The 171,261-nt window shown below is 58.4% G+C and carries 152 protein-coding genes and 1 tRNA gene; 60 read left to right on the top strand and 93 right to left on the bottom strand.

All coding sequences use genetic code 11. The features are described 5' to 3' along the window. Positions 1-173: 173 nt before the first annotated feature. Positions 174-1,760, bottom strand: a complete 1,587-nt coding sequence (gene ahpF, locus GTU67_RS09755; RefSeq protein ID WP_185779890.1) for an alkyl hydroperoxide reductase subunit F — start codon at positions 1,758-1,760, stop codon at positions 174-176. 126 nt (positions 1,761-1,886) lie between these two features. Continuing rightward, a complete protein-coding gene (ahpC, locus tag GTU67_RS09760) occupies positions 1,887-2,450 on the bottom strand; it encodes an alkyl hydroperoxide reductase subunit C (RefSeq protein ID WP_093971391.1) in 564 nt (187 codons plus the stop codon). 246 nt (positions 2,451-2,696) lie between these two features. Between ahpC and prfB the strand changes: the two genes are divergently transcribed. Continuing rightward, positions 2,697-3,801 (top strand): peptide chain release factor 2 gene (gene prfB, locus GTU67_RS09765; RefSeq protein WP_185779891.1). Its coding sequence is split into 2 segments (ribosomal slippage): positions 2,697-2,777 and positions 2,779-3,801, totalling 1,104 coding nucleotides; the frame shifts between segments, so codons are not numbered across the junction. Between the two features lie 81 nt (positions 3,802-3,882). Continuing rightward, entirely contained in the window at positions 3,883-5,406 is a 1,524-nt protein-coding gene (lysS, locus tag GTU67_RS09770) for a lysine--tRNA ligase (RefSeq protein WP_185779892.1), read from the top strand. A gap of 100 nt (positions 5,407-5,506) precedes the next feature. Here the strand turns inward: lysS and iscX are convergent, their stop codons facing one another. From iscX to uvrB, 10 genes are all read right to left on the bottom strand, one after another. Next, the gene (gene iscX, locus GTU67_RS09775) at positions 5,507-5,698 is read right to left on the bottom strand and encodes a Fe-S cluster assembly protein IscX (protein ID WP_093971389.1); all 192 of its coding nucleotides are present in this window, start codon (positions 5,696-5,698) and stop codon (positions 5,507-5,509) included. Next, positions 5,698-6,039 carry an ISC system 2Fe-2S type ferredoxin gene (fdx, locus tag GTU67_RS09780; protein ID WP_185779893.1) on the bottom strand — a complete coding sequence of 114 codons (342 nt, stop codon included), beginning with the start codon at positions 6,037-6,039 and terminating at the stop codon, positions 5,698-5,700. The genes iscX and fdx overlap by 1 nt, the downstream gene beginning before the upstream one ends. Before the next feature lie 20 nt (positions 6,040-6,059). After that, positions 6,060-7,973 (bottom strand): Fe-S protein assembly chaperone HscA, encoded by a 1,914-nt coding sequence (gene hscA / locus GTU67_RS09785; protein ID WP_185779894.1) that lies wholly within the window; start codon positions 7,971-7,973, stop codon positions 6,060-6,062. A 47-nt stretch (positions 7,974-8,020) separates the two neighbouring features. Then, the gene (gene hscB / locus GTU67_RS09790) at positions 8,021-8,551 is read right to left on the bottom strand and encodes a Fe-S protein assembly co-chaperone HscB (RefSeq protein WP_185779895.1); all 531 of its coding nucleotides are present in this window, start codon (positions 8,549-8,551) and stop codon (positions 8,021-8,023) included. A 1-nt stretch (position 8,552) separates the two neighbouring features. Beyond that, positions 8,553-8,876, bottom strand: coding sequence for an iron-sulfur cluster assembly protein IscA (gene iscA / locus GTU67_RS09795; RefSeq protein ID WP_093971385.1), 324 nt, complete (start codon positions 8,874-8,876; stop codon positions 8,553-8,555). A gap of 11 nt (positions 8,877-8,887) precedes the next feature. After that, on the bottom strand, positions 8,888-9,271 hold the full coding sequence (iscU, locus tag GTU67_RS09800) for a Fe-S cluster assembly scaffold IscU (protein WP_185779896.1): 384 nt from the start codon (positions 9,269-9,271) through the stop codon (positions 8,888-8,890). Between the two features lie 36 nt (positions 9,272-9,307). Then, on the bottom strand, positions 9,308-10,519 hold the full coding sequence (locus GTU67_RS09805) for an IscS subfamily cysteine desulfurase (protein WP_185779897.1): 1,212 nt from the start codon (positions 10,517-10,519) through the stop codon (positions 9,308-9,310). 21 nt (positions 10,520-10,540) lie between these two features. Continuing rightward, positions 10,541-11,047, bottom strand: coding sequence for a Fe-S cluster assembly transcriptional regulator IscR (gene iscR / locus GTU67_RS09810; protein ID WP_185779898.1), 507 nt, complete (start codon positions 11,045-11,047; stop codon positions 10,541-10,543). A 141-nt stretch (positions 11,048-11,188) separates the two neighbouring features. Then, positions 11,189-11,680 carry a low molecular weight protein-tyrosine-phosphatase gene (locus GTU67_RS09815; RefSeq protein ID WP_185779899.1) on the bottom strand — a complete coding sequence of 164 codons (492 nt, stop codon included), beginning with the start codon at positions 11,678-11,680 and terminating at the stop codon, positions 11,189-11,191. A 254-nt stretch (positions 11,681-11,934) separates the two neighbouring features. Next, positions 11,935-13,977: an excinuclease ABC subunit UvrB gene (gene uvrB / locus GTU67_RS09820; RefSeq protein ID WP_185779900.1), complete on the bottom strand. Its 2,043-nt coding sequence runs from the start codon at positions 13,975-13,977 to the stop codon at positions 11,935-11,937. Between the two features lie 87 nt (positions 13,978-14,064). Between uvrB and GTU67_RS09825 the strand changes: the two genes are divergently transcribed. Both GTU67_RS09825 and lexA read left to right on the top strand, forming a co-directional pair. Beyond that, complete coding sequence (locus tag GTU67_RS09825) at positions 14,065-15,267, top strand: amino acid aminotransferase (RefSeq protein WP_185779901.1); 1,203 nt, start codon at positions 14,065-14,067, stop codon at positions 15,265-15,267. A 70-nt stretch (positions 15,268-15,337) separates the two neighbouring features. Beyond that, entirely contained in the window at positions 15,338-16,135 is a 798-nt protein-coding gene (lexA, locus tag GTU67_RS09830) for a transcriptional repressor LexA (protein ID WP_185779902.1), read from the top strand. A 278-nt stretch (positions 16,136-16,413) separates the two neighbouring features. Here the strand turns inward: lexA and lon are convergent, their stop codons facing one another. From lon to GTU67_RS09865, 7 genes are all read right to left on the bottom strand, one after another. Continuing rightward, the gene (gene lon, locus GTU67_RS09835) at positions 16,414-18,888 is read right to left on the bottom strand and encodes an endopeptidase La (RefSeq protein WP_185779903.1); all 2,475 of its coding nucleotides are present in this window, start codon (positions 18,886-18,888) and stop codon (positions 16,414-16,416) included. 114 nt (positions 18,889-19,002) lie between these two features. Continuing rightward, positions 19,003-20,313 carry an ATP-dependent Clp protease ATP-binding subunit ClpX gene (gene clpX / locus GTU67_RS09840; protein ID WP_185779904.1) on the bottom strand — a complete coding sequence of 437 codons (1,311 nt, stop codon included), beginning with the start codon at positions 20,311-20,313 and terminating at the stop codon, positions 19,003-19,005. 33 nt (positions 20,314-20,346) lie between these two features. Beyond that, complete coding sequence (gene clpP / locus GTU67_RS09845) at positions 20,347-21,000, bottom strand: ATP-dependent Clp endopeptidase proteolytic subunit ClpP (RefSeq protein ID WP_185779905.1); 654 nt, start codon at positions 20,998-21,000, stop codon at positions 20,347-20,349. Next, positions 21,001-22,311 (bottom strand): trigger factor, encoded by a 1,311-nt coding sequence (gene tig, locus GTU67_RS09850; protein WP_185779906.1) that lies wholly within the window; start codon positions 22,309-22,311, stop codon positions 21,001-21,003. A 134-nt stretch (positions 22,312-22,445) separates the two neighbouring features. Then, positions 22,446-23,237: a hypothetical protein gene (locus GTU67_RS09855; protein ID WP_221893343.1), complete on the bottom strand. Its 792-nt coding sequence runs from the start codon at positions 23,235-23,237 to the stop codon at positions 22,446-22,448. Positions 23,238-23,378: 141 nt separating this feature from the next. Beyond that, complete coding sequence (locus GTU67_RS09860; protein ID WP_185779908.1) at positions 23,379-23,564, bottom strand: hypothetical protein; 186 nt, start codon at positions 23,562-23,564, stop codon at positions 23,379-23,381. Then, complete coding sequence (locus GTU67_RS09865) at positions 23,561-24,739, bottom strand: PepSY-associated TM helix domain-containing protein (protein ID WP_185779909.1); 1,179 nt, start codon at positions 24,737-24,739, stop codon at positions 23,561-23,563. The genes GTU67_RS09860 and GTU67_RS09865 overlap by 4 nt, the downstream gene beginning before the upstream one ends. Positions 24,740-25,167: 428 nt before the next feature. Here GTU67_RS09865 and GTU67_RS09870 point away from each other — a divergent pair, with 428 nt between their 5' ends. From GTU67_RS09870 to GTU67_RS09880, 3 genes are all read left to right on the top strand, one after another. Continuing rightward, positions 25,168-27,957 carry a two-partner secretion domain-containing protein gene (locus tag GTU67_RS09870; protein ID WP_185779910.1) on the top strand — a complete coding sequence of 930 codons (2,790 nt, stop codon included), beginning with the start codon at positions 25,168-25,170 and terminating at the stop codon, positions 27,955-27,957. Positions 27,958-27,981: 24 nt separating this feature from the next. Next, entirely contained in the window at positions 27,982-29,610 is a 1,629-nt protein-coding gene (locus GTU67_RS09875; protein ID WP_185779911.1) for a ShlB/FhaC/HecB family hemolysin secretion/activation protein, read from the top strand. Between the two features lie 90 nt (positions 29,611-29,700). Beyond that, on the top strand, positions 29,701-30,831 hold the full coding sequence (locus GTU67_RS09880; RefSeq protein WP_185779912.1) for an ArsO family NAD(P)H-dependent flavin-containing monooxygenase: 1,131 nt from the start codon (positions 29,701-29,703) through the stop codon (positions 30,829-30,831). A gap of 174 nt (positions 30,832-31,005) precedes the next feature. On the opposite strand, the gene GTU67_RS09885 is transcribed toward GTU67_RS09880, so the two are convergent. After that, positions 31,006-31,090: transfer RNA gene (locus GTU67_RS09885), tRNA-Leu, on the bottom strand. Between the two features lie 116 nt (positions 31,091-31,206). On the opposite strand from GTU67_RS09885, the gene dapC reads away from it, so the two are divergent. The 5 genes from dapC to GTU67_RS09910 all read left to right on the top strand — a co-directional run bounded on the left by dapC (position 31,207) and on the right by GTU67_RS09910 (position 37,315). Continuing rightward, the gene (gene dapC, locus GTU67_RS09890; protein WP_185779913.1) at positions 31,207-32,397 is read left to right on the top strand and encodes a succinyldiaminopimelate transaminase; all 1,191 of its coding nucleotides are present in this window, start codon (positions 31,207-31,209) and stop codon (positions 32,395-32,397) included. A 95-nt stretch (positions 32,398-32,492) separates the two neighbouring features. Further along, the gene (gene dapD / locus GTU67_RS09895) at positions 32,493-33,314 is read left to right on the top strand and encodes a 2,3,4,5-tetrahydropyridine-2,6-dicarboxylate N-succinyltransferase (protein WP_185779914.1); all 822 of its coding nucleotides are present in this window, start codon (positions 32,493-32,495) and stop codon (positions 33,312-33,314) included. After that, on the top strand, positions 33,314-34,450 hold the full coding sequence (gene dapE / locus GTU67_RS09900) for a succinyl-diaminopimelate desuccinylase (protein WP_185779915.1): 1,137 nt from the start codon (positions 33,314-33,316) through the stop codon (positions 34,448-34,450). The genes dapD and dapE overlap by 1 nt, the downstream gene beginning before the upstream one ends. A 16-nt stretch (positions 34,451-34,466) precedes the next feature. Further along, the gene (gene prmB, locus GTU67_RS09905; protein ID WP_185779916.1) at positions 34,467-35,375 is read left to right on the top strand and encodes a 50S ribosomal protein L3 N(5)-glutamine methyltransferase; all 909 of its coding nucleotides are present in this window, start codon (positions 34,467-34,469) and stop codon (positions 35,373-35,375) included. Further along, positions 35,372-37,315, top strand: coding sequence for an ATP-binding cassette domain-containing protein (locus tag GTU67_RS09910; protein WP_185779917.1), 1,944 nt, complete (start codon positions 35,372-35,374; stop codon positions 37,313-37,315). Before prmB ends, GTU67_RS09910 begins: the two co-directional genes overlap by 4 nt. A 14-nt stretch (positions 37,316-37,329) precedes the next feature. Here GTU67_RS09910 and GTU67_RS09915 read toward each other — a convergent pair whose 3' ends face one another. The 4 genes from GTU67_RS09915 to purN all read right to left on the bottom strand — a co-directional run bounded on the left by GTU67_RS09915 (position 37,330) and on the right by purN (position 42,930). Then, the gene (locus GTU67_RS09915; RefSeq protein WP_185779918.1) at positions 37,330-39,648 is read right to left on the bottom strand and encodes a UvrD-helicase domain-containing protein; all 2,319 of its coding nucleotides are present in this window, start codon (positions 39,646-39,648) and stop codon (positions 37,330-37,332) included. Then, positions 39,645-40,859 (bottom strand): DesA family fatty acid desaturase, encoded by a 1,215-nt coding sequence (locus GTU67_RS09920; RefSeq protein ID WP_185779919.1) that lies wholly within the window; start codon positions 40,857-40,859, stop codon positions 39,645-39,647. Before GTU67_RS09920 ends, GTU67_RS09915 begins: the two co-directional genes overlap by 4 nt. A 95-nt stretch (positions 40,860-40,954) precedes the next feature. Next, complete coding sequence (locus GTU67_RS09925) at positions 40,955-42,271, bottom strand: RsmB/NOP family class I SAM-dependent RNA methyltransferase (protein ID WP_185779920.1); 1,317 nt, start codon at positions 42,269-42,271, stop codon at positions 40,955-40,957. Between the two features lie 17 nt (positions 42,272-42,288). After that, a complete protein-coding gene (gene purN, locus GTU67_RS09930; RefSeq protein WP_185780023.1) occupies positions 42,289-42,930 on the bottom strand; it encodes a phosphoribosylglycinamide formyltransferase in 642 nt (213 codons plus the stop codon). Between the two features lie 109 nt (positions 42,931-43,039). Here purN and GTU67_RS09935 point away from each other — a divergent pair, with 109 nt between their 5' ends. From GTU67_RS09935 to dut, 6 genes are read left to right on the top strand one after another with little or no spacing between them, the layout of a single operon-like run. Then, entirely contained in the window at positions 43,040-44,005 is a 966-nt protein-coding gene (locus GTU67_RS09935; RefSeq protein WP_185779921.1) for a bifunctional riboflavin kinase/FAD synthetase, read from the top strand. Next, positions 43,995-46,829, top strand: coding sequence for an isoleucine--tRNA ligase (gene ileS / locus GTU67_RS09940; protein ID WP_185780024.1), 2,835 nt, complete (start codon positions 43,995-43,997; stop codon positions 46,827-46,829). Before GTU67_RS09935 ends, ileS begins: the two co-directional genes overlap by 11 nt. Beyond that, positions 46,822-47,346: a signal peptidase II gene (gene lspA, locus GTU67_RS09945; RefSeq protein ID WP_185779922.1), complete on the top strand. Its 525-nt coding sequence runs from the start codon at positions 46,822-46,824 to the stop codon at positions 47,344-47,346. Before ileS ends, lspA begins: the two co-directional genes overlap by 8 nt. 50 nt (positions 47,347-47,396) lie before the next feature. Then, entirely contained in the window at positions 47,397-48,623 is a 1,227-nt protein-coding gene (coaBC, locus tag GTU67_RS09950; protein WP_185779923.1) for a bifunctional phosphopantothenoylcysteine decarboxylase/phosphopantothenate--cysteine ligase CoaBC, read from the top strand. A gap of 36 nt (positions 48,624-48,659) precedes the next feature. Continuing rightward, a complete protein-coding gene (locus GTU67_RS09955) occupies positions 48,660-49,298 on the top strand; it encodes a DedA family protein (RefSeq protein WP_185779924.1) in 639 nt (212 codons plus the stop codon). A gap of 3 nt (positions 49,299-49,301) precedes the next feature. Further along, positions 49,302-49,751 (top strand): dUTP diphosphatase, encoded by a 450-nt coding sequence (gene dut / locus GTU67_RS09960; RefSeq protein ID WP_185779925.1) that lies wholly within the window; start codon positions 49,302-49,304, stop codon positions 49,749-49,751. A 12-nt stretch (positions 49,752-49,763) separates the two neighbouring features. Here the strand turns inward: dut and GTU67_RS09965 are convergent, their stop codons facing one another. The 6 genes from GTU67_RS09965 to GTU67_RS09990 form a co-directional block, all read right to left on the bottom strand. Next, complete coding sequence (locus GTU67_RS09965) at positions 49,764-50,447, bottom strand: PqiC family protein (RefSeq protein WP_185779926.1); 684 nt, start codon at positions 50,445-50,447, stop codon at positions 49,764-49,766. A 20-nt stretch (positions 50,448-50,467) separates the two neighbouring features. Beyond that, entirely contained in the window at positions 50,468-52,120 is a 1,653-nt protein-coding gene (locus GTU67_RS09970) for a PqiB family protein (protein WP_185779927.1), read from the bottom strand. An 8-nt stretch (positions 52,121-52,128) separates the two neighbouring features. Next, positions 52,129-53,313 (bottom strand): paraquat-inducible protein A, encoded by a 1,185-nt coding sequence (locus tag GTU67_RS09975; RefSeq protein WP_346727016.1) that lies wholly within the window; start codon positions 53,311-53,313, stop codon positions 52,129-52,131. 71 nt (positions 53,314-53,384) lie between these two features. Continuing rightward, positions 53,385-55,712: an ATP-dependent Clp protease ATP-binding subunit ClpA gene (gene clpA / locus GTU67_RS09980; protein WP_185779929.1), complete on the bottom strand. Its 2,328-nt coding sequence runs from the start codon at positions 55,710-55,712 to the stop codon at positions 53,385-53,387. Positions 55,713-55,848: 136 nt separating this feature from the next. Continuing rightward, positions 55,849-56,172 carry an ATP-dependent Clp protease adapter ClpS gene (gene clpS / locus GTU67_RS09985; protein WP_185779930.1) on the bottom strand — a complete coding sequence of 108 codons (324 nt, stop codon included), beginning with the start codon at positions 56,170-56,172 and terminating at the stop codon, positions 55,849-55,851. Between the two features lie 73 nt (positions 56,173-56,245). Continuing rightward, the gene (locus tag GTU67_RS09990; protein ID WP_249417682.1) at positions 56,246-57,757 is read right to left on the bottom strand and encodes an IS5 family transposase; all 1,512 of its coding nucleotides are present in this window, start codon (positions 57,755-57,757) and stop codon (positions 56,246-56,248) included. Between the two features lie 277 nt (positions 57,758-58,034). Here GTU67_RS09990 and GTU67_RS09995 point away from each other — a divergent pair, with 277 nt between their 5' ends. Both GTU67_RS09995 and GTU67_RS10000 read left to right on the top strand, forming a co-directional pair. Further along, positions 58,035-58,280: a cold-shock protein gene (locus GTU67_RS09995; protein WP_093971257.1), complete on the top strand. Its 246-nt coding sequence runs from the start codon at positions 58,035-58,037 to the stop codon at positions 58,278-58,280. Between the two features lie 98 nt (positions 58,281-58,378). After that, positions 58,379-58,810, top strand: a complete 432-nt coding sequence (locus GTU67_RS10000; RefSeq protein ID WP_185779931.1) for a DUF192 domain-containing protein — start codon at positions 58,379-58,381, stop codon at positions 58,808-58,810. A 169-nt stretch (positions 58,811-58,979) separates the two neighbouring features. Here GTU67_RS10000 and pcaF read toward each other — a convergent pair whose 3' ends face one another. The 3 genes from pcaF to xseA form a co-directional block, all read right to left on the bottom strand. Beyond that, a complete protein-coding gene (pcaF, locus tag GTU67_RS10005; protein WP_185779932.1) occupies positions 58,980-60,185 on the bottom strand; it encodes a 3-oxoadipyl-CoA thiolase in 1,206 nt (401 codons plus the stop codon). Positions 60,186-60,272: 87 nt separating this feature from the next. Then, a complete protein-coding gene (gene sodB / locus GTU67_RS10010) occupies positions 60,273-60,851 on the bottom strand; it encodes a superoxide dismutase [Fe] (RefSeq protein ID WP_185779933.1) in 579 nt (192 codons plus the stop codon). Positions 60,852-60,947: 96 nt separating this feature from the next. Next, positions 60,948-62,315 (bottom strand): exodeoxyribonuclease VII large subunit, encoded by a 1,368-nt coding sequence (gene xseA, locus GTU67_RS10015; protein ID WP_185779934.1) that lies wholly within the window; start codon positions 62,313-62,315, stop codon positions 60,948-60,950. Between the two features lie 626 nt (positions 62,316-62,941). Between xseA and GTU67_RS10020 the strand changes: the two genes are divergently transcribed. The 8 genes from GTU67_RS10020 (at position 62,942) to rpsT (ending at position 68,769) form a co-directional block, all read left to right on the top strand. After that, entirely contained in the window at positions 62,942-63,562 is a 621-nt protein-coding gene (locus GTU67_RS10020; protein ID WP_185779935.1) for a MotA/TolQ/ExbB proton channel family protein, read from the top strand. Beyond that, entirely contained in the window at positions 63,559-63,966 is a 408-nt protein-coding gene (locus GTU67_RS10025) for an ExbD/TolR family protein (RefSeq protein WP_185779936.1), read from the top strand. The genes GTU67_RS10020 and GTU67_RS10025 overlap by 4 nt, the downstream gene beginning before the upstream one ends. 27 nt (positions 63,967-63,993) lie before the next feature. Then, complete coding sequence (gene lpxK / locus GTU67_RS10030; RefSeq protein WP_185779937.1) at positions 63,994-65,076, top strand: tetraacyldisaccharide 4'-kinase; 1,083 nt, start codon at positions 63,994-63,996, stop codon at positions 65,074-65,076. A gap of 12 nt (positions 65,077-65,088) precedes the next feature. After that, positions 65,089-65,292, top strand: a complete 204-nt coding sequence (locus tag GTU67_RS10035) for a Trm112 family protein (protein ID WP_185779938.1) — start codon at positions 65,089-65,091, stop codon at positions 65,290-65,292. Then, a complete protein-coding gene (gene kdsB, locus GTU67_RS10040; RefSeq protein ID WP_185779939.1) occupies positions 65,289-66,053 on the top strand; it encodes a 3-deoxy-manno-octulosonate cytidylyltransferase in 765 nt (254 codons plus the stop codon). The genes GTU67_RS10035 and kdsB overlap by 4 nt, the downstream gene beginning before the upstream one ends. Before the next feature lie 88 nt (positions 66,054-66,141). Continuing rightward, the gene (gene adk / locus GTU67_RS10045; RefSeq protein ID WP_185779940.1) at positions 66,142-66,798 is read left to right on the top strand and encodes an adenylate kinase; all 657 of its coding nucleotides are present in this window, start codon (positions 66,142-66,144) and stop codon (positions 66,796-66,798) included. A gap of 56 nt (positions 66,799-66,854) precedes the next feature. Continuing rightward, positions 66,855-68,408 (top strand): murein biosynthesis integral membrane protein MurJ, encoded by a 1,554-nt coding sequence (gene murJ, locus GTU67_RS10050; protein ID WP_185779941.1) that lies wholly within the window; start codon positions 66,855-66,857, stop codon positions 68,406-68,408. Between the two features lie 100 nt (positions 68,409-68,508). Next, positions 68,509-68,769 (top strand): 30S ribosomal protein S20, encoded by a 261-nt coding sequence (gene rpsT / locus GTU67_RS10055; protein WP_185779942.1) that lies wholly within the window; start codon positions 68,509-68,511, stop codon positions 68,767-68,769. Positions 68,770-69,015: 246 nt separating this feature from the next. Here rpsT and GTU67_RS10060 read toward each other — a convergent pair whose 3' ends face one another. After that, positions 69,016-69,315, bottom strand: a complete 300-nt coding sequence (locus GTU67_RS10060) for a DUF3579 domain-containing protein (RefSeq protein WP_185780025.1) — start codon at positions 69,313-69,315, stop codon at positions 69,016-69,018. Positions 69,316-69,470: 155 nt separating this feature from the next. Here GTU67_RS10060 and argF point away from each other — a divergent pair, with 155 nt between their 5' ends. After that, complete coding sequence (argF, locus tag GTU67_RS10065) at positions 69,471-70,424, top strand: ornithine carbamoyltransferase (protein ID WP_185779943.1); 954 nt, start codon at positions 69,471-69,473, stop codon at positions 70,422-70,424. Between the two features lie 167 nt (positions 70,425-70,591). Here the strand turns inward: argF and argG are convergent, their stop codons facing one another. Genes argG through GTU67_RS10080 form a run of 3 tightly spaced genes read right to left on the bottom strand, consistent with a single transcriptional unit; the run spans position 70,592 to position 74,687 of the window. Continuing rightward, positions 70,592-71,929 (bottom strand): argininosuccinate synthase, encoded by a 1,338-nt coding sequence (argG, locus tag GTU67_RS10070; protein WP_185779944.1) that lies wholly within the window; start codon positions 71,927-71,929, stop codon positions 70,592-70,594. Positions 71,930-71,989: 60 nt separating this feature from the next. Further along, complete coding sequence (locus GTU67_RS10075; protein WP_185779945.1) at positions 71,990-72,637, bottom strand: nucleotidyltransferase family protein; 648 nt, start codon at positions 72,635-72,637, stop codon at positions 71,990-71,992. Then, positions 72,609-74,687, bottom strand: a complete 2,079-nt coding sequence (locus GTU67_RS10080) for a methyl-accepting chemotaxis protein (protein WP_185779946.1) — start codon at positions 74,685-74,687, stop codon at positions 72,609-72,611. The genes GTU67_RS10075 and GTU67_RS10080 overlap by 29 nt, the downstream gene beginning before the upstream one ends. 266 nt (positions 74,688-74,953) lie before the next feature. Here GTU67_RS10080 and codA point away from each other — a divergent pair, with 266 nt between their 5' ends. Continuing rightward, the gene (gene codA / locus GTU67_RS10085; protein ID WP_185779947.1) at positions 74,954-76,252 is read left to right on the top strand and encodes a cytosine deaminase; all 1,299 of its coding nucleotides are present in this window, start codon (positions 74,954-74,956) and stop codon (positions 76,250-76,252) included. A gap of 55 nt (positions 76,253-76,307) precedes the next feature. Here codA and GTU67_RS10090 read toward each other — a convergent pair whose 3' ends face one another. After that, the gene (locus GTU67_RS10090) at positions 76,308-77,090 is read right to left on the bottom strand and encodes an EcsC family protein (protein ID WP_185779948.1); all 783 of its coding nucleotides are present in this window, start codon (positions 77,088-77,090) and stop codon (positions 76,308-76,310) included. Positions 77,091-77,302: 212 nt separating this feature from the next. On the opposite strand from GTU67_RS10090, the gene GTU67_RS10095 reads away from it, so the two are divergent. Genes GTU67_RS10095 through GTU67_RS10110 form a run of 4 tightly spaced genes read left to right on the top strand, consistent with a single transcriptional unit; the run spans position 77,303 to position 81,613 of the window. Next, entirely contained in the window at positions 77,303-78,424 is a 1,122-nt protein-coding gene (locus tag GTU67_RS10095; RefSeq protein WP_185779949.1) for an ABC transporter ATP-binding protein, read from the top strand. A gap of 2 nt (positions 78,425-78,426) precedes the next feature. Beyond that, entirely contained in the window at positions 78,427-79,494 is a 1,068-nt protein-coding gene (locus tag GTU67_RS10100; RefSeq protein WP_185779950.1) for an ABC transporter substrate-binding protein, read from the top strand. Between the two features lie 21 nt (positions 79,495-79,515). Next, complete coding sequence (locus tag GTU67_RS10105) at positions 79,516-80,751, top strand: ABC transporter permease (protein ID WP_185779951.1); 1,236 nt, start codon at positions 79,516-79,518, stop codon at positions 80,749-80,751. A 7-nt stretch (positions 80,752-80,758) separates the two neighbouring features. Beyond that, positions 80,759-81,613 carry an ABC transporter permease gene (locus tag GTU67_RS10110; RefSeq protein ID WP_185779952.1) on the top strand — a complete coding sequence of 285 codons (855 nt, stop codon included), beginning with the start codon at positions 80,759-80,761 and terminating at the stop codon, positions 81,611-81,613. A gap of 30 nt (positions 81,614-81,643) precedes the next feature. On the opposite strand, the gene GTU67_RS10115 is transcribed toward GTU67_RS10110, so the two are convergent. The 3 genes from GTU67_RS10115 to phrB all read right to left on the bottom strand — a co-directional run bounded on the left by GTU67_RS10115 (position 81,644) and on the right by phrB (position 89,355). Continuing rightward, a complete protein-coding gene (locus GTU67_RS10115; RefSeq protein WP_185779953.1) occupies positions 81,644-85,243 on the bottom strand; it encodes a response regulator in 3,600 nt (1,199 codons plus the stop codon). 4 nt (positions 85,244-85,247) lie between these two features. Further along, a complete protein-coding gene (locus GTU67_RS10120; RefSeq protein ID WP_185779954.1) occupies positions 85,248-87,842 on the bottom strand; it encodes a PAS domain-containing hybrid sensor histidine kinase/response regulator in 2,595 nt (864 codons plus the stop codon). Between the two features lie 70 nt (positions 87,843-87,912). Then, the gene (gene phrB / locus GTU67_RS10125) at positions 87,913-89,355 is read right to left on the bottom strand and encodes a deoxyribodipyrimidine photo-lyase (protein WP_185779955.1); all 1,443 of its coding nucleotides are present in this window, start codon (positions 89,353-89,355) and stop codon (positions 87,913-87,915) included. Between the two features lie 144 nt (positions 89,356-89,499). On the opposite strand from phrB, the gene GTU67_RS10130 reads away from it, so the two are divergent. From GTU67_RS10130 to GTU67_RS10145, 4 genes are all read left to right on the top strand, one after another. Next, complete coding sequence (locus GTU67_RS10130; protein ID WP_185779956.1) at positions 89,500-90,060, top strand: thermonuclease family protein; 561 nt, start codon at positions 89,500-89,502, stop codon at positions 90,058-90,060. Between the two features lie 81 nt (positions 90,061-90,141). Continuing rightward, positions 90,142-91,164, top strand: a complete 1,023-nt coding sequence (locus GTU67_RS10135; protein WP_185779957.1) for an LLM class flavin-dependent oxidoreductase — start codon at positions 90,142-90,144, stop codon at positions 91,162-91,164. 2 nt (positions 91,165-91,166) lie between these two features. Continuing rightward, complete coding sequence (locus GTU67_RS10140; RefSeq protein WP_093971280.1) at positions 91,167-91,406, top strand: DUF3820 family protein; 240 nt, start codon at positions 91,167-91,169, stop codon at positions 91,404-91,406. Between the two features lie 293 nt (positions 91,407-91,699). Further along, positions 91,700-93,232: an MDR family MFS transporter gene (locus GTU67_RS10145; protein WP_185779958.1), complete on the top strand. Its 1,533-nt coding sequence runs from the start codon at positions 91,700-91,702 to the stop codon at positions 93,230-93,232. A 243-nt stretch (positions 93,233-93,475) separates the two neighbouring features. On the opposite strand, the gene rpoD is transcribed toward GTU67_RS10145, so the two are convergent. The 19 genes from rpoD to ndk form a co-directional block, all read right to left on the bottom strand. After that, positions 93,476-95,707 carry an RNA polymerase sigma factor RpoD gene (gene rpoD / locus GTU67_RS10150; RefSeq protein ID WP_185779959.1) on the bottom strand — a complete coding sequence of 744 codons (2,232 nt, stop codon included), beginning with the start codon at positions 95,705-95,707 and terminating at the stop codon, positions 93,476-93,478. A gap of 388 nt (positions 95,708-96,095) precedes the next feature. Beyond that, the gene (gene dnaG, locus GTU67_RS10155) at positions 96,096-98,138 is read right to left on the bottom strand and encodes a DNA primase (RefSeq protein WP_185779960.1); all 2,043 of its coding nucleotides are present in this window, start codon (positions 98,136-98,138) and stop codon (positions 96,096-96,098) included. Beyond that, positions 98,135-98,347, bottom strand: a complete 213-nt coding sequence (gene rpsU / locus GTU67_RS10160) for a 30S ribosomal protein S21 (protein ID WP_093971288.1) — start codon at positions 98,345-98,347, stop codon at positions 98,135-98,137. Before rpsU ends, dnaG begins: the two co-directional genes overlap by 4 nt. 120 nt (positions 98,348-98,467) lie before the next feature. Next, on the bottom strand, positions 98,468-99,013 hold the full coding sequence (locus GTU67_RS10165) for a phosphoribosyltransferase (protein WP_185779961.1): 546 nt from the start codon (positions 99,011-99,013) through the stop codon (positions 98,468-98,470). Between the two features lie 93 nt (positions 99,014-99,106). Continuing rightward, complete coding sequence (locus GTU67_RS10170) at positions 99,107-100,402, bottom strand: adenylosuccinate synthase (protein ID WP_185779962.1); 1,296 nt, start codon at positions 100,400-100,402, stop codon at positions 99,107-99,109. A gap of 64 nt (positions 100,403-100,466) precedes the next feature. Beyond that, a complete protein-coding gene (locus GTU67_RS10175) occupies positions 100,467-101,639 on the bottom strand; it encodes an ATP phosphoribosyltransferase regulatory subunit (protein WP_185779963.1) in 1,173 nt (390 codons plus the stop codon). An 89-nt stretch (positions 101,640-101,728) separates the two neighbouring features. Then, entirely contained in the window at positions 101,729-102,619 is an 891-nt protein-coding gene (gene hflC / locus GTU67_RS10180) for a protease modulator HflC (protein ID WP_185779964.1), read from the bottom strand. A 15-nt stretch (positions 102,620-102,634) separates the two neighbouring features. After that, on the bottom strand, positions 102,635-103,954 hold the full coding sequence (gene hflK, locus GTU67_RS10185; protein ID WP_185779965.1) for an FtsH protease activity modulator HflK: 1,320 nt from the start codon (positions 103,952-103,954) through the stop codon (positions 102,635-102,637). Beyond that, positions 103,929-105,026 (bottom strand): GTPase HflX, encoded by a 1,098-nt coding sequence (gene hflX, locus GTU67_RS10190; protein WP_185779966.1) that lies wholly within the window; start codon positions 105,024-105,026, stop codon positions 103,929-103,931. Before hflX ends, hflK begins: the two co-directional genes overlap by 26 nt. Before the next feature lie 75 nt (positions 105,027-105,101). Further along, positions 105,102-105,341 carry an RNA chaperone Hfq gene (gene hfq / locus GTU67_RS10195; RefSeq protein ID WP_093971295.1) on the bottom strand — a complete coding sequence of 80 codons (240 nt, stop codon included), beginning with the start codon at positions 105,339-105,341 and terminating at the stop codon, positions 105,102-105,104. A gap of 91 nt (positions 105,342-105,432) precedes the next feature. Continuing rightward, complete coding sequence (gene hisC, locus GTU67_RS10200; protein ID WP_185779967.1) at positions 105,433-106,521, bottom strand: histidinol-phosphate transaminase; 1,089 nt, start codon at positions 106,519-106,521, stop codon at positions 105,433-105,435. Next, positions 106,522-107,973 carry a ribosome biogenesis GTPase Der gene (gene der, locus GTU67_RS10205; protein WP_185779968.1) on the bottom strand — a complete coding sequence of 484 codons (1,452 nt, stop codon included), beginning with the start codon at positions 107,971-107,973 and terminating at the stop codon, positions 106,522-106,524. Next, positions 107,970-109,112 (bottom strand): outer membrane protein assembly factor BamB, encoded by a 1,143-nt coding sequence (bamB, locus tag GTU67_RS10210; protein WP_249417676.1) that lies wholly within the window; start codon positions 109,110-109,112, stop codon positions 107,970-107,972. The genes der and bamB overlap by 4 nt, the downstream gene beginning before the upstream one ends. A gap of 16 nt (positions 109,113-109,128) precedes the next feature. Continuing rightward, a complete protein-coding gene (locus GTU67_RS10215; protein ID WP_185779970.1) occupies positions 109,129-109,761 on the bottom strand; it encodes a YfgM family protein in 633 nt (210 codons plus the stop codon). Positions 109,762-109,768: 7 nt separating this feature from the next. Next, a complete protein-coding gene (gene hisS, locus GTU67_RS10220) occupies positions 109,769-111,058 on the bottom strand; it encodes a histidine--tRNA ligase (RefSeq protein ID WP_185779971.1) in 1,290 nt (429 codons plus the stop codon). A gap of 23 nt (positions 111,059-111,081) precedes the next feature. Then, the gene (ispG, locus tag GTU67_RS10225) at positions 111,082-112,374 is read right to left on the bottom strand and encodes a flavodoxin-dependent (E)-4-hydroxy-3-methylbut-2-enyl-diphosphate synthase (protein ID WP_185779972.1); all 1,293 of its coding nucleotides are present in this window, start codon (positions 112,372-112,374) and stop codon (positions 111,082-111,084) included. A gap of 26 nt (positions 112,375-112,400) precedes the next feature. Further along, positions 112,401-112,904, bottom strand: coding sequence for a helix-turn-helix domain-containing protein (locus GTU67_RS10230; protein WP_185779973.1), 504 nt, complete (start codon positions 112,902-112,904; stop codon positions 112,401-112,403). Continuing rightward, positions 112,901-114,058: a dual-specificity RNA methyltransferase RlmN gene (rlmN, locus tag GTU67_RS10235; protein WP_185779974.1), complete on the bottom strand. Its 1,158-nt coding sequence runs from the start codon at positions 114,056-114,058 to the stop codon at positions 112,901-112,903. The genes GTU67_RS10230 and rlmN overlap by 4 nt, the downstream gene beginning before the upstream one ends. A gap of 27 nt (positions 114,059-114,085) precedes the next feature. Further along, a complete protein-coding gene (gene ndk / locus GTU67_RS10240) occupies positions 114,086-114,511 on the bottom strand; it encodes a nucleoside-diphosphate kinase (protein ID WP_093971304.1) in 426 nt (141 codons plus the stop codon). A 193-nt stretch (positions 114,512-114,704) separates the two neighbouring features. On the opposite strand from ndk, the gene GTU67_RS10245 reads away from it, so the two are divergent. Continuing rightward, complete coding sequence (locus GTU67_RS10245; protein ID WP_185779975.1) at positions 114,705-117,554, top strand: valine--tRNA ligase; 2,850 nt, start codon at positions 114,705-114,707, stop codon at positions 117,552-117,554. A 197-nt stretch (positions 117,555-117,751) separates the two neighbouring features. Here GTU67_RS10245 and trmD read toward each other — a convergent pair whose 3' ends face one another. The 13 genes from trmD to GTU67_RS10310 all read right to left on the bottom strand — a co-directional run bounded on the left by trmD (position 117,752) and on the right by GTU67_RS10310 (position 131,289). Continuing rightward, positions 117,752-118,504, bottom strand: coding sequence for a tRNA (guanosine(37)-N1)-methyltransferase TrmD (trmD, locus tag GTU67_RS10250; RefSeq protein ID WP_185779976.1), 753 nt, complete (start codon positions 118,502-118,504; stop codon positions 117,752-117,754). 7 nt (positions 118,505-118,511) lie between these two features. Next, entirely contained in the window at positions 118,512-119,147 is a 636-nt protein-coding gene (rimM, locus tag GTU67_RS10255) for a ribosome maturation factor RimM (RefSeq protein WP_185779977.1), read from the bottom strand. Between the two features lie 32 nt (positions 119,148-119,179). After that, positions 119,180-119,434, bottom strand: coding sequence for a 30S ribosomal protein S16 (gene rpsP / locus GTU67_RS10260; RefSeq protein WP_093971308.1), 255 nt, complete (start codon positions 119,432-119,434; stop codon positions 119,180-119,182). A 186-nt stretch (positions 119,435-119,620) separates the two neighbouring features. Beyond that, entirely contained in the window at positions 119,621-119,872 is a 252-nt protein-coding gene (locus GTU67_RS10265) for a sulfurtransferase TusA family protein (RefSeq protein WP_185779978.1), read from the bottom strand. A 21-nt stretch (positions 119,873-119,893) separates the two neighbouring features. Continuing rightward, the gene (alaS, locus tag GTU67_RS10270) at positions 119,894-122,518 is read right to left on the bottom strand and encodes an alanine--tRNA ligase (protein ID WP_185779979.1); all 2,625 of its coding nucleotides are present in this window, start codon (positions 122,516-122,518) and stop codon (positions 119,894-119,896) included. A gap of 64 nt (positions 122,519-122,582) precedes the next feature. Next, on the bottom strand, positions 122,583-123,536 hold the full coding sequence (xdhC, locus tag GTU67_RS10275) for a xanthine dehydrogenase accessory protein XdhC (protein WP_185779980.1): 954 nt from the start codon (positions 123,534-123,536) through the stop codon (positions 122,583-122,585). Continuing rightward, entirely contained in the window at positions 123,529-125,868 is a 2,340-nt protein-coding gene (gene xdhB, locus GTU67_RS10280; protein WP_185779981.1) for a xanthine dehydrogenase molybdopterin binding subunit, read from the bottom strand. Before xdhB ends, xdhC begins: the two co-directional genes overlap by 8 nt. Positions 125,869-125,883: 15 nt before the next feature. Then, positions 125,884-127,326 carry a xanthine dehydrogenase small subunit gene (xdhA, locus tag GTU67_RS10285; protein WP_185779982.1) on the bottom strand — a complete coding sequence of 481 codons (1,443 nt, stop codon included), beginning with the start codon at positions 127,324-127,326 and terminating at the stop codon, positions 125,884-125,886. 63 nt (positions 127,327-127,389) lie between these two features. Continuing rightward, the gene (locus GTU67_RS10290) at positions 127,390-127,908 is read right to left on the bottom strand and encodes an ureidoglycolate lyase (RefSeq protein WP_185779983.1); all 519 of its coding nucleotides are present in this window, start codon (positions 127,906-127,908) and stop codon (positions 127,390-127,392) included. Positions 127,909-127,920: 12 nt separating this feature from the next. Further along, on the bottom strand, positions 127,921-128,925 hold the full coding sequence (alc, locus tag GTU67_RS10295) for an allantoicase (protein WP_185780026.1): 1,005 nt from the start codon (positions 128,923-128,925) through the stop codon (positions 127,921-127,923). A 91-nt stretch (positions 128,926-129,016) separates the two neighbouring features. Next, positions 129,017-129,538: a 2-oxo-4-hydroxy-4-carboxy-5-ureidoimidazoline decarboxylase gene (gene uraD, locus GTU67_RS10300; protein ID WP_185779984.1), complete on the bottom strand. Its 522-nt coding sequence runs from the start codon at positions 129,536-129,538 to the stop codon at positions 129,017-129,019. Positions 129,539-129,593: 55 nt separating this feature from the next. Further along, a complete protein-coding gene (puuE, locus tag GTU67_RS10305) occupies positions 129,594-130,520 on the bottom strand; it encodes an allantoinase PuuE (protein WP_185779985.1) in 927 nt (308 codons plus the stop codon). A gap of 16 nt (positions 130,521-130,536) precedes the next feature. Continuing rightward, complete coding sequence (locus GTU67_RS10310; RefSeq protein ID WP_185779986.1) at positions 130,537-131,289, bottom strand: GntR family transcriptional regulator; 753 nt, start codon at positions 131,287-131,289, stop codon at positions 130,537-130,539. A gap of 108 nt (positions 131,290-131,397) precedes the next feature. On the opposite strand from GTU67_RS10310, the gene uraH reads away from it, so the two are divergent. Beyond that, entirely contained in the window at positions 131,398-131,751 is a 354-nt protein-coding gene (uraH, locus tag GTU67_RS10315) for a hydroxyisourate hydrolase (RefSeq protein WP_185779987.1), read from the top strand. A gap of 65 nt (positions 131,752-131,816) precedes the next feature. Further along, positions 131,817-133,052, top strand: a complete 1,236-nt coding sequence (locus GTU67_RS10320) for a urate hydroxylase PuuD (RefSeq protein WP_185779988.1) — start codon at positions 131,817-131,819, stop codon at positions 133,050-133,052. A 14-nt stretch (positions 133,053-133,066) separates the two neighbouring features. Here GTU67_RS10320 and GTU67_RS10325 read toward each other — a convergent pair whose 3' ends face one another. The 8 genes from GTU67_RS10325 to GTU67_RS15390 are packed head-to-tail and all read right to left on the bottom strand — an operon-like array spanning position 133,067 to position 141,998. Further along, on the bottom strand, positions 133,067-134,086 hold the full coding sequence (locus GTU67_RS10325) for a type II secretion system protein (RefSeq protein WP_185779989.1): 1,020 nt from the start codon (positions 134,084-134,086) through the stop codon (positions 133,067-133,069). 5 nt (positions 134,087-134,091) lie between these two features. After that, positions 134,092-134,664, bottom strand: coding sequence for a type 4 pilus major pilin (locus GTU67_RS10330; protein WP_185779990.1), 573 nt, complete (start codon positions 134,662-134,664; stop codon positions 134,092-134,094). A gap of 26 nt (positions 134,665-134,690) precedes the next feature. After that, positions 134,691-135,818 (bottom strand): type II secretion system F family protein, encoded by a 1,128-nt coding sequence (locus GTU67_RS10335; RefSeq protein WP_185779991.1) that lies wholly within the window; start codon positions 135,816-135,818, stop codon positions 134,691-134,693. Continuing rightward, positions 135,815-137,560: a GspE/PulE family protein gene (locus tag GTU67_RS10340; protein ID WP_249417677.1), complete on the bottom strand. Its 1,746-nt coding sequence runs from the start codon at positions 137,558-137,560 to the stop codon at positions 135,815-135,817. The genes GTU67_RS10335 and GTU67_RS10340 overlap by 4 nt, the downstream gene beginning before the upstream one ends. Continuing rightward, complete coding sequence (locus tag GTU67_RS10345) at positions 137,560-138,123, bottom strand: hypothetical protein (RefSeq protein WP_185779992.1); 564 nt, start codon at positions 138,121-138,123, stop codon at positions 137,560-137,562. The genes GTU67_RS10340 and GTU67_RS10345 overlap by 1 nt, the downstream gene beginning before the upstream one ends. Then, complete coding sequence (locus GTU67_RS10350; RefSeq protein WP_185779993.1) at positions 138,107-139,420, bottom strand: type 4b pilus protein PilO2; 1,314 nt, start codon at positions 139,418-139,420, stop codon at positions 138,107-138,109. Before GTU67_RS10350 ends, GTU67_RS10345 begins: the two co-directional genes overlap by 17 nt. 2 nt (positions 139,421-139,422) lie before the next feature. Continuing rightward, positions 139,423-141,018, bottom strand: a complete 1,596-nt coding sequence (locus GTU67_RS10355; RefSeq protein WP_185779994.1) for a hypothetical protein — start codon at positions 141,016-141,018, stop codon at positions 139,423-139,425. After that, positions 141,015-141,998 carry a TrbG/VirB9 family P-type conjugative transfer protein gene (locus GTU67_RS15390; RefSeq protein WP_249417678.1) on the bottom strand — a complete coding sequence of 328 codons (984 nt, stop codon included), beginning with the start codon at positions 141,996-141,998 and terminating at the stop codon, positions 141,015-141,017. The genes GTU67_RS10355 and GTU67_RS15390 overlap by 4 nt, the downstream gene beginning before the upstream one ends. 439 nt (positions 141,999-142,437) lie before the next feature. Between GTU67_RS15390 and GTU67_RS10370 the strand changes: the two genes are divergently transcribed. The 3 genes from GTU67_RS10370 to GTU67_RS10380 all read left to right on the top strand — a co-directional run bounded on the left by GTU67_RS10370 (position 142,438) and on the right by GTU67_RS10380 (position 143,423). Beyond that, positions 142,438-142,719, top strand: a complete 282-nt coding sequence (locus GTU67_RS10370; protein ID WP_185779995.1) for a hypothetical protein — start codon at positions 142,438-142,440, stop codon at positions 142,717-142,719. A gap of 75 nt (positions 142,720-142,794) precedes the next feature. Beyond that, positions 142,795-142,992 (top strand): hypothetical protein, encoded by a 198-nt coding sequence (locus GTU67_RS10375; RefSeq protein ID WP_185779996.1) that lies wholly within the window; start codon positions 142,795-142,797, stop codon positions 142,990-142,992. 65 nt (positions 142,993-143,057) lie between these two features. Continuing rightward, positions 143,058-143,423: a hypothetical protein gene (locus GTU67_RS10380; protein WP_185779997.1), complete on the top strand. Its 366-nt coding sequence runs from the start codon at positions 143,058-143,060 to the stop codon at positions 143,421-143,423. A gap of 50 nt (positions 143,424-143,473) precedes the next feature. Here the strand turns inward: GTU67_RS10380 and purB are convergent, their stop codons facing one another. After that, positions 143,474-144,850, bottom strand: a complete 1,377-nt coding sequence (gene purB, locus GTU67_RS10385) for an adenylosuccinate lyase (RefSeq protein ID WP_185779998.1) — start codon at positions 144,848-144,850, stop codon at positions 143,474-143,476. 174 nt (positions 144,851-145,024) lie between these two features. Between purB and GTU67_RS10390 the strand changes: the two genes are divergently transcribed. Further along, positions 145,025-145,639 (top strand): glutathione S-transferase, encoded by a 615-nt coding sequence (locus GTU67_RS10390; RefSeq protein WP_185779999.1) that lies wholly within the window; start codon positions 145,025-145,027, stop codon positions 145,637-145,639. A 132-nt stretch (positions 145,640-145,771) separates the two neighbouring features. On the opposite strand, the gene mnmA is transcribed toward GTU67_RS10390, so the two are convergent. Both mnmA and aroG read right to left on the bottom strand, forming a co-directional pair. Continuing rightward, positions 145,772-146,890, bottom strand: a complete 1,119-nt coding sequence (mnmA, locus tag GTU67_RS10395; protein ID WP_185780000.1) for a tRNA 2-thiouridine(34) synthase MnmA — start codon at positions 146,888-146,890, stop codon at positions 145,772-145,774. Between the two features lie 15 nt (positions 146,891-146,905). Beyond that, positions 146,906-147,982 carry a 3-deoxy-7-phosphoheptulonate synthase AroG gene (aroG, locus tag GTU67_RS10400; RefSeq protein WP_185780001.1) on the bottom strand — a complete coding sequence of 359 codons (1,077 nt, stop codon included), beginning with the start codon at positions 147,980-147,982 and terminating at the stop codon, positions 146,906-146,908. Positions 147,983-148,267: 285 nt separating this feature from the next. On the opposite strand from aroG, the gene ehuB reads away from it, so the two are divergent. Genes ehuB through ehuA form a run of 4 tightly spaced genes read left to right on the top strand, consistent with a single transcriptional unit; the run spans position 148,268 to position 151,248 of the window. Beyond that, positions 148,268-149,122 (top strand): ectoine/hydroxyectoine ABC transporter substrate-binding protein EhuB, encoded by an 855-nt coding sequence (gene ehuB / locus GTU67_RS10405; protein ID WP_185780002.1) that lies wholly within the window; start codon positions 148,268-148,270, stop codon positions 149,120-149,122. Continuing rightward, the gene (ehuC, locus tag GTU67_RS10410) at positions 149,119-149,775 is read left to right on the top strand and encodes an ectoine/hydroxyectoine ABC transporter permease subunit EhuC (RefSeq protein WP_185780029.1); all 657 of its coding nucleotides are present in this window, start codon (positions 149,119-149,121) and stop codon (positions 149,773-149,775) included. Before ehuB ends, ehuC begins: the two co-directional genes overlap by 4 nt. A 19-nt stretch (positions 149,776-149,794) precedes the next feature. Then, positions 149,795-150,487, top strand: coding sequence for an ectoine/hydroxyectoine ABC transporter permease subunit EhuD (gene ehuD / locus GTU67_RS10415; protein WP_185780003.1), 693 nt, complete (start codon positions 149,795-149,797; stop codon positions 150,485-150,487). After that, a complete protein-coding gene (gene ehuA, locus GTU67_RS10420) occupies positions 150,484-151,248 on the top strand; it encodes an ectoine/hydroxyectoine ABC transporter ATP-binding protein EhuA (protein WP_185780004.1) in 765 nt (254 codons plus the stop codon). Before ehuD ends, ehuA begins: the two co-directional genes overlap by 4 nt. 61 nt (positions 151,249-151,309) lie before the next feature. Here the strand turns inward: ehuA and thpD are convergent, their stop codons facing one another. The 7 genes from thpD to GTU67_RS10455 form a co-directional block, all read right to left on the bottom strand. Then, positions 151,310-152,230 carry an ectoine hydroxylase gene (thpD, locus tag GTU67_RS10425; protein WP_185780005.1) on the bottom strand — a complete coding sequence of 307 codons (921 nt, stop codon included), beginning with the start codon at positions 152,228-152,230 and terminating at the stop codon, positions 151,310-151,312. Between the two features lie 19 nt (positions 152,231-152,249). After that, a complete protein-coding gene (locus GTU67_RS10430) occupies positions 152,250-152,648 on the bottom strand; it encodes an ectoine synthase (RefSeq protein ID WP_093971338.1) in 399 nt (132 codons plus the stop codon). Then, positions 152,645-153,952: a diaminobutyrate--2-oxoglutarate transaminase gene (gene ectB, locus GTU67_RS10435; RefSeq protein ID WP_185780030.1), complete on the bottom strand. Its 1,308-nt coding sequence runs from the start codon at positions 153,950-153,952 to the stop codon at positions 152,645-152,647. The genes GTU67_RS10430 and ectB overlap by 4 nt, the downstream gene beginning before the upstream one ends. Before the next feature lie 134 nt (positions 153,953-154,086). After that, positions 154,087-154,632 (bottom strand): diaminobutyrate acetyltransferase, encoded by a 546-nt coding sequence (gene ectA, locus GTU67_RS10440; RefSeq protein WP_249417679.1) that lies wholly within the window; start codon positions 154,630-154,632, stop codon positions 154,087-154,089. Positions 154,633-154,640: 8 nt separating this feature from the next. Continuing rightward, positions 154,641-155,186 carry a MarR family winged helix-turn-helix transcriptional regulator gene (locus GTU67_RS10445; RefSeq protein WP_185780007.1) on the bottom strand — a complete coding sequence of 182 codons (546 nt, stop codon included), beginning with the start codon at positions 155,184-155,186 and terminating at the stop codon, positions 154,641-154,643. A gap of 211 nt (positions 155,187-155,397) precedes the next feature. Beyond that, a complete protein-coding gene (tldD, locus tag GTU67_RS10450; protein WP_185780008.1) occupies positions 155,398-156,855 on the bottom strand; it encodes a metalloprotease TldD in 1,458 nt (485 codons plus the stop codon). Positions 156,856-156,880: 25 nt separating this feature from the next. Next, positions 156,881-157,696, bottom strand: coding sequence for a carbon-nitrogen hydrolase family protein (locus GTU67_RS10455; RefSeq protein WP_185780009.1), 816 nt, complete (start codon positions 157,694-157,696; stop codon positions 156,881-156,883). 254 nt (positions 157,697-157,950) lie between these two features. Between GTU67_RS10455 and GTU67_RS10460 the strand changes: the two genes are divergently transcribed. After that, positions 157,951-158,301: an H-NS histone family protein gene (locus tag GTU67_RS10460; protein ID WP_185780010.1), complete on the top strand. Its 351-nt coding sequence runs from the start codon at positions 157,951-157,953 to the stop codon at positions 158,299-158,301. 36 nt (positions 158,302-158,337) lie between these two features. Here the strand turns inward: GTU67_RS10460 and GTU67_RS10465 are convergent, their stop codons facing one another. Further along, a complete protein-coding gene (locus GTU67_RS10465; protein ID WP_185780011.1) occupies positions 158,338-158,973 on the bottom strand; it encodes a DUF4136 domain-containing protein in 636 nt (211 codons plus the stop codon). 116 nt (positions 158,974-159,089) lie between these two features. Here GTU67_RS10465 and pepN point away from each other — a divergent pair, with 116 nt between their 5' ends. Both pepN and GTU67_RS10475 read left to right on the top strand, forming a co-directional pair. Continuing rightward, positions 159,090-161,792, top strand: coding sequence for an aminopeptidase N (gene pepN / locus GTU67_RS10470; RefSeq protein ID WP_185780012.1), 2,703 nt, complete (start codon positions 159,090-159,092; stop codon positions 161,790-161,792). A 58-nt stretch (positions 161,793-161,850) separates the two neighbouring features. Beyond that, complete coding sequence (locus tag GTU67_RS10475) at positions 161,851-162,861, top strand: class 1 fructose-bisphosphatase (protein ID WP_185780013.1); 1,011 nt, start codon at positions 161,851-161,853, stop codon at positions 162,859-162,861. Here the strand turns inward: GTU67_RS10475 and GTU67_RS10480 are convergent. Continuing rightward, on the bottom strand, positions 162,858-164,348 hold the full coding sequence (locus GTU67_RS10480; protein ID WP_185780014.1) for a helicase HerA-like C-terminal domain-containing protein: 1,491 nt from the start codon (positions 164,346-164,348) through the stop codon (positions 162,858-162,860). The two genes, GTU67_RS10475 and GTU67_RS10480, sit on opposite strands and share 4 nt — an antisense overlap. A gap of 73 nt (positions 164,349-164,421) precedes the next feature. On the opposite strand from GTU67_RS10480, the gene GTU67_RS10485 reads away from it, so the two are divergent. The 8 genes from GTU67_RS10485 (at position 164,422) to GTU67_RS10520 (ending at position 171,116) form a co-directional block, all read left to right on the top strand. Continuing rightward, positions 164,422-165,153, top strand: coding sequence for a YebC/PmpR family DNA-binding transcriptional regulator (locus tag GTU67_RS10485; RefSeq protein ID WP_185780015.1), 732 nt, complete (start codon positions 164,422-164,424; stop codon positions 165,151-165,153). A 20-nt stretch (positions 165,154-165,173) separates the two neighbouring features. Then, positions 165,174-166,463, top strand: coding sequence for a phosphoribosylamine--glycine ligase (purD, locus tag GTU67_RS10490; protein WP_185780016.1), 1,290 nt, complete (start codon positions 165,174-165,176; stop codon positions 166,461-166,463). Positions 166,464-166,520: 57 nt separating this feature from the next. After that, positions 166,521-167,429, top strand: a complete 909-nt coding sequence (gene hemF, locus GTU67_RS10495; protein WP_185780017.1) for an oxygen-dependent coproporphyrinogen oxidase — start codon at positions 166,521-166,523, stop codon at positions 167,427-167,429. Next, on the top strand, positions 167,420-168,016 hold the full coding sequence (gene nadD, locus GTU67_RS10500; protein ID WP_185780018.1) for a nicotinate (nicotinamide) nucleotide adenylyltransferase: 597 nt from the start codon (positions 167,420-167,422) through the stop codon (positions 168,014-168,016). Before hemF ends, nadD begins: the two co-directional genes overlap by 10 nt. A gap of 36 nt (positions 168,017-168,052) precedes the next feature. Beyond that, the gene (rsfS, locus tag GTU67_RS10505) at positions 168,053-168,460 is read left to right on the top strand and encodes a ribosome silencing factor (protein ID WP_185780019.1); all 408 of its coding nucleotides are present in this window, start codon (positions 168,053-168,055) and stop codon (positions 168,458-168,460) included. 15 nt (positions 168,461-168,475) lie between these two features. Then, complete coding sequence (rlmH, locus tag GTU67_RS10510) at positions 168,476-168,946, top strand: 23S rRNA (pseudouridine(1915)-N(3))-methyltransferase RlmH (RefSeq protein WP_185780020.1); 471 nt, start codon at positions 168,476-168,478, stop codon at positions 168,944-168,946. A gap of 15 nt (positions 168,947-168,961) precedes the next feature. Further along, complete coding sequence (gene pyk, locus GTU67_RS10515) at positions 168,962-170,395, top strand: pyruvate kinase (RefSeq protein ID WP_185780021.1); 1,434 nt, start codon at positions 168,962-168,964, stop codon at positions 170,393-170,395. 133 nt (positions 170,396-170,528) lie between these two features. Further along, positions 170,529-171,116, top strand: a complete 588-nt coding sequence (locus GTU67_RS10520; protein ID WP_185780022.1) for a Maf family protein — start codon at positions 170,529-170,531, stop codon at positions 171,114-171,116. The last annotated feature ends 145 nt before the right edge of the window (positions 171,117-171,261 follow it).

A 171,261-nucleotide genomic window follows, 5' to 3' on the forward strand; every position in this document is an offset into this window, starting at 1 on the left:
TCGGCGCGCAAATCAACGCGCTGCGCTCATTGCTGGCTTTAACGACAAAACGACCTGCGATGATCTAACAGACAAAAAAATAAACCCCGCTGCAAAAAACAGGGGGTTTATCAACAGTCTGTAGCGCGATGTTTGCATCGCGCTATTTTCAGGCTTTAACCCAACCGAAGCAATCAGGCGGTTGCGGTCTCGGCTTCGGCCGGCATGTCGACCGAACTGCGGATAAGATGGTCGAAAGCACCCAGCGCAGCTTTGGCGCCGTCGCCGCAAGCAATAATAATTTGCTTGTACGGCACGGTGGTCACGTCGCCCGCGGCAAACACGCCGGGGATAGACGTCTGGCCTTTGGCATCGACTTCGATCTCGCCGTAGCGTGTGAGCGATACCGTATCTTTAAGCCACTCGGTATTGGGTACCAGACCAATCTGGATAAACACACCTTCGAGTTCGACCTTGCGCGACTCACCCGACTTCCGATCGGTGTAGCTCAGGCCATTGACCTTCTTGCCGTCACCGTGGATTTCGGTGGTTTGCGCCGATACGATGATGTCGACGTTGGGCAAACTGCGCAATTTGCGCTGCAGTACGGCATCGGCACGCAGCTCGTCGCCAAATTCGATAAGCGTGACGTGGGCCACGACGCCGGCCAGGTCGATGGCGGCTTCAACGCCAGAATTGCCACCACCAATAACGGCAACACGCTTGCCCTTGAACAACGGGCCATCGCAGTGCGGGCAGTAAGCGACACCGGCGTTACGGTACTCTTGTTCGCCGGGCACGTTGATTTCGCGCCAACGCGCACCGGTTGCCAAAATCACCGTTTTGCCCTTCAGGGTTGCACCGCTTTCAAGCTGAACTTCGACCAGGTTGCCGCCAGTAACAAGCTTGGTGGCACGTTGTACGTTCATGATGTCGACGTCGTAGGCCTTGACGTGCTCTTCGAGGGCCGCCGCAAAGCGTGGGCCTTCGGTTTCTTTGACCGAGATGAAGTTCTCGATGGCCATGGTGTCGAGCACCTGACCGCCGAAGCGCTCGGCCACGACACCGGTACGGATACCTTTACGGGCCGCATACACGGCAGCCGCTGCACCGGCCGGTCCACCGCCCACAATCAGCACATCGAACGGCTCTTTTGCGTTCAGTGCTTCGGCCTTGCGTGCGCCGGCGCCCGAATCGAGCTGCGCGAGGATTTCTTCGACGCTGGAGCGACCCTGGCCGAATTTCTCACCATTGAGGTATATGGTGGGCACAGACATGATCTGGCGCTCGTCGACTTCGGACTGGTACAGCGCGCCGTCGATGGCTACGTGACGGATGCGCGGGTTGATGATCGACATCACATTAAGGGCCTGGACGACGTCGGGGCAGTTCTGGCATGACAGCGAGAAATAGGTTTCAAAGTTGTAATCGCCATCAAGGTTGCGGATCTGTTCGATGACCGCTTCGTCGAGCTTGATGGGATGGCCGCCGACCTGGAGTAATGCCAGGACGAGCGATGTGAATTCGTGCCCCATGGGGATACCGGCAAACGTGACACTGATGTCGGTGCCGGTGCGGGCGATAGTAAACGAAGGCTTGCGCTGCGCGTCGTCGCTGCCCTCAACCAGCGTAATCCGGTCGGACATTGCGGCGATTTCTTGTAGCAGCTCGCGCAGTTCTTGCGACTTCGCGCCACTGTCGAGATTCGCAGTGATCTCGATGGGCTGGGAAATCCGCTCCATGTAGGATTGCATCTGGGTTTTAAGGCTGGCTTCTAACATAACAGTGACCTTCTGTAAAAATTATTCTTCGGTATGGCCGCAGCCCGGTTTGTGACCTGACTGCGGCTTGCGATGGCGAGGCCCGTTTCTGCAGGCGGCGCCATTTAATGCACGCTAAAACTGAATTTAGATCTTGCCGACCAGGTCGAGCGAAGGCTTCAGTGTTTCGGCGCCTTCTTCCCACTTGGCGGGGCAAACTTCGCCGGGATGAGCAGCGATGTACTGAGCGGCTTTAACTTTGCGCAGCAATTCGGAAGCTTTACGGCCGATACCGTTGTCGTGTACTTCCATGACCTTGATTTCGCCTTCGGGGTTGATGACGAATGTACCACGCAGCGCCATGCCTTCTTCTTCGATCAGGACTTCGAAGTTACGGGCCAGAACTTGTGTTGGGTCGCCCAGCATGGGGTACTGAACTTTTTTGATGGCGGCCGAGGTGTCGTGCCAAGCTTTGTGCGAGAAGTGGGTATCGCACGAAACGGCGTAGACTTCAACGCCCAGTTTCTGGAATTCGGGGTACAGATCAGCCAGGTCTTCGAGTTCGGTCGGGCAAACAAAGGTGAAGTCAGCAGGGTAAAAAACAAAAACGGACCACTTACCTTTTACGGCCTCATCGGTGACGTCAAAGAATTTGCCGTTCTGGAAAGCTGTGCTTTTAAATGGTTTGATTTTGGTATTGATCAGGGACATTTTTGTTTCCTCTGTTGTGGTTGAAAAGTGAAAGTAATGTCAGTATAGGAAAGCCAGGACCATTTGTAAAATTGATTGATTCAATGACTTCAGTAAATTTTACCTATTGCTAGGCTGTTTGCCATGCTAGCAAGCCCGGCTTCATGTGTATATGCGGCCAATGCAAGGTAATTCAAGGCCGCATGGGCCAAACAACCTGCGTTAAAATAAAAAGTTATCTTAAAGATTAAAGATTTCAGGAAGATTATGGAAGCCGAACGTCAAAACCAGTTGATTGCCCGCATCGAAGACTACGCCGAGCGTCAAACCGCCCTTCGGGGGTATCTTTGACTACGCTGGCAAAGCTGAACGCCTGCAAGTTGTAAACGCCGAGCTCGAAAACCCCGACGTCTGGAACGACCCGAAGCACGCACAAGACCTTGGCCGCGAGAAAAAAGGCCTCGAAACAGTCGTTGAAACGCTGACCGAAATTGGCAACGGCGTTGAAGAAGCCCGCGAACTGTTCGACCTTGCCGCCGCCGACAACGACGATGCCACCCTCGAAGCCATCGAGCAAGACTGCGACGCCATTGGCGCCAAACTCGAAGACCTCGAATTTCGCCGGATGTTCAATAACCCGGCCGACCCGCTTAATTGCTTTGTCGACATTCAGGCCGGCGCGGGCGGCACCGAAGCCCAAGACTGGGCTTCCATTTTGCTGCGCCAATACTTGCGCTATTGCGAACGCAAAGGCTTCAAAACCGAAATCCTTGAAGAGTCACCCGGCGATGTCGCGGGTATCAAGTCGGCCAGCATCAAGGTCGAGGGCGATTACGCTTTCGGGTTCTTGCGTACCGAATCCGGCGTGCACCGGCTGGTTCGCAAAAGCCCCTTCGACTCTGCCAACGGGCGTCATACGTCGTTTGCCAGCGTTTTTGTCTACCCCGAAGTCGACGATTCAATCGAAATCGAGGTCAATCCGGCCGACCTTCGCGTCGACACCTACCGCGCCAGCGGCGCGGGTGGCCAGCACATCAACAAAACCGATTCGGCCGTGCGTATCACGCACATGCCCACGGGTATTGTCGTGCAATGCCAAAACGATCGCTCGCAGCACCGCAACCGCGCCGAAGCCATGCAAATGCTTAAATCGCGCTTGTACGAGCTCGAAATGCGTCAGCGCATGGCCGAGCAGCAAAAAATGGAAGACGCCAAAACCGATGTGGGCTGGGGGCACCAGATCCGCTCTTATGTGCTCGACCAAAGCCGCATCAAAGACCTGCGCACCAGTGTTGAAATTTCCAACACACAAAAAGTCCTCGACGGCGACCTCGACCCGTTCATTCAGGCCAGCCTGAAACAAGGGGTTTAACCGGGCCAGGGGCAAGCCTGCCCCGCCCTGCTACAACCTGTCTTGCCGACTCCGGCTTCGATACCTCTACGTATATCACTCATGACCACTACGCCCAACCCCGCTGCTGCCGACGAAAACCACCTTATCGCCGAGCGTCGCGGCAAACTGGCACGGCTGCGCACCGAAGGCGTTGCCTACCCTAACGACTTCACGCCCGAAGACAAGGCCGCCGAACTGCACACTGCCTGCGAAGCGCTGGACAAAGAAGCCCTTGAAGCCCTGGCCAAACCGGCGGTTGTTGCCGGCCGCATGATGCTCAAGCGCGTGATGGGCAAAGCCAGCTTCGCCACCCTGCAAGACAGCACCGGCCGCATTCAAATTTATCTTGATAAAAACGGCGTGGGCGAATCGGTTTACGAGCACTTCAAAACCTGGGATATCGGCGACATACTGGCTGTCGAGGGTACCGTCTTTAAAACCAACAAAGGCGAATTGTCCATCCGGGCCGCGCAAATCCGGCTGCTGTCAAAGTCGCTGCGCCCACTGCCCGATAAATTCCATGGCGTCACCGACCAAGAACTGCGCTATCGCCAGCGCTATGTCGACCTCATCATGAATGAAGAAACGCGGCATACCTTTGTGGCACGCAGCAAGGCCATTGCCCGCATGCGCCAGTACATGGTCGACGCCGGCTTCATGGAGGTCGAAACCCCCATGCTGCACCCCATACCGGGCGGTGCGGCAGCCAAGCCGTTTGTCACGCACCACAATGCGCTCGATATGGAAATGTACCTGCGCATTGCGCCCGAGCTTTATCTGAAGCGGCTTATCGTCGGCGGCTTCGAGCGCGTATTCGAGCTGAACCGCAATTTCCGCAACGAAGGTGTCAGCCCCCGCCACAACCCCGAATTCACCATGATGGAGTTCTATGCGGCCTACACCAACTACCACTGGCTGATGGACTTCACCGAAAACCTTATCCGTCAGGCCGCTGTTGCGGCAACCGGTAGTGCGGTCTTGTCCTATCAAGACCGCCCGCTCGATCTGGGCCAGCCTTTCGACCGCCTGACGATTGTCCAGGCTATCTTGAAATACGCGCCCGGCTACACCGAAGCCCAGCTTAACGATCACGAGTTCCTGCGCGCCGAACTTAAAAAGATGCGTGTCGATGTCAATAGCCCCACCCTTGCGCGTGCCGGTACCGGCGCCCTGCAATTGGCATTGTTCGAAGAAACCGCCGAAGCCAAACTCTGGAACCCGACCTTCATCATTGACTACCCCATCGAAGTCTCGCCGCTGGCACGGGCTTCCGACACCCGGCCCGACATTACCGAGCGCTTCGAACTGTTTATTACGGGCCGCGAAATTGCCAACGGTTTTTCCGAGCTGAACGACCCCGAAGACCAGGCCGCACGTTTCCACGCCCAGGTCGAAGCCAAAGATGCCGGCGACGAAGAGGCCATGTTCTTCGATGCAGACTACATCCGCGCACTGGAATACGGCATGCCCCCCACTGGCGGTTGCGGTATTGGCATCGACCGGCTGATCATGTTGCTGACCGACAGCCACACCATCCGCGATGTGCTGCTGTTCCCTCACCTGCGCCGCGAAGACCAGGCGTAGTTGGTATTTACCGCCCCCGGGGCCTGAATGGCTCCCTTAAACAAAAAGCCCTGCACATTACGTACAGGGCTTTTTGTTTAAAGCTGAATTGCTTTCGGTATTACTTCTCGTCGATCCAGGTCATCTGAATGGCTTCAAGAATGCGTTCACCGCATCGAGCCGGGTCGTCATCGAAACCGGGCAATGCCATTACCCAATCGCGCAGGTCGGTAAAGCGAACCTGCGCAGGATCAACGTCGGGGTGAGCCTCTAGCAGGGCCTCGACAATCTCGTAGGTGTCCGTCCAGCGCATCAGTGGTTTTCCTTGGCGTGGTTGATGGTGTACTTGGGGATTTCGATGGTCAGGTCTTGATTGGCAATTTTTGCCTGACAAGACAAACGCGACGTTGGTGTAAGCCCCCAGGCGCGGTCAAGGTAGTCTTCTTCGTTGTCAGAAGCCTCTTCGAGCGAATCGAAGCCTTCGCGCACGATGACATGACACGTGGTACAAGCACACGACAGCTCGCAGGCGTGTTCGATTTCGACATGGTTATCGAGCAGCACACGACAAATAGACTCACCCACAGGTGCGTTTTCGATGACAGCGCCCTCTGGGCAAACGTCGGCGTGGGGTAAAACAGTAATTTTAGGCATGGTCAAACCAGAACAAAGAATCAGTTATCGGCAATTTCGTCGATGGTGCGGCCGGACAATGCCGCGCGGATACTACGGTCCATACGGCGCGCGGCGAAGTCTTCGGTCGCCTGGCTGAACCGGGCCACCTGTTGTCGTACGGCATCGGCATCGACGGCAATAGTCGACGCCTGCCCGGAAGCCTGATCAGCTGCGGCGTTGGCCAAAGCTTGCAGCATGCGGTCGCTGTCGATCATGATCTGATCGATATTGGCACGCTCATCGTCGCTTAAGAGATCGCCGTCGGCGTCTATCGCCGCCCTGACCGACTCGAGCAACTGCTGCAATTCGACCTGCTGCTCGCGCAGCGCACGGACCTGGGCATCGGCCGATGCATGGGTCATGCCTTCAGTCAGCATCCGGGCGACCTCGTCGTCGGACAAACCATAAGACGGCTTGACTGTCACGCCGGCTTCAACGCCTGTGCTTTCTTCGCGGGCACTGACATTAAGCAAGCCATCGGCATCGACCTGGAACGTGACGCGAATACGCGCGGCGCCGGCCACCATGGGCGGAATGCCCCGTAATTCGAAACGTGCCAGCGAACGGCAGTCGGCAACCAGGTCGCGCTCGCCTTGCACCACATGGATACCCATGGCCGTCTGCCCATCTTTAAAGGTTGTAAATTCTTGAGCGCGCGCCACCGGGATGGTGCTGTTGCGCGGAATTACACGCTCGACCAGCCCACCCATGGTTTCAAGGCCCAATGAAAGCGGTGTGACATCGAGCAAAAGCCAGTCTTCCCCGGCCGAACGATTGCCCACCAGCAAATTAGCCTGGAGCGCCGCACCCAGGGCCACAACCTGATCAGGGTCAAGGTCTGTGAGCGGTGTAGTATTGAACAAGCGACCGACTTCGCGCTGAATGACCGGCATGCGCGTAGCGCCACCAACCATGACAACGCCTTTGACGTCGGCCACATCGAGGCCGGCATCACGCAAGGTGACGCGGGCCCGATCGAGTGTTTTATTGACCAGCGGCTGCGCCCACGACTCGAAAGCCTGGCGACCAAGCGGCATACGTACCGTGCCGGTCGACAGTTCGGCCTCGAAGAGGGTTTCGTCGGTATTGGACAAGGCTTCGCGGGCGACACGGGCCGCGACGTACAACGCACGTAAATCGCCTTTGCCCAGATTGGCCAACTGTTGCGAGCGGCAGACTTCATCGACAATGCAGCGGTCGAAATCATCGCCACCCAATTGCGTGTCGCCACCGGTAGCAACGACCTCGAACACCCCTTTGGTCAGGCGCAAGACAGAAATGTCGAACGTACCGCCACCCAGATCGTAGACCGCATAAACGCCTTCGGCGCCATGATCGAGACCATAGGCAATGGCAGCGGCTGTCGGTTCGTTGAGCAGGCGCAGCACCGTAAGACCCGCCAAGCGCCCTGCATCGCGGGTTGCCTGACGCTGGGCATCGTCGAAATAGGCGGGAACAGTAATGACCGCGCCTACCAGTTCGCCCCCCAGCGCAGCTTCGGCGCGCTCGCGCAGTGTACGCAAAATTTGACTGGACACTTCGACCGGGCTGAAGTCGCCGCGACGGGTTTTAAGGCGGACCATATCTTCGCCATCGGCGAATTCGTAGGCGACACCCTCGCTGCGGGCTTCTTCGAGGGAGCGGCCCATGAAGCGCTTGACCGACGCGATGGTATTGAGCGAATCGGCAGCCTGGTGCTCACGGGCATCGTGCCCGACCTGAATGGTATCGGGCGCATAGCGCACGATAGACGGCAGCAACGCACGGCCGGCCTCGTCAAGCAGGACTTCGGGCACGCTGCTGCGCACCGATGCAACCAAAGAGTGAGTCGTGCCCAGATCGATGCCTACCGCCAGCTTGCGTTGGTGGGGGACCGGCGATTCACCGGGCTCGGATATTTGCAATAAAGCCATAAGTTCTGTTGTTTACGGCCGGTGCACCCAAGGCACACCGCCCGCCCTTAATGTTGACGGTCGGCCAACGCGTGGCGCGCCTGTTGTACTTCGGCAGCCAGCTTCTCGATGAACATCCATTCGCGCACTTTTTCGGCCGCCGCCGGAAAATCGTGCTGGCCGTCGATCAGCGCTTCGACGGTCGTTTCGAGTTCGGTGCGCGCCTGCGCGATATCGTTGCCGAGCTGCTCGAACCGGGCCGGATCTTCGCTGTCACGGGCCTCGTCCAGCGCCTCGCGCCATTCCATCTGACGCATCAGGAACGCGCCGTCCATGCGGGTGTTGCTTTCGGTTTGCAAGTCGCAGCCTGCCTGCTCGCACAGATATCGGGCCCGCAGCAGCGGACTTTTAAGAATGCGATGGCCTTCGTTAATGGTTGACGCCCATTGCATGGCGACCCGCCGCTCGGCCGGCGCCGCTGTTGCAAAACGGTCGGGGTGCACACGCGCTGCCATTTGCCGCCAGCGCGTTTCTAGCGCACCGGCGTCAATGGCAAAGCCTTGCGGCAGTTCGAACAGTTTAAAGTAGTTTTCGACCACGCTACACCGTGAAGGATTCACCGCAACCGCATGTGGCCTTTTCGTTCGGGTTGCTGAACTTGAAACCTTCGTTCAGCCCCTCGCGGCCATAGTCTAGTTGCGTACCGTCGAGGTACGGCAGGCTTTTGGCGTCGATAAACACCTTTACGCCATGTTGTTCGAAAACCTGGTCGTCTGCGTTGGGCTCGTCGACGTACTCGAGCTTGTAGGCCATGCCGGAACAACCCGTGGTACGGACACCCAAACGCAGACCCAGCCCCTTGCCACGCTTGGCAAGGTAACGACTGACGTGGTCAGCAGCTTGTGGAGTCAGCGTAATAGACATGATCAACCCTGTTATTTCTGATGCTTTTCTTTGTAGTTCTGGACCGCCGCCTTGATGGCGTCTTCGGCCAGAATCGAGCAGTGAATTTTTACCGGGGGCAAAGCCAGCTCTTCGGCAATTTGCGTGTTCCGGATGTCGAGGGCCTCGTCGAGCGTTTTACCCTTGACCCATTCAGTGACCAGCGAGCTGGACGCAATAGCCGAACCACAACCATAGGTTTTAAAACGGGCATCTTCGATGACGCCGGTTTCGTTGACCTTGATTTGCAGCTTCATGACGTCGCCACAGGCGGGCGCACCCACCATGCCGGTGCCGATGCTTTCGTCGGATTTGTCGAACGAACCCACGTTACGCGGGTTTTCGTAGTGATCGAGAACTTTTTCGCTGTATGCCATGATTGAATTCCTGTTCTTTGATTCGTAAGACGACCGTTAATGCGCAGCCCACTGGACCGAGTTGAGGTCGATGCCGTCTTGGGCCATTTCCCAGAGCGGCGACATGTCGCGCAGCTTGGCGACACGGGTTTTAAGCAATTCGATCGCGAAATCGACTTCTTGTTCGGTGGTGAAACGACCCAGGGTGAAACGAATGGAGCTGTGTGCCAGCTCGTCGTTGCGGCCCAGCGCGCGCAGCACATAAGAGGGCTCGAGGCTGGCCGATGTACATGCCGAACCACTGGACACAGCCAATTCTTTGATCGCCATGATCAGGGATTCGCCTTCGACGTAGTTGAAGCTGACGTTAAGGTTGTGCGGTACCCGACGCTCCATGTCGCCATTGAGGTAAACCTCTTCGACCTGCGACAACCCCTGCCAGAGGCGGTCGCGCAGTGCGCGGATGCGCTCGTTTTCGGCGGCCATTTCGAGGCGTGCGATACGGAATGCCTCGCCCATGCCCACGATTTGGTGAGTTGCCAGCGTACCGGAGCGGAAACCACGCTCGTGACCACCGCCGTGAATTTGCGCTTCGATGCGAATACGCGGTTTGCGACGGATGAACAAGGCGCCAACGCCTTTAGGCCCGTATGTTTTGTGCGCCGAAAACGACATGAGGTCGACCTTGAGCGTTTGCAGGTCGATGGCAACCTTGCCGGTGGCTTGTGCCGCGTCGACATGGAACACAATGCCCTTCTCGCGACAGATGTCGCCAATGGCCGCGATGTCTTGGATGACACCGATTTCGTTGTTAACCATTAACACAGACACCACACTGGTGTCGGGGCGCAGCGCAGCCTTGAAAGCGTCAAGGTCGAGCAAACCGTTGTCCTGGACGTCGAGGTAGGTGACTTCGAAACCCTGGCGCTCGAGCTCGCGACAGGTGTCCAGCGTCGCCTTGTGTTCGGTTTTGAGCGTAATAAGATGCTTGCCGCGCTGGGCGTAAAAGTGTGCCGCGCCTTTAACCGCCAGGTTAATGGATTCGGTGGCGCCGGACGTCCAGACGATTTCACGCGGGTCGGCGTTGACCAGTTGCGCCACTTCGGCGCGCGCCTGCTCGACGGCCTCTTCGGCTTCCCAGCCAAACGCGTGGCTGCGCGATGCCGGGTTGCCGAAATGCTCGTACAACCAGGGCACCATTTTTTCGACAACGCGGGGATCGACCGGGGTTGTCGCTGAGTAATCTAAATAAACGGGACGTGAAGACATCGACCAACTCCTAAGTAACTTTCAAGCGGGCAGCGAGGACGCGATTTTAGCGCCAGGCACTTGCCCCACACGCACTGCACTTTGGCCTTTCGAGGCCTCGAGCAGACGCATGCGTTGTTTATCGACCAGGTCTTGTAACGAGACCGAGTCAAGGTATTCGACCATTTTATGATTGAGCGTTGTCCAGAGCTCGTGCGTCATGCACTGGCTGGACTCGCCGTTGCGGCCCACGTTGCAGTCTTCTTTGCCGCCACAGCTGGTGGCATCGAGGGGCTCGTCGACCGCAAAGACGATGTCGGCAACGGTGATTTCGCGGGCCAGACGCGCCAGCGAATAGCCGCCGCCCGGGCCACGCACACTGTCGACCAGCTCGTGACGGCGCAACTTGCCAAACAGCTGCTCTAGGTAAGACAGCGAGATGTTCTGGCGCTGGCTAATAGCCGCCAGGGTGACAGGACCACTTTGCTGACGCAACGCCAGATCGATCATGGCCGTAACCGCGAAGCGCCCTTTTGTCGTTAAACGCATAGTTTTTTTCCTTACCCCGAAGGGCTTACCCTTTAATACCTGACTAATTAACTCAAGTATAACCAATACCCGACTGAATTGCTAGGGAAATAGCGCAAAAAAAACCGAGCCATGCGGCCCGGTTGAGGGTATTTGATTGAATTATGCGGCCTGGTACTGTGTAGCGCGCTTGCGGACGACTTCGAGAACCCCTTGACAGGCGTCTTCGAGGCAGTCGAGGACTTTGTTGAAGCCGTCGGGACCGCCGTAGTATGGGTCGGCAATGGTGGCTTCTTCGAATTCGTTGGCAAAGCGCATGAGCAGCATGAGCTTGTGCTGGTAAATCTTGGGACACTGTTGTTGCAGTGCAGAAAGATTTTCCCAGTCCATGACCAGAATGAAATCGAATTCGCGGAAGTCGTCGGCAGTAATTTGCCGCGCAACGCATTGAGAAATGTCGTAGCCACGCTTGCGAGCGGCCGCTTGGGCGCGCGCATCGGGGCTTTCGCCAACGTGAAAGCCGTGGGTGGCGGCTGAATCGACCCCAACGACACCGGACAACCCCGCCTCGGTAATGAGATGGCGGAACACACCCTCGGCGCTGGGAGAGCGACAGATATTACCCGTGCAAACGAAAAGTACCTTAGTCATCATGGGTGAGATTGTGAGGGAAAACCCGGAATAAGGCAATAGATTTCACAGACACGAATAGCAAGCCAATGTGACGCCAGTTCGAAAATTATCCGCACTACTTGAGGGGTTATTCAGGGGAAATAGGTGAACTTAGTCGTTGTGAAGAACAGGCCCGGAGGCAGCCAGACTGCCGTCATGCACCGCAACATTTATGGGCTTTGCGGGCCGGCCAAGTAAACGACAAACCCTGTCTGGCTTGTAACAACACACTACAATCAGCCCACCTGGCCCAGCAGCGCCTTTTCTTTCAGACGATTCAACGCGTCGCGCGCGGCCGCAGCCTGCTCGAACTCCAGATTCTTGGCGTGATCCATCATTTGCTTTTCGAGGCGGCGAATTTCTTTGGCCAGCCACTTTTCGTCGGCCAACAATTCAGGCGACACATCGGCCGCAGCCGCCGAAGCCGCCGAAGCCGCCGCGTGGCTTTCTACGCCATCGATCATTTCGCGTACGGCCTTATTGACACCTCGAGGGACAATACCGTGCTCGGTGTTGAACGTTACCTGCTTGGCGCGACGACGCTCGGTCTCGTCGATGGCGCGACGCATGGAGTCGGTGACGCGGTCGGCATACAGAATGGCACGGCCGTTAAGGTTACGCGCGGCGCGGCCAATGGTTTGAATCAGACTGCGTTCAGAACGCAAGAAACCTTCTTTGTCGGCATCGAGAATGGTCACTAACGAAACCTCCGGGATATCGAGGCCTTCGCGAAGCAGGTTGATCCCCACCAGCACGTCGAACACCCCCAACCGCAGATCGCGGATAATCTCGACCCGCTCGACCGTGTCGATATCTGAATGCAGGTACCTGACCTTCAAGCCGTTCTCAGTCAGGTATTCGGTCAGGTCTTCAGCCATGCGCTTGGTCAGGGTCGTGACCAACACGCGCTCGCCCGCCGCAACACGCAACTTGGCCTCACCCAGCAAATCGTCAACCTGCGTTGTGGCCGGCCTGACTTCGACGATGGGGTCAACCAGTCCGGTGGGCCGAACCACTTGCTCGACCACGTTGTCGGCATGTTCGTTTTCGTAGTTGGAGGGCGTGGCCGACACAAAGACCGTCTGGCGCATCCGCGCCTCGAACTCTTCCATTTTAAGCGGACGGTTGTCCATGGCCGACGGCAACCGGAACCCGAACGTCACCAAGGTTTCTTTGCGGGAACGATCGCCCTTGTACATCGCGCCCAGCTGGCCTATGGTGACGTGACTTTCGTCAATGAACATCAAGGCATCGGCCGGCAAGTAGTCGATCAGCGTGGGCGGCGGTTCGCCCGGCGCGGCCCCGGACAAATGACGGGAATAGTTCTCAATGCCTTTGCAAAAACCCAGCTCTTGCAACATTTCAAGGTCAAAACGCGTGCGCTGCTCCAGCCGTTGGGCTTCAACCAGCTTGTGATCATCAAGAAACACCTTGACCCGGTCGCGCAGCTCGGCCTTGATGCTTTCGATGGCCCGCAGCACGGTTTCACGCGGGGTGACGTAGTGCGAACGCGGAAAGACCGTGAAACGCGGCACACTTTGCCGCACCTTGCCGGTTAACGGGTCAAAAAGTTCCAGCGTTTCGACCTCGTCGTCGAACAGCGAAATACGCACGGCCAGCTCGGCGTTTTCGGCCGGGAAGACGTCGATAGTTTCGCCCCGCGCCCTGAACGTGCCGCGCACAAAATCGACATCGTTACGTTCGTACTGCATGGCAACCAGCCGGCCCAGCAGCTCTTGCCGAGGGATGCGGTCACCGGCGCGCAAAGTAAGCACCATGGCATGGTAGTCGCCCGGGTTGCCAATACCGTAAATGCACGACACCGACCCCACAATAATGGTGTCGCGGCGCTCGAGCAGGCTTTTTGTCGCCGACAAGCGCATTTGCTCGATGTGCTCGTTGATGGAGGAGTCTTTTTCGATGAAGAGATCGCGCGCCGCCACATAGGCTTCGGGCTGATAGTAGTCGTAATACGACACAAAGTACTCGACCGCGTTCTTTGGGAAAAACTCGCGAAACTCGGCGTACAGTTGCGCTGCCAGTGTTTTATTAGGCGCCAGAACAATGGCCGGGCGCCCGGTGCGCGCAATGACGTTGGCCATGGTGTACGTTTTGCCCGACCCGGTCACCCCCAGCAGGGTCTGGAACATCAACCCGTCTTCAACCCCCTCGACCAGGGCGTCGATAGCCGCGGGCTGATCACCCGCCGGCAGATACGGCTGGTACAGCTGGAACGGGCTGTTTGGGTACTGGACGAAACCGGGTTTTGTTGCGGCCATGCTAGACACCTAAGGGTAAACCCCTTATTATCTCACTATTAAGCAATTCATATTTCTTCCTTATTTCTCATCCAACCAACAGGTAATATGACCTCTATCTTCGAAACCGTCGAACTGGCACCGCGCGACCCCATCCTTGGCCTGACCGAGCAGTACAACGCCGATACTCGCACAGAAAAAGTCAATCTGGGCGTTGGTGTTTACTACGATGATCAAGGTCGAATTCCGTTGCTCAAGGCTGTACAGCAGGCCGAAGCCCAGCGCGCCCAGGCCGCCGCACCGCGCGGCTACCTGCCCATCGAGGGGCTGGCCGCCTACAACAAAGGGGCGCAAACCCTGTTGCTGGGTAAAGACTCGGCCATTATTGCCGACGGCCGCGCCCTGACCGTACAAACCATTGGCGGTACCGGGGCCCTTAAAATCGGCGCCGACTTCCTTAAACAGCTGTCGCCCAATGCCAAAGTGGTCATCAGCAACCCCAGCTGGGAAAACCACCGCGCCATCTTCGAACGCGCCGGTTTTGTCGTTGAAAACTACCCTTACTACAACCCCGAAACCCACGGCCTCGACTTCGACGGCATGGTTGGTGCACTTAAAGCGTTGCCCAAGGGTACGGTTGTTGTGTTGCACGCCTGCTGCCATAACCCCACCGGCGTCGACCCTACCGCTGCCCAATGGCAAGAAATCGCCGCTACCGTCAAAAACGCGGGCTTGGTGCCCTTCCTCGACATCGCCTACCAGGGCTTTGGCGACGGGCTCGAGCAAGACGCCTCGGTGGTTCGTTTGTTTGCCGACCTGGGCATGACCATGCTGGTCAGCTCCTCGTTCTCGAAATCGTTCTCGCTGTACGGCGAACGCGTTGGCGCGCTTACCCTTATTTGTGGCTCGAAAGACGAAAACGCACGCGTGCTTAGCCAGGTCAAGCGGGTTATTCGTACCAACTACTCGAACCCGCCCACACACGGCGGTACGGTTGTTGCGTCGGTACTGAACACCCCCGAACTGTACAGCCTGTGGGTTGACGAGCTGGGCGAAATGCGCAACCGCATTCGCAGCATGCGCGAACAGCTGGTCACCAAGCTTAAAGACCACGGTGTCAAACAAAACTTTGACTTCGTTATGGCGCAACGCGGCATGTTCTCGTATTCGGGCCTTACCGCCGCCCAGGTCGACGCCTTGCGCAACGACCACGGCGTATACGCCGTGAGCAGCGGCCGTATTTGCGTGGCTGCGCTTAACAGCCGCAACATCGACTACGTGGTTAACGCCATCGCAAAAGTCATCGGTTAAGCCTTAAGCTTGCCAAGCCAGGCCGACTAGGGCACAATAGGGCTGTATTTATATACAGCCCTATTTTATTATGGCCATAAAACTCACCGCCCGTCAGCAACAAATTCTCGACCTCATCCGTCAGCAAATCGGGCGTACCGGGTTCCCCCCCACACGCGCCGAAATCGCCCGCGAACTGGGTTTCCGCTCGGCCAATGCGGCCGAAGACCACCTTAAAGCACTGGCACGCAAAGGTGCTATTGCGCTTACGGCAGGGGCATCGCGGGGCATTCGCCTGCTTACGCCTGCACCAGGTCAACCCGGCGTTGCCAACGTGGCGCTCAACGCGGCCAATACCCAGCAACCCCACGCGGGCGGTGCGCCCTACCCACACACGGCCAACGCGCCGCACGTCCAGGCGGCAGGTGTGCAGCCTCCCCTTACGCAATCGCATAACGGGTCTACGTCACCCTCATCTGCCTTTACCAGCGCTCAACACCTGGGTCGCCTGCTGTTGCCTGTCATCGGTCGCGTTGCGGCGGGCAGCCCCATATTGGCCACCCCCCACATCGAGCGCGAAATCGCCGTCGAGCCAGCGCTGTTCACCCAAGAGCCCGACTACCTGCTTAAAGTACGTGGTCTTAGCATGCGCGATGCCGGCATCCTCGATGGCGACCTGCTCGCCGTAAAAAAAGCCACCGAAGCACGCAACGGCCAAATTGTTGTCGCGCGGCTGGGCGACGACGTCACGGTCAAACGCCTCGAACGCCAAGGCCGGCACATCCGCCTGCTCCCCGAAAACCCCGACTTTGCCCCCATCGAAATTCAGGCCCACGACGAATTCGCCCTCGAAGGCATCGCCGTCGGCCTGATACGCACCATGCAATAACGCCACCTTGCGCCACCGGCAACGCTTAAAGCCCGGCGGGCAACGCGCTGCCTGGCCGCCAGGCAATTTAGTGGCCCAGCCCAATGCGTCACCCACAAAAAAACCCAAAGTTTGCGCCAACAGGCAACAAACTTTGGGTTTTTAAATGTGGTCTAACGTAAATACGGTCTAACAAAACCAGACATATGCTCAAACAAGGCCGGGCAGCCCACATTCCCGGCCCAAGGCCCAACCCCGAAACCCGGCGTTTTCCGCCAGGTTTCAGGTCAGAACCACGCTTAGTGCTTCATGACGGCGTCAGACGCTGTATCGGTACCCGCCGCCTTCGCGCTGGCTACCGCTTCGGCCGTCAACCGCGCAACCTCTTCGTCAGACAACGGCTCGGGCATACTTTGCAGGGCAACTTCCAGAACGCGATCGATCCAGCGCACAGGGATAATCTCAAGATGGTTCTTGACGTTATCCGGGATGTCCGTCAGGTCTTTGACGTTCTCTTCCGGGATCAGTACTGTTTTGATCCCGCCCCGGTGAGCCGCCAAGAGCTTTTCTTTCAGGCCGCCGATAGGCAATACTTCGCCCCGCAGCGTAATTTCGCCGGTCATGGCCACGTCGGCGCGCACCGGAATACCGGTTAACGCAGACACCATAGCGGTGGTTACCGCAATACCCGCTGACGGACCGTCTTTGGGTGTTGCGCCTTCGGGGAAGTGGATGTGCAAATCGCGCTTCTCGAAGACTGACGACAAAATGCCCCACTTCTGGGCCCGCGACCGAACCACTGTACGCGCTGCCTCGACCGATTCTTTCATGACATCGCCCAGCGAGCCGGTACGGATGACATTGCCCTTACCCGGCATATCGGCCACTTCGATGGTGAGCAAGTCACCACCGACTTCTGTCCAGGCCAACCCGGTAACCTGCCCGACCTTGTTTTCTTTCTCGGCCATACCGTAGTTGTAACGACGTACACCAAGAAAGTCACTGAGATTGTCGGACGTAATGACCACTTTTTCGACCGGGGTAGCCGCCCCCTTCTTGGCCGGCTTGACGGCTTCGGGGTGTTTTTCGAGCGTCTTTTTAACGACCTTACGGCACAACTTGCTGATTTCGCGCTCGAGCGCACGCACACCGGCTTCACGGGTGTAGTAGCGCACAATGTCGCGCACGGCCGATTCTTCGACCTGCATCTCGCCTTCGCGCACGCCGTTATTCTTCATGAGCTTGGGCAATAAATGGTCGAACGCAATATGGACTTTCTCGTCTTCGGTGTAACCCGAAAGCCGGATGACCTCCATGCGATCGAGCAACGCCGGCGGAATGTTCAGGGTGTTGCTGGTCGCCACGAACATGACGTCTGACAAGTCAAAGTCGACCTCGATGTAGTGGTCCTGGAAGGTATGGTTCTGTTCGGGGTCGAGCACCTCGAGCAAGGCCGAGGACGGGTCGCCGCGGAAGTCGGCGCCCATTTTGTCGATTTCGTCGAGCAGGAACAAGGGGTTGCGCACCGCAACCTTGGACATGTTCTGCAAAATTTTGCCGGGCATGGACCCAATATACGTGCGGCGATGTCCGCGAATTTCGGCCTCGTCACGCACGCCACCCAGCGCCATACGCACGAACTTGCGGTTGGTGGCACGTGCAATAGACTGGCCCAGCGACGTTTTACCCACACCGGGTGGCCCGACCAGGCAAAGAATGGGCGCCTTGAGCTTGTCGACACGCTGCTGTACCGCGAGGTATTCGATAATGCGCTCTTTGACCTTCTCAAGGCCATAGTGGTCGGCGTCGAGTACGTTCTCGGCGTTGGGGATAGAGCTGTTAATACGGCTCTTTTTACGCCATGGCAAGCCCACCAGCGTTTCGATGTAGTTGCGCACCACGGTGGCTTCGGCCGACATGGGCGACATAAGCTTGAGCTTTTTAAGCTCGGCCTCGGCCTTTTTAAGGGCCTCTTTAGGCAACTGCGCTGCTGCAATTTTCTTTTCGAGCTCTTCGATGTCGGCGCCGTCTTCACCTTCGCCCAGCTCTTTTTGAATGGCTTTAACCTGCTCATTCAGGTAGTAGTCGCGCTGGCTCTTTTCCATTTGCTTCTTGACGCGGCCACGAATGCGCTTTTCGACCTGAAGAATGTCGATTTCGGATTCGAGCTGCGACAAGAGGCTTTCCAGGCGTTCGGACGTGCCGACGACTTCGAGCATGCTTTGTTTTTGCTCGAGCTTGAGCGGCAAGTGAGCAGCCACCGTGTCGGCCAGGCGGCCGGCTTCGTCGATGCCTGTAAGCGAGGTAAGAATCTCTTGGGGAATTTTTTTATTGAGCTTGACGTATTGCTCGAACTGCGCAACCACCGCACGACGCAAAGCCTCGGCCTCGGCGCTTTGACCGTCTTCAAGGGGCAGAACCTGCACATTGGACGTAAAGTGCGTGTCGGCGTCGGAGACAGTATTGATTTTGGCGCGTTGCAGACCCTCAACCAGCACCTTGACAGTGCCGTCAGGCAGCTTGAGCATTTGCAAAATACTGGCGACGCAACCAATAGCGTGCAGGTCATCGGGGGTCGGGTCGTCTTTGCTGGCCGACTTCTGCGCCACCAGCATGATGTTATTGCCCGATTCCATCGCCATTTCGAGGGCCTTGATAGAACGCGGACGCCCGACAAACAGCGGAATCACCATATGAGGAAACACCACCACGTCTCGTAAAGGCAAGAGGGGCAAGTCCATAGGTTCTGAAGAGAGAATAGGGCTCGCAGACATAGTAATTTCCTTAAAAAATGCTGCATCAGAAACAAAAGGGAAGCCTGCGCCTCCCTTTTGTAGTACTACACATACTTCATATGTGGCGACAATCGCGAACTTTTCAAGACCCCGTCAGGCGGCAGCATTTTTCAGCTTTTGCGAATCTGGTTTTTTGTCTTTGGAAGCCGGTGTTTCGGCGTCGTCGGCGTAGATAAGGAGGGGTGCTGCGCCGCCGACAACAGCGTTTTCGTCGAGTATGACTTTTTTGACGTTTTTGCTGGATGGAAGTTCATACATTGTGCCCAGCAAAGCCTGTTCAACAATTGACCGCAAACCGCGCGCGCCGGTACGACGCTTGAGCGCCCGCTGCGCAATGGCGTGCAAAGCTTCGTGGCGAACCTCGAGCTCGACCTCTTCCATTTCGAACAGCTTTTGAAACTGCTTGATGATGGCGTTTTTAGGTTCTGTAAGAATCTGCACCAGGGTGTCTTCTTGCAGCTCTTCGAGGGTGGCCACAACCGGCAGACGCCCGACGAGTTCGGGGATCAGGCCAAACTTAACCAGGTCGGACGGCTCGACTTCGGAGAAGAGCTCGCCGACGCCGCGTTCGGACTTGCTACGCACCGCCGCCGAAAAACCAATACCCGACTTTTCGGTACGGTCTTGAATGACCTTTTCGAGACCGTCGAAAGCGCCACCAACAATAAACAAAATGTTGGTAGTGTCGACCTGCACGAAATCTTGGTTGGGGTGCTTGCGCCCGCCCTGCGGCGGTACCGAAGCCACCGTACCTTCGATGATTTTTAGCAAGGCCTGCTGAACGCCCTCGCCCGAAACGTCGCGGGTAATGGAGGGGTTGTCAGATTTGCGGGAAATTTTATCGATTTCGTCGATGTAGATAATGGCGCGCTGCGCCTTTTCTACGTCGTAGTTACAGTTTTGCAGCAGCTTCTGGATGATGTTTTCGACGTCTTCACCCACATAGCCGGCTTCGGTCAGTGTGGTGGCGTCAGCCATGACGAACGGGACATCGAGCATGCGTGCCAGTGTTTGAGCAAGCAGGGTTTTACCCGAGCCCGTCGGCCCAATAAGCAAAATATTGCTTTTAGACAGCTCGACGTCGTCGCCTTTGACTTCACCGTAGCGAATACGCTTGTAGTGGTTGTACACGGCAACCGCCAGGCTTCGTTTGGGGATGTCTTGCCCGATGACGTAGCCGTCGAGGAACGCCTTGATTTCTTGAGGCGTAGGCAGCTCGTTGCGTACGGCCTTGCGTGCTGCCTCTTTGGTTTCTTCACGAATGATGTCGGTGCACAGATCGATACATTCGTCGCAAATGAATACCGACGGGCCCGCAATAAGTTTGCGCACCTCGTGCTGGCTTTTATTGCAAAACGAACAGTGCAAGACTTTTTCGTCCGGCGATCCTTTTTTATCGGGCATATAACTCTTTGACTAACGGTTTTAACACTGGGCCTATTCTTCGGAACGGGACACCAGAACTTTGTCGATGAGGCCATAAGCCTGTGCATCGTCGGCCGACATGAAGTTATCACGCTCGGTATCTACTTCGATGCGCTCGACGGGCTGACCCGTATTGGTAGCCAGAATATGGTTCAGGCTTTCGCGCAAGCTGAGAATTTCGCGCGCTTGAATCTGGATGTCGGAGGCCTGGCCCTGCGCACCGCCCGAGGGCTGGTGAATCATGATACGCGAGTTAGGCAAGGCGTACCGTTTGCCTTTGGTGCCGGCGGCCAGCAAAAACGCCCCCATGCTTGCAGCAATACCCGTACACAACGTAGACACGTCGGGCTTGATGAAGTTCATGGTGTCGTAGATGGCCATACCGGCATACACTGACCCACCCGGCGAATTGATGTAGAGCGAAATATCTTTGCCCGGGTTCTCGGACTCGAGAAAGAGCAATTGCGCCACCACCAGATTGGCGGAATGGTCGTTGACCGGACCGACAAAAAAGATGACCCGCTCGCGCAACAAGCGCGAGTAAATATCGTAAGAACGCTCGCCGCGACCGGACTGCTCTACCACGATGGGCACATAGCCCAGCCCGGTAGGCACGACCGAATCGCCGCCATGCATCGCCGCGTAGAAATCAGTGAATCGCTGCATTTATGCAGTCCCCATCAGTTCGTCGAAATCGACGTTTTCGTCAGTGACCTGGGCTTTTTCAAGCACGTGATTGACAACATTGTCTTCGAGCACGATAGCTTCGATTTCGGAGCGACGTTGACGATCGGCCAGGTAGTAGGCAACCACTTGCGCAGGCTGCTCGTAGTTTTGGGCCAGCTCTTCGATGCGGGCGCGAACTTGCTCGGGTTTGGCCTGGAGGTCGGCGCTGCTGACCAGCTCGGACACCAGAAGACCCAGGCGAACACGGCGCTCGGATTCGGCGCTGAACGCTTCGGCGGGGATAGGCAGGCTGTCGGCGTTAGGTACACCACGTTGTTTCAGGTCGGCGCGGGCGGCGGCAACACGGCTTTCGGTGTCGCTTTGAACCAGTGCTTTGGGGACGTCGAAGGTGCATGCGGCAGCCAGGGCGTCGAGGACGCTGGCTTTAGTGCGTGACATGGCACGAGCCTTGACTTCGCGTTCGATGTTGCTGCGGATGTCGGCCAGGAGCTTTTCGACGTCGCCTTCGGGCTGACCCAGCGACTTGGCGAATTCGGCATCGACTTCGGGCAGGATGGCTTCGGCGACTTCGGTAACCTTGATGTCGAAGTCGGCTTTTTTACCGGCGACTTCTTTGCCGGCGTAGTCGGCGGGGAATTCGAGGGGGAAGGTTTTTGTTTCGCCGGCTTTCATGCCACGAACGGCCTCTTCGAATTCGGGCAACATGCGACCCTGGCCCAGCACGAACGAGAAGCCTTCAGCCGAGCCGCCGTCGAAAGCAACGCCGTCGATGGTGCCGACGAAGTCGAGCGTGATGCGATCGTTGTCTTGGGCTTCGCGGCCTTCGCGGCCTTCGTAGGCAGCACGCTGCTTGCGCAGGATGTCGACGGTACGCTGGACTTCGGCATCGCCCACTTCGACGTTGGCGCGTGTCACTTTAAGTGCGGACAGGTCGGGCAACTGCACTTCGGGATAGACCTCGAAGGTGGCCGAAAAGGCCATGGTGCCTTCTTCGACGCCTTCGGTTTTGGGTTCGAGGTTGGGCGTACCAGCAACGCGCAACTGTGTTTCTTTCAGGACGTTGTCAAGCACACGACCGACTTCGGCGTTGATGACGTCGTAGCGGATGCCAGGACCATGGCTGCGTTCGACGATCGACAACGGAGCTTTGCCTGGGCGAAAGCCCTGGACTTTTGCGGTACGTGCGACGCGCTTGAGCTGGGACTGGACTTCTTTTTCGACGTCGGCCATCGAAACGACCAGATCAACACGGCGCTCAAGGCCGGACAGAGTTTCAACCACGGGCTGCATAGGAACCTATATAAATGAAAATGAGTAAAAGACAAATAAACGAGATGAACCAACCATTTTACCGGAAAGTCAGGGGTGCCGCTAAAGGCGCACCCCGTTCCAAAACGGCCATCTTTTCATCTATTTTTAACATATTAGACTGCCGCCCACAGCAGCAGCATCAGACTGGATAACGCAAGGACCGAAGGAGCGGCATAGGGATGCCGGTGAGCAAAATGCCGCATCGCCCACCTGAAGGGGCGCGACTGGCTGTCGCGAATAACCTGCTGCTGGAAGTCCAGGTTGGCATGCAACTTCTGGATGTCACGCAGCAGCTTTATCTTTTCGGCCGAATACCGGCGCAGGTAGTCGATGAGGTCGTATTCTTTGATTGATTTTTGCCACACATCGGACGAAACGGGTGTCAGGGCGCCGGCCAACACGGGCCGCGACGCCCCGCTGCTGCACTCGGGGCCGGAATAATCAAACGTAATGCCAAATTGCTCGTAGTAGCGATTACGTCGGCTTTTATTCTCGTCGTACGCGTCGGTGTCTGACAGCACAATGGGTTGAACAATTGCCTGGGGCCACTGCCTGGCCCAGCGCACAATTTCGTCTTGCAAATAGGTGCCAAGCCGGTTGCCACGCAAATAGGCCGCGCCAAGCCCCACCGAACCACCTGTCAGGCTGACACTTTCGGTGCCATCGGCCGAACGACTGTACCGACCGGTAAACGGGTGCGCCACCAGCCCGCCCGATCCTGCCTCAAGTTCGAAGTAGCGCAATGAGATGGACTCACCTTCTGGACTAACGGCGTGCTCACGCATCACCAACAACCGAAACAATACGTTGCCCTGCCCGAAACACGGGTCAACAATTTCTATGACACGCAGACCCGGTGGCCGCGTACCATCGCCCCGCAATCGCCAATCAGTCAAGCCACCCACACCAACGCCTTAATAGTACAGAAAGCGTTATTTTTGACCAGAATGTGACAACGCTAAGGCAGGAACAATGGCCTGTTTTGAAACCTACGAAACGGAATTGACCCGGTTTTCGGAGGTAGCGTCTGCCCCCCGCTTTGAGCACTAGCGCCGCGGCGCTGCCCAGAACCCCAGACCCGCGGCAACCGGGACTGATAATGCCCCCCAGGCCAGCCAGTGCCAGACACCAACGCCCAACAGTGCTGCCAGCAAACCAAAACTGGTCAGAACACCCAGAAAAATCGGCGCACGCCAGACTTTGCGAAACCGTGCAGACTTTTCGGTATTCATGACGACTCCAGAGCGGGGGAACGGCCGGAAGTATTGAGGGAGTCAGCCAACTTGCGGACACGCTCGTCATTTGCGCGACGCCGCGCAAACCACAAGTACAAGCCACTACCCAGCACGACAATCGTCAGGAAATTCATCACGGCCCACAGAATTTTTAGGGGCAGGCCTGCGTAATCGCCGAAATGAAGGGGGCTGGAAAGCTCCAGTGCCACCAAGTACCAGGGCGGGTGAGCCACTGCCGTCACCTGCGCCGTTGCCGCGTCGACCAGCACCGGCGTGAACAGATGCGACGTCAATGGGGTGGCACCTTTTGTCCAGAACATATAGTGGTGAGGCGTTGCATAGCTGTTGCCCGGATAACTGAAACTGACAACCTCGTTACCGGGAACAGCCTGCTGTGCCGCCTGCAGCGCCAGGTCGGCAGACACGACTTGCGTCACGGGCGGGTCATTTTGATATTGCGCAGTCAACGCCGCGACTTCGGTTGACTGCCATAGCGAAAACAGCGGCTGGGAAAGCTCGTTGATCACGCCCGTAACGCCAACCACAGTCGCCCAAACCAGCGTCACCGCACCAAGCAGGTTATGCAGATCGAGCCACTTGAGCCGCGTCGATCGCTCTTTGCGTACCGTGCCGAATGACAGCTTCTTCATGAACGGCGCATACAGCACAACACCGGAGATGATGGCAATGACAAACAACAGCCCCATCGCCCCCAGGAACAACTGACCCGGCAAGCCTGCAAACAAATCAACATGCAAGGCATACATAAGCCCCATGAATGTGAACTGCTCTTCAAACTGCGTGGGGCCGTCGTGCAACAGTTCGCCGGTATGGGCGTCGAACCTCATGTAATGGTGCTGTTTGGGGTCGAGGTTATCGGCCGGCGACATACCCACCCAAATACCCGGCTCGGCGTCATCCATATATACATACTCGACGTCCTCCCCCGGATACGTTTGCCGTGCCGTAGCAAGCACGCTGTCCATGCTGACGCGGGCCGTGCCCTCGGGCACGACGGCATACGGCTTGCCCTCTTGCAGCCAGTGCTCAATTTCTTCGTGAAATATCAATGGCATACCGGTTATACAAATAACCAGCAAAAATGCGGTGCAAATCAGGCTGGTCCATTTGTGCAGCCAGTACCAGGCCTTTAGCGAACGGGCGGCCGTCATTGCACGCCCCGGACACAAACAAGGCGAGGGGTAAATTGATTCATGGGGGCAGTCTCGTTGAATTGATTTTATACTAGATAATGCGAACAATTCTCATTGTAGTTTCGCATTACCAATGATGTCAATTCGACAGGAAGTCGCTGGCAAAATGCATCTGATGAACAAGAAAGCGCCAAACCTCGTCCGAGTACTCTATAAAGGTGGGTGGGCTTTCTGTTGCTAGCCTTGGACTTGCCAGACGCGCTCAGACAACGAACCGACTAAATTTAATCAGCTCCACCCCGATTTCAGCTCTACACTCTGGTTGCACCCGATCTCAGCCAAATGGCTGACCTCCATGGCTTGAAGTACCGCGAATCATTCACCCAAGCCGCTTCCTAGCTTATACGGGCCAATGCTTCGAGCCCAGCATAAAGCGAATCGCAGCGATGAATCACATATATCGGGTTATCTGGAACCGCCAGAAACAGGTCTGGCAAGCGGTCTCGGAGCTAGGCAAAGGCCAGGCCAAAACGACCTCAGAAACCCGAATACGACGTCGAACGCATACCGCCGCCCAGACATTGGCCGCCAGTGTGCTCAGTTCAGTAGTCATAACCCCTGCATTTGCTGCCGATCTGCCCACCGGCGGACAAGTCGTTGCCGGTTCGGGTCAGATCAGCCAATCGGGCACGACCATGACGGTCACCCAAAACTCCGACAACCTGGTCACCAACTGGAACTCATTCAACGTCGGGGCCGGGCACACCGTCAACTTCGTACAGCCGTCGGCCAGCGCTACTGCCCTTAACCGCGTCATCGGCTCAGACGTCTCGGTTATTCAAGGTGCCATTAACGCCAACGGCCGGGTCTTCCTGGTCAACCCGAACGGCGTCCTGTTCACGTCTACCGCACGCATCAATGTAGGCGGCATGGTGGCCTCAACACTCAACATAGCCACCGAAGACTTTATGAGCGGCAATTACCGCTTTGAAGGCGCCGGGTCCAACGCCATCATTAACCAGGGCAACATCACTGCCGTCGGCGACGGCCAGGGCGGTGGCAGCATTGCCCTTATTGCCGCCAAAGTGACCAACACCGGCACCCTGGTCGCTGACCGTGGTCAGGTACTGATAGGCGCCGGCAATAAGGTGGAGCTTGATCTGGGCGGGCCCGTCAAATTACAGGTCGAGCAGGCCGCGCTTGATGCACTGATTGACCAGGGTGGCGCTATTAAGGCCGACGGAGGTCTGGTGTACCTGACGGCCAAGGCGGCCGGAGAGCTGGCCAGTACGGTCATTAACCATAGCGGCATAACCCAGGCGCGTACCCTGCAAACCGGCGAAAAGGGCCAGATTTATCTACTGGGCGACATGGGCAATGATCGAATCAACGTGGGTGGCACACTGGATGCCTCGGCGCCGCTGGCCGGTGACGGCGGATTCATCGAAACCAGCGCGGCCAACGTCGTCAGCCTCGCCGATGGCGTTGTCACCACCAAGGCAGCCAACGGGCGCTCGGGCGATTATCTTATCGACCCCACCGACTACGTTATTGCCGCCAGCGGTGGCAACATAACCGGCGCCCAGGTCAGCCAGCAGTTGGCCAATAACGGCACCGTCACCATTCAAACCCTCGACGGCAACCTGCTGGTCAACGACAACATTAGCTGGAGCACCGATTCGAATCTGATACTGGATGCCTGGCGCAACATCGACCTTAGCGCCACGATTACCGCCGGCCACAGCGAAGGCAAGCTAACACTTAAGTACGGGCAAAACGGCCTGGCCGGGGGCAATACCGCCGCCTATACCCTTAAGCCAGGTGGCAAAGTCAACCTGCAGGCGGGCGAGAACTTTTACACGCAGTTGGGCGAAAATGGCACCCTGGACCGCTGGCAGGTCATCACCAGCCTGGGGGCTGAAGACAGCGTCACGGCAACCGACTTGCAGGGCATGAACAGTTGTCTAAGTTGCCGTTACGTTCTGGGCGCCGATATCGACGCTGCTGCGACGCAGTCGTGGAACGGCGGCCAGGGGTTTGAGCCGATTGGTTTAGGCGGAGAGTTCACGGGTCAACTGGACGGACTTGGGCACAAGATCAGCTCATTGTCGATCGACCGATCCGCGCAAACCTATGTAGGCTTGTTCAGCAAACTCGGCTTGCCAGCCGTAGTGCAAAACCTGACGTTAAGCAGTTTCAGTATCAAATCAGACAGCAACTATGTGGGTGGTCTTGCCGGTTACAGTGACTTTGGATCAATTTCCAACGTGCACGTCACCGACATCGACCTGCAAGGCTTAGGGTACGTCGGCGGATTAATCGGTGATACACCAATCAGATCGGTAAGTGGCAGACCAAATGGCAGGATCAGTAATAGCCACGTTTCGGGATCGATTACCGGAACAGGGTCGAACATTGGCGGCTTAGTCGGACGTTTATCATTCACAAACGTTTCCAATGCATACACTACGGCTGCGGTCTCGGGCATTGATCGAGTTGGCGGGGCATTTGGTTTCGCCGGTAGAAGTACCCTTCAAAACGTCTACGCGTCAGGCTCAGTGAGCAGCAGCCACTTTTGGGTAGGCGGTTTGGTTGGCTACGTCGACAGCCTACAGCTGTCTTCAAACTACTGGGACGTAAATGGCACTGGCAAAACCGTCGGCTACCAAGGCAGCATCGTCGGCTCAAGTACTCCCATCGCGGTCTACAGCACCACCTCGACCTCGGCATTTGCGCAGTCTACCTACACCAGCTTTGACTTCGACGACACCTGGCAGATCGTCGAAGGCGTGTCGCGTCCCACTTTGCGATCCGAGGTCGTTGCCCGTAACGATACCGGCGGTGGCGGCACGGGCACTGGCGGTAGCGGCGGCAGCCAGTCCAGTCCACCCTCCAGCAACAATAACAACCCATCTGACAACGTACCAAGGCGCAACGCGGTAAGCTCTGCCGTCGCGCTGGGCGCCATGACCCAGGGCACTAACCCCGCCGGTGGTCTGAACCCTGGCGACCAATCGCCAGGCGCCGGCTCGGCACCTGGCCTGTTCATCGCAAGCGGCGTGGTACCCGGCGCAAGCAACCTGCCGGGCAGCACCACGCCGGGCGAGGGCCTGATGCAATCGGGTGGCCTGCTGTTTGTTCCGCTGGGCGCCACTGGCGACGTTACTACCGGCCTGACACCTGTTTACGTCCTTAACAGCGGCATTAACTTCAGTGGCACTGAACAGCCTAATTAAACCAAAAACAATATTCAGAATCTGATGAAAACCTGCTGCATCGCACTGATCACGGCCTTGTCTTTGCCTTTGGCCGCCCCCGCACTCGCCCAGGTTGCACCCGATGCCGGACGCATACTACGCGATGAACTGAACCAGCCGCCGACGCTACCCGGCCCGTCGAAAGGCCTGGATATTCAAACCCCCGCCACGACCAAGGTGGCGCCCGGCGGCCCCACGGTCACGTTAAGCGCCATTACGTTTTCCGGTAACACCGTTTTCTCTCAGGACGCGTTAACGGCCGCAGCCGGTGATTTCAACAACCGGCCACTTGATCTGGCCGGCCTGCGCGAACTGGCCGACCGAGTTACCGCCGTGTACCAACAAGCCGGCTACCCCTTTGCTCGGGCGTTTATCGCGCCTCAGCAATTGCAAGACCAGGGCACCTTGACGATTGATGTGGTGGAAGGCCGCTACGGTAACGTCAACACGTCGGGCGATGCTGCTCTGGCTGCGCCTGCACAGGCCTATTTGCAAAACCTGAAACCCGGTAGCCTCATTGAATCGTCATCGCTTGAGCGCACCACGCTCCTCCTGTCCGACTTGCCCGGGCTGAGTATCAAGCCGGTTATCAAACCCGGGGCCGCATCCGGCACAGGCGACCTGGACATACGGGTTGAGCGCGGCAAACCTTACAGCGCCCGTATGGGTATCGACAACCACGGCAACTATTACTCGGGCCAGTGGCGCACCCGGGCCGATCTTGCGCTTTACAGCCCGTTCATTACCGGCGACCAGATCGATGTCAGCGCACTGTACACCGAAGAAAACCTGTGGCTGGGCAATGCCCAGTACAGCCTGCCGGTGGGCGTCAGCGGGCTGCGCGCCCATGTTGGTTATGCGCAAACCGCGTATAGCCTGGGCAACGGCTTTGAAGGCAACGATGGCATTGCGCGCATTGCCAGTGCCGGTGTGACCTATCCGCTGATTCGCTCACAGCGCAGCAACCTTAACCTTTCGGCCTCCTGGCAGTATAAAAGACTGTTCAACAGCTATTCTTATGGCACGACGACCGAACGCTATCATTCACACAGTGTCCCGTTAACGCTGGGCTTTGACCACCGCGACAACCTGGGCGGCGGTGGCGTTACCTACGGCGGCCTAAGCTGGACGCACGGCAAGCTGAACAAGGACGATGCCGTGCGACGGGGTGATTTCAATAAACTCAACCTTGATCTGGCTCGCCTGCAGGCCCTGCCCGCCGGCTTTACGCTGTTTGTCCGTCTCAGCGCTCAGTGGGCAGACAAAAACCTGGACAGCTCGGAATCGATGGCACTGGGCGGGCCCAATGCCGTGCGTGCCTACCCACTGGGCGAGTCAGGCGGCGATGAAGGCTGGCTGGGACAAGTCGAACTGCGTTATGCCATGGGCGACTTCACGCCTTACGCCTTTTATGACCAGGGCCGCATGAAAATCAATGCCAAGCCAAGCCAGGTCAGCCTGCCGTCCCCCGACGAAACTCGCGCTGGCGCGGGTTTTGGCGTACGTTACCAAACCCGTTCGGTCAATATCGACGGTGTCCTGGCCTGGCGCACGCACGGCGGCGCACCCGAATCGGATACCCATGCCGACCCTCGGCCACGATTCTGGCTCACTGCGAGCTATTTATTCTAAGTATTTTGATGCGACGGGGATAGGGTACGCCGCTGAGAATAGATCGGCGTACTATTTCACTAGTTGTAATTGCCCCCGCTGAAATACCCCATGCTTAAACAACGTAGCCTTGAAGAAAGAACGGTAGATGTCGCCGTCATCGGCGCAGGCCAGGCCGGGTTGGCGACCGCTTATTTCTTGCGTCGAACGAACCTGTCATTTGTCATCCTGGACAACCAGTCGGAACCCGGCGGCGCGTGGCGGCATGGATGGAAATCACTGCGTCTGTTTTCGCCAGCCAACTGGAGCTCACTGCCTGGGTGGCCAATGCCCGCGTCAAGCTCGGGAACCTATCCGTCCAGAGACGAGGTTCTGGATTACTTTTCAAGGTACGAAGCGCGCTATCAATTCCCGGTCATGCGACCGGTAACGGTGCATGCTGTAACACGCAAAGACGGCTACCTGCATACGGCAACAACCGAAGGTGTTTGGCGCAGTCGCGCTGTCGTCAGCGCTACGGGCAACTGGAGCAATCCTTATATTCCGGCCTACCCCGGAATGGATAACTTCGAAGGCACGCAGCAGCATTCGGCACACTACATTGATGCCGAGCCCTATCGTGGCAAAAATGTGGCCATTGTCGGCGGCGGTAACTCTGGCGCTCAAATTCTGGCCGAAGTTTCACGGGTGGCCAAAACGTTATGGATCACCCCTTCCCCACCAGTTTTCTTGCCCGATGACGTCGATGGCCGTGTCCTGTTCGAGCGTGCCACCGAGCGCTGGTTAGCGCAAAAAGAAGGCCGTAGTGTTGATTTACCTGTTGGCGGCTTTGGCGACATCGTTATGGTGCCCCCCGTGCGCGAAGCCCGTGAACGAGGCGTTCTTGTCGCCAAGCGCCCGTTTGCAAAGTTCAGCTCAACAGGTATCGAATGGGAAGACGGCCGCACACAACAACTTGACGCTGTCATATGGTGCACAGGCTTTCGTCCCGCGCTAAGTCACCTGGCGCCGCTGGAAATCATAGCGCCGGACGGCAGGGCTTTGGTGACCGAGAGCCACAGCATTAAAGAGCCCGGGCTTTGGCTGGTAGGCTACGGCGACTGGACTGGCCCTGCATCGGCAACATTGGCCGGTGTTATGCGAGCGGCAAGGAGCGCAGCAGCAGAAATCGCGCAGCAGCTTGCAACTGACATTGCCAAAGAAGCAGCGCTTCACACCGATGAAAAGGCACCGGGGAATTAACGAATATGAAGAACTCAGGGTTCTTCATCATTAAAGAGGAAAAGGCTGGGTAAGTTTTGGGGAATTCGCTTTAGATTTTTTTGATTCTATGCGATCAACCAACTACCAGCAACCCACTAAAAAGCCTCTACTTTCAAGAATTTGACTTTATGGAGCCAGTCAATTTCAAGATTGTGGTGCGAACGGAGAGACTCGAACTCTCACACCTCTCGGCGCCAGAACCTAAATCTGGTGCGTCTACCAATTCCGCCACGTTCGCAAATGGGAAGCCGATAAGTATAGCAAGTGCAGCGCAGTGTGGCAAACACGCATAGCGTGAATACAGCCTGCGCCTGGCTTGCTAAAATGGCGGGTTAACCCCGCATACTCATGACCATGAACCCCAGACTCGGCGACCTGCACCCCTACCCGTTTGAAAAACTGCGTGCTTTGCTGGCACAGGCCAAGACACCGCCCGCGCATCTTGCGCCCATCAGCCTGTCTATTGGCGAACCCAAGCACCCGACCCCCGCCTTTATTATCAAGGCCATGCAAAACGCCATGCAGGGGTTGGCGGTATACCCGCCCACCAAAGGCGACGCCCAGGTGCGGGGCACCATCGCCGACTGGATTTCCCGCCGATACGGCATCGAGCGGCCCGACCCCGAAACGCAGGTTCTGCCCGCCGTCGGGTCGCGCGAGGCTTTGTTTTCGTTTGCGCAAACCATTGTTGACAGCCAGGCCAACGGCTGGGTGGTTTGCCCCAACCCGTTCTACCAAATCTACGAGGGGGCGGCCCTGTTGGCAGGCGCCAAACCGTATTACATCAATGCTCAGCCAGAACGCAATTTTGGCTACGACTGGGCATCTGTACCCGCGGATGTCTGGCAAAAAACCCAACTGGTCTATGTATGCTCGCCCGGCAACCCGGCAGGTAACGTGCTCGAACTGTCCGAATGGGAAACCTTGTTCGCGTTGTCGGACACGTACGGGTTTGTCATTGCGGCAGACGAATGCTATTCGGAAATTTACTTTGACGAAGCCAGCCCGCCGTTGGGTGCCTTGCAGGCCGCACGCGCCCTGGGCAGAAACGACTATCGCAACCTGGTCAGTTTTTCCAGTCTATCGAAGCGCTCGAACGTACCGGGGTTGCGGTCTGGCTTTATCGCCGGCGATGCCAACCTGCTGAAGCAATTTTTGCTGTACCGCACCTACCACGGCAGCGCAATGAGCGCCGTAGTGTCGGCCGCAAGTATTGCCGCCTGGAATGACGAAACACATGTTCTTGAGAACCGCCGGCAATATCGCGAAAAGTTCGATGCCGTCTTGCCCATTTTGGCCCCCGTGCTTAAAGTAGAAAAGCCGCAAGCCGGGTTTTACCTTTGGGCTCAAACCCCGGGCAGCGACACCGACTTTACCCGTGACCTTTTGAGCGCCACCAACGTCACCGTGTTACCCGGCAGCTATCTGGCGCGCGAGGCCCACGGCCTGAACCCCGGGGCCAACCGGGTTCGCATGGCGCTGGTTGCCACTAAAGATCAATGCATCGAAGCCGCCGAGCGCATCGCCGGCTTTCTTCGAGGTTGAAGCCGGCAGACCTGGTCACGCATTACGCTGTGACCAGGCTCACATGCCGCAACACCATCCTTTCCTTTCATTAACCCTGAATAACGAAAACGACCATGACTACAGATTTGCAAAACACCATTGAAACCGCCTGGGAAAACCGGGCCGACCTGAGCCCCGCCAGCGCGTCGGCCGCAGTTCGCGATGCCGTCAACCACACATTGGCCGAGCTCGACAAAGGCACATTGCGCGTTGCCGACAAATCCACCGGCCAGTGGGTCGTTCACCAATGGATCAAAAAAGCCGTGTTGTTGTCGTTCCGCCTGGAAAACAACGGCGTCATGGGCCAGGCGCCCGCACAGTACTACGACAAGGTCGGCCTGAAGTTCGCCGACTACACCGAGCAAGACTTTGCCAATGGCGGCTTTCGCGTTGTGCCGCCTGCCGTGGCCCGTAAAGGCTCGTTCATCGGCAAGAACGTTGTCTTGATGCCCTCTTACGTCAATATCGGCGCCTATGTCGACGAAGGCACCATGGTCGACACCTGGGCTACCGTTGGCTCGTGCGCGCAAATCGGCAAGAACGTCCACCTGTCTGGCGGCGTCGGTATCGGCGGCGTGCTCGAACCCCTGCAAGCCAACCCCACCATCATCGAAGACAACTGCTTCATCGGCGCCCGCTCCGAAGTCGTTGAAGGCGTGATCGTTGAAGAAAACTCGGTATTGGCCATGGGTGTTTACCTGTCGCAAAGCACCAAAATCTACGACCGCACGACCGGTGAAGTCATGTATGGCCGCGTGCCCTCCGGTTCGGTCGTCGTGCCGGGATCACTGCCCGCAGCCGACGGCTCGCACAGCCTGGCCTGCGCCATCATCGTCAAGCGCGTCGACGCGCAAACACGTTCCAAAACCAGCATCAACGAACTGCTGAGGGCTTGATGTCATCTTCCGCTGTACTGCACCTGACCAAAGACCTGATTTCACGCGCTTCGGTGACACCGGCCGATGCCGATTGCCAGGCCGAGCTGGCCCGACGCCTTGAACCGTTAGGCTTCAAAGCCGAAACACTGGTCTTCGACGACGTCACCAACTTATGGCTTCGCAAAGGCACGGCAGCACCTTGTGTTGTCTTTGCCGGCCATACCGACGTCGTTCCGACCGGGCCGCTCGACAAATGGGACAGCGACCCGTTTACCCCTACCGAGCGCGACGGGTTGCTGTTTGGGCGCGGTGCAGCGGACATGAAAAGCAGTATTGCCGCGTTCGCCATTGCGGCAGAAGAGTTTGTGTCGGCTCACCCCGACCACGCCGGTTCAATCGCCATGCTCATCACGTCCGACGAAGAAGGGCCGTCAATCAATGGCACCGTCAAGGTGTGCCAGGCGCTTCAGGCCCGCAACGAAGCTTTCGACTACTGCCTGGTCGGTGAACCCACATCGGTATCTACCCTGGGTGATACCGTCAAAAACGGGCGACGTGGTTCGTTGTCCGGCCGCCTGACAATTAAAGGCAAGCAAGGGCATGTCGCCTACCCTCACCTGGCGCGCAACCCTATCCACCTGGTAGCGCCGGCGCTGGCCGAACTGGCGGCAACCCAGTGGGACCAGGGCAACGACTACTTCCCGCCCACCACGTTCCAGATTTCAAATTTCCATTCTGGTGCGGGTGCCACCAATGTCGTGCCTGGCGAAGCCGTTATCGATTTCAACTTCCGGTTCTCCACCGAAAGCACACCGGCATCGCTCAAAGCACGCGTTCACGGCGTACTCGACGCCTTATCGCTCGAGTACGACCTCGTCTGGACGTTGTCCGGCGAACCCTTCCTGACCCCGAAAGGCGAGCTAAGCCGGGCGCTGGGCGACGCCATTCTGGCGGAAACCGGCGTCACCACCGAACTGTCCACCACCGGGGGTACCTCCGACGGGCGGTTCATTGCCAAAATCTGCCCGCAGGTTATTGAGTTCGGGCCCATCAACGCCAGCATTCATCAGGTCAACGAGCATATCCGGGTCGCCGACCTGGAGCCCCTGAAAAACATCTACCGTCGCACCCTCGAAAACCTGCTGCTTAAATAACGCCCACGGAACACGCATGAACTCATCGGCCTACCAAGAACTGCATACCGTACGCGACCTGCTGCGTTATACCGTCAGTCAATTCAATGCAGCAAAACTCAGCTTTGGCCATGGCAGCGACAATGCCTGGGACGAAGCCGTTTACCTGTTGCTGCACGTCCTTCACTTGCCGCTCGACACACTAGACCCGTTTCTTGATGCACGCGTACTGCCCGAAGAACGGGAAAAATTCCTGAATCTGGTCGCGCGCCGGCTCGACGAGCGCGTGCCGGCCGCGTACCTGACGGGTGAGGCCTGGCTGCAAGGTCACCGGTTTGTAGTCGACCCTCGCGTGATTATTCCGCGCTCACCTATTTCTGAACTGCTTGCCGAACAACTCTCACCGTGGGTCACCGACCCCGACGCCGTCGATTACGTGCTTGATTTATGCACGGGTTCGGGCTGCCTGGCGGTGCTGGCCGCACTGGCCTTTCCCGGCGCACAGGTCGACGCTGTCGACTTGTCCGAACATGCACTTGAAGTGGCCGACCAGAATATAGAGTTGCTGGGCGTTGACGGCCGCGTCACCACGCATCGCAGCGACCTGTTCGACCAACTGCCCGATTGCCAGTACAACGTCATCGTCTGCAACCCGCCCTACGTCAACAGCCATGCCATGGAGTCCCTGCCGCCCGAGTACCGGCACGAACCTACACAGGCATTGGCGGGCGGCCCCGACGGCATGGACCTGGTCCGGCGCATTGTGCGCGACGCACCCCGCTTCATGGCGCCAGAAGGCATTCTGGTGCTTGAAATTGGCAACGAATACGAAAACTTCATCAATGCCTTCCCCGAACTCGACCCGGTCTGGCTCAGCACCGAGAATGCCGAAGACCAGATCCTTATGCTGACGCGCGAGCAGTTGCAGGAGCCCATGGCATCGTGATCAGGGCAACCGGCATTACCCTTCGGCGCGGCACAAAAGTGCTGCTCGACGACACTGACTTTGTTGTTAACCCCGGCGAGCGCGTCGGTATTGTCGGCAAAAACGGCGCTGGCAAATCTACATTATTTGCCTTGCTTAAAGGCGAACTCGACACCGACGCCGGCACGCTCGACTTACCCGCGGCCTGGCGCATTGCCGCCGTCGAGCAAGACATCAGTACACCCGAACGCCCGGCACGCGAATTTGTTATTGACGGCGACACCGGGCTGCGTCGGCTTCAAGCCGAGCGCGCGGCCACCCCCGACAGCGAAGGCACACGCATTGCCGAGCTTGAAGCGGCCCTGATCGAAGCCGACGCCTGGAGTGCGCCATCGCGGGCGGAGCAACTGCTGGCTGGCCTGGGCTTCACGCCCGACCAATGGCTGAACCCGGTACGCAGTTTCTCGGGCGGCTGGCAAATGCGCCTGGCACTGGCCCGCGCCCTGATGGCGCCCTCAGACCTGCTGTTGCTTGACGAACCCACCAACCACCTCGACCTCGATGCCATGTTGTGGCTTGAGCGGTGGCTGGCGGCCTACGATGGCACTGTCATCCTGATCTCGCACGATACCGAGTTCCTCGATGCCGTGGCCCGTGCCATTTTGCACTTCGACCATGGCAAGCTGGTGCGCTACAAAGGGGGGTACGAAGACTTCCTGACCCAGCGGGCCGAGCGCATGCGCCAAACACTATTGGCGCACGACAGACAAGCGCGCGAGACCGCCCGCCTGCAAAGCTTTATTGACCGCTTCAAGGCCAAAGCCACCAAAGCCAAGCAGGCGCAAAGCCGGGTCAAGGCCCTGGCCCGTATGGAAAAACTGGCCCCCTTGCAAGCCGACTCTGGCATCGATATCCGCTTGCCCGAGCCCGACAGCATGCCCGACCCTTTACTGATTCTTGAACATCTGAGTACGGGTTACCCCGGCGCCGACGGTCAGCCTGCGGCTGTGCTTCAAGACATCAACCTGATGGTGCGCGGCGGCGCGCGTATTGGTATTTTGGGTGTCAACGGCGCTGGCAAAAGCACACTGATCAAAACCCTGGCCGAAGAGCTTGCGCCCATAGCGGGCGAGCGCCGGGCGTCGAAAGGCCTGAAAATCGGCTACTTCGCCCAGCAACAGCTCGATATGCTTGACGCCGATTCGACACCGTTGCAACACTTGGCCCGCCTGGCGCCCGAACTGCGCGAACAAGAGCAACGCAATTATCTGGGCAGCTTCGGTTTTAGCGGCGACATGGTCAACCAGAAAATTGCGCCATTATCCGGCGGTGAAAAAGCCCGTCTGGCGCTTGCCTTGGTCGTCTGGCAAAAGCCCAATCTGCTATTGCTCGACGAACCCAGCAACCACCTCGACGTCGATACGCGCGAAGCGCTGGCCACTGCGCTGGCCGAATACGAAGGCAGCGTGCTTCTGGTGTCGCACGACAGGCATCTGCTGCGCACCACTGTCGATGAGTTCTGGATTGTGGCCGACGGCCAGGTCAACGCATTCGATGGCGACCTGGAAGATTACCGCGATTGGCTGAACCAACGCACGGCAAACCAGCGTGCGTTGGCGCGCAACGATGCCATGCGCGACGCCGGCGATGGCGAGGCGATAATCGACCGGAAAACGCAACGCCGCCTGGATGCCGAGGCCCGCCAACGTCTTGCGGGCCTGCGTAAGCCCTTGCTCAAGCAGGTCGAAGGCCTGGAAAAGAAAATGGCACAGGCGCGCGCAAGGCTTGATGCACTGAACGCCCTGATTGCCGACCCCGATTTTTACAGCGACGAGCGGCGCGATGAGCGCGTTGCGGCCTTGGCCGAACATGGCGAGACCACAAAAGCCCTGGCCCAACTGGAAGAAGAATGGCTTGAGGCCCAAGAGGCGCTTGAGGCCATTGAACAACCAGCAGACTAGGGTTTGGCGGGTTTTTAGCCAGCGGTAATGGCCAGTTTGGCGACACCCAAAGCCAGTGTTTTGGTACCCACATCACGGAACTGAATTTGCGCTTGCGCGTCGGTCCCGCTTCCGCTTAGACCAATAATGGTGCCATCGCCAAACTTGGCATGCTGCACCCCCTGGCCAATACGAAAATGCTGGTCTCCCACCGTCACGCCCGTCGTCAGGCTTCGGGGTGTGCGAGGCGCCATGGTGCCTGTCGATGGCCGCCCATAGGCATCGCCGCGACGATAGGCGCCCGCCCATGGCGGGGTATCGACCGGCACGCGTTGTTGTTCGCGCGGCGTGAGCCATTTAAGGTGGACATCGGGGATTTCGGACAAGAACCGCGAGCGCAAGGCATAACGTGTTTGCCCGTGCAACATGCGGCTTTGCGCCAGCGTCAGGTACAACCGCTTGCGGGCGCGCGTCATGGCCACGTACATCAGCCGGCGCTCTTCTTCAAGACCGCCCTGCTCGGTCAAGCTGTTTTCGTGCGGAAACAGGCCTTCTTCAAGACCAGTAATGAATACAGCATCGAACTCAAGCCCTTTGGCCGCATGAACCGTCATGAGCTGTACGGCATCTTCACCGGCCTGGGCCTGATTGTCGCCGGCCTCGAGCGAGGCATGCGACAAAAACGCGTCGAGCGGTGACAGCGTTGGGCCACCGACAGTTTCGGGGTCGGGCGCATTGCCTTGGCCGGCCAACAATAACGCTTGACCTGACAGCAATGGGTCTTCGGCGCGAGCGGCTTGTGACAAGGCGGGCTCGCCCATCAGCCCTTCTTCGCCCACAAATACTGCCGCAGCGTTCACCAGTTCTTGAAGGTTTTCCAGGCGATCGGCGCCTTCTTTTTCGCCCATATAAAACGTACGCAAGCCGCTGTGATGCACAACGTGCTCGATCAGTTCGGGCAGGGGCAGTTCGCGTGCCTGTTCGGCCAGGCCAGACAGCAACTCGACGAACGCCTGAAGCTTGGCCCCGCTTTTACCTTGCAAGGCATCGACGGCCTGATACAGGCTGGTGCCCGCCCCGCGAGCCAGGTCACCCAGTTGCTCGAGCGTGCGAGCGCCAATGCCCCGGGCCGGGAAATTGACTACGCGCAGCCAGGACGTATCGTCGTTGGGGTTGGCGATAAGCCGCAGATACGCCAGGGCGTGTTTGACTTCTTGCCGTTCGAAAAAGCGCTGGCCACCGTAAACTTTGTACGGAATACCAGACGAGAACAGGGTGTGTTCGATGACGCGCGACTGCGCATTGCTGCGATACAGCACTGCGATATCACGACGCGGATGACCGCTGGAGATGAGCGCGCGCATTTCGTCGACAACCCACTGGGCCTCGAGCAAATCGGTGCCTTGTTCGCAAATACGTACCGGCTCACCCTCGCCTTGCTCTGTCCAGAGGTTTTTGCCCAGACGCGCACTGTTATGCGCGATAAGCGCGTTGGCCGAATCGAGAATATGACCAAAAGAGCGGTAGTTTTGCTCGAGGCGAATCACATTACCTTGGGCGAACTCGCGCTCGAATGCCGCCATGTTACCCACATTGGCGCCGCGAAACGCGTAAATAGACTGGTCGTCGTCGCCCACCGCAAAAAGCGAGGCCCCGCCACCGGCAAGCAATTTCAGCCAGCGGTACTGTAAATCGTTGGTATCTTGAAACTCATCGACCAGAATATGCTGGAAGCGTCGCTGGTAATGCTCTCGGATGGGAGCATTACGCAACAACAGTTCGTAAGCGCGCAGCAACAGCTCTGCAAAGTCAACGACACCTTCGCGTTCGCACTGGGCCTGATACTGCCGATAAAGGTCAACCATGCCCCGGCGGTGCGCATCGTAAGCATCGACATTATCGGGGCGCAGGCCCTGCTCTTTTGAACCATTGATAAAGCGCTGGACGTCGCGTGGCGGGTATTTGTCGTCGTCGACGCCCGCCGCTTTAAGCAAGCGCTTGATTGCCGACAACTGGTCGGCGGAGTCGAGAATTTGAAAGGTTTGCGGCAAGCCGGCATCGCGATGATGCGCGCGCAACAAGCGGTTGCACAGACCATGAAACGTACCCACCCACATGCCGCGGGTATTGATGGGCAGCAACGCCGAAAGGCGCGTGAGCATCTCGCGCGCCGACTTATTGGTAAAGGTAACTGCCAACAGGCCAAAAGGGCTGACCTGACTGGTTTGAATCAGCCAGGCCATGCGGGTGGTGAGTACCCGGGTTTTACCGCTACCGGCACCGGCCAGCACCAGGGCATGGCCGGTAGGTAACGTAACTGCGGCTTGTTGTTGCGGGTTAAGCGACCCGATCATGCCGCGTAGCGGCGCAGACGCAGGGCAAACTGCTCAAGACCTTCGATACCGCTTTGCTGGGCACGATGGCACCAGGCTTGAAGGTCGGTTAACAATTGTTCGCTGCTGGCACTGGAGCTTTCCCAGAGACGGATGAGCTCGCGACGCATTTGAACCAGGGTGGACAGCGACTGGTTTTGCGCCAGCACGGTGTCGAGTTCGGCACGCTGTTCGGGGGCCAGTTGACTGTCGTCGACCTGGCTTAGCCATTTTTTGGCGCGGGCCAGCAAAGACCAGCGGCAATCGGCACTGCCTTCTTGACGCATGGGTTTAAGCTTGTCGAGCTCGTCGGCAGCGGCTTTTTTAACCAGATCGGTGTAGCGGGCCAGGATTTCGTAGCGATGCTGAATGACACCTTCGAGGGTTTTAAGGCTGACGGAGGCATCGGCGGCGGGCTCGAGCTTGAGCTTGGGCGCCACGCGACGTACCTTGGCCAGGCCCAGCACGCTGAGAATCTGGATGTAACCCCAGCCGATATCGAACTCGTACCACTTGGCCGAGAACTTGGCCGAGGTGCCATAAGCATGGTGATTATTGTGCAGCTCTTCGCCACCAATAATTAAGCCAATGGGAAACACGTTGGTGCTGGTGTCGGGGCTGGCATAGTTGCGATAACCCCAGAAGTGCCCGATACCGTTAACCACACCAGCTGCCCAGAACGGGATCCAGGCCATTTGGACTGCCCAGACGGTTAAGCCCAGCACGCCAAACAAGGCCAGGTCGATACCCAGCATGATGAGAATGCCCAGGGCGCTATGGCGCGAGTATACGTTGCGCTCGAGCCAGTCGTCGGGCGTGCCGTACCCGAAACGCTTGAGGGTTTCTTGGTTTGCGGACTCTTCGCGGTAAAGCTCGGCGCCTTCGAAGAACACACGGTTGATGCCGTAAATCATGGGCGAGTGCGGGTCGCCTTCGCGCTCGCACTTGGCGTGGTGTTTACGGTGAATGGCGACCCATTCTTTTGTGACCATACCGGTGGTCATCCAGAGCCAGAACCGGAAAAAATGCATGACCACGGGGTGAAGATCGAGGCCCCGGTGGGTTTGGCTGCGGTGCAGGAACAGCGTGACACCAACAATAGTGATATGGGTGAGCACCAGCGTGACGAGCGCCACCTGCCACCAGCTAAGCTGCAGCAAACCGCCCGAGAGAAAAGATAAGACGTAGTCCATAAACCGTGTGTTTAGTCCTTACAAGATAACCGTCAAAGTGTAGCGTAGATGGAAGTGGTGTGACAGTACTATTGCAATTAAGTTCTTGCGGCAAATCAAACGTCTGGCTTGGCTGAAGCCGGTTTTACCCGCTCTAGTACTGCGGCAAAGAAGCCGTCGGTGCCATGCACGTCGGGGCGCAACGCCAGCATCGGGGTTTCAAACGTTAGATTTTTACAACGATCAGCCACGATTTTGCCGGCATCTAGCAGCGTAAATTCGGGATTTTCCGCCAAAAATGCCTCAACTTGCTGCTCGTTCTCTTCGGGCAAAATACTGCAGGTGGCATACACCAGGCGCCCGCCCGGCATCACACACTGGGCGGCCTGACGCAAAATGCGGGCCTGCAAGGCCAGCAAGGCACCCAGTGATTCGGGGTGCTGACGCCATTTCAGGTCGGGGTTACGACGCAAGGTTCCCAGGCCGCTGCAGGGTGCATCGACCAGCACCCTATGCGCTTTGCCGCGCAAACGCTTGACGCGCTGGTCATTGTTTTCGGCAATGACCACCGGCACAATGTTGGACAAACCACTGCGTGCAAAACGGGGCTTGGCACGCGCCAGCCGTGCGGCCGACACATCGAAAGCATAAAGGCGGCCTGTGGAACGCATCAGGGCGCCCAGCAGCAGCGTCTTGCCGCCGGCACCGGCGCAATAGTCGATAATCATTTCACCGCGTTTGGGCGCGACCAGTGCCGCCAGCAACTGGCTTCCCTCGTCCTGCACCTCGATTTCACCCTTTTCGAACATGGGCCACCGATTGACGGGCGGACGGCCCTGAAGACGAATACCCCAGGGCGAATACGGCGTGGGCTCGGGGTTGAACTTTGCCGCCGGCCCGTCGCGCAAGACAGCCAGCATCTCGTCCCGATCGGCCTTGAGTGGATTGATGCGCAGATCGAGAGGCGCCGGTTGATTCATGGCTGCGATAAGGGCGTCGGCGTTGGGCAAGGCCGACAAACGTTCATCAAGCCAGTCGGGCATGCTGTCGCGTATCGCACGTGGCAGCCGGGCCACGGGGATTTTACCCACGTGCGACAACCAGTTCTTTTCGGGCTCGCTGAGGGCTTCGGCCAAAAGCTTTTCGGTCACGACCGCCGAAAGCCCCAAAATAGCCAGACGACGCGCGGCCGGACCTGTGCCACTTTCGGAAAAATGACGGTACCGGCGCAAATGCCGCAACACATCGAATACGGCATCAGCAACCTCGCCGCGGTCCCGCACGCCCAGTTTCGGGTGCGCTCTCATCCAGCGCGACAAAACGGCATCGGCCGGATGCGCCCATTGCAGAACTTCGCCCAATACGGACTGCACCTGCTCGACGCGCGCCGCGCCCAGGTTATAGGGACGCTGCGTGGTCTTCTTCTGATTCATTTCAAGCCTTCAAGTATTTACGGTATAGATTGTGCGTGCCCCGCAGGCAGCACATAAGCGCGGGGCGAACCGGCGTCGACAATGACACGCCCTTGTGATGACAGGCGGACCCGACCGGCGGCCAGCCAGCCCAAAACATCGGCATACAGCCGGTGCTCGGCAACCAGAACCCGCTGCGCCAGCACATTTGGCGTGTCGTCTGCCAGCACAGGCACAACGGCCTGCGCAATAATGGGCCCACCGTCGAGCACCGGGGTGACGAAGTGAACCGTACACCCGTGCCATTGCACGCCGGTGGCAATGGCCTGTTCGTGGGTTTTCAGACCCGGGAACGCAGGCAGCAGCGACGGATGGATGTTCACCAGCCGACCCGCGAATTGTTGCACAAAGCCATCGGAAAGTATCCGCATGAAGCCCGCCAGCAACACATAATCGGGGTCGAAGCGCTCGACCAATGCCGCCAGGGCCTGATCGTAAGCTTCTCGGGTAAGATAACCGGCCGGTTTGAGCACCCGGGTTTCGAGCCCCTGACGTTGCGCCCAAAGCAAGCCCGGCGCCTCGGGTTTGTCTGACACCACAGCCACCACCTGGGCATCAAACCCCCGGCTGGCAATAGCATCGACAAGCGCCTGCATGTTCGAGCCCCGGCCCGAAATCATGATGACCAGACGGCTGGGGCGCGGCGGGCGGCCAGAAGCGGGGGGTGTATCAAACGTGGTCAAAATCGAATTCCTGAGCAATGCAACATAAAATTGTAAACTGTCGTCTGTGAAATCAGCCCTGAAAATCTACCGATCATTGCCTCGTCACGACAGCCACAGCCCCAGCGCGGTGTCTATCGGCAATTTCGACGGCGTACACCGCGGCCATCAAACCATATTGGCCCGGGTGGCGCACGTCGCGCAAGAGCGCGACCTGACCCCGACCGTCATGACCTTTTACCCGCACCCGCGGGTATATTTTGCGCGCACCGGCAATCGGCCCGAACTGATGCCGACACAAATCAGCAGTTTGCGCGATAAAGTCTGGGGCATTCAACGCCTGCACATTCGGCAACTGGCCTTAATGCGTTTCAACCAGAAGCTGGCCGAACTTTCAGCCGAAGATTTCATCCGCTATACCCTGGTTGATGGCCTGAATACGCGCTGGCTGCTCGTGGGCGAAGACTTCCGCTTTGGCCGCAAACGTACGGGCGACCTCGACATGCTGCGCAAAGCCGGTCGCGAGTACGGCTTCGAGGTCGATATCGTCACCGACGTCGTCGACGAGCACGGTCACCGCATTTCAAGCTCTGAAGTCCGTACTGCACTGGCGGTGGGTAACCTGGCCCGGGCCGAGCACCTGCTGGGCCACCCCTACCGTATTAGCGGGCATGTGGTGCATGGCAAAAAACTGGGGCGCACGCTGGGTTACCCCACGCTTAACGTCAACGTGCCGCAGCTGTGTGCCGCCCGCTCGGGCATTTATATCGTCCGTGCCCACGGCTTGGCCGAACAGCCCCTTAACGGCGTGGCCAGCCTGGGTGTGCGGCCGACCGTCGACAACAACGGCCGCGTCTTGCTCGAAGTGCACTTGCTCGACTGCCGGGTAGATGCATACGGTAAACTCACACGCATCGAATTCCTCAAGTTTCTGCGCGACGAAGAAACGTTTCCCGACTTACCTACAATGACCGCCGCCATCGACAACGATGCGCAGCGCGCTCGCGATTATTTTGCGCTCCATGGACTATAGAAAAACCCTCAACCTGCCCGAAACCCCCTTCCCCATGCGCGGCGATTTGGCCAAGCGCGAACCCAAATGGGTTGCCGAATGGGAAGAAAATAAAATTTACGCGGCCATCCGCGCGGCAAGCCAGGGGCGTCCCAAATTCATTCTCCATGACGGCCCGCCCTATGCCAACGGCGACATCCACATTGGCCACGCCGTCAACAAAGTTTTAAAAGACATCATCGTCAAAAGCCGCAATATGGATGGTTTTGACGCACAGTATGTCCCGGGTTGGGACTGCCACGGCATGCCCATCGAAATCCAGATCGAGAAAAAATACGGCAAGCACTTGCCGGTTGCCGAGGTGCAGGCCAAAGCACGTGCCTACGCCCTTGAGCAAATCGAACGCCAGCGCGCCGACTTCAAGCGTCTGGGCGTTCTGGCCGAGTGGGACAACCCCTATCTCACCATGAACTACAGCAACGAAGCCGACGAGCTGCGCGCGCTGGCCAAAATCATGGAAAAAGGCTTTGTATTCCGCGGGCTCAAACCCGTTAACTGGTGCTTTGACTGCGGGTCGGCACTGGCCGAAGCCGAAGTCGAGTACGCCGACCGCACCGACCCGGCCGTTCATGTGGCTTTCCGCTTTAACGACCCAGCCGCCGTAGCCGCCGCGTTTGGCCTGACCGGCGCCGTCGATGGCGCTATCGTCATCTGGACAACCACGCCCTGGACACTGCCGGCCAACCAGGCCCTGAACGTCGGCCCGGAACTTACCTACGCCCTGGTCAAGCTGACCACGCCGCGCGCAACCGGCGGCCATTTATTAATCGCCGCCGATCTGGTCGAGTCTTGTTTGCAAGAATGGGGGCTCGAAGGCGAAATCATCGCCAAGGCGCCTGGTCAGGCATTGGCCGGCCTCGAGTTCCGTCACCCCTTATATGACGCCGACCCGGGCTACCAGCGCTGCGCACCGGTTCATCCGGCCGACTACGTCAGCCTTGATGCAGGTACCGGTGTTGTGCACGCCGCACCGGCCTACGGGGTCGACGACTTCGTGTCCTGCAAAGCACACGGCCTGCACGACGACGCCATCATCAACCCGGTCATGGGCGACGGCCACTACGCCAGCACCCTGCCCCTGTTTGGCGGCCAGCTTATCTGGAAAGCCAACCCCGAAATCATCAAAGCGCTTGAAAGCGTAGGCAGCCTGCTTAAACAAGCGCCGCTCAAGCACAGCTACATGCATTGCTGGCGCCATAAAACACCCGTTATTTACCGGGCGACCAGCCAATGGTTTGCCGGTATGGATCGCGCGGTGGAAGGCAGCCCCACGCTGCGCGAGATGGCGCTCAAAGGCATCGACAACACCCAGTTTTACCCCGCCTGGGGCCGTGCCCGATTGCATGCCATGATTGCCAATCGTCCCGACTGGACCTTGTCGCGGCAGCGTCAATGGGGCGTTCCCATGGCGTTTTTTGTGCACAAAGAAACGGGCGAACTCCACCCACGCACCCCCGAGCTGCTTGAGCAGATTGCGCAACGGGTAGAACAACACGGCATCGAAGCCTGGCAAACGCTCGAACCGGCCGAACTGCTGGGTGACGAAGCACCGCTTTACGAAAAAAACCGCGATACGCTAGACGTGTGGTTCGATTCGGGCACCACCCACGCTACGGTACTGGGTGGTCGCGATCATGCGGTCAAAGGTTCGCACGCTGATGCCTTGCGCTGGCCGGCCGACCTGTACCTCGAAGGCTCCGACCAGCACCGGGGCTGGTTCCATTCGTCGTTGCTGACCAGTTGCATGATGTATGGCGAGCCCCCCTACAAAGCCTTGCTGACCCACGGGTTTGTGGTCGATGGCAAGGGCCGCAAAATGAGCAAGTCGGTGGGCAACGTCATTGCACCGCAAAAGGTATCCGATTCGCTGGGGGCCGAAATTTTGCGCCTCTGGACGGCATCGACCGATTACTCCGGCGAACTGTCCATTTCAGACGAAATCCTGAAGCGCGTGGTCGAAAGCTATCGCCGTATCCGCAACACGCTTAAATTCTTGCTGGGCAATATTGAAGATTTCAACCTGACCGAACATGGTGTCGCACCCGGAGCCTTGTTCGAAATCGATCGCTACGCGCTGGCCATGACAGCACGCATGCAAGACGAGGTGCTGGCCTGCTACCGTCGCTACGAATTCCACCCCGCTGTGTCGCGACTGCAAATTTTCTGTTCCGAAGACCTGGGTGCGTTCTATCTCGACGTGCTTAAAGACCGGTTGTACACCACAGGCGCCAACAGCCTGGCCCGTCGTTCGGCGCAAACCGCGCTGTATCACATTACCCACGCCCTGCTGCGCCTAATGGCGCCCATACTGTCGTTTACTGCCGAAGAGGCCTGGAAAGACCTGCATCACGGCCAGGACGTCGGTACCATCTTTACGCAGCTTTACCATAACGTACCCGTCCAGGCCGATACCGATGCGCTGTCAGCCAAATGGGCCCGACTGCGCGAAATTCGCGCCGAAGTCATGCGCCAGATTGAAGTCGTACGTACCGCCGGCGACATTGGTTCTTCATTGGCGGCCGAAGTCGACATCACTGCAACGGGCGCCGATGTCGACCTGCTGCAATCGTTGGGCGACGATCTGCGCTTTGTGCTGATTGTGTCGCGCGCAACGGTTAAACCCGGGGCCGAGCTGGCCATAGCGGTCAATGCCAGCGGTCATGCCAAGTGCGACCGCTGCTGGCACCATCGGGCCGATGTCGGCGCCAATGCCGATCACCCTGCCATTTGCGGGCGCTGCGTCGACAACCTGTTCAACGACGGCGAGTCGCGCGAACATGCGTAACGCGCGCCTGGGGTTTGCGGGTTGGCTGCTGGGGGCGGCACTCATTGTGCTGGCCGACCAGTTGACCAAAATTTACTTCGATACGTCGCTGTCGTATGGTGAGCGCTGGCCGGTGCTGCCTTTCTTTGACTTCACCCTGCTGTATAACCCGGGCGCTGCCTTCAGCTTCCTGGCCGAGGGCGAAGGCTGGCAACGCTGGCTATTCAGCGGCATCGCCCTGCTGGCCACCGGTTTAATTTTGCATCTGCTCTGGAAAAGCCCCGGGCAACGTCTTTTCTGCGCGGCGCTCATGGGCATTCTGGGCGGGGCCATCGGCAACCTGATCGACCGCCTTCAACATGGCCATGTGATTGATTTTCTGTTGTTTTACTGGCAACAATGGCATTTCCCGGCATTTAATATTGCCGATATCGCCATTACCTGCGGCGCCATCTTGCTGATTCTTGACGAAATCTTGCGTGTTGTGCGCCAACGTCGTCAGGCCAAACAAGAAAATGTCGCCAACACCGGGCACTAAGGGGCCCGGCGCCGATCAAACCCGCCAACCCTCTAATTTCTACCATTGCCATGGGCGACCTCGACAACAAACGCATCGTACTGGGCTTAAGCGGCGGGATAGCCTGCTATAAATCGGCCGAACTGCTTCGACGGCTGCAAGACCAGGGCGGGGTTGCCGATGTCGTCATGACCGACGCCGCTACCCATTTCATTACCCCCACAACCTTTCAGGCCTTGTCGGGGCGCCCCGTATACACCAGCGCCTGGGACACCCGCATCCCGAACAGCATGGCGCATATCAACCTGACACGCGACGCCGATGCTGTTCTGATTGCCCCGGCCAGCGCCGACCTGATCGCCAAACTGGCCAATGGGTTGGCCGACGACCTGTTGACAACGCTTTGCCTGGCGCGTGGCGGCTGCCCCCTGCTGGTGGCGCCCGCCATGAACCGCGAAATGTGGGAACACCCCGCCACCCAGCGCAATATCCGCCAGCTTGCTGCCGACGGCGTCGTTATTCTGGGCCCCGGCTCGGGCGACCAGGCCTGTGGCGAAGTTGGCGATGGCCGTATGCTCGAACCCCACGAATTGCTGGCCGAACTGATTGCGTTTTTTCAGCCCAAAGTGCTTGCCGGCCGACGGGTGTTGATCACCGCGGGGCCCACCACCGAACGCATTGACCCGGTACGGGTGATCAGCAACCGGTCATCCGGCAAAACAGGTTACGCCATTGCCCGGGCGGCGCGCGAAGCCGGTGCAGCCGTCACGCTGGTATCGGGCCCGACCGCACTGAACACACCGCACGGCGTACAACGTATCAATGTCGAAAGCGCGCGCCAAATGCACGATGCCGTCATGGCGCATGCTGCTGCGGCCGACATTTTCATTGCCGTCGCGGCAGTCGCCGACTGGCACGTTGCCAACGCCAGCGACCACAAACTTAAAAAAATAGAAGGTCAGGCGGTGTCAGGGCCGCCTGCGCTAAAGTTTGCGCCCAACCCCGACATTCTGGCCGATGTTGCCCAAATGCCAAACAGGCCGTGGTGCGTTGGCTTTGCCGCCGAAACCGAGAACCTGCACGAGTACGCTGCCGCAAAGCGCCGGCGCAAGGGCATACCGCTACTGGTAGGCAACCTGGCACAAGAGTCTATGGACGCTGACACCACGACATTTATTTTGTTTGATGATGCTGGCGTCCACCCGCTACCCCGGCTGCCCAAAACAGATGCCGCCCGCAAGCTCATACAAGCTATTGCCCACCGCAGCCCTCAGCACCCACCCGCTGCGGCGCGCTAACCTCACACACGCTAACCGGCATCATCAAGGTTTTTCATGGAACAGCTCGTACAAGAAATTACGCAGTTCATTAACGCCAACCAGGAATGGGCAGCCGTCATTCTTGGCCTGCTGGCCATGGGCGAGTCGCTACTTATCGTCGGCATCGCTATTCCGGCGACAGCCGTCATGCTGGTTGTCGGTGGCCTGGTCGGCAACGGCACCCTCGATGCCGGCCCGGTTATTTTCTGGGGTGTCCTCGGCGCCATCATTGGTGATGCCATCTCGTACTATATTGGCCGGCTGCTGGGCCCGCGCATTATTCATCGCTGGCCACTTAACCAGCAAAAACGCGCGGTTGCCCGGGCACGCTACTTTTTTTATCGCTACGGCATGCTGTCGATTTTTGCGGGCCGATTCCTTGGCCCGCTGCGCGCCATTTTGCCCACCGTTGCGGGCGTCATGAAAATGCGTCACTGGCGCTTCCAGGTGGCCAATGTGCTATCGGCCATGATCTGGATTCCTGTCATGTTGGTCCCGGGCTACCTTACGGGTCGCAGCATCGGTGCCTTGGGCTCAAACGGCACAAATGCCGGTCTTATCATCAGCTTTGTGTTGTCGGTGGTTATCGCGGTCTGGATTGCGCTGGCCCTGATGCGCAAACGGAAATCACGCCAAATCAGTGAAGACGTTTAAATAATGAAAAAAATCGCCCTGAAAGTTCTCGACCCTCGGATGAAAGACAACCTGCCGACGTACGCCACTGCAGGCTCGGCAGGGCTCGACTTGCGCGCCTGCATTGACCAGGCCGTTGTGCTGGAACCCGGCCAGACGCAGCTCATTCCTACAGGGTTGTCCATTCATATCGCCGACCCGTCCTACGCTGCCGTCATATTGCCGCGATCGGGCCTGGGCCACAAACACGGTATTGTGCTGGGCAACCTGGTAGGGCTCATCGACTCCGACTACCAGGGGCCGTTAATGGTGTCAGCCTGGAACCGCGGCCAGACGGCATTTACGCTCGAACCCATGGAGCGCCTGGCCCAGCTGGTTTTCGTGCCTGTGCAGCAGGTCGAGTTTGATATTGTCGACAGCTTCGAAGACAGCACGCGCGGCGCCGGCGGCTTTGGCAGTACCGGACGCGCCTGAGCCTGAAAATACTTAAGCGGCAGTGCAGCCCTGCAGGGTAAGCAGGGGCGCTGCCCAATCGGGCGCCTTGGCCTGCTGCGCAGGCCGCCCCTCACGCAACTGCCGCAGTTGTGCCGCTATCAAGCCCGACACCGCAGCCAGCGCCTGCTGATGCGCCTGTACCAGGGCGTCGACACCACTGCCCGCCGGGGCAATGGCGGTGGCACGGCACACGAATGGCAAACCTTGGGCACGACTGCCCGCATTAATCGCCCCCAAGCGCCAACTGGCGTCAAGTTTGGCCTGCGTGTCGTATATTGAATCAAACTGATGTACGGTCAGGCGGATTGTCCAGACAGGCAGGCCAGCCGGGGCACTGATGCGATCAAGGTCGGGGACGCCCAACTGCCGGCTCAGGTGGCCGGCAAGCGCCTGACGGATTTCGTCGCCCAGAGGCGCGGCCCACAAGGAATCGTTTAACAAGCTAACTTGTGCGGCCCCCGCGCGGCTAACCACCAACTGCGGCCGATCGACCTGAACCGGCACATTAACCGCCTGCACGCTGATAGCGTCGGCAATTTGCGTGACGGCGGCGGGCGGTGCGCTTGCCGGGCTTTGAAGGCTGTAATACTGACTATTGGGTGCAGCGCACCCGACCAGGGCAACTGCCGACAGGCCCAGTGCCCCGCGCAAACCATTTTTAAGTGCATTAAACATAAAACTCACCACGGCTCCTGTCATTCGGGCAGACGATCGGACGCACGTCCCGTAATAATGGCATTGGGATGCGCCTGCAGATAATCGCCCAGATTTCGCAACGAACGCGCCGCACCGCTTAACTCGCGCAGCGTACGATCGAGGTTGTTGCCCGTGGGCGAATCGGTTGAAAGCAGCGAATCGACACTTTCGAGCGATTTTTGGGCCGCTTTAAGCGCGGCTGCGGCTTGCGGCGCAACCTTGGTATTAATCTCTTTGAGCATGGTATTCATGGACTTCAGGCTGTCGCGCAAGTCGTTGCCGATGCCCTCGAAAGGTACGGCATTCAGCTTGTTCACAATGGCGCTGATTTGCTCTTGAAGGCGATCGAAGTTACCGGCGATGGTGGGCAAAACCAACGGATTACGATTCGGGTCGAAATCTACCGGATCGGCATCGGGGAAGAACTCGAGCGCCACGAACTGCTGCCCGGTCAGCAAACTGGCCGCCTGCAGCTGCGCGCGCAACCCGTGCGCAACCATCGGGCCCAGCAACAGCCGGCCCGGGTGCTGGGCGGCAGACTCGAGCTTCATCAGGCTGTCGTAGGCATTGCCAAACCGTCGCGGGTACAAGTTGGTTTTTACCAGCACATGAAAACGCTTGGACTCGGTATCGAACTCAAGATCGATGTCGTAGACCTTACCCAGCTCCATTCCCCTGAACTCAACGGGTGCGCCTACTTTCAGGCCCCGTACCGACTGATTAAAGACCAGATCGACCCGAAATGGCGGCCCGTCGGGCTCGGCCATGGCTTCGGCTTGGGTGCGGTAAAGGTCATACACTGCGTCGGCCTGTGCAGGTATTTCGTTGGCCGGGTTGGCCGAGGCAAACGAAATACCTCCTGAAATGACCGACGCCAGCGACCCCGTTTGCACATTTACCCCTGTGGTCGACAACGACACATTGATACCGCTGATGTTCCAGAACCGCGCGTCTGACGTCACGAAACGATCATTGGGCGCGTCGATAAAGACCTGGATATCGACGCTGGAACCTTCAGCATCGAGCGCGTAATCAATGACGCGGCCCACCGGAATTTGACGATAATAAACAGGCGAGCCGATCTCGAGCGAGTTCAGTTCGGTGGCGCGTAACGTAAACCGTGTGCCCGAGCGGTCGTTGGTCACCGCAGGTGGCTTCTCGAGCCCGGTAAACGCGTAGGTTACCGACGGGTTATCGACAGTCTCGGGGCTGACGTCGGCGCTGATATACGCCCCCGAAAGCAGCGTACCCAACCCAGAGACACTGCCCAGCGACAACCGGGGTTTGACCACCCAGTACCGCGCGCCCTCGCGCGCCAGATAATGCGACGCATCGCGATCGAGCTGAGCCATTACCATAACTTTCGAGCGATCGTTGGCCACTTTGATATCGGTCACCAGCCCGACCACCACATCTTTGTAGCGCACCTTCGTTTGCCCAATCTCCAGACCCTCGGCAGACTCGAAGGCGATAGTGATGGTGGGCCCGGTATTGATCCAGGTACGGACAATAAACGACAACCCGACAATTGCAGCCACCAGCGGGACAAGCCAGATCCAGGAAAAACGTGTGCCGGCGCGCTCGGTGATGAACGGATCGGCCACGACATCGGCACTGGAAGACTTCGAACGGGAAGACTCGACTTCTGACATGACACTCCTTAATACACCACAGGCCGTTGTCCCGCAGGTTGCGGGTCGGCGGCATCCCACCCTTTGCGCGGATCGTAACTCATTGCGGCGAACATCGTCAGGATCACCACCATACCGAAAAAGGCGGCGCCGGGTTCGGCACGCACTTGGGACATGCCGGGGAAATCGACCATGGCTGACAGCAACAACACCACAAACACGTCGAGCATGGACCATTGCCCAACGAATTCGACGAGTTCGTACATACGGGTGCGCTGGCGTTGCACCCGGTCGCCACGCCAATGGCGCCCCAGCATAAGAATGCTTAAGGCCAATAACTTGCTAAGCGGAACAACCACACTGGCAATGAACACAATAAGGGCAAGGTCCCACGACCCGTACCCCCAGAGTTCGATCACGCCGCCTAAAATGGTATGCGACGATGACCCGGTGGGCAGGCGCAACGTCATGACCGGCCAGACGTTGGCCGGAATGTAAAGAATGCTGGCTGTGACCAGCAAGGCCCAGACCCGATGCCCTGCCCGGGGTTTACGAAAATGAAACCTGGCGTTGCAGCGGACGCAACGACAAATACCCGAAGCCGGCATGTTTTGTACAAACCCGCACGCCGTGCAACCGGCCACCGGCGTGGTCAGGTCGGTGTCTTGCCCCGACCGCAGTACCAGGCCTGCGTCTTCAGCCATGCGCCACAAGCGCGACGCCGACAAACGGCTAAGTATCGTCAGCAAGACACTCAGCAGCCCAAAAGCCCACAACCCTTCTCCCAGGCGAAGCACGGCCATATCGGCCAGCTTGACCATGGCCACCACAATACCCAGCAACAGCACCGGCACCATGCTCCAGTGCGACAAACCTTGCAAGACACGCAAACCATACTGGAAGTCGTGCGGCAGGCGGCGACGCCGCAGACACTGCAGCGCCCACATGGCGAATAAAATTTGCCCCAGCGGGAACGCAAACGTGAATAACGCCGCGGTAATGGCCACGAACCACGCCCCTTGCTGCCAGGTGATGTAAAGCGCCGCAGGCAAAGACGCACTGAGCGACAACCCCTGCATGGACAAATACGCCACAGGGAAATAATTGGCCAGGCAAAAGACCGCCAGCGCACCCCACGTAAGGGCCAGCCACGACGGCAATGAAAGCCTTGAATGACGGTAGAGCTCGTAGCCGCAACGGACGCAAGACGCCACTGCGCCCGGCTTCAGCAAAACGCGCTGATGAAGCCGGGCGCAGTGGGGACACACAACCAGGGACGGACCCATTAGTCGATAAGTTCGGCTTCCGACACCTTCGGTGGTGGTTTGGCCACCGCAGTGTTCTCGTCGAAGGACAGCACCACTTTGCCTTCGTCGGAGAGATCGACCGTGACATTACCACCGTCGGTAAGACGACCGAACAAGAGCTCGTCGGCCAATGCCCGGCGGATGGTGTCTTGTATGAGCCGCTGCATGGGCCGTGCGCCCATAAGCGGGTCGAACCCTTCTTTGGCCAGGTAGTCGCGCAAGGCCTGGGTGAACACGACTTCGACGCGTTTTTCGTGGAGCTGGTCTTCGAGCTGCATGAGGAACTTGTCGACCACCCGCAAGATGATGTCTCGGGTAAGTGGTGTAAACCCGATGATGGCATCGAGGCGATTACGGAACTCGGGCGTGAACATGCGCTTGATGTCGGCCATTTCGTCGCCGGTTTTGGGCGCTGCCGCAAAACCAATGGTATTACGGTTGAGCATTTCGGCGCCGGCGTTGGTGGTCATGATGATAATGACGTTACGGAAGTCGGCCTTGCGCCCGTTGTTGTCGGTAAGTGTGCCGTGGTCCATCACCTGCAGCAAAATGTTGTAGACATCGGGGTGAGCCTTTTCAATTTCGTCGAGCAGCAGCACGCAATGCGGCTGCTTGCTGACGGCCTCGGTCAGCAGGCCCCCCTGGTCAAACCCGACATAACCGGGTGGCGCGCCAATAAGCCGCGACACCGCATGACGTTCCATGTACTCGGACATATCGAAACGCAAGAGCTCGACACCCAGGGTAAACGCAAGCTGGCGGGCAACTTCGGTTTTGCCAACCCCTGTAGGGCCCGAAAACAGGAAAGACCCAATGGGCTTGTCGGGGCGCCCCAGGCCGGAGCGCGCCATTTTGATGGACGCCGCCAACGCCTCGATGGCCGCGTCTTGGCCAAACACCACCGTTTTAAGGTCGCGTTCCAGCGTGGCCAGCTTGTTGCGGTCGTCGGACGACACGTTTTGCGGCGGAATACGGGCGATTTTGGCCACGGTGGCTTCGATTTCGGCCTTGCCGATGGTTTTCTTTTGACGTGACTTGGGCAGCAAGCGCTGGGCGGCGCCCGCTTCGTCGATGACGTCGATGGCTTTATCGGGCAGGAACCGATCGTTGATATGGCGCGATGACAATTCGGCCGCAGCCGTTAACGCTGCAGACGAATAACGCACCCCGTGATGGGCCTCGAAGTGCGACTTGAGACCGCGCAAGATCTGGATGGTTTGTGACACGGTGGGTTCGGCCACGTCGATTTTCTGGAAGCGACGCGACAAAGCATGGTCTTTTTCGAAAATACCGCGGTATTCGTTGTAAGTGGTTGCCCCCATGCACTTGAGCTTGCCGGACGACAACGCCGGCTTGAGCAGGTTGGAGGCGTCGAGCGTACCGCCGGACGCCGAACCCGCACCAATAAGCGTGTGGATTTCGTCGATGAACAATACCGCGTTGGCGTTGTCTTGAAGGGATTTGAGAACGGCCTTGAGACGTTGTTCGAAGTCGCCACGGTATTTGGTGCCGGCCAGCAACGCGCCCATATCGAGGGCGTAAACCTCGGCGTCGGCCAGAATTTCCGGGACATCGTTTTGCGTAATGCGCCAAGCGAGGCCTTCGGCAATAGCCGTTTTACCTACCCCCGCTTCGCCCACCAGCAATGGGTTGTTTTTGCGACGGCGGCACAACACCTGGATGACTCGTTCGACTTCGGATTCGCGGCCAATGAGCGGATCGATGCGGCCCTGACGGGCTTCGGCATTGAGATCGAGCGCGTAGAGTTCGAGCGGCGATTTTTGCTGGTCGGACTTGTTGTCGTCGGGGGAACCGCCAGACGACGACGGTGCCGACGCTTTGGGCGGCTCGGCGCGAGGAGGCTCGGGAGTTTTGGTAATGCCGTGCGACAAAAAGTTGACGACGTCGAGGCGCGTTACCCCCTGCTGCAGCAGGAAATGCACCGCGTGCGAGTCTTTTTCACCGTACATGGCCACCAGCACGTTGGCGCCGGTAACCGTGTTTTTACCCGAGCTGGCCGACGACACGTGCATGATGGCACGCTGAATGACGCGCTGAAACCCCAGCGTAGGCTGAGTGTCGACCTCGCCCTCGCCGGGAAACACCGGCGTGTTGTCGGTAATGAATTTACGCAGTTCGGTGCGCAAGGTGTCGATGTCCGCCGAGCAGGCGCGCAAGACTTCGAGCGCAGCGGCGTTGTCGAGCAACGACAACAGCAAGTGCTCGACGGTTATAAATTCGTGTCGGGCTGTACGAGCCTCGACAAAGGCCAAATGCAGGCTGACTTCAAGTTCTTCAGAGATCACGCTTCCTCCCGTTACCGAAGCGGACAAACATCATTCAAGGACGTTTAAAAATCCATTTGTCCTAAGGTATCACCCATTATGCTGCGAGTACATTGGGTGTGACCCGATTACATCAAAAAAGTTTAGTTGTCGCGCCTTACGCTTCGGGCGCGGGTTCCATAATGCACTGCAACGGATGCTGCCGCGCTCGAGCCAACTGCTTGACCATCTCGACCCGCGTTGCCGCAATATCGCGTGTATACACGCCACACACCCCCCTGCCTTCGTGGTGCACTTTCAACATGATACGCGACGCTTCATCTTCGTTTTTGCCAAACACCCGCTGCAAGACCGCAACCACGAACTCCATGGGGGTGTAATCGTCATTAAGCAACACCACCTGATACATGGGTGGCGGTTTAAGCTGCTCTTTTTGGCGATCCAGCACGGTATCGCGCTGAATATCGGTATTAATTGCCATGATTCATTTCAAATCTAAGTAGTCGGGCCTGATTTATTCATTTTGGCCAAAAACGGCTGCTCAAAACGCCACATTATGCCGCCAACAACGGTCTTTGCCAGGCACTGCGACGACGGCTTAACCGGTCAGCACTTCCCAACCAAGCCAATACCGGCAGAAGCGCGCTCTGAAGACCACCTTTTTTCAGGCGTAAAAATAGAGCATGCAAGAAGGGTACTCCCTTCTTGGCGATCATGCGCAGCAACCATTTGAGGTTGTAACCCGCAGCACACAACACCGCATGCAACCGGTCGCCTTCTTCGCCTTTCAGAGGGCACCGATCCATGCGGTGATCCGTTTTTAAATGGCCGATGATCGGTTCAATGGCTTGCCGGCGTTTGAGCTGCTGTCGTTCCAGCGCCGTCAGCCGTTTGAGCTTGCCCCGATGCACAATGCGCACCTGCGGATTATCGGCATCCACGCCCCGGTAACCCAGGTCCACAAAGACTGTGCTCGGGGCTTCTTGCACACTGTCTTGCATCAGAATCGTCGCCTGTTCCAACTGCTCATTGAGCGTATGCCCATCGTACGGATTACGGTGAAATGCCCGCGCGCCTACGATCAAATTGCTTTTGAACGTGCTGGCAATTCCGACCTTGACACCGAATTCATAGGGTCGACGCGCTTTGCCCTTGCTGATGCAGTCCACTTCCGGGGCGTGCCAGGCATACAGCTTGGGTTGACCCTTGGGGCCCTTGCGCTGGGCGCTCTGAGCGGCGATGCGCTGTGCCTTGTTGAAAACCTCATCCAGCGCAGAACGTACGGACTGACCCAGTACGTTGGCTTTACGGTCCACTTCGCGCGACAGGCGGCCCACAATGGTTCGTTGACGTTTAATGGCGCGGCGCATGCGTTTGAACTGGCGGGCATGGGCATAACGCCCGGCCTGGCGACTCAATTGTGCACCTTCCTTGGCAAAGGTTTGCTTGAGCGAAATGCCCGCCGCTTTGGCGGCCTCCACCAGTTTGCCGCGTGCCGTCTCCAGCAAGCGGCTGTCCGTTGGATGCGCAATCGCCTTCTCCTGCACGGTGCTGTCCACAATCACCCGGCTCAGTTCCTGGGGCTTGATCAGCTTAAGTTCGACGGCCACATTGATCGTTTGCGCCAGCAGTTCTTCAACCCCTTCTTCGCCCAATAACTTGCGAAACTTGACCAGCGTGGTGGCGTCGCAAGGACGATGATGTTCAAAATAAGCCTGACCCGCAAAGAACTGCCATGTTGGGGTTTCACCCCAACGCTCAACCACGCCCTCATCCGATTCGTTGAACGCATGCTTCAGATACAGCAGCGAAATCATGATCCGCAGCGGCACACGTGGGCGACCGGCATTGCTGCGCGAAGCCTGGCGTTGCGGCTTCTCACCAAACAAATCCAAGTCTGGCATTGCAACACCCTCATGGGCTTTACGAACGAACAAATGCGCGACCCTGGCCTCAAGCTCTTGCCACGGCATGCGGGAGGACAACACTGCCAACGGATGACGCAGGTCAATCATTTGATCAATACGAGCACGGAAAAAATCATCGGTGGCAGGGCAGGCAAACATCACAATCGAACTCCCAGAAAACAGCCAATATTGAACAACAAACCGGGAGCTCTGGGTATCGGAATTTGCCCCAATCTTCAGTGTTTATGCGGGTTACGGGAATTATTCATGGACGACTAAGTAATTTCCATAGTTGACTATATCAAGCAACATTAAGCATTATCGACGTGTTCCGGAAAAGGTCGGGGGGACCGGGCTTCAGCCGGAACCGACAGGCTACCGCAAAAACGGCTAGCCTGGTTTCAACCCAACACTATAGTCGAGAGAGGCAGTACGTATGTCCGAATCTAGCACCACCGCAACAGGGGACACCCAAAAGCTCACGGGGACCGTAAAATGGTTCAACGATGCCAAGGGGTTTGGTTTTATTACACCCGACAATGGGGGCGAAGATCTTTTCGCACATTTTTCGTCCATCCAGATGAACGGTTTCAAGACCCTCAAAGAAGGCCAGAAAGTAGCATTTGAAATTGCGCAAGGTCCCAAGGGAAAACAGGCGCTTAATATCACGGCTGCCTCTTGACACCTTAACAAGAAGTCGAAATACAAGAATAATAATACTCAAGAACACCACTTCATTCGGGGCTGCGTGCCCCGTTTTTATTTGCCGGACCACACACCATGTTGTTACGTCACACCACATTGGGCCTGATGCTGGCGCTGTCAGGCTGGGTCGCGCAGGCGCAAACACTGCTACCGGTGCGCGAGCTTTCGGTCAAAAGCATCGGCATCACAGCCGAGGTCGCCGCCACCCCCGAAGCGCGCAATAAAGGGCTAATGCACCGGCCCGCCTTGCCGCACAACCATGGCATGCTTTTTGTATTCAACCCGCCGGCCTTCCAATGCTTCTGGATGAAAAATACGCCGTTGCCCTTGTCTATTGCATTTATTGACGGCAAGGGCGTCATTACACGGATTACCGACATGCAGCCGTTCGACGAAACAGCGCACTGCCCGCCCGACGACATCGCCTACGCCCTCGAAATGGCACAAGGCTGGTTTCGTCAAAACCAGATCGGCACCGGAGACAAGCTGTCGGGCTTGCCCGACTGAGCCTGAAGCCATTCAGGACATTACCCGCGTAAAGCGTCACGAAATATCCCGGCGATTGGACCTGATAATGCACAAAAAAGTGGGCCCTTGCGGACCCACCTTTTGACTGCAGCCGTACCTGAAAATTAATGCAGCCCACCAGAACCCCAGGGCAGACTGCACTTTTCAGTTAAACGCGCTCGAGAATGACGGCAATACCCTGGCCGACGCCAATGCACATGGTGCAAAGCGCGTAACGGCCGCCAGTGCGATGCAAATGGTAGGTGGCTGTGGTCGCCATGCGCGCGCCGCTGGCGCCCAAGGGGTGACCCAAGGCAATCGCACCACCGTATGGGTTAACACGCGGGTCGTTGTCGGCAACACCCAGCAAGCGCAACGTGGCCAGGCCTTGCGCCGCAAACGCTTCGTTCAGCTCGATGACGTCGATCTGGTCGATGGTCAGGCCGGCCAGCTTCAGTACTTTTTCGGACGCAGGTGCAGGCCCGATACCCATGATGCGCGGCTCGACACCGGCGGCGGCCATGGCCACAATACGGGCGCGTGGTGTAAGGCCGTTGGCGCGGGTGGCTTCTTCGGAGGCTACGATAAGTGCACACGCGCCGTCGTTGACACCCGAAGCGTTGCCGGCGGTTACCGTGCCATCGGGGCGCACAACCGGCTTCAGACGCGCCAAGGCCTCGAGGGTGGTTTCGCGCGGGTGCTCGTCGGTGTCAACCACTACCGGGTCGCCCTTGCGCTGGGGAATGGTGACGGCAGTAATTTCGTCTTTGAAAATACCGTTCTTTTGCGCCTGGGCACACTTGGTTTGACTGGCCAGCGCGAACAGGTCTTGATCTTCGCGCGATACATTGAACTGGTCGGCGACGTTTTCTGCGGTTTCGGGCATGGAATCAACGCCGTACTGCGCTTTCATCAGCTTGTTGACGAAACGCCAGCCGATGGTGGTGTCGTAAATAGACGCGCTGCGCGAAAAAGCGGTTTCGGCCTTGCCCATGACGAAGGGTGCACGACTCATGCTTTCGACGCCGCCGGCGATCATGAGGCTGACATCGCCCGAACGAATGGCACGGGCAGCAGTACCCAGGGAATCGAGGCTTGAACCACACAGACGATTAATGGTGGAGCCTGGCACCGTGTGAGGCAAACCGGCCAGCAACGAAGCCATACGGGCCACGTTGCGGTTGTCTTCGCCAGCCTGGTTGGCGCACCCGAACACTACGTCATCTACGCGCGACCAATCGACATTGGGGTTGCGCTCCATGAGCGCCTTGATGGGGATGGCAGCCAGGTCGTCGGTGCGAACCGAGGACAGCGCGCCGCCATAACGGCCAAACGGAGTGCGAATTGCATCGCAAATGAAAGCGTGTGTTGTCATGATGGAAACCTAAAGGCTTTAAAGACAAACCCCTGCAACGCATCGCGCCGCAGGGATCTGGTTGAAAACAAAATGATGCGCGGGATGTTAACCCAGATTTTTAGCGGCAAAATCCCAGTTCACCAGGTTCCAGAAGCTTTCGAGGTACTTGGGACGGGCGTTGCGGTAATCGATGTAGTAGGCGTGCTCCCAGACGTCACAGGTCAGCAGTGCGACGTCGGACGTAGTGAGCGGTGTAGCGGCGTTGCTGGTGTTGACGATGTCGAGCGAACCGTCGGCCTTCTTAACCAGCCATGTCCAGCCCGAACCAAAGTTGCCTGCAGCCGACTTGTTGAAAGCCTCTTTGAATGCAGCAACACTGCCCCACTTGGCATTGATGGCCTCAGCCAGCTTGCCGGTGGGCTCGCCGCCGCCATTGGGCGACATGCTGTTCCAGTAGAAGGTGTGGTTCCAGACCTGGGCTGCGTTGTTAAATACACCACCCGACGATTTTTTGACGATGTCTTCGAGCGAAGCCGATTCGAATTCGGTGCCGGCAACCAGGTTGTTCAGGTTGGTGACGTAGGCCTGGTGATGCTTGCCATAGTGGAATTCGAGGGTTTCTTTGGAAATGGTGGGTGCCAGGGCATCCATTGCGTAAGGCAGTTCAGGAAGCGTAAAAGCCATTTTCGATATCCTTATAAAAAGAACCCTTGGCCAAAAAGCCGTTGGGCAACAATGACAAATGCAAAACCGGTTAGCAGGCGGCCAGACAAGGCGTCGCTACAGCAAACCGGTCGTTTTCAAAACTTCGACGTCGGCGCTACCCTGGCTCAGCTCCAGGGTCAGCCGGTCTCCTGCCGACAAGTCTAACGCATTTTTAACCAGCTCCCCACGCGGGTCGCGCACCAACGCGTAGCCACGGGCAAGAATTTTTCGGGGGCTGAGCGCCTGCAAAGTCAGGGCCGCGGCATCGAGCCGTGCCTGTGGCGCACGCAACTGGCGAGACCCGGCAGCCAGCATGCGCCGCTGAAGCGCGTCGAGCTCGCGGCGTCGCCGGGCAACCGGCGGCAGTGCCGAACCCAACCGTGTTTTTAACAAATTCAGGCGGGCGCCTTCAAGTTCGTGATGCCGGCACACCGCCCGCCAGAGCTGCTGCTGCAAAGCGCCAACCTGCCGACGCTGTTGCGCCAGCCTTTGCTGAGGTGAAACCAGTTGCGCCATGGCCCTGTCAAGGCGAAGCGAAGCACGCTCGAGTATGCGGCGTTGCTGGCGTGCCAGCGCGACGAGCAGATCGGAGACCTGATCCAGACAGGCCAGGCGGTCAACGCAGGACAATTCGGCCGCTGCGGTGGGCGTGGGCGCCCTTAAGTCGGCGACAAAATCACAAATGGTGAAATCGGTTTCGTGTCCAACGCCGCAAATGACCGGGATAGGGCTCGCGGCAACCGCCCTGGCCAGCGCTTCATCATTGAAACTCCAGAGATCTTCAAGGCTGCCTCCGCCCCGCACCAGCAACAAGGTGTCGACCTCGTTGCGATCGATGGCCACGTGCAAGGCCTGCAACAGCTGAGCGGCCGCGCCTTCACCCTGAACAGGCGCCGGGTAGACAATGACCGGCACGTGCGGGGCACGACGCGCCATCGCCGTGACGACATCGCGTAGTGCTGCGGCCGCCAGCGACGTAATCACGCCCACAGCGCGGGGCATTGTCGCCAGGATACGTTTACGCGACGGATCAAAGAGCCCCTCGGCCGCCAGCTTTTCTTTCAGGCGTAAAAAGGCTTCGTGCAAATCGCCTTGCCCGGCGCGACGCAGCGTTTCGACCTGGAGTTGATAGTCGCCCCGGGGCTCGTAAAGGGTGACCGTGGCCCGGAACTCGAACCGTTCGCCCGCCTTCGGTACAAATGAAACAGCCTGCGCCCGACCACGAAACATGACGGCGCGCACGGAAGCGCGTTCGTCTTTGATGGTGAAATACCAGTGTCCGGAGGCCGCCTGCGTGAAATTTGACACTTCACCCCGCACCCAGATGCGCGAAAAATTACCCTCAAGCAAATTACCGACTTGCCGGTTCAGTTGCGCCACGCTCAGTACCGTGTCGGCGCCGGCGGCGGGCAAGTCGGTGGAAAAGAAAGGGTCTGTCGCCATAGATCCTGGGTAGAGATGCTGCCTTGATATGGGCCGCCAGTATACCCAAACCCCGCAAAATTTTTGACGCTATGGGCCGTTCGGCCGGGCCGCGTACCGATAAGCCCCTGCCGCCACAGGGAAAACCCTGTTTAAGGCCTGTTTTCGGGCTTTCCCGGGGCCAAGCTGTCCACAGTTTTTTTTACTTTGTCAAATTGACGCCAGATCAAGCAAATCAGGCCACCTGTTACTCCAAAACATTAACAAAAAAACATAAGCTATTGATTTTATTTTAGTATTTTCAGTTATAAAAAATGGGCTCAAATTGATCAACGAACCTTGAGCGCCCGTAAAACAATGGCTTCGCGACAGTTTTGCACATAATTATCCACAGATTCTGTGGATACCTTTCGGTAAGCCTTTATTTACGCCATTTAGCACATAAAAACGCCGTAATTCGGCCTTTTAAAAGCGCCCTCCTGCTCAAAACCCAAGGTACTTGCGATGTTCGGACAACCCCGGTTTGCGGGTTGCATAATCAATCGTAAAATGGCCCGCAAAGTCGCAACTATTGCCCGAACCCGACGCCGCTGTCGGCGTTCTAGGCGGGTGCCCAATGCGCCCCGACACCTATCCGGAGACCTGTTTTGCTGCAAATCATTCATGACGCTGGTTGGCCAATCTGGTTGCTTATCGCAACGTCAGTTATCGGGCTGGCCCTGGTCATCGAACGTTTCCTCGCCCTGCGTTCAAAAAACATTGCCCCCGCCCACTTGCTTGATCGCGTCACCGACCTGATGCGGCAAACAGCACCTTCCGGCGCCGCCCTTGAAAAACTTGCCGGAAGTTCTCCCCTGGGCCGTGTATTTGCCGAAGTCATTGCCGTACGGCACCATGACACCGCCTACCGCGTAGCCGCCATTGAAGACGTTGGCAAGGATGTCGCCTACCGCCTTAACCGTTATGTACCCAGCCTGGCCACGGTATCGGTTGTTTCACCTTTACTGGGGCTGTTCGGTACCGTCGTCGGGATGATCGAGATTTTTGCGTCTTATACCCCTGCCGGCGGAGACCCTGCACAACTGGCGCGCGGCATCTCGGTTGCCCTTTACAACACGGGCTTCGGCATCATCATCGCCGTTCCGGCACTGATATTCCACCGGTACTTTAAAAGCCGGGTCGAACACTTTTTGCACATCATCGAGCACCAGGCCGCCACCCTCGACCGCATTTTGCAGCAAGACCGAAAAAAAGGTGATGGCGAATGAACTTCCGCCAACGCCTGGCTCACGATGAGCCCGAAATCAACCTGATCCCGCTCATCGACATCCTGCTGGTCATTCTTATCTTCCTGGCCGCCACCACGTCGTTTCATCGGCTTCAGCAACTGAACATCAACCTGCCTCAAGCTGCAGCCGAACCCATCACCGCCGACCCGCTGGTCATCGCCATCAGCCAGGACGGCATGGTTGCGCTGGGTACAGACCTGCTCGAGGGCACCAATGTGCAGGACTTGGTCGCCAGCTTGCAAAAAGCCACGGCCGCGCAAACCGACCCGCTGTTGCTCATCAACGCCGATGCCCTGGCCCCTCATCAGGCCGTCATCCGTGTCATGGAAGCGGCCCGCCTGGCCGGCATCCGCCAGGTCAGTTTTGCGACGCAAGGGCCCTGAGATGCGTCACGCCCAAGAAGGTACGCTGTGAGTTTTCGCCAACGCCTGGTCGGGCGCGTCCACGACATCTGGCAAACCCCTGGCCTGATCAGCACCCTGCTGCTGCCGTTGTCGTGGCTGGTGTGGCTGTTTGTCGTGCTTAAACGTAAACGCTGGCAAAAGCAGCCACCGGCCCGCCCGGCACAGGTGCCGGTGATTGTGGTGGGCAATCTGGTTGTTGGCGGCACAGGCAAAACCCCGGTCGTAATTGCTCTGGTCAAAGGCTTGCAAGCGCTGGGCCGGCGACCCGGTGTCATCAGTCGGGGCTATGGCGCCCAACCTGCCGGCGCCGAAGCGCGGGCGGGTCTTGCCCCGCTCGACCCAGCCCTTTTTGGCGACGAGCCCAGCCTGATCGCGTCGGCCACGGGCGTACCCGTCGCCGTGCACCCCAAACGGGCACTTGCCCTGAACACCTTGCTGCGCCAGTGGCCCGAAACAGACGTCGTCATTTCTGACGACGGCCTTCAGCACCTTGCCCTTGCGCGCGACATCGAAGTCGTCGTGCAAGATGCGCGCGGCCTGGGCAATGGCCGCCTGTTGCCCGCCGGGCCCCTGCGCGAGCCACGCAGCCGGCTAAACACGGTCGATCTGATCATCACCAACGCCACCGCCGCCGACACCCGCGAGGCGGTCACCAACCCTCATCGTCATAAGCCCGTGCCCGGTATGCCTGCGCATGTGCCGCAATTACGCATGCAACTGCAGCCGGTGTCGTGTACCCATTTGCAAACCGGCGAAGTGATCCCCTGGGCACGCTGGCGCCAGCGGTTTGCCACAGCGCGTATCGGCGCCGTCGCCGCCATCGGCCAGCCCGAGCGCTTTTTTGGCATGCTGCGCCGCCTGGGCGTCACACTTGACGTCACCCTTGCCCTGCCGGACCACGACACCTACCACAACCCGCCTTTTGACAAGCTCGACACTGCGCTTATACTGGTGACCGACAAAGACGCCGTCAAATGTCTGCCCACCACCGACGCCCGTTTGTGGTCTGTACAGGTCAGCCCCAGGTTTTCCGACGAGCAATGGGTCGACCGCTTGCTCCGGCAATTACAATCACGCTCCCCAACCTAACGACACTGCCCCATGGACTCGCATCTGCTTGAAATTCTGGTGTGTCCTGTCTGCAAAGGCCCTTTGCAGCACGACGCTCAAAATCACGAATTAATCTGCAAGGCCGACAAGCTGGCCTTCCCGGTTCGCGACGGGATCCCGGTCATGCTCGAAAACGAGGCCAGGCCGCTGGGTAACACCGACACACCTGCACCTCACCCGGGCTCACCCGCGTGAGCTTCATCGCCGTCATTCCTGCCCGGGCGGCATCCACACGCCTGCCCGGCAAGCCGTTACTCGACCTGTGCGGCAAGCCCATGGTGGTGCGCACGGCCGAACAGGCTTCGTTGTCAAAGGCCGCGCAAGTTGTGGTGGCCACCGATGAACAAGCCATTTCAGACGCCGTCCAGGCCCATGGGTTTACCGCCTTGCTTACCCGGGCCGACCATGCCACCGGCACCGACCGGCTGTCCGAGGTGGTCACGCAGCTAAGGCTTGACGACGACGCCATTGTTGTCAATGTTCAAGGCGACGAGCCGCTCATCGACCCGGCGCTGATCAATGCCGTCGCCGCGCGCCTGACGGCATGCCCGGAGGCCGCCATCGCCACCTGTGCAACGCCCATCAACGACAGCGAAACACTATTCAATCCGAACGCGGTCAAGGTGGTCTGCACCCATGACGGCAAGGCGCTGTACTTCTCGCGGGCGCCCATCCCGTGGGCCCGCGACGCGCTGGCCGACGGCCAGCGGCGCCTGGCCCCTGGCATTCCCGCATTGCACCATATTGGGCTTTACGCGTATAAAGTCAGCTTTTTAAAGCAGTTTCCCGGCTTGCCCGTTGGCCCCCTCGAGACGTTCGAGTCACTCGAACAACTCAGAGCCCTTGAAAACGGCTATGCCATTACGGTTTTGGTCACCGACGGCTACCCTGCCGCCGGTGTTGATACCCAGGCCGATTTAGACCGTGTGCGCGGCATTTTTGCAAATCGGTTATAAATCGTCTGCAAAATGATCCATCCGACGCAATAATTGCTGCGTCGCCGCAATACAAAAATTAAGTTCAAAAGTTATTGGAGGTTCTTTCATGCGACTGATTTTGCTCGGTCCCCCCGGTGCTGGCAAAGGCACGCAGGCTGCGTTCATCACCGAACAATTTGGTATTCCCCAAATTTCTACCGGTGATATGTTGCGCGCCGCCGTCAAAGCACAAACTCCCCTGGGCCTCGAAGCCAAAAAAATCATGGACGCCGGCGGGCTGGTTTCCGATGACATCATCATTGGGCTGGTTCGCGACCGCCTGAAAGAAGCCGACTGCGAAAACGGCTACCTTTTCGACGGCTTCCCCCGGACTATCCCTCAGGCAGATGCACTGAAAGACGCCGACGTACGTCTCGACTACGTTGTCGAAATGGTCGTCCCCGATGAAAACATCATCGAGCGCATGAGCGGCCGACGCGTCCACCCCGCCAGTGGCCGCAGCTACCACGTCGTTTTCAACCCGCCCAAAACACCCGATACCGACGACATTACCGGCGAACCTCTGGTTCAGCGCGACGATGACCGCGAAGAAACCGTACGCCACCGCCTCTCTGTTTATCAGGACCAGACCCGGCCATTGGTTGACTACTATTCACGCTGGGCCGAAACCGGCGATGCGAAAGCGCCAAAGTTCCGTCAAATTTCGGGCGTGGGCAGTGTCGACGAAATTCGCGGCCGCATCAACGACGCCCTCAAGGGCTGATTACAGGCTTTAGCCCTGGCTTTGGGGCTAAAGCACTACATGTACACGTCATCCCTATGAGCCTGATACGGTCAGCCGCAACCGTCAGCAGCTTTACCCTGCTATCGCGAATCACTGGTCTGGTTCGCGATATTTTTATTGCCAGTTCATTTGGCGCAGGCCCACTGACCGACGCCTTCTGGGTGGCGTTCCGTATTCCCAACCTGTTGCGTCGCCTGTTCGCTGAAGGCGCGTTCGCACAGGCCTTTGTCCCGATTCTGGGTGAGGCCAAAAACAATCACCCGCCCGACACCGTCCGTCAATTGCTTGACCGGGTTGCGCTATTGCTTACTGCGGCACTCATGCTGGTCACGCTGCTGGGGATGCTGGCCACCCCGTGGGTCGTCAGCGCCATGGCCAGCGGCATGCGGGTTGCCTCAAAGCACGCCGAATTCGAGGCCGCCGTCTGGATGACCCGGCTGATGTTCCCCTACATCATTTGCATGTCGCTCGTGGCCTTTGCCTCGGGGGTACTGAATACCTGGCGCCGGTTCGCCGTGCCCGCATTTACGCCAGTGCTGCTGAACGTCGCCATGATTCTGGCCAGCGTGTTTCTGGTGCCCTTGTTTGAAACCCCCATCTATGCGCTGGCTGTCGGGGTCATAGCGGGCGGTATTGCCCAACTGACCGTGCAGTGGGTTGCCTTGGCCAGGCTGGGGCTGACACCGCGGTTTTCTCTAAAATTGCGCTCGGCGGCGCAAGACCCCACCGTCAAGCGCATCATGCGGCAAATGCTGCCGGCCATTCTGGGGGTCTCGGTCGCCCAGATCTCACTACTCATCAACACGAATATCGCCACCTGGCTAACCTCGGGCAGCGTCACCTGGCTTTCATTTGCCGATCGCCTCATGGAGTTCCCGACCGCGCTGCTGGGGATCGCACTGGGCACCGTATTGCTGCCCAGCCTGTCGGCGGCGCATGCGGCCAAAAACGGCAACGATTACAGCAACCTGCTGGACTGGGGCTTGCGACTGGTCATTTTGCTGGGCATGCCCGCCGCCCTGGGCATGGCACTGCTGGCCGAAGGCCTCGTCGCCACTTTGTTTCATTACGGGGCTTTCACGGCCGGCGACGTCGCCCAAACCCGCCTTGCCGTCATGGCTTATTCGGTCGGCCTGCTGGGTTTGCTGTCCATCAAAATTCTTGCGCCCGGCTTTTACGCCAAGCAAGACATCAAGACCCCGGTCAAAATTGCCATTCTGGTGTTGGTCCTGACCCAACTCTTCAACCTGGCCTTTGTGCCGCTATTTGCACATGCAGGTCTTGCGCTGTCTATTGGGTTGGGCGCCACCGTCAATGCCCTTTTGCTGCTGGTGTTGCTATGCCGCAAGGGCGTTTACCAACCCCGGCCCGGCTGGTTCAAGTTTTTTGCGCGTGTTGTACCGGCGCTGCTGGCCCTGGGGCTGGTGTTAATGCTGGCCAACCAGCACATCGACTGGATCGCACCCGACCATGCCTACCTGCGGGCCGTGTGGCTGGGTGCTGTTCTGGCCGCAGCGGGCGTCGCCTACTTCGCAACGTTGTTTGTGTGTGGATTTCGCCCACGGCACTTTACAAAAAAGGCCTTGTAAGATAGAATCTTGGTCTTTGCTAATTAAACAGCTGCAATAAGCGTTGGGTAGGTGTACCACCCAGGCCTTTGGCGGCATTCACTGTAAAATAAATATCACTATGGCTAACACCGCACAAGCTCGCAAACGCGCCCGCCAATCGGTTGCGCTCAATAAACACAATTCCAGCCTGCGCTCTATGCTGCGCACGTCTATCAAGCGCGTTCGCCAGGCCATCGAAGCCGGCGACAAAGCTGCCGCCACCGAAGTGCTGCGCAAAACCACCAGCATCATCGACCGCGTTGCCGACAAAAACATCATTCACAAGAACAAGGCTGCCCGTCATAAAAGCCGTCTTGCCGCTGCTGTTAAAGCAATCTAATTTCTGCAGTGGTTTAATTGGCAAAATTGCCGGGGTAGCTTATTGCTACCAGCAATAAAAAATCGGGGCGCCTGTGGCGCCCTGTTTTTTTTGGGCTTATTTCCTTTACGCCCGTTTTTCACGCCTTTTGCTGTCGCCAGTTACCTATAACGCTTGCGCGGTTATTTACGCCAAACCGCTAAATTTTGACCGTTATTACGCGTGCGCCACAAGTCAATCAAGTCTTAGGGTCGTAAAAAAGCCCGGCTAGTCCGGGCGTTCGGGCGGTGCTTGCCGCTCTTGGGTTTTTAGCTGGTTACTTTTGGCAAAGTCGCAAACAAAAGCCCAGGCTAACGGTTCCAGGTCTCGGAGCCGGTGATCGACAACGACGCACCTGACCCCGTCTAGATATGTGGGCACCACATAAGGCGAATACGTAAGCCGGTTACCCCGCATACCGGGCGGACGAAACTGCGACATGACCCCGGCAAGCCGTTCAGCCCAGTCGCTGGGACGAAACCGCTGGCCGGTTTCGGTAATGCCGAAAATAATTAGCTGCTGCACGATTCTGACAAAAGATTATTTACGGCGTGATTGTACCGCGTTAAACCGGTTGCCGCAGCGCACACTGTCCGCCGGGCTGCCAAATCAAGCCCATGCAGCAGGTCGCGAAAATTGTTTATCATAGACAGCTTAAATCCGTACTCTCATCAAGGTTCACGATGTCCAACGTAACGTCCAACGCAACTACGCAAGCCGGTCCTTTGCGCCACTTCCTGCAGTTCAAAGACTTCACGCCCGACGAAATCGAATACGTACTCGACCGCGCACGCCTTATCAAAGACAAGTTCAAGCGTTACCAGCCGCATCACACCTTGCACGACCGGACGCTGGCCATGGTTTTCGAGAAAGCCAGCACACGGACACGCGTTTCGTTTGAGGCCGGCATGTACCAGCTTGGCGGGTCGGTCATTCACCTCACCACGGGCGACTCCCAACTGGGTCGCTCCGAGCCCATCGAAGACACCGCTCGCGTGGTGTCACGCATGGTCGATGTGGTCATGATCCGCACCTTCGAACAAACCCGCATCGAGCGCTTTGCCGCGCACTCACGGGTACCGGTTATCAATGGCCTGACCAACGAATATCACCCTTGCCAGATCCTGGCCGACATCCTCACCTTCATCGAGCACCTGGGCCCCATACGCGGTAAAACTGTCGCCTGGATCGGCGACGCCAACAATATGTCGTATACATGGTTGCAAGCGGCAGAACTGCTGGGCTTCACGTTGCATGTGTCAACGCCCAAGGGGTACGAACTCGACCCGAAACTTATTGGCAACCCGCCCGCCCACATCCTTAAAATCTTTGCCGATCCCATCGACGCCTGCCGTGGCGCTCATCTGGTTACCACCGATGTCTGGACCAGCATGGGTTACGAAGATGAGAACGACGTGCGTCGCAAAGCCTTTGCCGACTGGTGTGTAGATACCGACATGATGTCGGTGGCCGACCCCAAAGCCATTTTCATGCACTGCCTGCCAGCCCACCGTGGCGAAGAAGTTACCGCCGAAGTCATCGACGGGCCTCAAAGCGTCGTCTGGGACGAGGCCGAAAACCGGATGCACGTCCAAAAAGCGCTTATGGAGTTCTTGCTGCTGGGCAAAGTCGCCTGAACCCAGACCGCGTGATGGCTAACAAAAAAGCCCGGGGTGTAAACACCCCGGGCTTTTTTTATGACGATACTGCCTAAAAAACGATACTGCCTACGAACGATAGTGCCTGACAACGATACTACCTGCAGGCAATACTGCCAGGGCCAGGCCTGCCCCTGGCAGTACCCTTACTTTTTAGTAGCGTCTTGCAAAACAGGCACGCCGTCGCCTTTTGAAGACGACAACAAGCCAACCTGCGTGTACGTGCGCAGCTTGTCGCGTGTATCGACGATATCGAGATTACGCATTGTCAGTTGACCAATACGATCGCGTGGCGAGAATACCGATTCACCTTTTTCCATCGTCAGGCGATCGGGATGGTACGTCAGGTTAGGCGACGTGGTGTTCAGAATGGAATAATCGTTGCCCCGGCGCAGTTCAAGGGTGACTTCGCCCGTAACAGCAGCGGCAACCCAACGCTGGGCAGCTTCGCGCAGCATGATGGCTTGCGGGTCGAACCAGCGGCCCTGATAAAGCAGGCGACCCAGCTTGCGGCCGTTCTCGCGGTATTGTTCGATGGTGTCTTCGTTGTGAATGCCGGTGACCAGGCGCTCGTAAGCAATAAACAGCAAGGCCAGGCCGGGGGCTTCGTAAATGCCGCGGCTCTTGGCTTCGATGATACGGTTTTCAATCTGGTCGCTCATGCCCAGGCCATGACGCCCACCAATGGCATTGGCTTCCATAAGCAGCTCGACTGCGCTGCCGAACGTTTTGCCGTTAAGGGCCACGGGCTGGCCTTCTTCGAAGCGAACTGTCACTTCTTCGGCCTTGACCTGGACGTCGTCACGCCAAAACGCTACGCCCATAATGGGCTGGACGATCTTGATACCGGAACTGAGATGCTCGAGATCTTTGGCTTCGTGAGTGGCGCCCAACATATTCGAGTCTGTGGAGTAGGCTTTCTCGGCCGACATTTTGTAGTCGAAACCATGCTGGCGCATGTACTCGGACATTTCGGCACGCCCGCCCAGCTCGTCGATAAACACCTGGTCGAGCCAGGGCTTGTAAATTTTAAGCTCGGGGTTGGTTAACAGGCCGTAGCGATAAAAACGCTCGATGTCGTTGCCTTTGTAGGTACTGCCGTCGCCCCAGATATTGACGTCGTCTTCTTTCATGGCGGCAACAAGCATGGTGCCGGTAACCGCGCGGCCAATGGGCGTCGTATTGAAATACGTGACACCCGCCGTGGTTACATGGAAAGCGCCGCTTTGCAAGGCGGCAATGCCTTCGGCCACCAACTGCGGGCGGCAATCGATCAGGCGTGCCTTTTCGGCGCCGTATTCCAGGGCGCGCTTGGGGATGGCGTCGTAATCGGGTTCGTCGGGCTGCCCCAGGTTGGCCGTATACGCGTAAGGGACTGCGCCTTTTTCACGCATCCACAACAGTGCGGCGCTGGTGTCCAGGCCACCCGAAAAAGCAATGCCGACCTTCTGGCCGACCGGAACGTTTTGAAGAATTGTGGTCATTGAATGGTTGCCCGAAACAAAGCTGTAAAAGGTGAAATTCTACACTGTATGCCCATGGCGCTACAGCAACGGCGACATCCCCATGGGCACAAGGTCGTCGGGCTGATCGACATCGCGCAAGATGCCGGCATGATCGACAGCGACCCGCACGCGAGCGTGCAAGTTGGACTGGATGATCCGGCGCGCGCCCTCGTCGCCCTGCACCGCTTGTAAAGCAGCGCGCCATGACGCCCCCCACAACACCGGGTTGCCCGGCCGGCCTTCGAAAACAGGCTGGAAAAACTGTGTGGCGGCCAGTGCCGGGTCGGTGCGAGCCGCCCCCGCATAGGCCTGAACCAATGCATTGATAACGTCGGTATCTACCTGGGGCATATCGCCCAACATGATCAGCACGGGCGAATCGGGTGGTGCAATGTGCGCGGCCACCCTGACCGACGCCGCCAGCCCTTCTGGAAAATGCGGGTTATCGGCGAACTCGACCGGCAAGCCGGCCAGCGCCTGGCGGATGGCATCGGACTGATACCCCAGCACAATAACAACGCGTTGGCACAACGAGGCCAGGGCCTGGCTGACGATGTGGCGCAGCATGGGCTGCCCCTGATACGGCAACAGCAGCTTATTGTGCGCCCCCATGCGCCGGCCAAGGCCGGCCGCCAGTACGACGGCCGTTACCGGAAATTTACCCTGCAAGTCGGGGGGTGGGCTCATGGGCGTGTTGCGACATATCGATGACCCGGGCTGCCGAATCGATCACGGCATCACGTTTAAGTTTAAACACGGCCACCGCCTGTGCCAAGTGCTGCACCTGGGTTTCGAGCGAAGCCGCGGCCGACGCAGCTTCTTGCACCAGCGCCGCATTTTGCTGCGTGACGTCGTCCATTTGCACAACGGCCATATTGATTTGATCGATACCGCTGGACTGCTCGTTGGACGCCGACGAGATTTCGGCCATGATGTCGGTGACGCGCTTGACCGAGGTTACGATGTCGGTCATGGTGTCGCCCGCTTTTTTAACCTGCAATGAACCGGCCTGCACCCGGCCTACCGAATCGTTAATAAGGTTTTTGATCTCTTTGGCGGCGTCGGCGCTGCGCAATGCCAGGCTGCGCACCTCGCCCGCGACCACGGCAAAGCCCTTGCCCTGCTCGCCCGCACGGGCGGCCTCGACAGCCGCATTTAACGCCAGGATATTGGTCTGAAACGCAATGCCTTCGATGACCGTCACGATATCGGAAATTTTGCCGGAGCTGGCGGAAATGTCATCCATGGTGGAAACGACCTGGCCCACCACTTCGCCGCCCTTCACGGCCACATCGGACGCCGTACGCGCCAACTGATTGGCCTGGATGGCATTGTCGGCATTTTGCTTGACGGTAGAGGCCAGCTGTTCCATGCTGGCGGCCGTTTCTTGCAACGATGCCGCCTGCTGCTCGGTGCGGCTGCTCAGGTCGGTATTGCCACTAGAGATCTGCGCCGCACCAACGCTGATTTCTTCGACGCTTTGGCGAACGGCCAACACCGTGCTGCTTAACGCATTCTGCATTTGCTTCAGGCTGTCGAACAGCGCGTGCACCTCGCTTTTAGAACGTGCGGGCACGGGCGGCAGTTCGGCGCTCAGGTCGCCCTGGCCCACCCGCTGCATGGCGGCAATCATTTGGCGCACGGGGCGCAAGGTAGCCGCGGCGCGCCAGCCCACCAGCAACGCAATCAGCAACGCCCCGACCAGCATAATAATCAACTGCAATTTCAGGTCTTCACGGCTGTCGGCCATAAACTGTTCGCTCTCGCCTTTGGCAAACAGCAACCAGTTCCAGTTTTCAACCGATTGCCAGGCCATCAGGGCTTCGCCGCCGTCCATTTGCAGGGCAACGCGCGAAAACCCGCTAGGCTGGGTGAAATGCTTGCTAAGTTCGACTTCGTCTTCGGCGGGGTAGCGCGATGCCAGATCGGCACCCGCCATCGCCCCACCACCAGCAACGTAACGCCACTTGCTGCCGTCGCCGGTTTTTTCAAGAATAGCAACCGAACCGAAGTCGGCTACTTTTTGTGTGGCGACCCAGGCCAGTAGGTTCTGGACATCGGCGTCGACGTTGACACGCACGGTGAGGCCACCAAATACGTTGCCGTCAGGGGTAACCAACGACCGAATGGCCATCGCGTACCACTGCCCGTTACGTTGCACCAGACCGGTGTAATCTTGCCCTTCGTCAAGCGTGCGCGCCAGGAAATCGTTGGGAGCGATAACGCTACCAATACGCGGCTGGCCGTTGTCGTCTTTGAGCAACGTGGCCGCGCGGGCCCATTTGTCGCCCACCTTTACGATAATGGCCGGGTCAGCGCCCGTCATGCGGTTGATTTCTTCAAGCACCGCCGTATCGCCGTTAACCGTGATACCGCCGGCTTCGATGCGCGGCGCGTAACCGATTTCGCCGGTGAACGCGTCTGAATTACCCAGGGTAGGCTCGCCACCCAACGCATCGATAAAGGTGGGCATCAGGTCGGACGCGCGACGCGAGGCCGAACGGAAGACCAGCTGCAAAGACTGGTCGACGGCGCTTAGGGCGGACTCCATCTCGCTCTGGACGGCGGCCCGGGCATTGTTCTGGCTTTGCCAGCCTACCACCGCCGCCACAATGGCCATGACCGCCAACGTGGACAACAGCGCCGAAAATACAACCCGAAACGCCAGACTTTGACGACTGAACCAGCCTGTGCCGACATTGACCTTTTTGCTATGCTTTGTCTTGCTGCTTGCCATGATGTTGTTCCGCGCCAATTAAAGCGACCTGATGTTAAAAAGATTGCAGGATAGTAACCGGGCGTGACCTTTGATAAACGTCAAATACGAGCAAGAAAACCGTCGTATTCTTTATTTTTCAAGAATTTAAGGGTAAACACTTAGAGTTTGAGCCCTCTTTCGCACCGACTCAAATACGCGCATACACTTGAATTTCACCGCCGTCTTGATGCGACAGGCTCCCACAAACCAGGCGCGCCGATGTGCTCACCCCAAGGACAACGCCCATGAAGATTTCCAACGCACAATTGCATGGCCAAAACGGCTTTTGGGACATTGAGCTGGCCCAAGGGGTCATCAAAACCGTAACCCCGGCCAACCGCGCCAGGCAAGAATCGTTACCCGCCCTTGCCGAGCAGCTCGACGCAACTCACATCAACGCTCAAGGCGCACTGGTCATTCCGCCTTACGTCGAGCCGCATATCCATCTTGATGCCACACAAACAGCGGGCCAACCCCGATGGAATCAGTCGGGCACTTTATTCGAGGGGATCGCCTGCTGGGCAGAACGCAAGGCGCAACTTACCATCAACGACGTCAAGCAGCGCGCCTGGCACACGCTTAAATGGCAAATCGCAAACGGCATTTTGCATGTCCGGACCCACGTCGACGTGTCCGACCCCTCACTCACCGCCCTTAAAGCCATGCTCGAGGTACGCAGCGAAATCGCTCCGTGGCTCGACCTGCAAATCGTCGCCTTCCCCCAAGAGGGGATATTGTCCTACCCCAATGGCGAAGCGTTACTCGAAGAGGCCCTGAAGATGGGCGCTGACGTTGTCGGCGCCATTCCTCACTTCGAATTCACACGCGAATATGGTGTTGAGTCGCTGCACAAGGCGGTGGCGCTGGCCTGCCGCTACGACCGGCCGGTTGATGTGCACTGCGACGAAACCGACGATGAGCAGTCTCGGTTTCTTGAAACCCTGGCCATGCTCGCTCATCGTGAAGGCCTGGGGGCCCACGTCACGGCCAGCCACACCACGGCCATGCACAGCTACAACGGCGCCTACACCTCGCGCCTGATGCGTCTGCTGGCCCTGTCAAAAATCAATTTTGTTTCAAACCCGCTGGTGAATATCCACTTGCAAGGTCGATTCGACACATACCCGAAGCGGCGCGGACTGACACGGGTAGACGAACTGCTGGCCCATGGCCTGAACGTATGCTTCGGGCATGACGACGTGTTCGACCCCTGGTACCCATTGGGTACCGGCAACTTGCTTCAGGTGCTGCACATGGGCATGCATGCCACACAAATGCTGGGGTACGAGCAACTTGAACAAGGGCTTGACCTGGTGACGCGTAACGCTGCCATTACGCTGGGCCTCGAACACTATGGGCTGGCGCCGGGCAATGCCGCAAACCTGGTGATTCTGCCGGCCCGCAGCGGGTTCGATGCCTTGCGAAGACAAGTCCCCGCGCAATACGTTATTCGACAAGGCAAAGTGGTTGCCCACACCCAGCCTGCGCAAACACAGATCTGGCTGGGTAACGCAGAACCCGTCGATTACGGCCAAATGCGCTAACACAACAGCGCCAACTTAAGGTTGCGCACCCCGACCGGGCCGGCACCGACCAACGTCAGACGCAAAGGTTGTCATAGGCTTCGCGCACGGCCTCGACACCATACTGGCGCTCAAGCCGGCGCACAATAAAATGCCCCCGCGCCATGTCCTGGAAGTGATTCATGAACAGCGTATTAATCGCCGCGCCGCCGGCGGCGCCAATGGCCGGAATGGCCTGTGCGGCGGCCTTTTCGGTCACCTGAATACCGAAGCGCTTGGCCACCCGGGCAATCAGCTTGACCATCATCGGGGCGCCCTGGTCTGCCAGACCCTTTTCAGCGATGTATTTGCCCGCCTCAGTAACCGACTGGGCCAGGGCGGCGCGCACGGCAAAGTAACCGCTTTCGGCACTGTCGTCGACCGCCGTCTTGCCGCCCAGCGCAAACACCTCGATGCACGCGCGCCGCGTGTCTTCGCTGGAAATTGATTCACCGTGACTGCGTGCGATGTCGGCCACAGACCGCAGCATAATCGTGGTCGATACCGGCAGCTCGATGGCAATGGCGCCCAAGCCAAAAAAACCCCCGACCCCACCGGACACCGCCACGCCCACCTTGTGCCAACGGTTCGAGGGCGTGCGACCCGGCTGGTCTCGTAAGGTGTACAACGCCGCATTGGCCGCCTGGGTTAACGCCTTTTGGGTTACGTCACCAATATGGCGCGACCACGACGCCGGCAAACGGGCCAGGCCCTTTTCGATGGGCATGCCAATAACACCCGTAATGCGAGACGCCAAACCGGGGTGTTCGAGCAAATTTTTAGCCTGTTGCAAATCGGCGAGATCGTCTGGAGCGAGCATAAGGGCTAAGGGTTTGATGCATAAACGCATAGCTTAGCCCACGCACTGCGTTGATGCCAAAGCAACCCGCCACCGCCCCGTCATTAACGCTATGGCGAACATCCGCGGGCAAACACCGTTGCCCTGCAAAAAGCACCGGTGCTATCCTGCAGGCAATCCTTTACCCGAACGACTCACGCAGCCCGGCGCGCGTCGCGCCACCAGGACCGCCGATGCCCGTCACACCAGACTCGTCCAGCCCCTTTCTACGTTTTACCCACGTTAAAAAAACCTACGACCAGAAAACACTGGTGGTCAGGGACTTTTCGCTTGATGTCAGGCAAGGTGAGTTTGTTACGCTGCTTGGGCCGTCGGGGTCTGGGAAAACAACGGTGCTGATGATGCTGGCCGGCTTTGAGCATGTCACCAGCGGGACGATTTCAATACAAGGGCAGCCCATCAACCAGACACCGCCCTATCAGCGCAATATTGGCGTCGTCTTTCAGAACTACGCCCTGTTCCCGCACATGACGGTAGCCGAAAACCTGGCCTACCCGTTATCGATACGCAAGCTGGGCAAGGCCATTATTAAAGAAAAAGTTGCGCGGTACCTGGACCTGATTGAATTGCCCGGTCAGGCCCACCGCTACCCAGACCAGTTGTCTGGCGGCCAGCGTCAACGGGTGGCCCTGGCGCGCGCCCTTATTTTTGAGCCCGCTCTGGTGCTGATGGATGAACCCCTGGGCGCCCTGGACAAAAAACTGCGCGAGCAAATGCAGTTTGAAATTACCCGCCTGCACCGACAGTTGGGTTTTACCGTGGTTTATGTTACCCACGATCAGGTCGAAGCCCTGACCATGTCTGACCGGATTGCCGTCTTCAACCAGGGCGTGGTGCAGCAGTTTGCAGCGCCCAGCGCACTGTACGAACAACCGGCCAATGCATTTGTCGCGGGCTTTATCGGCGAAAACAATCTGATCCCGGCGACAGTCAGCCACTTTCATGCCCGGACGATCTGCGCGACACTGTCAACAAGCCCCATAAATGCCCGCAACGGCAATTGCACACCCGCAGACCGCCAATGCCTTGTTGCAGTGCGCCCTGAAAAAATCGCGGTGCAACCCGGCGCATCAAACCACGATAATCGCGTCACAGCCCAATTCATCACCCGTCATTATGTAGGCGACTTCATCCGCGATTACTTCGTGCTGCCCACGGGCCAAAAACTTGCCGTCAAGACGCTTAACGATGCACGGGCGCAGGTTTTCTCAGAGGGGCAGCCGGTTGAACTTGGCTGGATGGCCGACGACTGTTTTGCCTTTAAACCCGATTCACCCCTGACAGAAGGAGCGTAGCAATGAGCAAGACTTTAACCACCCTGGCGGGTGCCGCGCTGGTCGCGGGCCTGACCTTCAGCCAAATCGGCGCCGCTCAACAAAGCCTGACGGTTGTCTCTTTTGGTGGCGCGTATGGCGCCACCCAGAAAAAGCACCAGATTGACCCGTACGCCCAGGCTACGGGCACCCGCATTTTGCTCGAAACCTACGCCGGCGGGGTTGCCGAGATGAAAGCCCAGGTCGATGCCGGCAATGTCCAATGGGATGTCGTTGACATCGAAAGTATTGACCTGGAGCGCGCATGCGCCGAGGGCTTGCTTGAGGTGATCCCGCGCGACATCTTGTTGCCCGGCGACGATGGCACGCCGGCCGCGCAAGACTTTGTCCCTGCCACGCTTGAAAACGAGTGCGGCGTCGGGCTGATGCTCTGGGCAACCGTATTTGCCTACAACGAAAACACCATAGGTGCGGTCAAGCCCGACCGCCTCGAAGACCTGTTCGACCTGAAGAAAATTCCCGGCAAACGTGCCTTGCGCAAGCGTCCGCAGGTCAATCTGGAATGGGCGCTGCTGGCCGACGGCGTCAAACGTGAAGATGTCTATAAAGTACTGGCTACCCCGGAAGGCCAGGCGCGGGCCTTTGCCAAACTCGACACCATTAAAAAAGACGTTATCTGGTTTGACAGCTGGTCGCAGGCGCCGCAGCTTCTTAACGACGGCGGCGCGGTCATGGTGCAATCTGCCAACGGCCGTTTCTACGATGCCATTGCCCAGGAAAACAAACCCTTCATCATGGTTTGGGATGACAGCCTGTTTGACATGGATGTATGGGCTGTTTTAAAGGGCACGCCCCGTAAAGACGAGGCGTTCAAGTTTATTGCCTGGACCACCTCAACCAAACCGGTAGCGGGGTTTCAGGACGTAGCCTACGGCCCCGCCCGCAAATCATCGCAGGCCCTGGTCGACCCGAAAGTACTGCCGTACTTGCCCACAACCCACCTTGAGCACAGCCTGAAGGCCGACAGTGTGTTCTGGGCCGACTACGGCGAAATACTGGGGGAAAAGTTCAACGAGTGGCTCTTGAAATAAACCCGGCAACACGATTACGCCATGACTGACACCCTGGAACCGGCCGCGCTGGCGGCCGAACGCAAAGCCCGATTGCGCCGCCGGCGCAATAACCTGCTGCTGGTTCTGCCCCTGTTGTTGTTCATTGCGTTTTCTTTTGTTGCCCCGATTTCAAGCATGCTGTATCGCAGCGTGTACAACCCCACGCTGGTCGAGCTCATTCCGCGAACGATCAGCGCTTTGGTTGAATGGCGCAACGACAAAACGCCACCGCCACACACCCTGAACACCTTCAGCGTCGAGCTCCAGCAACTGGCCCAGACCCGGCAGTCGGGCCGACTGGCCGCCGCCATCAACCGGGCCCAACCTGGTGCAAGCAGTCTGGTCAATGCAACGGCACGGCAATTACGCGCCGTCAACCCCGACACCCTCGCGCTTGACGGCGCCCGCTATCTGACCCAGGCCGATCCGCGTTGGGGCGACCCAGCACTCTGGCACGCCATCAAACGGCTCGGGGCCCCCTACCATGTCGACAACTTCCTGACGGCACTCGACCTTGAACGCACAACCGACGGCGCCATACAAGCCCGCACATCGGCCCGTATTTACCTGGCGCTGTACGCCAAAACATTGGGTATGGCTCTGGTCATTACGCTGCTGTGTGCGGCGCTGGGCTACCCCGTGGCGTATTACCTGGCCCATGCCCCCAGGCGCAAAGCAGGTGTACTGCTGGCGCTGGTGCTCTTGCCTTTTTGGACATCACTACTGGTGCGCACCACCGCCTGGATCGCAATGCTGCAAACCAATGGTGTGGTCAACGCCCTGTTACAGGCCGCCGGCCTGATCGATCAGCCCCTGGAGATGCTCTATACGCGCTTTGCCACCATTATCGCCATGACGCATATTTTGCTGCCTTTCATGATTCTGCCTCTTTACAGTGTCATGCGTGGCATCAATCCCGGCTACGTCAGGGCGGCCTTGTCATTGGGCAGTTCGCCCTGGTCGGCCTTTTGGCGGGTTTACTGGCCGCAATCCGTTCCCGGGCTCACCGCCGGCGTTTTACTGGTCTTTATTATTTCGGTGGGCTACTACATTACGCCTGCCCTGGTGGGCGGCACCGACGGCCAAATGATTTCCAACCTGATCGCCTTTCATATGCAGCAATCGAACAACTGGGGCCTTGCTGCTGCGCTGGGTGCGTTATTGCTGGCCCTGATCACCGTACTGTACTGGCTATACGACCGGCTGGTCGGCGACCGCAACATGACGCTGGGCTAATCGCACAATGAGCCATCGTATTCATTACCCGCTGCCACATACACTGGGCCGACTTGCGCTCAAGCTGCTAGCCTGGGGCGTACTGTTTTTTCTGGTCCTCCCCTTGTTGGTCGTCGTTCCGCTGTCATTCAACGCCGAACCCTTCTTCAGTTTTACCGACGGCATGCTGCGCCTGGATCCGCAAGCCTATTCGCTTAAATGGTACGGCGCCATTTTCGACAGCCCCGAATGGCTGCTGGCCATTCGCAACAGTATTGTGGTTGGCGTGTGCGCCACCGTGCTGGCCACCGTGCTGGGTACGCTGGCCGCACTGGGTTTGGCCAGCCCCGACATGCCGTTTCGGCGCGCCATCACGGCCTTACTGCTCTCGCCCATGATTGTCCCGCTCATTATTGTCGCCGCGGGCATGTTCTTTTTTTACGCGCGCTTCAATCTGGTGGGCAGTTATACCGGCGTCATCATCGCCCATGCGGCACTGGGCGTGCCGTTTGTCATTATCACGGTCACCGCAACGTTAAAGGGCTTCGACACATCGCTGTACAAAGCCGGGCTCAGCCTGGGTGCCTCGCCGGCCCGCGCATTTCGTGACATCACCCTGCCCATCATCAAGCCGGGCGTCATTGCGGGCGCCCTGTTTGCCTTCGGCACCTCGTTCGATGAAATTGTTCTGGTCCTGTTCCTGGCCGGCCCCGAACAAACCACGATCCCGCGGCAAATGTTCTCGGGCCTGCGCGAACAACTGAACCCCACCATTCTGGCCGTGGCCTCGCTGCTTATCTTTTTGTCGGGGGCCCTGCTGTTAGCCCTGGCCCTGTTAAAGCGCCAACGCGCCGGGCGCCGCCCAAGCAGGGTCTTGTCGTAACCAAAGTCTTGTCGTAACAGCGGGCGGCCCCTACATCGCAACGATACGGTTGCGGCCCTGCCGCTTGGCCTCGTAAAGCGCCAGGTCGGCCTGCTGAAACAACGCTGCCGCGTCGGCAGGGTCTTGCAACACCATGGCAGTGCAACCTACGCTAATACTGACATGTGGTGCAACCGGCGAGAATTCGTGCGGCAAAGCCAACTGGCGTAGGGCATCGCATAAACGCTGGGCCACGGCGCGGGCCTGACCAAGATCGGTTTCCGGCAAAATGGCCGCAAATTCTTCTCCCCCATAACGCGCCAACAAATCGCCTGGGCGGCTCACGGCCTTGCGCAGCGCGGCCGCCACCTTGATCAGGCACTCATCGCCGCGGCCGTGACCATAGTTGTCGTTGTAAGGCTTGAAGTAATCAATATCGATCATCAGAAGGGCCATGGGCAAGCCATTACGACTTAGCCGGCTGGCTTCGCGGGCCAAAGTCAGGTCAAAGCTGCGGCGGTTGGCAATTTGGGTAAGCCCGTCGATATGCGACATTTCCTCGAGCATGTCAGCCTTGGCCTTGAGCCGCACCTGATTGCGGATACGCGCCCGCACAATAGGCAGATGAAACGGCTTGGTAATGTAGTCGACAGCCCCCAAATTGAGCCCTTGCTCTTCCTCGACGGCCTCGGTCAGGGCGCTGACAAAGATGATCGGAATCGACTGGGTCGCCGGATTATTCTTCAGGGCACGACACACCGCGTAACCGTCCATACCCGGCATCATGATGTCCAGCAGGATCAAATCGGGCGGGTGGTCGCCCTGCGCAATGGCCAGCGCCTTCTCACCCTTACCCGCAACCTGAATGACGTAGTCATCTTTCAAATAGTTGGCGAGCATTTTTACATTGGCAGGAACATCATCGACAATCAGCAAGGTCTTGCGCTCGTCGCCGGGTGCACTCATGACGGCATGCTCGGCAGGCCGTTCGGGCGTGGCCTCGAGCCACGCCGCCAGCACCTCGCTCAGGGTCTGGACATCGAACGGCTTGCCCAAATGGGCGTCCATGCCTGCCGCCAGGGCCCGGTCAAGGTCTTCTACCAGCCCGGCTGCCGTCATGGCAATAATGGGCACAGCGGCATCAAGACTTCTGATCTGTCGCGCCGCCTCGTAGCCATCCATTACCGGCATCTGGATATCCATAAGGACCACATCAAACTGACCTTCTTTAAAACATTCAACAGCTTCGACGCCGTTGGCCGCCGAAACTGCGTGCAGCCCCAGCCGCGCCAGCTGCGATAACGCCACTTCAAGGTTAATCTCGTTATCGTCTACAACCAACACCCGCTGTCCGGCAAACCGGTTGGCAACAATTGCGGGCGTTTCGTCGTGCGCAGACCGACGCAATTGCTCGAACATATCGCGCAGCCGCGTGCGCAAAACCGGTTTGGGCAATACGGGGAAATCATCCTCCGGCAGCATGCTGGCCTGGGCCAGGGCTTCGGTACCCGCAAGCACCAGCCAGGGCTCGGCCTTGTTGCTGGCGCGGAACAAATGACGCAAGCGACGCAAAGTGTTCAGGCCTGTCAGCGGTGTCAATGACCAGTCGACAACCACGATGTCGTAGGTAAGGTCGGCCTCAAGCCGGGCCGAAACCAGGTCAAGCGCCTGATCACCACTTTCGGCCGTATCGACAACAGCCTCCCAGGCCAACAACAACTCTGTCAATGCCTCTCGCGCAAGCGCATCGTCTTCAACCACCAGAACACGGCACGGCGCCGACCTGCAAAGTGGTTGATCGGAGATACCCTGTGTTGCCGACTCAAGTGAAAAAGTCAGATCGAAACTGAATTGCGTGCCTTCGTTAAAGCGGCTCCGCGCATTGATACCGCCACCCCCCATCAGTTGCACCAAAGCCTGACTGAGCGGCAACCCCAACCCTGCCCCGCTATGGCGCCGCGTGTTGGACGAATCCAGTTGGGAAAAGGGCTCAAACAAATAAGGCAACTGGTCAGTCTCGATACCCGGGCCGCTATCCGAGACGTCGAACCGAAGCCAGGCCTGTTTGCCTTCAAGCCGAATCAGTCTGACGCTGGCGGCGACATGGCCCTGCTCGGTAAACTTCACGGCGTTGCCCACCAGCTTCATCAACACCTGGGCCAGCCGCAACGGATCGCCCATCAGACCGGCAGGTATCGCTGGGTCGACACGAAGCACCAATTCAAGGCGTTTGTCGGATGCCGGGCGCGCAAACATGGCAGCCAGTTGCTCGAAAACATCATCGACCTGAAACGGCTGCAGCGTAATCTGTAGATCACGGCTGTCCAGCCGCGAGTAGTCCAGAATGTCGTCGACCATCAGCAGCAATGCCCTTGCCGCCTGCCGAACCTGTTCGGTACGCCGATGCTGCAATGCCGACTGCGACTCGCCCAATTGCAGATCGGCCATACCGATGATGGCATTCAGGGGCGTACGCAATTCATGGCTCATGTTAGCCAAAAAGGCCGATTTGGCATGGTTCGCGGCATCGGCTTGCGCCTTCGCGTCGCGCAATTCAAGGTTCTGATGCGCCTGATGGCCCATCAAACGGTTGAATGCGTGCACCAGCTGACCCACCTCGTCGGGTTTGACGACCTCAAGCATCGTTGACTCGCGCGTCCCCTCGATCATGGCTTGTACGTCGGTTGCCGCGACCTCAAGCGGTCGAAGCTGGCGGCGGATATACACGGCCACGCAAACGCCCGCCCCAATCGCCAGGAGACCTGTCAGCAACGCCAGCTTCAGTAATAAAGCATGTACCGGCGCCAGGGCAAGATCGGCAGGCAAGGTATGTACGACCAACCAGTCCATCATTTTCAGCGGACGCGCCGAATAAATAACCTGCTCGCCCAATGCAGACCGGGCCACCCCCTGCAAATGCCCTGCTTTTATCTGCGACACCAGCCCGTTTTCGTGCAGGGCATCGAGGGGCTGTAGTGCCAGTTCGGACAGGGTTGAGGCCACAACCACCTTGCGCTCAAGATCGAGCACAAACAATTGGCCGCCATGGTTCAGTTGCTTGGTTGATACCTGGGTCAGCAGGTTGTCGCGAGTCAGCCGGGTAACGCCAAACACCATACCCAGCAGGCGGCCGTCGCCCGACAGAATGGGAACAGCAATCACAAATACCGGCTCGGGGGTCGCGCCACCGATGACCGGCGGCGAAACCACCGGCACCTTGTCGCGCAACACACGCTGAAAATGATCACGACCGGACAGGTCACGGCCGACGCGACCGGGCAATGTGGGGGAGTCGATCAGCACCACCCCATTCGCGTCGGTAACCACCAGCCCGTTATTGAACGCCGAACGCAACATGACCCGACTGTCGAGCGCGACGCGCAATTCGGCAACGTCGCGCAGCGCATTGCCGTTGTGCAGCAGCTGCGCAAAAACAACCAACGCCTCCCGGCGATCGGCCAGCCCCTGGTCAATACGTTCTGCCACAAGGTCGGTTGTCGACTCTTCGTGAGCCAGCAACTGCGCGCGGTTGTCTTGATAAACAAAATAGCCGACCAGCAGCAAAGCACCCAGCGCAGCGACACCAATGACCCACAACATGGCCAGTGTCAGCCGCCGTACCAGCGAGGACTTGACGGGTAATGCCAGCATCGCGCTACCCCGCCTCCAGCTCACTACGCAGGGCCGCCAACGCCTCGGCCGCGGCATCAAAATCCAGACCATCAAGTGCAGACTCAAGTGGCGGCCAGAACGTCTGCCGCAACGACGTCGGCAAACACGCAGCAATGTCGACCAGCGTTTCCTCACTGATGAACTGGCTGGACGCTATCGCGACCGACAAAGCCTGTAACCTGGCGGCGAGCGGCCGGGTATCTATCGGTCCGGCATTGAGCGAACGCCCGTCTGCAGGTTTATCCGGGTCTGCAAGGTAAGTCGTTATCTGGTCCGACAACTGCAACCGCAAGGTTTCAAAGGTATCGATCAGCGTCGGGGCGGGTACTTTGCGCTGTTTCAGGTGCCGGTCAATATCACCGGCCAGTGCAGCCAGCTCTTCAAGGGCAAGGTTACCCGCCACCCCCTTCAGGCTATGCACAAGGCTTTGCGCAACAACAAACTCTGCCGCGGTGCTTTTGGCATCCAGCCCGCGCAAGGTTGCGGCCAGCCGCCCATAATGTCGATCGAGCTGGGCCAGAAACTGGGCAAGCAACTTTCGGTAAAGCGTCGCGTTTCCCATCAGGCGGCTGATGGCCGTCTGCGCATGAAGGTAATCGGTGCAGTCATCGCGCAGCAACGATGCGGCTGCCGGCTCGCTTGAACGGGCCGGACCAACGGCCCCATGACCCAACCAGCGAGCCAGCGTGTCATGCAAATCGGCCGGCTCAACCGGCTTGACCAGATACGCATCAAAACCCGCTGTCACACTGCGGGCGCGATCACTTTGCATCGAGGCCGCCGTCAGCGCAATCACCGGCACACTCAGGCCGCGCGCCCGCATACTGCGCGCAACAGCAAAACCATCGATATGCGGTAAACCGATGTCCAGAATCACGGCATCGAAGACCTGGGTATCGATCAACGTCAAGGCCTCGGGCCCGCTGGCGGCACACACAACAGACAACCCAAACTGGGCCAGCTGAGCCGACTCAATCTCCTGGCTGATCGGATCATCTTCAATCAGCAATACCCGCCCCGACAGTACAGGCGCTTGCACCGGGGCCAACGCCGTGTCGACCGGCTCTGGCAACGGTAGCTGACCACGCCGGAACGGCAACACAAAACTGAAGGTAGCCCCCTCCCCCGGACGACTGTCGACATGGATGTTGTCGCCGCCCATGGCCCGCACCAGACGCTGGGAAATAGCCAACCCAAGCCCCGAACCGCCATAGTCCCGGCTGATGGTACTGTCAGCCTGAATGAATGCCTTGAACAAACGATCGTGCTGATCGCCGGCAACACCTATTCCCGTGTCTGACACCGAAAACTTCAGCCACTCGGTATCGCCCTGCCGGCGTTCGATATCAACGTGAAGTTCAACGCCTCCATGCGCCGTGAACTTCAACGCATTGCTCAACAAGTTCTGCAACACCTGACGCAGGCGCAAATCATCGCCCTCGTAGACATTCAGGGCGACCTCATCGGCAAACGCCTTCAGGGTCAGGCCTTTGTCGTCGGCCAGGGGCTTGAACAAGCCCACGACCGCATTGACGACATTGGACGGCGAAAACGGACGCGACGCGATGTCCAGTTTTTGGGCGTCTATTTTTGACATGTCGAGCACGTTGTTAAGCAAGGTCAACAAGTGCCGGGCCGACTGGTTGATCTGGCGCAGTGTCTGGTGAAGCGCGGTGACCTCGGTGGCCTGAAGGCCCATCTGGCTTAAACCGATCAACCCCGACAACGGCGTGCGGATTTCGTGACTGAGGTGCGCCAGGAATAACGATTTCGCCTGATTCGCCATCTCGGCCTCTTGCCTGGCCTGCTCGACCGCGTGCTGTGCTTCGATCGTACTGTCTATCGGCACATGCGTGCCCATCATCACCAAGGGCCGCTGTTCGTCGTCGTAAGCAGTCACCTTGCCGCGCGACTCAAGCCAGGTCCAGTCTCCCGCTGCATTCTTCAGCCGAAACCCCGCCTGAAAGCTGTGATTGACATGCTTTAGCGGCCCCACCCGCGAAAAGGCCTCCGGCGCGTCATCGGGATGCATGAGCGACCTGAACACCTCGAGCGTCATGGAAAACGACTGCGGCGCGTATCCCAGCTGACTATAGGCCTCGTCAGACCAGCTGACCTCGTTGGTTTGAAGGTCCCAGCGCCAAAGCCCCGTGTTCGAGGCCTCCATGGTCAGACGAAAACTGGTCTGCATTTCGGCCAGTTCAGTCTCTTGTTGCTTTCGGGCTGTAATGTCGAAAATATAACCGTGCCAAAGCGTTGTGCCATCGTCGAGTCGCTGCGGGGTGGATTCGCCACTGACCCAACGCACAGGCTGCCCTGGGCAACAAACACGATACTCGGCCCGCCATAGTTCAAGCGTGCGTGCCGACGCCAGGATGCTTTCGCGAACCCGCGGTAAATCGTCAGGGTGCAGCAGCGCCAGCACTTTACTTGCATCGGCCACCACTTCTTCAGGGCTAACACCGTAAATGTCACGCATCCCCCCGCTGGCATAAGGAAACGCCATACGCCCGTCGGGATACATGATGAACTGATACAAGACACCGGGCACGTGGTCGGCCAAACGGTTCAACGGCATTAAAGACCCTGCTTATAAGTAGAGATATAAGCGGATTCTATTACACGGCGTGCAATCGGGCCCGGTGAACCTAGACTTTGAAGGCGTCGATGGCACGCAAACGCGTGGCCTTGAGGTCAACCATCATGTCGGGGTAGCCTCTCGCGCGACGGGCCACCGGCGACGGGTCGTGGATTTCGCGTGCAGGCAGGTCGGCGAGTTCGGGCAACCAATGCCTGATGAACCGGCCGTCAGGGTCGAATTTCTCGGACTGGCTGAGCGGATTGAACACCCTGAAGTAAGGCGCGGCATCGGCACCCGTCGAGGCACTCCATTGCCACCCGCCATTGTTCGAGGGAAAGTCACCGTCGATCAGGTGGCGCATAAAAAAGGCTTCACCCTGACGCCAGTCAATCAGCAAGTTCTTGGTCAGAAACATGGCGACGATCATGCGCAAGCGATTGTGCATCCAGCCGGTCGCCAACAGCTGACGCATCGCTGCGTCGATAACAGGCACACCGGTGCGGCCTTGCGCCCAGCGCTCGAACTCATCGGGCGCCTGGCGCCAGGCGACTTTTTCGGTTTCCGGGCGCATCGGCTTGCACATCGACAATTGCGGATAGGCCTGCATCAGGTGCCGGTAAAACTCACGCCAAAGCAATTCGTTCATCCAGGTCAAGGCCCCCCGGGCGCCCGAGTCGAGCTCGCCCTGGTTGGCACGGGCCGCCGCCACGAAACAGGTTCGGGGAGACAACAGCCCGGCGGCCAGATAGGGCGACAACTTGCTGGCCCCCTCGATGGCCGGATAATCCCGCTGATCGTGGTAGGCCGACAGGCCAGATTCAATGAACTGCGCCAGGCGCTCGTGCGCTGCATCGACAGAAGCCGGCCACAGTGTCGCCAGACGATCACGCATTTGGGTGTTCAAGTCACCGTAACCCGCACGGTCGATCAACGTTTCGGGGGTCTCCAGGCTCAAGATGGACGCAGGGGCCATCGGTTGACGTCGGGGCGCAGGCAAAACAACCGGCATGGCGGTTCGCAACCGTTCGCGACATGCCTTGGCAAACGGTGTAAACACGCGATAAGGCACGCCGGCGCCCGTCAGCACCGTACCCGGTTTAAGCAAAGTGGCATCATCAAAGCCCTCCATGACAATGCCATGCGCCTGCAAAAGACGATAGGTTGCCCGATCGCGCTGACGTTCATTAACACCAGACTCGCGATTGCAAAATACATGGCTCGCCTGTATTTTTTGGCAGAACTCGAGCATCGCCTGCGGGACATCAGCCCATTCTTGAACACATAGTCCCACCAGCAGAACGTTCAGGTCTGCGAGATCGGCATGCAAGGCCTTTAGCGCACGGCGCCAAAAATCCACCTTCACGGGCGCATCGTCGTGTTTGGCCCATTGCGACGGCGAAACCACATAAACACCCACTGTCGGCCCGACCGACATCGACGCAGTCAACGCGGCATGATCAGCCACGCGAAGGTCCGTTCGGAACCAGCACACCGAAATATTGTCTGACATAAAACACCTGCACGTTCACGGCCGCTCTCAGCCGCGATCAAATTACCGGGAAGCAACGATAATGCCACGTAACAACCGCCCAGTGCCGGCTACTCAGCAGACAACCGTTACACTAGAGGTTTAGATTCAGATTCAGACATTGTCATGTTCTCCGGGAAGCGACACAAAAAACAGGGCAAGATAACGGGCGCTCCGGCCCGTCTTGGCGCTGTTATTGCTGCGGTGGCAGCCGCATGGTTTGCCTACTCGCAAAACGGTTCCGCGGGTTCGACCGCAACGCCCGATACGCTAGTCTGCACCATCAGCAGCGTTCACGATGGCGACAGCCTGCGGGCCAGTTGCCCCGGCCAAAAAGACAGTCTCAAGGTCAGGTTGCACCAAATCGATGCCCCTGAGCTTGACCAGAAGCACGGGATTGCATCGCGCGACGTACTGCGCAATTTGTGTCGCCGGGGCGAGCCTGTCGAACTGGTTGTAACGGGCACCGACCAGTACGACCGTCTGCTGGCCGATGCCCGCTGCGCAGGTAAAGATGTTGCCACAACCATGGTGGCCGAAGGCGCCGCGTGGGTCTATGCCCAATATGTGCGCGACAAAACGCTGCTTTCGGTTCAAGAGCGCGCCCAAAGTGCCCGTGCCGGGCTCTGGAACGACAACGCCCCCACCGCGCCCTGGGAACACCGACGCGAACAGCGCCGCCAATAAAACCGGGGAGCCAATACGCTGCCACCCCACACGCATCGCAAACCCGACATTGTTTCGGCCCATTTACTAAGGTACCCACGCATGACCGCATATTCAATACTTGACCTGGTTCGCATCCGCGAAAACGGCAATGCAAAAATATCGCTGGACAACGCCCGCGACCTGGCCGCCCATGCCGAGAACTGGGGCTACACTCGGTTCTGGATGGCCGAACACCACAACATGCCCGGCATCGCCAGCGCCGCCACGTCTGTGGCCATTTGCCATGTTGCTGCAGGCACATCGCGTATTCGTGTCGGAGCGGGCGGCATCATGCTGCCCAATCATTCACCGCTGGTCATTGCCGAGCAGTTCGGCACGCTCGACGCCCTTTACCCGGGGCGTATCGACCTGGGTCTGGGCCGCGCACCGGGTACCGACCAGTTAACTTTACGCGCCTTGCGCCGTCACCCTGGCAGCGCCGACAGCTTCCCGCAAGACGTCCTTGAATTGCAAGCACTGCTGGGGCCAATCGAACCAGGCCAGCGCATCCGCGCCATTCCGGGCGCCGACAGCAATGTCCCGCTTTACATTCTGGGCTCCAGCACGTATGGCGCAGCACTGGCCGGCCAGTTCGGCCTGCCTTATGCGTTTGCCTCGCACTTTGCCCCCGACTACCTGTACACGGCCCTCGAAACCTACCGCTCCCGTTTCACGCCGTCTGAACAACAAAAAACACCCTACGCTACAGTGGGCGTCAATATTATTGTGGCCGACACCGACCACGAGGCCCAGCGCCTGGCCACGACCCAGCAAATGTCGATTACCCACCTGTTGCGCGGCGATCGCGGGCTTAGCAAACCGCCCATCGACGACATCGACACGTACTGGAGCATCGAAGAAAAGCGGCAGGCACAGCGCATGCTGGCCTGCTCGATTATCGGTTCGCCCGATACCGTCCGCGAGGGCATCAAGACATTGCTGGCACAAACAAAAGCCAACGAGCTGATGATTGTGTCAGATGTCTACGATCACGAACGCCGGCTTCGTTCCTATCAGCAGATCGCAGAGATCATGACGGCCCTAAATGAAACAACACACGCCGCAGCAGGCCAACCCGCGTAGCCATGAGCCCGGAAGACCTTGAAAAGCTGGTGAGCTGGACGATGCCCTTTGGCAAGTACAAGGGGCGGATACTGGCCGACCTGCCCGGCCACTACCTGAACTGGTTTGCCCGCGCCGGTTTCCCGCCCGGCGAAATCGGACGGTTGCTGGCCTTGCTGCAAGAAATGGACCACAACGGGCTCAAACCCCTGCTGAACCCGCTACGCTCGCGCCAACAAGCCAAGCCATCGCCCGGGTCTTAAAAAAGAAACTGCCAAGCGCACGCATTGTCTCTGCGCCCGGCAGCCTCACCCCTTAAAACCGGTAACGATCAAAGTCCCAGATACGCCTGTCGGACCCAGCCTACTTGATCAAAGACCGGCGTGAAATTTTCATGTTCATTCATTGCTCCCGTGGGTGGATAAATTCAAGACCGCTGACAAAATCTTGTTGATAGATCAGCTTGTTTCATAAGTGAAACGGCAATTTAATTATGGAATTGTGAGATGATATTATCCGAGTTGCCTGATCAACTCTACCGGGGGAAACCCTAGACATGTCTGTAACACCCAGCTCACCACCTGCCACAGGTAAACCCACAACACTGACCGACCGCGAAATACGTAAAGTCGTGGCTGGCCTTATGGTCGCCATCATTTTGGGGGGCCTGGAGCAAACCATTGTCGCCGTCGCCCTACCCCGCATGGCGGCCGACTTGCAAGGTGTTCAGTGGCTGGCATGGGTCATCTCGGCCTACCTGATCGCCGTCGCTGTTTCTACCCCTATCTATGGAAAGCTGGGCGACCTGTACGGCCGGCGGGCCATGCTTTCCAGCGCCATCATTATCTTCCTGGGCGCATCGGTTCTGTGTGCCATGGCCAGCTCCATGCCGATGATGGTGGGCGCCCGCATACTGCAGGGCATCGGCGGCGGCGGCCTGCTGTCGGTCTCGCAAGCCATCATTGCCGACATCGTCTCGCCGCGCGAACGCGGCCGGTATCAGGGCTACATCAGCGTCAGCTTTGCCATTGCCAGTGTAGCCGGGCCTGTTGCCGGCGGACTGCTCACCGAGTACCTGTCGTGGCACTGGATCTTCTGGGTCAACCTGCCGATTGGCCTGGCGGCCTACCTGATTTCACAACGCACCCTGGTGCGCTTGTCGCGTCCCAGCATCAAGCGCTCTGTCGATGTCGGCGGTGCACTATTACTGACAGCCGGTTTGACCACACTGCTGATCGCCATCAGTCGGGTCGGCCATGGCACCGCCATACTCGACGGCTACAACATGGCACTGGCCGCAATGGCGGTCTTGTTCATGGCGGCCTTTGTCTGGCAAGAAAAACGCGCTGCCGAGCCGATTATCCCGCTTGTGCTGTTGGCCAACCCCATCGTCGCGGCGTCATGCGTCTTGCTGTTTATTGCGTTCATCGAGCTCATTGCCCTGACCATCCTGATCCCGCTGCGTTTGCAAATGCTCACCGCCGCAGGGGCAGATCGTGCCGCTCTGCAGCTTGTGCCCTTGTCGGTCGCGATTCCGGCGGGGGCCTATATTGGCGGCACCCTGATGGCCCGGTTAGGGCAATACCGCAATATCCAGCTTGTCGGCGCCTCGATGGTACCCGTCAGCATGGCCCTGACCGCCTACACCGACCCGGCAGCAACAGGCTGGGTCATTCTGTTCACCACGCTGGCCGGCATCGGCATCGGCCTGCAACTGCCCACTTCAACGGTCGCCGCGCAAAACGCCGTCGCACAGCGCCATATCGGCGTCACAACGGGTCTGGCGTCATTCAGCCGCTCGGTGGGCGCGGCGGTGGGAATCGCCATACTGACCGCCGCCTTGTTCGCTCTGCTTCAGTCCTATATGCCCGCTACCCTGACCGAACTCTCGAGCGCGGAAACCATACGACAAATGATTGAAGGGCAACTCCCCCCGGTAAGCGACGCCGCACGCGCCGTATTAATGAGCTCGGGTGAAAAGGCCTTTCGCCACACCTTTCTGATCAGCGCCCTGATTGCCGCGATATCGGTGGTGCTGTGTTTGCGCGTGCCCGAACGCGCCCTGAGTGAGAAACGCCCGCCGGCCTGATCCGGGCGCTTTTGCGCCGACGCGTGAAAAACATCCCAAAGGCTGGGTAAATACCCGACTTTCAGGGTGTATTTCATTTGACGGGGCGCCCACAAAAAAATGTCTAAAGGACAAAAATAAACCCCGCTGCAAAACACAGCGGGGTTTATCAAGCGTCTGCAGTGCCCTAGGGGCTCTGCAGACAGAAGGCTGCCAAAAGACCAGAGCCAAGGACACTGCCTTGCCTGGCCTTACTGACAGACCTTACTGGCTTTCGAGGAAGCTTTTAAGCTTGTCGGCACGGCTGGGGTGACGCAATTTGCGCAACGCCTTGGCCTCGATCTGACGAATACGCTCGCGCGTGACGTCGAACTGCTTGCCGACTTCTTCAAGCGTTTGATCGGTGCTCATCTCGATACCAAAACGCATGCGCAGCACCTTGGCTTCGCGCGGTGTCAGGGAGTCGAGAACTTCTTTGACCACATCGCGCATCGAGCCCTGCAACGCCGATTCGGACGGTGACAGATTGGCCAGATCTTCGATGAAATCGCCCAGATGAGAATCGTCATCGTCACCGATGGGGGTTTCCATGGAAATGGGCTCTTTGGCGATTTTCAGGATCTTGCGTACCTTGTCTTCAGGCATGTCCATTTTTTGCGCCAGCGTTGCCGGATCGGGCTCGGCACCGGTTTCTTGAAGAATCTGGCGGTTGATCCGGTTCATTTTGTTGATGGTCTCAATCATGTGAACCGGGATACGAATGGTACGGGCCTGATCGGCGATGGAACGCGTGATGGCCTGACGGATCCACCAGGTGGCGTACGTTGAGAACTTGTAGCCCCGACGGTATTCGAACTTGTCGACGGCCTTCATCAGGCCGATATTGCCTTCCTGGATGAGGTCGAGGAACTGCAGGCCGCGGTTGGTGTATTTCTTGGCGATTGAAATAACCAGACGCAAGTTGGCTTCGGTCATTTCGCGCTTGGCCTTGCGGGCCTTGGCTTCGCCCGTGGCCATGCGCTTGTTGACGTCTTTGAGGTCTTTAAGCGGCAGTACGACGCTGGCCTGCAAATCGATAAGCTTTTGCTGGGTTTCCTGAACCGCGGGCACGTGGCGCTCGAGCGTTTCGGAGTAGGCGTGGCCGGCAGCAACCTCGCCCAACACCCATTCGAGGTTGGTTTCGTTGCCCGGGAAGACCTTGATGAAATAGGCACGCGGCATACCGGCGCGCTCGACACAGATCGACAGGATTTCGCGTTCGAGCTTGCGCACCTGCGCCACCTGGTCACGCAGGGTGTCGGCCAGTTTTTCGACCATCTTCGCCGTAAAGCGAATGCCCATCAGTTCGCTCAGAATGGCTTCTTGCGCTTCTTTGTAGCTCTCGGCGTGGTAGCCCTCGGACTCGAAGGCACGACGCATTTTCTCGAACCATTGCGAGACCGCGTCGAATTTCTTCATGGACTTGGTACGCAGGTGCTCGAGCTGTTTGCTGCTCATGCCGCCGGCCGGGCCGTCGTCTTCGTCGGAATCGACCGACACACCGGCGCCGGCGTATTCTTCGCCCTCTTCATCGATAAGGCCGTCGACAACCTCGTCGATTTGAGCCTGGCCGTCGCGCACACGCTGAACGTGGGTCAGGATTTCGTTGACGGTTGTGGGACATGCCGCAATGGCCATGACCATGTGCTTGAGCCCGTCTTCGATACGCTTGGCGATTTCGATTTCGCCTTCGCGCGTCAGGAGCTCGACCGTACCCATTTCGCGCATGTACATACGTACCGGGTCGGTGGTGCGGCCAAAGTCGGAGTCAACCGTCGTCAGGGCGGCTTCAGCTTCGTCTTCGACATCGTCGTCGCTGGAGGCGACCGGTGCGTTGTCGTTAAGCAGCAGCGATTCGGCGTCGGGCGCCTGATCGTAGACCGAGATACCCATGTCGCTGAACGTGCTGATGATGCCGTCAATCGCTTCGGCATCGACCAGGTCGTCGGGCAAGTGGTCGTTGATCTCGCCATAGGTAAGGTAGCCACGCTCTTTACCGAGCTTGATAAGCACCTTGAGACGATTGCGACGGGCTTCTTGTTCTTCGGGGGTAAGCTGGCTGCGTGCCGGAACGTCTTTGTCGCCCTTGCCGCGCTTGCCACCGCGCTTGGCAATAGGCTTGAGTTCAGGGATGACCTCGGCTTCGATGTCGATGTCGCCATCGTCGAACGGCGAGCTGTCGTTGTTGGCCGCTTTGGCCGGACGACCGGGACGACGCCCGGTGGGCGTGCGTGCCTTGCGCTTTTTGGGCTCGGCCGCGACTTCGAAATCGTCGTCGGTGTCAACGTCTGCCGTTTTGGCCGCCGTTTTACGGGCTGCGGTCTTTTTGGCCGCCTTCTTGACAGCCCCTGGCGTTACGGCTGTTTTGCTTGCGCTTTTGGTGGCCGCCAACGTTTTGGTTTTGCCGACAGTTTCCAGCTCTGCCGCTTTAGGGGTCGTATCAGTCGCTTTGGTCATGGTCGCTTCCGTAAGTGCAAAAACCTGCGGGCAAAGGCCGGCAGGTAATGCAAGGGCAAACTAGTGTCTATATTGGCGTAATGCAGCGTTGCTGACCGCAGGTTGCGGGCGCCGGTGCCGTAAGTTAAATGCCCTGACCAGCCATGAGTTACAGGGTGCAATGGGCCACCAGCCGCCAACCAGCCTGACAACAACCTGGCCTGCCATTTAAGCAAGGCCGCAAGGGTTTAGGTTAAAGGGCCCGCTTTGGTGCTTTGCCGGCGCAATAAACGCCCGCCACCCCGCAGTCACCCACCATTTGCCTTGTCTGTATCAAACCAATAAAGACGATATAAAACCTTTTATTTTACAGCAGTTAAGTCTTTTTACACAGTAAATTTTCTGTACTTCATGCCTGCGTCAGCTGCGCCCAACGGCGCGCCAACAACTGGTAGCGCTCGCGCGCCGCATTGTCTTTTAAACCTGCCGCCACCAGTTGCAACTGCTCGGTCTTGATAACGTCAAGCTCGACTTTGTGCATGGCATCGTTCCATTCGGCAACCGGGTCGGGCAAATCGTCGTGCCCCAACACATCGGTGGTCAAGTCAGACAACACCGCCGCCAGGTCGGAATCGGGGTCCGCAGCTTCGAGCAATGCTCCCGCGTGCCGGGCACCCGTCGTACTGATCAGGGCAATCAGGTCTCTTACAAGACTTAGATGAGGGCCACGGGCCAAAGTTTCAAGTTGCTGGTCGCCCAGCGTATCGGCAAGCTCGGGGTGCGCAAGCAATAAACGCAACAAACGCTTGGCCATCGAGGTAACGCTGCGGTTGCCTCCCCCGGCAACGCCGGGCCGCTGGCGCTTGAGCGGCGAGCGCCCCTGCTGCCCATAGGGCTGGCGCTTTGCGCCTGCAGAATGTGCGCGTTGCGATGAACTACCCGCCTGGGCCTGCCGTGCGCTACCCGACTGCCCTGCCGGGAAGGCCGACGCGTCATCAAACGCCCAACTCGGCGGCTCGCCATAACCGGCGGGCTCGAAATCGGGCACCCAGCCATCGTCGGACACCGGACCAGAGGCAAAATCATTGTCGTGCCCCTGCCTGGCGGCACCTGACGGCGTAGCCTCAGGTTGAACACCGGGGTCGATAGCCTCGGGACGCGAGGCCTCAAGCAAGGCCGTCAGTTCTTCAGGCGTCATTTGCACACGACGCGCAAACTCGCGCTCGATCTGCAAACGCACGGTAGTACCCACCGGCAATTGCGCAAGCAAAGGCTTGGCCTCGTGGACACACGCGGCCCTGCCCTCGGGCTCGGTCATGTGATGACGCGACGCCAGCTCGTCGAGCATGAAACTGGACAACGCCGGCGCACCCGCCATCAGCTCGCGAAACGCTTCGGCGCCATTGGCGCGCACAAACGAGTCCGGATCGTGGTCGTCGGGCAAGAACAAAAACCGAATGGAGACGTCGTCGCGCAGCAGCGGCAGACAGTTCTGCAATGCGCGCCATGCGGCCCGACGCCCTGCCTTGTCACCGTCAAAGCTGAAAATAATGCGATCGCTGGCACGCAACAGCTTTTGTACATGCTGGGGCGTGGTCGATGTACCCAGCGTGGCCACGGCATTTTCGAGCCCCAGCTGCGCCAGACCGACAACGTCCATATACCCCTCGACCACCAGCACACAGCCTTCGGCCCGAATACCTGTACGCCCTTCCCACAACCCGTAGAGCTCTTGGCCCTTTGAAAAAATTGGGGTGTCGGGTGAATTGAGGTATTTGGGTTCGCCCTTGCCGATTACCCGCCCGCCAAAGCCGATGAGGTTTCCCCGCGCATTGCGGATGGGGAACATGATGCGTTCACGGAAGCGATCGTAACGACGGCCGTCTTCGGCTTCGATGACCAGGCCCGCCTCGACCAGCAACGGGTCTTCGTAGTGAGAAAACACCTGGGCCAGACCACGCCGATCGGTACCCGACCAGCCCAAACCAAAGCGTGCGGCGATTTCGCCGGTCAGACCGCGCTTTTTCAGGTAGTCGGTGGCCGCAGGCGTTGCTTTAAGCAGCTTCAGGTAATGTTGCTGGGCTGTGTCGAGCAACTGCTGATGCCGGGAGACCTCTTCTTTTCGGCGACGCGACGCTGCTTGCGCCTGTGGCGAGCGAGGGGCTTCGGGCACGACCAAGCCAACGTTTGCTGCCAGCGAACGCACGGCTTCGGGGAAACTGGCCCCGGTATGCTCGATAAGAAAGGAAATGGCTGTACCGTGTGCGCCACACCCGAAGCAATGATAAAACTGCTTGGTGGGACTAACGGTGAAAGATGGGGATTTTTCGGTGTGAAAAGGACAGAGGCCAAGCAAGTTGGCCCCACCTTTACGCAACTGCACATACCGCCCGACAACGTCGACTATATCAACCCGGGCGAGTAAGTCTTGTACAAAAGACTCGGGGATCAATACAGACGGGGAGGCAGTTGCTGGCTGCGAATACGTTTGTAGTGGCGCTTGACAGCGGCGGCGTGCTTACGCTTGCGCTCGGCTGTAGGCTTTTCGTAGAATTCGCGCGAACGCAGTTCGGTCAAAAGACCGTTTTTTTCGATGGTGCGCTTGAAGCGACGCAAAGCGGCTTCAAAGGGCTCGTTTTCTTTAAGACGAACGGTAGGCATGTATTTCGGTAGCCTTCTGGTTGGTTAGGTTAAATAAAGTGGGCTAAATCAGCCAAAAAACTGTAATTTTAAGCTGCTACTAATTAAAGCCGTATGGTTAGCCTAAGATTCTAGCACGAATCAGACGTTTCTGACACCCTTTCGTACCCAGGCTTCAAGCTGGTGCGGACGCAGGCTGTCGTAGTCTTCGAAGGGCTGGTGAATCCAGGGGTTGGTAGGCAACTTTTCGACGAAGTAATCGGGGGTTGCCTGGGCGTGGCCTTTCCACCACAGCACGGCGCTGCGCAGTTCGGTAATCGCCGGGAACTGCTGGCGCAGGTGCTCGCCCACACGGATAAACGTCATGCCGGTGTCGACCATGTCGTCTACCAGCAACACTTTGCCATCAAGAGTACCACGCGTAATGGTAATGAACTGCGCGATATCGAGTGAACCTTGCTGCGTGCCTGCGGCTTCGCGGTAGCTACTGGTCGCCAGAATACCCAAGGGCACATCGAAAATACGAGACAGAACATCGCCCACCCGCATGCCACCACGGGCCAGACAGATGATTTTTTCGAATTCCCAACCAGACTCGTGGATGTTCAGGGCCAGACGATCGATGAGTGAATGGTACTGATCCCAGGAAATCCAAAGGTCGCGGTCGGTGCTTGGGGGCAAGTTCATGAAGAGTCCTTGGAACAAAGAACGTAATAATAAACCGATCGCGCCGCAACGAAAAGCTGCGGCGCGACCATAAACAGTTGGAGCAGTTTGGCCTTAGCCTTTGAAGGGGTGGCGCAAAACGATGGTTTCGAGGCGATCGGGGCCTGTTGACACCATGTCGATACCGACGTCGCAAACCTGAGCGATGCGTTCGAGGTAACGGCGCGCATTGACAGGCAGTTTGTCGTATTCGGTAATGCCTACCGTAGACTCTGTCCAGCCGGGCATTTCTTCAAGGACGGGCTCGGCTTCGGCGGCAGCGTGCGCACCATAAGGCAAAGCATCAAGGAATTGGCCCTTGTAGCGATACCCCACCCCGATGCGGATGGTTTCAATGCCATCGAGCACGTCAAGCTTGGTAATGCACAGGCCCGAAATACCGTTGATCATGACCGAACGCTTCATGGCCGCGCCGTCGAACCAACCGCAACGACGCGGACGACCGGTGACCGAACCGAATTCTTTGCCGACTTTAGCCAGATGTGCACCGGTGTCGTCGTGAAGTTCGGTGGGGAACGGGCCGGAACCCACACGTGTGGTGTAGGCCTTGGCAATGCCCAGCACATACTGCAAGGCTTGCGGGCCGACGCCGGCGCCTGCTGCTGCAGCGCCTGCAACACAATTGCTGCTGGTCACAAACGGATACGTGCCGTGATCGATGTCGAGCAATGCGCCTTGGGCGCCTTCAAACAACAGGCTTTGGCCAGCCTTTTGCGCCAGATGCAGGTTGTTGGACACGTCGGCCACCATGGGCTCGATCTGGCCGGCCAGCGACATGGCCTGTTCGCGGACGTCGTCGGCAGAGACCGCTTCGGCGCCCAGGTACTGGGTGAGCACAAAGTTATGGTAGTCGAGCGCCTCGGCGAGTTTCTCGTCGAACACTGCAGGGTTGTACAGGTCTTGAACGCGAATGGCGCGACGGGCGACCTTGTCTTCGTAGGCCGGACCGATGCCGCGACCCGTGGTACCGATTTTGCCGTCGCCCTTGCGACGTTCGCGGGCCTGATCGACCGCAATGTGATACGGCAAAATGAGCGGGCATGCCGGCGAAATTTGCAGGCGCGAACGAACATCAAGACCCGCTTGTTCGAGCTCGACGATTTCTTTCAGCAAGGCTTCGGGCGAAAGCACTACCCCGTTACCGATATAGCAGGTAACGCCCGGGTGCATGATGCCCGACGGAATAAGACGCAAAATGGTCTTGGTGCCGTTGATCCAGAGGGTGTGCCCTGCATTATGCCCCCCCTGAAAACGAACCACGCCCTGGGCCGATTCGGCCAGCCAGTCGACGATTTTGCCCTTGCCTTCGTCACCCCACTGGGTGCCGATAACCACGATATTCTTGCTCATGTTGCGATATAGAAAAAGCTAGTCTTTACAACAACTAATTGATTGAACCCTGCGACCCGGCACGCTAGTGCGCGCCCGGAATCGCCCGTATGACCCATTGCCCGTCTTGCTGCACCAGCTCGCGGTCGACCTGGAACTCGTCAAGGGAATGGGGTTGACCTGGTAATACCTGAACCACAATTTCGCCCGCGTCGCGCAGACTGCGAATAGCTTGCACGAGGGCCGACTGGGTGCCCCAGGGCGCCTGAATGGCGCGCGTCAGCGGCGGCGCACCCAAGCCTGCCGACAGCTTACGCAAGTCGAGGCTGAAACCTGTCGCCGGACGCGACCGGCCAAAAACCTTGCCAACGCCATCGTAGCGCCCGCCACGCACCAGGGCGTCGTGCCAGCCCTGAGCATAAATGGAAAACACCACACCGGAGTGGTAGGCGTAACCTGCACCCGCGTCGGCCAGGTCGATGCTGAATTCGTAGTCGGGCAAGGCGGCGACCAGTGCTTTAAGGTCGTTGACCGCCTTTAACACCGCCGGCAAACGCGGCAACACCTGCAGCGCCTGATCGAGCATGGCGACGCCACCATATAAACGCGGCATGGCCACGAGCGCCTGGACAGTGTCGGGACGCACGTCGTTGAGTGTGGCACACAGACGGCTGATACCCGATACGTCTTTTGAGGCCAGCATGTCGGAAAGCTCGGCGTCGACTTCGGCCAGGGCCGGATCGGCATTGACCAAAGCGCGGAACACACCCGGATGGTTCAGGTCGATACGCGCATTGCGAACGCCGGCACGTTGAACACTTTCGAGGGCCAACTGAATGATTTGAATGTCGGCTTCGACACCGTCGTGCCCGAAAACTTCGGCGCCGATTTGCAACAATTCGCGATCGGAGAGCAGGTCGGCCGGGCGCGCGTGCAGCACCGTGCCGCAATAACACAGCCGGGTAACGCCGGGCCGGTTCAGCAAATGGGCATCAATTCGGGACACCTGCGGGGTGATATCGGCGCGAACGCCCAGCGTACGGCCCGAGAGTTGATCGACGAGCTTGCACGTACGCAAGTTGAGATCGCTGCCGGTACCCGACAGCAATGAGTCGAGGTACTCGACCAACGGCGGCGCCACGAGTTCGAACCCGTGGGTGCGGTACAGATCAAGCAGGTCGCGCCGGAGCTCTTCGATGCGACGCGCTTCTGCGGGCAGGATATCGGCCAGGTGCTCTGGCAATAACCACTTGGACATTCAAGAAACCTGAAAACGCTTGAGAAGCAACCAAACAAAAAGCGACTTGGGGCGTAAGCCCGCCAAGTCGCTTGCGGAAGTATTTCAACTTACGGCGTATTGTAGCGCGTTTTGCCCGAAGCATCAGACCAGAACTTGAAGAAGTCTGACTTTGGACTTAGCACCAGCGTGTCGTCGGAACCCGAGAAGGCGGACTGATAGCTTTCGAGGCTTTTGTAGAAGCTGTAGAAATCGGGGTTCCGGCCATAAGCACGTGCGTAGATATCGGCCGCCTGGGCATCGCCCTGACCTTTGATTTCTTGCGCATCGGCGTATGCCTTCGACAAAATTTCCTGACGTTCGCGATCGGCCTGGGCGCGGATGCGTTCGCTGTCGGCGGCACCGGTGGCACGCAGGCGGTTGGCCTCTTCTTTGCGCTCGGCTTCCATGCGGCGATAGACCGACTCGGAGATTTCGGGCGCGAAGTCGATGCGAATGAGACGAACATCGACGACCTCGACACCCAGCGGCTTGGCGCGACGATCGACGTTAGCCAGCACTTCGCGCATGATGTCGCCGCGCTCGCTGGAGACCACCTGCTTTACCGTACGTACGTTGACGGCGGCGTTAAGCGCATCGCGGATTTGCGCGCTGAGGCGCTCTTCGGCGGCACGCCGGTTAATGCCGAAGGTCACGTAGTACAGGCGCGGGTCGATGATGCGCCATTTGACGTAAGAGTCGATAAGAAGGTTTTTCTTCTCGGCCGTTTGAATGCGTTCGGGGTCGCGCGACTCGATGGTTTGAAGGCGACGATCGAGGGTAACGATGTTTTCGAAGGGTGGCGGCAGTTTGAAATGCAGGCCTGGTTCGGTGACGGTTTCGCGCACCTCACCCAAGGCAAACACCAAAGCGGCATCGCGCTCGCGCACCACAAACACACAAGAAGAAGCCACGGCCAGGACAATGACCAGACCAACTAGATAGGGAAAGAAACGTTGCATAGTGTGAGGCCTCCGTTAGCGCGAATAAGGGCTCGTCATGAGCGAGCCTGACGACCCGCCGCTATACGGATTGCTACTGCCCGACCGGGCAGCACCCGGTGCGTTGCTGGCAGACTTGTCGGCTGCGGCCGGCGTAGGCGCAGAGGAAGCAGAGGCAGACTGGGTTGCGGCATCGGGGTTACGCGCCGCTTGCTGCATGATTTTATCGAGTGGCAAATACAGCATGTTGTTGCTCGATTCGCTGTCAATGAACACCTTGGACGATTTCTCGAGGATGGACTGCATGGTCGACAGATACATGCGCTCGCGGGTGACATCGGGCGCTTTGGCGTACTCGGCCTCGATGCTACTGAAGCGTGCGCTGTCACCTTCGGCGCGGCTGACCACGGAAACGCGATAGCCTTCGGCCTCTTGAACAAGGCGTGCAGCCTGACCCTGGGCTTCGGGGAGGACGCGGCTGGCGTAGGCGTTACCTTCGTTGATCTGGCGCTCGCGGTCTTGGCCGGCTTTTACAGCGTCGTCGAATGCGGCCTGAACCTGTTCGGGCGGCTGGACGTTCTGGATAGCAACCGTACTGACCTGAATGCCGGTTTGGTAACGATCGAGGATTTCCTGGGCAAGGCGCTGCACATCGGCGGCAATTTGCGTACGCGCCGAATACAGGACGGAGTCCATGGGTTGACGGCCGACCACATCGCGCATGGCGGTTTCTGCCGCCTGGCGAACGGATTCGTCGGGGTCGCTGGTTTTGAAGAGGTAATCGGGCGCGCCGTTGGGCATGAGGCGATACTGCACCACGTACTGCACATCAACAATGTTCTCGTCGGTGGTCAGCATGAGGGACTCGGCAAGCACTTTGTTGCGCGCTGACCCACGAAAACCGACTTCGAAAGTACGTAACTGCGAAATATTAACGGTTTGATGGTCTTCGATGGGGTATGGCAAGTGCCATTGCAAACCCGGGTTAAGGGTTTTGACATACTTGCCGAACTTGGTGACGACCGCAACCTGCCCTTCTTGGACAACCACGAAGCCGCTGGCCAGCCACAACCCTACCAGCACGACCAGGCCACCTACCACCAGCTTGGGTGAGCCCTTGGGCAACTGAACGGGGCTGCCGCCACCGCCCTGGTGACCACCGCCACCGCCGCGGCGACCTTTACGCCCGAACAGCGAACCGACACGATTGTTGAAATCGCGCCAGACCTCGTCGAGATCTGGGGGGCCGCTATTATTGCCCTGGTTGTTATCGGGTTGACGGGGCGGCTCGTTACCGCCTTTTCCGCGACCCCAACCGGGATCATTCAAGTTAAATATTTTCGACATTAAACGCATTATTTCCTGCGACTTGACCTGATTCGACGATGGCCTGACGAAGGCCATCAAGGCCTGCCCGCGTCAGGGCACTAACAAATACGCGCACAATGGTACCATGTTCGTCGCGCTCCACCCGCGGCTCGTAACCGGCCGCATCAATTTTGTTGTACACCATAATTCTGGGGATATCACCCGCCCCGATGTCGGCAAGCACTTTGTGCACTTCAACTATTTGCTCGTCGCGCTGATGGCTTGAGGCATCGACCACATGCAATAACAGGTCGGCCTGCACGGTTTCTTCAAGCGTTGCCCTGAAGGCGGCAATGAGTGTTGGCGGCAAATCGCGAATGAACCCTACGGTGTCAGAGACCACCACCTGCCCTGCTCCGTCGATCCAGAGCTTGCGGGTGGTGGTATCGAGTGTGGCGAACAATTGATCGGCGGCGTAGGCACCCGCCCGGGTCAAGGCATTGAACAGGGTTGATTTACCCGCGTTGGTATACCCCACCAGCGAGATCGACATAATGCCGCCGCGCATACGCGAGCGACGCTGCGTACTGCGTTGGCGCTGGGCGCGATCGAGCCGTTCGCGCAGCAGCTTGACCTTGGCGCCGATCATGCGGCGGTCCATTTCAAGCTGAGACTCGCCAGGCCCGCGCATCCCGATACCGCCACGCTGACGTTCAAGGTGAGTCCAGAGACGCGTCAGGCGTGTTGACAAGTGCTGCAGCTGCGCCAGTTCGACCTGCAGCTTACCCTCGTGACTTTTGGCGCGCAGCGCAAAAATATCCAGAATAAGCGCAACGCGATCGACCACCCGGCGGTTAAGGCCACGTTCGAGGTTGCGTTGCTGGGCCGGAGAAAGCGGCTGATCGAACAAGATGATATCGGCCTGATGCTCATCGGCAATGAGCTTGGCCTCTTCGAGCTTGCCTTTGCCGATGAAATAAGCGGCATCGGGCCGCTGTCGACGCGCCACCAGATGGCCAACGATTTCAGCGCCGGCGCCCTCGGCCAGCATAATGAACTCTTCTGAGTGGGCCTGGAAATCGGGGTTTCCCAGATCGACGCTAATAACTAAAGCTTTCATGGGGTGCACAAAAACGAAACGCCCGCCTGCGCGACGCGCATGGCGGGCTGTTCGTAAAGAGGGGCGACTGCAGCGTTATTCAGCGGCAGCGTCATCGAGCTGGAGGTTAACCGGGCGAGCAGGTACGACCGTAGAAATGGCATGCTTGTACACCATTTGCGTGACGGTGTTACGTAGCAAAACGACGTACTGGTCGAAGGATTCGATTTGGCCCTGCAATTTGATGCCGTTAACCAGGTAAATGGATACGGGCACATGTTCTTTGCGCAGCGCGTTCAGAAACGGGTCTTGTAATGTTTGCCCTTTGTTGCTCATTGGCTTAACTCCAATTGTGTTGTTATGGATAAATACCGCAAACGTCTACTTTACAGGGTTTCCCCGTAATTGGCCACGATTGACTGACAAATTACTGTAATTTTTGGTCGCCCAACAAAACCGCCAACACCTGGCACAAGCGCTGGCATTCGTCGGGGGTACCTACCGTAATACGCAAGAACTGGTCGATGCGGGGTTGGGCGAAATGACGCACCAGAATGCGATTGTCGCGCAGGCCGCTCGCCAGCCCGGCGGCATCGTGCTGCGGATGACGGGCAAACACAAAATTGGCAGCGCTGGGCAAGACCTCAAAACCCAGCGCGGCCAGGTCGGCCACCAGCGCTTCGCGCGCATCGACAATGGCCTGGCAGGCCCGCCGGAAGTAATCGCGGTCGAGAATGGACGCGATGGCGCCCGCTTGCGCAATGCTGTCGAGGGGGTAGGAATTGAAACTGTCTTTAACCCGCACCAGCGCCTCGATGATGGCCGCACTGCCAACGGCGTACCCGACACGCAAGCCGGCCAACGACCGCGATTTTGAAAACGTGTGCACCACGGCGATGTTGTCAAATTCTGACAGCAGGGCAACGGCGGAGTCGGCGCCGAAGTCGACGTAGGCCTCGTCGACAATGACCGCGATGTCGGCGTTGGCCCGCGCAATGCCACGGATATCGTCGAGCCCAAGTGCCATGCTGGTAGGCGCATTGGGGTTGGCAAAAATAATGCCGGCCGGCAATACCGCACGTGCCCGGGTGTAATCGTCGACACAGATTGAAAAGTCGTCGGCCAGGGGTTGAATCTCGACTGGAACGTCGAAAAGACGGCAATACGTTTTGTAGAAGCTGTAGGTGATGTCCGGCATCAGCAATGGCCGCCCGGCATGGCGGAACAAACCATTGAACACATGGGCCAGGACCTCGTCGGAACCGTTGCCGACAAAAACCTGGGCAGGCGACACATTATGATGGTCGGCAATAGCCTGGCACAACGCCGTTGACTGCGGATCGGGATACAACCGCAACCGATCGTTTGCAGCTTCTTGCATGGCCTTGATGGCCAGCGGCGACGGGCCCCACGGATGCTCGTTGGTATTGAGCTTGAGCAAGTCGAGGATTTTAGGCTGCTCGCCGGGTACGTAGGGCGAAAGCCCCGCGACATGATCACTCCAGAAACGGCTCAATCAGGCCCCCTTCTGAATATACGGATTGGTTGATGATTTGAACTCGATACGCAAAGGCGTACCTTCGAGCTTGAACGCCGCCCTGAAACGAGCCTCGAGGTAGCGGCGATAAGCGTCGGGGATCGCATCGAGGGCATTGCCGTGAATGACGATAAGCGGCGGATTTTGGCCGCCCTGGTGCGCATAGCGCATTTTGGGCCGGAAAATGCCTTTTCGGGGTGGCGGCTGCTGTTCGACGGCAGCCACCAAAACCCGCGTAAGTTTGGGTGTTGACAACTTCGAGAACGCCGCCGCGTGCGCCGACCTGATCGACTTGAGCAAAGGTTGAATGCCTTTGTTTTTAAGCGCCGATATGGTGTGCATGCGCGCAAACGACAAAAACCGTAATTTGCGTTCGAACTCGTGTTTGATACGATCGCGCTCTTCGGCGTTCAGGCCGTCCCACTTGTTGACGGCTACGACCAGGGCACGGCCGGTTTCAACAATAAACCCGGCAATGTGCGCGTCTTGATCGGAGATTTCGGCGTGGGCATCGAGCATGAGCACCACCACGTTACAGGCCTCGATGGCCTGCAAGGTTTTAATAACCGAGAACTTTTCGATGGCCTCGAAGACCTTGCCACGACGACGCAAGCCTGCCGTGTCGATCAGGGTGAATGGCGTGCCTTCGTGTTCGAAGTCGATCTCGATGGCGTCGCGCGTGGTGCCCGGCATGTCGAAGGCAATGACACGTTCTTCGCCCAGCAAAGTATTGATAAGCGTCGACTTGCCCACGTTGGGCCGCCCCACGATGGCCAGCTTGATACGATGGCGCGTTTGGTCGTCGGCCGGTTCTTCCGACTCGGCATCCAGATCGGGCAAACCGTCTTCGGCGTCGACGTCAAATACCTCGCTATATGCATCTTCGTCGTGCGCGATGTCGGCATGATCGTCGTCAGCGCCTTCGTCGAGAAACGACAAGGCGTGCTCGATGAGGTCGACGACGCCATCGCCATGCGATGCCGAAATGGGATAAGGCTCGCCTAACCCCAGCTCGTGGAATTCGGCGATGGCGCCGGCGTTGCGCATGCCTTCGGCCTTGTTGACCGCCAGGAACACGCGTTGACCCGCGCGGCGCAGCAAGCGCGCGATTTCGTGGTCGTGGGCGTTGACGCCCGCACGTGCATCGACCAGAAAGATGACGACGTCGGCCTCGGCAATGGCTTGCTGGGTTTGACGCGCCATTTCGGCCACAATGCCGCTTTTGGCAACGGGCTCGAAACCGCCGGTATCGACGGCCAGGAAGGGGTATTTCCCGACCCGGCCCTCGCCGTAGTGACGGTCGCGCGTCAACCCGGAGAAGTCGGCCACCAACGCAGCGCGCGAACGGGTAAGACGGTTGAACAACGTTGACTTGCCAACGTTAGCCCGACCGACCAAAGCCACTACTGGCTTGAATAAAACCTTTTTCAATTGACACCAACCAAAACTAAACTGCCATTACCCGTCTGAACCAGCACGCCACGTGGCGTGGAGACCAGCGGAGAGACCACTGCCCCCCCGCCGACCTGGATACGGCCCAACAGGCGGCCGTCGGAAGACGAGAGAAAGTGGACGTACCCATCGTAGTCGCCAAAGGCAACCGCCGAACCGACCACCGCAGGCCCTGACAAGCGACGGTTGCGTAAAGCATCCTGGCGCCACTGCTCGCCGCCATCGGTCAGGCTGAAGGCATACACCGAATCACGCCCTGCTGCGCCATATACCTGGCGACTGTCGGATGCGATGCCTGTGGTCGTAGAGAAGGGTTGCTCCCAGACCGGGATACCGCCCTGGGCGATATCGAAACACACAATACGCCCCTGATAAGAGGCACCACACAGCAACGAACCCTGTGTTTGCGGCGCACCGACAACGTCATTGATGCGCTCGAGGTCGGTCGCGCCACGCGGTGTGGAAACGGTGCCTTCCCATTGCACAGCGCCGTCTTGCGCCGAAATGACGATAAGACGACCATTGGGCAAGCCGGAAATCACCACGCCTTCGATGATCAACATTTGCATGTTGGTTTTAAGCGCCAGCGCCGGGCCGGGCCGCTGTACCGACCAGAGCCGGTCGCCTGTGGCGGCATCGAACGCCTGGATACGGTAGTCGCTGCTGCGCACCACAACAACCCCTGCGCCTACCACTGGCGGGACGAACACCTCGCTGGTGGCCTGGGCGCGCCATTTTTCCTGGCCCTGGTCGTCGAAGGCCACTACGGTGCCGTCAGGGCCTGCAACTGCGGTCGTGATGCCGTCGGAACCCACGCCGGCAGACAAGTCAATGCCGGCGTCGGCGCGCCATTGCATGCCGCCGCTTGTCAGGCTGGTTTTGACGACATTGCCGTTGGGCGTTGCGGCGTAAACGCCATCACCCACCAGCACGGGCACAAAGCCCGAGCCCCCGCCGCTGCCGATATTGACTGACCAGGCCGTGCTGGCCGAAACGCCCGCCGGATATTCGGTAAGGGGAGACGGCTCGAAGCGCGGGTCTTTGGGCGTAAACCACGAGCAGCCAGCCAGCACAGAAAGGCTGAGCGCCGCAACGGCACACTTCAGACGACGGGACATAACAGCATGCATAAGGTCAGACTCCGAGGGCGTCAATTTTAAGTTGGATGATTTGGGTCATGGGGTCGGCGCCCAAGGCTTCGATCGCATTGAGCCAGGCAGACTTGGCGTCTTCTTTTTTGCCTTGCGCCGCAAGAATATCGCCCTGGCGATCGGAGAACAAGGCCTCGAAGGCTTCGGGCCCGTTGGCAACCAGCGCCAACGCCGCATCGTACTCTTTCTGGTCAAGCAAGACACCTGCCAGACGCAACTGGGCCAAGGGCACCAGCGCCGGATCTGTACTGTTGTCGATGACCCACTGCAATTGTTCTTTGGCGCCGGCGTAATCTTGCTGCTGTACCAGCACCTGAGCTGCCACCAAGGCGCCGCGCGTGGTGTAACCCGACGACGGGAAGTCGGCACGCAGGGTTTGACTTGCCGCCTTGACCCGCTCGAGAGAGTCGTCGCCCGGCTTGGTGGCGGCAGATTCGAGGGCTTCGAAGTAACCCATCGCCTGACGGGCCTGATTGCCTTCGTACCACTGCCAACCGCGCCAACCGGCAAAGGCCAGCGCAATAACGGCAACCACTGTCACGATCAGCGTGCCGTAACGGTCCCACCACTGCCGGATTGCGTCCAGTTTTTCCTGTTCTTCGAGATCGTATGCCATGCTGTTTTTATACCTTTTGTTTCAGGACTTCTACCAGACGGGTCATTGGAACCGTCTCTTGTTGCTGACCATCGGCGATAGCTTCGGCGCGCAGCCATTTTATGCTGACCGTGTTTTCGCGCAACTCGTCTTCACCGATAATGACCGCCGCCTGCGCACCGCTGGCATCGGCACGCTTGAACTGCGACTTGAACCCGGACGAGCCGGCATGAACAATGACACGCAGGCCGGCGTCGCGCAATGACTCGGCCAGCGTTGCTGCGGCGCGCTGGGCCGCATCGGACTGATGAATCATGTACACCTGGCATTCGGGCGCCGCCTGCGGCGCCTGGGACTGGCTCCAGAGATCGAGCAGACGCTCCATACCGATGGCAAAACCAACGGCCGGAGCGCTTTTACCGCCCAGAAGCTCGATGAGGCCGTCGTAGCGCCCGCCACCACACACTGTGCCTTGCGCACCCAACTGGTCGGTGATCCATTCGAAAACCGTGCCATTGTAGTAATCGAGCCCGCGAACCAGGCGCGGGTTCAGTGTGTACGAAATGCCGGCATCGGCCAGGCGTGCGCACACGCCATCGAAATGGGCGCGTGACTCTTCGCCGAGAAAGTCGAAAAGGCTGGGCGCTGCATTGGCCATGTCTTGCATCGCCGGATTTTTGGTGTCGAGTACGCGCAACGGATTAGTGTGCATGCGACGGCGGGCCTCTTCGTCGAGCACATCGATGTGGGCCTCGAGGTGGCGCACCAGCGCCTCGCGGTGCGCCGCCCTTTCGTGGGGCTGGCCCAGCGAGTTCAGCTCGAGGCGCACGTGCTGCAGCCCCAGCGTCTTCCAGAGGCGGGACAGCATGACGATCAGCTCGGCGTCGACATCGGGGCCGGCAAAACCAAGGGCTTCGACATCGATTTGATGAAACTGGCGATAGCGGCCGCGCTGCGGCTTTTCGTGACGGAACACCGGACCCAGCGAATACACGCGCTGTGGCCGATCGTACAACAGGTTGTGTTCGATGCTTGCGCGGACAATACCTGCCGTGAACTCGGGCCGCAGGGTTAAGTGTTCGTCGTTCAGCGCATCGGTGAACGAATACATTTCTTTTTCGACGATGTCGGTGACTTCGCCAATACCCCGCGTAAACAAGCGGGTGTGCTCGAGCACCGGCGCGCGCATATTGCGATACCCATAGGCGGCCAGCCATTGCCGGACAATTTCTTCGAGTTGCTCCCAGTGCGCACTGGAATCTGGCAAGACATCTTTCATGCCTGTAATGGCATGAACTTTTTTAAACGACTGCGACATAAATGCTCTTTTTGCGTAACCGGTTAGCGGGACTGACCGCCAACCCCATATTTTTCTTCGACGTAACGCTCGACAATGGCCTGGAACTCGCCGGCGATGCTATCACCTTTAAGGGTAACCGTGCGGCGGCCATCGATGTAGACCGGGGCCGAGGGAACCTCGCCCGTGCCCGGCAGGCTGATACCGATATCGGCATGCTGGCTTTCGCCGGGGCCGTTAACCACGCAACCCATCACGGCAACATTCATGGTTTCGACGCCCGGATAACGTGTTTTCCAGACCGGCATTTGCTGACGCAAATAAGTTTGAATGCTGTCGGCCAGCTCTTGAAAAACCGTGCTACTGGTGCGCCCGCAACCCGGGCACGCCACCACCATGGGCGTAAACGCACGCAGCCCCATAGTTTGCAAAATTTCTTGCGCCACCACGACTTCGCGGGTGCGGTCTCCGCCTGGTTCGGGCGTAAGCGAAATGCGGATCGTGTCGCCAATACCCTGCTGCAGCAAAACGGCCAGCGCGGCCGTCGAGGCAACAATACCCTTGCTGCCCATACCCGCTTCGGTCAGGCCCAGGTGCAGGGGATAATCGCAACGCGAAGCCAGATCTTGATAAACCGCGATAAGGTCTTGCACATGGCTGACCTTGCACGACAGCACAATGGCATCGCCAGGCAGCCCCAGGGTTTCGGCCCGCTGCGCATTGCTGATTGCCGAAACCACCAGCGCTTCTCGCATGACCGCCTGCGCCGCCCAGGGCTGCGCCCGACGACTGTTTTCGTCCATCATTTTGGCCATGAGGCTGCTGTCAAGACTGCCCCAGTTCACACCAATACGCACCGGCTTGTTGTAGCGACACGCGACTTCGATCATTTGGGCGAAGTTGTCGTCGCGTTTGTTACCGGCGCCCATATTGCCGGGGTTGATCCGGTACTTGGACAGCGCCTGGGCGCACTCGGGGAACTGGGTGAGCAATTTGTGCCCGTTGTAATGGAAGTCGCCCACCAGCGGGACGTATACCCCCATGCGATCGAGCTGCTCGCGGATGGCGGGCACCTGTGCGGCGGCTTCGGGCGTATTAACGGTAATACGTACAACCTCGGAGCCCGCCATGGCCAGGTCTTTGACCTGAATGGCGGTGGCGATCGGGTCGGCGGTGTCGGTGTTGGTCATGGACTGAACCACCACCGGCGCCCCACCGCCTACACGTACGGTGTGATCGTACCAGGACAAAACCACCTGACGGGTAGTACGACGGGGCGCGGGGCCCACGGAAATATTTGGCCGGTCTTGACCGGCCGGGGAATCGATAAGCGTCATTGCTGCTGTAACAGACTAATATGAAGTCAGGACTGAGCCGACCGGAACCATTCGAGTGTCAGCCAGGCTTCGGGGACCCAACCGCGGTCGACGGCATAAAAGCCCGCTGCCACCAGCACCAGCAAAATCACCACGAACCAGACCCACGAAAACCCGCCGGATTCGTGCTGAACCGGGAGGTCGGTGGGTGTGAAGGCAGGCCCGCCCTCGACGGGGGCAATCCCTGCTTTAGGCACGGCGGCATTGCCGGTTTGATTGCCGAGCATCACCATAATGGCATCGACGTCGGCCTCGAGGAAGCGCGCATAATTTTTAACCATGCCGCGCAAAGGCAAGCCGACAGGAAGGTCGGCCCATTGCTCGTTTTCGAGGGCCTGCAACTGTCGCGTGGAAAATTTCAGTCGGGCCGAGGCTTCGGATAGCGTGACACGCCGCGATTGCCGCAGGGTTTTCAGGGTTGCGCCGACGCCGTCACGCAAATTGACGACAGAACCGGACTGCGCCTCTTCTTTGAGCAGGGGTTGGTTCATGCATGCTCCTCTTTGATGAGTATGGTGGCACGATCGGGCAACCTTTCGTTGATGCGCGTGCGATCTTTGACGTCGCCGGCCAGTTGACCACATGCAGCGGCGATGTCGTCGCCACGGGTTTTACGCACGGTGGTGACCACGCCGGCATCGGTAAGCCGCTGGGCGAAAATACGAACCCGGGCAGCCGGGGAGCGTTTCAACCCCGACTGGGGGAAAGGGTTGAACGGGATAAGGTTGAACTTGCAACGTACCTGCCGCGCGATCTCGATGAGTTCGCGGGCGTGCTGATCGGTGTCGTTGACACCGTCAAGCATTATGTATTCGAAAGTGATGAAATCGCGCGGTGCATGCTGCAAATAACGATTGCAGGCGTCGAGCAATTCGCGCAGCGGATGCTTGCGGTTAAGGGGTACCAGGCGATCGCGCAGAGCGTCGTTGGGGGCATGCAGCGATACCGCCAGCGCCACCGGGCAATCTTGGGCAAGGCGGTCGATGAAAGGCACAACCCCCGACGTGCTGACGGTTACCCGACGACGCGACAGCCCGTAGGCGTTGTCGTCGAGCATAAGGCGCAGGGCCCCCAGCACGTTGTCGTAATTGAGCAGGGGTTCGCCCATGCCCATCATGACGACGTTGGTAATGACGCGTTGAGGCGGTGTGGCCGCCCCGGGCCCATCGATGCGCGCGCTGTCGAGATCGGCTTCGAGGGTGCGTTTGGCATGCCACAACTGCCCGATGATTTCGGCAGTGGTGAGGTTTCGGTTGAAACCTTGATAACCCGTAGAGCAAAACGGACACGCTACCGTGCAGCCAGCCTGGCTGGAAATGCACAAGGTACCGCGATCGTCTTCCGGGATGAAGACCGTTTCGACGGCGTTGTTGTTACCGACGTCGAAGAGCCACTTGCGGGTGCCGTCGGACGAGCGCTGTTCGGTTTGTACGCCCGGGGCCGCAATGCAGCAATGCTGATCGAGCTGGCCGCGAAACTCGCGGGCCAGATCGGACATGACCTCGAACGAACCCGCGCTTCGCTGGTGCACCCAGCGCATGAGCTGGCGCGCACGAAACGGCTTGCCACCCCACTGCGCGACCAGGTCGGTCAGTTCGGTGGCGCCCAGGCCAAGTACGTTGATTCGTTCGGTGGTTTCGGTCATGAATTTGGGCTGTGTCGCCCTGAAAAATTAACGGCTGTGGATGTTGCTTTCGGGGAAGAAGAAAGCGATTTCTACAGCGGCGGTTTCGGGAGCGTCGGAGCCGTGTACTGCGTTGGCGTCGATGCTGTCTGCAAAGTCGGCGCGAATTGTGCCGGCTTCTGCTTTTTTAGGATCGGTGGCGCCCATCAGGTCGCGGTTTTTCTGGATGGCGCTTTCGCCTTCGAGCACCTGAACGAACACAGGACCGGAAACCATGAAATCAACCAGATCTTTGAAAAACGGGCGTGCTGCATGAACGGCGTAGAAGCGCTCGGCTTCGGCGCGCGACAACTGCTTGAGTTGAGCGGCGACGACTTTCAGGCCGGCCTGCTCGAAGCGGGCTACGATCTGGCCAATGACGTTCTTGGCGACTGCATCGGGTTTGATAATGGAAAGGGTGCGTTCGATTGCCATAAAATATCCAAATTGAAAGAAAAGATTTTCTTAGTAAAAACAAGAACTTTGCTAAAGTTTTTGTGAACCGCTCATTTTAACATGCCTATTTGCGCTTTCTGCATCATAAAATGGCGGGTTTCGCCCTGATCCGTTCAGAAAGACCGCATTTCAGTGGCATTTTCATCGTTTACACGCATTAACAAGCCAATTTATGACATCTAACGCCGCAACCCCCGACGACAACGCCCTGCCCAAAAGCTTCGAGCCCGATGCGCTCGAGTCACGCTGGTACGCCAAATGGGAACAACACGGCTATTTCAGGGGCGGCCAACACGTACAACCTGCCGCCGGTCATACCAGCGAACCTTTCGTCGTTCAGTTCCCGCCACCCAACGTCACTGGCACACTGCACATGGGTCACGCCTTCAACCAAACCGTCATGGACGGCCTGGTGCGCTACCACCGTATGCGCGGCGACGACACCGTGTTCATCCCGGGCACCGACCATGCCGGCATCGCCACGCAAATCGTGGTCGAGCGCCAGCTCGACGCCCAGAACATCAGCCGTCACGATCTGGGCCGCGAACAATTCCTTGAAAAGGTCTGGGCCTGGAAGCACAAATCGGGCAGCGCCATTACCGAGCAGTTCCGTCGCCTGGGCTCGTCGGCCGACTGGGACCGCGAATACTTCACGATGGACGACAACCTGTCGCGCGGCGTCGTCGAAACCTTCGTTCGCCTGTTCGAGCAAGGCCTGATCTACCGGGGCAAACGACTGGTGAACTGGGACCCGGTCCTGGGCACCGCGGTGTCCGACCTTGAAGTAGTCAGCGAAGAAGAAGATGGTTCGATGTGGGAAATTGCCTACCCGCTGACCGAACCCCAGGGCGGCCTGACCCACCTGGTGGTGGCCACCACCCGCCCCGAAACCATGCTGGGCGACGTCGCCGTCATGGTGCACCCCGAAGACGAACGCTACGCCCACCTGATTGGCAAGACCGTCGAGCTGCCGCTGTGTGGCCGTCAAATTCCGGTTATTGCCGACGACTACGTCGACCGCGAGTTCGGCACCGGCGTTGTCAAGGTCACCCCGGCGCACGACTTTAACGACTACGCCGTCGGCCAGCGTCATCAGTTGCCGCAAATCAGCATCCTGACCCTCGACGCAAAAATCAACGAAAACGCGCCCACCGCATACCAGGGGCTCGACCGCTTCGAGGCCCGCAAACAAATCGTGGCCGACCTCGACGCCCAGGGGCTGCTTAAAAACATCAAACCGCACAAACTAATGGTGCCGCGCGGCGACCGCACGCAAACGGTCATCGAACCCATGCTGACCGACCAGTGGTTTGTCGCCATGAGCAAACCCGCGCCCGAAGACAGCCTGCACCCGGGCAAGAGCATCACCGAGGTCGCCCTCGAGGTCGTCGCCGACGGCCGCGTCAAGTTTTGCCCCGAAAACTGGACAACCACTTACAACCAGTGGCTTGAAAAAATCCAGGACTGGTGCATCTCGCGCCAATTGTGGTGGGGCCACCAGATTCCGGCCTGGTACAGCGAAGACGGGCAGATTTTCGTGGCGCGCAACGAAGCCGAAGCGCTTGAAAAAGCCCGAGCAGCCGGCGTTAACGGGCCGCTCACTCGCGACAACGATGTCCTCGACACCTGGTTTTCATCGGCACTGGTGCCGTTTACCGACCTGGGCTGGCCCGAACAAACTCCCGACCTGGCCCGCTACCTGCCGTCCAGCGTCCTGGTCACCGGCTTCGACATCATTTTCTTCTGGGTTGCGCGCATGGTCATGATGAGCATGCACATGACCGGCCAGGTTCCATTCAAAACCGTCTATGTCCACGGCCTCGTCTGCGACATGGAAGGTAAAAAAATGAGCAAGTCCAAGGGCAATACCATCGACCCGGTCGACCTGATCGACGGTATCGACCTGGAGTCTCTGGTGACCAAACGCACCAGCGGGCTGATGAACCCGCGCCAGGCTGCGTCCATCGAAAAGAAAACACGCAAAGATTACCCCGAAGGCTTCCCCGCCTACGGCACCGATGCCCTGCGCTTTACCATGGCGGCCTACGCCACGCTGGGCCGAAACATCAACTTCGACCTGAAACGCTGCGAAGGCTACCGCAACTTCTGCAACAAACTCTGGAACGCCACACGCTTCGTGCTGATGAACACCGAAGGGCACGACCTGTCGGGCGAAGGCAATGACGAACTGTCGTTTGTCGACCAGTGGGTCATCAGCCAACTGCAGCGCCTCGAGGCCGATGTTGAACGCGGGTTCGCCGATTACCGCTTCGACTTTATCGCCAACGCCCTTTATCACTTCATCTGGGACGAATACTGCGACTGGTACCTCGAGTTGGCCAAAGTGCAAATCCAGAACGGCACGCCGGCCCAGCAGCTGGGCACCCGCCGCACCTTAATTCGCGTGCTCGAAACCTTGCTGCGTTTGGCTCACCCCATTATTCCGTTCATTACCGAAGAGCTGTGGCAAAAAGTATCGGTGGTTGCGGGCAAGCGCCTGGCCAACGAAGACACCAGCATCAGCGTGCGCGCCTACCCGGTCGCCGACCCCGCCCGGGTCAACGAAACGGCCGAAGCCCAGGTGGCCGAACTCAAAGCCCAGGTCGAGGCAGTTCGGGCCTTGCGAGGCGAAATGAATCTCTCGCCAGCACAACGGGTACCCTTGGTTGCACGCGGCAACCCCACGGTGCTGGCCCGCAACAGTGCCTACCTGGCGGCCATGGCCAAGCTTAGCGAAGTCGAGATTGTCGACCAGCTTCCCGATGTTGGCGCACCCGTGCAGGTGGTGGAAACCACCGAACTGATGCTCCGTGTAGAAATTGACATCGTTGCCGAACGGGCGCGTCTGGGTAAAGAAATCGAACGCCTGATCGGCGAGATTGAAAAGGCCAACGCCAAACTGTCAAACGAAAGGTTCGTACAAAAAGCGCCACCTGCTGTTGTCGAACAAGAGAAAGCCAGGGTTGCCCAGTTCTCCGAAACCTTGAACAAGGTGCAGGAGCAATTCAACAAACTGAAGTAAGACTGCAGGACAAAGCCTGTGTTTCCCCGGCCGCGCAATGCGGCCGGGGCCGCTTTAAGCGTCAAATAATCAGATTTGGCTACGTAGCAAAATACAGGTCGGACCGCACATCAAAAAAATATGCACCATGCGTATCGTCGGCTATTGATGGCTGGCGAAAGACTAGTCAACGCTAGTAGCGCTGCCCCGCAGGGACCTTAAACAATCAAACTCGCCAAAAAGGCTTCATCGGCACGGGTCAGATCGCCGCGCGCGCGGGCCTGTTCAATAAGGTCGGGGCGGCGGACGAATGTCAGCGCAAGCGATTGCTGCCGACGCCATTGCGCGATGTGGGCGTGATGCCCGGAGAGCAAAGGATCGGGTACAGCCACCCCTTGGTAGATTTCCGGGCGTGTGTAATGCGGGCTGTCGAGCAAACCGCTGACCGACGCATTGAAAGAATCTTGTAAAGCCGAATCGGCCGTATTCAGCACACCTGGCAACAAACGAATGGTGGCGTCGATGATGGCCAGCGCCGCGATTTCGCCGCCGGACAACACGAAATCACCCAAAGATACCTCGTGTGTGACACGGCGGTCGATAAACCGCTGATCGACCCCTTCGTAGCGCCCGCACACCAGGATGGCGCCCGGGCTGTCGGCCAGGGTTTGCGCCATGGCCTGATCGAACCTGCGCCCAGTGGGGCTCATGAGTATGACCGGCGCAGCGGTATCGTCGCGAGCGGCCTGCGCCGCATCGACGGCTTGTTCGAGGGGTTCGGCCAACATCACCATGCCCGGCCCGCCCCCGTAGGGACGGTCGTCAACAGTTCGATGAACATCGTGGGTGAAATCGCGCGGATTCCATAACCCCAGCGCCCAGCGGGACTGCCGATGGGCCCGCCCGGTTACACCCAGGTCGCGCACCACCGAAAACATATCGGGGAACAAGGAAATGACGTCGAAGCGCATAGCCGTTTTAGAGGTCGACCGGCCAGTTGCTGTCGAGACGTTTGTTGGGTAAATCGACGGTATGTACGTGCGCCAGCACAAAAGGCACCAGCACCTCGACGGGACGACCTTTGTCGTTGAGTACAGGCACAAGGCCGCCCTGGCCGTCGTCGGTTGCCCGCGCAACATGCAATACGGCATGCGCGCCGTTGTCGGTAACCGAACTTACCTGACCAATGAGCACCGGGTTGCCGTCGTCGTCGACGCCATTCAGGCGACAACCGACCAGGTCAACCCAGTAATATTCATCGGGATCGGCTTTGGGAAAACTGGAACGCGGCACCAGTATGGCGTAGCCCTTATGGGCTTCGGCACGATCGCGATCGGGGATGGCAGCCAAATGCGCCACCACGGTGGCGCCATGACGCTTTGACATGACAACGCGCGATAACTGGGGACGCGAAAAAGCGCCCGGCTTCCCTGGGGAAACGGGCGCTTTCAGCCACCACTGCCGGGCTGCAAGCAAGGCATCGGCGTGAGCCGAGTAAGGCAAAACCTTGACCCAACCTTTAACGCCGTAAGCCGCCGCTATGCGGCCGACTTCGACCAGATCGTCGGGCGTTGCGTCGGTAACGGGCGCGCCCTGTGAAGCGCTATCGTTCATGAGCCTGAGCCTGTTGCAACGCCAAGCCGGAATCAGGCAGCGACTTTAGCCGAGTATTCTTTAACCAGGCGAGCCACTGCGGGCGACAACTGGGCGCCATTGCTGGTCCAGTGCTCGACACGATCAAGGGCAATACGCAGGTTTTCCTGGCCTTCGCCAGCGACCGGGTTGTAAAAGCCAACGCGTTCGATAAAACGGCCGTCACGACGGTTACGCGAATCGGCAGCAACAAGGTTGTAAAACGGACGTTTCTTCGAGCCACCACGGGCCAGACGAATCACCACCATAGGTAATCCTTTGAAAATGATGTGGAAAACAAAAGATTCTAGCATTTTTAGCCTGCACTAGGCAAACTAAAACCAGAATCCACCAAAAAATTCACCAGAAAGCCACAAGGGCCCTGACAAAATCAAAAACTTGGCGCCTGAACGCGCACCGGCCCGCCATGCGCAACCGGCACACCTGCCGCCCTGTTAACGACGGGTTAAAAAATGCACCGTCGCGTCGGCCTGGGCCACCTGGGCAACCAACGCATTACCGGTTTGCCGACAAAACGCCTGAAAATCACGCACCGCATTGGTATCGGTGGTAATGACTTTAAGGGTTTGGCCGCTTTGCAGTTGCGCCAACGCTTTCTTGGCCCGCAAAATAGGCAGCGGGCATTTTAACCCAGAAGCATCAACTTCAAGGTCGAATACGGGTAAAGAAGTTGTATCTGCACTCATGACATCAACCTGTTGCTGGCATCAGGCCTGTGTACGCTCACGTACCCAGGGCTCAACACCCGCCAGCGCTGCCGGCAATGCGGCGGCATCGGTGCCCCCGCCCATGGCCATATCGGGGCGACCACCGCCTTTGCCGCCCACCTGGCCGGCCACGAGCCCAACCAAATCGCCGGCCTTGATCTTGCCGGTGGCATCGGGCGTTACACCGGCAACCAGGCTGATCTTGCCATCGGCCACGGTCGCCAGCAAAACAATGGCCGGCTTGAGACGTTCTTTAAGGTCGTCGACCATACCGCGCAGGGCTTTGGGGTCGACACCGGCCAACTGGCCGACCAGCAAGCGTACGCCGCCGCCAACGTCGACTGCCTTGTCGAGCAGATCGTTACCCGCCGAAGCGGCCAGCTTTTGCTGCAAACGCTGGGCTTCGGTCTCGGCCGCCTTGACCTGCGACTGCAATAGCCCGATACGCGCCAGAAGCTCGGCGGGCTGGGTTTTAAGCAGCCCTGCAGCCTGTTGCAATGTGGCATTGGCTTGCTGCACCCAGGCCAGGGCGTTGTCGCCCGTGATGGCCTCGATACGGCGAACACCGGCAGCCACACCGCCTTCAGAGACAATCTTGAACAAACCGATGTCGCCGGTACGCGCTACGTGGGTGCCGCCGCACAGTTCGCGAGAAAAGCCGATATCGAGCACACGGACTTCGTCGCCGTATTTTTCGCCAAACAATGCCACCGCCCCACCCTGCACCGCGTCGTCGTAAGACATAAGCTGGGCACGTACCTGCTGGTTGGCAAGCACTTCGGCATTGACGATGTTTTCGATGGCAATGATCTGTTCGGGTGTGACCTGTGCATCGTGCGCAAAGTCGAAACGGGTTTTATCGGCGTCGACCAATGAACCCCGCTGCTGCACATGCCCCCCCAGTACTTCGCGAAGCGCTTTGTGCATAAGGTGGGTAGCCGAGTGGTTACGTACGGTGCGCGCACGGCGCTGGACATCGACTTGCGCCGACACGGTATCGCCCACCGACAGCACACCCTGCTCGAGCGCGCCATGATGCCCGAACACCTGACTTTGAATTTTTTGCGTATCGGCGACGACAAAACGCGCCGAACCCGCAGCCAGCACGCCGGCATCGCCGACCTGCCCGCCGGACTCGGCGTAGAACGGTGTCACGTCGAGGACGACAACAGCTTCCTGGCCAGCCTGGACCTGGTCGACAGAGACGCCATTGAGATAAAGCGCTGTAACACGCCCTTCGGCCTGCAGATGTTCGTAACCTTCGAAACGGGTTTCGACACCCGAATAACTAAGCCCCTCGGCGGCCTTGAACTTGCCGGCCGCCCGGGCTTGTTCGCGCTGGCGGTTCATGGCCGCCTCGAAGCCGGGCAAGTCAACATTGACCTTGCGCTCGCGACAAATGTCGGCAGTCAGGTCGACCGGAAAGCCATAGGTGTCGTACAAGGTAAATAAGGTCTGGCCATCGAGCACCCCGCCCTCGGGCAGCGACGCCAACGCGCCATCGAGGATTTTCATGCCGTTTTCGAGCGTTTCGCTGAAACGCTCTTCTTCTTGACGGAGTACCTGCTCGACGCGCGCCTGCTGCGTAGCCAGCTCGGGATAGGCATCGCCCATTTGCGCAACCAGATCGGCCACCAGGCGATGGAAGAACACACCCGATTGCCCCAGCTTGTGACCATGACGCAGGGCGCGACGCACAATGCGGCGCAGCACATAGCCGCGACCTTCGTTGCTGGGAATAACACCATCAACGATAAGGAAACTGCAGGCCCGGATATGGTCGGCAATGACTTTAAGTGAATTATTGCCCAGGTCGGTCGTGCCGGTTTCGCGCGCGGCGGCCTTGATGAGCGCCTGAAAAAGGTCGATCTCGTAGTTGGAGTGCACATGCTGCAACACCGCTGCGATGCGCTCGAGCCCCATACCGGTATCGACACAAGGCTTGGGCAGCGGCGTCATGTTGCCATCGGCATCGCGCTCGAACTGCATGAACACCAGGTTCCAGACCTCGATATAGCGATCACCGTCTTCTTCGGGCGAGCCCGGAGGGCCGCCCCAGACATCGGGACCATGGTCGTAGAAAATTTCGGAACACGGGCCACAAGGACCGGTGTCGCCCATTTGCCAAAAGTTGTCGGATGCGTAGCGCGCACCTTTGTTATCGCCGATGCGAACGATGCGCTCGGCCGGCACTTTGATTTCTTTTTGCCAGATTTCGTAGGCTTCGTCGTCTTCTTGGTAAACCGTTACCCAGAGTTTTTCGGGGGGGAGGTTGTAAACCGTGGTCAGAAGCTCCCAGGCATGATAAATGGCTTCGCGCTTGAAGTAATCGCCAAAGCTGAAATTACCCAGCATCTCGAAGAACGTGTGATGCCTGGCTGTGTAGCCCACGTTTTCAAGGTCGTTATGCTTGCCCCCTGCCCGCACGCAACGTTGCGAACTGACGGCGCGCTGATAACTGCGTGCCTCTTTGCCCGTGAATACGTCTTTGAACTGAACCATGCCGGCGTTCGTAAACAGCAGCGTTGGGTCGTTGCCCGGGATGAGCGACGACGAAGGCACCACGTTGTGACCTTTCGATTCGAAGAACGATAGAAATTTCTGGCGGATCTCGGAGGTTTTCATTGACAAAAAAGGCGCTATTAAACAGATGACCGGTGATTATAGAGGCACCCGGACCAAAAATCTTTCAGGTCAGCGACAGCAATTGCGCGACAACCGAGACGGCGATGACTTCCGGCAGCTTGCTGTTGGTTTTGACCAACCCTATGGGGCAGGTCATTTGGGCGACCAGGGCTTCGGAGAAGCGTTGACGCAGCCGCGACTCGAAGCGGGCTTTTTTTGTGGCAGAGCCAATAAGCCCCAGGAAACGGAACGTTTTTTGAGCCATGACAGCCTGCACCAGCGCCATATCAAGGGCATGACTATGCGTCAGCACCAGCCAGCATGCGTTGTCGGGGCAGTCGGGAACGTCGGCATCGTCGCCCTGAAGCGCCGTTACGTTGGCCGGCAAGTGCGCGGGCCAGACATCGTCGCGCGGGTCGAGCCAAATAACCTTTACCGGCAATGTCCCCAGAATGTTGATGATGGCCCTGCCAACGTGACCTGCGCCGCACACCACAACAGTCAGCGTTGCCGCAGACAACACGTCGGTCAGACGTCCCGAATCGGCATCCCAATGCGCCTGGTCGGTGTCGAAGTCTTGCGCAGGGTCGGGTGAAAGCTGAAGGCTTACCGGTGCGGCAAGATCGGTAAAGCTGACAATACGGCGAACCGACTGCCCTTTATGCAGATGGTCCGCAACGCTATCGAACCAGGGCAGATCGTCGGGCCCAAGGCGCTCGAAGCCCAGCCACACGACCCCGCCGCAACATTGCCCCAGGCTTGGGCCAAGCGCATAACGTTCGATATGCCGGGCGGGCTTGGTGGCGTCGGCAAGCAGGTCTCGGGCCAGATCGATGGCCTTGAACTCGAGATGCCCCCCGCCGATGGTGCCAAGCACCTCGGCGTCGAGCACCCACAGTTTTGCGCCGCCCCCGCGAGGCGCCGAGCCCGCAGACCGGACAACCGTAACAAGCACAAGCGAGCGCCCGGCCTGCAAGGCCTGACGCGCCGCTAAAGACCAGCCCCCTGCATCAGCCATGTTCTGTGGCCAGCTCCGGCAACTTCAACCGAGGCGCAACAGCATGAACTGCCCGCAAGATTTGCTCGGCGGTCGCCGGGGCATCGAGCGGCGCCAGTGTGCCAGGCTGATTGCCCGCCGCATGCACTGCATCGCGAATGGCGAAAAACACCGACAACGCCAACGGCAGCGGCGGCTCGCCGACGGCCTTGGACTGATAGACACTGTTTTCGACATTACCGTTACTGAAAAATGCAACGTTAAGGGCCTCGGGACAGTCGGAGATTGACGGAATCTTGTAGGTTGAAGGCGCATGCGTCATGAGGCGCCCGTCTTTGTTCCACCACAACTCTTCAGTGGTCAGCCAACCCATCCCCTGAATGAAACCGCCCTCGATCTGACCGATATCAACAGCCGGATTGATGGGACGGCCCGCGTCATAAAGCACATCGGCGCGCACCAGACGGTTTTCGCCGGTTAGGGTGTCGATAATGACTTCGGCGCAAGCTGCCCCATATACGAAGTAATAGAAGGGGCGACCGGTGAGGGTTTTGAAGTCGTAGTGGATTTTAGGCGTGCGGTAAAACCCGGACGACCACAAAGGCACACGTGCGTTGTAGGCCTCTTGCACAAATTTGGCAAACGGCAGGATGACACGTTCGCCGCAATGCACCTGATTGCTGCGGAAGACAACGTCGGCGGTATCGCAGCCGTAATGATCGGCCGCGTACGCCACCAGCACAGCCTTGATTTTGCGGGCAGCATCTTGTGCCGCCTTGCCGTTCAGGTCGGTGCCCGACGACGCTGCCGTCGCCGAGGTGTTGGACACTTTGGACGTATCGGTTGCAGAAACGCGGACGTGCTCAATGCCAATCCCCAATTCTTCGGCAACCACCTGCGCAACTTTGGTATTTAGCCCCTGGCCCATCTCGGTGCCACCGTGGTTAATCAGGACAGAGCCGTCGGTGTAAATGTGCAACAAAGCGCCGGCCTGGTTAAGATGCGTGGCCGTAAACGAAATGCCGAACTTCACGGGTACCAGCGCCAGACCTTTTTTCAGCACCTGGTTTTGGGCATTGAAGCGCGTAATGTCTTCACGACGACGACGGTATTCGGCGGTTTGCTCGAGCTGGTCAACCAGTTCGTGAATGACATTGTCTTCAACCGTCATTTGATAGGGCGTGACGTTACGCTCGGTTTTGCCGTAAAAATTGCGCCGGCGCACGTCGAGCGGGTCTTTGCCCAGACGACGGGCGATGTCCTCGATGACGTACTCGATGGCCATAATGCCCTGCGGGCCGCCAAACCCGCGAAACGCGGTATTGGATTGTGTATTGGTCTTGACCCGCAACGACAGGATATCGAAAGTCTCGAGGAAATAGGTGTTGTCGGTGTGGAAAACCTGACGGTCGGCCACCGCGCCAGACAGGTCGGCCGAATAACCACAACGCAGTTGCTGCTCGAACTTGATGGCTTTGATCAGGCCATCGTCGTCGTAGGCAACATCGTATTCCACCCGAAAATCGTGCCGTTTGCCGGTCATCATGAAGTCGTCGTCGCGGTCGGCGCGCAGTTTTACAGGCCGCCCGGTATGGTGAGCCAGCAAGGCCGCAACGGCAGCAAATGGCCACGACTGACTTTCTTTGCCGCCAAACCCGCCACCCATACGTCGACACTGCACTTTGACGGTATGGGCCGGTTGATGCAACGCATGCGCAATGATGAACTGCATTTCGGACGGATGCTGGGTTGAGCAAAACACCTGCATCTCGGCGTTTTCGCCGGGCAAGGCATAGGCAACTTGCCCTTCAAGGTAAAACTGCTCTTGCCCGCCGCAATAAAAGCTGCCCTGATGACGATGAGGGCCTTGCGCCAGCGTTTCAGGCACATTGCCTTTAGAGATACGCGCCGGCGGCAAGACATAGGCCTGCTTATCGGCGGCCGATTTAATGTCGAGCAAGGGCTCAAGATTTTCGTATTCGACCTTGGCCAGACGCGCGGCGCGGCGCGCCAGGTCGTGCGAGGTTGCCGCCACTGCAAACAAAGGCTGTCCCACATAGTCGACCTTGCCATCGGCAAAAACCGGCTCGTCGGCAATGACCGGCCCAACGTATTTTTCGCCCGGCACATCGTCAAGCGTAATGACAGCCACCACACCCGGGGCCGCGCGCACAGCGGTCAGATCCATCGAGACAATGCGCGCGTGCGCCCGCTCGGACAGGCCGAATGCGGCATGCAGCGTACCCTGGACCTCGGGGATGTCGTCGGTGTACTGCGCACGACCCGTAACATGCAAATGTGCACTTTCGTGTTTGACCGAGGTGCCAACCGTTTGATATTTGTTCTGTGTCATAGGACCCCCTATTAATTAAACGCGCGTCGCCGCAGCGCCGGTGGTTTCCAGGTAGAAGCGATACAGCAGGTTTTGCGCGGTTTGCAACCGGTATTCGCTGGTGGCCCGCATGTCTGAAAGGGGCTGATAGTCGGCGGCCAAGGCGGCCATCGCGGCGGTCACCGCCGATTCGTCAAACGATTTCCCGACCAGTGCGGCCTCGGCCTCGGTTGCACGCTTTGAGGTGGCTGCCATACCGCCATGCGCAATACGCACCGAGGCGACCTGCCCATTTTCAAGACGCAAGGCATAGGCGCTGCATACGGCAGAAATATCCTGGTCAAAACGTTTGGACAGCTTGTACGTGGCCACTTTAAGGGCCGGATCACGCAGAGGCACCTTGATGGCCTCGACGAACTCGCCCGGCTCGCGGTCTTGCTTACGATAATCGAGATACAGGTCTTCGAGGGGAAGTTCGCGACGCGCATTGCCCTTGCGCAAAACGACGCGCGTTTGCAAGGCAATCAGCAACGGCGCACTGTCGCCAATTGGTGAACCATTGGCAACATTACCGACCAGCGTGCCGGAATTGCGAATGGGCATGGACGCAAAACGCTTCCAGAGTTCGTGCGCTTCGGGATACTCGCGAACAAGGGCCTCGTAGCCTTCATTGAGCAACACCGCGGCGCCAATGTACAAACTGGTTTCGTCGCGACGAATGACATCGAGCTCGGCAACGTTGCCCAGATAAATGACTTTAGGGAATACCTTGAGCTGCTTGGTGACCATCAGGCCAACGTCGGTGCCGCCCGCCAGCAGTGTCGCGTCGGGGTGGGCCAGGAACAGGTCGGCCAGTTGATCGGCGCTACACGGCGCCCAGTATCTTTGAGCACTTTCGGTGATGGCCAGCGGTTCGGTGGCGGCGTCGCGCAGGGCCTTGAGCCAGCCCTGCACCTGGGCCATGGTGGCGCCTTCGGGAGCGGGATAATTACCCATATCGAGCGCAGCGTCGATGATGGGACGATAGCCTGTACAACGGCACAAATTACCCGACAGGTGATCAAGCACCTCTTCGCGCACCGGGCGAACCTTGCCATTGCAATACATGGTGTACAGCGACATTACGAAACCGGGGGTGCAAAAACCACACTGCGACCCGTGGTGGTCGACCATGGCTTGCTGAACCGGATGCAAGGCCTGACCATCGGCCGACAGGCCTTCGACAGTCCAGATGGCACGGCCGTCTAGCGTGGGCAAAAAGCGGATACACGCATTGATGGCTCGAAAGCTGACGTTGTCGTGCGCGTCGAGGGCGGCTTCGGTAACCGTACATGCACCGCAGTCTCCTTCGGCACACCCTTCTTTGGTGCCCACCAGACCGGCCTGTTCGCGTAAATACTGAAGAACCGTTTGCGTAGGTGAGGCTGGCACGACGTGTTGAAGTACGCCGTTAAGATAAAAACTGACGGTTTGTCGCATTGAATTATGTCTCCGTTTTTTGTTGTCTTGGTGAATGGCAGCGCCTGAAGTCAGGCGCGCCTATCAGTGGTCATCGGCATAGCTACCATCGACAACAAACTGTTGATGCAGGTCGCATTCATCGCAGTTCGGGGTAGTACCGATGCGATCGACCACAATAAAATCGCCTTGCTGCGCCAACGTCAGCAAGGGGTGATGCCAGGTACCGGCGTGGTAATTGACGCCCTGGTGACCCTCTGCATAAAACGCCCGAATATTGGACTCATCGGGCCTGTCGTCGTTGCCGTTAGGGGCGACAACCACAATAAAAGGCGTGTTGCCTGTGGGGATCCAGGCCTGGCTGCCCAAGGGATGGCGCTCGAGCATGGACACTGAAATGGGGAAATGAAACGCCCCGCCCCGGGCCAGACTGATGCCGGCCTGACCGTCGTCGCCGCGAATTTGTACTTTACCGACATGATGATAGCGCCGGGTTGTCCCGTTGTTAATGGGAAACCAGTCGTTATCTTCCATGGCAATGACATCGCCAAACGGCGCAAATTTTGCTTTGGTCAGACGCTCGAGTTTGATCAGGTTCGGCATGAGTCTTCCTTGTCAGGCCAGACGGCCCCATACACGCAGACGGCTGACGCCGCCATCGGGGTGCATGTTCAGTTTGACGTGCGTGACCGGGCCAACGTCGTTGAAGTGCTCGGTCGTGTAAAAGTGCTGCGTGTCGGGCTGGGCTTTTTGTTCGGGCAACAGCACGGGCCAGAACATGGCCTGGGTAATAATGGACTGATCGGTACCGTAGGTAACATTTGCCGCCTGGATAGATACACGATCTGGATAATTACCCTTGAAGTGGGCCGTATCAACTTCAATTTTTTCGACATGCACCGGGTGCGCAAGTTCAACGACACACCAGTCGTAACCTGGCTCGCGACGACGGCGGGTTTCCCAGCCGTCACCCATGTTCACACCACGACCCGGCATGATCAGGCGGAACGGCACACCAAAGTGCGCGTCGTTGTAGCCCACGATACGGCCACCGGCCGCCAGGGCCGACACCTCGTGCAGCGCGTTGGGATCTTTAGAAGACCAGTCGGCCGCCGGTTGGCCGAACACGCGAAAGCGAGCCACGCCACCGTCGGGGTAGATATTCAGGCGGCAGTGTGTCCAGCGGCGCTCGTCGTCGAGCGCAATAAAGTGATGCGAACTGCTGGACAGGGTTGTTGAAGGCACGATTTCGGTCCAAACCGTCGTGTCATCCGGGTCGCCCTCGCAATAACAGGCTTGCACCGAAGCCGCCGGGGGGAAATTGCCGGTGAAGTGGCTGGTGTCGATGTCGATGCCTTTGATGACCCCCGAAACCCCCAGACGGACCACCGCATGGTCGTAGCCGCCGTCACGACGACGGCGGGTTTCCCAGCCGTCCATCCATTTACCGTGATCGTCGAACTTGCCCACAATAAATACCGGCTCGGCAGGCTGAAGCATGCGCTCGGCCGGCCCGAACCACTCGTTTGAGCAAGAAACAACCTTTGCGCCAAAGTCGGCCAATGCAAGATTTGCGTAACGCGTCGCAAAATCGGGAAAATCGACGCTGGGCGCATTGATGACGGTGCCGACGGGTAAAGGTGGGGTTGCCATGACATGGACTCCTGACAAGAAACAATAAAAACCGGAAAAATGACCTTTACGGGAAGGCTCAGTTTTCTTCGACAAGGGCTTCCAGACGGAAGCGACCAATTTTGAAAATTTGTTGCAGGCTTTCCTGCACTTCCTGGGCCGGGGTCAACCCCAGACGGCGCTCGAACTGGGCAATAATGCCGGCACGATCGTAGCCCTTTACTGCCAAAATGAACGGAAAACCGAACTTTTCGCGATAAGCCTGATTAAGCTGTGTCAACCGGGCAAACTCTTCGGGAGCGCATTGATCCAGCCCGGCCCCGGCTTGTTCCGACGTGGATTCGGGCGTCAGCTCGCCGCGAATGGCAGCTTTGCCGGCAAGCTCGGGGTGCGCACAAATCAGTTTCATTTGCAGGTCGTGCTCGGCGCCTTCTATTTGACGAACCATTTCGGTGTGCAACGCATGCACGCTGGTAAACGGCCGATGCGCCGCAGCGCGCTCGGCTACCCAGGGCGAGTGCTCGAAAACACCGCCCAGCACGCGGACAAAGTCCTCGACGGGCATGGCATTAAGTGTTGCCATAGAAACTTTTGTGGTCATGTCTACCTCTGAATCAGTTTTATTTAAGTTTGGGCGCTTATGGGCTGCCGTGCCGTCAGGCACCCTGAAACGGGTGATGCTTGACCCAATGCCGGGCAATATCAACCCTGCGGCAAACCCAGACCTTGTCGTGCCCCTGGATGTAATCGAGAAAGCGTTGCAACGACGCGAAGCGCGCAGGACGGCCAATAAGCCGGCAATGCAACCCTATGGACAACATCTTGGGGTGGGTGTCGCCTTCGGCGTACAGCACATCGAAAGCGTCTTTAAGGTAACTGAAAAAGTGTTCACCCGTGTTGAAGCCCTGCGGCGTGGCAAAGCGCATGTCGTTTGTGTCGAGTGTGTACGGCACAATCAGGTGGGGGCGCGTCGTACCGTCGGAGAGCTCGACCTGAGACCAGAAAGGCAGGTCGTCGCCGTAATAATCGGCGTCGTAAAGAAACCCGCCCTCTTCGACCACCAGACGCCGGGTATTCGGACTGTCGCGGCCGGTGTACCAACCCGCCGGGTGTTCGCCGGTCAGGTCTTTAATAATCTGAACACAGCGCTGCATGTGGTCACGCTCAAGCGATTCGGGTGCCGACTGGTAATGAATCCAGCGGTAACCATGACACGCAATTTCATGCCCCAGCTCGACAAAGGCCCGCGCCAGATCCGGGTGGCGCTCGAGCGCCATACCTACCCCGAAAACCGTCAGCGGCAAGCCACGACGCTCGAACTCACGCAAAATACGCCACACGCCGGCCCGCGAACCATACTCGTAGATTGATTCCATCGACATGTGGCGATCGGGGTAGGCCTGGGCACCGACGATTTCGGACAGAAACTGTTCTGACGCCGGATCGCCGTGCAAGACGCAGTTTTCACCACCCTCTTCGTAGTTCAGTACAAACTGCACAGCAATTTTTGCCTGCCCGGGCCAAACAACCGTGGGCAGATGACGACCATAACCAACGAGATCACGCGGATAATTCGGGGACATAAAGGTTCCTTGGGGCCTAACGCTTGACACTGAATGCAGACCAGGGGTCGGGACGCCGGGCGTGAGGTTCGCCGACGCGGTGTTCGCAATCTTGCAGGTGATGACACATCGCCGCGAGGGCGCCGTCGCGGTTGCCGGCCAGGATGAGGTCAAGAATCTGGTCGTGCTCTTCGTACGAGCAGGTGCTTGAGCTGGGGGTGTCGTGAAACGCAATGATGAGCGTGCTGCGACAACACAAAGCATGCATGAACTCGGTCAGCACGTGGTTTTCGACCAGCCGGGCCATTTTGACGTGAAACGCATTGGACAACCTGAGCCAACTGATACGGTCGCCGTGTTCGAACGCCTCGCGCTCTTGGCGCACCATGTCGCGCAGCGGCTGCAACCGTTGCCGCAAGTCGGGAAACTGCAGTAATTTGTCGATCAGGACGCATTCGAGCGTACGTCGGGCCTCGAAAACGTCACGGGTTTCTTCGGGGCTGGGCTTCCAGACATAGGCCCCCCGGTTCGGTTGTAAAACCACGATTTTGTCGTGCCCGAGCTGGGCCAACGCTGCGCGCACCGTGGCACGGGAGCAATTGAAAATTTCGCACAGAGTGGATTCGGTCAATTTGGCGCCAGGCAACAGTCGGCGATCCATGACTGCATCAAAAATTTCTGCATAAACACGGTCGACTTCGGAGACATGCCCCGTCTGACCCAAGAGCGAAGACGCACTGGGGGCGGTGCTTTCAGAGAGAAAATCGGAGCGTTGATCGAGATACAGCATAGGGGGTCACCTGCACAAACCGTGGAGACTTTACGAAATCACTGATTGACAATTATTCGCTGGTAAAACAAAATCGTCAACATAAATTGTTAACAATCCGGAGATCCCATGGGAAAACTTTCAACTCACGTGCTCGACACCATGCACGGCCGGCCCGCCCAAGGGGTGCAAGTCGAGCTTTATCGTATCGATGGCGCATCGCGCACCTGTCTGAAAACCGTCGAAACCAACGCCGACGGCCGTTGCGATGCACCACTGCTTGGCGCCGACGACATCAAGTCAGGCACCTACGAGCTGGTTTTTCATGCCGGCGACTACTTCGCGTCGCAAGGGGTCAAGGTCCCTGAGCCCCGATTTGTCGATCAGGTCGTCATTCGCTTTGGCATCGCCAATCCGGCCGAGAACTATCACGTGCCATTGGTTGTCACCCCCTGGACTTACGCCACCTATCGCGGCAGCTAAACGCCTGTTCCCCGCTTTTAAGCGGGGAACGCGCTTACTTCACATTTAATAAAAACGGAAAAATCATGGAAGCTTATTTGCTTGAATTTGGCAACCTGCTGCTGCGCTGGCTGCACGTCATTGCCGCCATTGCCTGGATCGGCGAGTCGATCTACTTTGTCATGATGGACAACAGCCTGCGGCCGCCCGCCTCCGACACCGCCAAAAAACGCGGCGTCCTGGGCGAAATCTGGGAAGTGCACGGCGGTGGCTTCTATCACAACCAAAAATACATCACGGCTCCGCCCGAAATGCCCCAGGAACTGCACTGGGCATTTCTCAAAGCCTATACCACCTGGATAAGCGGCTTCGCCCTGTTTGTGATTTTGTACATGGCGAACCCGTCGTTCTATCTGGCCAACCCCAATAGTCCCTGGGCGTGGGTACGCGAACTCAGCGGTTGGCAGGTCAACGTTGTTGCGCTGCTGTTTCTTGCCGCGGGCTGGGTCGTCTACGACCAGCTTTGCCGACGCATCAGCCCGAACATGGAACGCGACGGGTTACTCAGCGTTGCCGTGGCCATCATGATGGTTATCGTCGCCTACCTCAGCGTACATATTTTTCAGGGTCGTGCCGCGTTTCTGCTTACAGGTGCAGTCATGGCCACCGCGATGTCGGCCAACGTGTTCTTCTGGATCATTCCCGGGCAGCGGCGCATGGTCAAAGCGCTTCAAACCGGCGGTACGCCTAACCCCCTCGACGGCAAACGCGGCAAACAGCGCTCGGTGCACAACACCTACTTTACGCTGCCCGTCGTGTTCCTGATGCTCAGCAACCACTACTCATTCACGTATACCAGCCCCTACGCCTGGATCATCATGGTGCTGTTCATTTTCTCGGGCGCGATTATCCGGCAATATTTTGTGCTACGTCATCTGGGACAAAACAAAATCGCTTACCCGATTATTGGCGTTTTGTTGCTGGTCGCCATTGCGGTGATTGCCGCACCGGCGTCGCGGCCCAAGCCTCAAGCGGCCGCACCCACTGCCACTGCCGCGGTTGCGAGTACTAGCCAGTCCGGCAACGACATGGCCCGGGTGCTTGAAATTATGCAAGCTCGTTGCGTGCAGTGCCATGCTGTGCAGCCCACGCAAGCCGGCTTTGCGTCGGCGCCAGCGGGCATCGCCCTTGAAACCGAGGCCGACGTCATGGCCAACCCCCCGCTGATCAAGCAAGTGATTGCCAGCAAATACATGCCGCTGGCCAACATCACCCAAATGACCGACGAAGAGCGGGCATTCATCGCCAACTGGACGCCCTGACAGCGCAGCCCGGGTCAGCCGGCACACAAATAACCCCGGGTCCGACCTTCAGCGTCGGCCTTGGGGCCGCTGTCGGCCACAAGCACGACCGTATACCCTGCCGGGCAGCTGCATAGCCCGGTCACCGGGTTCGCGGCCAAAGCCACACAGCCCGACACGGTATTCACCGAATACCCGCCCCCACCGCGGCCCCCCGCAGACACCCACTGATAGCTGCGGCATACCAGCAGCCCCCCATAGTGTTCTCGCACTATCAACCCGTTTTCGGGACACGTTGCGCCTGCATAGGCCCGTTCCCCCAACCACAACGCCCCCTGAGCACGCACGGCCTGGTTTGAAACAACACTGCCCGCCACCGCCACGTCGGCGCCAAAATCCGGGTTACGTGTGTCGCCAACCTTAAGCCACGGATACGATAGCGCGCCCCCCAGCCCAACCGTCAGCGCCACGGTACCCGAATCAAGCACAGGCATGCCAGGCAGCGGTGGATTGGGCAACGCAAAGGCAGCGCCTTTAAGCTGCCCCGGGTCGGCGTAAGAGACCAGCCCGCCCCTACCGCCCGCAGCCATCAACCAGTAAGCCAGCAGCCCCTCATGAGACCGGCCCGCCAAGGCCTTGTCGAGCGGGCGGGTTGAGTAGACCAGGGCATCGAGCCGGCATTCATCGCCGGGGCAGTCGCCGTTGCGCAGAACACGAACAGCAACCTGCAGGTCGCGCCCATGCGACTCAGGGAAAGCGGCCGCGAGCATACCCTGTTGTTTCAGCTCGACCAGGCTAGGCGCCTGGGCTTCAGCAACACCCTCGATGTCGGCATCGTTCAGCTGCGGCGCCTGACGCAAGCTATCAGCATAATGGGCGATATACCGCTCTGCCGACAACCTGACAGCCAGCATCCAGGCGGCAGCGGCTTCGGCCGAAGCTTCCTGGGTGCGTCTTACCATGGCCTCGGACGCCCAAACGGCCAGCAAGGTGGCAATCAGTGCGGCAACCATCAGCTCGATCAGCGCAAACCCGCGCTGCGACGTTCTTTTCATGGGTATCAGCTTGCTGTGAACACAAAGGTGTTGACATCACCCGGTGTGCAAAGCGCCTCGGTCGACAGCGCACTGTAGGGCGTTGATGCATCTTTGATTGTGGTGCCCGCGACCGTCATTGTGTCGCTGACCCGTTGCATGACCGAAGCGATGGCCGGACAAGCCACATGGTTGACATTAGTCAGGGTAATGGCAAAGCCGGCCCCAAGATCGGCCGCCGCAACGGTGACCTCGCCGGCACGACCCAGGCCATGCAGCACTTTAGTCGTAGCGTCGGTGCCCGAGACCGAAAAAATGCTCGACTGCCGCACCAGATTGGCAAAGTTGGTGGTGGCAATACCTGTAAAAGGCTCGGTAGAGCCGTTTGGTGCATTGACTTTGGTCTGAAGCACAAACCGGGCGAGCTCTTCACCCACTTTTGGCACCTTGTTCTCGATCACGTAGCTACCTACGGCTGGAATACCGATGATGGCGAGCAACAACACAATGGCTGTCACGATCGACACCTCGATCAGCGAAAACCCCCGTTGCCGGCAGAATGGCCGAGACGCCTGTAACGCTATTTTCTGAATACCCATGGATCACCCCTTTAAAATGCCGCCCGCTACTGGCCGGCGTAAAAAATCATCAAGCCGCGACGCAACTCGTCAATGGCCACGTAATGCCAGACGCCCAAACCCAACATTGCCCCCACACACCACAACAACATGACCCAACGGGCCAGCGCGGCCTGCCGGGACACAACATGCAGTATTTGCGTACCCAGTCGCTGTTTGGTGATGTTCAAACCCTCAACCAGCCCGCGAACCAGCACCATATCTTGCAAGTACCAATAAAGTGCCCGATCGAACAAGCCGGTATCGAACGTTCTGGCCCCCACCCAACCCCGGTCGATATGCCGCATCATCTGGTCCAGATGCCAGGCCTGCCAACGGTTGGCGCCACGGCGCAACATGGCCAGCGCACTGCGCAACTGGGTCGACTCACCCTCGTGGCGAACCAGCACGACATGAAGCACCGACAACATGCGCACCGTGGCCACACAACGGTAAAGACGCCAGATCAGGAAGCGGTCCAGCCATTGCCGGACAGGCCCCACCAGATTGGAAAATGACCAACCCACCCAACAGACGGCGCAAACGACACCCAAAATGACCCACCCCCACCAACGGCCGCTAAAGCGGGAAAACGCAAACAGTCGTCGTGTGGCCGAGCCGTAATACTCGGTGGGCAACATGCCGAACACATCAACCAGCCGGGGCACCGTAAATAACGGGACGAGCAGCATCATGACTACCCAGACGAGCAACGCAATTACCGCCACGGTTACCGTATTGACCAGAATTTCGCGCGCATTTGCCACCAACCGCTGGACTGCGGCCAGGTCGTGCAGGGTGTCGATCAGGGCCACGTTGCCCGCCAACTGCGCCACACGCACAATGACCAGTTCGTCTTCGGGCAGCACGCCCCGCCAGGTGGCGTGCAAATCGCCGCCGGACATCGGATACGCCGCCGCCCATTGCGCCGACAGACGCCCGCGCGTTGTTTTCACGCCATAGCGTTGCGCATCCTGGCTGAAGATATCTTTCAGTGTCCGCGCACCGCCAACAGACCGCATGAAGCCCGACAGATAGTCGTAGTAATCGGCACGCTGACGACGAAAGCACCAACCATCAAAAACCTGCTTTGCAATGAGTTGCCACGAGGCCAGCCGACCTCGGGCGCGACTCATGGTGCCCCCAAGGCAGACAGACGATGATGACGCGCAAGGCGAGTGAACGTCTGAAACCGCAACTCGACGTCGAAAGGATCTATCTCGCCACGCGCAACCTTTTGCGCAGCACAGGCTCCGAAAGACACAAAGCACGATGAAAGATCTTCACTGCAAACATCGGGATGCAGACTATCGCCAACCGTGTTGCGGCGCACGGCCCCCAGATAGCCCGGTAACTGTTCCGGCACGAAGCATTCGGCCACCACCGTACGCCCCAGGTAACCCGACAAGGCCTGATTTCCCTGCCTGCGGCAATCGGCACAACCTTCCGGATTGCGAAACCTGACCCGGGCGGTATCCAGGCTGGGCAAAGAGCCAAGGACAGCAAGCAGATGCGGTGTCGTCGTCGCCATGCCGGACAACGGGCAAGCCGTCGGCGCCGTCAAGGCGCACCGGCCGCACAGCCTGGGCAGCAGCACTTGATGCACCACCAGCTTGAGCACGCCCGGCGTTGCCAGAAAATCACGGGCAACACCAATGACAGAGGATGCCAGCCGGTCGGGCACCAGCAGTGCCGAGGGTGCATGCGTCGTCGTATACACGCTCACCCCCGAACTGGCCAGATCCATAAAAGCCTCGCCGGTCTCCCGGTCACGCACCTCGCCCAACAAGACGTCAGTCATGGCCGAACGCTTGAGCGCGCGCAGCTTGGCTGAAAAACCATCATGCCGCTCGCGGGACGGGTCGCGACTGATCGTATTCTGAACGGCGCCAGGAATGAGATACTCCACCGGGTCTTCCAGCGTCATGACTTTCCGGTCGGGCGGCAGGGCGGCAATCTGTGCGGCCATCGACGTCGACTTGCCCGAGCCCACGGTGCCGGCAAAGACGACAGCCCCGCCTTCTCTTTGCACCGCCTGGCGAATCAAGCCGGCTTGCTCGGGCAAGTAGCCCAATTGTTCAAGATCTTGCTGTTCGTGGGCCCGCGACCTGTCAAGCAAACGCAAACAGACGCTGGGCCCGCGCTCGGCAGCCATGGATGCCCAACGCAACAAAATGCCACGACCATCGACCTGACGAACCAGCGCCCCTTGCTGCTCGCTGGTGGGGTCGAAAACGGCCCCGTTCCCTCCCCGAATATCCATCCAGACCACGGCAAGCATTTCGTTTAATGTGGCCGTTGGAATACGACGAAACCGGTCGGGCGCAACGTAACGGCCTTGCAAGGTAAAACGTACTTCGGAATCGGGCTGGTCATAGTGCACATTCAGGTGAATATCACTTGCCCCGTTTCGCACGCCCCACTCGACCATATCCTGGAAAGCCGCTGCCAGCGCGGACCCCGATGCCCCCGGCTCTAACGAAACCAGACCGCTTGATCCGGCCAACTGGTGGCGTGCAATCGACAACAACAAAGGGGCCGCCAGCACATAACGTTGCGGACACGCCATCCGGAACCCGCGCTCGCGCAACTGCCTGGCGAGCTCGTCGGCCTGATCTCCCCCAACGTGCTCGCCCAAGGCCAATATGGCAACGCTGTCATCGGTTAATTGCACAGGACACAGCCTGGCAGCCAAGGCCTCGACGCCCAGCTCGTTGCTTAGCGAACGACGAATGGGCGGCTGGATCACATGTAAATCGTCGGCCGACGACACGACAACCGCATCGGCGTAATCGAAGCGTTCATCAACCGGCAGAACGTCGCTGACCCGATGACGCGGAAAACGCAGATCGAGGCGCCAGGAAGATCGTTTCATCATCAGCCTTTCTCCGAGTCGTGGTCCAGACACAGGGTGACCCGGGCATCACCCCGCGCCAGCTGCACGCAGCGCGACTGAATCGCCTGCAGCAAGTAAACCTTGGGGTCGGCCACGCGGCCAACCGGCAATGCGCGGCCGTTTAAGTAAATATAGGTTTCGCCCTGCCACTGCACCTCGGCCAGCAAGCGCTTGCCGACACCGTAGATGCCCTGCAGCACCGGCCGGGTAACCAAAGACATCGCCCGATCCGGCGCAAGGGGTCGCCCCTCCTGCGCGCGGCGCACGGGAACGCGCTCGTCACGCATAAGGCTCAGTGCCAGCGCCGCTTCGGCCCGCATCAGCTCACGCACCAGCATCTGGTCATCCGCCAGGTGATCCGTCGCTGCAGCCGGGGGGGATTGTTCAGCCTGTGCAGCTTGTTCGACGGACGATGACGTGACAGCGACTCCCGGTACGGCAACAAGCATCAGTGCGCACAGGCAGCGCATCAGCAAACGCTGCGGCCGACGAAGCACGGCCCATGCAAGGCGACGGCTCGGGGTGCGCTCAACTTTGCCATTCATAGCGTTCCCCTTTTGCCGACAGATAAAGCTGACTTTGCTGCAAAGTAGGTCGTTCGAGGGCTTTGAGCGTCAGCGTGACTTGCTGCCAACGCACACCGGTCAGGTTGGGCAAGAGCAAGCTGTAAGAGCGCAACGGCCCCTCGACCTGAAACGACCGTACCTGATACGTGCGAAACCCTTCCGGTCGAGGTACCGGCGAACCTTGGGTGTCGACCGGCCCAGGAAACTTGTGTGGCACCGCAGGCGAAGCTTTCAGCGTGACGAACGCCCTGCTGATATGCTGCAAGCTGCTGAGCCAATACTTGTCCCCCCACCGGCTGTCATTCAAGACGGACGCTGAAAGCGGTGTGGCCGCCCCCGTCACCACCCAGTCCGCCTCAACGTCATCCACCGACAAGAAACGCAGTGCCCAGCCGTTGGGCGCCAAAGCCATCAGGCGTTGGTTATTGGCATGGCGACCGCTGCGGCGCAAGGACGCCGTACAGCGCCAGGTCCTGGAAAGAGGTTTGCACAACACACTGACCAGCCGCCATCCACTGATCTGGACAGGCACACGATACAAAGACAGCAACAACTGCTGCATCCCATCGACACCGTGCACCAGCACCGATGCAGTGGCCGCAGACCTGGCCGACACCCAAGCCTGCATCGTCGCCTGAGTGGACAACGGGCCGGGTGCCGGCTGCCCAGACAACCAACGGCCCGCGGCACCGGCAGCAAACGCACCGCCCCCCGCCACAACGCAAACAACCACCACGAACGCAGAAAGCCCTTTGGGCGCCCAGCGCCCCGGAATACGCCACAGTAAAGCTCTATCGTCGGCAGCAGCCGCCAACGCCCCCAGGCCTGGGGCGCCCGGATCACCCTGCGCAACACCCAAGTGCCGGATATGGGCGTACGCCAGTCGCAACTCGTCTATGAGCCCGGTGATCTGACCGATGGACCCCAGCACTATGTCAGTGCGCGCTATGACTGCACCTTCGTGCACGGCCACAAGCCAATGTCGCCCGGGCTGTAAAACAATGGATACCGCCACGGTTCCCGACGGGTACAGACCCGCCACAATCTGGGCCGCCGAATAATGCGGCTCGTGACGCGACGCCTCATTGCGCGGGAACTGGATCAACCCCATGGCCGCCGCATGCTCGGAGGGTGTCACGCAATGCGTAGCGCGATAGCGCCTGGCCTTTGCCATGACCTGCTTTCGGGTGTGCCCCCCGAGCAATGGCAGCCAGTCCAGGCCGAACACCAGACATTTGCCATCCAGACGCTCACACCACATCGTGTCATCGGCCATGACTAGAACCCCTCTTCGACTTGCGCCGTAATGACAATGACTGTCTTGATCTGCTGTTGCGCGGCGCGGTCGCTGCCCCCCAGCAACATGGGCATCCCTGGATTCAGGCGACGTGTGTCAAGCTCGTGCTGGGCGCGATCGAAGCCCGACACCAGCACAGGCTGACCCGGCTGCAGAACCAGCTGTTGAACCGTACCGTTGCCGTCTATAGTGACCTGTTGCAGCTGCAAAGGATTTCGCGCGTCGCCAAACGTCACTGATTTGATTGGTTGCGCTACGGTGTTGTCGTAAGCCAGTGACAATAAAATCTGACCGTTTTCCTGCGCATCCGGGATCAGGGTCAACAACGAACCCACCGTCTCTTCTTTCTGGCTGACCGACACGGTAGGCAAGCTGCTGTCCTGCCCTTGGCCCAAGGCCGTGGTTTGCACTTTGTCGATATACGAAAACGTTGTGCGAACCGCATGTGTGACCGGTCGTCGGTTTAGTGTCAATACCGGAACGCTGCTGCGCCTTACCACCTGCCCCACCTGACCAAGCGCTTTGATCATGGCCTCGGATCCTTTGAACGGCCCCTCGGCAAGCGACACCCCAAGACTGGCGGCCTCGGCCACAACAGACCCCGCCGACGCAGCCGAGGCCGCCATACGCGCGCTGGTAAAAACCAGATCCCAATCCATCCCGGCTTCCGCAGTCTCTTTCGTGACCAGGGTTATTTCTTCAAAGACCAGTCGGATACGACGGGTCAGCGCCAGGTTCTCCTGGTCGAGATAAGTCGCGATACGCTGCAATACTTCGGGCGTGTCGGTGACCACAACCAACGCACTGGCGCCCTCTTGCGCCACGGCAACACCGGCCCGCGTCAGAAAGGGCTCAAGACGTGCCTTTACAACGTCCATCACGCCAATTTGCTCGCTTTGCAGCCGTGTACTTGAAGTACTGGAAAAGCCCTGGTCCTGGCCGCTTCGATTGGCCCCCAGAGACGCCTCGGACTGGGCGGCCTGCGTCAACGCCCGGACATTGAACACCCGGGTTTCAGTGCGATAGAACTCGATACGACCCTGTGCGTAACGCCAGTACACCCCGAGCGTGGCCGCCACACTGTCCAGAATGGCTGACAAGGGCTGAGCCTCGCCATCCAGCCGCATGGCAGATTCGGCAGGCACCACAGCCCCCTGGCCCGCGGCATCTCCGCCAGCCAGTCGTGGAGAGAAACGTTCAAGTGGCCAGAGCGCTTCGGGCCGGACATGTACGGGTATCCCGGTCGCCGCAGTTATCCGTCGTGCAATCACCGGCAAAGGTCGCGGCTCGGCAGTAAAAATAAGCGTGGTTTTAACGTTGGCCCGCAACGCCACCGGCAATGTCAGCTCGCGCGACAGCGGTAGCGGTTTACCCACCAGCCAGGGGCGATCGACGTGCTGGGCCGAGCGGCGTACGTCGGCATCGGCCAATTGCGCAGCAAAAGCGCGCTGACGCTGATCGATACTGTCCCCCGTTTCTACAACCCGTTGCGATATCTCGCGTAACCGCTCGTGCAAGGCGCACCCGGAAAGCATCAACCCCAAGGCCAGCACCGCGCCGAACTTGAGCGACATCATGATTGTCCTGCCGCGGTACGGGTACGGTCACAGGCCTGCGCATAAGGCACGATACGCAACACGCGATTGGAATAAAAACAAGGCTGCAGTGGCTTAACCGCGAGTTCTGTGCTGCCAACCAAAGCCTGCACCGCCTCGATAAACGGCACATCGAAATTCGCCGCGCCGGTAATCGGTATATCGACATCCACCATCCAGTGCTCTGGCCCAAAATCCCAACCGGCCTGTTCCGCCCAGCGAACCAGGGTTTGGCGCAGCGTACCGTCGGATCGACCCACGGCATACGTCGGGGTTTGGGACGGCACCGGCGCAGGCCCAAGGTTGGCCTCCGACGGCGCAACAGGCATGATATCGCCCGACGCCTCCGGCGCAGGCAAAGTCGGCTCCGGGGCAACAAGCGACGACACCTGCGGTTGCGGTGACGGCTTAGGTAGCGACGGCACAGGCGGGTGCGGCGGCGTGGGCACCGGCAAGGGTGGTGGCAAGGGTGGTGGCAATGGCGCACCATGTGCAACCGGATGCACAGCAGTATTGTCCCCAAGGGCCTCGCCAGCACCCGCGCTGGGCAAGTCCTCGCCGTCCCGACGGGCAAAGGCTTGCAAATGACCGCCGCGAATCACCAGCAACGCCGGCACCTCGTCAATGACGAGAAAATCACCCTGGCGCCGAGGCGTCAGCAAACGATCGCCGGCCACACCCTGCTGCAGGGCCTGCTTGAGCGAACGGGCGAACAACGCCGGCACAGGGCTGCCCGGCCCGAACTGCAGCCAGACGTTGCGGCCGTTATCAAACACCTGCAACGGCGCAATATTGCGGTCACCCGACAAAACCCAGTCAAAATGAAACTGCCCCCCGCCCAATGCCGCACTGTCCGGCACCCCGGCCGGCTCGAGCGACTTGAATGCCGTTTGCAGGTCCGGAAACTGGGCGCACCCAGCCAGCAGCAGCATCGGCAAATACAACGTTCGCGTCTTTCCCATTCAAGCCACTCCCCCCGGGGAACATCCCCGTTGAACATGGACGTATGCTGCGGCTTTGGCGACGCCTAAAAAAGCCCGGGTTGTACGAATGGCCTGATTCAGCCACCATCGGCGCTTTTTTAATCCAATAAAAAATAATTATTTTTCAGTAACTTATAAAAAAACAAAAGCAATTAGATGCCGTGCTGACACACCCCAAGCCAGGGGCAAAAGTGTCCGCCACGAAACATTACATTTCGCAACACACACGCGCGAATGATTTTGCTACCCTTCAGTTGCCTGACCAGAAGTCGTTTCATCCGCTGCGACCCACGTGCACCCGGCTACCCACAATCAATATTCAAAAGCCTGCACATTCCGGTCGTTCAAAAGCCCGTATGTTGTCCACGGTTTTGCGCCCTCTGGTGTCCCACCGTGTCAACTGCACAGGAGACAACCCATGAATGAAACTCTCGACCTGTTCTGGGGACGCGCCCTTAAAATTGCGCGCCACTATGACACCGACGGCATGATTTTTGCCGACCTGACCGGCATGGCCGATGACTTTTCAGCCGGCTTCCACGAAGCTATTGCCGACACCCCCGAAGACAAACGCCAACACGCCATTGCAACGCTTCAAGGCAAGCTGAACGACGCGGGTAGCAGCGACCGCTACAACGACAGGTACTGCGAAGCCTTTACAGAGCTGGCCGCCAGCCTGAACCGCATCCCCATTTACTGACACGCCGGGTGTGGCGGCCTTTCGGGTTGCCACACCGCTTGACCACCTCGATGCCCCGCCGACTAGAATAGGGGCATGAAAATCGCAATTATTCTGGTCAGTATTCTTTCCATGGCACTTGCCATTGGCTGGCACTTAAGAAAACACAATGGCACCCCTGGCCGTCTTTCCTTCAGGCAAAAACTAAATATCGTCATGACCAGTCTGGTCACCGGCATCGTCGTGTATTTCGGGCTCCTGCTTGTTGCACTGGCCTGGATGGCCCTGCGCTGACAGACGTAACCCCACACCAACAGCTACAATGCAGTCTGGCAATCTTTACTACAGCGTGTGCAATTTTGAATCAAACACAGTCCGAAAACTGGGGTTTTCTGCACCCCGAATGCTTTGGTGACAAGGCCCTGGTGTTTTTCAGCTGGGACCTGGCCAAAACCATCGAACAACAGTTCCGTCTGCATGCCGAATCAAGCCTGGGTATTCAGCTGACCGAAGCACAAAAAGCCGTCGATCGCCTGCTCAAGCAATACGTACAAATACAGGCCAACCCGGCAGCCTTCGAAGGCCAAAGCATTACGCTCGAACTCGAGCAAGACGACAGCGATGGCGAATCAACGCCTATGCTGGCGCTAAAAACATCGCCCGAGCTCGAAGAAAAAATCCTGGCTGCCCAGGCACAGATGCAAAGTTCGCAAAGCGTGAACTGAAAATAATAATGCCCCCAACAGGGGGCATTGCATACCGGCAAAAAACAGGCTTAAATTTTACGGGCCAATTCGGCAGCCAGGCCGACGTAAGACCGCGGCGTCATGGCCAGCAAGCGGGCCTTGGGCTCGGCAGGTAAATCAAGCCCCTGAATGAACTCGGTAAGGCCTTGCTGGTTAATACCCTTGCCGCGTGTCAGCGCCTTCAGTTGCTCATAGGGCTGGGGCAAACCATAGCGACGCATCACGGTTTGAACCGGCTCGGCCAACACTTCCCAGCAGTTATCAATATCGGCATCAATGGCCGCAGCGTTAAGCTCAAGCTTGTTCAGCCCGCGCAGGCAGGCATCCCAGGCCACGGCACAATAACCAAAACCAACCCCCAGGTTGCGCAGCACGGTAGAGTCGGTCAGGTCGCGCTGCCACCGCGACACGGGGAGTTTTTCGGACAAATGACGTAAAACGGCATTGGCCAGGCCGATATTGCCTTCGGAGTTCTCGAAGTCGATGGGATTGACTTTGTGCGGCATGGTCGACGACCCGACCTCGCCTTCTTTGAGGCGCTGCTTGAAATACCCCAGCGAGATATACCCCCAGATGTCGCGATTCAGGTCGAGAATAATGGTGTTGGCCCGGGCGACTGCATCGAACAATGCGGCCATCCAGTCATGCGGTTCGATCTGGATAGAGTAAGGATTTTGTTCTAGCCCCAACGCGTTAAGCACGCCGGCACTGAACGCCGGCCAATTGATTTCGGGATAGGCCGAAATATGGGCGTTGTAATTGCCTGTCGCGCCGTTTAACTTGGCTAACGGCTGAACGGCAGCAACGGCGGCAATGGCGCGGTCGAGGCGCGCCACAACATTTGCAAACTCTTTACCCAGGGTACTGGGGCTGGCCGGTTGCCCGTGAGTGCGCGACAGCAAAGGCTGGTCGGCGTACGTATGGGCAAGCTCGCGCAGCTTGGCGGCAAGTTCAGTCAGCCGAGGCAACAAGAAACCATCGCGCGCACGTGAAAGCATCAGGGCATGCGATGTGTTGTTGATGTCTTCAGAGGTGCAGGCAAAATGAATGAACTCGGCCGCTTTGGCCAGTTCGGCGTTACCTGCCACCTGCTCTTTCAGCCAGTACTCAACCGCCTTCACGTCGTGGTTGGTGACCTTTTCAATATCTTTAATACGTGCGGCATCGGCTTCCGAAAAGTTATCGACCAGGGCCTTGAGCTGCGCACGGGCGGCCTGGCTGAACGTGGGCAGTTCGGGCAAGCCGGCGTCTGACAAGCCGATCAGCCACGCCACCTCAACCTCGACCCGATGGGCCATAAAACCGGCCTCGGACAGCGTGGCGCGCAACGGGTTACCCTTGGCGGCATAACGGCCATCAAGCGGCGACAGCGCATTCAATTGACTAAGTTGATCGGCGATTTGCATTACGACTCACGAAGAAAAAAACAAGCCGGGATTTTACCACCCACCCCATACTGTGGGATATAAGGCACAGAATCTGTCACGAAGCGCCGCCGCCCCGGCATCCGGCCTTTGCAGGGGCTGACATCAGCGCCATCCCTGATATACTTTTTGCACCTTCTACTTCAAGATTTCGCCATGAAACTTATCGGTTCGCTGACCAGCCCATACGTACGTAAAGTTCGCATTGTCATGGCAGAGAAAAAGCTCGACTACGAGCTGGTTCTTGAGGATGTCTGGGCGGCCGACACCAAAATCAAAGAATACAACCCGTTGGGCAAGGTGCCCTGTCTGGTCACCGACGACGGCGGCAGCATTTTCGATTCCCGCGTTATCGTCGAGTACCTCGATACGCTGTCGCCCGTAGGACGTTTGCTGCCGCAAAGCGGGCGCGACCGCACCGCCACAAAATGCTGGGAAGCCATTGCCGACGGCCTGCTCGATGCGGGCGTTACCATTGTTGCCGAAGGACGTCGCCCCGAGCACCTGCGCAGCGAAGACTGGATACAACGCCAGCGCGGCAAGATTACGTCGGCGCTGGTCTCGATGGAGCGCAGCCTGGGCCCAAACAACTACTGTATGGGGGTTAACCTTAGTCTGGCCGACGTCGCGGTGGGCTGTGCCCTGGGTTTTCTCGACTTTCGCATGCCCGACCTTAACTGGCGTGAAACCTACCCGCATTTGGCTGCGCTGTACACCAAACTCCTGACGCGACCATCGTTCTCGGCAACCATTCCCAAATTGCCCTCGTAAGTTTTACGCACAGTTCAACTGTGAACACGGTTAAGCCCAACGCTAAAAGGCCCGGACAATTCCGGGCCTTTTAGCGTTGGGCTTAACGTTTTGCCATCAAGAGGCGCCGTACAGACCACACCCATACAGGCGTCAGATGATGATCCCGCCGCCCAGGCAGACATCGCCGTCGTACAAAACCGCCGACTGCCCCGGAGTCACCGCCCACTGAGCGTCGTCAAAGCGCAAGGTAAAGCAACCCTCTTCAGTGGCAGACTCGAGTGCGCACGCGGCATCGGCCTGCCGGTAGCGCGTTTTCGCACCAAAGGCACCGGCTTTTGGCGCATGACCCGCCACCCAACTGGCATCTTGGGCCTGTAACGTGTGCTGCAACAACCAGGGGTGATCATGCCCCTGGACCACATACAACACATTGTTTTCAAGGTCTTTGCGTGCGGTGTACCAGGCCTGCGCCGTACCATCGTCGCTCTGATGCCCCTTCACACCACCAATGCCCAAGCCTTTGCGTTGCCCCAGCGTATAAAACGCCAGCCCCTGATGGCGTCCGATGGTTTTACCATCGGGTGTTTTGATGGGGCCCGGCTGTGTTGGCAAATATCGGTTAAGAAACTCCCGAAATGGACGCTCGCCGATAAAACATATGCCGGTGGAATCTTTCTTGGCTGCGTTAGGTAAGCCCAACTGCTGTGCGATTTCGCGCACTTGAGTTTTAGGGATTTCGCCCAACGGAAACAAAGTTTTCGACAACTGGGCCTGATTCAGGCGATGCAGGAAATAGCTTTGATCTTTGGTGTGATCGAGCGCCTTGAGCAATTGCCACTGCGGGCCGCCGGCACCCTGCACTTCGCGGACACGCGCGTAGTGCCCTGTGGCAATGCGCTCGGCCCCCAACGACATGGCATGATCGAGAAACGCCTTGAACTTGATTTCGGCGTTGCACAAGACGTCGGGGTTGGGCGTGCGCCCGGCGGAGTACTCCCGCAAGAATTCGGCAAATACCCGGTCTTTGTACTCGGCGGCAAAGTTGACGGCCTCGATTTCAATACCCAGCAAATCGGCCACACTGGCGGCGTCGATCCAGTCTTGCCGCGACGAGCAATACTCGGAGTCGTCGTCATCTTCCCAGTTTTTCATGAAAAGACCGACCACTTCGTACCCTTGTTGCTTGAGCAGCCAGGCAGACACCGACGAGTCGACCCCGCCTGACATACCGATAACAACACGCCCCTTCGAGGCAGACTGTGCTGACATGCAATAAAACCTTTGTTAGTTGTCGAGGACGCTGGCGACGGCCTCGCGACGCTTCTTGACCGCCGCGGCCAGGCGCTCGAGCATGCGCACGGAGGAATCCCAGTCAACACAGCCGTCAGTGATACTCTGGCCATACACCAGGGGTTGCCCGGCCACCAGATCTTGACGGCCCTCGACCAGATGGCTTTCGATCATGACGCCAAACAAGCGCTCGTCGCCGGCTTCCATTTGACGCGCGACGTCGTCGATGACCGCCGGTTGATTGCGGTAATCTTTATTGCTGTTGGCATGGCTGGCATCAATCATGATGCGCGGGCGCAAGCCCGATTTGGCCAGTACGGCCGACGTTTCCTCGACGCTGGCGGCGTCGTAGTTAGGTTGCTTGCCACCACGCAAAATAACGTGACAGTCTTCGTTGCCGGCGGTAGACACAATGGCCGAATGCCCCCCTTTTGTGACCGACAGGAAGTGATGTGGTTGCGAAGCTGCCTTGATGGCGTCGACGGCAATTTTGATGTTGCCGTCTGTCCCGTTCTTGAACCCCACCGGGCACGACAACCCCGACGCCAACTCGCGGTGAACCTGGCTCTCGGTGGTGCGCGCGCCAATCGCCCCCCAAGAGACGAGGTCGGCAATGTATTGCGGGGTAATCATGTCGAGGAACTCGCAACCGGCAGGCAAGCCCAGGCTATTGACCTGCAACAGCAATTCGCGCGCGGTGCGCAAACCCAGGTTAATGTTGAAGCTGCCGTCAAGGCCAGGATCGTTGATTAGCCCTTTCCAGCCAACCGTCGTGCGCGGCTTCTCGAAATACACCCGCATAATGATCTCGAGCTCGCCACTGAAGCGGTCGCGCTGCGCCTTCAGGCGCCCCGCGTATTCAAGGGCGGCATCGACATTATGAATCGAGCAGGGCCCGATTACCACGACCAGACGGTCATCGGTGCCGTGCAGGATATTGTGGATGGCCGACCGCGCAGCATAAACGGTTGACGAGACCGCCTCGGTGGCAGCAAACTCGCGCATGACATGCGCGGGCGGGCTAAGCTCCTTGATTTCTCGGATACGTAGATCATCGGTGTTGTAAGGCACTTGCGACTCCTGAACGATACAAAAAAAGCCGCCTAGCGACGCTGGCGGCTTTTTGGGAATTTTGTTTGCTACGAGGTAATACGTTTCTTCCCTTCCCCCACCAGACGTGTCGGAAAAGTAAAAAAATAAAAGAAGAAAAAGTTCGTAGCACGGTACATAGGGGCCTATCCTAGCACAAGAACAGTCCGATCCGCAACGACTTATTGATTTGTATACAAATGATTATGTGCGCTATGATTTTTCTTCGTATCATTGATGATGAAACCATAAAAAGAAGAGGATCACATGCCAACATTCAGCAACGTCGCGCGTCGCCTGGCTGCTCTTGCCTTAGTTTGGGTTTGGGCCATACCCGCTCACAGTGACACCCTCGCGCAAATTCGCGAGCGCGGCACGATCCGTATCGCCGTGGCTAACGAAATCCCCTACGGCTACACCGACCTGTCGGGCGAGGCCAAAGGCGCGGGGCCCGACGTTGCCCGGCACATCGTCAAAGCCTTGGGCATCAAGAGCATCAAATGGGAAACAGCCAGCTTCAGCGCGCTGATTCCGGGGCTGAAAGCCGGCCGGTTCGACATGGTGGCAGCCGAAATGGCCATCTTGCCGCAACGGTGTCAGCAAGTCTTGTTTTCCGAACCCAACACCTCATATGGCGAGGGCTTGCTTGTCTCCCGCGACAACCCCAAAAACATCAACAGCTTCCAGCAATTCAGCCAACCCGGTATGAAAGTGGCCATTATGGCGGGCGCTGACCAACTTGAAATGCTTCAAGCCATGGGCGTACCCGAAGCAAACATGGTGACCATTGCAAACAACGCCGACGCCATATCGACGGTCGCAACCGGACGAGCCGACGCTTACGCTGCCACCAGCCTTACCGTGACCGAACTGGCCGCCAAAAGTGACAAGGTCGAGCAGGCCGCCAATTTCTCCGACCCGGTCATTGGCGGCGCGCCGGTACGCAGTTGGGGCGCCTTTACCTTCGCGCAGGGCTCAGAATCGCTGCAGCAAGCCGTAAACGAAGCGCTGGCCGCCTTCAAGAAAACCGATGAATGGCAGGCCATTTTGCGTAACTACGGCTTCTCTGAGGCCGATATTGAACAGTCGACACAACGCACGACCCAACAACTGTGTTCATAAGCTACTTGCCGCCACTGCTCGAGGGGGCATGGGTCACCGCCCAGTTGGCGGTCTACTCCACCCTGCTGGGCGCATTGCTGTCGTTTACGCTGGGCATCGGGCGCCTTTCAAAACACACCTGGCTTCGCCTGCCCAGTATCGCCGTCATCGAGCTGTTCCGCGGTACGTCGCTTCTGGTGCAGCTTTTCTGGATTTACTTCGCCCTGCCCCTGCTTGGCGAAACCCTGGGCCTTGATTTTCGGCTTGACCCGATGCTGGCCGGCACCATCGCCCTGGCATTGAATATTGGCGCCTATGGGGCCGAAGTTGTACGCGGCGCGTTGCAATCGGTATCGAAAGACCAACATGAAGCGGCGCGAGCACTGAACTTTACAGATCGCCAGACATTGTGGCGCATCTGCCTGCCGCAGGCCCTCCCCGAAATGATGCCGAGCTTCGGTAACCTGGCCATACAAAACCTTAAAGACACCGCCTTGGTGTCGCTAATAAGCCTGGGCGACCTGGCCTTTCGGGCTGAACAAATCCGTAACTTCACCCAAGACAGCACAACCGTTTATACCTTGCTGCTGTTCATGTACTTTGGCATGGCACTGATGCTTGCAGCGTTGATGAAACTGCTGGCACACCATGTTGGCCGCTGGCGCCACTCGTAACGCCGCAAAGGACCACACCATGCTGTTTGGTATCGAATGGAACACCGACTCGAACTGGCTCTTCGCGGCCTCGATCTTGCCCATCTTGCTGCGCGGCCTTTGGGTGACGCTGCAGGCGACGGTTATCGGGTTTGTACTGGCGGCGTTATTCGGCCTGCTGCTTGCCGCCCTGAAAAGCGCACCCTTGCGCGTTGTGTCGTGGCCGGCCCGGTTCGTCAGCGAGTTTTTGCGCGACACACCCTTACTGATCCAGCTGTTTTTTTTGTACTACGTGTTGCCCGACTACGGCATTGTGTTGCCCGCCTTCATGACGGGCGCCCTGGCCCTGGGCCTGCAATACAGCGCCTACACCTCCGAAGTGTACCGGGCAGGCATCGAGGCTATACCCCGCGGCCAGCACGAAGCCGCCAAGGCACTTGATTTTTCACGCCTGCACACGTTTCGCATCATCGTCCTGCCGCAAGCCATACCCAGAATCATCCCGGCGCTGGGCAACTACCTGGTATCCATCATGAAAGACGTCCCGTTGCTGTCGGTGGTATCGGTGCTGGAGATGCTCAATGTGGCAAAGATTATCGGCGATCGCACGTTTAACTATTTAATACCGCTGTCCATGGTGGGCGGGCTTTACCTGCTCATGACGCTTGTGGCCGCCGCCGGCATTCGCGTTCTGGACAAGCGTTTGCCGCAACAAGGGATACCGTTACGATGAACACCCCCATCATCCGCTTTGACAATGTCGTCAAACAGTTCGGCGAGGCTCGCGTCCTGAACGGTCTGAACCTCGCCATCGAGGCCGGCGAGAAAGTAACGATTATCGGCCCGTCGGGCTCAGGAAAGTCCACCGTCCTGCGCATTCTCATGACGCTCGAACCGATCGACTCGGGTGTGGTTTATGTGGCCGGCCAGCCGCTATGGCACGAACAGAAAGCCGGTGCACTGATGCCTGCCTCGGCCAGACACCTGCACGACATGCGCAAACACATGGGCATGGTGTTTCAGCAGTTCAACCTGTTTCCCCACATGACCGTACGGCGCAATATCACCGAAGCCCCGATCCATGTGCTGGGGCTATCCAAACAAGAAGCCAACGAACGCGCCGAACATTATCTGGCGCTGGTCGGGCTTACCGACCATGCCGACAAGTTCCCGCGTCAGCTTTCAGGCGGCCAGCAGCAACGCGTGGCCATTGCACGCGCCCTGGCCATGAAACCACGCATCATGCTGTTCGACGAGCCCACCTCGGCGCTCGACCCCGAGCTGGTGGGCGAGGTGTTGCAGGTCATCCAGCGGCTGGCCAGCGAAGACGACCTGACGTTGCTGCTGGTCACCCACGAGATGCAGTTTGCCCGGGAGATTTCCGACCGGGTTGTGTTTTTCGACAAAGGAGAAATTGTCGAAGAAGGCGACCCCGAAACCCTGTTCACCGCGCCGCGTGAAGCGCGGACCCGCGCATTCCTTAAGCTGACATAAAAAAAGCGTTGCGAAAGCAAACGCTTCACAACGCCAAACAAACCATCAATGCCTTTGCCGGTCAGATAGCGGCTGCCTTGGCTTCGAGTGGCTCGAGAGGAACAAATTTCTTGCGGGTGGCAATGTATTCGGGACGCGGCTTAAGGCCGTTTCTGGGCGCCTCGAGTGTGTTTTCGATGCTGTTGTACACCATGAACACATTGGCGCGCGGCCAAGGCGAAATGTTGCTGGCCGAACCATGCATGGTGTTGCAATCGAAGAAAATCACCGACCCGGCCCGCGCAGTCGCCGCCTGTATCCCCCCCTGCTCTACCAACAGTTGCAAGCTGATTGGGTCGGGTACACCGAACTCTTGTTTTTTCAGCGACTGCTTGTAGTGGTTATCGGGGGTTTCGCCCTGGCAGGCAATAAACTGCTGGTGCGAACCTGGCACAAGCATGAGCGGGCCATTGCACGCGTTGTTGTCGGTCAGCAGCACCGAACAACTTAACGCCCGCATACGCGGCATACCGTCTTCCACATGCCAGGTTTCGAAGTCGGAGTGCCAATAAAACTCTTTACCTTTGAAGCCCGGCTTAAGATTTGCCCGCGACTGGTGAATATATACCTCGGAACCCAACACCTGGCGCGCCACGTGAATAAGGCGCGGGTCACGCGCCAGCCCGGACGCCATGTCGCTCAGCTCGTGCATCCGGAATATCGAACGTACGGCATCGCTGCCGGGTTCGGTAATGGCTTCATCGAGCTTCACGACATCCGGGTCTTCGCTCATGCGCTTGACCTCGGCCAGCATTGCCTGCACCTCGTCCGGGTTGAACACATCGTGCAAGACGATGAAGCCATCCCGGGCATAGGATTCGAGCTGCGCTTCGGTCAGCGCCTGAGCGTAGGTACCCTGGGCATAAACGACAGGGTCCTGGCGCGCAATAATGGCTGACGTGTTGGCATCACGCGAAGAATAAATATCTTGTAGTGTTGTCATACAGTCCTCCTGGAACAAATCAAACCGCGTCGGCGACCTCGGCGGGATACACGCCGTCGGCATCGTGTACTTCTTTGCCGGTAATAGGCGGGTTGAACACACAAATCACACGCAAAGGCTCTTTACCGCCACGCAGCCAGTGCTCGTCGTGCTGGTCGAGTGCATAGACCACGCCTGGGCCAAGTGCATACTTTTTGCCGTCGGCAATAGTTTCAATTTCGCCATCGCCCTCAACGCACCACACGGCTTCAAGATGGTTCTTGTAGTGAATGTGCGTCTCGGTACCCGGGAAAATAATCGTTTCGTGAAACGAAAACCCCATGCCGTCTTTTTTTAACAAAACACGGCGGCTCAGCCAGTTTTCGGTAACCACTTCCTGGTCGGTACCAATTACATCTTTAACATTCTTGACGATCATCGACGCTTACCTCCAAATTTCAAAACTTTTGCACTGACGCCGCGGGCCTCGAACACTTCCGCCACGCTGCGCTCAATAATTTCGAGCCCTTTCTTCAGCTGCTCTTCTTCAATGGTCAGGGCAGGCAACAACTTAAGAACCTCGTCATTGGCGCCTGATGTTTCAATTACCAGCCCATGCTCGAACGCCTTGGCCGAAATGGCATTGGCAAGGTCGTCGTCGGCCGGCGTCACCAGACCTTGAATCAAACCACGGCCACGAACACTCAGGCCTGCTGACGGATAGCTCTGAACAATGCTTTCCAGACGATCACGTACGATTTCAGCCTTTCGGCCAACCTCTTTTTCAAAGCGGTTATCGGCCCAGTAGCTATCGAGAGCCTGAGCTGCGGTAACAAATGCAAGGTTGTTGCCGCGGAAAGTGCCGCTGTGAGAACCAGGCTTCCAGACGTCGAGCTCGGGCTTCATCAGCACCAGCGACATCGGCAGACCAAAACCGGACAATGACTTGGACAGCGTGATGATATCGGGGCTGATACCCACCGAATCAAAACTGAAGAAACTGCCTGTGCGACCGCAACCGACCTGAATATCATCGACGATGAGCAGCATGTCGTACTTGCGGCAGAGCTTTTCAAGGTCGCGCAACCAGCGGTGCGTTGCCACATTGACACCGCCCTCGCCCTGAACCGTTTCAACAATCACGGCAGCGGGCAGATCCATACCGCTGCTGGGGTCTTCCAACATGCGCTCGAAATAATCGATTGTGTTGAAGTCGGGGCCCATATAGCCGTCGAAGGGCACAAACGTGGTGTTGGCCAACGACACGCCGGCTGCGTCACGGAATTTCTGGTTGGCGGTCACAGCCAACGAACCGCCACTCACGCCATGAAAGCCGTGTGTAAAGGCAACCACGTTTTGACGGCCTTTGACCAGGCGCGCCAGCTTGAGTGCGGCTTCGACGGCATTGGTGCCTGTCGGGCCGGTGAACTGCATTTTGTAATCCCAACCGCGCGGCTTGAGCAGCACACGCTCGAAGGTTTCCATAAAGTATTTTTTGGCATCGGTCGCCATATCAAGGCCATGGACCACACCGTCATCTGCAACGTACTCGATCAGCTTTTCTTTCAGTACGGGGTTGTTGTGGCCATAATTCAAGGTGCCTGCACCAGCGAAAAAATCGAGATACTCGCGACCTTCCTGATCGAACAGCACAGACCCCTTTGCTTTGCTAAAGATAACGGGGAAGGACCGGATGTAGCCTCGAACTTCAGACTCCATCCGGTCAAAAATATTTAAATCCATCATTGTGGTTTCCTCTCGATTTTGAAGGGGCTTAGCCCGGAAAAATTGAACGACCGGTGACCGGCTTTCTTATTAATGAAGTGAAACATTGCGTGGCGTATATGGCGGCCCAAGTGGCCGACCCACCCGCTGCACTAGCCCGGCAGGGCCAGCGGCCCCAAACGAAGCAGTCTTTCTTCTTCGTGGGCCTGTTCGCCAAAGTGATGCGTTTCAAACAGCGCAGATTCGTTGATTTGCGTTTTAAGGCGACGGGCCAGCGAGGAAAACATGCCACGCGAGGCTGCGTTGTCGGGCCCAACGGTGGTTTCAATAAACCGGACCCCGGACAGCGATGGGCGCTCGAACAAAGACCGAAGCATGGCGCCCCCCAGGCCCAGACCGCGGGCACTTTCGTGCACGGCAACCTGCCAGACAAACAATACGTCGGGCGTTGCCGGCGGCACATAAGCCGATACAAACCCTTGCAGCTCGCCCCCGGGCGCCTGAGCGACAACGCAAGTGTCGGGGTGGTGATGCGCCAGCAGCAAGTAAACGTAAAGCGAATTAACGTCGAGCGGCGGGCAGGCCCGGATCAGGCCATGAATGGCTTTGGCGTCGTCAAGTTGCGGCCGGCGCAATGCAGGCATGACTTTTGCGTCAGTATTGGCCGCGATTGCTATTGATGAATCGTCTGTCGTCATGGCGGGCTTCATTCAACCGCCAGACCAGACTCGGGCAGCGCGCCCGTGTCGGGAACTTCGAGAATGGGCGAAGCCAGATCGGCCGCTGATTCGGGCGGCGCAACGCCGCCGGACTCCATCAGGTCGACAATACGCTCGAGCGACAAGGTAATGGTGGCTTGCTCGAGCTCGGGCAGCTCGTTCAGGGCGTCGGCCAGCTTTTGCTGCAATGGCGAGGGCGTGCCCTTGGCCAGCGCAATGCCGGCTTCGGTTGCCGAAACAAAAACAATACGACGATCTTCGCGGCCGCGCTCGCGCCGGACCAAACCTTTGTCTTCAAGGCGGTCGAGAATACCGACCACGGTACTGGCGCTAACGTGTACCTCGCGACTGATGGCTGTTGCCGTTAGCGGACTGTTTTCGACCACGGCGCGCAGACAGATAAGCTGTGGCGCCGTGATGTTGCTGACGGCCGAGAGCTGGCGCGAATGCAGCGCCACCGCACGGGTAATACGGCGCAGTGCGCGCAAGATGCGCAGGTCGTAGGCCTGGATGTTTTCTGGCGTATTCGTCATGGTACGAAACATTCCAATAAAATTAATTCGCACCGAAACTATAAGGGCATTAAAGATTGCTGTCAAGGGTAAATGGTGTGCCCGCAAGGCAAAACAAAAGGCGGCGCCCAAAACCATTTGGACACCGCCCTGATTGTTTAATGCCCGGCCCTGATGATTAGGATCGGGTAGAAACGCTTTACCTGATTAACAGACGCGCAGCAGGTTGACCCTAAGCCGTGCCCCCAACGGTAAGGCCATCGATACGAATCGTGGGCATGCCGACACCGACCGGCACGCTTTGGCCCTCTTTGCCGCAGGTACCCACACCCGAATCTAGTTGCATATCGTCGCCTACCAGGCCAACGCGATTCATGGCATCGGGGCCATTACCAATGAGCGTTGCCCCCTTAACAGGGCGAGTGACCCGACCATTTTCGATAAGGTAGGCTTCGGATGCCGAGAACACGAACTTGCCGCTGGTGATGTCGACCTGCCCGCCGCCGAAATTGACGGCGTACAGACCTTTTTTTACCGACGCGATGATTTCTTGCGCCGGCGTTTTGCCCCCAAGCATGTAGGTGTTGGTCATGCGCGGCATGGGTAAATGCGCAAACGACTCGCGGCGCCCGTTACCCGTCACGGGCGTCTTCATAAGACGCGCGTTCATGGTGTCTTGCATGTAGCCCTTCAAAATACCGTCTTCGATCAGCACGTTACGTTGTGTGGGGTTACCTTCGTCGTCGATATTAAGTGACCCGCGCCGGTCGGCCAGCGTGCCATCGTCGACCACGGTAACGCCCTTTGCAGCCACACGTTCGCCCACTCGGCCCGAAAAAATACTGGAGCCTTTCCGGTTGAAGTCGCCCTCGAGCCCATGGCCGACGGCTTCGTGCAGCAAAATACCCGGCCAGCCCGAACCCAGCACGACCGTCATTTCGCCGGCAGGCGCTGCGACCGCCTCCAGGTTGGTCAGCGCTTCGTGGGCTGCCCGCTGGGCATAGCTGCGCAAGATATCGTCGGTGAAGTATTCGAGCCCGGCGCGCCCGCCGCCGCCTGCATGCCCCATTTCGCGACGGCCGTTACGCTCGGCAATAACCGTAAGAGACAGCCGCACGAGCGGCCGCACATCGGCGGCCAGACGGCCGTCGCTGCCCGCCACCATGATGACGTCGTACTCGGCGCCCAACCCGGCCATGACCTGAATAATGGCCGGATCGACCGCACGCGCCATGGCTTCGACGCGCTCGAGTAAAGCAACTTTTTCGGGAGCCGACAGCGTAGTGACCGGGTCGACAAAGGGATAGAGGGTGTGATCGAAGTCTTTGGGGCCGGCCACAATTTTTTGTTTGCCCGAACCTTTAGCGCCAATAGACCGTACCGCGCGCGCCGACGACAACAGCGCGTCGGGCGAAAGCGTATCGGAATAGGCAAATGCAGTTTTTTCGCCGCTGATGGCGCGTACACCCACCCCTTGACCAATAGAGAAACTACCGGTTTTTACGATCCCTTCTTCCAGGCTCCAACCTTCGCTGCGTGTGTACTGAAAGTACAAATCGGCGTAATCAACCTTGCGGGTAAAAATTTCGCCCAGCGCCCGCGCCATGTCGGCTTCGCTCAGCCCCCACGGGTCGAGCAAGAGCGACTTTGCCGTCGCCAGGGCGGTAATACCGGGTTCAGAGATTTTCATAGATGGACAACTACCTTAATAAGATTCAGAGTACACGGTGCTGCAAGGCCGGTAAGGCGTTGCGGACGTCGGCCATGCGCTGCAGGTCGAGTGTGCCGGCGGCAATGCCGGGCCCTTCGGCGACACAATCGACCACGTCGCCCCAAGGATCAACCAACATGGAATGGCCCCAGGTACGGCGACCATTTTGGTGTTTGCCCCCTTGGGCCGCAGCCAGCACATAGCACTGGTTTTCGATAGCGCGGGCCTTGAGCAGGGTTTCCCAGTGCGCAGAACCGGTGGTATAGGTAAATGCGGCCGGGACAACAATAAGAGACACCGCGCCAAATGCCCGATACAACTCGGGAAAGCGTAAATCGTAGCAGATCGACAAGCCGACCTTACCGACCGGCGTTTCAAAACTTTGCGGCGGGTTTTCGCCTGGGCGAATAGACACCGATTCGTCGTAAGCCTCGGTGCCTTTACGAAAACCAAATAAATGGATTTTGTCGTAGCGCGCCACGACCTCGCCCGCGGGGTTAAACACCAGTGTCGTGTTGTAGATGCGGTCGGTATCGGGGCTTTCAAGGGGCAATGTGCCGCCCACCAGCCATACCCCATGGCGTTGCGCCTGCTCGGCCAAAAAATCTTGCACAGGCCCACTGCCGGGTTTTTCGCGAATAGTCACCTTATCGGAATCGTGATGCCCCATCAAACAGAAATATTCGGGCAAAGCCAATAAGCTGGCGCCGTCGCCGGCAGCCCTTTCTATTAATTGCCCGGCCTGCAATAGATTATCGTCTACCGAAGCCGACGACACAGTTTGCAAAGCCGCCACACGAAAACCCTGACCACCCGACATAATCACACCACCTTAAATACCTGATAAAACCATTATAAATTTGATTGAGTTAATTAAAAAATTTTTAGCGCAAACAAAAACAGCAAGCAATTGATTAAAAAGAGTTTATTTTTTAATTACTCTAATGAACAAGACACTCGAAAAAAATCACAGACCAGAACAAACAAACCGAACTTGAAAATGAATTTTTTTTATTTAAAATCTAGGGGCAAAACAAAACGATTTCAGTTCAAATAACACATAACAGGCCAAACATGACACGCGATTCTTATGCTGCTTTACAGTCAAAAATCGAAAAAGAAATTGTCAGACTGCAAAAGCAGGCTGAAGCACTTAAAGCCAAACAACGCGCCCCTATTATCAAGGCCATTGTGCGCGACATGCGAGACTACCAAATAACGCCCGAAGACATTGCGGCGGCATTTAACAACAAGTCGCGCAGGTCTGCAAAACCGGCCGATCCAAAACCCAAAAAAACGGTGCCCCCAAAATTTAAAAATCCCGAAACCGGCGACACCTGGACGGGCCGTGGCAAGCCACCACGCTGGATTACCGACGCCGAGGCTGCCGGCAAACCTCGCGACCACTTTTTAATTCAGCCCTAAGCCAAAACGGCGCCCGCAGCCAACCACAACACCCACCTAACGCGATATTTCGTACGAAATATCGCGGGTGCTGCCGTTATTTGCCGGAAACCCATCGAATATGGCGCGAACCAGGTAAGGCATTACCTGGTTTAAATTATCTTCTGACGACACACTGACTGCTGTCGATCGATACACCTCGGCGCCATCACGGGTTTTATCTTTAATGACCAACGTTAATGTGTTTTTATAAACAGTCACCGGCACATTAACAACCGGTGGCGAATAAAACACGCCCCCACCAAAGCCAAAATGCCCACCGTAATAACCGCCCCAAGGGTATAGGGGCGGCCCGAAGTAGGGGTCGGCATACTGCTGCACCCAGGTCTGGCTGACCGGGTTCTGATAACTGAACGAAACCTCAAAGCGCGCGGCCTGATTTCCGGTCGCTTCGATTAACCCTGTGCGGCCCGCCGACGCTCTGACCATATCGGCATAAGCCTGGTATTCGAGATTATTTTGCTGGCCCGGCTGGGGGTGCAAACGGTAATACTGCCCTTGCACATCGGCCGGCCACTGCGCATATGTGGTCACACGGGCAGACAAAGTCGACGCGCAACCGCCCAAAAACAGCACGCTTGCAAAAACAGCCAGAAAACGGGCCCAGAATGCCCTAAATAACGTGAAACGCATGATGACACCTTCCCTGCAAGTTGTATAACGACCCAAACATTACAATACACTTTTAGCTGCGTCTGCAGCGTAAACACTGCGTTACATTGTGCGGTTCACCCAACAGGTTTACAACTATGCGTACTGACACGGCACCCACCATTCTGCGGCAAGACTACACCCCCTATCCTTTTCGAATTCCGACAGTCGACCTGACCTTCGACCTGGCGCCCGGGTTAACGCAGGTGCACAGCCGCCTGAGCGTCGAGCGCATTCACCCCGAAGCAGCGCCGCTGGTCTTGAACGGAGAGGCGCTGAACCTGATATCAATCAGCATTGACGGCCATGTCTTGTCACCCGAGCACTATCAGCTGGACGACCACCAACTCATCCTGCACCCTGAAAAAGCCGCATTCACGCTGGAAATTATCAGCACTTGCCGCCCCGCCGAAAACACCTCCCTGATGGGCTTGTACCAGTCGGGGCACAGTCTGTTCACCCAGTGCGAGGCCGAAGGTTTCCGACGAATCACCTGGTTTGCAGACCGCCCCGACGTCATGTCGCGTTATACCGTCACCCTGCAGGCCGACAAAACTCAATTTCCGCATTTGCTTTCAAATGGCAATTTGCTGCACCACCAGGCGCTGCCCGACGGCCGTCACCAGGCGGTCTGGGAAGACCCCCACCCCAAGCCCTGCTACCTGTTCGCCCTGGTTGCCGGTGACTTCGACTGCCGCGAAAAAACCATCACCACCCGCAGCGGCCGCCAGGCACTGCTTCAGGTTTACTGCGACAAAGGCGACTATCCCCGCACCGCATGGGCGCTCGACTGCCTCGAACGTTCGGTACTCTGGGACGAAAGCCGCTTTAACCTCGAGCTCGACCTGGACCGTTTCATGATCGTCGCGGCGCGTGACTTCAACATGGGGGCCATGGAAAACAAAGGGCTGAATATTTTCAACTCAGCTTACGTCCTGGCCGACGCCCAAACGGCTACCGACGCCAGCTTTGAGGCCATCGAAAGCGTCATTGGGCACGAGTATTTTCATAACTGGACGGGCAACCGGATTACCTGCCGCGACTGGTTCCAGCTCTCGCTAAAAGAAGGGCTTACGGTGTTTCGCGACCAGGAGTTCTCGGCAGACATGATGGCGCGCGGGCTGCCCGACAGTGCCGCCCTGAGCGCCCGCACCGTCAAACGTATTGATGATGTCACTGCCTTGCGTACGGCGCAGTTTCCTGAAGACGCCGGCCCAATGGCGCACCCGATCCGCCCCGACAGCTACCAGGAAATCGGCAATTTTTATACCGCCACCGTCTACGAAAAAGGCGCTGAAGTCATCCGGATGCAGCACACCCTGTTGGGCGAACCCGGTTTTCAGGCCGGGATGGCCGAGTACTTCCGTCGGCACGACGGGCAAGCGGTCACCTGCGACGACTTCGTCAATGCCATGGATAGCGTCTACCGTCAGCAGGCGCCCGGCAAAGACCTGGCCGCGTTTCGACGCTGGTACGCACAAGCCGGAACGCCCCGCGTGAGCGTAGACCTTCAATACGACCCCCAGACCGCACAATGCGTGCTGACCCTTAGCCAACGGTGTGACCCCGTTGGCGTCGAAAAATTACAGAACCCCGCCGTGGCCAAACCACCGCTGCATATTCCGTTTGCGTTGGGCCTGCTGGGTGCCGACGGCAGCCCAATTTTGCTTGAAACCGACGGCCTAAGCGGCGAAACGCTCGTGCTTGACCTTACCCAGACCACACAAACCTGGGTGTTCAAAAACGTGACCCAGCGCCCGGTACCGTCGCTGTTGCGCAACTTCTCGGCCCCGGTCATCGTCGAATACAACTACACCGACGAAGAACTAGCCTTGCTGGCCAGAAAAGACCCGGAGCCGTTCTCGCGCTGGGAAGCCGGGCAGAGCCTGGCCACCCGCTGCTTGTTGGCCATGGCCGGCAAACAGGGGCAAAGCGGCACCGCAAAAGCCGCCATCGACCTGCTGGCCGCAACCTGGGCCGATATCGCTGGCGACGCATCGCTCAGCCCGGCTTATAAGACACGCGTCTTTACCCTGCCCTCAGAACGTGTTCTGCTGGAAAAAATGTCGCCCATCAACCCACCCGCCCTGGCGCTGGCCCGACGGGCCCTGCGCCGGCAATTGGGCCAAGCGCTGCAAGACACCTGGCAAACGCTGTATGACGACATGTGCGCTACTTTGGATGGCCAAACCTACAGTCCCGACGCCGCGTCAGCAGGAGCCCGCGCGCTTAAAAACTGCGCCCTGGCCTACCAGGTTGCCGCTACGGTGTCGGGCGCGCTAGAACGCGCTGAACGCCAGTATTACAACGCCGACAACATGACCGACCGGATGGGGGGGCTGACACCGCTGGTCAATCACGCGCCCGAAGATGTCAAAACCCGCGCCTTGGCCCACTTCTACGATCAATGGCAAGCCAACCCGCTGGTCATCGATCGCTGGTTTGCCTTGCAGGCCACGGCGTCAAGCACCACAGTCGCCGATGTCCAGGCCCTGATGGCCCACCCCGCGTTTACATTGCGCAACCCGAATCGCGCCCGGTCTCTGGTGTTCCAGTTTTGCCTGAACAATATTCAGGGCGTGTACTGCGAAGCAGGTTATGCTTTCTGGGCCGAACAGGTCATGGCACTGGACCAGATCAACCCCGAAATCGCCGCACGACTGGCACGGGCCTTCGATCACTGGGGAAGACTTGTTCCCAAAGAGCGCCAGGCCATCAAGCTTCAGCTCGAAAAGATCATGCAAAGGCCATCGCTGTCGCGCAACGTCTACGAAATCATCTCGAAGGCGCTAACGCTTTAACGCGCCGCATAACCCCGGCATTGCATAACAAATACTCTCAATCACACAGGAGCACGCTGTGAAACGCAAAACCCTGACCCAGTATCTGGTCGAACAACAACGCCTTAAAGGCGCCGTATCCGCAGAGGTTCGCCTGCTGATCGAAACGGTAGCCCGCGCCTGCAAAGCCATCAGTCACGCCGTCGGCAAAGGCGCCTTGGGCGGCGTCCTTGGCAGCCTTGAAAGCGAAAACGTTCAAGGCGAAGTCCAGAAGAAACTCGACGTCATGTCGAACGAAATTCTGCTGGAAGCCAACGAATGGGGCGGGCATTTGGCCGCCATGGCGTCAGAAGAAATGGAAACCATCCACCGCATTCCGCACCGTTACCCCAAAGGCGAATACCTGCTGTTGTTCGATCCCCTCGACGGCTCGTCAAATATCGATGTCAACGTATCCATCGGGACGATTTTTTCGGTGCTGCAGGCGCCCGCCGACGCGGCCGGCCGCGACATTGAAGAAAAAGACTTTTTGCAGCCCGGCAGCCGCCAGGTGGCCGCCGGCTATGCCGTGTACGGCCCGCAAAGCATGCTGGTGCTTACGGTGGGCACGGGCGTTGTGGGCTTTACGCTCGACCGCGAAATGGGGTCGTGGGTCTTGACCTCGGAAAACATGCAGATCCCCGAAGAAACCGCCGAGTTCGCCATCAATATGTCGAACATGCGCCACTGGGAGTCGCCGGTCAAGCGTTACATCGACGATTGCCTTGCCGGCAAAACCGGCCCCCTGGCTAAAGACTACAACATGCGCTGGATCGCATCGATGGTGGCCGACGTACACCGCATCATGACGCGTGGCGGCATTTTCATGTACCCGCGAGACGCTCGCGCTTCAGGCAAAAAAGGCAAGCTTCGTCTGATGTACGAAGCCAACCCCATGAGCTTTCTGGTCGAGCAGGCCGGCGGTGCGGCCATTGATGGCGACAAACGCATCCTTGACGTCACCCCCGACGGGCTGCATCAGCGCATCGGCGTCATTTTGGGTTCTAAAAACGAAGTCGAGCGCGTGCAGCGTTACCACCTCGAAGACTAACGACGACCGGTCAGCGAGCCCAGCACGCCGCGCAGCAACTGCGTGGCGGCTCGCCTGACCATGCTTTTGGCCACCGATTGCACCACGCCGTCTCGACGCCCGCCACGCGGGCCGGTGCTGCCAAACAAAAAGTCGCTGACAGCACCCACAACCCCGCTGTCTTGCCCGCCGGCCTCTTTTTTTTCGGGCGCGGCATCGGCAACACCCCGGTTGGCGCGCTCAAGCAGTACTTCGTAGGCCGACTCACGATCGACGGCCTTGTCGTATTTGCCCCCCAACAACGATGCGGCCCGAATGGCTCCGCGCTCGGCGTCGGTGGCCGGACCAATACGGCTTCCGGGAGCCACCATCCAGACGCGCTCGGTGACGGTGGGGCGGCCTTTTTCGTCGAGCACCGACACCAGCGCCTCGCCCACCCCCAGCTCTGTAATGGCTGCCTCGATATCAAGGCCAGGATTAGTCCGCATGGTTTGCGCCGCCGACCGAACCGCCTTCTGGTCGCGCGGCGTAAAAGCACGCAACGCATGTTGCACCCGATTACCCAGCTGCCCCAATATTGTTTCTGGGATATCCAGCGGATTCTGGGTCACAAAATAGACGCCCACAGCCTTTGAACGAACCAGGCGCGCAACTTGTTCGATTTTCTCGACAAGCGCGCGAGGCGCATCGGAAAACAGCAAGTGGGCTTCATCGAAGAAAAACACAAACTTGGGTTTTTCAAGATCGCCGACCTCAGGTAAGGTTTCGTAAAGTTCGGCCAGCATCCACAACAAAAACACCCCATACAGCCGAGGCGACTGCATCAGGCGATCGGCCGCAAGAATATTGACAACCCCCTGGCCTTTTTCGTTAACGCGGATCAGATCATGAATGTCGAGCATCGGTTCGCCGAAGAATTGCTCGGCCCCCTGAGATTCGAGCCGCAACAGACTGCGCTGTATCGCACCGACAGAGGCCGCCGACACATTACCGTATTGCGTACGGATTTCGGCCGCCCGATCGGCGACGTTTTGCAGCATGGCGCGCAAATCTTTCAGGTCGAGCAGTAATTGTCCTTCGTCGTCAGCCACCTTGAACACCAGGTTAAGGATGCCCTCTTGGGTATCGTTGAGTTCAAGCATGCGGGCCAGCAAAAGCGGGCCCATATCAGACACCGTGGCGCGTACCGGGTGCCCTTTTTCGCCGAAGACATCCCAGAACGTTACTGGACAGCCCCCCCACACCGGCTCGGGCAGACCCAATCGATTAAGGCGCTCTTGAAGTTTGGGGTTAGGTTGGGCGGCCTGCGAAATGCCGCTGAGGTCGCCTTTGACATCGGCCAGAAACACCGGCACCCCGGCTTGTGAAAACGCTTGGGCCATGACCTGCAACGTAACCGTTTTACCGGTGCCTGTGGCACCCGTGATGCAGCCGTGACGATTGGCCAACGCGGGCAGCAGCCGCACTTCGGTTACTGCATTTTTACCCAGAACAATAGGATCAGCCATGAGGGTTACCTTGAGAGTTGGTTGAACGCGCTAAAATCATAATCTTTATTCAGACAAACCACAGATCACGCATATGGCCGGACACAGTAAATGGGCAAATATTCAGCACCGTAAAGGGCGTCAAGACGCCAAACGGGGCAAAATCTGGACAAAAATCATCCGCGAGATCACCGTTGCGGCGCGCGCCGGCGGCCCCGACCCAGACGCCAACCCGCGTTTGCGTTTGGCCTGGGACAAAGCCACAGCGGCCAATATGCCCAAAGACAATATCGTGCGGGCCATCACCCGGGGCACGGGCGGCGGGGACGACTCCAACTACGAAGAAATCCGCTACGAAGGCTATGGGGTTGGCGGCGCGGCCGTCATCATCGACTGCATGACCGACAACCGCATGCGCACCGTTGCCGAAGTACGGCACGCCTTGTCAAAAAACGGTGGCAATCTGGGCGTCGAGGGCTCTGTGGCGTTCCAGTTCAAGCACTGCGGGCAATTTTTGTTCGCGCCGGGCACCTCCGAAGAGAAAGTCATGGAAGTCGCCCTTGAGGCGGGCGCCGACGACATCGAAACCGATGATGACGGCATGATCGAGGTCACCTGCGAGCCTACCGTCTACGCGGCCGTCAAAACGGCATTCGCCGACGCCGGCCTGGCCCCCGAGCTCGAAGAAATCGTCATGAAACCCCTGAACGAAACCGAGTTAACGGGCGATGATGCCGAAAAAATGCAGAAAATGATCGACATGCTCGAAGGTCTGGACGACGTTCAACAGGTCTACACCACAGCCGTCTTCAACGAAACTGATTAACTTCCGGTCAAATTAACACTATGAAACTTCTAGTCATTGGCGGTGGTGGCCGCGAACATGCCATCGCCTGGCGTCTGGCGCAATCCGAGCGTGTCGAAAAGGTATTTGTCGCGCCGGGCAACGGCGGTACCGCCACCACCGAACTGCTCGAAAACATTGCCCTGACCGACCATAACGCCTTGGTCGACTTCGCCAAACGCGAAGCCATTGCGTATACCGTGGTCGGGCCCGAGGCCCCTTTGGCGGCCGGTATCGTCGACGCGTTCCGCGCCGCTGGTCTTAAAATTTTCGGGCCGACACGTCAGGCGGCGCAACTCGAAAGCTCGAAAGACTACGCCAAAGCCTTCATGATGCGCCATAACATCCCCACGGCGGCGTATCAAACGTTTACCGACCCGGCCAAAGCCAAGGCGTACATCGAAGCGCAAGGTGCGCCCATTGTGGTCAAGGCCGATGGCCTGGCAGCCGGCAAGGGCGTTGTCGTGGCCGAAACCCAGCAAGAAGCGCTGGACGCCATCGACAACATGCTGGGCGGTGGCACCCTGGGTGAAGCGGGTGCACGCGTGGTTATTGAAGAATGCCTGGTGGGCGAAGAAGCCAGCTTCATGGTGATGTGCGACGACCAGCAAGTACTGGCCATGGCCACCAGCCAAGACCACAAGCGTCTGCTCGACAACGATCAGGGCCCGAATACCGGCGGCATGGGTGCGTATTCTCCCGCGCCTATCGTCACCCCTGCCTTGCATAACCGCATCATGCGCGAAGTTATCCAGCCAACCCTGCAGGGCATGGCCAAAGACGGCATCCCGTACACCGGCTTTTTATACGCCGGCCTCATGATCGGCGACGGCCCCGATGCAACGCGCCCCATCAAGGTGCTCGAATACAACTGCCGCATGGGCGACCCTGAAACCCAGCCCATCATGATGCGCATCAAAAGCGACCTGGCCACCGTATTCGAACACGCCGTCAATGGCAGCCTCGAAGACGCCGTCATCGAGTGGGACCGCCGCACCGCGCTGGGCGTTGTTGTCGCCGCTCATAACTACCCAGCAACGCCGCGTACGGGCGACGTCATTAGCGCATTGCCCCAAAACACTGACACCTGTCGCGTTTTCCATGCCGGCACCGCGCTCGATAACGGCACCCTTAAAACCACGGGCGGTCGCGTGCTGTGTGTAACCGCGCTGGGCGAATCGGTCAAACGCGCCCAAGAGGCTGCCTATCAGGCCGTACACCACGTGCAATTCGATGGCCGGCAATACCGTTCCGACATCGGTTGGCGCGCCCTACCCCGCGAAGCCGAATAACCGGCTGCAGCCTGCAGCATCCCATGCTGCGGGCACACCATACCAAGGTCAATTTTTATGGTCGTTCCTGTTTCTACCGCCTACGATTACTTCATCGATCTGCAATCGCGTATTGTTGCCGCCCTCGAGGCCGCAGATGGCACATCGTTCCAGTCCGACAGCTGGACCCGTGACGAGGGTGGTGGCGGTTTATCGCGACTGCTAGAAGGCGGCCCCTTGCTTGAGCGTGCAGGCGTCTTGTTCAGCCATGTTCAGGGCAAAACGCTGCCGCCGTCGGCCAGCGCGCATCGCCCCGAACTGGCCGGGCGTGCCTGGGAAGCCATGGGGGTATCTATGGTCTTGCATCCGCGCAACCCGTATATCCCGACCACCCACATGAATGTACGCATGTTTGTGGCACGTGCCCCCGAAAACGGCCAGGGCGATGACGTCTTCTGGTTTGGCGGCGGGCTCGACCTGACCCCATACTACCCGTTCGAAGAAGATGCCAGGCATTTTCACCAGGTATGCGCCAACGCTCTTAAGCCTTTTGGCAACGACAAGTACCCCGCCTACAAAACGTGGTGCGACCAGTATTTCTATTTAAAGCACCGCAACGAAACCCGCGGGGTGGGCGGCATTTTCTTCGACGACCTGAACGAGGGCGGTTTCGACCAAAGCTTTGCACTGGTGCAATCGGTAGGTAACTGCTTTCTTGATGCCTACATGCCTATCGTCGAAAAACGCAGGCACCTGGAATATGGTGAGCGCGAACGTGATTTTCAGGCCTACCGTCGCGGCCGATACGTTGAATTCAACCTGGTATTCGACCGCGGCACCTTGTTTGGTTTACAGTCGGGGGGTAGAACCGAATCTATCTTGTTGTCGATGCCGCCGCTCGCAACCTGGCGCTACAACTGGGCGCCCGAACCCGGCACACCCGAGGCGGCATTGGCGCCCTACCTTAAACCACGCGAATGGCTTTAAAAAAAATTGGACTTCTCGGTGGCAGCTTCGACCCGGTACACAGGGCACACATTGCCCTGGCCACCGCCGCCCGCGACAGCCTGCTGCTAGATGAGGTCCAGTTAATCCCTGCGGCAGACCCTTGGCAACGGGCACCACTTAAGGCGACGGCCCGCCAGCGTTGCGATATGCTCCGGCTGGCCATGCAGGCACAGCCCAAACTTGTCATCAACCTCATCGAAATCGAGCGTGGCGGTAAAACCTACACCATCGACACGCTTGAAAGCCTGCCGCGCAACGCCCAGTATTTCTGGGTCCTGGGCACCGACCAACTGGCCAATTTTTGCTCCTGGCACCGGTGGGAAGACATCCTGATTTACGCCCACCTGGTGGTGGCCAAACGACCGGGCACGGCCCTCGAAGCCCCCGCGCCGTTGCAATACCTGCTCGACACCCTGAAAAAACCCATTATCGAGCTTCCCTTCGAACCCATGCCCGTTTCGGCAACCCACATCCGCAACGCCATAGCCTCGAAAACAGCTATTGAGTCATTTGTAGACCCTGCCGTCGAGCAATACATACAACAACACCGCCTCTATCAATCGTGACGATACTGCTATCGTCAACCCTCATATCTACTGCACATGAACCTACAAAAATTACAACGCCTTGTCATCGATGCCCTGGAGGACGTCAAGGCGCAAGACATCAAGGTCTTTAACACCACCGACATCACCAGCATGTTTGACCGGGTCATTATTGCCAGTGGGACATCAAACCGGCAAACCCGTGCGCTGGCAAACAGCGTGGCTGATGCCGCGCGCGCACACAAAATCCCCATTGTTGCCTTCGAAGGCCAGGATACCGGCGAATGGGTACTGCTCGACCTGGGCGATATTGTTATCCACTGCATGCAGCCCGAGATCCGGCGCTACTACAACCTTGAAGAGGTCTGGGGTGGCAAGCCGGTACACGTCAAACTCTTGCCCCAGTCGTCGGCACAACCCGAACTGGGCCCCTACGAAGACGAGGAAGACGACGACACGCTGTAAGCCAGGCGCCCACCCATGAAGCTCATTGTGATCGCCGTCGGCGTCCGCATGCCCGACTGGGTGCAAAGCGCCTGGAGCGATTACGCGCGCCGGCTTCCTGCCGACTGCGCGCTTGAACTGAAAGAAATCAAGCCCGAACCCCGGACAAGCGGCAAAACACCTGCACAAATGATGCAGGCCGAAGCCCGCCGCATCGAATCGGCCATCCCGGCCAATGCTTACCTGATTGCCCTGGACGAGCACGGGCGGGATCTGACCACGATGAAGCTGGCCGCCGAGCTCGAAAAGTGGCGCTCTGGCGGACAAGATGTGGTTTTTTTGATCGGCGGGCCCGACGGCCTTGATGCCGATCTGAAGCGACGATGTGATAGTCTTCTAAGACTGTCTTCAATGACGTTACCGCATCCGATGGTCAGGGTCGTCCTGGCCGAGCAGCTGTATCGTGCTTGGGCCATCAACACCAATCATCCTTACCATCGGGCCTAACCAGAGCGCCCGACCATGCAAAAACGCCGTACCAAAATTGTGGCCACACTTGGCCCAGCCAGTTCGTCCCCTGAGGTTATCGAAAAACTCATATTGGCCGGCATGGACGTTGCACGGCTTAATTTTTCTCATGGCAGCGCACAAGATCATCGTGAGCGCACAGAACTGGTACGCGCCCTGGCGGCAAAGCACAAACGACGTGTGGCCATTATGGGCGACCTTCAAGGCCCCAAAATACGTATTGCCAAATTTCGCAACCAACACGTCGATCTGGTCGAAGGCAACACGTTTACGTTGTCCAATTTGCACCCCAACGACGAAGGCGACGACACGATTGTCGGCATTGACTACCCAAGCCTGGTGCGCGACTGTCGGCCCGACGACGAGCTGTTGCTAGATGACGGGCGCATAGTGCTGCGGGTCGACCGTGTCGACGAGCACGCAGTCTATACCACCATTACCCAGGGCGGGGTCTTGTCCAACAACAAAGGCATCAATCGTCGGGGCGGCGGGATTTCTGCCCCCACCCTGACCGAAAAAGACAAGGCCGACATCAAAACCATCGCCGAGCTCGAACTCGACTACGTCGCTGTGTCCTTTCCCCGATACGGGCACGACATCACCACGGCACGCGAACTCCTTGAGGCGGCCGGCAGCCAAGCCTGGATCATTGCCAAAATCGAACGCGCCGAGGCTGTGGCCGACGACGCCGCCCTTGACGACCTGATCGCAGCCAGCGACGGGGTCATGGTGGCGCGCGGCGACCTCGGCGTCGAAGTCGGCGACGCGCGCTTGGCTGGTATCCAGAAGCGGATTATTTTGCACGCACGTACGCTGAACAAGCTGGTGATTACGGCAACGCAAATGATGGAGTCCATGGTGTCGAGCCGGTTGCCTACCCGCGCCGAAGTATCCGACGTTGCCAATGCCGTTCTCGACTACACCGATGCCGTCATGCTTTCGGCCGAATCGGCCGCTGGGCAATATCCTGTCGAAGCGGTCGCGGCCATGGCCCGAATTTGCCTTGGCGCCGAGCAAGAGCCCGGCACGACCAAGTCAAAGCATCGCATTGGTGAAACCTTCAACCGTTGCGACGAAACCATTGCCTTGTCGGCCATGTATGCCGCCAATCACTTTCATGGCATCAAGGCCATTGTCAGCCTGACCGAAAGCGGCCATACACCGCTCATCATGTCGCGAATCCGGTCGGGGGTGCCTATTTATTGTTATACGTCTCACCCGGCCACCGAGCGCCGTGTCGCCATGTTCCGAGGTGTGTACGCCCTGCCCTTTGATACCAACGTCGTGGCCTGGGAAGCCATCGGTGATACCGCCGTGCGCGTGCTCGTCGAGCAGGGGCACCTAAAAACCGGCGAGTGGGTCATTATTACGAAGGGCGACACGCCGCACGACGGCGGCACCAACAGCATGCGTATCGTTTGCGCCTGATGCCTGATGCCTGATGCCTGAGGGCTGATGGCTGATGGCTGATGGCTGATGGCTGATGGCTGATGGCTGATGGCTGATGCTTGACAGCGCCAGTCAGCAGGAAAAATACCTACTATTAACCTTGTTACACGCCATGTCGATTTATCTTGCCTCTGCCAGTCCCAGGCGCCACGAAATACTTTTGCACATGGGCGTCGCGCACGATATCCTGATCGTGCCTGCGCCGCCTGGCGCCGACGAACCCCAGCACCCCGGCGAAACACCTGAAGCCTACGTACTGCGTACGGCCCACGACAAGGCCGATTTGGCCGCTCAATGGATAGAAGCAGCCCGATTACCGCAAAAGCCGGTGCTGACCGCTGACACCACGGTATCCATCGAAGGGGAAGTGTTGGGCAAGCCCTTGTCAGTTGACGACGCGCGGCAAATGCTTGAACGCCTGTCGGGCAAAACGCACCAGGTGCAAACGGTGGTGACTTTAACAACCCATGGGCGCCGCGACGAGCGCATTAGTACCACTGCCGTGACCTTTGCAACGCTGACTACATCTGAAATCAATGCCTACAGCAGCAGTACCGAGCCGTTTGGCAAGGCAGGCGGCTACGGCATCCAGGGCAAGGCCTCGATGTTCATTGCCGGCATTTCAGGCAGCTACAGCGGCGTGATGGGCCTACCCGTATTCGAGACCGCGCAGCTGCTTAAGGCGCACGGCCTGCTTTAAAGTATACGCCGGTAGCCTGCACTGCAAAGAAAAACGCCCCGCAAAGTTATTGCGGGGCGTTTTGGAATAAAAGCCTGACGATGACCTACTTTCACAGACGTTAATCAACTATCATCGGCGCAGAGGTGTTTCACGGTCCTGTTCG

The organism is Pusillimonas minor, assembly GCF_014237865.1.
Lineage (GTDB): Bacteria > Pseudomonadota > Gammaproteobacteria > Burkholderiales > Burkholderiaceae_B > Neopusillimonas > Neopusillimonas minor.

Excerpts from the sequence above, each read along its gene's own strand:
- ahpF (WP_185779890.1), bottom strand. The coding sequence starts at position 1,760 with ATGTTAGAAGCCAGCCTTAAAACCCAGATGCAATCCTACATGGAGCGG.
- ahpC (WP_093971391.1), bottom strand. The coding sequence starts at position 2,450 with ATGTCCCTGATCAATACCAAAATCAAACCATTTAAAAGCACAGCTTTC.
- lysS (WP_185779892.1), top strand. The coding sequence starts at position 3,883 with ATGACCACTACGCCCAACCCCGCTGCTGCCGACGAAAACCACCTTATC.
- iscX (WP_093971389.1), bottom strand. The coding sequence starts at position 5,698 with ATGCGCTGGACGGACACCTACGAGATTGTCGAGGCCCTGCTAGAGGCT.
- fdx (WP_185779893.1), bottom strand. The coding sequence starts at position 6,039 with ATGCCTAAAATTACTGTTTTACCCCACGCCGACGTTTGCCCAGAGGGC.
- hscA (WP_185779894.1), bottom strand. The coding sequence starts at position 7,973 with ATGGCTTTATTGCAAATATCCGAGCCCGGTGAATCGCCGGTCCCCCAC.
- iscA (WP_093971385.1), bottom strand. The coding sequence starts at position 8,876 with ATGTCTATTACGCTGACTCCACAAGCTGCTGACCACGTCAGTCGTTAC.
- iscU (WP_185779896.1), bottom strand. The coding sequence starts at position 9,271 with ATGGCATACAGCGAAAAAGTTCTCGATCACTACGAAAACCCGCGTAAC.
- GTU67_RS09805 (WP_185779897.1), bottom strand. The coding sequence starts at position 10,519 with ATGTCTTCACGTCCCGTTTATTTAGATTACTCAGCGACAACCCCGGTC.
- iscR (WP_185779898.1), bottom strand. The coding sequence starts at position 11,047 with ATGCGTTTAACGACAAAAGGGCGCTTCGCGGTTACGGCCATGATCGAT.
- GTU67_RS09815 (WP_185779899.1), bottom strand. The coding sequence starts at position 11,680 with ATGATGACTAAGGTACTTTTCGTTTGCACGGGTAATATCTGTCGCTCT.
- uvrB (WP_185779900.1), bottom strand. The coding sequence starts at position 13,977 with ATGGCCGCAACAAAACCCGGTTTCGTCCAGTACCCAAACAGCCCGTTC.
- GTU67_RS09825 (WP_185779901.1), top strand. The coding sequence starts at position 14,065 with ATGACCTCTATCTTCGAAACCGTCGAACTGGCACCGCGCGACCCCATC.
- lexA (WP_185779902.1), top strand. The coding sequence starts at position 15,338 with ATGGCCATAAAACTCACCGCCCGTCAGCAACAAATTCTCGACCTCATC.
- lon (WP_185779903.1), bottom strand. The coding sequence starts at position 18,888 with ATGTCTGCGAGCCCTATTCTCTCTTCAGAACCTATGGACTTGCCCCTC.
- clpX (WP_185779904.1), bottom strand. The coding sequence starts at position 20,313 with ATGCCCGATAAAAAAGGATCGCCGGACGAAAAAGTCTTGCACTGTTCG.
- clpP (WP_185779905.1), bottom strand. The coding sequence starts at position 21,000 with ATGCAGCGATTCACTGATTTCTACGCGGCGATGCATGGCGGCGATTCG.
- tig (WP_185779906.1), bottom strand. The coding sequence starts at position 22,311 with ATGCAGCCCGTGGTTGAAACTCTGTCCGGCCTTGAGCGCCGTGTTGAT.
- GTU67_RS09860 (WP_185779908.1), bottom strand. The coding sequence starts at position 23,564 with ATGAATACCGAAAAGTCTGCACGGTTTCGCAAAGTCTGGCGTGCGCCG.
- GTU67_RS09865 (WP_185779909.1), bottom strand. The coding sequence starts at position 24,739 with ATGACGGCCGCCCGTTCGCTAAAGGCCTGGTACTGGCTGCACAAATGG.
- GTU67_RS09870 (WP_185779910.1), top strand. The coding sequence starts at position 25,168 with ATGAATCACATATATCGGGTTATCTGGAACCGCCAGAAACAGGTCTGG.
- GTU67_RS09875 (WP_185779911.1), top strand. The coding sequence starts at position 27,982 with ATGAAAACCTGCTGCATCGCACTGATCACGGCCTTGTCTTTGCCTTTG.
- GTU67_RS09880 (WP_185779912.1), top strand. The coding sequence starts at position 29,701 with ATGCTTAAACAACGTAGCCTTGAAGAAAGAACGGTAGATGTCGCCGTC.
- dapC (WP_185779913.1), top strand. The coding sequence starts at position 31,207 with ATGAACCCCAGACTCGGCGACCTGCACCCCTACCCGTTTGAAAAACTG.
- dapD (WP_185779914.1), top strand. The coding sequence starts at position 32,493 with ATGACTACAGATTTGCAAAACACCATTGAAACCGCCTGGGAAAACCGG.
- dapE (WP_185779915.1), top strand. The coding sequence starts at position 33,314 with ATGTCATCTTCCGCTGTACTGCACCTGACCAAAGACCTGATTTCACGC.
- prmB (WP_185779916.1), top strand. The coding sequence starts at position 34,467 with ATGAACTCATCGGCCTACCAAGAACTGCATACCGTACGCGACCTGCTG.
- GTU67_RS09915 (WP_185779918.1), bottom strand. The coding sequence starts at position 39,648 with ATGATCGGGTCGCTTAACCCGCAACAACAAGCCGCAGTTACGTTACCT.
- GTU67_RS09920 (WP_185779919.1), bottom strand. The coding sequence starts at position 40,859 with ATGGACTACGTCTTATCTTTTCTCTCGGGCGGTTTGCTGCAGCTTAGC.
- GTU67_RS09925 (WP_185779920.1), bottom strand. The coding sequence starts at position 42,271 with ATGAATCAGAAGAAGACCACGCAGCGTCCCTATAACCTGGGCGCGGCG.
- purN (WP_185780023.1), bottom strand. The coding sequence starts at position 42,930 with ATGATTTCGGGCCGGGGCTCGAACATGCAGGCGCTTGTCGATGCTATT.
- ileS (WP_185780024.1), top strand. The coding sequence starts at position 43,995 with ATGGACTATAGAAAAACCCTCAACCTGCCCGAAACCCCCTTCCCCATG.
- lspA (WP_185779922.1), top strand. The coding sequence starts at position 46,822 with ATGCGTAACGCGCGCCTGGGGTTTGCGGGTTGGCTGCTGGGGGCGGCA.
- coaBC (WP_185779923.1), top strand. The coding sequence starts at position 47,397 with ATGGGCGACCTCGACAACAAACGCATCGTACTGGGCTTAAGCGGCGGG.
- GTU67_RS09955 (WP_185779924.1), top strand. The coding sequence starts at position 48,660 with ATGGAACAGCTCGTACAAGAAATTACGCAGTTCATTAACGCCAACCAG.
- dut (WP_185779925.1), top strand. The coding sequence starts at position 49,302 with ATGAAAAAAATCGCCCTGAAAGTTCTCGACCCTCGGATGAAAGACAAC.
- GTU67_RS09965 (WP_185779926.1), bottom strand. The coding sequence starts at position 50,447 with ATGTTTAATGCACTTAAAAATGGTTTGCGCGGGGCACTGGGCCTGTCG.
- GTU67_RS09970 (WP_185779927.1), bottom strand. The coding sequence starts at position 52,120 with ATGTCAGAAGTCGAGTCTTCCCGTTCGAAGTCTTCCAGTGCCGATGTC.
- clpS (WP_185779930.1), bottom strand. The coding sequence starts at position 56,172 with ATGGCAATTAATACCGATATTCAGCGCGATACCGTGCTGGATCGCCAA.
- GTU67_RS09990 (WP_249417682.1), bottom strand. The coding sequence starts at position 57,757 with ATGTTTGCCTGCCCTGCCACCGATGATTTTTTCCGTGCTCGTATTGAT.
- GTU67_RS09995 (WP_093971257.1), top strand. The coding sequence starts at position 58,035 with ATGTCCGAATCTAGCACCACCGCAACAGGGGACACCCAAAAGCTCACG.
- GTU67_RS10000 (WP_185779931.1), top strand. The coding sequence starts at position 58,379 with ATGTTGTTACGTCACACCACATTGGGCCTGATGCTGGCGCTGTCAGGC.
- pcaF (WP_185779932.1), bottom strand. The coding sequence starts at position 60,185 with ATGACAACACACGCTTTCATTTGCGATGCAATTCGCACTCCGTTTGGC.
- sodB (WP_185779933.1), bottom strand. The coding sequence starts at position 60,851 with ATGGCTTTTACGCTTCCTGAACTGCCTTACGCAATGGATGCCCTGGCA.
- xseA (WP_185779934.1), bottom strand. The coding sequence starts at position 62,315 with ATGGCGACAGACCCTTTCTTTTCCACCGACTTGCCCGCCGCCGGCGCC.
- GTU67_RS10025 (WP_185779936.1), top strand. The coding sequence starts at position 63,559 with ATGAACTTCCGCCAACGCCTGGCTCACGATGAGCCCGAAATCAACCTG.
- GTU67_RS10035 (WP_185779938.1), top strand. The coding sequence starts at position 65,089 with ATGGACTCGCATCTGCTTGAAATTCTGGTGTGTCCTGTCTGCAAAGGC.
- adk (WP_185779940.1), top strand. The coding sequence starts at position 66,142 with ATGCGACTGATTTTGCTCGGTCCCCCCGGTGCTGGCAAAGGCACGCAG.
- murJ (WP_185779941.1), top strand. The coding sequence starts at position 66,855 with ATGAGCCTGATACGGTCAGCCGCAACCGTCAGCAGCTTTACCCTGCTA.
- rpsT (WP_185779942.1), top strand. The coding sequence starts at position 68,509 with ATGGCTAACACCGCACAAGCTCGCAAACGCGCCCGCCAATCGGTTGCG.
- argF (WP_185779943.1), top strand. The coding sequence starts at position 69,471 with ATGTCCAACGTAACGTCCAACGCAACTACGCAAGCCGGTCCTTTGCGC.
- argG (WP_185779944.1), bottom strand. The coding sequence starts at position 71,929 with ATGACCACAATTCTTCAAAACGTTCCGGTCGGCCAGAAGGTCGGCATT.
- GTU67_RS10075 (WP_185779945.1), bottom strand. The coding sequence starts at position 72,637 with ATGAGCCCACCCCCCGACTTGCAGGGTAAATTTCCGGTAACGGCCGTC.
- GTU67_RS10080 (WP_185779946.1), bottom strand. The coding sequence starts at position 74,687 with ATGGCAAGCAGCAAGACAAAGCATAGCAAAAAGGTCAATGTCGGCACA.
- codA (WP_185779947.1), top strand. The coding sequence starts at position 74,954 with ATGAAGATTTCCAACGCACAATTGCATGGCCAAAACGGCTTTTGGGAC.
- GTU67_RS10090 (WP_185779948.1), bottom strand. The coding sequence starts at position 77,090 with ATGCTCGCTCCAGACGATCTCGCCGATTTGCAACAGGCTAAAAATTTG.
- GTU67_RS10095 (WP_185779949.1), top strand. The coding sequence starts at position 77,303 with ATGCCCGTCACACCAGACTCGTCCAGCCCCTTTCTACGTTTTACCCAC.
- GTU67_RS10100 (WP_185779950.1), top strand. The coding sequence starts at position 78,427 with ATGAGCAAGACTTTAACCACCCTGGCGGGTGCCGCGCTGGTCGCGGGC.
- GTU67_RS10105 (WP_185779951.1), top strand. The coding sequence starts at position 79,516 with ATGACTGACACCCTGGAACCGGCCGCGCTGGCGGCCGAACGCAAAGCC.
- GTU67_RS10110 (WP_185779952.1), top strand. The coding sequence starts at position 80,759 with ATGAGCCATCGTATTCATTACCCGCTGCCACATACACTGGGCCGACTT.
- GTU67_RS10115 (WP_185779953.1), bottom strand. The coding sequence starts at position 85,243 with ATGCTGGCATTACCCGTCAAGTCCTCGCTGGTACGGCGGCTGACACTG.
- GTU67_RS10120 (WP_185779954.1), bottom strand. The coding sequence starts at position 87,842 with ATGCCGTTGAACCGTTTGGCCGACCACGTGCCCGGTGTCTTGTATCAG.
- phrB (WP_185779955.1), bottom strand. The coding sequence starts at position 89,355 with ATGTCAGACAATATTTCGGTGTGCTGGTTCCGAACGGACCTTCGCGTG.
- GTU67_RS10130 (WP_185779956.1), top strand. The coding sequence starts at position 89,500 with ATGTTCTCCGGGAAGCGACACAAAAAACAGGGCAAGATAACGGGCGCT.
- GTU67_RS10135 (WP_185779957.1), top strand. The coding sequence starts at position 90,142 with ATGACCGCATATTCAATACTTGACCTGGTTCGCATCCGCGAAAACGGC.
- GTU67_RS10140 (WP_093971280.1), top strand. The coding sequence starts at position 91,167 with ATGAGCCCGGAAGACCTTGAAAAGCTGGTGAGCTGGACGATGCCCTTT.
- GTU67_RS10145 (WP_185779958.1), top strand. The coding sequence starts at position 91,700 with ATGTCTGTAACACCCAGCTCACCACCTGCCACAGGTAAACCCACAACA.
- rpoD (WP_185779959.1), bottom strand. The coding sequence starts at position 95,707 with ATGACCAAAGCGACTGATACGACCCCTAAAGCGGCAGAGCTGGAAACT.
- rpsU (WP_093971288.1), bottom strand. The coding sequence starts at position 98,347 with ATGCCTACCGTTCGTCTTAAAGAAAACGAGCCCTTTGAAGCCGCTTTG.
- GTU67_RS10165 (WP_185779961.1), bottom strand. The coding sequence starts at position 99,013 with ATGAACTTGCCCCCAAGCACCGACCGCGACCTTTGGATTTCCTGGGAT.
- GTU67_RS10170 (WP_185779962.1), bottom strand. The coding sequence starts at position 100,402 with ATGAGCAAGAATATCGTGGTTATCGGCACCCAGTGGGGTGACGAAGGC.
- GTU67_RS10175 (WP_185779963.1), bottom strand. The coding sequence starts at position 101,639 with ATGTCCAAGTGGTTATTGCCAGAGCACCTGGCCGATATCCTGCCCGCA.
- hflC (WP_185779964.1), bottom strand. The coding sequence starts at position 102,619 with ATGCAACGTTTCTTTCCCTATCTAGTTGGTCTGGTCATTGTCCTGGCC.
- hflK (WP_185779965.1), bottom strand. The coding sequence starts at position 103,954 with ATGCGTTTAATGTCGAAAATATTTAACTTGAATGATCCCGGTTGGGGT.
- hflX (WP_185779966.1), bottom strand. The coding sequence starts at position 105,026 with ATGAAAGCTTTAGTTATTAGCGTCGATCTGGGAAACCCCGATTTCCAG.
- hfq (WP_093971295.1), bottom strand. The coding sequence starts at position 105,341 with ATGAGCAACAAAGGGCAAACATTACAAGACCCGTTTCTGAACGCGCTG.
- bamB (WP_249417676.1), bottom strand. The coding sequence starts at position 109,112 with ATGTCCCGTCGTCTGAAGTGTGCCGTTGCGGCGCTCAGCCTTTCTGTG.
- GTU67_RS10215 (WP_185779970.1), bottom strand. The coding sequence starts at position 109,761 with ATGGCATACGATCTCGAAGAACAGGAAAAACTGGACGCAATCCGGCAG.
- hisS (WP_185779971.1), bottom strand. The coding sequence starts at position 111,058 with ATGTCGCAGTCGTTTAAAAAAGTTCATGCCATTACAGGCATGAAAGAT.
- ispG (WP_185779972.1), bottom strand. The coding sequence starts at position 112,374 with ATGACGCTTATCGATTCCCCGGCCGGTCAAGACCGGCCAAATATTTCC.
- GTU67_RS10230 (WP_185779973.1), bottom strand. The coding sequence starts at position 112,904 with ATGAACCAACCCCTGCTCAAAGAAGAGGCGCAGTCCGGTTCTGTCGTC.
- rlmN (WP_185779974.1), bottom strand. The coding sequence starts at position 114,058 with ATGACCGAAACCACCGAACGAATCAACGTACTTGGCCTGGGCGCCACC.
- ndk (WP_093971304.1), bottom strand. The coding sequence starts at position 114,511 with ATGGCAATCGAACGCACCCTTTCCATTATCAAACCCGATGCAGTCGCC.
- GTU67_RS10245 (WP_185779975.1), top strand. The coding sequence starts at position 114,705 with ATGACATCTAACGCCGCAACCCCCGACGACAACGCCCTGCCCAAAAGC.
- trmD (WP_185779976.1), bottom strand. The coding sequence starts at position 118,504 with ATGCGCTTCGACGTCATTTCCTTGTTCCCCGATATGTTTTCGGTGGTG.
- rimM (WP_185779977.1), bottom strand. The coding sequence starts at position 119,147 with ATGAACGATAGCGCTTCACAGGGCGCGCCCGTTACCGACGCAACGCCC.
- rpsP (WP_093971308.1), bottom strand. The coding sequence starts at position 119,434 with ATGGTGGTGATTCGTCTGGCCCGTGGTGGCTCGAAGAAACGTCCGTTT.
- GTU67_RS10265 (WP_185779978.1), bottom strand. The coding sequence starts at position 119,872 with ATGAGTGCAGATACAACTTCTTTACCCGTATTCGACCTTGAAGTTGAT.
- alaS (WP_185779979.1), bottom strand. The coding sequence starts at position 122,518 with ATGAAAACCTCCGAGATCCGCCAGAAATTTCTATCGTTCTTCGAATCG.
- xdhC (WP_185779980.1), bottom strand. The coding sequence starts at position 123,536 with ATGGCTGATGCAGGGGGCTGGTCTTTAGCGGCGCGTCAGGCCTTGCAG.
- xdhB (WP_185779981.1), bottom strand. The coding sequence starts at position 125,868 with ATGACACAGAACAAATATCAAACGGTTGGCACCTCGGTCAAACACGAA.
- xdhA (WP_185779982.1), bottom strand. The coding sequence starts at position 127,326 with ATGCGACAAACCGTCAGTTTTTATCTTAACGGCGTACTTCAACACGTC.
- GTU67_RS10290 (WP_185779983.1), bottom strand. The coding sequence starts at position 127,908 with ATGCCGAACCTGATCAAACTCGAGCGTCTGACCAAAGCAAAATTTGCG.
- uraD (WP_185779984.1), bottom strand. The coding sequence starts at position 129,538 with ATGACCACAAAAGTTTCTATGGCAACACTTAATGCCATGCCCGTCGAG.
- puuE (WP_185779985.1), bottom strand. The coding sequence starts at position 130,520 with ATGTCCCCGAATTATCCGCGTGATCTCGTTGGTTATGGTCGTCATCTG.
- GTU67_RS10310 (WP_185779986.1), bottom strand. The coding sequence starts at position 131,289 with ATGCTGTATCTCGATCAACGCTCCGATTTTCTCTCTGAAAGCACCGCC.
- uraH (WP_185779987.1), top strand. The coding sequence starts at position 131,398 with ATGGGAAAACTTTCAACTCACGTGCTCGACACCATGCACGGCCGGCCC.
- GTU67_RS10320 (WP_185779988.1), top strand. The coding sequence starts at position 131,817 with ATGGAAGCTTATTTGCTTGAATTTGGCAACCTGCTGCTGCGCTGGCTG.
- GTU67_RS10325 (WP_185779989.1), bottom strand. The coding sequence starts at position 134,086 with ATGAAAAGAACGTCGCAGCGCGGGTTTGCGCTGATCGAGCTGATGGTT.
- GTU67_RS10330 (WP_185779990.1), bottom strand. The coding sequence starts at position 134,664 with ATGGGTATTCAGAAAATAGCGTTACAGGCGTCTCGGCCATTCTGCCGG.
- GTU67_RS10335 (WP_185779991.1), bottom strand. The coding sequence starts at position 135,818 with ATGAGTCGCGCCCGAGGTCGGCTGGCCTCGTGGCAACTCATTGCAAAG.
- GTU67_RS10340 (WP_249417677.1), bottom strand. The coding sequence starts at position 137,560 with ATGATGAAACGATCTTCCTGGCGCCTCGATCTGCGTTTTCCGCGTCAT.
- GTU67_RS10345 (WP_185779992.1), bottom strand. The coding sequence starts at position 138,123 with ATGAATGGCAAAGTTGAGCGCACCCCGAGCCGTCGCCTTGCATGGGCC.
- GTU67_RS10350 (WP_185779993.1), bottom strand. The coding sequence starts at position 139,420 with ATGGCCGATGACACGATGTGGTGTGAGCGTCTGGATGGCAAATGTCTG.
- GTU67_RS10355 (WP_185779994.1), bottom strand. The coding sequence starts at position 141,018 with ATGATGTCGCTCAAGTTCGGCGCGGTGCTGGCCTTGGGGTTGATGCTT.
- GTU67_RS15390 (WP_249417678.1), bottom strand. The coding sequence starts at position 141,998 with ATGGGAAAGACGCGAACGTTGTATTTGCCGATGCTGCTGCTGGCTGGG.
- GTU67_RS10370 (WP_185779995.1), top strand. The coding sequence starts at position 142,438 with ATGAATGAAACTCTCGACCTGTTCTGGGGACGCGCCCTTAAAATTGCG.
- GTU67_RS10375 (WP_185779996.1), top strand. The coding sequence starts at position 142,795 with ATGAAAATCGCAATTATTCTGGTCAGTATTCTTTCCATGGCACTTGCC.
- purB (WP_185779998.1), bottom strand. The coding sequence starts at position 144,850 with ATGCAAATCGCCGATCAACTTAGTCAATTGAATGCGCTGTCGCCGCTT.
- GTU67_RS10390 (WP_185779999.1), top strand. The coding sequence starts at position 145,025 with ATGAAACTTATCGGTTCGCTGACCAGCCCATACGTACGTAAAGTTCGC.
- mnmA (WP_185780000.1), bottom strand. The coding sequence starts at position 146,890 with ATGTCAGCACAGTCTGCCTCGAAGGGGCGTGTTGTTATCGGTATGTCA.
- ehuB (WP_185780002.1), top strand. The coding sequence starts at position 148,268 with ATGCCAACATTCAGCAACGTCGCGCGTCGCCTGGCTGCTCTTGCCTTA.
- ehuD (WP_185780003.1), top strand. The coding sequence starts at position 149,795 with ATGCTGTTTGGTATCGAATGGAACACCGACTCGAACTGGCTCTTCGCG.
- ehuA (WP_185780004.1), top strand. The coding sequence starts at position 150,484 with ATGAACACCCCCATCATCCGCTTTGACAATGTCGTCAAACAGTTCGGC.
- thpD (WP_185780005.1), bottom strand. The coding sequence starts at position 152,230 with ATGACAACACTACAAGATATTTATTCTTCGCGTGATGCCAACACGTCA.
- GTU67_RS10430 (WP_093971338.1), bottom strand. The coding sequence starts at position 152,648 with ATGATCGTCAAGAATGTTAAAGATGTAATTGGTACCGACCAGGAAGTG.
- ectB (WP_185780030.1), bottom strand. The coding sequence starts at position 153,952 with ATGGATTTAAATATTTTTGACCGGATGGAGTCTGAAGTTCGAGGCTAC.
- ectA (WP_249417679.1), bottom strand. The coding sequence starts at position 154,632 with ATGACGACAGACGATTCATCAATAGCAATCGCGGCCAATACTGACGCA.
- GTU67_RS10445 (WP_185780007.1), bottom strand. The coding sequence starts at position 155,186 with ATGACGAATACGCCAGAAAACATCCAGGCCTACGACCTGCGCATCTTG.
- tldD (WP_185780008.1), bottom strand. The coding sequence starts at position 156,855 with ATGAAAATCTCTGAACCCGGTATTACCGCCCTGGCGACGGCAAAGTCG.
- GTU67_RS10455 (WP_185780009.1), bottom strand. The coding sequence starts at position 157,696 with ATGTCGGGTGGTCAGGGTTTTCGTGTGGCGGCTTTGCAAACTGTGTCG.
- GTU67_RS10460 (WP_185780010.1), top strand. The coding sequence starts at position 157,951 with ATGACACGCGATTCTTATGCTGCTTTACAGTCAAAAATCGAAAAAGAA.
- GTU67_RS10465 (WP_185780011.1), bottom strand. The coding sequence starts at position 158,973 with ATGCGTTTCACGTTATTTAGGGCATTCTGGGCCCGTTTTCTGGCTGTT.
- pepN (WP_185780012.1), top strand. The coding sequence starts at position 159,090 with ATGCGTACTGACACGGCACCCACCATTCTGCGGCAAGACTACACCCCC.
- GTU67_RS10480 (WP_185780014.1), bottom strand. The coding sequence starts at position 164,348 with ATGGCTGATCCTATTGTTCTGGGTAAAAATGCAGTAACCGAAGTGCGG.
- GTU67_RS10485 (WP_185780015.1), top strand. The coding sequence starts at position 164,422 with ATGGCCGGACACAGTAAATGGGCAAATATTCAGCACCGTAAAGGGCGT.
- purD (WP_185780016.1), top strand. The coding sequence starts at position 165,174 with ATGAAACTTCTAGTCATTGGCGGTGGTGGCCGCGAACATGCCATCGCC.
- hemF (WP_185780017.1), top strand. The coding sequence starts at position 166,521 with ATGGTCGTTCCTGTTTCTACCGCCTACGATTACTTCATCGATCTGCAA.
- nadD (WP_185780018.1), top strand. The coding sequence starts at position 167,420 with ATGGCTTTAAAAAAAATTGGACTTCTCGGTGGCAGCTTCGACCCGGTA.
- rsfS (WP_185780019.1), top strand. The coding sequence starts at position 168,053 with ATGAACCTACAAAAATTACAACGCCTTGTCATCGATGCCCTGGAGGAC.
- rlmH (WP_185780020.1), top strand. The coding sequence starts at position 168,476 with ATGAAGCTCATTGTGATCGCCGTCGGCGTCCGCATGCCCGACTGGGTG.
- pyk (WP_185780021.1), top strand. The coding sequence starts at position 168,962 with ATGCAAAAACGCCGTACCAAAATTGTGGCCACACTTGGCCCAGCCAGT.
- GTU67_RS10520 (WP_185780022.1), top strand. The coding sequence starts at position 170,529 with ATGTCGATTTATCTTGCCTCTGCCAGTCCCAGGCGCCACGAAATACTT.